General features: G+C 64.3%; 210 protein-coding genes, 5 tRNA genes, 4 pseudogenes and 1 CRISPR repeat array (2 of these 220 only partly in view). Of the genes and pseudogenes, 143 read left to right on the plus strand and 76 right to left on the minus strand.

Going from position 1 to position 227,683, the window contains the following annotated elements; genetic code table 11:
• Both grxC and FHS82_RS05740 read right to left on the minus strand, forming a co-directional pair.
• A protein-coding gene (grxC, locus tag FHS82_RS05735; RefSeq protein ID WP_166949739.1) for a glutaredoxin 3 crosses the window boundary here: on the minus strand, positions 1-235 show its 5' portion. The gene continues 47 nt to the left of window position 1, outside the view; the window shows 235 of its 282 coding nt (coding positions 1-235); it begins with the start codon at positions 233-235; its stop codon lies off the left edge, out of view.
• A 219-nt stretch (positions 236-454) separates the two neighbouring features.
• Positions 455-1,288 (minus strand): ComF family protein, encoded by an 834-nt coding sequence (locus FHS82_RS05740; RefSeq protein WP_166949741.1) that lies wholly within the window; start codon positions 1,286-1,288, stop codon positions 455-457.
• 225 nt (positions 1,289-1,513) lie between these two features.
• Between FHS82_RS05740 and FHS82_RS05745 the strand changes: the two genes are divergently transcribed.
• The gene (locus FHS82_RS05745) at positions 1,514-2,392 is read left to right on the plus strand and encodes a methyltransferase domain-containing protein (protein WP_166949743.1); all 879 of its coding nucleotides are present in this window, start codon (positions 1,514-1,516) and stop codon (positions 2,390-2,392) included.
• Between the two features lie 354 nt (positions 2,393-2,746).
• Here the strand turns inward: FHS82_RS05745 and FHS82_RS05750 are convergent.
• Both FHS82_RS05750 and FHS82_RS05755 read right to left on the minus strand, forming a co-directional pair.
• A tRNA-Leu gene (locus tag FHS82_RS05750) sits at positions 2,747-2,832 on the minus strand.
• Between the two features lie 158 nt (positions 2,833-2,990).
• A complete protein-coding gene (locus tag FHS82_RS05755; RefSeq protein ID WP_166949745.1) occupies positions 2,991-3,662 on the minus strand; it encodes an alpha/beta hydrolase in 672 nt (223 codons plus the stop codon).
• 409 nt (positions 3,663-4,071) lie between these two features.
• On the opposite strand from FHS82_RS05755, the gene FHS82_RS05760 reads away from it, so the two are divergent.
• The 7 genes from FHS82_RS05760 (at position 4,072) to FHS82_RS05790 (ending at position 11,210) form a co-directional block, all read left to right on the plus strand.
• Complete coding sequence (locus tag FHS82_RS05760; RefSeq protein ID WP_166949747.1) at positions 4,072-5,292, plus strand: cysteine desulfurase family protein; 1,221 nt, start codon at positions 4,072-4,074, stop codon at positions 5,290-5,292.
• 69 nt (positions 5,293-5,361) lie between these two features.
• On the plus strand, positions 5,362-6,834 hold the full coding sequence (sufB, locus tag FHS82_RS05765) for a Fe-S cluster assembly protein SufB (RefSeq protein WP_166949749.1): 1,473 nt from the start codon (positions 5,362-5,364) through the stop codon (positions 6,832-6,834).
• A gap of 103 nt (positions 6,835-6,937) precedes the next feature.
• On the plus strand, positions 6,938-7,687 hold the full coding sequence (gene sufC, locus FHS82_RS05770; RefSeq protein ID WP_166949751.1) for a Fe-S cluster assembly ATPase SufC: 750 nt from the start codon (positions 6,938-6,940) through the stop codon (positions 7,685-7,687).
• A 7-nt stretch (positions 7,688-7,694) separates the two neighbouring features.
• Entirely contained in the window at positions 7,695-9,005 is a 1,311-nt protein-coding gene (gene sufD, locus FHS82_RS05775; protein WP_166949753.1) for a Fe-S cluster assembly protein SufD, read from the plus strand.
• A gap of 62 nt (positions 9,006-9,067) precedes the next feature.
• On the plus strand, positions 9,068-10,309 hold the full coding sequence (locus FHS82_RS05780) for a cysteine desulfurase (protein WP_166949755.1): 1,242 nt from the start codon (positions 9,068-9,070) through the stop codon (positions 10,307-10,309).
• A 68-nt stretch (positions 10,310-10,377) separates the two neighbouring features.
• The gene (locus tag FHS82_RS05785; protein ID WP_246225151.1) at positions 10,378-10,698 is read left to right on the plus strand and encodes an SUF system Fe-S cluster assembly protein; all 321 of its coding nucleotides are present in this window, start codon (positions 10,378-10,380) and stop codon (positions 10,696-10,698) included.
• Between the two features lie 83 nt (positions 10,699-10,781).
• Complete coding sequence (locus FHS82_RS05790; RefSeq protein ID WP_166949759.1) at positions 10,782-11,210, plus strand: HesB/IscA family protein; 429 nt, start codon at positions 10,782-10,784, stop codon at positions 11,208-11,210.
• A gap of 154 nt (positions 11,211-11,364) precedes the next feature.
• Here the strand turns inward: FHS82_RS05790 and FHS82_RS05795 are convergent, their stop codons facing one another.
• From FHS82_RS05795 to FHS82_RS05815, 5 genes are all read right to left on the minus strand, one after another.
• A complete protein-coding gene (locus FHS82_RS05795) occupies positions 11,365-12,192 on the minus strand; it encodes a DUF1223 domain-containing protein (RefSeq protein WP_166949761.1) in 828 nt (275 codons plus the stop codon).
• Between the two features lie 107 nt (positions 12,193-12,299).
• Entirely contained in the window at positions 12,300-13,268 is a 969-nt protein-coding gene (locus FHS82_RS05800) for a lipid A biosynthesis lauroyl acyltransferase (protein WP_166950242.1), read from the minus strand.
• A gap of 240 nt (positions 13,269-13,508) precedes the next feature.
• On the minus strand, positions 13,509-14,189 hold the full coding sequence (locus FHS82_RS05805; RefSeq protein WP_166949763.1) for a methionine ABC transporter permease: 681 nt from the start codon (positions 14,187-14,189) through the stop codon (positions 13,509-13,511).
• Positions 14,164-15,288 carry a methionine ABC transporter ATP-binding protein gene (locus FHS82_RS05810; protein WP_166949765.1) on the minus strand — a complete coding sequence of 375 codons (1,125 nt, stop codon included), beginning with the start codon at positions 15,286-15,288 and terminating at the stop codon, positions 14,164-14,166. Before FHS82_RS05810 ends, FHS82_RS05805 begins: the two co-directional genes overlap by 26 nt.
• A 111-nt stretch (positions 15,289-15,399) precedes the next feature.
• Positions 15,400-15,639: a DUF6894 family protein gene (locus FHS82_RS05815; protein WP_166949000.1), complete on the minus strand. Its 240-nt coding sequence runs from the start codon at positions 15,637-15,639 to the stop codon at positions 15,400-15,402.
• A 698-nt stretch (positions 15,640-16,337) separates the two neighbouring features.
• Here FHS82_RS05815 and FHS82_RS05820 point away from each other — a divergent pair.
• From FHS82_RS05820 to gmk, 19 genes are all read left to right on the plus strand, one after another.
• The gene (locus FHS82_RS05820) at positions 16,338-17,342 is read left to right on the plus strand and encodes a sulfate ABC transporter substrate-binding protein (protein WP_166949767.1); all 1,005 of its coding nucleotides are present in this window, start codon (positions 16,338-16,340) and stop codon (positions 17,340-17,342) included.
• A gap of 117 nt (positions 17,343-17,459) precedes the next feature.
• Positions 17,460-18,326, plus strand: a complete 867-nt coding sequence (gene cysT / locus FHS82_RS05825; protein ID WP_166949769.1) for a sulfate ABC transporter permease subunit CysT — start codon at positions 17,460-17,462, stop codon at positions 18,324-18,326.
• Positions 18,319-19,227 carry a sulfate ABC transporter permease subunit CysW gene (cysW, locus tag FHS82_RS05830; protein WP_166949771.1) on the plus strand — a complete coding sequence of 303 codons (909 nt, stop codon included), beginning with the start codon at positions 18,319-18,321 and terminating at the stop codon, positions 19,225-19,227. The genes cysT and cysW overlap by 8 nt, the downstream gene beginning before the upstream one ends.
• 31 nt (positions 19,228-19,258) lie before the next feature.
• Complete coding sequence (locus tag FHS82_RS05835; RefSeq protein WP_377699903.1) at positions 19,259-20,290, plus strand: sulfate/molybdate ABC transporter ATP-binding protein; 1,032 nt, start codon at positions 19,259-19,261, stop codon at positions 20,288-20,290.
• A 245-nt stretch (positions 20,291-20,535) separates the two neighbouring features.
• Positions 20,536-21,969, plus strand: coding sequence for a siroheme synthase CysG (cysG, locus tag FHS82_RS05840; RefSeq protein ID WP_166949773.1), 1,434 nt, complete (start codon positions 20,536-20,538; stop codon positions 21,967-21,969).
• 5 nt (positions 21,970-21,974) lie between these two features.
• Positions 21,975-22,307: a DUF2849 domain-containing protein gene (locus FHS82_RS05845; RefSeq protein ID WP_166949775.1), complete on the plus strand. Its 333-nt coding sequence runs from the start codon at positions 21,975-21,977 to the stop codon at positions 22,305-22,307.
• A 17-nt stretch (positions 22,308-22,324) separates the two neighbouring features.
• Positions 22,325-23,998, plus strand: a complete 1,674-nt coding sequence (locus FHS82_RS05850) for a nitrite/sulfite reductase (RefSeq protein WP_166949777.1) — start codon at positions 22,325-22,327, stop codon at positions 23,996-23,998.
• Entirely contained in the window at positions 23,973-24,734 is a 762-nt protein-coding gene (locus tag FHS82_RS05855) for a phosphoadenylyl-sulfate reductase (protein WP_166949779.1), read from the plus strand. The genes FHS82_RS05850 and FHS82_RS05855 overlap by 26 nt, the downstream gene beginning before the upstream one ends.
• Complete coding sequence (locus FHS82_RS05860) at positions 24,734-25,255, plus strand: DUF934 domain-containing protein (RefSeq protein WP_166949781.1); 522 nt, start codon at positions 24,734-24,736, stop codon at positions 25,253-25,255. Before FHS82_RS05855 ends, FHS82_RS05860 begins: the two co-directional genes overlap by 1 nt.
• A gap of 49 nt (positions 25,256-25,304) precedes the next feature.
• Complete coding sequence (gene cysD / locus FHS82_RS05865; RefSeq protein ID WP_166949783.1) at positions 25,305-26,276, plus strand: sulfate adenylyltransferase subunit CysD; 972 nt, start codon at positions 25,305-25,307, stop codon at positions 26,274-26,276.
• A gap of 18 nt (positions 26,277-26,294) precedes the next feature.
• Positions 26,295-28,214, plus strand: coding sequence for a sulfate adenylyltransferase subunit CysN (gene cysN, locus FHS82_RS05870; protein WP_166950247.1), 1,920 nt, complete (start codon positions 26,295-26,297; stop codon positions 28,212-28,214).
• A 228-nt stretch (positions 28,215-28,442) separates the two neighbouring features.
• Positions 28,443-29,528, plus strand: a complete 1,086-nt coding sequence (gene recA / locus FHS82_RS05875; RefSeq protein ID WP_166949785.1) for a recombinase RecA — start codon at positions 28,443-28,445, stop codon at positions 29,526-29,528.
• Between the two features lie 250 nt (positions 29,529-29,778).
• Complete coding sequence (gene alaS, locus FHS82_RS05880; protein WP_166949787.1) at positions 29,779-32,430, plus strand: alanine--tRNA ligase; 2,652 nt, start codon at positions 29,779-29,781, stop codon at positions 32,428-32,430.
• A gap of 146 nt (positions 32,431-32,576) precedes the next feature.
• Positions 32,577-33,530 (plus strand): ACP S-malonyltransferase, encoded by a 954-nt coding sequence (gene fabD / locus FHS82_RS05885; protein ID WP_166949789.1) that lies wholly within the window; start codon positions 32,577-32,579, stop codon positions 33,528-33,530.
• A 113-nt stretch (positions 33,531-33,643) separates the two neighbouring features.
• Positions 33,644-34,381 (plus strand): 3-oxoacyl-[acyl-carrier-protein] reductase, encoded by a 738-nt coding sequence (fabG, locus tag FHS82_RS05890; RefSeq protein ID WP_166949792.1) that lies wholly within the window; start codon positions 33,644-33,646, stop codon positions 34,379-34,381.
• Positions 34,382-34,908: 527 nt separating this feature from the next.
• On the plus strand, positions 34,909-35,148 hold the full coding sequence (locus FHS82_RS05895) for an acyl carrier protein (RefSeq protein WP_166949794.1): 240 nt from the start codon (positions 34,909-34,911) through the stop codon (positions 35,146-35,148).
• Between the two features lie 82 nt (positions 35,149-35,230).
• The gene (gene fabF / locus FHS82_RS05900; RefSeq protein WP_166949796.1) at positions 35,231-36,496 is read left to right on the plus strand and encodes a beta-ketoacyl-ACP synthase II; all 1,266 of its coding nucleotides are present in this window, start codon (positions 35,231-35,233) and stop codon (positions 36,494-36,496) included.
• A 236-nt stretch (positions 36,497-36,732) separates the two neighbouring features.
• Positions 36,733-38,103 carry an endolytic transglycosylase MltG gene (gene mltG / locus FHS82_RS05905; RefSeq protein WP_166949798.1) on the plus strand — a complete coding sequence of 457 codons (1,371 nt, stop codon included), beginning with the start codon at positions 36,733-36,735 and terminating at the stop codon, positions 38,101-38,103.
• Positions 38,104-38,184: 81 nt separating this feature from the next.
• A complete protein-coding gene (gmk, locus tag FHS82_RS05910) occupies positions 38,185-38,826 on the plus strand; it encodes a guanylate kinase (RefSeq protein WP_166949800.1) in 642 nt (213 codons plus the stop codon).
• Positions 38,827-38,834: 8 nt separating this feature from the next.
• Here gmk and rsmA read toward each other — a convergent pair whose 3' ends face one another.
• The 4 genes from rsmA to lptF all read right to left on the minus strand — a co-directional run bounded on the left by rsmA (position 38,835) and on the right by lptF (position 44,572).
• Entirely contained in the window at positions 38,835-39,695 is an 861-nt protein-coding gene (rsmA, locus tag FHS82_RS05915) for a 16S rRNA (adenine(1518)-N(6)/adenine(1519)-N(6))-dimethyltransferase RsmA (RefSeq protein WP_166949803.1), read from the minus strand.
• Positions 39,696-39,701: 6 nt separating this feature from the next.
• A complete protein-coding gene (locus tag FHS82_RS05920) occupies positions 39,702-42,206 on the minus strand; it encodes an LPS-assembly protein LptD (RefSeq protein ID WP_246225104.1) in 2,505 nt (834 codons plus the stop codon).
• A gap of 123 nt (positions 42,207-42,329) precedes the next feature.
• On the minus strand, positions 42,330-43,415 hold the full coding sequence (lptG, locus tag FHS82_RS05925) for an LPS export ABC transporter permease LptG (protein ID WP_166949806.1): 1,086 nt from the start codon (positions 43,413-43,415) through the stop codon (positions 42,330-42,332).
• 2 nt (positions 43,416-43,417) lie between these two features.
• The gene (gene lptF, locus FHS82_RS05930) at positions 43,418-44,572 is read right to left on the minus strand and encodes an LPS export ABC transporter permease LptF (protein WP_166949808.1); all 1,155 of its coding nucleotides are present in this window, start codon (positions 44,570-44,572) and stop codon (positions 43,418-43,420) included.
• Positions 44,573-44,848: 276 nt separating this feature from the next.
• Here lptF and FHS82_RS05935 point away from each other — a divergent pair, with 276 nt between their 5' ends.
• The 3 genes from FHS82_RS05935 to FHS82_RS05945 are packed head-to-tail and all read left to right on the plus strand — an operon-like array spanning position 44,849 to position 48,346.
• Positions 44,849-46,351, plus strand: a complete 1,503-nt coding sequence (locus FHS82_RS05935; protein ID WP_166949811.1) for a leucyl aminopeptidase — start codon at positions 44,849-44,851, stop codon at positions 46,349-46,351.
• Complete coding sequence (locus tag FHS82_RS05940) at positions 46,348-46,800, plus strand: DNA polymerase III subunit chi (RefSeq protein WP_166949813.1); 453 nt, start codon at positions 46,348-46,350, stop codon at positions 46,798-46,800. Before FHS82_RS05935 ends, FHS82_RS05940 begins: the two co-directional genes overlap by 4 nt.
• Before the next feature lie 19 nt (positions 46,801-46,819).
• Positions 46,820-48,346: a S10 family peptidase gene (locus FHS82_RS05945; RefSeq protein WP_166949815.1), complete on the plus strand. Its 1,527-nt coding sequence runs from the start codon at positions 46,820-46,822 to the stop codon at positions 48,344-48,346.
• A 130-nt stretch (positions 48,347-48,476) separates the two neighbouring features.
• Here the strand turns inward: FHS82_RS05945 and FHS82_RS05950 are convergent, their stop codons facing one another.
• Together FHS82_RS05950 and tyrS are read right to left on the minus strand one after the other, a co-directional pair.
• Positions 48,477-48,842 carry a PRC-barrel domain-containing protein gene (locus tag FHS82_RS05950; RefSeq protein WP_166949817.1) on the minus strand — a complete coding sequence of 122 codons (366 nt, stop codon included), beginning with the start codon at positions 48,840-48,842 and terminating at the stop codon, positions 48,477-48,479.
• A 65-nt stretch (positions 48,843-48,907) separates the two neighbouring features.
• Positions 48,908-50,167: a tyrosine--tRNA ligase gene (gene tyrS, locus FHS82_RS05955; protein WP_166949819.1), complete on the minus strand. Its 1,260-nt coding sequence runs from the start codon at positions 50,165-50,167 to the stop codon at positions 48,908-48,910.
• A gap of 178 nt (positions 50,168-50,345) precedes the next feature.
• Between tyrS and FHS82_RS05960 the strand changes: the two genes are divergently transcribed.
• Positions 50,346-51,521 (plus strand): anhydro-N-acetylmuramic acid kinase, encoded by a 1,176-nt coding sequence (locus FHS82_RS05960; RefSeq protein WP_246225106.1) that lies wholly within the window; start codon positions 50,346-50,348, stop codon positions 51,519-51,521.
• 99 nt (positions 51,522-51,620) lie between these two features.
• Here the strand turns inward: FHS82_RS05960 and FHS82_RS05965 are convergent, their stop codons facing one another.
• Entirely contained in the window at positions 51,621-53,303 is a 1,683-nt protein-coding gene (locus tag FHS82_RS05965; RefSeq protein ID WP_208394106.1) for an MFS transporter, read from the minus strand.
• Between the two features lie 291 nt (positions 53,304-53,594).
• Positions 53,595-54,434 carry a 23S rRNA (guanosine(2251)-2'-O)-methyltransferase RlmB gene (gene rlmB, locus FHS82_RS05970; protein ID WP_246225108.1) on the minus strand — a complete coding sequence of 280 codons (840 nt, stop codon included), beginning with the start codon at positions 54,432-54,434 and terminating at the stop codon, positions 53,595-53,597.
• A gap of 185 nt (positions 54,435-54,619) precedes the next feature.
• On the opposite strand from rlmB, the gene FHS82_RS05975 reads away from it, so the two are divergent.
• From FHS82_RS05975 to FHS82_RS06160, 38 genes are all read left to right on the plus strand, one after another.
• Positions 54,620-54,704: transfer RNA gene (locus tag FHS82_RS05975), tRNA-Tyr, on the plus strand.
• A 19-nt stretch (positions 54,705-54,723) separates the two neighbouring features.
• A tRNA-Gly gene (locus FHS82_RS05980) sits at positions 54,724-54,797 on the plus strand.
• A 178-nt stretch (positions 54,798-54,975) separates the two neighbouring features.
• A complete protein-coding gene (tuf, locus tag FHS82_RS05985; RefSeq protein ID WP_166949823.1) occupies positions 54,976-56,166 on the plus strand; it encodes an elongation factor Tu in 1,191 nt (396 codons plus the stop codon).
• 113 nt (positions 56,167-56,279) lie between these two features.
• Positions 56,280-56,356 (plus strand) — tRNA-Trp (locus FHS82_RS05990).
• A 569-nt stretch (positions 56,357-56,925) separates the two neighbouring features.
• Positions 56,926-57,297 carry a 30S ribosomal protein S12 gene (gene rpsL, locus FHS82_RS05995; RefSeq protein ID WP_009764294.1) on the plus strand — a complete coding sequence of 124 codons (372 nt, stop codon included), beginning with the start codon at positions 56,926-56,928 and terminating at the stop codon, positions 57,295-57,297.
• Positions 57,298-57,394: 97 nt separating this feature from the next.
• A complete protein-coding gene (rpsG, locus tag FHS82_RS06000; protein WP_166949826.1) occupies positions 57,395-57,865 on the plus strand; it encodes a 30S ribosomal protein S7 in 471 nt (156 codons plus the stop codon).
• Between the two features lie 27 nt (positions 57,866-57,892).
• A complete protein-coding gene (gene fusA / locus FHS82_RS06005; protein WP_166949828.1) occupies positions 57,893-59,962 on the plus strand; it encodes an elongation factor G in 2,070 nt (689 codons plus the stop codon).
• A 72-nt stretch (positions 59,963-60,034) separates the two neighbouring features.
• Positions 60,035-61,225, plus strand: a complete 1,191-nt coding sequence (gene tuf / locus FHS82_RS06010; protein WP_166949823.1) for an elongation factor Tu — start codon at positions 60,035-60,037, stop codon at positions 61,223-61,225.
• 151 nt (positions 61,226-61,376) lie between these two features.
• Positions 61,377-61,685, plus strand: coding sequence for a 30S ribosomal protein S10 (gene rpsJ, locus FHS82_RS06015; RefSeq protein ID WP_166949830.1), 309 nt, complete (start codon positions 61,377-61,379; stop codon positions 61,683-61,685).
• A gap of 50 nt (positions 61,686-61,735) precedes the next feature.
• Positions 61,736-62,455 carry a 50S ribosomal protein L3 gene (rplC, locus tag FHS82_RS06020; RefSeq protein ID WP_166949832.1) on the plus strand — a complete coding sequence of 240 codons (720 nt, stop codon included), beginning with the start codon at positions 61,736-61,738 and terminating at the stop codon, positions 62,453-62,455.
• Positions 62,452-63,072: a 50S ribosomal protein L4 gene (rplD, locus tag FHS82_RS06025; RefSeq protein ID WP_166949835.1), complete on the plus strand. Its 621-nt coding sequence runs from the start codon at positions 62,452-62,454 to the stop codon at positions 63,070-63,072. Before rplC ends, rplD begins: the two co-directional genes overlap by 4 nt.
• Entirely contained in the window at positions 63,069-63,365 is a 297-nt protein-coding gene (locus FHS82_RS06030) for a 50S ribosomal protein L23 (RefSeq protein WP_166949837.1), read from the plus strand. The genes rplD and FHS82_RS06030 overlap by 4 nt, the downstream gene beginning before the upstream one ends.
• A 21-nt stretch (positions 63,366-63,386) precedes the next feature.
• Positions 63,387-64,226, plus strand: a complete 840-nt coding sequence (gene rplB / locus FHS82_RS06035; RefSeq protein WP_166949839.1) for a 50S ribosomal protein L2 — start codon at positions 63,387-63,389, stop codon at positions 64,224-64,226.
• 10 nt (positions 64,227-64,236) lie between these two features.
• The gene (gene rpsS / locus FHS82_RS06040; protein ID WP_166949841.1) at positions 64,237-64,515 is read left to right on the plus strand and encodes a 30S ribosomal protein S19; all 279 of its coding nucleotides are present in this window, start codon (positions 64,237-64,239) and stop codon (positions 64,513-64,515) included.
• A gap of 3 nt (positions 64,516-64,518) precedes the next feature.
• Positions 64,519-64,899, plus strand: a complete 381-nt coding sequence (gene rplV / locus FHS82_RS06045) for a 50S ribosomal protein L22 (protein ID WP_166949843.1) — start codon at positions 64,519-64,521, stop codon at positions 64,897-64,899.
• A gap of 10 nt (positions 64,900-64,909) precedes the next feature.
• On the plus strand, positions 64,910-65,620 hold the full coding sequence (gene rpsC, locus FHS82_RS06050) for a 30S ribosomal protein S3 (protein WP_166949845.1): 711 nt from the start codon (positions 64,910-64,912) through the stop codon (positions 65,618-65,620).
• 19 nt (positions 65,621-65,639) lie between these two features.
• On the plus strand, positions 65,640-66,053 hold the full coding sequence (gene rplP / locus FHS82_RS06055) for a 50S ribosomal protein L16 (RefSeq protein ID WP_166949847.1): 414 nt from the start codon (positions 65,640-65,642) through the stop codon (positions 66,051-66,053).
• 11 nt (positions 66,054-66,064) lie between these two features.
• Positions 66,065-66,280: a 50S ribosomal protein L29 gene (gene rpmC, locus FHS82_RS06060; RefSeq protein WP_166949849.1), complete on the plus strand. Its 216-nt coding sequence runs from the start codon at positions 66,065-66,067 to the stop codon at positions 66,278-66,280.
• 10 nt (positions 66,281-66,290) lie between these two features.
• Positions 66,291-66,542, plus strand: a complete 252-nt coding sequence (rpsQ, locus tag FHS82_RS06065; RefSeq protein ID WP_166949852.1) for a 30S ribosomal protein S17 — start codon at positions 66,291-66,293, stop codon at positions 66,540-66,542.
• A 107-nt stretch (positions 66,543-66,649) separates the two neighbouring features.
• Positions 66,650-67,018 (plus strand): 50S ribosomal protein L14, encoded by a 369-nt coding sequence (rplN, locus tag FHS82_RS06070; protein ID WP_166949854.1) that lies wholly within the window; start codon positions 66,650-66,652, stop codon positions 67,016-67,018.
• Complete coding sequence (gene rplX / locus FHS82_RS06075; protein ID WP_166949856.1) at positions 67,018-67,335, plus strand: 50S ribosomal protein L24; 318 nt, start codon at positions 67,018-67,020, stop codon at positions 67,333-67,335. Before rplN ends, rplX begins: the two co-directional genes overlap by 1 nt.
• A complete protein-coding gene (rplE, locus tag FHS82_RS06080) occupies positions 67,328-67,906 on the plus strand; it encodes a 50S ribosomal protein L5 (protein WP_166949858.1) in 579 nt (192 codons plus the stop codon). The genes rplX and rplE overlap by 8 nt, the downstream gene beginning before the upstream one ends.
• Positions 67,907-67,946: 40 nt before the next feature.
• A complete protein-coding gene (gene rpsN, locus FHS82_RS06085) occupies positions 67,947-68,252 on the plus strand; it encodes a 30S ribosomal protein S14 (protein ID WP_166949860.1) in 306 nt (101 codons plus the stop codon).
• Between the two features lie 14 nt (positions 68,253-68,266).
• Positions 68,267-68,665 (plus strand): 30S ribosomal protein S8, encoded by a 399-nt coding sequence (gene rpsH, locus FHS82_RS06090; RefSeq protein ID WP_166949862.1) that lies wholly within the window; start codon positions 68,267-68,269, stop codon positions 68,663-68,665.
• A gap of 65 nt (positions 68,666-68,730) precedes the next feature.
• Positions 68,731-69,264 (plus strand): 50S ribosomal protein L6, encoded by a 534-nt coding sequence (gene rplF, locus FHS82_RS06095; RefSeq protein ID WP_166949864.1) that lies wholly within the window; start codon positions 68,731-68,733, stop codon positions 69,262-69,264.
• 12 nt (positions 69,265-69,276) lie between these two features.
• A complete protein-coding gene (gene rplR / locus FHS82_RS06100; protein WP_166949866.1) occupies positions 69,277-69,639 on the plus strand; it encodes a 50S ribosomal protein L18 in 363 nt (120 codons plus the stop codon).
• Between the two features lie 86 nt (positions 69,640-69,725).
• Positions 69,726-70,307 (plus strand): 30S ribosomal protein S5, encoded by a 582-nt coding sequence (gene rpsE / locus FHS82_RS06105; RefSeq protein ID WP_166949868.1) that lies wholly within the window; start codon positions 69,726-69,728, stop codon positions 70,305-70,307.
• 11 nt (positions 70,308-70,318) lie between these two features.
• Positions 70,319-70,534, plus strand: coding sequence for a 50S ribosomal protein L30 (gene rpmD / locus FHS82_RS06110; protein ID WP_166949870.1), 216 nt, complete (start codon positions 70,319-70,321; stop codon positions 70,532-70,534).
• A 10-nt stretch (positions 70,535-70,544) separates the two neighbouring features.
• Positions 70,545-71,039, plus strand: a complete 495-nt coding sequence (gene rplO / locus FHS82_RS06115; RefSeq protein WP_166949872.1) for a 50S ribosomal protein L15 — start codon at positions 70,545-70,547, stop codon at positions 71,037-71,039.
• A gap of 112 nt (positions 71,040-71,151) precedes the next feature.
• Positions 71,152-72,489 carry a preprotein translocase subunit SecY gene (gene secY / locus FHS82_RS06120; RefSeq protein ID WP_166949874.1) on the plus strand — a complete coding sequence of 446 codons (1,338 nt, stop codon included), beginning with the start codon at positions 71,152-71,154 and terminating at the stop codon, positions 72,487-72,489.
• On the plus strand, positions 72,486-73,082 hold the full coding sequence (locus FHS82_RS06125) for an adenylate kinase (protein WP_166949876.1): 597 nt from the start codon (positions 72,486-72,488) through the stop codon (positions 73,080-73,082). The genes secY and FHS82_RS06125 overlap by 4 nt, the downstream gene beginning before the upstream one ends.
• Positions 73,083-73,233: 151 nt before the next feature.
• On the plus strand, positions 73,234-73,602 hold the full coding sequence (gene rpsM / locus FHS82_RS06130) for a 30S ribosomal protein S13 (RefSeq protein WP_166949878.1): 369 nt from the start codon (positions 73,234-73,236) through the stop codon (positions 73,600-73,602).
• A 124-nt stretch (positions 73,603-73,726) separates the two neighbouring features.
• On the plus strand, positions 73,727-74,116 hold the full coding sequence (gene rpsK / locus FHS82_RS06135) for a 30S ribosomal protein S11 (RefSeq protein WP_166949880.1): 390 nt from the start codon (positions 73,727-73,729) through the stop codon (positions 74,114-74,116).
• 85 nt (positions 74,117-74,201) lie between these two features.
• Positions 74,202-75,248 (plus strand): DNA-directed RNA polymerase subunit alpha, encoded by a 1,047-nt coding sequence (locus FHS82_RS06140; protein WP_208394133.1) that lies wholly within the window; start codon positions 74,202-74,204, stop codon positions 75,246-75,248.
• Positions 75,249-75,401: 153 nt separating this feature from the next.
• The gene (gene rplQ / locus FHS82_RS06145; RefSeq protein ID WP_166949884.1) at positions 75,402-75,818 is read left to right on the plus strand and encodes a 50S ribosomal protein L17; all 417 of its coding nucleotides are present in this window, start codon (positions 75,402-75,404) and stop codon (positions 75,816-75,818) included.
• Between the two features lie 146 nt (positions 75,819-75,964).
• Positions 75,965-77,380, plus strand: a complete 1,416-nt coding sequence (locus FHS82_RS06150; RefSeq protein WP_166949886.1) for a DegQ family serine endoprotease — start codon at positions 75,965-75,967, stop codon at positions 77,378-77,380.
• Between the two features lie 79 nt (positions 77,381-77,459).
• Positions 77,460-78,773 carry a replication-associated recombination protein A gene (locus FHS82_RS06155; protein WP_166949888.1) on the plus strand — a complete coding sequence of 438 codons (1,314 nt, stop codon included), beginning with the start codon at positions 77,460-77,462 and terminating at the stop codon, positions 78,771-78,773.
• Positions 78,774-78,840: 67 nt separating this feature from the next.
• The gene (locus tag FHS82_RS06160; RefSeq protein ID WP_246225109.1) at positions 78,841-80,049 is read left to right on the plus strand and encodes an RluA family pseudouridine synthase; all 1,209 of its coding nucleotides are present in this window, start codon (positions 78,841-78,843) and stop codon (positions 80,047-80,049) included.
• A 15-nt stretch (positions 80,050-80,064) separates the two neighbouring features.
• On the opposite strand, the gene metC is transcribed toward FHS82_RS06160, so the two are convergent.
• Positions 80,065-81,258, minus strand: a complete 1,194-nt coding sequence (gene metC, locus FHS82_RS06165; RefSeq protein ID WP_166949890.1) for a cystathionine beta-lyase — start codon at positions 81,256-81,258, stop codon at positions 80,065-80,067.
• Positions 81,259-81,618: 360 nt separating this feature from the next.
• On the opposite strand from metC, the gene FHS82_RS06170 reads away from it, so the two are divergent.
• The 5 genes from FHS82_RS06170 to FHS82_RS06190 all read left to right on the plus strand — a co-directional run bounded on the left by FHS82_RS06170 (position 81,619) and on the right by FHS82_RS06190 (position 86,574).
• Positions 81,619-82,632: an amino acid ABC transporter substrate-binding protein gene (locus FHS82_RS06170; protein ID WP_166949892.1), complete on the plus strand. Its 1,014-nt coding sequence runs from the start codon at positions 81,619-81,621 to the stop codon at positions 82,630-82,632.
• Positions 82,633-82,804: 172 nt separating this feature from the next.
• On the plus strand, positions 82,805-84,013 hold the full coding sequence (locus FHS82_RS06175; RefSeq protein WP_166949894.1) for an amino acid ABC transporter permease: 1,209 nt from the start codon (positions 82,805-82,807) through the stop codon (positions 84,011-84,013).
• Between the two features lie 9 nt (positions 84,014-84,022).
• Positions 84,023-85,195, plus strand: a complete 1,173-nt coding sequence (locus FHS82_RS06180; RefSeq protein WP_166949896.1) for an amino acid ABC transporter permease — start codon at positions 84,023-84,025, stop codon at positions 85,193-85,195.
• A 62-nt stretch (positions 85,196-85,257) separates the two neighbouring features.
• Complete coding sequence (locus FHS82_RS06185; protein ID WP_246225155.1) at positions 85,258-85,974, plus strand: amino acid ABC transporter ATP-binding protein; 717 nt, start codon at positions 85,258-85,260, stop codon at positions 85,972-85,974.
• Positions 85,975-86,070: 96 nt separating this feature from the next.
• Positions 86,071-86,574 carry a hypothetical protein gene (locus tag FHS82_RS06190; protein WP_166949900.1) on the plus strand — a complete coding sequence of 168 codons (504 nt, stop codon included), beginning with the start codon at positions 86,071-86,073 and terminating at the stop codon, positions 86,572-86,574.
• Between the two features lie 83 nt (positions 86,575-86,657).
• On the opposite strand, the gene FHS82_RS06195 is transcribed toward FHS82_RS06190, so the two are convergent.
• Positions 86,658-87,731: a YncE family protein gene (locus FHS82_RS06195; protein WP_166949902.1), complete on the minus strand. Its 1,074-nt coding sequence runs from the start codon at positions 87,729-87,731 to the stop codon at positions 86,658-86,660.
• A 550-nt stretch (positions 87,732-88,281) separates the two neighbouring features.
• On the opposite strand from FHS82_RS06195, the gene FHS82_RS06200 reads away from it, so the two are divergent.
• The 8 genes from FHS82_RS06200 to cydC all read left to right on the plus strand — a co-directional run bounded on the left by FHS82_RS06200 (position 88,282) and on the right by cydC (position 98,249).
• Positions 88,282-89,112, plus strand: coding sequence for an aldo/keto reductase (locus FHS82_RS06200; protein WP_166949904.1), 831 nt, complete (start codon positions 88,282-88,284; stop codon positions 89,110-89,112).
• A 249-nt stretch (positions 89,113-89,361) separates the two neighbouring features.
• A complete protein-coding gene (gene lldD, locus FHS82_RS06205) occupies positions 89,362-90,501 on the plus strand; it encodes an FMN-dependent L-lactate dehydrogenase LldD (protein ID WP_166949906.1) in 1,140 nt (379 codons plus the stop codon).
• Between the two features lie 118 nt (positions 90,502-90,619).
• The gene (locus FHS82_RS06210) at positions 90,620-91,306 is read left to right on the plus strand and encodes a VIT1/CCC1 transporter family protein (RefSeq protein WP_166949908.1); all 687 of its coding nucleotides are present in this window, start codon (positions 90,620-90,622) and stop codon (positions 91,304-91,306) included.
• A 642-nt stretch (positions 91,307-91,948) separates the two neighbouring features.
• A complete protein-coding gene (locus FHS82_RS06215) occupies positions 91,949-93,526 on the plus strand; it encodes a cytochrome ubiquinol oxidase subunit I (protein ID WP_166949910.1) in 1,578 nt (525 codons plus the stop codon).
• Positions 93,527-93,531: 5 nt separating this feature from the next.
• Positions 93,532-94,683, plus strand: coding sequence for a cytochrome d ubiquinol oxidase subunit II (gene cydB / locus FHS82_RS06220; RefSeq protein ID WP_166949912.1), 1,152 nt, complete (start codon positions 93,532-93,534; stop codon positions 94,681-94,683).
• 13 nt (positions 94,684-94,696) lie between these two features.
• The gene (cydX, locus tag FHS82_RS06225; RefSeq protein WP_166949914.1) at positions 94,697-94,810 is read left to right on the plus strand and encodes a cytochrome bd-I oxidase subunit CydX; all 114 of its coding nucleotides are present in this window, start codon (positions 94,697-94,699) and stop codon (positions 94,808-94,810) included.
• Positions 94,807-96,540, plus strand: coding sequence for a thiol reductant ABC exporter subunit CydD (gene cydD, locus FHS82_RS06230; protein WP_377700210.1), 1,734 nt, complete (start codon positions 94,807-94,809; stop codon positions 96,538-96,540). The genes cydX and cydD overlap by 4 nt, the downstream gene beginning before the upstream one ends.
• Entirely contained in the window at positions 96,540-98,249 is a 1,710-nt protein-coding gene (gene cydC, locus FHS82_RS06235) for a thiol reductant ABC exporter subunit CydC (protein WP_377700213.1), read from the plus strand. The genes cydD and cydC overlap by 1 nt, the downstream gene beginning before the upstream one ends.
• A 127-nt stretch (positions 98,250-98,376) precedes the next feature.
• Here cydC and FHS82_RS06240 read toward each other — a convergent pair whose 3' ends face one another.
• Both FHS82_RS06240 and FHS82_RS06245 read right to left on the minus strand, forming a co-directional pair.
• Entirely contained in the window at positions 98,377-99,045 is a 669-nt protein-coding gene (locus tag FHS82_RS06240) for a carbonic anhydrase (RefSeq protein WP_166949919.1), read from the minus strand.
• A 39-nt stretch (positions 99,046-99,084) separates the two neighbouring features.
• The gene (locus FHS82_RS06245) at positions 99,085-100,962 is read right to left on the minus strand and encodes an aminopeptidase P family protein (RefSeq protein WP_166949921.1); all 1,878 of its coding nucleotides are present in this window, start codon (positions 100,960-100,962) and stop codon (positions 99,085-99,087) included.
• A gap of 268 nt (positions 100,963-101,230) precedes the next feature.
• Between FHS82_RS06245 and FHS82_RS06250 the strand changes: the two genes are divergently transcribed.
• The gene (locus FHS82_RS06250; protein ID WP_166949923.1) at positions 101,231-102,943 is read left to right on the plus strand and encodes a lysine--tRNA ligase; all 1,713 of its coding nucleotides are present in this window, start codon (positions 101,231-101,233) and stop codon (positions 102,941-102,943) included.
• A gap of 17 nt (positions 102,944-102,960) precedes the next feature.
• On the opposite strand, the gene FHS82_RS06255 is transcribed toward FHS82_RS06250, so the two are convergent.
• On the minus strand, positions 102,961-104,103 hold the full coding sequence (locus FHS82_RS06255; RefSeq protein ID WP_166949925.1) for a PA0069 family radical SAM protein: 1,143 nt from the start codon (positions 104,101-104,103) through the stop codon (positions 102,961-102,963).
• A gap of 535 nt (positions 104,104-104,638) precedes the next feature.
• Here FHS82_RS06255 and FHS82_RS06260 point away from each other — a divergent pair.
• The 5 genes from FHS82_RS06260 (at position 104,639) to FHS82_RS06280 (ending at position 116,251) form a co-directional block, all read left to right on the plus strand.
• Complete coding sequence (locus FHS82_RS06260; protein WP_166949927.1) at positions 104,639-108,994, plus strand: glycosyltransferase; 4,356 nt, start codon at positions 104,639-104,641, stop codon at positions 108,992-108,994.
• Positions 108,991-110,625: a methyltransferase domain-containing protein gene (locus tag FHS82_RS06265; protein ID WP_166949931.1), complete on the plus strand. Its 1,635-nt coding sequence runs from the start codon at positions 108,991-108,993 to the stop codon at positions 110,623-110,625. The genes FHS82_RS06260 and FHS82_RS06265 overlap by 4 nt, the downstream gene beginning before the upstream one ends.
• A gap of 256 nt (positions 110,626-110,881) precedes the next feature.
• A complete protein-coding gene (locus FHS82_RS06270) occupies positions 110,882-112,561 on the plus strand; it encodes a bifunctional aminoglycoside phosphotransferase/ATP-binding protein (protein WP_166949934.1) in 1,680 nt (559 codons plus the stop codon).
• 105 nt (positions 112,562-112,666) lie between these two features.
• Complete coding sequence (locus FHS82_RS06275; RefSeq protein ID WP_166949936.1) at positions 112,667-114,610, plus strand: hypothetical protein; 1,944 nt, start codon at positions 112,667-112,669, stop codon at positions 114,608-114,610.
• 27 nt (positions 114,611-114,637) lie between these two features.
• A complete protein-coding gene (locus FHS82_RS06280; RefSeq protein ID WP_166949939.1) occupies positions 114,638-116,251 on the plus strand; it encodes a PEP/pyruvate-binding domain-containing protein in 1,614 nt (537 codons plus the stop codon).
• Between the two features lie 14 nt (positions 116,252-116,265).
• Here the strand turns inward: FHS82_RS06280 and FHS82_RS06285 are convergent, their stop codons facing one another.
• From FHS82_RS06285 to FHS82_RS06295, 3 genes are all read right to left on the minus strand, one after another.
• The gene (locus tag FHS82_RS06285; protein ID WP_166950260.1) at positions 116,266-117,150 is read right to left on the minus strand and encodes a uracil-DNA glycosylase; all 885 of its coding nucleotides are present in this window, start codon (positions 117,148-117,150) and stop codon (positions 116,266-116,268) included.
• A 79-nt stretch (positions 117,151-117,229) separates the two neighbouring features.
• A complete protein-coding gene (locus FHS82_RS06290; protein WP_166949942.1) occupies positions 117,230-118,177 on the minus strand; it encodes a DMT family transporter in 948 nt (315 codons plus the stop codon).
• A gap of 104 nt (positions 118,178-118,281) precedes the next feature.
• Positions 118,282-119,034, minus strand: a complete 753-nt coding sequence (locus tag FHS82_RS06295) for a metallophosphoesterase (protein ID WP_246225111.1) — start codon at positions 119,032-119,034, stop codon at positions 118,282-118,284.
• A 246-nt stretch (positions 119,035-119,280) separates the two neighbouring features.
• Between FHS82_RS06295 and ettA the strand changes: the two genes are divergently transcribed.
• Positions 119,281-120,936 (plus strand): energy-dependent translational throttle protein EttA, encoded by a 1,656-nt coding sequence (gene ettA / locus FHS82_RS06300; RefSeq protein WP_166949945.1) that lies wholly within the window; start codon positions 119,281-119,283, stop codon positions 120,934-120,936.
• Between the two features lie 25 nt (positions 120,937-120,961).
• Positions 120,962-121,753 carry a trans-aconitate 2-methyltransferase gene (gene tam, locus FHS82_RS06305; protein WP_166949948.1) on the plus strand — a complete coding sequence of 264 codons (792 nt, stop codon included), beginning with the start codon at positions 120,962-120,964 and terminating at the stop codon, positions 121,751-121,753.
• 21 nt (positions 121,754-121,774) lie between these two features.
• On the opposite strand, the gene FHS82_RS06310 is transcribed toward tam, so the two are convergent.
• From FHS82_RS06310 to FHS82_RS06350, 9 genes are all read right to left on the minus strand, one after another.
• On the minus strand, positions 121,775-122,929 hold the full coding sequence (locus FHS82_RS06310) for an OpgC family protein (RefSeq protein WP_166949952.1): 1,155 nt from the start codon (positions 122,927-122,929) through the stop codon (positions 121,775-121,777).
• Positions 122,930-123,062: 133 nt separating this feature from the next.
• Positions 123,063-123,398: a DMT family transporter gene (locus FHS82_RS06315; RefSeq protein WP_166949955.1), complete on the minus strand. Its 336-nt coding sequence runs from the start codon at positions 123,396-123,398 to the stop codon at positions 123,063-123,065.
• Positions 123,399-123,454: 56 nt separating this feature from the next.
• Positions 123,455-124,360 (minus strand): acetylglutamate kinase, encoded by a 906-nt coding sequence (gene argB, locus FHS82_RS06320; RefSeq protein WP_166949958.1) that lies wholly within the window; start codon positions 124,358-124,360, stop codon positions 123,455-123,457.
• Between the two features lie 98 nt (positions 124,361-124,458).
• Positions 124,459-124,827, minus strand: a complete 369-nt coding sequence (locus FHS82_RS06325) for a DUF423 domain-containing protein (protein ID WP_377700211.1) — start codon at positions 124,825-124,827, stop codon at positions 124,459-124,461.
• Between the two features lie 257 nt (positions 124,828-125,084).
• On the minus strand, positions 125,085-125,738 hold the full coding sequence (gene yihA, locus FHS82_RS06330) for a ribosome biogenesis GTP-binding protein YihA/YsxC (RefSeq protein ID WP_166949962.1): 654 nt from the start codon (positions 125,736-125,738) through the stop codon (positions 125,085-125,087).
• A gap of 116 nt (positions 125,739-125,854) precedes the next feature.
• On the minus strand, positions 125,855-127,696 hold the full coding sequence (gene yidC / locus FHS82_RS06335; protein ID WP_166949964.1) for a membrane protein insertase YidC: 1,842 nt from the start codon (positions 127,694-127,696) through the stop codon (positions 125,855-125,857).
• Positions 127,693-128,217: a ribonuclease P protein component gene (rnpA, locus tag FHS82_RS06340; protein WP_166949969.1), complete on the minus strand. Its 525-nt coding sequence runs from the start codon at positions 128,215-128,217 to the stop codon at positions 127,693-127,695. The genes yidC and rnpA overlap by 4 nt, the downstream gene beginning before the upstream one ends.
• Positions 128,218-128,303: 86 nt before the next feature.
• Positions 128,304-128,438 carry a 50S ribosomal protein L34 gene (gene rpmH, locus FHS82_RS21330; RefSeq protein WP_166949980.1) on the minus strand — a complete coding sequence of 45 codons (135 nt, stop codon included), beginning with the start codon at positions 128,436-128,438 and terminating at the stop codon, positions 128,304-128,306.
• Positions 128,435-128,680 (minus strand): hypothetical protein, encoded by a 246-nt coding sequence (locus FHS82_RS06350; RefSeq protein WP_166949984.1) that lies wholly within the window; start codon positions 128,678-128,680, stop codon positions 128,435-128,437. The genes rpmH and FHS82_RS06350 overlap by 4 nt, the downstream gene beginning before the upstream one ends.
• Positions 128,681-128,902: 222 nt before the next feature.
• Between FHS82_RS06350 and FHS82_RS06355 the strand changes: the two genes are divergently transcribed.
• The 7 genes and pseudogenes from FHS82_RS06355 (at position 128,903) to FHS82_RS06385 (ending at position 133,847) form a co-directional block, all read left to right on the plus strand.
• Positions 128,903-130,399: an FAD-dependent oxidoreductase gene (locus tag FHS82_RS06355; RefSeq protein ID WP_166949987.1), complete on the plus strand. Its 1,497-nt coding sequence runs from the start codon at positions 128,903-128,905 to the stop codon at positions 130,397-130,399.
• Between the two features lie 141 nt (positions 130,400-130,540).
• Complete coding sequence (locus FHS82_RS06360) at positions 130,541-131,995, plus strand: ATP-binding protein (protein ID WP_166949991.1); 1,455 nt, start codon at positions 130,541-130,543, stop codon at positions 131,993-131,995.
• A 147-nt stretch (positions 131,996-132,142) separates the two neighbouring features.
• Positions 132,143-132,219: transfer RNA gene (locus tag FHS82_RS06365), tRNA-Arg, on the plus strand.
• Between the two features lie 309 nt (positions 132,220-132,528).
• Positions 132,529-132,612: pseudogene (locus FHS82_RS21415) on the plus strand (IS66-like element accessory protein TnpA); the annotation flags it as partial.
• Between the two features lie 95 nt (positions 132,613-132,707).
• Positions 132,708-132,860 (plus strand): hypothetical protein, encoded by a 153-nt coding sequence (locus FHS82_RS21420; RefSeq protein WP_343042524.1) that lies wholly within the window; start codon positions 132,708-132,710, stop codon positions 132,858-132,860.
• Between the two features lie 258 nt (positions 132,861-133,118).
• A complete protein-coding gene (tnpC, locus tag FHS82_RS06380; RefSeq protein WP_166950001.1) occupies positions 133,119-133,733 on the plus strand; it encodes an IS66 family transposase in 615 nt (204 codons plus the stop codon).
• A gap of 6 nt (positions 133,734-133,739) precedes the next feature.
• On the plus strand, positions 133,740-133,847 hold the full coding sequence (locus tag FHS82_RS06385; protein ID WP_343042523.1) for a transposase domain-containing protein: 108 nt from the start codon (positions 133,740-133,742) through the stop codon (positions 133,845-133,847).
• 18 nt (positions 133,848-133,865) lie between these two features.
• On the opposite strand, the gene FHS82_RS21075 is transcribed toward FHS82_RS06385, so the two are convergent.
• Both FHS82_RS21075 and FHS82_RS06390 read right to left on the minus strand, forming a co-directional pair.
• Positions 133,866-134,138, minus strand: a complete 273-nt coding sequence (locus tag FHS82_RS21075; protein ID WP_246225112.1) for a zinc ribbon domain-containing protein — start codon at positions 134,136-134,138, stop codon at positions 133,866-133,868.
• A gap of 32 nt (positions 134,139-134,170) precedes the next feature.
• Positions 134,171-135,127 carry a recombinase family protein gene (locus tag FHS82_RS06390; RefSeq protein WP_246225114.1) on the minus strand — a complete coding sequence of 319 codons (957 nt, stop codon included), beginning with the start codon at positions 135,125-135,127 and terminating at the stop codon, positions 134,171-134,173.
• Here FHS82_RS06390 and FHS82_RS06395 point away from each other — a divergent pair.
• Positions 135,092-135,469, plus strand: a complete 378-nt coding sequence (locus FHS82_RS06395) for a RidA family protein (RefSeq protein ID WP_166950003.1) — start codon at positions 135,092-135,094, stop codon at positions 135,467-135,469. The genes FHS82_RS06390 and FHS82_RS06395 overlap by 36 nt on opposite strands.
• A gap of 16 nt (positions 135,470-135,485) precedes the next feature.
• On the opposite strand, the gene FHS82_RS06400 is transcribed toward FHS82_RS06395, so the two are convergent.
• Positions 135,486-136,538: a LysR family transcriptional regulator gene (locus FHS82_RS06400; RefSeq protein ID WP_208394109.1), complete on the minus strand. Its 1,053-nt coding sequence runs from the start codon at positions 136,536-136,538 to the stop codon at positions 135,486-135,488.
• Here FHS82_RS06400 and FHS82_RS06405 point away from each other — a divergent pair.
• Positions 136,495-137,493 carry an aldo/keto reductase gene (locus tag FHS82_RS06405; RefSeq protein WP_166950005.1) on the plus strand — a complete coding sequence of 333 codons (999 nt, stop codon included), beginning with the start codon at positions 136,495-136,497 and terminating at the stop codon, positions 137,491-137,493. The genes FHS82_RS06400 and FHS82_RS06405 overlap by 44 nt on opposite strands.
• 24 nt (positions 137,494-137,517) lie before the next feature.
• Positions 137,518-137,934, plus strand: coding sequence for a nuclear transport factor 2 family protein (locus FHS82_RS06410; RefSeq protein ID WP_166950006.1), 417 nt, complete (start codon positions 137,518-137,520; stop codon positions 137,932-137,934).
• A 102-nt stretch (positions 137,935-138,036) separates the two neighbouring features.
• On the opposite strand, the gene FHS82_RS06415 is transcribed toward FHS82_RS06410, so the two are convergent.
• On the minus strand, positions 138,037-138,792 hold the full coding sequence (locus FHS82_RS06415) for an SDR family NAD(P)-dependent oxidoreductase (protein WP_166950007.1): 756 nt from the start codon (positions 138,790-138,792) through the stop codon (positions 138,037-138,039).
• Between the two features lie 176 nt (positions 138,793-138,968).
• Here FHS82_RS06415 and FHS82_RS06420 point away from each other — a divergent pair, with 176 nt between their 5' ends.
• Complete coding sequence (locus tag FHS82_RS06420) at positions 138,969-139,568, plus strand: TetR/AcrR family transcriptional regulator (protein WP_166950008.1); 600 nt, start codon at positions 138,969-138,971, stop codon at positions 139,566-139,568.
• Between the two features lie 91 nt (positions 139,569-139,659).
• Here the strand turns inward: FHS82_RS06420 and FHS82_RS06425 are convergent, their stop codons facing one another.
• Positions 139,660-140,247 carry a TetR/AcrR family transcriptional regulator gene (locus tag FHS82_RS06425; RefSeq protein ID WP_166950010.1) on the minus strand — a complete coding sequence of 196 codons (588 nt, stop codon included), beginning with the start codon at positions 140,245-140,247 and terminating at the stop codon, positions 139,660-139,662.
• A 73-nt stretch (positions 140,248-140,320) separates the two neighbouring features.
• Between FHS82_RS06425 and FHS82_RS06430 the strand changes: the two genes are divergently transcribed.
• The 4 genes from FHS82_RS06430 (at position 140,321) to FHS82_RS06445 (ending at position 142,663) form a co-directional block, all read left to right on the plus strand.
• Entirely contained in the window at positions 140,321-140,725 is a 405-nt protein-coding gene (locus tag FHS82_RS06430) for a hypothetical protein (protein ID WP_166950012.1), read from the plus strand.
• A gap of 150 nt (positions 140,726-140,875) precedes the next feature.
• A complete protein-coding gene (locus FHS82_RS06435; RefSeq protein ID WP_166950014.1) occupies positions 140,876-141,565 on the plus strand; it encodes an EthD domain-containing protein in 690 nt (229 codons plus the stop codon).
• An 89-nt stretch (positions 141,566-141,654) separates the two neighbouring features.
• A complete protein-coding gene (locus FHS82_RS06440; RefSeq protein ID WP_166950016.1) occupies positions 141,655-142,053 on the plus strand; it encodes a VOC family protein in 399 nt (132 codons plus the stop codon).
• Between the two features lie 13 nt (positions 142,054-142,066).
• Entirely contained in the window at positions 142,067-142,663 is a 597-nt protein-coding gene (locus tag FHS82_RS06445) for an NADPH-dependent FMN reductase (protein ID WP_166950018.1), read from the plus strand.
• A 310-nt stretch (positions 142,664-142,973) separates the two neighbouring features.
• Here the strand turns inward: FHS82_RS06445 and FHS82_RS06455 are convergent, their stop codons facing one another.
• From FHS82_RS06455 to FHS82_RS06475, 5 genes and pseudogenes are all read right to left on the minus strand, one after another.
• Positions 142,974-143,348: a YciI family protein gene (locus tag FHS82_RS06455; protein ID WP_166950020.1), complete on the minus strand. Its 375-nt coding sequence runs from the start codon at positions 143,346-143,348 to the stop codon at positions 142,974-142,976.
• Positions 143,349-143,392: 44 nt separating this feature from the next.
• Entirely contained in the window at positions 143,393-144,268 is an 876-nt protein-coding gene (locus FHS82_RS06460) for an SDR family oxidoreductase (protein WP_166950022.1), read from the minus strand.
• 147 nt (positions 144,269-144,415) lie between these two features.
• Positions 144,416-144,850, minus strand: a complete 435-nt coding sequence (locus tag FHS82_RS06465) for a dienelactone hydrolase family protein (protein ID WP_166950024.1) — start codon at positions 144,848-144,850, stop codon at positions 144,416-144,418.
• 104 nt (positions 144,851-144,954) lie between these two features.
• Positions 144,955-145,484 (minus strand): annotated as a pseudogene (trbF, locus tag FHS82_RS06470) (conjugal transfer protein TrbF).
• Between the two features lie 75 nt (positions 145,485-145,559).
• The gene (locus FHS82_RS06475; protein ID WP_166950026.1) at positions 145,560-146,786 is read right to left on the minus strand and encodes a CaiB/BaiF CoA transferase family protein; all 1,227 of its coding nucleotides are present in this window, start codon (positions 146,784-146,786) and stop codon (positions 145,560-145,562) included.
• A gap of 587 nt (positions 146,787-147,373) precedes the next feature.
• Here FHS82_RS06475 and FHS82_RS06480 point away from each other — a divergent pair.
• From FHS82_RS06480 to FHS82_RS06525, 10 genes are all read left to right on the plus strand, one after another.
• Positions 147,374-148,588, plus strand: coding sequence for an ABC transporter substrate-binding protein (locus FHS82_RS06480; protein ID WP_166950028.1), 1,215 nt, complete (start codon positions 147,374-147,376; stop codon positions 148,586-148,588).
• Positions 148,589-148,679: 91 nt separating this feature from the next.
• Positions 148,680-149,429, plus strand: a complete 750-nt coding sequence (locus FHS82_RS06485) for an SDR family NAD(P)-dependent oxidoreductase (RefSeq protein WP_166950030.1) — start codon at positions 148,680-148,682, stop codon at positions 149,427-149,429.
• 4 nt (positions 149,430-149,433) lie between these two features.
• Complete coding sequence (locus FHS82_RS06490) at positions 149,434-150,354, plus strand: NAD(P)-dependent oxidoreductase (protein WP_166950032.1); 921 nt, start codon at positions 149,434-149,436, stop codon at positions 150,352-150,354.
• Positions 150,351-151,262, plus strand: coding sequence for a branched-chain amino acid ABC transporter permease (locus FHS82_RS06495; protein WP_166950034.1), 912 nt, complete (start codon positions 150,351-150,353; stop codon positions 151,260-151,262). Before FHS82_RS06490 ends, FHS82_RS06495 begins: the two co-directional genes overlap by 4 nt.
• On the plus strand, positions 151,255-152,241 hold the full coding sequence (locus FHS82_RS06500) for a branched-chain amino acid ABC transporter permease (RefSeq protein ID WP_343042515.1): 987 nt from the start codon (positions 151,255-151,257) through the stop codon (positions 152,239-152,241). The genes FHS82_RS06495 and FHS82_RS06500 overlap by 8 nt, the downstream gene beginning before the upstream one ends.
• The gene (locus FHS82_RS06505) at positions 152,238-153,014 is read left to right on the plus strand and encodes an ABC transporter ATP-binding protein (RefSeq protein WP_166950036.1); all 777 of its coding nucleotides are present in this window, start codon (positions 152,238-152,240) and stop codon (positions 153,012-153,014) included. Before FHS82_RS06500 ends, FHS82_RS06505 begins: the two co-directional genes overlap by 4 nt.
• Positions 153,007-153,741 (plus strand): ABC transporter ATP-binding protein, encoded by a 735-nt coding sequence (locus FHS82_RS06510; protein WP_166950038.1) that lies wholly within the window; start codon positions 153,007-153,009, stop codon positions 153,739-153,741. The genes FHS82_RS06505 and FHS82_RS06510 overlap by 8 nt, the downstream gene beginning before the upstream one ends.
• Before the next feature lie 38 nt (positions 153,742-153,779).
• Positions 153,780-154,610, plus strand: coding sequence for an N-acyl homoserine lactonase family protein (locus tag FHS82_RS06515; protein WP_166950040.1), 831 nt, complete (start codon positions 153,780-153,782; stop codon positions 154,608-154,610).
• A gap of 69 nt (positions 154,611-154,679) precedes the next feature.
• The gene (locus FHS82_RS06520) at positions 154,680-155,315 is read left to right on the plus strand and encodes a GntR family transcriptional regulator (RefSeq protein ID WP_166950042.1); all 636 of its coding nucleotides are present in this window, start codon (positions 154,680-154,682) and stop codon (positions 155,313-155,315) included.
• An 82-nt stretch (positions 155,316-155,397) separates the two neighbouring features.
• A complete protein-coding gene (locus FHS82_RS06525; protein ID WP_166950044.1) occupies positions 155,398-155,976 on the plus strand; it encodes a cysteine hydrolase family protein in 579 nt (192 codons plus the stop codon).
• Positions 155,977-156,320: 344 nt separating this feature from the next.
• On the opposite strand, the gene FHS82_RS06530 is transcribed toward FHS82_RS06525, so the two are convergent.
• Positions 156,321-156,644, minus strand: coding sequence for a hypothetical protein (locus FHS82_RS06530; RefSeq protein ID WP_166950046.1), 324 nt, complete (start codon positions 156,642-156,644; stop codon positions 156,321-156,323).
• Between the two features lie 36 nt (positions 156,645-156,680).
• On the opposite strand from FHS82_RS06530, the gene FHS82_RS06535 reads away from it, so the two are divergent.
• The 5 genes from FHS82_RS06535 to FHS82_RS06555 are packed head-to-tail and all read left to right on the plus strand — an operon-like array spanning position 156,681 to position 162,022.
• Positions 156,681-157,901 (plus strand): FAS1-like dehydratase domain-containing protein, encoded by a 1,221-nt coding sequence (locus FHS82_RS06535; RefSeq protein ID WP_166950048.1) that lies wholly within the window; start codon positions 156,681-156,683, stop codon positions 157,899-157,901.
• A gap of 15 nt (positions 157,902-157,916) precedes the next feature.
• Positions 157,917-159,110 (plus strand): CoA transferase, encoded by a 1,194-nt coding sequence (locus FHS82_RS06540; protein ID WP_343042516.1) that lies wholly within the window; start codon positions 157,917-157,919, stop codon positions 159,108-159,110.
• Entirely contained in the window at positions 159,107-160,297 is a 1,191-nt protein-coding gene (locus tag FHS82_RS06545; RefSeq protein WP_166950052.1) for a CoA transferase, read from the plus strand. The genes FHS82_RS06540 and FHS82_RS06545 overlap by 4 nt, the downstream gene beginning before the upstream one ends.
• A 16-nt stretch (positions 160,298-160,313) precedes the next feature.
• Positions 160,314-161,183 (plus strand): HTD2 family dehydratase, encoded by an 870-nt coding sequence (locus FHS82_RS06550; RefSeq protein WP_166950054.1) that lies wholly within the window; start codon positions 160,314-160,316, stop codon positions 161,181-161,183.
• 44 nt (positions 161,184-161,227) lie between these two features.
• Complete coding sequence (locus tag FHS82_RS06555) at positions 161,228-162,022, plus strand: HpcH/HpaI aldolase/citrate lyase family protein (RefSeq protein WP_166950057.1); 795 nt, start codon at positions 161,228-161,230, stop codon at positions 162,020-162,022.
• A 171-nt stretch (positions 162,023-162,193) separates the two neighbouring features.
• Here the strand turns inward: FHS82_RS06555 and FHS82_RS21490 are convergent.
• From FHS82_RS21490 to FHS82_RS06590, 7 genes and pseudogenes are all read right to left on the minus strand, one after another.
• A pseudogene (locus FHS82_RS21490) lies at positions 162,194-162,397 on the minus strand (hypothetical protein); the annotation flags it as partial.
• Complete coding sequence (locus FHS82_RS06565) at positions 162,369-163,520, minus strand: enolase C-terminal domain-like protein (protein ID WP_166950059.1); 1,152 nt, start codon at positions 163,518-163,520, stop codon at positions 162,369-162,371. The gene FHS82_RS06565 and the pseudogene FHS82_RS21490, both read right to left, overlap by 29 nt.
• Before the next feature lie 15 nt (positions 163,521-163,535).
• Positions 163,536-164,702: a mandelate racemase/muconate lactonizing enzyme family protein gene (locus FHS82_RS06570; RefSeq protein WP_208394111.1), complete on the minus strand. Its 1,167-nt coding sequence runs from the start codon at positions 164,700-164,702 to the stop codon at positions 163,536-163,538.
• Between the two features lie 132 nt (positions 164,703-164,834).
• Entirely contained in the window at positions 164,835-165,953 is a 1,119-nt protein-coding gene (locus tag FHS82_RS06575) for an ABC transporter ATP-binding protein (RefSeq protein ID WP_166950061.1), read from the minus strand.
• Between the two features lie 12 nt (positions 165,954-165,965).
• Positions 165,966-166,991 (minus strand): ABC transporter substrate-binding protein, encoded by a 1,026-nt coding sequence (locus FHS82_RS06580; RefSeq protein ID WP_166950063.1) that lies wholly within the window; start codon positions 166,989-166,991, stop codon positions 165,966-165,968.
• 95 nt (positions 166,992-167,086) lie between these two features.
• The gene (locus tag FHS82_RS06585) at positions 167,087-168,844 is read right to left on the minus strand and encodes an ABC transporter permease (RefSeq protein ID WP_166950065.1); all 1,758 of its coding nucleotides are present in this window, start codon (positions 168,842-168,844) and stop codon (positions 167,087-167,089) included.
• A gap of 258 nt (positions 168,845-169,102) precedes the next feature.
• A complete protein-coding gene (locus tag FHS82_RS06590; RefSeq protein ID WP_166950067.1) occupies positions 169,103-169,798 on the minus strand; it encodes a FadR/GntR family transcriptional regulator in 696 nt (231 codons plus the stop codon).
• Between the two features lie 285 nt (positions 169,799-170,083).
• Between FHS82_RS06590 and cas3 the strand changes: the two genes are divergently transcribed.
• From cas3 to cas2, 7 genes are all read left to right on the plus strand, one after another.
• The gene (gene cas3, locus FHS82_RS06595; protein ID WP_208394112.1) at positions 170,084-172,321 is read left to right on the plus strand and encodes a CRISPR-associated helicase Cas3'; all 2,238 of its coding nucleotides are present in this window, start codon (positions 170,084-170,086) and stop codon (positions 172,319-172,321) included.
• 465 nt (positions 172,322-172,786) lie between these two features.
• Positions 172,787-173,461 (plus strand): type I-C CRISPR-associated protein Cas5c, encoded by a 675-nt coding sequence (gene cas5c / locus FHS82_RS06605; protein ID WP_428982482.1) that lies wholly within the window; start codon positions 172,787-172,789, stop codon positions 173,459-173,461.
• Entirely contained in the window at positions 173,458-175,227 is a 1,770-nt protein-coding gene (gene cas8c, locus FHS82_RS06610; protein WP_166950071.1) for a type I-C CRISPR-associated protein Cas8c/Csd1, read from the plus strand. Before cas5c ends, cas8c begins: the two co-directional genes overlap by 4 nt.
• Complete coding sequence (cas7c, locus tag FHS82_RS06615; RefSeq protein WP_166950073.1) at positions 175,224-176,177, plus strand: type I-C CRISPR-associated protein Cas7/Csd2; 954 nt, start codon at positions 175,224-175,226, stop codon at positions 176,175-176,177. Before cas8c ends, cas7c begins: the two co-directional genes overlap by 4 nt.
• Positions 176,177-176,848, plus strand: a complete 672-nt coding sequence (gene cas4 / locus FHS82_RS06620; RefSeq protein WP_166950075.1) for a CRISPR-associated protein Cas4 — start codon at positions 176,177-176,179, stop codon at positions 176,846-176,848. The genes cas7c and cas4 overlap by 1 nt, the downstream gene beginning before the upstream one ends.
• Positions 176,845-177,879: a type I-C CRISPR-associated endonuclease Cas1c gene (gene cas1c / locus FHS82_RS06625; RefSeq protein ID WP_166950077.1), complete on the plus strand. Its 1,035-nt coding sequence runs from the start codon at positions 176,845-176,847 to the stop codon at positions 177,877-177,879. Before cas4 ends, cas1c begins: the two co-directional genes overlap by 4 nt.
• A gap of 9 nt (positions 177,880-177,888) precedes the next feature.
• Entirely contained in the window at positions 177,889-178,179 is a 291-nt protein-coding gene (gene cas2, locus FHS82_RS06630; protein ID WP_166950079.1) for a CRISPR-associated endonuclease Cas2, read from the plus strand.
• Between the two features lie 205 nt (positions 178,180-178,384).
• A CRISPR array of direct repeats spans positions 178,385-181,608; the repeat unit is 32 nt; unit sequence GTCGCTCCTCGCGTGGGAGCGTGGATAGAAAC.
• Between the two features lie 105 nt (positions 181,609-181,713).
• Here the strand turns inward: cas2 and FHS82_RS06635 are convergent.
• Positions 181,714-182,970 carry an alpha/beta hydrolase gene (locus tag FHS82_RS06635; RefSeq protein ID WP_166950082.1) on the minus strand — a complete coding sequence of 419 codons (1,257 nt, stop codon included), beginning with the start codon at positions 182,968-182,970 and terminating at the stop codon, positions 181,714-181,716.
• Between the two features lie 44 nt (positions 182,971-183,014).
• Complete coding sequence (locus tag FHS82_RS06640; RefSeq protein ID WP_166950084.1) at positions 183,015-184,676, minus strand: alpha/beta hydrolase; 1,662 nt, start codon at positions 184,674-184,676, stop codon at positions 183,015-183,017.
• A 401-nt stretch (positions 184,677-185,077) separates the two neighbouring features.
• On the opposite strand from FHS82_RS06640, the gene FHS82_RS06645 reads away from it, so the two are divergent.
• Positions 185,078-185,617 (plus strand): hypothetical protein, encoded by a 540-nt coding sequence (locus FHS82_RS06645; protein WP_166950087.1) that lies wholly within the window; start codon positions 185,078-185,080, stop codon positions 185,615-185,617.
• Between the two features lie 317 nt (positions 185,618-185,934).
• Here the strand turns inward: FHS82_RS06645 and FHS82_RS06650 are convergent, their stop codons facing one another.
• From FHS82_RS06650 to FHS82_RS06675, 6 genes are all read right to left on the minus strand, one after another.
• Positions 185,935-186,648 (minus strand): MgtC/SapB family protein, encoded by a 714-nt coding sequence (locus FHS82_RS06650; RefSeq protein ID WP_166950089.1) that lies wholly within the window; start codon positions 186,646-186,648, stop codon positions 185,935-185,937.
• Positions 186,649-186,836: 188 nt separating this feature from the next.
• Complete coding sequence (locus FHS82_RS06655) at positions 186,837-188,282, minus strand: Na+/H+ antiporter NhaC family protein (protein WP_166950090.1); 1,446 nt, start codon at positions 188,280-188,282, stop codon at positions 186,837-186,839.
• Between the two features lie 117 nt (positions 188,283-188,399).
• Positions 188,400-189,635, minus strand: a complete 1,236-nt coding sequence (locus tag FHS82_RS06660) for an arginine deiminase (protein ID WP_166950092.1) — start codon at positions 189,633-189,635, stop codon at positions 188,400-188,402.
• A 26-nt stretch (positions 189,636-189,661) separates the two neighbouring features.
• Positions 189,662-191,095, minus strand: coding sequence for a basic amino acid/polyamine antiporter (locus FHS82_RS06665; RefSeq protein ID WP_166950094.1), 1,434 nt, complete (start codon positions 191,093-191,095; stop codon positions 189,662-189,664).
• 382 nt (positions 191,096-191,477) lie between these two features.
• Positions 191,478-192,539 (minus strand): helix-turn-helix domain-containing protein, encoded by a 1,062-nt coding sequence (locus tag FHS82_RS06670; protein WP_166950096.1) that lies wholly within the window; start codon positions 192,537-192,539, stop codon positions 191,478-191,480.
• Positions 192,540-192,627: 88 nt separating this feature from the next.
• Positions 192,628-193,290: a Crp/Fnr family transcriptional regulator gene (locus FHS82_RS06675; protein ID WP_343042517.1), complete on the minus strand. Its 663-nt coding sequence runs from the start codon at positions 193,288-193,290 to the stop codon at positions 192,628-192,630.
• A gap of 339 nt (positions 193,291-193,629) precedes the next feature.
• Here FHS82_RS06675 and FHS82_RS06680 point away from each other — a divergent pair, with 339 nt between their 5' ends.
• From FHS82_RS06680 to FHS82_RS06710, 7 genes are all read left to right on the plus strand, one after another.
• Positions 193,630-195,162 (plus strand): arylsulfatase, encoded by a 1,533-nt coding sequence (locus FHS82_RS06680; protein WP_166950294.1) that lies wholly within the window; start codon positions 193,630-193,632, stop codon positions 195,160-195,162.
• A gap of 87 nt (positions 195,163-195,249) precedes the next feature.
• On the plus strand, positions 195,250-196,275 hold the full coding sequence (locus FHS82_RS06685) for an HAD family hydrolase (RefSeq protein ID WP_166950100.1): 1,026 nt from the start codon (positions 195,250-195,252) through the stop codon (positions 196,273-196,275).
• Positions 196,276-196,333: 58 nt separating this feature from the next.
• On the plus strand, positions 196,334-197,353 hold the full coding sequence (locus FHS82_RS06690) for a SphA family protein (protein WP_166950103.1): 1,020 nt from the start codon (positions 196,334-196,336) through the stop codon (positions 197,351-197,353).
• An 86-nt stretch (positions 197,354-197,439) separates the two neighbouring features.
• On the plus strand, positions 197,440-198,363 hold the full coding sequence (locus FHS82_RS06695) for a formylglycine-generating enzyme family protein (protein ID WP_208394136.1): 924 nt from the start codon (positions 197,440-197,442) through the stop codon (positions 198,361-198,363).
• A 275-nt stretch (positions 198,364-198,638) separates the two neighbouring features.
• Positions 198,639-199,238 (plus strand): histidine phosphatase family protein, encoded by a 600-nt coding sequence (locus tag FHS82_RS06700; protein WP_166950107.1) that lies wholly within the window; start codon positions 198,639-198,641, stop codon positions 199,236-199,238.
• A 144-nt stretch (positions 199,239-199,382) separates the two neighbouring features.
• On the plus strand, positions 199,383-201,395 hold the full coding sequence (locus FHS82_RS06705; RefSeq protein ID WP_246225161.1) for a BTAD domain-containing putative transcriptional regulator: 2,013 nt from the start codon (positions 199,383-199,385) through the stop codon (positions 201,393-201,395).
• Between the two features lie 166 nt (positions 201,396-201,561).
• A complete protein-coding gene (locus tag FHS82_RS06710) occupies positions 201,562-202,059 on the plus strand; it encodes a cupin domain-containing protein (RefSeq protein WP_166950111.1) in 498 nt (165 codons plus the stop codon).
• Positions 202,060-202,182: 123 nt separating this feature from the next.
• On the opposite strand, the pseudogene FHS82_RS06715 reads toward FHS82_RS06710, so the two are convergent.
• The 15 genes and pseudogenes from FHS82_RS06715 to FHS82_RS06785 form a co-directional block, all read right to left on the minus strand.
• Positions 202,183-202,293: pseudogene (locus FHS82_RS06715) on the minus strand (DNA-3-methyladenine glycosylase); the annotation flags it as partial.
• 15 nt (positions 202,294-202,308) lie between these two features.
• Positions 202,309-202,647 (minus strand): P-II family nitrogen regulator, encoded by a 339-nt coding sequence (locus FHS82_RS06720; protein WP_166950113.1) that lies wholly within the window; start codon positions 202,645-202,647, stop codon positions 202,309-202,311.
• Between the two features lie 193 nt (positions 202,648-202,840).
• Positions 202,841-204,148 carry an ammonium transporter gene (locus FHS82_RS06725; RefSeq protein WP_166950296.1) on the minus strand — a complete coding sequence of 436 codons (1,308 nt, stop codon included), beginning with the start codon at positions 204,146-204,148 and terminating at the stop codon, positions 202,841-202,843.
• Positions 204,149-204,422: 274 nt separating this feature from the next.
• Positions 204,423-205,463 carry a heme-dependent oxidative N-demethylase family protein gene (locus tag FHS82_RS06730; protein WP_166950115.1) on the minus strand — a complete coding sequence of 347 codons (1,041 nt, stop codon included), beginning with the start codon at positions 205,461-205,463 and terminating at the stop codon, positions 204,423-204,425.
• Positions 205,464-205,485: 22 nt separating this feature from the next.
• On the minus strand, positions 205,486-206,451 hold the full coding sequence (locus FHS82_RS06735; protein ID WP_166950117.1) for a PDR/VanB family oxidoreductase: 966 nt from the start codon (positions 206,449-206,451) through the stop codon (positions 205,486-205,488).
• Positions 206,448-207,056, minus strand: coding sequence for a dimethylamine monooxygenase subunit DmmA family protein (locus tag FHS82_RS06740; RefSeq protein ID WP_166950119.1), 609 nt, complete (start codon positions 207,054-207,056; stop codon positions 206,448-206,450). Before FHS82_RS06740 ends, FHS82_RS06735 begins: the two co-directional genes overlap by 4 nt.
• Positions 207,057-207,067: 11 nt before the next feature.
• Positions 207,068-208,201: an aminomethyl transferase family protein gene (locus tag FHS82_RS06745; protein ID WP_166950121.1), complete on the minus strand. Its 1,134-nt coding sequence runs from the start codon at positions 208,199-208,201 to the stop codon at positions 207,068-207,070.
• 99 nt (positions 208,202-208,300) lie between these two features.
• The gene (gene folD / locus FHS82_RS06750; protein WP_166950124.1) at positions 208,301-209,200 is read right to left on the minus strand and encodes a bifunctional methylenetetrahydrofolate dehydrogenase/methenyltetrahydrofolate cyclohydrolase FolD; all 900 of its coding nucleotides are present in this window, start codon (positions 209,198-209,200) and stop codon (positions 208,301-208,303) included.
• Between the two features lie 3 nt (positions 209,201-209,203).
• Entirely contained in the window at positions 209,204-210,088 is an 885-nt protein-coding gene (gene purU, locus FHS82_RS06755) for a formyltetrahydrofolate deformylase (RefSeq protein ID WP_166950126.1), read from the minus strand.
• A gap of 168 nt (positions 210,089-210,256) precedes the next feature.
• A complete protein-coding gene (gene glnT / locus FHS82_RS06760; protein WP_208394113.1) occupies positions 210,257-211,621 on the minus strand; it encodes a type III glutamate--ammonia ligase in 1,365 nt (454 codons plus the stop codon).
• 62 nt (positions 211,622-211,683) lie between these two features.
• Complete coding sequence (locus FHS82_RS06765; protein ID WP_166950130.1) at positions 211,684-213,012, minus strand: FMN-binding glutamate synthase family protein; 1,329 nt, start codon at positions 213,010-213,012, stop codon at positions 211,684-211,686.
• A gap of 113 nt (positions 213,013-213,125) precedes the next feature.
• Positions 213,126-213,812: a GltB/FmdC/FwdC-like GXGXG domain-containing protein gene (locus FHS82_RS06770; RefSeq protein ID WP_166950133.1), complete on the minus strand. Its 687-nt coding sequence runs from the start codon at positions 213,810-213,812 to the stop codon at positions 213,126-213,128.
• A gap of 56 nt (positions 213,813-213,868) precedes the next feature.
• A complete protein-coding gene (locus FHS82_RS06775) occupies positions 213,869-214,771 on the minus strand; it encodes a class II glutamine amidotransferase (RefSeq protein ID WP_166950135.1) in 903 nt (300 codons plus the stop codon).
• Positions 214,772-214,867: 96 nt separating this feature from the next.
• Positions 214,868-215,443 (minus strand): helix-turn-helix domain-containing protein, encoded by a 576-nt coding sequence (locus FHS82_RS06780; protein ID WP_246225162.1) that lies wholly within the window; start codon positions 215,441-215,443, stop codon positions 214,868-214,870.
• A gap of 194 nt (positions 215,444-215,637) precedes the next feature.
• Positions 215,638-216,597: a GlxA family transcriptional regulator gene (locus tag FHS82_RS06785; protein ID WP_166950137.1), complete on the minus strand. Its 960-nt coding sequence runs from the start codon at positions 216,595-216,597 to the stop codon at positions 215,638-215,640.
• Between the two features lie 87 nt (positions 216,598-216,684).
• On the opposite strand from FHS82_RS06785, the gene FHS82_RS06790 reads away from it, so the two are divergent.
• The 4 genes from FHS82_RS06790 to soxG are packed head-to-tail and all read left to right on the plus strand — an operon-like array spanning position 216,685 to position 221,772.
• Positions 216,685-217,935 (plus strand): sarcosine oxidase subunit beta family protein, encoded by a 1,251-nt coding sequence (locus tag FHS82_RS06790; protein WP_166950139.1) that lies wholly within the window; start codon positions 216,685-216,687, stop codon positions 217,933-217,935.
• A gap of 42 nt (positions 217,936-217,977) precedes the next feature.
• Positions 217,978-218,250, plus strand: a complete 273-nt coding sequence (locus FHS82_RS06795) for a sarcosine oxidase subunit delta (protein ID WP_166950141.1) — start codon at positions 217,978-217,980, stop codon at positions 218,248-218,250.
• Entirely contained in the window at positions 218,247-221,210 is a 2,964-nt protein-coding gene (locus tag FHS82_RS06800) for a sarcosine oxidase subunit alpha family protein (protein WP_166950143.1), read from the plus strand. Before FHS82_RS06795 ends, FHS82_RS06800 begins: the two co-directional genes overlap by 4 nt.
• Positions 221,203-221,772: a sarcosine oxidase subunit gamma family protein gene (gene soxG / locus FHS82_RS06805; RefSeq protein ID WP_166950145.1), complete on the plus strand. Its 570-nt coding sequence runs from the start codon at positions 221,203-221,205 to the stop codon at positions 221,770-221,772. The genes FHS82_RS06800 and soxG overlap by 8 nt, the downstream gene beginning before the upstream one ends.
• Positions 221,773-221,845: 73 nt before the next feature.
• Here soxG and FHS82_RS06810 read toward each other — a convergent pair whose 3' ends face one another.
• Positions 221,846-222,727, minus strand: a complete 882-nt coding sequence (locus tag FHS82_RS06810; RefSeq protein WP_166950147.1) for an SDR family oxidoreductase — start codon at positions 222,725-222,727, stop codon at positions 221,846-221,848.
• A gap of 126 nt (positions 222,728-222,853) precedes the next feature.
• Between FHS82_RS06810 and FHS82_RS06815 the strand changes: the two genes are divergently transcribed.
• From FHS82_RS06815 to FHS82_RS06835, 4 genes are all read left to right on the plus strand, one after another.
• Positions 222,854-223,309 carry a winged helix-turn-helix transcriptional regulator gene (locus tag FHS82_RS06815; protein WP_377594372.1) on the plus strand — a complete coding sequence of 152 codons (456 nt, stop codon included), beginning with the start codon at positions 222,854-222,856 and terminating at the stop codon, positions 223,307-223,309.
• A gap of 221 nt (positions 223,310-223,530) precedes the next feature.
• A complete protein-coding gene (locus FHS82_RS06820; protein WP_166950149.1) occupies positions 223,531-224,094 on the plus strand; it encodes a TetR/AcrR family transcriptional regulator in 564 nt (187 codons plus the stop codon).
• Between the two features lie 700 nt (positions 224,095-224,794).
• The gene (locus FHS82_RS06830) at positions 224,795-225,982 is read left to right on the plus strand and encodes an efflux RND transporter periplasmic adaptor subunit (protein WP_166950153.1); all 1,188 of its coding nucleotides are present in this window, start codon (positions 224,795-224,797) and stop codon (positions 225,980-225,982) included.
• Positions 225,982-227,683: the 5' portion of an efflux RND transporter permease subunit gene (locus tag FHS82_RS06835; RefSeq protein ID WP_166950155.1), read on the plus strand. Its footprint extends 1,454 nt past the window's final position; the window shows 1,702 of its 3,156 coding nt (coding positions 1-1,702); it begins with the start codon at positions 225,982-225,984; its stop codon lies beyond the right edge, outside the window. The genes FHS82_RS06830 and FHS82_RS06835 overlap by 1 nt, the downstream gene beginning before the upstream one ends.

Here is a 227,683-nt window from a genome sequence, read left to right on the forward strand (position 1 = left end):
GGGTGCCTTCGGCATCGAGGGCGTGGAGATCGTCACTGCCGCCGATGTGGCGGTCGTCGATGAAGATCTGCGGCACCGTGGTGCGCCCGTGCGCGCGCCCGATCATGACCGCCCGCTCGGCTGGCTCCTTCTCGATATCGATCTCGTGAAACGGCACGCCCTTTTTCTTCAGCAGCGCCTTCGCCCGCTGGCAGTAGGGGCACCACGATTTCGTGTAGATCGTTACGTCCGGCATGTTCCGTACCATTATTGAACTGATTGCTGTCCACGCATTTTGAACATGTCCTGTCAAAAAGCGCAAATGCCTTCCGATGCAGGCCGATAGCTCATTACATCGTTTCATAGAGGCGATGTATTGAGCTAACCCTTTGATATTGAGTGAATTCTCATCGTCCAAATGAGTCCATATGATCGCAACGCGCTCCAGCAGGCATGCGACGAGGGCGGGCACGGGTCATCCCGCCGCGACCACCCGCGCGAAGACGAGGACATCGACGTCACGCGCGCCGGCGCGCAGCAGCGCGCGGGCACAGGCGTTGGCCGTTGCGCCCGTGGTGAGCACGTCGTCGACGAGCAGGATACGGCGCCCCTCGACCGTGGAGCGCCGCTGCGCCGCGACGTGGAAAGCGCCTTGCAGGTTGGCGGCGCGCTGCGCGCGCGACAGGCCGACCTGCGTGTGCGTGGCCTTGCGCCGCTCCAGCACGGAGAGCGCGCACGGCAGGCCGATGAGAGCCGAAAGGCGCGTGCCGAGCAGCGCTGCCTGGTTGAAGCGGCGCGACAGCAGGCGCCGGGCGTGCAGCGGCACCGGCACGACCAGATCGGCGTCGGGGAAGAGATCGCGCCCGGCGCGGACCATCATGCGGGCCATCAGCCGTGCGAGTTCCATGCGGTCGCCGTACTTGAGGCGGTGGACGAGCCGCCGCGCCGCCGCTTCATACCGCACGGCCGCCCGCGCCCGCTGGAACACCGGCGGATCGGCCAGGGCCGCAGCGGACAGTATCGGCGCGCCGAGATCGACCTCGAAAGGCAAGCCGAGCCGCTCGCAGAAGGGCCTGTCGATCAGGGCGAGGCCGCTCCAGCACTGCGCGCAAAGGGCATCGTGCTGCGCGGTCGCCCTCATGCATGCGGGGCAGGAGGGCGGATAGAGAAAGTCGAGCAGCAGGCGCCAACCATCGGCCGTGCAGCGCCGCACGCGGCCGGGAACGAAGAGGCCGCGCGCGGCAGCCGGATCTGCATCCGGCGCCGAAGGCGGCAATGGCGAAAGCGAAGCCAGGGACGCGGCCTCCATTACAAGCCCGGCACAAACACCGACAGACCGGAGCGGCGGACATTGAAATCCGATCGCGCTACTGCTCGGTAGTCTCCGGTCATCACATCAGGTTTATCCCGAAAGAGCATGCACATTCCAGGTTGAAGCTATATGCGGCGAGGCTTGTGCGAGGCTGTGCAGCGGGCAGCCGGCGCGCGCGAAAACGCGCTTCCCTTTTCGGGCCGATGCGGTAAAAACCGCTGCATGAGCCATGCACCCCGGATATTCGATCGCGCCTTGCAGCGCCGCCGCCTGACGCGCGCGCTGGAGGGTGGCTTCGGGGATTTCCTGCTTTCCCGTGTCGTCGACGACCTCATGGACAGGCTGTCGACCGTCAGCCGCCGCTTCGAACGCGCGCTCGATCTCGGTACGCCGATCGACGCGGCGGCGGTTGCGCTGACGCGGTCCGGCGCGGTCGGGCAGGTCGTGCGCGTGGCGACCGTGGCCGGCGCTGCCCGGCCCGGCGATATCGTTGCGGATGAGGAGGCGCTGCCTCTGGCGCCGGAGCGGTTCGATCTCGCCATTTCGGCGCTGTCGCTGCATCACGTCAACGATCTGCCGGGCGCGCTGGTGCAGGTTCGCCGCGCCCTGCGGCCGGACGGTCTGTTCCTGGCGGCGTTTCTGGGCGGCGAGACGCTGACGGAACTGCGCCAGTCGTTAACGCTCGCGGAAGCGGAGCTGGAAGGCGGTGCAAGCCCGCGCGTCGCGCCCTTCGCCGATCTGCGTGACCTCGGCGGCCTGCTGCAGCGGGCGGGGTTCGCCTTGCCCGTGGCCGATGTCGACCGGGTGACGGTGCGCTACCGCGACCCGGTCGCGCTGATGCGCGACCTGCGCGGCATGGGCCTGACCAACACGCTCGCCGAGCGCAGTCGCAAGCCGCTGCGCCGAGCGACGCTGGTGCGGGCGTGCGAGATGTATATGGAGCGTTTCGCCGCGGCCGACGGCCGGTTGCCGGCGACTTTCGACATCCTGTGGCTGTCGGGCTGGGCGCCTGACGAAAGCCAGCAAAAACCGCTGCGCCCAGGCACCGCCCGCGTCAGTCTCGCGGATGTCCTGCCGGACAGGTCACGGCGCTCCACATAAGGAAGCGCAGACCGGGAACCGAACTGAGCGGATCAATTCCCGATCTGGAGCAAAATGCATTCAAGCTGAAGCGGAATTTTGCCTTATCTGCTTCGTCAGTCACCAGAATTCTCCAGGAAACGGTGCCCGTTTCCTGGTTTGGTGACCTGACGCGACCGGTGTCCGCAGTCACAGATAGCCGAAGATCAACAGCAGAAGGATGATCGGGATTGGAATACCGATGATCCATAACAGCGCGCCTCGAAGCATCTTGCCCTCCTGTCCTGTCGTTGCTTGTCTATGCAATGGCAACGCCGCGATGTCAGGAAGGTTCCGTGCGTAATTCCTGCGGCGCTTTCGCGTCGCGGGCTGAGATGGTGGCCGCTGCGGGACTCGAACCCGCACGGGCGAAGCCCGAGGCATTTTAAGTGCCTTCCGTCTACCAGTTTCGGCAAGCGGCCACTTGAACCGGCATCTCGTCCGTTTCGTCACTCCCGCCGGCTTTTGCCGCATCGTGGCGAATCTGGCGATGCCTGTTCGTCATGTTGGCGGAAGATAGCGTGCGGGAGGCCGGACGTCCAAACTCCTTGTGGACAGGACGCCGGCGGCTCGCCGCGGTTCAGGCGGAGGACGCCTCGTCGGCGGCCGGCTTCGGGCCCAGGCGCTTGTCGAGATAGCCTTCGACGGTGGCGATCAGCGGGTCGATCTGGCCCTCGAAGAAGTGGTTGGCGCCCGGGATGATGGCGTGCTCGATGACGATGCCCTTCTGCGTCTTCACCTTCTCGATGACGCCGATGACCTCGCGCAGCGGCGCAACCCTGTCCTGCTCGCCGTGCACGAAGAGACCGGACGACGGGCAGGGCGCCAGGAACGAGAAATCGTAGCGGTTCGCCATTGCCGCGATCGACAGGAAGCCCTCGATTTCCGGGCGGCGCATCAACAACTGCATGCCGATCCATGCGCCGAACGACACGCCCGCGATCCAGCAGTTGCGCGCTTCGGGGTTGACGGATTGCACCCAGTCGAGCGCCGCCGCCGCGTCCGACAGTTCCCCGGCGCCATGGTCGAACGCGCCCTGGCTGCGCCCCACGCCGCGAAAATTGAACCGGAGCGCCGAGAAACCACGATTCACGAACGTGTAGTACAGGTTGTACACGATCTGGTTGTTCATGGTGCCGCCGAACTGCGGATGCGGGTGCAGGATGAGCGCGATCGGCGCGCCCTTTTCCCTGGCGGGGTGATAACGTCCTTCTATGCGGCCGGCGGGGCCGGAAAAGATAATCTCAGGCATTGAGCACCATGTACGATGTCGCGACAGTACGCGCGACAGGAAAAGCAGCCAGGCGAACCGTAACCGCTCTGGCCATGATGACGCATATATAGTTATATGCAATCATGGCATGAAGACCGGCCCGGCTCCAACTTCACGGGTCTTGTCTATTTGAGACGTTTTGTCATATGGTCCAGGACCATTCCATCATTCGCTCCGATACCAGAGAGGGCAACCCGCCGCGTTGCGGAAGCGTCCATGATCACAACGGCCTCCGGCATCAGGACAGGATGTCCTGATCATGGTGCCTCTCTATCACGGCACGGGGGGGTAAAAGCAAGCTTCTTGCGCTATATCGACGGCGGAGCGGCGCTGCCCGCGGCGGATGGGGGGAAATCGTGCGGGTATCGACGGAAACAGGTGAGCAGGCATGACGCGCGAGCGGGTCTATCTGGATTTCAACGCCACGGCGCCGGTGCGTCCCGAGGTGCTGGAAGCCGTGGTGCGCGCGCTCGGTGCCGCCGGCAATGCATCGTCCGTGCATGCCGAGGGACGGGCGGCTCACAAGCGGATCGAGGATGCGCGCGCGGCGGTCGCGGCGCTTGCCGGCGCGCGCGCCGAGGATGTCATCTTCACCGGCTGCGGGTCCGAGGCCAACACGATGGCGCTGACGCCCCAGCTGCGCGTCTCGGGAAGCTGCGCAGCGGGCGCCTGCGCGGTCGGCGTGGCCCGCCCGGTGACGCGGCTCTTCGTCGGCGCGACCGAGCATCCGAGCGTGCTTTCCGGCGGGCGGTTCGCGCCGGAGGACGTCGAGGCCATCCCCGCCGACAGCAACGGCCTGCTGCGGCAGGACTGGCTTGCCGAGCGGCTGTCGCGTTTCTCCGTCGAGGAGCCCGGAGCGGCGTTCCTCGTCAGCGTGCAGGCGGCCAACAGCGAAACCGGCGTTCTGCAGCCGCTCCCGGAGATCGCCGCGCTCGTTCACGGCGCGGGCGGCATCTTTCATACGGATGCGGTGCAGGCGGCGGGCAGGATGGCGCTCGACATCGGAGCGCTCGGCGTCGACATGCTGACGCTTTCCGCGCACAAGCTCGGCGGGCCGCAGGGCGTGGGGGCGCTGGTGCTCGCGCCCGGCGCCATCGAACTCGGCACGCCGCTGGTGCGCGGTGGCGGGCAGGAGAGGGGGCGGCGCGCGGGCACGGAGAACGCCGCCGGCATTGCGGGCTTCGGCGTCGCCGCGGAACTTGCATTGCGCGAGATCAGCGCGTATCCAGCGCGCTTGAAAATACTGCGCGACGGATTCGAGCTGCGCCTCGGGGAAGTGCTTCCACAGGCGGTGATATTCGGGCGGGAGGCGGCGCGCATCGCCAACACGAGCGCTTTCGCCGTCCCGGGCCTCCGGGCGGAGACGCTGTTGATGGCGCTCGATCTCGCCGGCATGGCGGTATCGAGCGGCTCGGCTTGCTCATCCGGCAAGGTGCGCCGCTCCCACGTGCTGGCGGAAATGGGCGTCGCGCCCGAACTGGCGGAAGGCGCGCTCAGGGTCAGCTTCGGCTGGGCATCCCGCGCTGAAGACGTGGATTCGTTCGTTGCGGCTTTGGAAAAAGTCGTCGGTATGCTTATATCCCGTCAGAGAGGCCGTCACGCGGCCTGAGTGACGGGCGACATACCAGGCAGTCCTTGCCAACCCGCGGCCCTTGAACCCGCGACAGGAGGTTATGCCATGCCTGCAGTGCAGGAAACCGTCGAGCGTGTCCGTACGCTCGACGTGGATCAGTACAAGTACGGGTTCGAGACGGATCTCGAAGTCGACAAGGCACCCAGGGGGCTGAACGAGGATATCGTCCGCCTCATCTCGGCCAAGAAGGGCGAGCCCGAATGGATGACGCAATGGCGCCTTGAGGCCTTCCGGCGTTGGCAGACCATGCGCGAGCCCGGGTGGGCGCGGGTGAACTACCCGCCGATCGATTATCAGGACCTCTATTACTACGCCGCTCCGAAAATGAACCCGGCGCCGAAGTCGCTGGACGAGGTCGATCCCGAGATCCTCAAGACCTATGAGAAGCTCGGCATCCCGCTGCGTGAGCAGGAGATTCTCGCCGGCGTCGAGCCCGCGCGCCGTGTGGCGGTCGACGCGGTATTCGACTCCGTGTCGGTGGTTACCACCTTCAAGGAGGAACTGCGCAAGGCTGGCGTCATCTTCTGCTCGATTTCGGAGGCTATCCGCGAGCATCCGGAACTCGTGCGGAAGTACCTCGGTTCCGTGGTGCCGGTGTCGGACAACTTCTTCGCCACGCTGAACTCGGCGGTGTTCACCGACGGCTCGTTCGTCTACGTGCCGGAAGGCGTGCGCTGCCCGATGGAGCTTTCCACCTATTTCCGCATCAACGAGCGCAACACCGGCCAGTTCGAGCGCACGTTGATCATCGCCGACAAGGGCGCTTACGTCAGCTATCTCGAAGGTTGCACCGCGCCCGCGCGCGACGAGAACCAGCTCCATGCGGCAGTCGTGGAGCTTGTCGCGCTCGATGACGCCGAGATCAAGTATTCCACCGTGCAGAACTGGTATCCGGGTGATGCCGAGGGCAAGGGCGGCGTCTACAACTTCGTCACCAAGCGCGGTGACTGCCGTGGCCGGGATTCCCGCATTTCGTGGACGCAGGTCGAGACCGGATCGGCGATCACGTGGAAATATCCGTCCTGTATCCTGCGCGGCGACAATTCGCGCGGCGAGTTCTATTCGATCGCTATCTCGAACGGCTTCCAGCAGGTCGACTCCGGCACCAAGATGATCCATCTCGGGCGCAACACGACGAGCCGCATCATCTCGAAGGGGATCGCGGCGGGGCGGTCGGAGAACACCTATCGCGGCCTCGTGTCCGCGCATCGCAAGGCATCGGGCGCGCGCAACTTCACCAACTGCGATTCGCTGCTGATCGGCGACAGGTGCGGCGCGCATACAGTGCCCTACATCGAATCGAAGAACGCCAGCGCCATCTTCGAGCACGAGGCGACGACGTCGAAAATCTCCGACGACCAGATGTTCTACTGCCTGCAGCGGGGTCTCGACGCGGAGGAGGCGATTGCGCTCATCGTCAACGGCTTCGTCAAGGACGTGTTGCAGCAGCTGCCGATGGAGTTCGCCGTCGAGGCGCAGAAACTGATCTCGATCAGCCTCGAAGGCTCGGTTGGATAAGCGGAAGGGAGATGCCGTCGCCGGTGTGGCCGGTCGCTGCCAGGGCAATCCTGGGCACCCAGCTCCGCAGGCGTCAGCATGAGAGAGTTTCAAGGGAACGAAAATGATCGAAATCAAGAATCTCGTGGTTGAAATCGAGGGCAACCGCATCCTCAATGGCCTTGACCTGACGGTGAGGGACGGCGAGGTTGCCGCGATCATGGGGCCGAACGGGTCGGGCAAGTCGACACTGAGCTATGTCATCGCCGGCAAGGAGGAGTACGAGGTCCTTGAGGGCGAGATCCTGCTCGACGGCGAGAACATCCTCGAACTCGAACCTTACGAGCGCGCGGCGAGGGGCGTGTTCCTCGCCTTCCAGTATCCGCTGGAAATTCCCGGCGTCGCGACCATGTCGTTCCTGAAGGCGATCCTGAATGCGCAGCTCAAGGCACGCGGCGAGGCGGAACTCACCACGCCGGATTTCATGCGCCGGGTGAAGGCGGCGGCGGAACGCCTCCAGATCAACCAGGACATGCTGAAGCGCGCGCTGAATGTCGGCTTTTCCGGCGGCGAGAAGAAGCGCATGGAGATCCTGCAGATGGCTCTGCTCCAGCCTTCCTTCTGCATTCTCGACGAGACGGACTCCGGTCTCGACATCGACGCGCTGCGCATTGTCGCCGAGGGCGTCAACGCACTGCGCGACGGCAAGCGATCGTTCCTCGTCATCACCCATTACCAGCGCCTGCTGAACCACATCGTGCCCGATACCGTGCATGTGATGTCGAAGGGGCGCATCGTGCGCACGGGTGACCGGGAACTGGCGCTGGAGCTTGAGGCCAGCGGCTACGCCGACTACGTGACCGAGGCCGCGTGAGACAGCCATGACTGACATCACGCCCATCCGCACGCAGGCCGAGACCCAGCTTCTGGACTATCTGCGGCACCCGCGCTCCTCTCTTCCGGTCGGTGACGGGAGCGTCATCCGCCGTGCCGACGCGATCGCGCGTCTTGAGCGCGAGGGCCTGCCCAACCGCCGCGTGGAGGAGTGGAAGTACACCGACCTGCGCGCCCTGCTGCGCGAAGCCGCGCCGCCGGCCGAACGCCCTTCCGCCGCGGATATCGCCGAGGCGCGGGCGCAAGCGCGTGTGTTCGCCGATGTCGCGGCCGTGCGTCTCGATTTCGTGAACGGCCATCTCGCAGCGCAGGACGCGCCGCCCGCGGGCGTGACGGTGATCGGGCTCGCGCAGGCGCTGGCGGAGGAACATCCGGTGCTGTCGAACCTCAACCGCGTCGACGTGGCGGGGGGGAACGCATCCTACGAACTCAACCGGGCTTTCCTGTCCGACGGCGTCGTCGTGCATGTCGCGGCCGAGCAGGCGGTGGCGCAGCCCCTGCATCTGCGCTTCGTCAACCGCGGCGGCGCGCCGTTCTCGACCGCGCCGCGCGTTCTCGTGGTGCTGGACAAGCGGGCCTCGCTGACCGTGCTGGAATCGCATGAGGGCGACGTCGCGGCCCAGCCCAACAGCGTGGTCGAGTTCGTGCTCGCCGATGACGCGCAGCTCGAACATGCCCGCGTCAACACCGAGGCAGCGGGGACCATCGCTCTTTCCACTATCACGGCGGTGGTCGGCACGCGCGCGGCGTTCCGCTCGGTCAATCTGCATGCCGGCACCTCGGTGTCGCGCCACCAGCTCTTCGTTGCCTACGAGGGCGAGGATGCCAGGGTGACGCTGGGCGGCGTGACCGTCCTGTCGGGCACCCAGCATGCCGATACGACGCTCGTCGTCGACCATGCCGTGCCGGGCGGCGAGAGCCGGGAGCTGTTCAAGACCGTCATCGACGGCGAGGCGAAGGGCGTGTTTCAGGGCAAGATCGTCGTGCGGCCGGACGCGCAGAAGACTGACGGGCGGATGATGTCGGCGGCGCTGCTGCTCTCGCCCGACGCGACGATGAACAACAAGCCGGAACTCGAAATCTGGGCCGACGACGTGCAATGCGCGCATGGCGCGACCTGCGGCGAACTCGATGACGAACTGCTGTTCTACCTGACGGCGCGCGGCTTGCCGCGCGAGGAAGCGGAAGCCCTGCTGCTGCAGGCCTTCATCGGTGAGGCTCTCGAACTCGTGACCGACGAGGCCATACGCGAAGCGATGACCGGTCTTGCGATAGACAGGCTTGCCAAGCTTGCATAAATGTACGTCCATAAGCGGAGTGTGCGCCGCACCATCGGACAGCGGCGCGGAACGAGGGACAGATGACCAGCGCGGTGACGAGCGGCAGTTATGATGTGGAGGCGGTGCGCCGGGACTTTCCGATTCTCGCGCGGGAGGTCTATGGCAAGCCGCTCGTCTATCTGGACAGCGCCGCATCCGCGCAGAAACCGCGCGCCGTCATCGATGCCATGAGCCGCGTCTACGAGCATGAATACGCCAACGTGCACCGGGGGCTGCACTTCCTCGCCAACGCGGCGACCGAGGCGTTCGAGGCCGCGCGCGAGACCGTGCGCGGCTTCCTCAACGCGGGCAGCACGGACGAGATCGTGTTCACCCGCTCCGCGACGGAGGCGATCAATCTCGTCGCCGACACGTTCGGGCGCGCGCATGTCGGCGAGGGCGACGAGATCGTCGTTTCCATCCTGGAGCACCATTCCAACATCGTGCCGTGGCATTTCCTGCGCGAGCGCAAGGGCGCCGTGCTGAAATGGGCGCCGGTGGACGACGACGGCAATTTCCTGCTCGATGAGTTCGAGGCGCTGCTGACGCCGCGTACGAAGATCGTGGCCGTGTCGCACATGTCGAACGTGCTCGGCACCATCCTGCCGATCCGGGACATCGTGAGCATCGCCCATTCCCGCGGCATCCCGGTGCTGGTCGACGGCAGCCAGGGCGCGGTGCACCTGCCGGTCGATGTGCGCGAACTCGATGCCGATTTTTATGTCTTCACCGGCCACAAGGTCTACGGCCCCACGGGCATCGGCGTGCTCTACGGCAAGACGCAATGGCTGGAGAGCCTGCCGCCGTTCAACGGCGGCGGCGAGATGATCGAGAGCGTTACGCTCGATACCGTTACCTACAACACGCCGCCGCATCGTTTCGAGGCCGGCACACCGCCCATCGTGGAAGCGGTCGGGCTTGCGGAGGCGATCCACTATATCGATCGCCTCGGCCGCAACACCATTCTCAACCATGAGGAGCAGTTGCGCGACTACGCGATGCAGCAGGTGGGCGGGATCAATTCCATCCGCATCATCGGGCGGGCGCGTGACAAGGGCGCGATCCTGTCCTTCGAGATGCGGGGCGCGCATCCGCACGATGTCGCGACCGTTATCGACCGCGCGGGCGTGGCCGTGCGCGCCGGCACCCACTGCGCCCAGCCGCTGCTGGCCCGCTTCGGCACGACGGCAACATGCCGCGCCTCCTTCGCCCTGTACAACACGCGCGAAGAGGTGGACATTCTGGTCGAGGCGCTGAAAAAGGCGGAACAGCTTTTCGCCTGACCATTCGGGAGAGTTTCGTGAGCGACAAGGACAACAGCACCGCCCCCGGCACGCCCGCACCCCCGGCCCTGCCTGAAGGCGAGATCGAGCGGCTGACCGAGGATATCATCGCGGCGCTGAAAACGGTTTTCGACCCCGAGATTCCGGTCGACATTTATGAACTCGGCCTGATCTACAGGGTCGATATCAGCGACGACCGTCATATCGAGATCGACATGACGCTCACCGCCCCCGGTTGCCCGGTTGCCGGCGATATGCCGGGCTGGGTCGAGAACGCCGTCGGCTCCATCCACGGCGTGCAGGGCGTAACCGTCAACATGGTGTTCGATCCGCCGTGGGATCAGAGCCGCATGTCCGACGAGGCCCGCGTCGCGCTCGACATGTGGTGACGCTCTCGACGGCGCGGACAATCGATCCTATTTATGAAGATGAAGCGTCTTTATGCAGGGCCTTGAACCCTGAACGAAGGATCATGGCAATGATATCGTCCACCGGCCCCGCGTCGGCTCCCCTCAGGAAGCGCCCCCGATTTCAGGTGCTCACGCTCACTGAAGCGGCTGCGGAGCGGCTGCGGGAAATCATCGACAATGCGGACAGGCCCATCGCCGCTGTGCGCCTCGGCGTGAAGAAGGGCGGCTGCGCGGGCATGGAATACACCATGGAATACGCCGAGGGCATCGCGCCCGGCGAGGACGTGGTGGAGGACAAGGGCGTGAAGCTCGTCGTCGACCCGAGGGCGGTGCTGTTCCTGCTCGGGACGGAAATGGACTTCAGGATCGATAAGCTGTCGTCCGGCTTCGTCTTCAACAACCCCAACCAGACGTCCGCCTGCGGCTGCGGGGAGTCGGTGGAGATCAAGCCCGCCTCTCCCGAGGCGCTGGCGCAGGCCGGGCTGGCGTGAACCGCGAGCCTCGCGGGGTCGGCTGGCCGGTGATTTTACCCCCTGCTGCGTTGCCGACCCTCGCCGATGCAACCAGCATCGACGGCGTTCGGCGTGTTGCAGGATGACCAAAATCCCTCGGCCATCCTCAACGCGGAGGTTTTGTGAGGGGTTCTTATTGCGGCATGAGGAAAGTGGCCGCGCCGAGCATCCGCCCGGGGGCGGAGGGATCGCCGCTTTGCACGAGAATCGCGAAGCCGTCCGTCTTGTCGGGCAGCGCCTCGCCGTGCGTGAGGTCGAACGTCATCGGCGTTTCGGGCCGCGATTCGGCGGGCATGGCGCCCAGCGGAATGAGGTCGCGCGCCACGTTGATATATTCCAGCTTGCGGCCGGTGTTCTCGCCACCCTCGACGCTCACCGTCCGCTCCCGGTAGAATGGCGCGAGCACTACTGTGGCGCGCTCGCGCGGGGAATCCTCTCCGGGCAGGATGGTGATGTGGAAGCCGCGGTCATCCCGGACGATGGCGACCCCTACCGGCAACCGGCGCTGTGACTCCACCGCGAGCGTGGCAAGCGTCTTCTTCAGCGCCTTCTCATCGGAGCCGACCATATGCGCCACGCCGTTGACGACGGCCTGCGGCGTGTAGATCCCGCGCGCACCCCTCAGCTTGGCATAGATGCGCTGGCGCCAGGTGAACTTCTCGTTGGCGAGCGTGTCGCGCCAGCCCAGATAGTCCCAGCAGGTGACGGGGAGTGTGAGCACGACGATGCTGCTGTCGCGCGCGTAGTCGCACATCAGCCGGTCGGCGGGGGGGCACGAGGCGCAGCCTTGGCTTGTGAACAGCTCCACCACGGCGCGCGTGTGGCCGGGCGGTGCGGTTTGCTGGGCGGAGGCGGGATGCGGCAGAAGCAGCCCGACGCCCAGCAGGCCGCCGATAAGCATGCCGGCGGAGAACCGCAGAGGTTCTGAGAGGCGCGTGCGGCGGGAAAGCGGTGAGGCCATTTCTTTCCTGAGGCTTGCAGGGGGCTTGTTCTTGCAGGGGCTCTTCCCGACAGGGATTCGTTCCTGGCGGCCAGTGAACAGCAACACGACGCGGAAGGAAAGTAACGTTAGGGTGACGGCTGCGGCGCCGGTGCGGCGGCCACCGCCGCCGTGGCCGGCGTGCGCCAACGGCGATGCATCCACAGCCATTGTTCGGGACACTCGCGCACCCAGCCTTCCACCACCGCCGTCATCGCCGCCATGGCGCCGGCGGGGTCGACATGCCCCTCCGCATCGCGGGGCAGGTCGAGCGGCGGCGTCAGTTCGAGGCGGAAACGATGGCCGGGCAGGCGAATCACCCGCACGCCATGCACCGGACAGTCGAACCGGCGCGCGAATTTCCCCAGGATCGGATTGGTGAGGGCGGGGCGGCCGAAAAATGGCACCGCGATGCCGCGCGTGAAGTGCTGGTCGATCAGCATGCCGAGATGGCCGCCCTTCTCCAGCACGTTCGACATCACGAAGGCCGCCCCCTGCCGCGCGGCCTCCAGATTGCCCATGGTGCGGGAGCGCACCTCATGCACCGCCCGCGCCACGGCCGGATCGTTGGGGGCGCGGAAGATCGCGGTGGTGTCGAGGCCGTAGCGGCTGGCGCAGATCGCAGGCAGTTCCCAGTTGCCCAGATGCGCCGAGAAGACGATGCCCGGCTTGCCATCGTCGCGCAGCGCGATGAAATGCTCGATGCCGACGACTTCGGTGCGCGCATCCGGTTTGGGGGCGAAGTAGTCGTAGTCGAACAGCGTGTCGAGATGCGCGTATTCGGCGCCCGTGCGGCCCAGGTTTTCCCACGCGCCGAGCGCGATTTCCCGCACCCGCGCCTCATCCGCATCGGGAAAGGCGGCGCGGATGTTGGCGAGTGCAACCCTGTGCACCGACAGCAGCGGGCCGACCGCACGCGCCACCGTGCCGCCCAGGTCGCTGGCGCGGTCTGGCCCCAGCAGGCGCAGCAGGCCGAACACCCCCCGAACGGCCCCCACCATCGCGATTTCCGCGAGGGAGGAGCGCAGTTTCCTGACGGCCGCAGAGACCGTTTCCACCACACGCAACGCCAAAGCTTACACCACCTCCGGGGTTGGCGCCGGCACCACGCACGGCCCACCGGACTGCCGCTTGTCAGAGCGTCCGTCCGTCAACGAAATCGGCCGTTCGTCAAGAATTCACCTCGACGAAAGAATCGCGGAGCGTTGTCCGATCCCGATGGACCGGATATCGTTCCGGGCATGCCGGCGCAAGTTCAAACAGGCGCGGGACCGGGCAGGCATTGGCGCGTCGTGGAGTCAGGCCCGCCTGATCCGGCGGTTGACGCGACGGGCGAGGTAGTCGCCGGCGCTTTGCACCGCCTGCACCATCACGATCAGCACCACGACGACCATGAACATGACTTCCGGCATGAAGCGCTGGTAGCCGTAGCGGATGCCGAGATCGCCGAGCCCGCCGCCGCCGACCACGCCCACGATGGCCGAATAGCCGATCAGGCTGACGACGGCGAGCGTGAGGCCGAGCACGATGCCGGGCAATGCCTCCGGCACCAGCACCTTGCGCACGATCTGCAGCGGGCTTGCACCCATGGCGCGCGCGGCCTCGATCAGCCCCTGGTCGACCTCGCGCACGGCACTCTCCACGAGACGGGCGACGAAGGGAAAGGCGGCGACTGTGAGCGGCACCACGGCGGCGGTGGTGCCGATCGACGTGCCGGCGACCAGCCGGGTGAACGGGATGATCGACACCGCGAGGATGATGAACGGCGTCGAGCGCAGCGCGTTCGCCACCGCGCCGACGACGCCGTTGGCGAGGGGCGCCGCGAACAGCTCGCCGCGCTGGCTCGTAGCGAGGAAGATGCCGAGCGGCATGCCGATCAGCGAGGCCGCCAGCGACGACAGCGCCACCATGTAGAGCGTGTCCCACGTCGCGCCGCCCACAAGGCGCAGGATGTCAAGCGAAAGCGCTGGCAGGGACATAGCCGAGAACCTCCGTATCGAGATCGCGCGCGGCGAGGAAGGAGACGAACCTCTCCGACAGGTCCCGGCCGCCCGGCACGCCGACGATGAGCACGCCGAACGGCTTGCCGCCAATGGCGTCGATGGTGCCTCCGAGGATGTTCACATCGATGTCCAGCTCCCGCGAGACCTGTGCCAGCACGGGATGGGTGGCGAAGCGCCCGCGGAAGATGATGCGAATCACGGTCTCCATGCCCGGCGCGTCCTCGTGCGCCAGACGGTCGGCCACAAAGGACGGCGGTGCCCGTCCCGTTTCGGCGGCGAGGAACGAGCGCGTGGTCGGATGCTGCGGCCGGGTGAAAACGTCGAAGACGTCGCCCTGCTCGACGACGCGGCCGCCGTCGAGCACAGCCATTTGCTGCGCGATGGCCCGAATCACGGCCATCTCGTGGGTGATCAGCAGGATGGTGACGCCGAGTTCCCGGTTGATGGCCGACAGCAGAGACAGAATGGAATGCGTCGTCTCCGGGTCCAGCGCGGACGTCGCCTCGTCCGACAGCAGCACCTTCGGATTGGTCGCGAGCGCGCGGGCGATGCCGACGCGCTGCTTCTGCCCGCCCGAGAGTTCGGCTGGATAACGGCTGCGCTTGTCGTCGAGGCCGACGAGCGACATCAGACGCTCCACCCGCTCGCGAATGACGGGCGCGGCCGCGCCCTCGACTTCGAGCGGCAGGGCGATGTTGTCAAAAACCGTACGCGACGACAGCAGGTTGAAGTGCTGAAAAATCATGCCGATGTTGCGGCGCACCGCACGCAGCTTATTTTCCGGCAGCCGCGACACGTCAACACCGTCGACGATCACCTGCCCGCTCGTCGGCTTCTCCAGCCCGTTCACCAGACGAATCAGGGTCGATTTGCCCGCACCGCTGCGGCCGATCACGCCAAGGACGGAACCGGCCGGCACGTCGAGATCGATGTCCGACAGTGCCTCGACCGGTTGGCCGTCCTTGCGCGCCGGAAACTGCTTGCCCACGCCCGCGAGGCGGATGATCGCGGAGCGGCCGGCAACCGCGCCGCCGGCCGGCGGCTGCGGCGGATGGCCAGGGGAAGGGATGTTCATCATCCCCTTCTCCTGACGGAAGCGGAGGCATCTTGCAAGAGGCGGGTTGCGTGCGGCAAGCGGGCCTCCGGATGGCCGCTTCAGGACCGGCCGACAGGGCCGGACCGGCGATCACGCCGGGATGTAGTCGCTCTCGCTGCCCGCGCGGTGGTTGCCGCGGGGGCCGGCATCGGCCCGGCGCCTGGCGATGAGCTTGCGCGCAGCGCGCTCGGCAGCCTGGGGGTCAGCGAAGATGCGCCCGTCGAGATCGTTGAATGCGTTTTCAGACGCATGAAAGCGGTAGCCGTTGGCATCGCGGGCTATGATCCCCGCGGGCTTGCCGGAGATTTCGATCAGGTAATTGTCAAACATGTCAGCTCCCACCGGTTCGAACCGGCTTCACCATGCAAATTCAGGACCAGATGAAATGCGGCGCAATCAATGCGGACAGACCGGACATTGCTGCATAGACGCAAGACATACGATCGTGACGGCTGCATGAACCGGAGCGGGAGGCACGAGACGCGCCTCTGGTTTTCCGGAGATTTCGTTCCCGAAGGTTGTTGTTGTCGAAGAAAGTGCCATGGTGCCTCTCCTGATTGTTGGCGTGCAGGCCTTCCTCAGCCATCCATCGACGATTGCCGGAAAACCCGTGCGCGCAATGACCCCACGAACTTACTCGTGGCGCTTTAGCGTTTGGTCTCGCGGCGCAAGCTGCGCTTTCAAATCACCGCGGCTCGCGGGCAGCGCCGTGTCGACGCGCTTCGCGAACACCCTCTATATCGCGCAACAATCCGCTCTTGTCAATAAAATATAAAATCAATAGAATTAATAAAATAACTTTCCGACAGACGAATAATTCGCTTGTGCAGCAATATCTTGAGGGATTCCAATGTGCGTTTCGCGGTCGCGGAATGACCATTAATTTACACTCTATATCTGTAAATTTATAAAAACTACAAAAAAACTATTGAAATAATTCCAGCCGGTGGTGACAATGGGTCATCATCAGACGGAGAGGGCCAATGGTTTCCAGACTGACAGTTTTTTCGAGGCGTGGCGTCCTGGCAATGGCGTCGGCCGCGGCGGTGGTGCTGGCCGGGCTGGCGGGCGCCGCCCCCGCGCAGGCCCAGACGACCCTGCTCAACGTTTCCTATGATCCCACCCGCGAGCTTTATCGCCAGATCAACGAAGTGTTCCAGGCGAAATGGAAGAAGGATACCGGCGAGGATGTCGTGGTGCGCACGTCGCACGGCGGCTCCGGCGGACAGGCCAACAAGGTCATCGAGGGGCTTGAGGCGGACGTCGTGACGCTCGGCATCGCTTCCGACATCGACCTGATCGCCCGTGAAACCGGCCTCATTCCCAAGGACTGGCGCGAGAAGCTGCCGAACCACGGCCTGCCCTATACCTCCACCGTCGTCTTCGTGGTGCGCAAGGGCAACCCGAAGAACATCAGGAACTGGGACGATCTGGTTCGCGACGATGTGAAGATCATCACCCCGAATCCGAAGACGTCGGCCGGCGGACGCTGGAATTTCCTCAGTGCCTGGGGCTTCGTGCTCGATCATGGCGGCGACGATGCGAAGGCGCGGGAATTCGTGACGAAATTCTACAAGAACGTCCCGGTGCTCGATCCCGGCGCGCGCGGTTCCACCATCAGTTTCGCGCAGCGCGACCTCGGCGATGTGCTGCCGGCGTGGGAGAACGAGGCTCACCTGATCCTCAGCGAATTCGGCGCCGAAAAGTTCGACATCGTCGTGCCGCCGTTCTCCATCTCCGCGGAGCCGCCGGTCGCGCTCGTGGTTGGCAACGTCGACAAGAAGGGCACGCGCAAGGCGGCGGAAGCCTATCTCGACTTCCTCTACTCGCCCGAGGCACAGACGATCATCGCCAAGAACTGGTACCGTCCCTCCCGTCCGGAGACTGTCGCGGCGGGCGGCGTGCCGGAATTCCAGAAGCTGAAGCTCTTCCGGGCGGAGGACAAGTTCGGCGACTGGGCGACCATCCAGAAGCGCTTCTTCGGCGAAAGCTCGGTCTTCGACGAAATCAGCAAGGCAATCGCGCAGAAGTAAGCACGGCAATGAAGGGCTGCGCGGCGGAACGATGGAGGCGCCGCAGGCGTTGACAAGGTCGTCGTTCCGCCGTGCGGCAGCCGATACGGTTCCATACAGTTGAAAGTACGTTGCATCATGGCAGCAGTCGCGACCGCGAGAGAGGGGTGGCTTCCCCGCTTCCGGCAAAAGAGCGTGATACCGGGTTTCGGCCTCGCCTTTGGCTACACGCTCGTCTATCTGGGCATCATCGTCCTCATCCCGCTGGGCGGGCTGATCCTGCGCGCGTCCGGCATCGGACTTTCGGGTCTGTGGAATGTCGCCACCGATCCGCGCGTGGCCGGCGCGCTCAAGCTCAGCTTCGGCACCGCGCTGCTCGCCGCCGTCTTCGCGGCCGTGTTCGGCCTGCTGATTGCGTGGGTGCTGACGCGCTACCGGTTTCCCGGCCGGCGCCTGATCGACGCGGCCGTCGACCTGCCCTTCGCGCTGCCGACGGCGGTCGCCGGCATCGCGCTTTCGGCGCTTTATGCTCAGAATGGTCTCATCGGCAGCATCTTCGCGCCCTACGGTATCAAGATCGCCTATACGCCTGTCGGCATCTTCATCGCGCTTGTCTTCGTGAGCGTTCCCTTCACGGTGCGGACGGTGCAGCCGCTGATCGCGGAGATCGACCGCGAACAGGAGGAGGCGTCGGCAACGCTCGGCGCCAGCCGCGCCCAGACCATCTGGCGCGTGCTGCTGCCGCCGCTCATCCCGGCGATCCTCACCGGCCTCGCGCTCGCCTTCGCGCGGGCGGTCGGCGAATACGGGTCCGTGATCTTCATCGCCGGCAACCTGCCTTATATTTCCGAAATCGCGCCCCTGCTGATCGTCATCAAGCTGGAGGAGTTCGACTACACCGGCGCGACCGCGATCGCGACCCTGATGCTGGCGATCTCCTTCTCGATCCTGCTGCTGATCAATCTCATCCAGGCGTGGAGCCGCAAGAGGTTCGGCTATGTCTGAGCATTCATCCGCTCCCGCGTCCATCCCTGCGGATGTCTCTGGCACCACCGGTCGCGCGGCGCGCCATGCCGTGACCACGGAAAGCCGGCTCGTGCAGGGCGTTGCGCTGGGCATCGCCTTCGTCTTCCTGGCTCTGTTCCTGCTGCTGCCGCTCATCACGGTGTTTCTGGAGGCATTCAAGCGGGGCTTCGACACGTATCTGGCCGCCTTCTCGGAGCCGGATGCGCAGTCCGCCATCCGCCTGACGCTGACGGTTGCCGCCATCGCGGTGCCGCTCAACCTCGTCTTCGGCGTCGCCGCGTCGTGGGCGATCGCGAAGTTCTCGTTTCCCGGCAAGAGCTTCCTGATCACGCTGATCGACCTGCCGTTCTCGGTCTCGCCCGTGGTCTCGGGCCTCGTGTTCGTGCTGCTGTTCGGCGCGCAGGGCTATTTCGGGCCGTTCCTGCAGGCGCACAACATCAGCATCATCTTCGCGCTGCCTGGCATCGTCATCGCGACGGTGTTCGTGACGTTCCCCTTCGTGGCGCGCGAACTCATTCCGCTGATGCAGGAGCAGGGCAATACGGACGAGGAAGCCGCCCTGTCGCTCGGCGCCTCCGGGTTCACGACGTTCCGCACTGTAACACTGCCGAACATCCGCTGGGGCCTGCTCTACGGCGTCCTTCTCTGCAACGCGCGGGCAATGGGCGAGTTCGGCGCAGTCGCCGTCGTTTCCGGCCACATCCGCGGCCTGACCAACACCATGCCGCTCCACATCGAGATTCTGTACAATGAATACAATATCGCAGCAGCCTTTGCCGTCGCCTCGCTCCTTGCCCTCCTCGCCCTCATCACCCTTGCCGCAAAGTCCATCCTTGAGTGGCGTTTTGCAGACTCCCTCGCCGGGCGTGGCGGGCACTAGGTCCGCCGCCGTGCAGGCGGGCACCGTCGGGATCCGCGTCAGCGGCATCGGGAAGGAGTTTCGCGGATCGAAGGCGCTCGACGGCGTCGATCTCGCGATCCACCCCGGCGAACTCATCGCCCTGCTGGGGCCTTCCGGTTCCGGCAAGACCACGCTGCTGCGTATCATCGCCGGACTCGAATTCGCCACCACGGGCAGCGTGTTCTTCGGCACGGAGGACGCGACGCACCTGACGGTACAGCAGCGGCGGGTGGGCTTCGTCTTCCAGCACTACGCGCTGTTCAAGCACCTGACGGTGGCGGACAATATCGCCTATGGCCTCAGCGTGCGGCCGCGCAAGGAACGGCCGCCGCAGGCGGCAATCCGGCGCAAGGTGCAGGAACTGCTCGAACTCGTGCAGCTCGACGGTCTCGACAGGCGCTATCCGGCGCAGCTTTCCGGCGGCCAGCGTCAGCGCGTGGCGTTGGCTCGCGCGCTCGCCGTGGAACCGCGTGTGCTGCTGCTCGACGAGCCGTTCGGCGCGCTCGACGCCAAGGTCCGCAAGGATTTGCGCCGCTGGCTGCGCGACATCCACGACCGCACCGGCCACACCACGATCTTCGTGACCCACGACCAGGACGAGGCGCTGGAACTCGCCGACCGGGTGGCGATCCTCGCCAATGGCCGGCTCGAACAGGTCGGCACGCCGGACGAAATCTATGAAAAGCCGGCTTCTCCCTTCGTGCTTTCGTTCCTCGGCGACACGGTGGCGCTGCCGGTGGAGGTGAAAGGCGGCAAGGTGCTGCTCGCCGGCGATCCGCTCGATGTCGATCCCGAAGGGGCGGCGGAGGGGCGCGCAACCATCTACCTGCGTCCCAACGAAGTGACGCTGGCGCCCTACGGCACGGGCATTCCCGGCATCATCGCCTCGCAGCGCCGCACGGTGAACGGTCGCCGGGTGGAGGTGCGCGTCGCGTTCTCGGATGTGCTGATCGAGGTCGAGGTGCCGGCGGAACAGACGTGGTCGGTGAATGACCGGGTCGGCCTGCATTTGCGGAAGGCGCGGCTGTTCCCGGCGGATTGACCGCCGGGCGCCTTGCGGTGTTCAAAAACACCACTGATTTTATATACTTATGCGGCGCTCCTTAAAATACATATAAAATATGTATTTTCAAAACTATACCGCGTGTGATAGCGTGATTTATCGTTTTTGGCGGGTTTTGCGGCGCATGGGGCGAGCGCCCGCCATCACGTTCTGCCGGCGTTCGCGGGCCTCTGTCCGGAAATAGCCATGGCGAGAATGTGTCAGTAGAGGATGGCAGTCAATCCGTGGCCCGTCTGCGTTTCTTTCCGGTTTCCTATGATGTGGCCGGCCGTGCTGTAATTCTCGTGGGCGGCGGCGAGGAAGCGCTCGTCAAGCTGCGGCTGCTGCTGCGCACCGAGGGCAGGCCCGTCGTGTTCGCCGCGCATGCGTCGCCCGAGTTGATGGCGCTTGCCGGCCAGCACGGTGTGACGGTGCACCCGCGCGAGCCGGGTATCGGGGATCTGTCTGGCGCGGCATTGTTGTTCATCGCCACGGGGGATGAGGCGCGCGACAGGGCGCTCGCGGCGCTTGGCCGTCAGGCCGGCGTGCCGGTCAATGTCGTCGATCGGCTGGAGCTGTGCGATTTCGCCGTGCCCGCCATCGTCGACCGTGCGCCGGTCTCGGTGGCGATCGCGACGGACGGCCTCGCGCCCGTCCTCGCGCAGCGTGTGCGCGCGGCGGTTGAAGCCTTGCTCGCGCCCGAGTTCGGGCGGCTCGGCGAATTGGCGCGCAGCGTGCGCGACAGTGTGGGAGAGGCGCTGGCCGGCAATGCCCGCCGCCGCCGTTTCTGGACGTCGCTATTCGACGGGCGCGGGGCGGAGCTGGCCCTTGCCGGCGATCTGGAAGGCGCGCGCCGCGCCGCGCTGTCGGAACTCGCGCAGGCCGAGGGGCAGGACGGCGAAGGCGTCGTCTGGCTGATCGGCGCGGGGCCGGGCGCAGAGGATCTGCTGACCCTGCGCGCCCAGCGGCTCCTGCAGCGCGCGGACGTGATCGTCCATGACCAGCTGGTGCCGGATGCCGTGGTCGAGATGGGCCGCCGCGATGCCGCGCGCATCGGCGTCGGCAAGGCCAAGGGCAAGCATTCCGTGACGCAGGGCGCCATCAACGACCTGCTGGTGAAGCTCGCCCGCGAGGGCAAGCACGTGGCGCGACTGAAGGCGGGCGATCCGCTGGTGTTCGGCCGCGCGGGGGAGGAGATCGCCGCGCTGCGGCAGGCGGGCATCCGCTACACCGTCGTCCCCGGTGTTACGGCCGCCCTCGCGGCGGCGGCGGATTATGCCGTGCCGCTCACCCTGCGCGGCGTGTCATCCTCGCTGGTGTTCGCCTCCGGCCATGGCGCGAACGGCACCGAGCCGAAGGGCTGGCCGGAAGTGGCACGGGCGGGCGGCACGATCGGCGTCTACATGGGCCGCACGGCGGCTGTCGAGACATATGAGCGGTTGGTCGGTAACGGCGTTGCGCCGTCCACGCCCGTGGCCGCGATCGAGAATGCGGGCCGGGCGGACAGCCGCGCCTTCTTCGGCCGGCTGGCGGATCTGCCGGGGCTGGCGGAGCGGGTGGATGTCGCCGGGCCGGTCCTGATCCTTGTCGGCGATGCGGTGGCGGCCGGCGACTTCGGCGCGGCCGGGCCGATCGCACAGCGGACCGAGGCGTCCGCGTCCCTTCTGGCGGCGGAGTAGGCAACATGAAACGCGATGCAAAGGCGGCGATTCCGCAGGTACTGACCGCCAACGACCTTCATTCGGGGCTGGTGGTGTTCCGCACGACCGGGGGCGCGTGGTCGACGCATATCAGCGATGCCGAGGTCGTCGACGCACCGGAGGCGGCCGAGGCGCTGGCTGCGGCGGGCGCCGGGGACGAGCGGAACAACCGCGTCGTCGGCCCTTATCTCGTCAACGTGAAAGTGGAGGGCGACGTCATTGTCCCCACCGTGCTGCGCGAGGCGATCCGTGCCGCGGGCGGGCCCACGGCGGGCACCTCCGTCATTCTGGCGCATTCGGCGCCCGCATCCGCCTGAGCCGCGGGGAGACTGCCATGTATCGTTACGATGAGTTCGACCGCCGTTTCGTCACCGACCGCGTGGCGGAGTTCCGCGATCAGGTGCGCCGCAGGCTCGCCGGCGAACTGACCGAGGACGAGTTCCGGCCCCTGCGCCTGATGAACGGCGTCTATCTGCAGCTGCACGCCTACATGCTGCGCGTGGCCATTCCCTACGGCACGCTGAGCAGCGCCAAGCTGCGCGGGCTCGCCCACGTGGCGCGCCGTTATGACAAGGGCTACGGCCATTTCACCACGCGGCAGAACATCCAGTTCAACTGGATCAGGCTGGAGGACGTCCCTGACATCCTCGCCGATCTGGCCAAGGTGGAGCTGCACGCGATCCAGACGTCCGGCAACTGCATTCGCAACGTCTCGGCCGATCATTTCGCCGGCGCGGCGCGGGACGAGGTCGCCGATCCGCGCGTCTATGCGGAGATCCTGCGCCAGTGGTCGTCGCTGCATCCCGAGTTCACCTACCTGCCGCGCAAGTTCAAGATCGCCGTCAACGGCGCCGCCCATGACCGCGCCGCGATCCAGGTGCACGACATCGGCCTCCAGATCGTCGAGAGCGAGGCCGGCGAGCGCGGCTTCACCGTCTATGTCGGCGGCGGGCTGGGGCGCACACCGATGATCGGCAAGAAGGTGCGTGATTTCCTGCCCGAGGGCGAGCTTCTGAGCTATGCGGAAGCGGTGCTGCGCGTCTACAACCAGTTCGGTCGCCGCGACAACAAGTACAAGGCGCGCGTCAAGATCCTGATGCACGAGGCCGGGCTTGAGGAAGTGAGCCGCCAGATCGAGAGCGAGTACGAGGACATCCGCCAGCGCGGCAAGCTGACTTTGCCGCATGAAGAAATCGCTGCCATTGCCGACTATTTCGCGCCACCTGCATTCGAGGCGCTGCCGGAGCGTTCCGACAAGCTGGAGCGCGCGAAGGTCGTCGACGCGCAGCTGGCCGCCTTCGTGGAGCGTAACGTCGCCAAACACCGTGCGCCCGGATATGGCGTCCTGACCGTATCGCTGAAGGCGACGGGCGCGGTGCCGGGCGATGTCACGGCCGAGCAGATGGAGGCAATCGCCGATATCGCCGAGCGCTATTCTTTCGATGAATTGCGCGTGAGCCACGAGCAGAACCTCGTTCTGCCCCACGTGCGGCTCGACGAGGTGCCCGAGGTCTTCGCCGCCCTGCAGAAGGCGGGGGTGGCGACCGGCAACGCTGGCCTCATCACCGATATCATCTGCTGCCCCGGCCTTGACTATTGCTCGCTCGCCAATGCGAGGTCCATTCCGCTGGCGCAGCGAATCAGCGAACGCTTCGAGGATATTGCCCGGCAGCACGAGATCGGCGATCTCAAGATCAAGATTTCCGGCTGCATCAATGCCTGCGGGCATCATCACGTCGCGCACATCGGCATTCTGGGCGTCGACCGCAAGGGCGAGGAATTCTACCAGATCACGCTGGGCGGCTCGGGCGACGAGACGGCCTCCATCGGCGACATCGTGGGGCGCGGTTTCTCGACGGACGACATCGTCGACGCGGTCGAGACCGTGGTGAACACCTATATCGCCCGGCGCAGCGGGCCGGACGAGCCGTTCCTCGCGTTCTTCCGCCGGGTAGGCGAAGCGCCGTTCAAGGAGGCCCTTTATGGTGCAACCTCTGCCGCAGCCTGACGGAACACTGGGTGGTGCCTCCGCCGTGGACGCCGCGCGCGCCGCGGCGCTGAATGAAGCCTACGGTACGCTGCCAGCCGAAGAGGTGTTGCGGCTCTCGCTGACCGCGCTCTTTCCGGGAAAGATCGCACTCGTGTCGAGTTTCGGTGCGGAATCGGCGGTGCTGCTGCATATGGCCGCGACGATCGACCGGGCCGTGCCGGTGGTGTTTATCGATACCGACCGGCTGTTTCCGGAAACGCTGGCGTATAGGGATACGCTCATCGCGCGCCTGGGCCTGACGGAGGTGCGCAGCGTCGGTCCCGACCCCGAAACGATGGAGGCCGCCGATCCCTACGGCGCGCTCTTCAGCATCGATCCCGACCGCTGCTGCCAGTTGCGCAAGGTGGAGCCGCTCGCCGAGGCGCTGGCGCCCTTCGCCGCCTGGATTACCGGGCGCAAGCGCTATCAGGCGGCGACCCGCACCACGCTGCGGGTTTTTGAGGCTGACGCAACGCATATCAAGGTTTCGCCGCTCGCCACCTGGGGGGCGGGGGAGCTCGTCGCCTATCTGCGCGAGCACGACCTGCCGCGCCATCCGCTTGTGGCGAAGGGCTATCCATCCATTGGCTGCGCGCCCTGTACATCGCCGGTCGCCGAAGGCGAGGACGCGCGGGCCGGGCGCTGGCGGGGGCAGGCGAAGACCGAATGCGGCATTCATGTCTCGAATGCCGGCGTAACGAGAAGGAGTGCCTGATGGCCCTGTTCAGGAACGGCGCTTTCGTCGATGACGAATGGCAGTTCATCGGCGAGGATGCGCCGGTCCCGCCCCACGGTTCCATCGTTCTGGGCAAGGAGCGCTATCTGGCGCAGCGCGCGGCCCTCATTGATCGCGAGGACCCGATCGGACTTGCACTGCAGTCGGGAGAGACGCTCGACGGGCTGGAGCAGGACGTGCGCCGCTTCGCCGTGATCGTTCTGGAGATCCCGAAATACAACGACGGCCGCGCCTACTCGGTGGCCCGCATCCTGCGCGACCGCCTCGGTTATCGCGGCGAGCTGCGCGCGCGGGGCGACGTGCTGCGCGATCAGGTGAATGCCTTGCATCGATGCGGTTTCGACGCGCTCGACGTGAACCACGCGGGCACCATCGAGGCGCTGCGCACCGGCGCGGTGGTGTTCGTGCGCGAGCATTACCAGCCCGCATCTCTCGAAGGCGCGGAGGACGCACCGGGCGGCCTGCGCCGGCGGCTGCGCATTTCCCACGGCGACGCCTGATTCAGGCGAACCGTTCTCAATTTCATCCGTGCAGGTACCAGGTTCTTCCATGTTATCCACAGAGCCCCACAGCGGGGAAATTCCATCGACAGCGCCAGCATCGGCAAAGGCGGGGAGCGGCCGCCTGTCGCCGCATCTCGCCTGGCTTGAGGCGCAATCGATCCACATCATCCGTGAGGTGGCGGCCGAGTTTCGCAAACCGGTGATGCTCTATTCCATCGGGAAGGACTCGGCCGTGATGCTGCATCTGGCGCGCAAGGCGTTCTTTCCGTCGAAACCGCCGTTCCCGCTGCTGCATGTCGACACGACGTGGAAATTTCGCGAGATGATTGCGTTTCGCGACGCGATGGCCGCGCACTACGACTGGGAACTGCTCGTCCACGTCAACGAGGAGGGCCTGCGCCGCGGCGTCAGCCCCTTCGCTTCCGGATCGGCCGTCCACACGCAGGTGATGAAGACGGAGGCGCTGAAACAGGCGCTCGATGCGGGCGGCTTTGATGCGGCCTTCGGCGGGGCACGGCGCGACGAGGAAAAGAGCCGCGCCAAGGAGCGTGTCTTCTCGCACCGCACCGCGAGCCATGCATGGGACCCGCGCAACCAGCGCCCGGAGCTGTGGCATCTCTATAACACCCAGATCGCCAAGGGCGAATCGATGCGCGTGTTCCCGCTGTCCAATTGGACGGAGCGCGACGTCTGGCACTATATCGCCGCCGAGAACATCCCGGTGGTGCCACTCTATTTCGCCGCGGAACGGCCGGTCGTCGAGCGCGACGGCGCCCTGATCATGGTCGACGACGAGCGCTTCCCTCTCCGGCCCGGTGAGCAGCCACAGCTGCGCACGGTTCGCTTCCGCACGCTGGGTTGCTACCCATTGACGGGCGCCATCCCCTCGCAGGCGCAAACGCTGGAGGACGTCATCGCCGAACTCGACTCGTCCTCGGTTTCCGAACGGCAAGGGCGCGTGATCGATCATGACGGCGGCGCCTCTATGGAGCGCAAGAAACGTGAGGGATACTTCTGAATGAGCGCCGTTCCCGCCATGCCGCAGGCCGAATCTTCCACCGCCGGTCATCCGTCGTCCGGCGACGGGGCGCGCGGCCTGCTGCGCTTTCTCACCTGCGGTTCCGTCGATGACGGAAAGTCCACGCTGATTGGCCGCCTGCTGTACGAAACGAGCGCGGTGTACGACGACCAGCTCACCGCGCTGGCGGATGATTCGCGGCGCGTCGGCACCACGGGCGGCGATATCGACTTCGCGCTGTTGGTCGACGGCCTTGAGGCCGAGCGCGAACAGGGCATCACCATCGACGTCGCCTATCGCTATTTCTCGACCGCGCGCCGGTCGTTCATCGTCGCCGACACGCCCGGTCACGAACAGTACACGCGCAACATGGCGACGGGCGCCTCTAACGCCGATCTCGCGATCCTGCTGATCGACGCCCGCAAGGGCCTGCTGACCCAGACGCGCCGGCACAGCGTCATCGTCTCCCTGCTCGGCATCCGCCACGTGGTGCTCGCCATCAACAAGATCGACCTTGTCGGCTTCGACGAGAAGCGGTTCAACGACATCGTCGCCGATTATCGTGTGTTTGCCGAAAAGCTCGGCTTTCTCGGAATCGAGGCTATTCCGCTGTCGGCGCGGTTCGGCGACAACATTTCTACGCCCAGCATTTCCACGCCGTGGTACAAGGGGCCGACGCTCCTCGGCCACCTCGAAACCATCGACGTCCGGGAAGCCGGGGACGATGGCCCGTTCCGTTTTCCCGTGCAATGTGTCAACCGGCCCAATCTTGATTTTCGCGGATTCTCCGGCACGGTGGCTGGCGGGCGCGTCAGGGTGGGTGACGCGGTCGTGGCCGCCGGCTCCGGCAAGACAAGCCAGGTCGCGCGCATCGTGACCTTCGACGGCGACCGCCCGGAGGCACGGTCGGGTGACGCCGTCACGCTGGTGCTCGAGGACGAGATCGACGCGCCGCGCGGGGAGGTCTTCGCCGCTACGAAACATCGTCCGATCGTCGCTACGCGCCTCGCCGCACGCCTCGTATGGATGGCGGATGAGATGCTGGTGCCAGGGCGCTCCTACAACCTCAAGATCGGCACGCGCGTGGTACCGGCGACGGTGCGCGCCATCCGCCATTATCTCGATGTCGAGACCCTGGCGGAGGTGCCGGTCGTGTCGCTTGGCCTCAACGCCATCGGCCTCGTCGAGATCGAGACGCTTGTGCCGGTTGCCTTCGACCCCTACGCGGAAAATAACCAGACGGGCGCTTTCATTCTCATCGACCGTTTCAACAACGCGACAGTCGCCGCGGGAATGGTCGCGCAACCGCTCGGCGCGACGAACGTGTACCGTCACGGGTTCGACGTGGACCGCGCCGCGCGCGCCGCCATCAAGCACCAGCGCCCGCTGGTGCTGTGGTTCACGGGATTGCCGGGCTCCGGCAAATCGACCATCGCCAATCTCGTGGAGGCGAAGCTCAACGCGCTTGGCCGCCATACCATGACGCTCGATGGCGACAGCCTGCGGCAGGGACTGAATGCCGATCTCGGTTTCGACCCACCCTCGCGCACGGAGAACATTCGCCGCGTCGGCGAGGTCGCTCGGCTGATGACGGAAGCGGGCCTCGTGGTGCTGTGCGCCTTCGTTTCGCCCTTCCGCGCCGACCGTGACAGGCTGCGCGAGCGCTTTGCGCCCGACGAATTCGTCGAAATCTTTGTCGACGCGCCGCCTGACCTGTGTGCCGAGCGTGACCCGAAGGGCCTTTATGCACAGGCAAAAGAGGGCAAGATAGCTGCCTTTACCGGCATCGGCCAGGAATACGAGCCACCACTGAAGCCCGACCTTCACCTAGACGCCTCGCTGCCCGATCCCGAAGCGCTGGCGAACCAGGTTGTGGAAAAGGTCGAGACGCTGCTTCTGGGGGCCGAGTTGTCAGCCGAGACGTCCGCCGGACTGTAACGGCCGTCGAGGGGCGTTAAGCCGATATCTGCGACAATTTTTGTGGCCGGCGCATGAGGCATGCGCCGGCCGACCATTCCGTATGAGCATTCTTCCCGCATGGCATCCCTATCCGCGTTTCATTGCGGATAAGTTGGAACATAAAAAGAACTTGTGCGCAAGAACAAAATATGTACCATATCCGGTGCGCGTTGAAATTCGCGGTGGGGTGCCATAAGGAATAGCGTCATGTCAAAAGCCGATTTGCGACTCGTGGAAGGTAGCTCGATGGACAAGACAAAGGCGCTCGACGCCGCGCTGGCGCAGATTGAACGGGCGTTCGGCAAGGGCTCGATCATGCGGCTCGGCAAGGCGCAGGACCGGGTCGAGATCGAGACCGTGTCGACGGGCTCGCTTGGCCTCGATATCGCGCTCGGCGTCGGCGGCCTGCCGCGCGGCCGCATCATCGAGATTTTCGGCCCTGAGTCATCGGGCAAGACGACGCTGGCGCTTCATACCGTCGCGGAGGCTCAGAAACGCGGTGGCACCTGCGCGTTTATCGATGCCGAACATGCGCTCGATCCGATCTACGCGCGCAAGCTCGGCGTCAGCCTCGACGATCTTCTGATATCTCAGCCCGATACCGGCGAGCAGGCGCTCGAAATCTGCGATACGCTGGTGCGCTCGGGCGCGATCGAGGTGCTCGTCGTCGATTCGGTGGCGGCGCTGACGCCGCGCGCGGAGATTGAAGGTGAGATGGGCGACATGCAGCCGGGCCTCCAGGCGCGTCTGATGAGCCAGGCGCTGCGCAAGCTCACCGCATCCATTTCGCGCTCCAACACGATGGTAATCTTCATCAACCAGATCCGCATGAAGATAGGCGTCATGTACGGTTCTCCCGAGACGACGACCGGCGGCAATGCCCTGAAGTTCTATGCCTCGGTGCGTCTCGATATCCGGCGCATCGGCTCCATCAAGGACCGCGAGGAGGTCGTCGGCAACGCGACGCGCGTCAAGGTCGTCAAGAACAAGGTGGCGCCGCCCTTCAAGCAGGTCGAGTTCGACATCATGTATGGTGAGGGCGTGTCCAAGCTTGGCGAGTTGCTCGATCTCGGCGTGAAGGGTGGCATCGTCGACAAGTCGGGCGCGTGGTTTTCCTACGACAGTCAGCGGCTGGGGCAGGGGCGCGAGAACGCGAAACAGTTTCTCAAGAGCAATCCTGAGGTCGCGGACAGGATCGAGGCGGCCATCCGCCAGAACTCGACAGTGCTGGCGGATCGTATTCTCGAAAACGTCGATCCGTCGACTGAGGATGCCGATGAGGGTGCCGGCTGATATAGCGGCTGGAAGATGCCGCATCCGTTTCTAAAAAATGCCGCGCATACGCTTTTCCGGATTTCCAAACGCATGAAATCCCGATAGTCAAGGCTTTTGCGGGACGCCATCCTGCCTGTCGAACCGGGTTGCGGGCCTTGCCGCCAGCGTCTATGCCGGTTGGACGGCGGGCGATGGCGATGCCGGGAGTTCGGAATGGCGACGGATCGCTTGTGCAGCACGTCCGTCCCAGGGGTCAGGCAGGGCGTAAATGAGCGGTGTAAACGAGATTCGGTCCACTTTTCTTGATTATTTCGCGGCCAACAGCCACGAGGCCGTGCCGTCGAGTCCTCTTGTGCCGCGCAACGATCCGACCCTGCTGTTCACCAACGCAGGCATGGTTCCGTTCAAGAACGTCTTCACGGGGGCGGAGAAGCGACCCTACTCGCGGGCCGTCAGCGCGCAGAAGTGCGTGCGCGCGGGCGGCAAGCACAATGATCTCGACAATGTCGGCTATACTGCCCGCCATCATACCTTTTTCGAGATGCTCGGGAATTTTTCGTTTGGCGACTACTTCAAGGAGACCGCCATCGAACTTGCCTGGAAGCTCGTGACGCGCGAATTCGGCTTGCCCGAAAAAAAGCTGCTGGTTACCGTCTTCGCGGAGGACGACGAGGCCGCTGATCTGTGGAAGAGGATTGCCGGCTTGCCGGATGACAGGATCATCCGCATCGCGACCTCGGACAATTTCTGGTCGATGGGGGATACCGGCCCTTGCGGTCCCTGTTCCGAGATTTTCTACGATCACGGCGAGCATATTCCAGGCGGCCCGCCTGGCAGCCCCGATGAGGATGGCGACCGGTTCATCGAGATCTGGAATCTCGTGTTTATGCAGTACGATCAGGTCAGTCCCGGCCAGAGACTGCTGTTGCCGCGTCCGTCCATCGATACGGGAATGGGCCTTGAGCGTATTTCCGCGGTGCTCCAGGGCACGCACGACAACTACGCCACTGATCTGATGCGCGCGCTGATCGAGGCGGTGGCCAATGCCACCGGCGTCGATCCCGATGGTCCTCAGGCTGTCAGCCATCGCGTAATCGCCGATCACCTGCGGGCTTCGGCTTTCCTGGTGGCGGACGGCGTGTTGCCCTCGAACGAGGGACGCGGCTATGTCGTGCGCCGCATCATGCGTCGTGCCATGCGCCATGCGGAACTCCTCGGTGCGCGGGAGCCGCTGATGTGGCGGCTCGTGCCGGCGCTGGTGCGCCAGATGGGGCAGGCGTACCCCGAACTCGTACGCGCCGAGTCGTTGATCGTCGAGACGCTGCATCTGGAAGAAAAGCGTTTTCGCAAGACGCTGGAGCGCGGTCTGGCAATGCTGGATTCGGCGACAGAGTCTCTTTCGGCGGGAGACCGGTTGCCGGGAGAAGTGGCGTTCACCCTTTACGATACCTACGGTTTTCCGCTCGACCTGACGCAGGACGCATTGCGCCCCCGCGGCGTTTCTGTCGATAATGAGGGCTTCGAGGCCGCGATGGCGCGTCAGCGTGAACTCGCCCGTGCGGCTTGGGCGGGATCGGGCGAGGCGGCGACGGAGACGTTGTGGTTTTCCCTCAGGGATCGCGTCGGCTCGACGGAATTTCTCGGCTATGATGTTGATTCGGCTGAGGGAATCATCACAGCTCTGGTCAAGGACGGCGTCGAGGTCACCTCTCTGGGTGCCGGGGAGGAAGGGCTCCTCCTTGTCAACCAGACACCGTTCTACGCCGAATCGGGCGGGCAAGTCGGAGATACCGGTAGCCTCTCGGGGGCAAATGTCAGCGCCGATATCCTCGGCACGTCGAAGAAACTTGGCGATGTCTTCGTGCACAGGGTGAGCGTCAAGGAAGGTGAACTGGCGCCTGGCGTCGCGGTGGAACTCATCGTGGACAGCGCCCGCCGCCGTGCCATTCGCGCCAACCATTCAGCGACGCACTTGCTGCACGAGGCGCTGCGTGAGATCTTGGGGGATCACGTGGCTCAAAAGGGATCGCTGGTGGCGCCGGATCGCCTGCGCTTCGATTTCAGCCATCCCGGCCCGATCAGTGCCGACGAGCTTCGGCAGATCGAGGATCTTGCCAACACAGTAGTTCTGCGCAACGAACCCGTGGAGACGCGCCTGATGGCGGTTGACGAGGCGATCGAAAGCGGAGCGCGGGCGCTGTTCGGCGAAAAGTACGGCGACGAGGTTCGCGTCGTCTCCATGGGCACGCGCCCGGAGGCCGGCGGGAAAGTTTTCTCCATTGAGCTGTGCGGTGGCACGCATGTGACGCGGACGGGCGATATCGGTCTGGTGCGTATTGTATCGGAAAGTGCTGTCGCTTCGGGCGTCCGCCGGATCGAAGCGATGACAGCCGAGGGCGCGCGTCGGCAACTCGTGGCTGAAAGTGAGTTGCTGCATGGCCTTGCCGATTTGTTGCGCACGCCCATGAATGAAGCTGGCGCCCGTCTTGAGGCGCTTGTCGAGGAACGGCGCAAGCTTGAGCGGGAGCTGGCGGATGCGCGCCGGAAGCTGGCGTTGGGCGGCGATAATGCGGCGGAGGCACCTGTGCAGGAAATCGGCGGCACGCGGCTTCTGGCCCGCGTGGTGTCGGGCATCGAGACGAAGGACCTCAAGAGCCTTGCCGATGACGCCAGAAAGCGTGTTGGTTCGGGGGTTGTCGCCATCGTCGGCATCGCCGATGACGGCAAGGCAGGCATCGTGGTCGGCGTTACGCCTGATGTCAGCGATCGCTTCGACGCGGTCGCGCTGGTGAGAATCGGTGCGGAGCAACTCGGTGGCAAGGGTGGCGGTGGGCGCCGTGATCTTGCACAGGCCGGCGGCCCGGACGGCGATCATGCTCAGGCCGCGCTCGATGCGATCGCGGCGGCGATCGCCGGTTGATCCGGCTGTGCGGCCAACGTGGTGGAAGAGGAGTCGGGAACGGCTCTGCGCACCCGGTTTGCAGAAAGCCTTTCCGAATTGGAATTCCGAGGCGCTCGGGGTCCGACGTGATTGGTGAAGATTCGGAGTTGAGGGCGGTGGCAGGCATGGCGATAGCATTGACATTTCCGGGGCAGGGTAGCCAGACGCCGGGTATGGGCAAGTCTTTGGCTGAGAATTTTGCTGTCGCGCGTCGGGTGTTCGAGGAGGTGGACGACGCACTCGGGCAGCATCTGAGCCAGGTGATCTGGGAGGGGCCGGCCGATGAATTGTCGCTCACGGTTAACACCCAACCGGCCCTGATGGCGGTCAGCCTTGCAGTGGTGCGGGTACTGGAAAGCGAAAGCGATCTCGACGTCGCCGAGGACGTTGCCTTCGTCGCCGGTCATTCCCTCGGCGAGTATTCGGCGCTCGCGGCCGCCGGCGCCCTGACGCTTGCCGATACCGCGCGCCTGCTGCGTGTCCGTGGCGAAGCGATGCAACAGGCGGTTCCCGTGGGCGAAGGCGCCATGGCGGCGCTGCTCGGGCTGGAGTTCAAGGAGGCTTCGGCCATCGCACAAGAGGCTGCGCAGCAGGATGTATGCGCGGCCGCCAATGATAACGGTCCGGGACAGGTCGTGGTCTCCGGCCACGTCGCCGCCGTCAACCGCGCCATCGCGATCGCGCAGGCGCGGGGCGCCAAGCGGGCGATCCTGCTGCCCGTGTCGGCACCTTTCCATTGCCCGTTGATGCAGCCAGCGGCGGAGCGCATGCGCGCCGCACTCGCGTCCGTCAGCATGGCGGATCCGCTGGTGCCCGTATTCGCCAATGTGCTCGCCGCGCCCATTTCCAGCCCGGCCGATATCCGCGATGCGCTTGTCGCGCAGGTGACGGGCACAGTTCGCTGGCGCGAGAGTGTGACCGCCATGGCGCAGGAAGGGGTGGACGCATTCATCGAACTTGGCGCCGGCAAGGTGTTGACCGGTCTCGCCAAGCGGATCGCGCCAACCGCGCGAGGGCTTTCCGTCGGCGCGCCGGACGACATCGCCGGTTTTCTGTCCATCCTCGCGTTGGCGCGTTAGAACTGCTGGCAAGAGACGGGGCTGCGTTGTTGTTCTAACGAGTTGTTTATGCGTCAGATTTCGTTGGAAATTGGTAGCCGCTTCCCGAAATGACGCTCCAAGGGAGAAGAACCGTGTTCGACCTGACAGGCAAGAAGGCTCTCGTCACCGGGGCCACCGGGGGGCTCGGCAGCGCGATCGCGCGGGCGTTGCATGCACGTGGCGCGGCCGTTGCATTGTCGGGCACGCGCCGCGAGGTTCTTGAGGCGCTTGCGCAAGAGCTTGGAGAGCGCGTCGTGGTGACACCCGCCAATCTCGCGGATGCCGCCGAGGTCGAGGCCCTCGTGCCTGCGGCGGAAGAAGCGCTCGGTGGGCTCGATGTTGTTGTCAATAATGCAGGCGTCACACGCGACAATCTCTTCATACGCATGAAGGACGAGGAATGGGATACCGTCATCGCGGTCAATCTCACCGCGGCCTTCCGGCTGTCGCGCGCTGCGGTCAAGGGCATGATGCGCCGGCGCTATGGCCGGATCATCGGAATAGGGTCTGTCGTGGGAATTACCGGCAACCCGGGCCAAGGCAATTATGCCGCCTCGAAGGCGGGACTTGTCGGCATGACGAAGTCGCTCGCCGCTGAGGTCGCGAGCCGCAATATCACGGTCAACGCGGTGGCGCCGGGCTTTATCGAATCGCCCATGACCGACGCGCTCAACGACAAACAGAGGGAATCGATTCTGTCGCGGGTACCGGCCGGGCGACTCGGCCTCGGCAAGGATGTCGCCGCGGCTGTCGTCTATCTTGCGTCCGACGAGGCAGGCTATGTGACGGGGCAGACCCTTCATGTCAACGGCGGAATGGCAATGATCTGAGATGGTTATTGGTCGGTACCCGTATCTCTGGCGGCCCGTTTCTCCTCTCGCCAACAGGTGGGGAGTATGATAACAACCATCATTGCGTTTACGTGACTGATTGTGCACGATGACGCATGCGGGGCGACCGCGCAGGGGGTGTTTTACGAATATGTCCCGGCAGTGCCTGTGGTTGACAGGCGATTGCGCGGGCCGGAAGGTTTCTGGATGTCGCGGTGGTAGATGTCCGGCAGAGGATGCGCGCGGGTGGGGCTCCTGACGCTATATCCAGCCAGACATGTTGTGCGATGACAGTTTTTTCCGGTCGGTGAGGGACTGCTGTTCATTGTGTTCATGTCCGCGAGTGAGATTGCATGGCGTTCCGTTTATCGGCGCCGCGCGTGGGTTCGGCGAGGCCCGCATCGGGTGTGGTTATGCCCGGAAATCCCGCGGAACGGGTTGTTTGTGTCGCCGCGCTCGTGTAGCCAGAGTTGCCGTCGAGATGCGGCGTCTGGAATATCGTCAGTTAATATAACGAGGACTGAAATATGAGTGATATCGCTGATCGCGTGAAGAAGATTGTCGTGGAACACCTGGGCGTCGACGCCGACAAGGTGACGGAGTCTGCGAATTTCATCGACGATCTGGGCGCTGACAGCCTTGACACTGTTGAACTCGTGATGGCCTTCGAGGAAGGGTTTGGCGTCGAGATTCCCGATGACGCCGCCGAGACGATCGTCACTGTCGGTGACGCCATCAAGTTCCTTGAGAAGAACGTTTCTGCCTGATGGTTTTGGTCGTGGCGCTTGCTGAGGAAGCGTGCGGTCTGACCGTCTTCGGTCCGGACGCCCGCGCAGGTGGTGGACGGACATGAGGCGCGTGGTTGTCACCGGTCTGGGTGTCGTTTCTCCGCTTGGATGTGGCGTTGACGTTACCTGGCAGAGAATTCTCGCAGGATTGAGCGGTGCGCGTCCGGTTGAGGCATTCGAGACGGCGGATCTGCCGTGCCGGATTGCCTGTACTATACCACTTGGGGATGGGGCCGACGGAACCTTCAATCCTGACGATTGGATGGAGCCGAAGGAGCAACGCAAGGTTGATCCGTTCATCGTCTACGCGATGGCAGCGGCCCGGCAGGCGCTCGATGACGCGGACTGGCGTCCGACAAGCTACGAAGACCAGATCGCCAGCGGCGTGCTGATCGGCTCGGGTATCGGCGGCGTCGGTGGCATCTATGATGCGTCGATCACGCTTCACGAACGCGGTCCCAGGCGTGTGTCGCCGTTTTTCATTCCCGGGCGGTTGATCAATCTGGCGTCGGGCTATGTCTCGATCGCCAATGGCCTCAAGGGACCGAACCATTCGGTTGTCACGGCCTGTTCTACCGGCGCGCACGCTATCGGCGACGCGGCGCGGTTGATTGCGCTGGGCGATGCCGAGGTAATGATTGCGGGTGGGACGGAATCGCCTGTCAACCGACTGGCGCTTGCGGGGTTTTCCGCCTGCCGTGCTCTGTCTACGTCCTTCAACGATACGCCGGAGCGTGCTTCGCGACCTTATGATCGGGACCGAGACGGTTTCGTCATGGGTGAGGGCGCCGGTGTGGTCGTGCTGGAGGAGCGCAATCACGCGATTGCGCGAGGCGCGCGAATCTACGCGGAAGTGGTGGGCTACGGGCTGTCCGGCGACGCATACCATATCACGTCTCCAGCGGAAGACGGCGATGGCGCGTTCCGTTGCATGCAGGCGGCGCTCAAGCGCGCCGGGCTGTCGCCCGCCGATATCGACTACATCAATGCCCATGGCACTTCGACGCCGGTCGGTGACGAGATCGAACTGCGGGCCGTGGAACGCCTTCTTGGTGACAATGCCCGAGGGACGTTGATGTCGTCGACCAAATCGTCGATCGGCCATCTGCTCGGCGCTGCCGGGGCAGTCGAGGCGATATTCGGCGTGCTCGCCATTCGCGACCAGATTGCCCCGGCGACACTGAACCTCGACAATCCATCCGTTGAAACGGACATCGATCTCGTGCCACATGAACCGCGCAAGGCGGTCATCGGCGCAGTTCTGTCCAACTCCTTCGGGTTCGGTGGAACGAATGCGTCGCTGATCCTCCGCCATCCCGATGCGTGATGGTGGTAGATGGGGCGACCGATAGAGAGACGGGGGCGCAACAGCGGCTCTATCTTCCTGTTTTTTCGGAATTTTATCCGAGGAACGGGAACAGCTTTCCAGAGGTGTGCGTTGAAAGAGGCCTGCTTTTGCCACAATCGTGGCTATAGTCTTGCTTCCGCGCGTCACGAGGGCAGGGCGTGTCGAACCGGCATGCGTGCCTTTCCACCGCTGCTTGAGAGAGGCTGAATTTCCGTATGGTCGACGACAGGCAACAGGTCCCGCAATGGACAGGGAGAGGTGACGCATCCTATGGGCGGGTTGCGCCTCGATCGCCCGGCGAAGCCATCAAGCCGACGTTCGCGCCACCGCCCCCACCGAGATCGCGCCGGCCGCGGCAACAGAAGGGCGGCTTCCTCTCGGCGCTGAGCGCTTTCCTGACACTTCTTCTCATCGGTGCCGTCGCCGTCGGCTCGGCGATCTACTTCGGACGCAATGAGTTTTACGGTCGCGGGCCGCTGCAGGAAACGCGCATCGTTTCCGTGAAGGGCGGCAACCAGGTCGTAGCCGAGACGCTTCAGCGCGAGGGCGTGATCGATCATTCCCTGATCTTCGTCATCGGCCTGCATGTTCTGGGCGCGAACGACGCGATCAAGGCGGGCGAATATGCCTTCAAGGCGGGCGCCAGCATGAAGGATGTGATGGATACGCTCGTCGTCGGAAAGAGCGTCCAATATCCCATTACCGTTCCCGAAGGTCTTACGAGCGATCAGGTCGTCGCGCGGCTGCTCGCCAACGATCTGCTGACGGGCGAGATCAAGCCGTCGCCCGTGGAGGGAACGCTGCTGCCGGAAACCTATATGGCGCCGCGTGGTACCGCCCGGCAGTCGATCGTCGACCGAATGGTGGCCGAGCACCGCAAGGCCGTTGCGCAGGCCTGGGAGGGGAGGGCGCCGGACCTGCCTCTCAAGTCACCCGATGAACTCGTCGTGCTTGCGTCGATCATCGAGAAGGAGACGGCCGTCGACGAGGAGCGGGCGCGGGTGGCGGCGGTGTTCGTCAACAGGTTGCGCAAGGGCATGAAGCTGCAGTCGGACCCGACCATCGTGTACGGCATCGTCGGCGGCAAGGGCACGCTGGGGCGCGGCATTCGCAAGAGCGAGATCGCCGAGGAAACGCCCTACAACACCTATGTCATCAGCGGCCTGCCGACCGGCCCGATCGCCAATCCCGGCCGCGCGTCGCTGCTGGCCGCAGCCAATCCGGCGAAGGCGGAGGATCTCTACTTCGTCGCGGACGGCACGGGCGGTCACCAGTTTGCGAAGACGCTCGACGAGCATAACCGCAACGTGGCTGCATGGCGCAAGATTGAAGCGAGCCGCGCGGTGCAGCCGGGTGGCGATACCGGCGTCGACCGTGTCCTGCCGGAGGGTGAAGATCAGGAGACGCGGCTTCCGGCAGCCGGTGCAAGCAATACTACCGCCGACGCCCGCCCGGGCGGAGGGGCCAGCGACGGTATCGTCAAGGTGTTCGACGCCTCGGAAGGCACCAAGCTCGACCCCCTGAAGAACAAGAGCTACGATCTGACCTCGCCCAAGACGGTGCCGCAATTGCCGGCGATCCGCTGAGCCGGTATAGCATGCTCCTACGGTTGAACGATTTCCGGATGCCGACGCAGGCACCCGCCAAGAGAGTGTACAAGTCGCAGAATGACTGTCGATAATTCCATTCGCCGCCGGGGCCTGATGCTTATTCTGTCCTCGCCCTCAGGGGCCGGGAAAACGACCCTGACGCGCGACCTGCTGCAGCTCGGTCATCTCTCCCTGTCGATCTCGGTCACGACCCGTCCGCGCCGCGCGTCGGAAATCGAAGGCGTGCATTACCATTTCATCGAGAAAGACGAGTTCCTCTTCCAGCGCGATCGCGGTGATCTGCTGGAATGGGCGGAGGTGCACGGCAATCTCTATGGCACGCCGCGCAAGCCGGTCGAGGAGACGCTGGCCGGCGGCCGTGACATGGTATTCGACGTCGACTGGCAGGGCACTTTGCAGATTTTGGAAAAGATGCGTGACGACGCGGTGACGGTGTTCATCCTGCCGCCGTCGCTCCGGGAGTTGCGCACGCGGCTTGAGCGGCGGGCTGAAGATTCGACGGAGGTGATCAACCAGCGCCTCGTCAACGCGCGTGAAGAGATCGGCCACTGGAACGCCTATGATTACGTGATCGTCAATGACGATCTCGACCATGCCTTCCGCGCGCTGCAGTCGATACTGGCGGCCGAGCGGCTGAAGCGACTGCGCCGCACGGGCCTGGCCGGTTTTGTCAACGACCTGCTGGCGCAGGAAGGCTGAAACCCTCGCTATCGCAGCGCATCGTAGATGTTGGCAAGGCGAACGAAGGCCGTGACCGGCAGTTCTTCCGCACGGGCCGTGGGCGTTATTCCGGCCCGTTCGAGCAGGATGCCGGCGTCGAAACCGTCCGGGAAGGGCAGGCTCCGGAGGCTCTGGCGCAGCATCTTCCGGCGCTGGCCGAACGCAGCCCGGGTCATCGCCTCCAGGGTCCTGACGCTGGCCGCTTCGGGCGAGGCAATCGGCGCAAGGTGCACCACGGACGATGTGATCTTCGGCGGCGGCACGAAGGCGGACGGTGGCACGTCGAACAGGATGTGGGCGTGCGTGCGCCAGCCGCACAGCACACCGAGACGGCCGTAGTCACCAGGTATCTCGGGCGTTGCCACGATGCGCTCGGCGACCTCGCGCTGAAACATCAGCGTCAGCGATTGCCACCATGGCGGCCAGCGCTCCGCCGTCAGCCAGCCGGTGAGCAGCGGGGTTGCGACGTTGTAAGGCAGGTTGGAAACGATCCGCGCCGGGCCCTCGTCGAGGTAGGGCGAGATATCCACCTCCAGCGCATCGCCCTCAATCACCGCCAACCGTCCGGGATAATGCTCCGCGATCTGCGCGAGGATGGGTAGGCAACGGGTGTCGCGCTCGATGGCGACGACGCGGCGCGCGCCGCTGGCGAGCAAGGCGCGCGTGAGACCGCCGGGACCGGGGCCGACCTCGACCACCGTCACGCCTTCCAGCGGCCCGGAGGCGCGGGCGATGCGGCTGGTGAGATTGAGATCGAACAGGAAGTTCTGTCCTAGCGATTTCTTCGCCAGCAGGCCATGCTCGCGCACGATGTCGCGCAGCGGCGGAAGATCGTCGATCTGGGCCATCGGTGCTTACTGGGCGACGCCGTCCGAGGAGGAGTTGCTGCTGACGTCCTGCGAGAAGCTGATCTCGCCGAGCGTGCGCAATTCAAGCCGCACCATGACGGCGGAATCGGAGCGCTTCGTGCCCGATGACCTGTCCTTCAGGCTGGAGGTATAGGTCACGTCGAGCACCACGCATTCGTCCTGATAGGTGACGCCGAGCGACATGTTGGCGGCTGTCCAGGCCTTGGACGTCTTGAGCTTGTCCGTCAACCCCGCGAGATACCTGTAACGGTTCTGCTTGTCGCGATCGAGGTCGAACAGGACGGAGCCCTTCACGGACCAGTTGTCGGTCAGCTTCATCGAGGCGTTGGGGCCAAGGCCGGTCCGCCGGTAGGCATAGCCAAGATCGGGCTGCGCCTCATAACGGGCGAAGACGAGACCGGCGTTCAGCCGGCCGAATGAGGCGTTCGCCTGCGCATCCAGCCGGTTGACCGAAAAGTCCGCTTCGTCGAAGCGCGCATGGCCGAGGAAGGACAGGCCCTGCCGCGGGGCGATGTAAAGGCCGGCGACATAGTCCGAGCGCGAGTCCTCAAGCCCCGAATCGCTCCCCGCGTGAGCGATGTCGTACTGGCGGTAGGAGTTACGCCCGCCCAGATGGAAGGACTGGCCGAAAAGCGCTTGCCCGTAGGCGCCGGCATCGGTCTGGACGGAATACTTCAGACCGACATTTGCACGCACGCCGCCCTCGGCGCGGTCGTAGCCGCCGAACTTGTTCCACGAAAACAGGTTGGTGTCGTCGAACACCACGCTTTGCGAATCCTCGTTCGGCAACTGGCCGATGCGGGTTTCGTTCGGCCGCGCGACGATCTGGGCGATGGGCTCCAGCGTGTGCGTGCCCCAGCTTTCGGTGGTTGCCACGAAGGGGAAGCGGTATTCCAGACCCACCGTCGGCGTGACGCGCGAGGTGATGGTGTCATTGCCGTTTGTGTTGAGGAAGTTGCCGATCTCACCGTTCTGGAAGCGCGTCGCGTTCAGGCTGCGGGCGAAGCCGTCGACGCGCAACCCGGCGAAGGGCTGCCATACTTGCCCGAGCGGGTCGATGAAATCACGCCGCCAGTTCAGGCTCGTCGATATGCGCGTGTAGCGGCCGCCGATGCCGCGCACGAGGCAATGGTCGCGGTCGAACACCGCGCACGTCTGGTAGGGCATGCCCTGCGGGAAATAGCTGCCGACCTCGCCAGGAACGGCGTGGTACTGCGCGGCCTCGCGCGACAGGTTGGTGAGGTTGAAGTCGAGTTCGAACTCGCCACCGATTCGGCCGGGGCCCTTGAAGCGGCGGTTATAGTCGAGCGTCGGCGCGACGACGGGCTGCTGCTTCTGCCAGTCGTCCTGCGACAGCGTCTTGAAGTAGTAGCCGCGCAGATCGAAAAAGGCGTCGTCGCTGCGTCCTTGCAGGAAGGCGGTCGACGTCGATTCCTTGAAGAAGGTGTTGGTCAGGCTTTCGCTGCGGATGTTGTAGTTGTCGAGGAACCACTTGTCCGTCAGCAGCGCGATGTCCCAGCCCCAGTGCCAGTAGCGGTTGATGTCGAAGCGGCCGCTTGTCTCGATGGAGCCGCGGAAATCGCGGTCCCGTGGGCCGTAGGGCGATTCGAGAAAGACGCTGTCGTCCTGCTGGAAGATGCCCGTCGCGCGGATGTTATAGGAGCCGGACAGGAAACGCTGGCGCCACTCCGCCTGGCCGAGCACGCCCTGCTTGGTCAGGAACTTGGGTGTGAGGGTGAGGTCGTAGTCCGGCGCGATCGCCCAGAAGAACGGCGTCGCGATGCCGAAGCCCGTTGCCGAGGAGTAGGAGTAGCGCGGCGCCAGAAACCCGGTCTTGCGGCGCACCGTGGGATCGGGCGTCGAGAAATAGGGGATGTAGGCGAGCGGGATGCCGTAGAACTCGAGGCGTGCATCCTCGTAGTAGATCATCTGCTCGCTGTTGTCGTGGATGATGCGCGCCGCCTTCACCTGCCACAGGGGAGGGCGCGACGGGTCCTTCTTGCAGGCCTCGCAGGCCGTGTAGGTACCCTTGCTGAACGTCGTCGTCTCGCCGTCGCTGCGCTCGGCGCGTGGTGCGGAGAAGCGCGTGTTATCCGAGGTCTCGACATGCAGCGAATCGATGAAGCCCGCGCGGAAATCGTCGGTCAGTTCGAACCGGTCGCCGCTCGCGACCGTACCGTCGGTCTCGCGCAGTTGCGCGTTGCCCTGGGCCAGCACACGGCTGGTGTTGCGATCGTAGGTGACGCGGTCCGCCTGCAGGCTGCGGCCCTGATAGTAGAGGCTGACGTTGCCGACGGCGGAAACGGTGTTTCGGTCGTTGTCGTAGACGATCTCGTTGGCGTCGACGACAAGGCGGTCGTTGTCCGAACGCGCGTTCGCGGCCGCGAAGCGTTCGTTCAGGGTTTGCTGGGCGTGCGCCACCGACACGGGCAGAACGGTTGCGCCGAGGGCGGAGACGATCGCGATGCGGACGACTTTACCGAGGCTCAAACGCGCACTCCTGCAACTGGGACACACAAATACACGAACGCTGCGACCGCATCCTGCCACATCTTCATGACGCAAGCCGGACTCCGGTAGCGCCCGATGATGTTTTTTCGACGGCCGCCGCTCTCAGCCGTCTTCCTGATACAGTAGCGCGAGGACGCCCAGCAAGCTGCCGACGACCCCGGAAAACCATGCCGCTATGGTTGGCGAGAGGATCCCCGCGCCACCCAAATCCTGCATGATCTCCGTCACCACATAAAGCACGAAGCCTGCCGCGACGCCACCCAGAACGAGTTTCGCCACACCACCAAATCGAAAGAACCTTAAAGAAACGGAAGCGGCGACCAGAACCATCGCGACGAGCAGCAGCGGCCGCGCCAGCAGCACCTCGTATTGCAGGCGATAGGGCCGGGCATCGAGGCCGGCCTGCTCCGTCCGCTCGATGAGGCCGGGCAGGTCCCAGAAGGACACGGAACTGGCGTTGGTGAAGGACTGGCGGACCTGCGCCGGTGCCAGCGTCGTGGCGAGGAGATAGGTGTCGTAGGCCTGCGGCTCCTCGTCCAGCGTCATGACGCGGGCTTTCTCAAGCTCCCAGTGGCCGTCGTAGAGCTTGGCGCTCGCGGCCTCGATCCGCTCCTGAAAGCCGCCGTTCCCGTCGAACAGGAACACGGTCACGTTCATGAGAGTGGCGGTTTCGTCGATGGCCGAACTAGCCCGCAGAATCGCCTGCCCGTCGACGCTTTTCTGGCGAATCCAGATGTTTTCGCGGCCGGGCGCCGCCCCCTGCGAGAAGACGGTTGCCTCAAGCGTCGCGGCGCGCTGGCGCAGGCTGGCGGACAGCGGGTTGTACAACGTCACGGACACGACACCGAGTAGCAGGGCGACGATGACGGGCGGCTGCAGGAAGCCCCAGGCCGAGACGCCGACCGAGCGGGCGATGACGAGTTCGAGCCGCCGGCTCAGGTTGAGCAGGGTCGCGATGCTGCCGAAGAGCACGGCGAAGGGCAGCACCTCTTCCGTGACGGAGGGCGTGCGCAGGAACGACAGCCACGCCATGACATGCGCGGAGGCGCCCGGCGCCTCGCCGGCGCGGCGCATCAGCTCGACGAAATCGAGCGTATAGACGAGCACGAACACGGTGCCGAACACGGTGCCGATGGTGAGAAGGAAGCGCCGGCCGAAATAGCGCCCGAGCGTGGGACCGATCAACATGATTATGCGCCTCCCGCCGCCGCTGCCGGCGTCGCTGCCCGGCGCCCGCGCAGAAACGCGCCCATGAGGCCGCGCACGCGCGCGCCTTCGAAGATGATGAGCAGCGCGATGAGGCTCGAAACGAGCGGCGCGCCGTAGATGCCCGCCACAGCCAGCGGCTCGCGCACCACGGCGCTGGAAGCGAAGAAGCCGAGAATGCGCACGAGCCCGACAGCCACCACCGCCGCCGCGATGGCCACGCCGCGCCCCTGCCGGGTGGTGCGTGCCTCGCCGAGCGCCGCGAAGGCGATCAGCAGGAAGGAGATGCAATAGAGCGGCGCGGAAAAGCGGTCGTGCAGCTCCGCGCGGAAGCGCCCTGTCTGGTACTTGTAAACGGGGTCCTCTGGATCGGGCGACAGCAGATAGGCGGTGGAGCGCTCGCGCGGGCGGTAGACCGTCTCTGCCTCGCTCGCGGCGAACACCGACAGGTTGAGCGCGTAGCGCTGGAAGGTGACGATGGCGGCGTCGCGGCTGCCCTTTTCCTGCTGCTGCACGGAACCGTTTTCAAGCACGAGGAAGCTGTCGTTGCCGACGGTCACCGTCTGGCCGCGCTCGGCGATGTAGACCGCGATCTTCTCGGGGTTGCGCTCGTCCTGCATGAAGATGCCGAGCAGCGAGTCACCCGCCTTCTCACGGTAGTGGAAGGTGATGCCGGAATCGAGCGTCGTGAACTGCCCTTCCTTGACGATATTAGAGACGAAGTCCGCGCGAATCTGGGTGATGAGGTCGCGCAGGGTGTTGAAACTCTGCGGCATCAGATAGAGCGTCATCGCGGCGACGATCATGAAGATCGCGGTTCCGAGCGCGGCGAAGGGGCGCAGCAGACGCGCCGGCGCGACGCCGGCCGCGCTCATCACGATCAGTTCCGAATCGCCGTTGAGCTTGTTCAGCGCGTAGATCGTGGCGATGAACAGCGCGACGGGCGCGATGATGACCACGAGAGCCGGCAGCGACAACAGCGTCACCACCATGAAGATGCCGAGCGTCTGGCCCTGGCCGGTGACGAGATCGAGCTGGCGCAGGATCTGCGTGATCCAGATGACGAGCGTCAGCGCCAGAAAGCAGGCGACGAACGCCACCGTCACGTTGCGCAGAATGTAGCGTTCGATCAAAGTCATCATATTACCGTTGAACCGCGCGCGGAGGCGGCCTGAAAAGACGGGACACCGTTCCGGACGCACGACGAGCTTCGCGGACACCTCCGAACTAATGCCTCCGGGCCCGTTCGGCAAGGTTGCACGCTGACGCGGCCATGACCCGGCGGAGCAGACGCCCGCGCCGCCGGCCGGGGAGGGCGACAATTCAGGGCATTTCCGGATGCGGATGGTGACGGCTGCCTCCGAAAATGCTCTGATCGCGATACAATCAGATCGTGACGCTTCTGCGAGGATTTTATGACCGGCCGTATCAAGGTTGAATTCAAGTCTCTGGAACGCCCTGAAGGGGGTGAGGTGGTGGTGTTCGCCGACGACGCGCTGTCCGTATCGGCCGCGGCCGCCGCGTGGCTCGGGGAAGCGGGGCTGGCGCTGGTGCAGCGCGCGGCACAGATCGAGAAATTCAAGGGCGCCGCGCGGTCCACGCTTGTGCTGGCCGCGCCGCAGGGTATCGCGGCCGACCGGCTCGTCGTCGTGGGCCTTGGCGCCGCGAAGGATATCCCCGCGACCGACTGGGCGCGCCTCGGCGGTGCGGTGCTCGGCAAGATCGCAGGTGCGCAGGCACACATCCTGTTCGACCTGCCGGGCGACTTTTCGCCCTCGCCGGAGGCCGCCGGCGACTTTTCGCTCGGCCTGCGGCTGCGTGCCTACCGCTTCGACCGCTACAAGACGAAGAAGAAGGAAGAAGACGAGCAGGAGGCGTCGCCTGCCGAGGTCGTGGTGCACCTCGCGGGGCCGGACGCCGCGCGGGCGGCCCGCAAGGCGGCGAAGGCCGTCGCCGAGGGCGTCTGCCTCGCGCGCGATCTCGTGAACGAGCCGGCCAACGTGCTCTATCCGGAAGAGTTCGCGCGCCGCGCGGGCGAACTGGCGAAGCTCGATGTCGCAGTCGAGGTTCTCGGCGAGAAGGAACTGAAGGCGCTCGGCTTCGGCGCACTGGTCGCCGTGGGACAGGGCTCGCGCGCCGAAAGTCAGGTGGTGGTGCTGCGCTGGAATGGCGCCGGCGCGGATGAGAAGCCCGTCGCCTTCGTCGGCAAGGGCGTGACCTTCGACACCGGCGGCATCTCCATCAAGCCGGCCGCCAACATGGAGGACATGAAGGGCGACATGGCAGGCGCGGCGGCCGTGATCGGCCTCATCCATGCGCTCGCCACCCGTAAGGCGAAGGTGAACGCCGTCGGCGTCGTCGGCCTCGTCGAGAACATGCCGGACGGCAAGGCGCAGCGGCCTGGCGACATCGTCACCTCGCTGTCGGGCCAGACCATCGAGGTCATCAACACGGACGCCGAGGGGCGCCTCGTGCTCGCCGACGTGCTCTGGTACACGCAGGCGCGCTTCCAGCCGCAATTCATCGTCAATCTCGCCACGCTCACGGGCGCCATCATCGTCGCGCTCGGGCAGGAGAACGCGGGCCTGTTCTCGAACAGCGACGAGCTGGCCGCGCGCCTCGGCGAGGCGGGCAAGGCGACGGGCGAGACTGTGTGGCGGCTCCCGCTGCAGCCCGAATACGACAAGCTGATCGATTCGAAGGTCGCGGACGTGAAAAACACCGGCGGGCGCAATGCCGGCTCCATCACGGCGGCTCAGTTTCTGAAGCGATTCGTCAACGACGCGCCGTGGGCGCATCTCGACATCGCCGGCACCGGCATGGCCGCGAAGCAGACCGACACCAACCGGTCCTGGGGATCGGGCTGGGGTGTGCGGCTGCTCGATCGGCTGGTGCGGGACCATTACGAGGCCCGATGACCGACATCCTGTTCTATCATCTGCAACGCCAGCCGCTCGAAGCGGTGCTGCCGACGCTCGTCGAAAAGAGCCTCGCGCGCGGCTGGCGGGTGGCCATCGAGGTGCCGGATGCCGAACGGCTCACGGCGCTCGACGACCATCTGTGGATCTGGCGCGACGACAGCTTCCTGCCGCACGGCACCGACCAGGCCGCCGATTGCGCGGACGAGCCGGTGCTGCTGACGCGCCAGCACGCCAACCTGAACCGCGCCGACGTGCGCTTCCTGGTCGATGGCGCGGGGATCGCCGACGACGCCGGGAGCTATGCGCGCATCGTGCTGATGTTCGACGGCAATGACGATGCGGCGCTTGCCCGCGCACGGGACGAGTGGCGCAAGGTGCGCGCCATGGGCTTTGCCGCGACCTACTGGCAGCAGGACGAGGCCGGCCGGTGGATCAGGAAGGGTTAGGATCAGGAAAGGGTTGCCGATGACGTTGCGCCTTCTGTCCGTTGCCGCTCTGGCCGCGCTGGTGATGGCCGCGCCTGCTTCCGCGCCGATGGCGCAGCAGCCCCGGCAGCAGGAGCAGAGACGCCCGCCCGGCGACGATGCGCTGCGCTTGCCCGCGCGCGTCACCGTCAGCCAGTCGGCGGCGATCGGCGGGGAGCGGCGCGACTATCAGGTGACGGCGGGCAGCATCGTGCTGCGCAACGAGGCGGGCGAGCCGCAGGCGGAAGTCGGCTTCGTCGCCTACACCATCGAACGGCAGCCGGCGCAGGAACGCCCGGTGACGTTCGCCTTCAACGGCGGGCCGGGCGCGGCCTCCGCCTATCTGAACTTCGGCGCGCTGGGGCCGAAGCGGCTGTCGTTCGGCAACACGGGGGAGGGGCCCTCCGCGCCGCCGGTGCTGGTCGACAACCCCCAGACATGGCTCGATTTCACCGATCTGGTGTTCATCGACCCGGTCGGCACCGGCTACAGCCGCTTCGTCAACGACAGCGCGGAACTGAAGCGGTCGCTGTGGTCGGTCGACGGCGATATCAGCGCGCTCGCCAACGTCGTCCGCCGCTATCTGACCGAACACGACCGGATGACGTCGCCGAAGTTTCTGGTGGGCGAGAGCTACGGCGGTTTCCGCGTGCCCAAGCTCGCCCGCCGCCTGCAGACGCACGAGGGAGTCGGCATCTCCGGCATCGTGATGATCTCGCCCGTGCTCGACTTCCAGACGCAGGGAGGCGGCGATGGCGCCCCGCTCGCCTTTGCCGCCCGGCTGCCGTCGCTGGCCGCGCTGCACCGCGAGCTGAAGGGCGAGCCCTTCACGCGCGAGGCGCTGGCGGCGGTGGAGGGCTATGCGCGCGGCGACTATGTGGTCGATCTGCTGCGCGGCCCGCGCGATGCCGCGGCGGTGGCGCGAATCGTGGATCGGGTGACGCAGTTCACCGGGCTCGACCGCAGCTTTGTGGAGCGCCGCGCCGGGCGGCTCGACATCGTCGACATCGTGCGCGAACTCGGGCGCGGCAGCGAATCCGTGGCGAGCCTCTACGATGGGCTGGTCCTCGGCCTCGATCCCGTGCCCTACGATCCGTCCTCGGATCTGGAGGATCCGATTCTCGATGCCGGCATCGCGTCCCTCACCAGCGCGGCTGTGGATTTCCTGAACCGCACCGTGGGCTGGCGCGTGGATACGCCCTACCGGCTGCTGAGCCGCGAGGTGTCAGCGAACTGGAACTGGGGCGCCACGCGCAGCCGCCAGCCGGAGGCGGTCGACGACCTGCGCAGCGCTCTCGCGCTCGATCCCCGTCTCGGCGCGCTCGTGGTGCATGGCGCGACCGATCTGGTCACGCCCTATTTCGACAGCCAGCTCGCGCTCGACCGCCTGGCGGCGCTCGGCGCGCGGGACGCTGCCAAAGGCCGCGTGGCGCTGGAGGTTTTGAAGGGCGGGCACATGTTCTACGCCCACGACGAATCGCGGGCGGCGCTCCGTGAGGCCGCCCGCAGGCTCTACGCACCGAACTGACGGGCGTTATATCAACGCTCCCGGCCCTCGACCGCTCGCGCGTGGGTTCTGCTCAAGCGTCGTATGGGCTTAAGCGCTCCTCGACAGGTCATGCCCATCGAGGGCAAGTCATGCCCATCGAGGGATGGTGTTACATCCAGTACGGCCCGATGCCGTAATAGTCGTGCACGCGCTTCTCGTAGTCGCGGTCGCCCCATTGGGGTGCCTCGTTCTCACCGAAGCGCGGACCGCCTTCCAGTTGCTCGCGCGTCAGATGCACGACGTATCCGCCCTGCTGCGGATCGTAGGTCAGCGCGGACCAAGGCAAGGGATGGTAGTCCGAGCCGAGCCCCAGAAAGCCGCCGAACGACATCACCGCATAGGCGACGCGGCCGGTCTTCTTGTCGATCATGATGTCGTGGATGGCGCCGAGGTTCTCGCCCTCGGCGTTGTAAACGGACGTGCCGGATACCTTGTCCGCGCCGATCAGCGTGCCGGTTTCATCGAGATGAGCCATTATTCCCTCCTGTTGTCATGGATGTTCATGTAACGGGGAAGGAGCTGATCGGGTTCCGAATTATTTTACGCTATCTTCAGAAGAATATGCTTCTTCTTGCCAAGAGAAAGCTTGATCGCGCCATCGGCAGCGAGGTCCGACAACGTCAGCTTTGCCTTTTCGTCCGTGACGGTGACATCGTTCACCTTGAGGCCACCGCCCTTGATCTGCCGCCGCGCCTCGCTGGTGGAAGCGACGAGGCCGGCATGTTCCGGGCCGAAGGCGGAAAGCACGCCGAGGCCTTCCTCCAGCAGCCCGCGCGCGATGGCGTGGCTCGGCAGGTCCTGTGCCAGCGCGCCTTCCTCGAACGTCTTGCGCGCGGTCTCGGCCGCGGCCTCCGCTGCCTCGCGCCCATGCACCATGGCCGTGACCTCGGTGGCGAGGATCTTCTTGGCCTCGTTACGCTCGGCGCCTTCCAGCGCTTCGAGGCGCGCGACCTCGCCGAGCGGCAGGTCCGTGAAGATGCGCAGGAAGCGGCCGACGTCGGCGTCTTCCGTGTTGCGCCAGTATTGCCACATCTCGTAGGCCGACAGCATGTCCTCGTTGAGCCACACCGCGCCGCCCAGCGACTTGCCCATCTTGGCGCCGGAGGCGGTGGTGAGCAGCGGCGAGGTGAGGGCGTAGAGCTGCATGTTGTCGATGCGCCGGCCGAGTTCCATGCCGTTGATGATGTTGCCCCACTGGTCGGAGCCGCCCATCTGCAGGCGGCAGCCGTAGCGCCGCGACAGCTCCAGGAAGTCGTAGGCCTGCAGGATCATGTAGTTGAATTCGAGGAACGACAGCGACTGGTCGCGGTCGAGGCGCGACTTCACCGATTCGAAGGTCAGCATGCGGTTGACGGAGAAGTGCCGGCCGATATCCCGCAGGAACGGAATGTACTTCAGCTCGTCCAGCCATTCCGCGTTGTCGGCCATGACGGCGTCGGTGGCGCCGTCGCCGAAGGTCAGGAAGCGCGAGAAGACCTTCTTGATGCTGGCCTTGTTGGCCTCGATCCGCGCGTCGTCCAGCAGCGGGCGCGCCTCGTCGCGGAAGGAGGGGTCGCCGATGCGCGTGGTGCCGCCGCCCATCAGGACGATCGGCTTGTGGCCCGTCTGCTGGAGGCGGCGCAGCATCATGATGTTGGTCATGTGGCCGACGTGCAGGCTCGGCGCCGTCAGGTCGTAGCCCACGTAAGCCGTGATCTTCCCCGCGAGCGCCAGGGCATCGAGACCTTCGGCGTCGGAAATCTGGTGGATGAGACCGCGCTCGTCGAGCGCACGGAGGAAGTCGGAACGGAAGGCTGTCATCGATCTTTCGGCTTTGCGGTGGAAAATCAGCGCTGGCGCGGCTTTGGCGCACACAGCTTGAGCGCATGCACCGGTCTATATCAGGTCGGGCGTGGTTTGGGAATCGCGCTATCGGGGCGGGCGTGCGCCGAAATGCTGGCCTGTGGCGGTAGAGATGTTTTAATGGAAAGGTGCCGTGATGGGGCGGCGCCAGCTGGAGATCGTCATGTCGGAAGGGATATTGCGGGTTATCGGCCTGATGAGCGGAACGTCGATGGACGGCATCGACGTGGCGCTCGTCGAGACGGATGGCGAGATCATCCATCGTCTGGGGCCGGCCGGCTTCCATCCCTATGACACGGCCGACCGCGCGCTGCTGCGCAAGGCGATAGCAACCGCCACGACCCTGACCGACCGGGAGGCCCGCCCGGACGAGTTGGCCGACGCCGAGGATATGGTGACGCATCGCCATATCAGGGCCATCGACAGCTTCCTCTCGTCCTGCCAGTTCAACCCCGGAGAGGTCGATCTGATCGGCTTCCACGGCCAGACGGTGCTGCATCGCCCGGAAGCCGGGCTGACGGTGCAGATCGGCGACGGGCAGAAACTCGCGACGCATGTCGGCGTGCCGGTGGTTTACGATTTCCGCGCCGCCGATGTCGCCGTGGGCGGGCAGGGCGCGCCGTTGGTGCCGCTCTTCCATCGGGCGCTGGTGCGGGCCGCGGACCTCGACGGACCGGTGGCGGTGCTCAACCTTGGCGGCGTCGCCAACGTCACCTATGTCGAATCGGCGGACGACAACGTGCTGATCGCCTGCGACACCGGCCCCGCCAACGCGCTGATTGACGACTTCATGCTGAAGCGCACCGGCATCCCCATCGATCGCGGCGGTGTCCACGCCAGTCAGGGAAAGGTGAACGAGTCCGTCGTCAGCGGGCTGATGCACAACGCATTCTTCCTCCTGCCGCCGCCGAAGTCGCTGGATCGTAATGCCTTTGATTTGCCCGATCTCTCAGCGCTCTCCGTGGAGGATGGCGCCGCGACGCTGACGGAATTCTCGGCGCGCGCGGTGGCGCATATCGTCCCGCTGTTGCCGCACGCGCCACGCCTGTGGATTGTCTGCGGCGGCGGTGCCCACAATGCGGAACTCGTGCGCCGCATCGGCGCCAATACCGGCGCGAAGGTCATCGTCGCGGACGATCTCGGCTGGTCGGGTGATGCGATGGAGGCGCAGGCCTTCGCCTATCTGGCGGTGCGCAGCCTGCGCGGGCTGCCGCTGACGCTGCCCGGCACCACGGGCGTCGCGGCGCCTACGACGGGCGGCGTGCTGGCGGAGCCTGCCGCGGAGGCGGAGCTGGCGGCAGTCGCGCCATAGGATCGGCGCTCCCGATTTGCGGATAATGAAAAGCGCCGGGAAGTGCCCCGGCGCCCTTGTCGTCAGCCTTGTTTCGGTGCGGCCGTATCAGTTTACCGGTTACGTATCGAAGGTGTTGATGTCGCGCTTGTAGGTCTCCGGCACGAACAGCAGACCGATGACCAGCGTCATCAGAGCAATGGCGATGGGATACCACAGGCCGTAGTAGATGTTGCCGGTCGCTGCGACCATCGCGAAGATCGTGGGCGGCAGAAAGCCCCCGAACCAGCCATTGCCGATGTGATAGGGCAGCGACATGCCCGAATAGCGGATGCGGGTGGGGAACAGCTCCACGAGCTGGGCGGCGATCGGGCCGTAGACCATGGTCACCAGCAGCACGAGCACGAACAGGATCGCAACCGTAAGGCCGTAGTGCATCTTGGCGGGGTCGGCCTTGGCCGGATAGCCCGCAGCGCGGATGGCGGCGGTGAGGTCCGCTTGGAACTGCGCCGTGCGGGCCGTCCGTTCCTCGGCGGAAAGCGCCCGGGCGTCGAACGATTCGAACGTGCGCTCGCCGATGCGGATGGCGGCGACTGTGCCGGCAGGCGCCGCGATGTTCTCATAGTTCACCGAATTGCGGGCGAGGAAGCTCTTGGCGATGTCGCAAGAGGATGTGAACTGCGCCGTGCCGACAGGGTTGAACTGGAACGAGCACTCTGACGCATCGGCGACGACCGTTACCGGCGAAGTGGCCTGCGCCGCGGCGAGATCCGGATTCGCGGCGCGGGTGAGCGCGTTGAACAGCGGGAAGTAGAGCAAGGCCGCCAGCAGGCAGCCGCCGAGGATGATAGGCTTGCGGCCGACCTTGTCCGACAGCCAGCCGAAGACGAGGAAGAACGGCGTGGCGAACGCCAGTGCGATGGCGATCTGGATGTTGGCCGTGGCCGAATCGACTTTCAGCGTCTGCGTCAGGAAGAACAGCGCGTAGAATTGGCCAGTGTACCAGACCACGGCCTGCCCGGCGGTGCTGCCGAAGAGGGCGTAAAGGCCGATCTTGGCATTTTTCCACGTGCCGAAGGCTTCGGAAAGCGGCGCCTTCGAGCCCGTGCCCTCGCTCTTCATCTTCTTGAAGGAGGGTGATTCTTCGAGCTGCGTGCGAATCCACACCGAGATCGCGAGCAGGACGATGGAAATGAGGAACGGCACGCGCCAGCCCCAGGCCGCGAACGCCTCCTCGCCGAGCCAGGTGCGCACGCCGAGAATCACCAGCAGCGACAGGAACAGGCCCAGTGTGGCCGTCGTCTGGATGAAGCTGGTGTAGAAGCCGCGCCGCCCGGTCGGGGCGTGCTCGGCCACATAGGTCGCCGCGCCGCCGTACTCGCCGCCGAGCGCAAGGCCCTGCAGCAGCCGCAGGCCGATCAGGACGACGGGGGCCGCGATGCCGATCGAGGCATAGTTGGGCAGCAGGCCGACGATGAATGTCGACAGGCCCATGATGACGATGGTGATGAGGAATGTGTATTTGCGGCCGACGAGATCGCCGAGACGGCCGAAGAAAAGCGAGCCGAACGGGCGCACGGCAAAGCCCGCCGCGAAGGCGAGCAATGCGAAGATGAAGCCGGCGGTCGGGTTTACGCCCGAGAAGAATTGGGCCGCGATGATCGCCGACAGTGAGCCGTAAAGATAGAAATCGTACCATTCGAAAACGGTGCCGAGCGACGAGGCGACGATTACCTTGCGCTCTTCCCGCGTCATGGGGGCAGCACGGGGCTTTACCCCACCAGTCGTGCTGGCGAAGCTCATGGAAGTAGTCCTTCTTTGCGTTTCCTGAACGACGACCGGAAGGCCTCCGCGCTCCCGGCCAGATCGCCGGCCGCCGTCTTGCGCGGCTTGCCGGAAATCTCCCTGAACCGCCCCCGAGTTGTACGAGCCGCGCCGTTCCGGCCAGCGGGATCGGGCTGGCCGGGTGATGCCGCTTCGTCAATGCGGACAATTCATCGCCAATAATAGTTACAACAGAAACTGTTGTCCCTAAGCAATAAGTCGTCCGACAAAAGTCTTAGGTGCGCTGCGACATATTGTCTCGCCGCCGCGTCATGCCGTGGGCGCGCCGAGTCGCGACGTCACGGCGTAAAGGGCGATGGCGGCGGCGTTGGAGACGTTGAGGCTCTTGATCTTCCCCGGCACGTCGAGCCGCGCGAGCACGTTGCAGCGTTCGCGCGTCAGTTGCCGCAGGCCCTTGCCCTCCGCGCCGAGCACCAACGCCAGCGGACGCCGCACGGGGATGTCGGCGAGTGGCTCGGCGCCTTCCGAATCCAGCCCGATGCACAGGAAGCCGCGCTCCGAGAGCGTCTGCAGAGCGCCCGCCAGATTGCGCACGGTTACGAACGGCACATGTTCCAGCCCGCCGGAAGCCGACTTCGCCAGCACGCCCGTCGCGGCAGGGCTGTGGCGGGCCGTGGTGAGGATGGCGTCCACGCCGAAGGCGCAGGCCGTGCGCACGATGGCACCGACATTATGCGGATCGGTGATCTGGTCTAGCACGAGAATGAACGAGTCGCGCGCGAGATCCTCCACGGTCAGCGCTGGCAGCGATTCGGCGTGCAGCAGCAGCCCCTGGTGCACCGCGTCGGCGCCCACGCGCCGGTCGATTTCGTCCGGCCTGACGAGGGTGGGGGCAATAGGAAGGTTGTGGAAAACCTCGGAGAGGCGCCGCGCGGCATTTTCCGTCGCGAGCAGGGTGCGAAAGGCGCGTCGGGGATTCGCGAGCGCCTCCGAAACCGCGTGCCAGCCATAGAGAAGCGCGCCGTCCTCAGCGTCGTTTTCAAGCGGGCGAAGGGATTTGCGGGAAAAGGACGCGCGGCGCGGCCGCCCGTCGGCGCGCACGCCATGCGGCGGCCCTTTGCGTTGTTTTCCGGAGCTTTTTTCGGTCATTCGCGCTGCCTCGTGCTGGAAAGGCATAGGTTGCATGTGTCGCGAAGCTTTGCCAGTTCGCATTAGGTGTTGACATGGGGGAGCGCATCGCCCTAAGAACCGCCCGCTGCTTCCGCCGAAGGGGAGGCCGCTCCGGCGGATTGTCCGGGACGGCTTTCCAGAGCGGCGGTCTGGCGGGATGGGCCGGAGGGGTGCCCGAGTGGTTAAAGGGGACGGACTGTAAATCCGTTGGCTACGCCTACGTTGGTTCGAATCCAACCCCCTCCACCATCCATCCTGACTGTATCGTGCGGGTGTAGCTCAATGGTAGAGCAACAGCCTTCCAAGCTGATGACGAGGGTTCGATTCCCTTCACCCGCTCCATACGGCTGTACAGACCGTTTCGCAGGTATGGCGGAACGGACGCTAGGCTTGGGTTGAGGTGTTTGGGAATCGGTGCTGCCCCGGCCATTAAGTGCAACGGACGGCGGAGTACCCCGGGGACTATCTGCTTTTGTGATGGGCAGAAGTCGTTTCAGGATGGGACGAGAGAGCGACGTCGATGGCGAAGGAAAAGTTTGAGCGGACGAAGCCGCATTGTAACATCGGTACGATCGGCCACGTTGACCACGGCAAGACGTCGCTGACAGCAGCGATCACGAAGGTTCTTGCGGAAGTTGGCGGCGCTTCGTTCACGGCGTACGACCAGATCGACAAGGCGCCTGAAGAGAAGGCGCGTGGTATCACGATCTCGACGTCGCACGTTGAATACGAGACGGCGAACCGTCACTACGCGCACGTTGACTGCCCCGGCCACGCTGACTACGTGAAGAACATGATCACGGGCGCGGCACAGATGGATGGCGCGATCCTCGTGGTGTCTTCGGCGGACGGCCCGATGCCTCAGACGCGCGAGCACATCCTGCTTGCGCGTCAGGTTGGTGTTCCGGCGCTTGTTGTGTTCATGAACAAGGTTGACCAGGTCGACGATCCTGAACTGCTTGAGCTCGTTGAGCTGGAGATCCGCGAACTTCTGTCGAAGTACGAGTTCCCCGGCGACGACATCCCTGTGGTCAAGGGCTCTGCGCTTGCTGCGCTTGAGGACACGAACCGTGAAATCGGGCACGACGCGATCGTCAAGCTGATGGAAGCGGTCGATGCGTATATCCCGCAGCCTGAGCGTCCGGTTGACCAGCCGTTCCTGATGCCTGTTGAGGACGTCTTCTCGATCTCGGGCCGCGGCACGGTCGTGACGGGCCGCGTTGAGCGCGGGATTGTCAAGGTTGGCGAGGAAGTCGAGATCGTTGGCATCCGCCCGACGGTTAAGACGACTGTGACGGGCGTCGAGATGTTCCGCAAGCTTCTTGATCAGGGGCAGGCTGGCGACAACATCGGCGCGCTGCTTCGCGGGACGAAGCGCGAGGACGTTGAACGCGGTCAGGTTCTTGCGAAGCCGGGTTCTGTGAAGCCGCACACGAAGTTCAAGGCAGAAGCCTACATCCTGACGAAGGAAGAGGGCGGTCGCCACACGCCGTTCTTCGGGAACTACCGTCCGCAGTTTTACTTCCGGACGACGGACGTGACGGGTATCGTGCACCTTCCTGAAGGAACTGAAATGGTGATGCCTGGGGATAACATCTCCATGGAAGTGCACCTGATCGTTCCGATCGCGATGGAAGAGAAGCTTCGCTTCGCTATCCGCGAAGGTGGCCGTACCGTCGGCGCCGGCGTCGTCGCCGAAATCATCGAGTGATGACCGGTCTGTCGAAAGCGCGTTTTTGATGGATGCGCTTTCGAGGCCAATGCGATACAAGGAAGCGGCGGCTGCGCCGCTTCTGTTGCCCGGAGCGAATCGGGCAATCGTTTAGGAGTGTAGCTCAACTGGCTAGAGCACCGGTCTCCAAAACCGGGGGTTGGGGGTTCGAGTCCCTCCACTCCTGCCATCCGGCAGGAACTTGCATATCGGAACCTCCAACGCCTGGTATTGCCCGCACTGCGGCAACGCCGGGCGATGTCGTTTCTGGTAGCCGGCGGCAGGTGGGGCGCCGGCAATGCGAAACAGCCGGCGGTGTCTCTGAAGATTCATGGTTTCGTAAGAGTCATGGGCCTTGACTGACGCCGAATCTGAATGTAAAGAAGTTCGACTTTCGGTAAGCCGTAGGTGTTCTGGTTCGAGGCGCCGAGCCTTGATGGGCGAACCCTAAACGTTGCCGTTTCTAGCACCGACTGGCCGCAAGTATGGCTTGATAGTCAGATCTGGAGCATGACCGGGCAAACGTTCGGTCCTCTGCCTGCGCAAGTGCTTGAAACCATCGGGTTTCAGGCACAATTGTGCGTTGTCTGTCGATGGTCATTGCTGTCGGCGGTTCTGGTCGCGGCGGTGCGGCGATTTCAGGGTATTCAGGGCTTTCGGGTTCTGAGAGATGCCGGGTTCGGAGAAATAACACGGCCTACGGCCGGCCAGGCGGATGGTTGTTGACCGTCCCGCGGTTGAAAGCGAGAGAAGAAGAGTATGCCGACGATCAGCCAGCTGATCCGCAAGCCGCGGACGGCGCAGAAAAGCCGGAACAAGGTTCCTGCCCTTGAGGCCTGCCCGCAGAAGCGGGGTGTGTGCACGCGCGTCTACACGACGACGCCGAAGAAGCCCAACTCGGCTCTTCGTAAGGTGGCCAAGGTCCGTCTGACCAACGGCTTCGAGGTGATCGGATACATCCCTGGCGAGGGTCACAATCTTCAGGAGCACTCCGTGGTCATGATCCGCGGTGGCCGCGTGAAGGATCTTCCGGGTGTGCGTTACCACATTCTGCGCGGCGTCCTCGATACGCAGGGCGTCAAGAACCGCAAGCAGCGCCGTTCGAAGTACGGTGCGAAGCGTCCGAAGTAAGATGTAGCTGGCCTCCCCGGGGCCGTGCATCCCAGTGTAGTTCGGATAATCGCAGCAAGGCTCGGTTATCATTCAAAGTTAGGCGGAGCGAAAGCCGATGTCCCGTCGCCATAGCGCGGAAAAACGAGAGATCATCCCGGACGCGAAGTTCGGCGATATCGTCGTGACCAAGTTCATGAATTCCATCATGCGTGACGGCAAGAAGTCCGCAGCCGAGACGATTGTCTATGGCGCGTTCGATGTCGTTGAGCAGAAGCTGAAGACCGAGCCGCTCGCCGTTTTCAAGCAGGCGCTTGACAACGTGTCGCCGGCCATCGAGGTCCGTTCCCGTCGCGTCGGCGGCGCCACTTATCAGGTTCCGGTCGAGGTTCGCACCGAACGCCGCCAGGCGCTGGCGATCCGCTGGCTCATCCAGGCCGCGCGTGCACGCAACGACCGTACAATGGTGGAGCGTCTGTCGGCCGAGCTGATGGATGCCTCGAGCAACCGTGGCAACGCCGTCAAGAAGCGTGAAGACACGCATCGCATGGCGGAGGCCAACCGCGCCTTTTCGCATTACCGCTGGTAAAGAACCGGGTCTAACGGAGCCACGACGATGTCCCGCACGCACGCAATCGCAGATTACCGTAATTTCGGAATCATGGCGCATATCGACGCCGGCAAGACGACGACGACCGAGCGCATCCTGTTTTTCACCGGCAAGAACCACAAGATCGGTGAGACGCACGAAGGTGCGGCGACCATGGACTGGATGGACCAGGAGCAAGAGCGCGGCATCACGATCACGTCTGCCGCGACGACGTGCTTCTGGAAGGGGCATCGCCTGAACATCATCGACACGCCCGGGCACGTCGACTTCACGATCGAGGTCGAACGTTCGCTGCGCGTGCTCGACGGCGCGGTGTGCGTGCTCGACGGCAGCCAGGGTGTGGAGCCGCAGACGGAAACCGTGTGGCGTCAGGCCGACAAGTACGACGTGCCGCGTATCGTCTACGTCAACAAGATGGACAAGATCGGCTCCGACCTCTTCAAGAGCGTGGACTCGATTATCGACCGCGTGGCCGGCAAGCCCGTGCTGCTGCAGATTCCGATCGGTTCCGAGGGCGACTTCATCGGCGTCGTTGACCTGATTACCCAGAAGGCGATCTTCTACCCCGAGGCCCTTGGTAACTCCGAGGAGCGGGAGATTCCGGCCGAGCTGAAGGAACAGGCGACCGAATACCGCACGAAGCTGATCGAAGCCGCCGTCGAACTCGACGACGATGCCATGGCCGCCTATCTCGAAGGCCAGGAGCCGGACGACGCGACGCTGCGCAGGCTTGTGCGCAAGGCCGTGCAGATGCGCGCCTTCCACCCCGTGCTGTGCGGTTCGTCCTTCAAGAACCGCGGTATCCAGCCGCTTCTGGATGCAGTGGTAGAATATCTGCCGTCGCCGATCGATCGCGGTGCGATCAAGGGCATTGACTTCAAGACGGAAGAGCCGGTCGAGCGCAAGCCGTCGGACGAGGAGCCGCTGTCGGTTCTGGCGTTCAAGATCATGGACGACCCCTTCGTCGGCACCATCACCTTCTCGCGCATCTATTCGGGTGTGCTGAAGGCGGGCGACTCTGTGCTCAATTCGACGCGCGACAAGAAGGAGCGCATCGGCCGCATGCTGCTGATGCACGCGAACAACCGCGAAGACATCAAGGAAGCCTATGCGGGTGACATCGTGGCCCTCGCAGGCCTCAAGGAAGTGCGCACGGGTGACACGCTCTGCGATCCGACGAAGGCGGTGATCCTGGAGCGCATGGAGTTCCCCGAGCCCGTCATCGAGATCGCTATCGAGCCCAAGTCGAAGGCGGATCAGGAGAAGCTCGGCATCGCGCTCTCCAAGCTCGCTGCCGAGGACCCGTCCTTCCGCGTGTCGACCGACGCCGAATCCGGCCAGACCATTCTCAAGGGGATGGGCGAATTGCACCTCGACATTAAGGTCGACATCCTGCGTCGCACCTACAAGGTGGACGCGAATGTCGGCGCGCCGCAGGTGGCCTATCGTGAACGCATCTCGAAGAAGGTCGATGTCGACTACACGCACAAGAAGCAGACCGGCGGTACGGGTCAGTTCGCGCGTGTGAAGATCGTGGTTGAGCCGGCCGAGCAGGGTGCGGGTTACTCCTTCGAGTCGAAGATCGTCGGCGGTGCGGTTCCGAAGGAATACATCCCTGGCGTGGAAAAGGGCCTGGCGAGCGTGCTGGGTGCAGGTATCCTCGCCGGCTTCCCGGTGGTCGATCTGAAGATCGAACTCATCGACGGCGCCTTCCACGAAGTCGACTCGTCTGCGCTGGCGTTCGAGATCGCGTCGCGCGCGGCACTGCGCGAGGCCCTGCAGAAGGGCGGTTCGGTGCTGCTCGAGCCGATCATGAAGGTCGAGGTGGTGACGCCGGAAGACTACACGGGTTCGGTCATCGGCGACCTCAACTCCCGTCGCGGCCAGATCCAGGGGCAGGACATGCGCGGCAACGCGGTGGTCATCGATGCGATGGTTCCGCTCGCCAACATGTTCGGCTACGTCAACACCCTGCGCTCCATGAGCCAGGGGCGCGCGACGTACACGATGCAGTTTGACCATTACGAGCAGGTCCCGTCGGCGGTTGCTCAGGAGGTTCAGGCCAAATACGCATAAGCGGTTGGCTTACGCTTCATCATTCAGGAATTTATTCGACCCCGGGTCGAGTTGTTTTCAGGGAGCCGCAAGATGGCGAAGGAAAAGTTTGAGCGGACGAAGCCGCATTGTAACATCGGTACGATCGGCCACGTTGACCACGGCAAGACGTCGCTGACAGCAGCGATCACGAAGGTTCTTGCGGAAGTTGGCGGCGCTTCGTTCACGGCGTACGACCAGATCGACAAGGCGCCTGAAGAGAAGGCGCGTGGTATCACGATCTCGACGTCGCACGTTGAATACGAGACGGCGAACCGTCACTACGCGCACGTTGACTGCCCCGGCCACGCTGACTACGTGAAGAACATGATCACGGGCGCGGCACAGATGGATGGCGCGATCCTCGTGGTGTCTTCGGCTGACGGCCCGATGCCTCAGACGCGCGAGCACATCCTGCTTGCGCGTCAGGTTGGTGTTCCGGCGCTTGTTGTGTTCATGAACAAGGTTGACCAGGTCGACGATCCTGAACTGCTCGAGCTCGTTGAGCTGGAGATCCGCGAACTTCTGTCGAAGTACGAGTTCCCCGGCGACGACATCCCTGTGGTCAAGGGCTCTGCGCTTGCTGCGCTTGAGGACACGAACCGTGAAATCGGGCACGACGCGATCGTCAAGCTGATGGAAGCGGTCGATGCGTATATCCCGCAGCCTGAGCGTCCGGTTGACCAGCCGTTCCTGATGCCTGTTGAGGACGTCTTCTCGATCTCGGGCCGCGGCACGGTCGTGACGGGCCGCGTTGAGCGCGGGATTGTCAAGGTAGGCGAGGAAGTCGAGATCGTTGGCATCCGCCCGACGGTTAAGACGACTGTGACGGGCGTCGAGATGTTCCGCAAGCTTCTTGATCAGGGGCAGGCTGGCGACAACATCGGCGCGCTGCTTCGCGGGACGAAGCGCGAGGACGTTGAACGCGGTCAGGTTCTTGCGAAGCCGGGTTCTGTGAAGCCGCACACGAAGTTCAAGGCAGAAGCCTACATCCTGACGAAGGAAGAGGGCGGGCGGCACACGCCGTTCTTCGGGAACTACCGTCCGCAGTTTTACTTCCGGACGACGGACGTGACGGGTATCGTGCACCTTCCTGAAGGAACTGAAATGGTGATGCCTGGGGATAACATCTCCATGGAAGTGCACCTGATCGTTCCGATCGCGATGGAAGAGAAGCTTCGCTTCGCTATCCGCGAAGGTGGCCGTACCGTCGGCGCCGGCGTCGTCGCCGAAATCATCGAGTGATTTGTTTGCCGTGGATGCTGGCCTGACGGCCTGCGTCCGTCAATAGAGCTGTTCGCAGTTCTAAACCTTTTGTTAATGCATCAAATTTTCCGGAAAGTAAGTATACTTTCCGGTTTGATGCTCTAGCCGGGATCGGCCTGAGGTTTCTGTCATGACTGGTCAGAATATCCGCATTCGCCTGAAGGCGTTCGATCATCGCGTGCTGGATGCGTCCACGCTCGAGATCGTTTCGACCGCGAAAAGGACGGGTGCGAAGGTGCGGGGTCCGATCCCGCTGCCTACTCGTATCAAGAAGTTTACTGTGAACCGTTCGCCGCACATCGACAAGAAGTCGCGCGAACAGTTCGAGATGCGCACTCACCTGCGCGTTCTCGACATCGTTGAACCCACACCGCAGACGGTCGACGCGCTGATGAAGCTCGATCTGGCTGCTGGTGTTGACGTGGAAATCAGGCTCTGACTTTCCCGGCGGGGAAGGTCAGGCTCAGGAACGCCCTGGAGGATATGCTCATGCGCTCCGGCGTCATCGCACAAAAGGTCGGGATGACTCGCATTTTTACTGATGCGGGTGAGCATATCCCGGTGACTGTTCTGAAGGTGGACAACTGTCAGGTTGTCGCGCACCGGACGGTCGAAAAGAACGGTTACACCGCGCTGCAGGTCGGCGTCGGTCTGGCCAAGGTCAAGAATGTCTCGAAGGCTGAGCGCGGCCATTACGCCATCGCCCAGGTCGAGCCGAAGAAGAAGCTTGCGGAGTTCCGCGTCGATCCGGGTCAGGAAATTCCGGTCGGTGCGGAAATCACGGTCGATCACTTTGTTCCCGGCCAGTTCGTGGACGTGACAGGTGTGAGCACCGGTAAGGGTTTCGCGGGCGGCATGAAGCGGTGGAACTTCGGCGGGTTGCGGGCCACACACGGCGTGTCGGTCTCGCACCGTTCGATCGGTTCGACCGGCGGCCGTCAGGACCCGGGCAAGACCTTCAAGAACAAGAAGATGCCGGGCCACCTCGGTGTCGAGCGCGTGACCACGCAGAACCTGCGTGTCGTCCAGACGGACGTCGAGCGCGGCCTCATTCTGGTGGAAGGCGCAGTGCCGGGAGTTGCCGGTGGCTGGATCACGGTTCGCGATGCTGTGAAGCGCGTGCTTCCCAAGGAAGCACCGCAGCCGGGCAGCTTCCGGGAGCGTCAGGCTGGGACGGCGGCTGCGGAAGAGCAGGAGAGCGCGGAATGAAGCTCGACGTGACTACGCTCGACGGCGGCAATGCCGGCGCGATCGAGCTTGATGAAGCCATCTTCGGCCTGGAGCCGCGTGCTGATCTCATCCAGCGTTACGTGCGTTGGCAGCTTGCCGCGCGCCAGGCTGGCACGCACAAGTCGCTTGGCCGGTCGGAAATCGCCCGCACGGGCAAGAAAGTCTACCGCCAGAAGGGCACCGGCGGCGCGCGTCACGGCTCTGCCCGCGCGCCGCAGTACCGCGGTGGCGGCAAGGCCTTTGGACCGGTGGTGCGCAGCCATGCGCATGACCTGCCCAAGAAGGTGCGCCAGCTCGCGCTCAAGCATGCGCTGTCCGCCAAGGCTCGCGCTCAGACGCTGATCGTCCTCGACGACGCACGCGCGGTGGAGCCGAAGACCAAGGCGCTGAAGGAGCAGTTCGGCAAGCTCGGACTGTCGAACGCTCTCGTGATCGGCGGAACGGAGATCGATACGAATTTCCGTCTCGCTGCCCGTAACATTCCGAACGTGGATGTCCTGCCTGTGCAGGGCATCAACGTCTATGACATCCTGCGGCGGGACACGCTTGTTCTGACGAAGGCCGCCGTGGACGCGCTGGAGGCGCGCTTCAAATGAGTATTGACCCGCGCCACTATGATGTGATCGTCGGCCCTGTCATCACCGAAAAGGCCACCAACCTTTCGGAACAGAACAAGGTCGTGTTCAAAGTCGCCAAGACGGCGACGAAGCCGCAGATCAAGACGGCCGTCGAGAAGCTGTTCGACGTCAAGGTCGAGAGCGTGAACACGCTCGTGACCAAGGGCAAGACGAAGCGCTTCAAGGGCGTTCTGGGTCAGCGGTCCGACGTCAAGAAAGCTGTCGTGACTCTTGCAGAGGGTCATAACATCGATGTGACGACAGGCCTGTGAAGCTGGTGAAGGAGTGAACCGATGGCTTTGAAGCATTTCAAACCGGTTACGCCGAGCCAGCGCCAGCTGGTGATCGTCGACCGGACCGGGCTGCACCGCGGCGCGCCGGAGAAGGCGTTGACCGTGGGCCTGCCCAGCAAGGGCGGGCGTAACAACAACGGACGTATCACGGTGCGTTTCCGTGGCGGCGGGCACAAGCGCAGCTACCGTATCGTCGACTTCAAGCGTCGTGAACGGCTGGGCGAGGTCGCGACCGTCGAGCGTATCGAGTACGATCCGAACCGCAGCGCGTTTATCGCGTTGCTGGCGTTTCCGGATGGCGGCAAGTCCTACATCCTCGCGCCGCAGCGTCTGAACGCCGGCGATTCGGTGACCTCGGGCGAGCAGGCCGACATCAAGCCCGGCAATGCCCTGCCTCTGGCGAGCATTCCGGTCGGTACGATCGTGCACAACGTCGAACTGAAGATCGGCAAGGGCGGCACGATCGCCCGCTCGGCGGGCGCCTATGCGCAGATCGTGGGTCGCGACCAGGGTTATGTGATCCTGCGTCTCAACTCGGGCGAGCAGCGTCTCGTTCATGGCCAGTGCTTTGCGACCGTCGGTGCGGTCTCGAACCCTGACCATTCGAACACCAACAAGGGTAAGGCCGGCCGTTCGCGTTGGCTGGGTCGCCGGCCGCACAACCGCGGTGTGACGATGAACCCGATCGACCATCCGCACGGCGGTGGTGAAGGGCGTACGTCGGGTGGTCGTCATCCGGTCACGCCGTGGGGCAAGCCGACGAAGGGTAAGAAGACCCGTTCCAACAAGCGAACGGATACCTTCATTGTCTCCAGCCGCCACACGAAGAAGAAGAGGTAAGGGGCGCGCAATGGCACGTTCTACTTGGAAAGGTCCGTTCGTTGACGGCTATGTCCTCAAGAAGGCCGAGGCCGCGCGTGCTTCCGGCCGTTCGGAGGTGATCAAGATCTGGAGCCGTCGCTCCACGATCCTGCCTCACTTCGTAGGATTGACGTTCGGCGTCTATAACGGTCAGAAGCACATTCCGGTTGCGGTCTCCGAGGAGATGGTCGGTCACAAGTTCGGCGAATTCTCGCCGACGCGGACTTTCCACGGGCACGCGGCCGACAAGAAAGCGAAGAGGAGATAAGCCATGGGTAAGGCATCTGCTCCCCGCGCGCTGAAGGACAATGAAGCGAAGGCGGTGGCGCGCAACCTGCGCGTCTCGCCCCAGAAGCTCAATCTGGTTGCGCAGCTGATCCGCGGCAAGCGGGTGGAGAGGGCTCTGGCCGATCTCCAGTTCAGCCGCAAGCGTATCGCCGTCGACGTCCGCAAGGCGCTCGAGAGCGCTATCGCCAATGCCGAGAACAACCACGACCTCGATGTGGACGATCTGGTCGTCGCCGAGGCCTTCGTTGGCAAGGGTCTTGTCATGAAGCGGTTCCACGCACGTGCCCGCGGTCGCGGCGCGCGTATTGAAAAGCCGTTCTCGCACCTGACGATCGTGGTGCGCGAAGTCGCTGCAGAGGCTTGAGGAGGAGACGATGGGTCAGAAGGTCAATCCGGTCGGCCTGCGTCTCGGTATCAACCGGACGTGGGACTCCCGCTGGTTCGCAGGCAAGGGCGAGTACGGCCGCCTGCTGCATGAGGATATCGCGATCCGCGAGGCGCTGCTGAAGCAGCTCAAGCAGGCGGCGGTGTCGCGTATCGTTATCGAGCGTCCGCACCGCAAGGCGCGAGTGACGATCTACTCGGCGCGTCCGGGTGTCGTCATCGGCAAGAAGGGCGCCGACATCGAGAAGCTGCGCAAGACGGTTTCGAAGCTGACGAGCGCCGAAGTGAGCATCAACATCGTCGAGGTGCGCAAGCCCGAGACCGATGCGACTCTCGTTGCGGATTCGATCGCTCAGCAGCTTGAGCGGCGTGTGGCATTTCGTCGCGCCATGAAGCGCGCGGTGCAGTCGGCGATCCGTCTGGGCGCCGAAGGCATTCGTATCAACTGCTCGGGACGCCTCGGCGGCGCCGAGATCGCGCGTCTCGAATGGTATCGTGAAGGCCGGGTGCCGTTGCACACCTTGCGCGCTGACATCGATTATGGTACAGCCACCGCCTTCACGACATACGGTACGTGCGGAATCAAGGTCTGGATCTTCAAGGGCGAGATCCTGGAACACGACCCCTCGGCCCAGGACAAGCGGCTGGCGGAAGAGAGTGGCGGTCAGCGCTCTCACGGCCGTCGCGATTCTGCGGCTTGAGGAGCGGGAGTAAGGATAAATGCTTCAGCCCAAGAGGACGAAGTTTCGTAAGCAGTTCAAGGGCCGTATTCACGGAGAGGCCAAGGGCGGCACCGATCTGAATTTCGGTGAGTTCGGTCTCAAGGCTCTTGAACCCGAGCGGGTGACGGCGCGTCAGATCGAAGCCGCCCGCCGTGCCATTACGCGCCAGATGAAGCGTCAGGGCCGCGTGTGGATTCGCGTTTTCCCGGATGTTCCGGTTTCGGACAAGCCGGCGGAAGTGCGCATGGGTAAAGGTAAGGGCTCGCCCGATTACTGGGCGTGCCGTGTCAAGCCGGGTCGCGTGATGTTCGAGCTGGCTGGTGTCAACGAGGAGATCGCCCGTGAGGCGCTTCGCCTCGGCGCCGCCAAGCTGCCGATCAAGACGCGGTTCGTTCAGCGTATCGCCGAGTAAGGGAGGGCGACATGACATCGAAGCAGAGGCTCTCCGACCTCAAGGCATTGTCGGTGGACCAGCTTCAGGATGAGCTTGTGAAGCTCAAGAAGGAGCAGTTCAACCTGCGTTTTCAGCGCGCCACCGGGCAGCTCGAGAACACGGGTCGCGTGAGGGAAGTGCGTCGCGATATCGCGCGCGTGAAGACGTTCCAGCAGGCGAAGCTCGCCGGTGCGGCTAAGGCTTGAGGAGACGGCGGTGCCGAAACGTATTTTGCAGGGCGTTGTCGTTAGCGACAAGCAGGACAAGACGGTCGTGGTCAAGGTGGAGCGTCGTTTCACGCATCCGCTGCTGAAGAAGACTGTCCGGCGGACGAAGAACTACCACGCGCACGACGAGGCGAACCAGTTCAAGGTCGGCGACACGGTATGGATTGAGGAATCCCGTCCGCTGTCGCGGCTGAAGTCGTGGGTGGTTGTGCAGGAATCGCAAAGCGGTTCCGGGGCGTAAGTCAAGTTCATCAACAAGGCGAGGGGACCGCAAGATCCCCGTCAGGCGCAGTCCCAGAGGCATTGTCCCTTGGGGAAACCGTCTGAGACAGAGAAAGGATCTGTGCCATGATCCAGATGCAAACCAATCTCGACGTTGCCGACAACTCCGGCGCGCGTCGCGTCATGTGCATCAAGGTACTGGGTGGCGCGAAGCGCAAGTATGCCGGTGTCGGCGATATCATCGTCGTGTCCGTGAAAGAGGCCATTCCGCGCGGTCGCGTGAAGAAGGGCGACGTGATGAAGGCCGTCGTGGTGCGCACGGCGAAGGATATCCGCCGCGCTGACGGTTCGGTCATCCGTTTCGACAACAATGCGGCGGTGCTGATCAACAACCAGAAGGAACCGGTCGGCACACGTATCTTCGGGCCGGTTCCGCGCGAGCTGCGCGCCAAGAACCACATGAAGATCATTTCGCTTGCTCCCGAGGTGCTGTGATGGCCGCGAAGATCAAGAAGGGCGACAAGGTCGTCGTACTCGCGGGCCGCGACAAGGGTCAGGCCGGCGAGGTTCTGCGCGTGCTTCCCGAAGAGGGGCGCGCGATCGTTCGTGGCGTCAACATCGTCAAGCGTCACACGCGCCAGTCGGCGACGAGCGAGGGCGGCATCATCTCCAAGGAGGCGCCGCTTCATCTGTCCAATCTGGCCGTGGCTGACCCCAAGGACGGCAAGCCGACGCGCGTTGGATTCAGGATTCTGGAAGACGGGCGCAAGGTTCGCTTTGCCAAGCGTTCGGGGGATGTGATCGATGTCTGAGGCAGCTACCGTTGATCTGGGCGCGAATTACGTTCCGCGCCTGCGCAAGCATTACGACGAGGTCGTGCGGGCGAAGCTGATCGAGGAGTTCGGCTACGAGAACCCCCTCCAGGTCCCGGTGATCGAGAAGGTCGTCATCAATATGGGCGTTGGCGAGTCCGTCAACGACTCCAAGAAGGCGTCCGTCGCGGCTGGGGATCTGGCGCTCATCGCCGGTCAGAAGCCGGTCATCACCCGGGCCCGCAAGGCAATCGCGACGTTCAAGCTGCGCGAGAACATGCCGATCGGCGCAAAAGTGACGCTCCGCAAGGCCCGCATGTACGAGTTCCTTGACCGTCTCGTGACCGTGGCGCTGCCGCGGGTGCGCGACTTCCGTGGCCTCAATCCGAAGTCGTTTGACGGCCGCGGCAACTACGCGATGGGGCTGAAGGAGCATCTTGTGTTTCCGGAAATCGACTACGACAAGGTCGACCAGCCGTGGGGCATGGATATCATCGTCGTGACGACGGCGCGCACGGATGCCGAGGCCCGCGCGCTGCTGAAGCACTTCAACTTCCCGTTCCGGCAGTGAGAGCGTTCGCTCTCAGACGCGGACACCGGAGACAAGACATATGGCAAAGAAGAGTTCAATCGAAAAGAACAAGCGGCGCGCTGCGCTGGTGAAGCGCTATGCCGCCAAGCGCGAGGCGCTGCTTGCGATCGCCAACGACGAGGCGCTGCCCATCGAGGAGCGTTTCGAGGCGCGCCTCAAGCTTGCAGAGCTGCCGCGCAACTCGAGCCCGACGCGCATCCGCAATCGGTGCGAGGTCACGGGGCGTCCGCGCGCGTATTACCGCAAGCTGCGCATGTCGCGTATTGCATTGCGGGAACTGGGGTCGCAGGGCCTCATCCCCGGTCTTGTTAAGTCGAGCTGGTAAGGAGGTCGATTAAGATGGCGATCAACGATCCGCTTGGCGATCTGCTCACCCGTATCCGCAACGCGCAGCTGCGCCGCCGCGGTAAGGTCACGACGCCCGGCTCCAAGCTGCGCGCGCGCGTGCTTGAGGTTCTGCAGGCAGAAGGTTACATTCGCGGTTTCTCGTCGACGGAGTACGGCAACGGCCGCACCGAGTTTGAGGTGGAACTGAAGTATTTCGACGGCGAACCGGTCATCCGCTCCATCCAGCGCGTGTCAAAGCCTGGCCGGCGCGTCTACGCATCGGTCGACAAGCTGCCGCGTGTCGCCGATGGCCTTGGTGTCGTTATTCTTTCGACACCAAAGGGGGTCATGGCTGACCATACGGCGCGTGAGGCCAACGTGGGCGGCGAAGTGCTCTGCCAGGTGTTCTGAGGCCTGCTGTGCAGGGTCTTTGAATTATTTGTCAGGCATGTCAGTGGGAGCCACGGGAGGCCATTATGTCTCGTATTGGTAAAAAGCCGGTGACTATCCCGGCAGGTGTGACGGCGACCGTGAACGGTCAGGCTGTCAAGGTGAAGGGCACGAAGGGCGAACTGTCCTTCGTTGTTCCGGATGAGGTCAGCGTCGAGCTGAAGGACGGGGCGATTAAGGTCGACCCGCGTGACGATACGAAGAAGTCGCGCTCGCTGTGGGGCATGTCGCGTTCGCGCGTTGCCAATCTCGTGCAGGGCGTCACGCAGGGCTTCGAGAAGAAACTCGAAATCAATGGCGTGGGTTACAAGGCGGCGGTGCAGGGCAAGATCCTGAAGCTGTCGCTCGGTTTCAGCCATGACGTTGACTTCGAGATTCCTGCGGGCATCCTGATCGCGACGCCGAAGCCGACGGAAATCGTCATCACTGGCATCGACGCGCAGCGCGTCGGCCAGACGGCGGCGGAAATTCGCGAGTATCGCCGTCCCGAGCCCTACAAGGGCAAGGGCGTGAAATACGCGAACGAGTTCATCTTCCGCAAGGAAGGCAAGAAGAAGTAAGGAAGCGCAGCGATGGCTGAATATATCAGTTCCACGGAGCGCCGGAAGGCGCGGGTCCGTCGCGCGCTCCGTGCGGCGGCAAACGGTCGGGCACGTCTGTCCGTTCACCGTTCCTCCAAGCAGATTTACGCGCAGATCATTGATGACACGCATGGCCGTACTCTGGCTCAGGCGTCTTCACTCGAAAAGGACCTGCGCGAGAAGCTCAAGACTGGCGCCGACATTGAGGCGGCGAAGGTCGTCGGCAAGCTCATTGCAGAGCGTGCGATTGCGGCGGGCGTCAAGGAAGTCGTGTTCGACCGTGGTGCCTTCATCTATCACGGCCGCATCAAGGCTCTCGCCGATGCGGCGCGCGAGGGTGGTCTCGACTTCTGATCGGCCGCCTGCGTCCGGTCAGAAGTTTCGGCGGATTGAATTAATCATGCGAGCGGGGGCCGCCGCCCCGCGTCAGTGAGACTGTTATGGCAAGAGAACGTCAGCAGCAGCGCGACCGTGAAGAGCGCGACAGCGAATTCACGGACAAGCTGGTCCATATCAACCGCGTTGCCAAGGTGGTGAAGGGCGGTCGTCGTTTCGGCTTCGCCGCGCTCGTCGTCATCGGCGACCAGAAGGGCCGGGTCGGTTTCGGCCACGGCAAGGCGCGTGAAGTGCCGGAAGCGATTCGCAAGGCCACCGAGTCGGCCAAGCGCGCGCTGGTGCGTGTGCCGCTCAAGGAAGGCCGCACGCTGCATCACGATGTCGCAGGCCGTTGGGGCGCCGGGCGCGTCGTTCTGCGCGCTGCACCTCCCGGCACGGGTATCATCGCCGGCGGCCCGATGCGCGCCGTGTTCGAGACGCTCGGCGTCGCGGATGTGGTGGCGAAGTCCATTGGCTCGTCCAATCCCTACAACCTGGTCCGCGCCACGTTCGATGCGCTGAAGCGTGAGGATAGCCCGCGCTCTGTCGCCGCCCGCCGTGGCCTGAAGGTGTCGACCCTGCAGTCGCGTCGCCGCGATGCGACCGAAGGCGAGACGTTCGGTGCCGACGCGGCTGGCGCCGAGTAAGGGGGTGGATGATGACGAATAACACTTCCGGCAAGACGCTGATCGTCGAGCAGACGGGTAGCCCCATCCGGCGTCCCGCCGCCCAGCGCCAAACGCTGATCGGTCTTGGGCTGAACAAGCTTCGCCGCCGCTCCGAACTGGAGGATACGCCGGCGGTCCGCGGTATGATCGAGAAGGTCAAGCACCTCGTGCGCGTCGTTTCGGACGCTTCCGAAAGCGGCAAGTGAGGAGGGCGCAATGGTCAAGCTGAACGAAATTTCGGACAATCCGGGTGCCGTCAAGGAGCGTACGCGCGTCGGGCGCGGCATCGGTTCCGGCAAGGGCAAGACGGGCGGACGCGGCGTCAAGGGTCAGAAGTCCCGCTCCGGTGTCGCCATCAAGGGCTTCGAGGGTGGCCAGATGCCCATCCATCGCCGCCTGCCGAAGCGCGGCTTCAACAACATCTTCGCGCTGCACTTCAACGAGGTGAACATCGGCCGCATTCAGGAGGCCATCGAGGCCGGCAAGCTGGATGCGGCGCAGGTCGTCACCAACGAAGTGCTGCTCGCGGCCGGTGTTGTCAGCAAGCTGCGGGACGGCGTGCGCATCCTCGGCCAGGGCGAGCTGAAGGCGAAGGTGTTGTTCGAGGTCGCTGGCGCATCGAAGTCTGCGGTTGCGGCGATCGAGAAGGCCGGCGGATCGGTGACGATTTTTGCCGCCGCTGCTGCGCCGTCGCAGGTGGCGGAAGCGTAAGATCGCGCTATATATGGGAACGGGGCAGTGGCGACACGGGGAGCGATCTCTGGCTGTCGCCATTGTCGTGTGATGGCCCTGTGCGGAATGTATACCCGAGGATTTGACAGCCATGGCATCGGCAGCTGAACAGCTTGCGGCAAATCTCAATTTCGGTGCCTTCACCAAGGCCGAGGAACTCAAGAAGCGCATCTGGTTCACGCTCGGCGCGCTGATCATCTACCGACTGGGCACCTATATTCCGCTTCCCGGCATCAACCCGCAGGCGCTGTCGGACATCTTCCAGCAGACGCAGGGCGGGGTGCTTGGCCTGTTCAACATGTTCTCCGGCGGCGCGGTCGGCCGTATGGCGATCTTCGCGCTCAACATCATGCCGTACATCTCGGCCTCGATCATCGTTCAGCTCCTGACGAGCGTGCTGCCGTCGCTGGAGGCGCTGAAGAAGGAGGGCGAGGCGGGCCGGAAGGTCATCAACCAGTACACCCGGTACCTGACGGTGGTGCTGGCGATATTCCAGGCATGGGGTATTGCCTTCGGTCTTGAAAGCTCGGGCGGCATCGTGCTTGATCCGGGGCTGTTCTTCCGCATCTCGACGGTGATCACGCTGGTCGGTGGCACGATGTTCCTGATGTGGCTCGGCGAGCAGATCACGTCGCGCGGCATCGGCAACGGCACGTCGCTCATCATCTTCGCCGGTATCGTGGCCGAACTGCCGCGCGCGATCGGCGGGACGCTGGAACTCGGGCGGCAAGGCGCGCTGTCGACGGGTATCATTCTGGGCGTCATCGTGATGGCGATCGTCGTGATCGCGTTCATCGTGTTCATGGAGCGCGCGCAGCGGCGCCTGCTGATCAACTATCCCAAGCGCCAGGTCGGTAACCGGCTTTACGAGGGGCAGACATCGTTCCTGCCTCTCAAGCTCAACACCGCAGGCGTCATTCCGCCGATCTTCGCCTCCTCGCTGTTGCTGCTGCCAACGACTATCGCGAGTTTCTCGCAGGCGGGCGGAAACACGGGCGTTCTCGGCACGCTGGCATCGTATCTGGCGCACGGCCGGCCGCTCTATATGGTGCTCTATGTCGCGCTGATCGTCTTTTTCGCTTTCTTTTACACGGCGATCGTCTTCAATCCGACGGAGACGGCGGATAATCTCAAGAAGCACGGCGGCTTCATTCCCGGCATTCGGCCAGGCGAGCGCACTGCGGACTATATCGACTATGTGCTGACTCGCATTACCGTGGTCGGTGCTGCGTATATTGCCTTGATCTGCCTGTTACCGGAAGTTCTGATTTCCTATGCATCTCTTCCGTTCTATTTTGGCGGCACGTCATTGCTGATCGTCGTCAGCGTGACGATGGACACCGTCGCGCAGGTGCATGGGCATCTCATGGCCCACCAGTACGAGGGGCTGGTCAAGAAGGCTAAATTGAAGGGGGCGAGAAGAAGATGAGACTGATTTTTTTGGGGCCGCCCGGCGCGGGGAAGGGGACGCAGGCGAAGCGCCTGGTCGAGAAGTACAACATTCCCCAGCTTTCCACAGGTGACATGTTGCGCGCGGCCGTGGCGGCGGGAACGCCCGTCGGCCTGAAGGCCAAGGCGGTGATGGAGGCGGGACAGCTTGTCTCCGACGACATCGTTGTCGGCATCATCGTCGACCGTATCGAAGAGCCCGACGCACGCAACGGCTTCATTCTGGACGGCTTTCCGCGCACTGTCGCGCAGGCCGAGGCGCTTGACGCAGCGCTTGCCGCGAAGGGGCAGAAGGTCGATCTCGCGCTTGAGCTGGTGGTTGACCACGACAAGCTTGTAGACCGAATCATCAATCGCGCCGCCGAGGCGCAGGCGCGCGGCGAGGAAGTGCGAAAGGACGACGATCCGGAAGTCTTCAAGACCCGCCTTGCCGCCTATGCGCGCGATACGGCTGTCGTCGCGCCCTACTACAAGGAGCGGGGACTCCTCGTGCAGATCGACGGGCAGCAGCCGATTGACAAGGTTTCCGCCGATATCGAAAAAGCGCTTTCGCCGCTCTTGACTAACGTTTGAAAAGTCGATAGAGGGTCTGCCTTCACTTGAATCAGATGATGGCGACCGACAGAGTCGGTTGCCGCCGTTTGACGGCCAGACGTGCAAGGGCCGGCCTCCACCGGACGCATGTCTATATTTCCGCCCGTTAGGGCGCCAGATGGAGTTGAGCGTGGCTCGTATAGCAGGTGTAAACATTCCGACCGGCAAGCGCGTGGTTATCGCGCTGCAGTACATTCACGGCATTGGCCCGAAGAAGGCGCAGGAAATCGTCGAGAAGGTGAATATCGCGCCCGAGCGTCGCGTGAATGAGTTGAGCGACGCCGAGGTGTTGCAGATCCGCGAGACCATCGACCGCGATTACGTGGTTGAGGGCGATCTGCGCCGTGAAGTGTCGATCAACATCAAACGCCTGATGGACCTCGGCTGCTATCGTGGTCTGCGTCACCGCCGCAATCTGCCGGTTCGCGGTCAGCGCACCCACACCAACGCCCGTACCCGCAAGGGCAAGGCGAAGCCGATCGCCGGCAAGAAGAAGTGATTTGTCGGGTGGCGCTGGCCGCCCCTCAGTCGCCGTGGTCTCGCGCCGCGGCGATTTCATCCGTTTCGATATAATCGTCCCGAGCGCCTGGCATCACGGGCGCGCCTGAAGGATCTGGAAGATAATGGCAAAAGAAGCAACCCGCATCCGCCGTCGCGAGCGCAAAAACATCGCCTCCGGCGTGGCCCATGTCAATGCGTCGTTCAACAACACGCTGATCACCATTACTGACGCACAGGGCAACACGATTTCGTGGTCCTCCGCCGGTGCAATGGGCTTCAAGGGTTCGCGCAAGTCCACGCCGTATGCGGCGCAGGTCGCGGCTGAGGATGCGGCGCGCAAGGCCGCCGATCATGGCATGCGCACCATCGAGGTGGAAGTGACGGGTCCGGGTTCCGGCCGCGAATCGGCGCTGCGCGCGCTGCAGGCCGCCGGCTTCACCGTGACGTCCATCCGCGATGTGACGCCCATCCCGCATAACGGTTGCCGTCCGCGCAAGCGTCGTCGTGTCTGATGCAGTTGTGTCTTTTGTACCGGCCGTGCGGTTGTGCCGTGCGGTCTTATAGTCCGCTGGCGGGGCGTTTCCATCAGGTCCCAGGCTGCGGTCGAGCACTGCGAGAGGTGCGGTCGTGATCCAGAAAAACTGGCAGGAACTCATCAAGCCCAGCAAGCTGCAGGTGGCGCCGGGCGACGATCCGCGTCGCATCGCGACTGTCGTCGCCGAGCCGCTTGAGCGCGGCTTCGGCTTGACGCTGGGGAATGCCCTGCGCCGTGTGTTGCTGTCGTCGCTTCAGGGCGCGGCGGTGCAGGCGGTCCAGATCGACGGCGTGTTGCACGAGTTTTCGTCCATTCCGGGCGTGCGCGAGGATGTCACGGATATCATCCTCAATATCAAGGCTATCGCCATCAAGATGCAGAGCGAGGGGCCGAAGCGCATCACTCTGCGCAAGCAGGGGCCTGGCGCGGTCACCGCTGGCGATATCGCGACCGTGGGCGACATCCAGATCCTCAATCCGGAGCTGGTGCTGCTGACGCTCGACGAGGGGGCGGAAATCCGCATCGAGTTCACGGTCAACACCGGCAAGGGCTATGTGCCCTCCGAGCGTAACCGGCCCGAGGATGCACCCATCGGTCTCATCGCGGTCGACAGCCTTTACAGCCCGGTGAAGAAGGTCTCGTATCGCGTGGAGAACACGCGCGAAGGCCAGATCCTGGACTATGACAAGCTGACGCTCACCGTGGAAACCAACGGTTCGATCGCGCCTGACGATGCTGTGGCCTATGCCGCCCGCATCCTGCAGGATCAGCTTGCGGTGTTCGTGAACTTCGAGGAGCCGCGCCGCGAGGAAGCCGCGGTGGCGACGCCGCAGCTTCCCTTCAACCCGGCGCTGCTCAAGAAGGTGGACGAACTCGAGCTTTCGGTACGTTCCGCCAATTGCCTCAAGAACGACAACATCGTTTACATCGGCGACCTCATCCAGAAGACCGAGGCCGAGATGCTGCGCACGCCGAACTTCGGCCGCAAGTCGCTCAATGAGATCAAGGAAGTGCTCGCGTCCATGGGCCTGCACCTTGGTATGGAAGTCTCGGGCTGGCCGCCGGACAACATCGAGGAACTCGCCAAGCGCTTCGAGGAGCATTACTGAGGCGGGTCCTGTTCCGCTTCATGATCGCCGCGCGGGTTCAAGTGACCGCGCGGCGTGATTTTTGGCGGCGTGATTTTTGTTTGCGTCAATCGGAAAAACGATAATCAGGCAACCGTACCGTGGCACGGCGGTTGCACAATCAAGGAGTCAGCCATGCGTCATGGTTTTGCCCATCGCCGTTTCAACCGTACCGTTGCGCACCGCAAGGCGATGTTCGCCAATCTTGCGGCGGCGTTGATCAAGCACGAGCAGATCGTTACCACGCTGCCGAAGGCTAAGGATCTGCGTCCTATCGTCGAGAAGCTGGTGACGCTCGGCAAGCGCGGCGATCTGCATGCGCGCCGTCAGGCTGTCGCGCAGCTTCGCGATCTCGACGTCGTGCGCAAGCTCTTCGACGTGCTCGGCCCGCGCTACAAGGACCGCAACGGCGGCTACACCCGCGTGCTCAAGGCAGGCTTCCGCTATGGCGACAATGCCGCCATCGGCGTCATCGAGTTCGTCGATCGCGATGTGAATGCCAAGGGCCAGGATTCCGGCCCGGTGCAGGGCGGAGAGGATGCGGCTGCGTAAGGCGTGGCGCGTATCTGCAGGGTAACGGGGAGGGCGGCTTCGGCTGCCCTTTTTTGTATTTGTGATGGCGTGGGGATGCGCCGATATGAAGGCGATGGCGTCTGTCGCAGCCATTCTCTTGCCGGAAAGTTGAGGGAAGGTCGGGCATGAACAGAATCGTGGCGATCGTAGTCGCGCTTGCGGCGCTTGTGGTGACCGGTCTGGGCGGAGCTGTGGCCGCCGGCGCGCAGGAACGTGTCCTGCCAAGCGGCAAGGGCGAGGTGCTGCTGTCGCTGGCGCCGGCCGTGCGGGAGATCGCGCCGTCCGTCGTCAACGTCTACGGGGCGCGGGTCGAACAGCGGCAGGCGCATCCGTTTCTGGATGATCCGTTCTTCCGCCAGTTCTTCGGTGACGGCGGCTTCGGCGTGCCGCGCGAGCGGGTGCAGAGTTCGTTGGGGTCGGGCGTCATTCTGGATGCCTCGGGCCTCGTCATCACCAATCACCATGTCATCGCCGACATGACGGAGGTGAAGGTGTCGCTGCATGACAAGCGCGAGTTTCCCGCAAAAATCGTGCTCTCCGATGAGCGCAGCGACCTTGCGGTGTTGCGCATCGAAGGCGAGGGGCCGTTCCCTGCCGCCCAGCTCGGCGATTCGGACGCGCTTGAAGTCGGCGATTTCGTGATGGCGCTCGGCAATCCGTTCGGCGTCGGCCAGACAGTGACGCAGGGCATCGTTTCCGCATTGGCGCGCACGCAGGTCGGCATCAGCGATTTCCAGTCGTTCATCCAGACGGATGCGGCGATCAATCCCGGCAATTCCGGCGGGCCGCTCGTGGACCTCAAGGGCGACGTGATCGGCATCAACACGGCGATCTTTTCACGCTCCGGCGGCAACCACGGCATCGGCTTCGCGGTGCCGTCAGCGATGGTGCGGCTGGTGCTGGATTCCGCCCGGGCGGGCGGGGGCATCGTGCGCCGCCCGTGGCTCGGCGCGCGGCTGCAGGCCGTGAGCCCGGAGATTGCGCAGGGCCTGGGGCTTGAGCGCCCGGCGGGCGCGCTGGTGGCCGCAGTGGAGGAGAATAGCCCGGCGGCTCAGGCGGGGCTGAAGCCCGGAGACGTGATCACGGAGGTCTCCGGCCATGGCGTGGACGATCCGGAAGGCTTCGGATATCGTTTTTCGTCGCGGCCGCTGTCGGGCGAGGTGGCGTTCGGCGTGCTGCGCGCGGGCAAGGCGTTGACGCTGAAGGTCGCACTGATGCGCGCGCCGGAGCAGCCGCCGCGCGATCCCGTCACGGCGGGTGAGCGGCCGCTGTCGCCTTTCGCGGGGGCGACGGTCGTCAATCTTTCGCCGGCGGTGGCGGAGGAGTTGTCCGTCAATCAGTCGGACAAGGGCGTGGTGATCCTCGATCCCGGTTCTTCCGCCCGCTATGGCTTCCGTCGGGGCGACATTCTGGTCAGCGTGAATGAACGCAAGATCGCCAATACGCGCGATTTCGACAGCGTCTGGCGCATCCTGCCGCGATACTGGCGCATCGTCGTCAACCGGCAGGGGCGGATATTGCGCACCGAACTGCAGGGCTGACCGGCGGCGGCCATTCATTCCGGCGGACGCCGGTGCTATCGTGCCGGATGCCATTCCGGCCGCGAGTTGTCGAAACATCATGTCCAACCTGTTTTCCCATGCCGGCCTTGAACAGAGCGCGCCGCGCCCGCTCGCCGACAGGCTGCGCCCGACCCGTCTTGCGGACGTCGTCGGGCAGGAACACCTGACGGGGCCGGACGGGGCGCTGACGCGCCTGCTGCGCTCGGGCTCGATCGGCAGCCTGATCTTCTGGGGGCCGCCCGGCACCGGCAAGACGACGGTGGCGCGGCTTCTCGCGGGTGAAACCAACCTCGTCTTCGTGCAGATGTCGGCGATCTTCTCCGGTGTCGCCGATCTCAAGAAGGCGTTCGAGGCGGCGCGGGCGCGGCGCGAGAACGGGCAGGGCACGCTGCTGTTCGTCGATGAAATCCACCGGTTCAACCGCGCGCAGCTCGATGCCTTCCTGCCGGTGATGGAGGACGGCACCATCACCCTTGTGGGCGCGACGACGGAGAATCCGTCCTTCGCGCTGAATGCGGCGCTGCTGTCGCGGGCGCGGGTGATGACGTTCCATTCGCTCGACGAGGCGGCGATTCTCGCGCTGCTGGCGCGGGCGGAAAAGGAGGAAGGACGCCCGCTGCCGCTCGACGAGGAGGCGCGGCTGTCACTTGCCCGCATGGCCGATGGCGACGGACGGGCGGCGCTGACGCTGGCCGAGGAAATCTGGCGCACGGCGGGCGATGGCGAGGTGTTCTCGGCCGCGCAGCTTCAGGAGGTGGTGCAGCGGCGCGCGCCGATCTACGACAAGGCGCAGGACGGGCACTACAACCTGATCTCCGCCCTGCACAAGACCGTGCGCGGCTCCGACCCCGACGCGGCGCTGTATTATTTCGCGCGCATGCTGGATGCGGGAGAGGACCCACTTTATCTGGCGCGGCGCATGGTGCGGATGGCGGTGGAGGACATCGGGCTCGCCGATCCGCAGGCGCTGCTCGTCGCCAATGCGGCCAAGGACGCCTATGACTTTCTGGGCTCGCCGGAAGGGGAACTGGCGCTGGCGCAGGCGATCATCTATCTGGCGACGGCGCCGAAGTCGAATGCCGCCTACACGGCCTACAAAAAGGCGCGCAAGGTAGCGAAGGAGAGCGGTTCCCCGATGCCGCCCAAGGTGATATTGAATGCGCCGACGAAATTCATGCAGTCGGAAGGTTACGGTGCGGGCTATGCCTATGACCATGACGAGCCGGATGCATTCTCGGGGCAGGACTATTGGCCGGAGGCCATCGGCCGCAAGACATTCTACGAGCCGGTGGAACGTGGTTTCGAGCGCGAGATCCGCAAGCGTCTGAGCTGGTGGGAGAAACTGCGTGCGGAACGGCGGGGCGAGGGGTGATGGCGTATTCTGCCGTTTCGGTGTTCCTGGGGCTCATGATCGGGCTCGTCATGGTGCGGAGCTTTTCATGAGCGTGTTTCGCGGAAATCGCAGGCCGGGCAAGCCGGCAATCGGCGCCGAGGCCGGCAGGCCGGTGCGGACGGCGCGTCCAGCCAAGCCTTTCGGTAGCACGAAGCCTGCCGGAAGCAGCAGGCCGGCGGCGGTGAAGCCGGCGGGCAGGGCTGTTGCAGCCGTCCCGACGAAGGCGGAGCAGAAGGCGGAGGCAAGCGCCGCGCTCGCCACGGGAGTGCAGACGCTGACCGTCTCCGCCGACGAGGCCGATATGCGGCTTGACCGCTTTCTGACCGCCCGTTTCCCGCAGCTGCCGTTTACGCATATCCAGCGGATCGTGCGCAAGGGCGAGTTGCGTGTGGACGGCAAGCGTGCGAAACCGAACGAACGCCTTCTGGAAGGGCAGACCGTGCGCGTGCCGCCGCTGAAGATAGATGATCGCCCGGCGGCACCGCGCAGCCTGAAACACGGCGGCGACGACCTCGCCTTCCTCAAGTCGATCACGCTTTATGAGGACAAGGATCTGCTCGTGCTCAACAAGCCGATGGGGCTTGCGGTACAGGGCGGCTCCGGCACGACGCGCCACGTCGACGGCATGCTGGAGGCGATGCGCGATAAGGAGGGGCAGAAGCCGCGCCTCGTCCACCGCCTCGACAAGGACACTGCTGGCTGCCTCGTCATCGCCAAGACGCGCTTTGCCGCGACGGCGTTGGCGAAGAGCTTCCGTTCGCGCTCGGCGCGCAAGGTCTACTGGGCGCTGGTGGTCGGGGTGCCGCGCGTCAAGCAGGGGCGCATCTCGACCTATCTCGCGCGTGAGGAGGTGTCCGGCGGCGATGCGCGCATGGCCGTGGCGCAGCACGGCGACGAGGGCGCAAGCCACGCCGTGACCTATTATGCCCTCGTCGACAACGTGGCGCAGAAGCTCGCCTGGCTGTCGTTGAAGCCGGTGACCGGGCGCACGCACCAGTTGCGCGCGCACACCGCGCACATCGGGCATCCGATCATCGGCGATCCCAAATATTTCAACGTCGAGAACTGGGAACTGCCGGGCGGCATCCAGAAGAAGCTGCATCTGCTGGCGCGGCGTATCGTCATTCCCCATCCGCGCACCGGCAAGCCGCTCGACATCACTGCCCCGCTGCCGCCGCACATGCAGCAGTCGTGGAACCTGCTCGGTTTCGATGCCGGGCGCTTCGATCCGATCGTCGAGGCGCCCGACGAATGATCCGGCAGGCCGTGTCTACACGGCCGCCGCCGCGTTGAGGCGCTCGAACCCCTTTTCGAGATCGCTCCGGAGGTCGCGCACGTCCTCAAGGCCTATCTGCAGGCGGATGGTCGGCCCCTCGGGCTCCCACTTCGTCGCCGTGCGGTAAGGGGCGGCGTCGAACGGGATGGCGAGGCTCTCGAATCCGCCCCAGGAATAGCCCAGTCCGAAGAAGGAGAGGTGGTCGAGAAAGGCCTCTACGGCCTTGAACGGCACCGGCTTGAGCACGATCGAGAACAGGCCCGTCGCGCCGAGGAAATCGCGTTTCCACAGTGCATGGCCGGGATGGCTTTCGAGCGCGGGATAAAGCACGCGCGAGACTTCGGGGCGCGTCTCCAGCCAGCGCGCGATCTCCAGCGCCGACTGCTGATGCGCCGCGAGGCGCACGCCAAGCGTGCGCAGGCCGCGCAACGCCAGATAGACGTCGTCCGGACCGACGGTGAGGCCGGTGTCGCCATGGGTCTTGATGAGGGCGCGCCAGTGCCGCGCATTGGCGGAGACGGTGCCGAACATCACATCCGAATGGCCGGAGAGATACTTGGTGCCGGACCAGATCGAGATATCGACGCCGCGCGCGTGGGCGGGGAAAAAGAGAGGCGTCGCCCAGGTGTTGTCGAGCAGCACGACGATGTCGCGCGCGTGGGCGGCCTCGGCGATGGCCGGAATATCCTGCACCTCGAAGGTGAGCGAGCCGGGTGATTCCGTCAGCACGGCGCGGGTCTCCGGCCGGAAGAGGCGGGCGATGTCCGCGCCGATCAGCGGGTCGTAATAGCTGACCTCGACGCCGAAGCGGGTGAGCACGCTGTCGCAAAAGGCGCGGATCGGATCGTAGGCCGAATCGGTGACGAGCAGGTGGTCGCCCGCCTTGAGGCAGGAAAGCAATGCCGTCGAGACGGCGGACAGGCCGGACGGACACAGCACGACGCCCGCCCCACCCTCCAGGGCGCCGACCGCCTCGCGCAGCGCCGTCATGGTGGGCGAGCCGCGCCGGCCGTAGGCGTAGCGGTTGGTGTGCTCGACGAGATCGCGCGTCGTGGGATGCAGCACTGTGGAGCCATGGTAGACGGGCGGATTGACGAAGCCGAATGCCTCGTCCGCATGACGCCCCGCCACGGCGAGCCGCGTGCCGTCGTGCAATCTGGCGATATCTTCGGGTGAAAGTTTGTGCATAGGACCGGACAACCCCGCATTATTGACGAGCAGGGAGTGACTGTGACGCGAGGCGCCGCCCGTTGCAAGTTCTCGTTTTCCTTCAGGATTTCGTCGCCGTCCACCCGTTCGCGGCGGGCTGGAGAGTGCCCGCAATCTCTTCTTGACCCGCGAGGGGAATTAGATTGAGATATGCAACATACGCATTATTCCTGAAATTCGCATTGCAAACGAAGAAAGTTCACAAACCTGACATAACATAAGAGTTGCCCTCCAGCCGTTGAGGCAGTCCATGGGCAGTGTCATTTCCGAGCTTGCACCTTGCGGAGAGATGGACAAATATTGGACATATACAAGGATATGAAGAGGGGATTGTTTTCGATGAAGAAATCTCTGTTGGCCGCCATTGTCACGGTTGCTGCTTTCGGTGCCGCCGGTGCTTCGGCCGCCACGCTCGATCAGGTGAAGCAGCGCGGCGTGCTGCATTGCGGATCGAACCCCGGCCTTGCGGGTTTCGCGGTCGCGGATGACAAGGGGCAGTGGACGGGCTTCGACGTGGCTTTCTGCCGCGCCGTCGCTGCGGCGATTTTTGACGATCCCGCCAAGGTCCGGTTCATTCCGCTGACGGCCAAGGATCGTTTCACGGCCGTGCAGTCGGGCGAGGTGGATGTGCTGATTCGCAACACCACCTGGACGATGTCGCGCGATACGTCGCTCGGCCTCAATCTCGGCCCGGTGAACTACTACGACGGACAAGGTTTCATCGTGCGCAGCTCGCTCGGCCTGAAGTCGGCCAAGGAGCTGGAGGGCGCCTCGGTCTGCGTGCAGCAGGGCACCACGACCGAACTCAATCTGGCGGATTTCTTCCGCGCCAACAACATCAAGTATGAGCCCGTTACCTACGCCTCGGCGGTGGAGGCCGTGAAGGCCTACGACTCCGGCCGTTGCGACGCCTTCACCACGGATGCCTCCGCGCTCTATGCCGAGCGCCTGCGCCTCACCGCACCCGACGAGCACGTCGTGCTGCCGGAGATCATCTCGAAGGAGCCCTTCGCCCCTGTCGTCCGCCATGGCGACGACCAGTGGTTCGATCTGGTGCAGTGGACAGTCAACGCCACCATCAACGCCGAGGAACTTGGCGTCACGAAGGCCAATGTCGACGAGCAGCTCAAGTCCGAAAACCCGGAAGTCCGCCGCCTGCTCGGCGTGGAAGGGAACTTCGGCGAAGGTATCGGGCTTCCCGCGGACTGGGCGGTGCGTATCATCCGCCACGTGGGCAATTACGGCGAGATTTTCGCGGCGAACCTCGGCCCCGACTCCCCGCTGAAAATCGATCGTGGCCTGAACAGGCTCTGGACAAACGGTGGCATCCTCTACGCTCCGCCCATCCGCTGACGACGGCCGTGGGCGCGCAGCCCGCCGCGCATCCCGCATTTGATGCCGTCCCTCGAATGAGCCTCACTCATCGAGGGACGGTCGGGCTCGCGCGTGGCCTGAGCAAAACCCATGCGAGCGGTCGCAGACCGGGAGCGTCGGTGTGAGATTCATCCTACCGGGAGGATCGTCGATGGCGCGAACGCCGCCCGTCCAGAGCCCGCCGCCCGACCGGGGCGATGCGACAGGCTCCTGGCTCTACAATCCAGCCGTGCGCGGCGCAGCCTATCAGGTCGCGCTGGCCGCGGCAGTCGTCCTCATCCTTTACGAAGCGTCGACCAATGCCATCGAGAACATGCGTCGTCTCGGCATCGTCTCGGGCTTCGGGTTCTGGAACGCCCCGGCCGGGTTCGACATCAACCAGCGGCTGATCAGCTACAGCTCCACCTATTCGACCTATGGCGAGGCGTTCTGGGTCGGCCTGCTCAACACGCTGCTGGTGGCGAGCGCGGGCATCGTGCTGGCGACCGTCATCGGGTTCGTCGTCGGTATCGCGCGGCTGTCGCGCAATCGGATCGTCTCGTTCCTCGCGGCGTGTTACGTGGAGTTCTTCCGCAACATCCCGCTGCTTCTGCAGCTCTACGTCTGGTACAATGCCGTGCTGCGGGCGCTGCCGGCGCCGCGCCAGTCGCTGTCGACGGCCGACGCCGTATTCCTCAACAACCGCGGCCTCTTCGTGCCGGCGCCCGTGTTCGGGGAGGGCAGCGGCCTGCTGCTGGTCGCGGCGGTGCTCGCGTGTGCCGCCATCGCCGTCTTCGGGCGCTGGGCGCGGCGGGATCAGGACCGCACCGGCCGCCAGCATGCCACGGGGCTGGTTTCGCTGGCCCTGTTCGCCGGTTTCATGGCTCTGGGCTGGTTTGCGGCGGGCCGACCGGTGACGTTCAATGTGCCGGATTTGCGCGGCTTCAACATCGTCGGCGGGTTGCAGATCTATCCCGAATTCGTGGCGCTGCTGCTGGGCCTGAGCATCTACACGGCTTCCTTCATCGCCGAGATCGTCCGCGCGGGCATGCTTTCCGTCTCTCGCGGGCAGACGGAGGCGGCGTATTCGCTGGGGCTGCGGCCGGGCATCACGCAGCGGCTGGTGATCATTCCGCAGGCGATGCGCGTGATCGTGCCGCCGCTGACGAGCCAGCTGCTGAACCTCACCAAGAATTCGTCGCTGGCTGTCGCCATCGGCTATCCCGACCTGGTGCAGGTGTTCATGGGCACCGTGCTGAACCAGACGGGGCAGGCCATCGAGTGCGTCGTCATCACGATGCTGGTCTATCTGCTGCTCAGCCTGCTGACGTCGCTGGCGATGAACATCTACAATCGCCGCGTGGCGATCGTCGAACGATAGGAGGCGGCGATGACGACATCCGGAAAAACCGCTTCCGCCGCCTACCTGCGCACGACAGTCGCGCCGCCGGAACGACCGCCCCCGCTCACGAGCGGCCCGCTCGCGTGGCTGCGGGAAAACCTGCTCTCGTCGCCGCTCAATGTGGCGCTGACGCTTGCCGGGCTTTACATCGTCTATGTGCTGGTGCCGCCGGCGGTGCGGTTCCTTCTCGTCGACGCCGTGTGGACGGGGGAGGACCGCAACGCCTGCCTCGTGTCCGCAGCCGGGCAGCCGGTGGGCGCCTGCTGGGCCTTCGTGGCGTCGCGGCTGCGATATTTCGTCTACGGCGCCTATCCCGACGGGCAGCTGTGGCGCGTCAACCTCGTGTTCGCCCTGTGCGCGGCGGGCATCGTGTGGCTGCTGTGGACGCGCGCGCCACGCAAGGACCTCGGGGCAATCTTCTTCTTCGGCCTGTTTCCCGTGGCAGCCGTCGTGTTGCTCTATGGCTGGCCGGCGATCGGCCTGCCGCACGTGCACACCTCGCTGTGGGGCGGGGTGGTGGTGACGCTCGTCGTCGCGTTCGCGGGCATCGTGGTGTCGCTGCCGTTCGGGGTGCTGCTGGCGCTCGGCCGGCGCTCGCGCCTGCCGCTGGTGCGGCTCGTGTCGGTGACATTCATCGAGTTCTGGCGCGGCGTGCCGCTGATCACCGTGCTGATCATGGCGAACACGATGCTGCCGCTGTTCCTGCCCGGCAACATGTCGCCGGACAAGCTGCTGCGGCCGCTGGTGGGCGTGGCGCTGTTCGCTTCCGCCTATATGGCCGAGGTGGTGCGCGGCGGCCTGCAGGCCATTCCGAAGGGCCAGTTCGAAGGGGCGGCGTCGCTGGGTCTCAATTACTGGCAGACGACGCGCCTCGTGGTGCTGCCGCAGGCGCTGCGCATCGTGATCCCGGGCATCGTCAACACCTTCATCGGCCTGTTCAAGGATACGTCGCTCGTGTCCATCGTCGGCATCTTCGACCTGATGCGCACCATCGAGGTGTCGCTCGCGGACCCGAGATGGGCGACGCCGGTGACGGCGGCAAGCGGATATGCCTTCGCCGCCATCTTTTATTTTGTATGCTGCTTCGGTATGTCTCGCTATTCTATAGCAATGGAAAAACGTCTGGCGACCGGCCATAAACGACAGGAGACCGATAGATGACTTCCGCCGCGCAGCAGGCCGGGCAGAGCGCCCGCCATCTCGGTGGCGCGCCCGTGATCCGCATGATCGACGTCCACAAGTGGTATGGCGAGTTTCACGTGCTGCGCGACATCAACCTCGACGTCGCGAGGGGTGAGCGCATTGTGATCTGCGGGCCGTCCGGCTCTGGCAAGTCGACCCTCATCCGCTGCATCAACCGGTTGGAGGAGTACCAGAAGGGGCGCATCATCGTCGGCGACGTGGAACTGACCAACAACATCAAGCGCATCGATGAGGTGCGCCGCGAGGTTGGCATGGTGTTCCAGCACTTCAACCTGTTCCCGCATCTCACCATTCTGGAAAACTGCACGCTGGCGCCGATCTGGGTGCGCAAGATTCCGAAGAAAGAGGCGGAGGCGACCGCCATGCGCTACCTGGAGCGGGTGAAGATTCCGGAGCAGGCGCACAAGTATCCCGGCCAGCTCTCCGGCGGCCAGCAGCAGCGCGTGGCCATCGCCCGTTCCCTGTGCATGAACCCGAAGATCATGCTGTTCGACGAACCCACCTCCGCCCTCGACCCCGAGATGGTGAAGGAGGTGCTCGACACCATGGTGAGCCTCGCCATGGAGGGCATGACCATGCTCGTGGTCACCCACGAGATGGGCTTCGCCCGGCAGGTGGCCGACAGGGTGATCTTCATGGATCAAGGACAGATCGTCGAGATGAACACGCCGACGGAGTTCTTCTCCAATCCGCAACACGAGCGCACGAAACTGTTCCTGGGGCAGATATTGCATTGATTTGCCGCCCCGCCGGTGGCAAGCAGGATGGATGCGGGGAGGGACTGTCGTCGCCCATGCCCGCGGGGCGCACTTTTCGTTGTGGCGGAGCGGGGCATGTTCTTACTTTTCGTGATCATCCTGTCGCTGGTCGGCGCTGTGGCGCTGTCGTGGGTGCTTGGCCGGCAGGGCGTCTATGTGGCGGGGGTGGCCCTGCTGATCGGCTCCGGCATCGCGCTGCTCGGGCCGATCATCACCTCCTGCCGGCTGTGCTGGACCGAGGTGCTGAGCATCGCCGCGTTCCTCTCGTCGCCGTTCTTCATCGTGGGCTGGATCGCGCTGGCGCAGGCCAACGTCTTCCACGTGCCGCAGAAACTGCTCTATGGCCTCGGCGGGCTGATGGTGGTGCAGGCCATCTGGGCGTCTCGGCTGACCATTTTCTCGACTTTCGAGGGGAACTGCCCTTGCGGTTCGGCGCTCGCGGGCTTTGTCACGACGGAGCTGTCCGCCTCCGGTTTCGACCGTCTGGCGGGCCCGTGGTTCCTCACCGAGGCCGTGGTGACGCTCGCCATCCTGATCAGCATCTGGCGCCGCGCCCGCACCAGGCCGAGCTTCGCCTGACGGCGATTTGCGGGAAAACGGCCTATCGACAAAAAGAAGGCGCTCCGTGGAGCGCCTTCTGCGCATGATGCGTCGCGCGGCGCTCAGGGCGCGATGATGCTGACGGTGTCGCCTTCCGGATCCTCGATCTCCGGCTGCCCACGCTCGGCGCGCTTGGCCTTGTTGACCACGTAGACGAGGTTGGTTTTCGGGTTGACGGTGATGTGGTTCGGGTGGCTGCCGGTCTTCAGGTCGGCGATGACGGAATAGTCCTTGCCGTTGACGATCGTCACTGTGCCCGTGCCGCGGTTGCCAACGTAAATCTGGTCGTTGGCGGGGTTATAGGCGAGCGCGATGGCACCCTTGCCTGTCTCGACCGACTTGATCAACTCACCCGTCTTCGGGTTGAGAACGGTCAGCGTGCCGGACACCTGGTTGGTGACGAACAGTCGCTCGCCCTTGGCGTCGAGCACCACGCGGATCGGCCCCTCGCCGCCGGACTTGAAGGTGCGGGCAATCGCGTTCTTTTCGAGATCGACGACGGCGATGTCGTGTGTCACGAGGCGGGTGAGGAAGAGCTGCCTGTTGGCGGCGTCAAGCTCGATGCCCGCCGCGCGGCCGCCAAGGTTCTCGATCACGTGATCGATCTTCTTCGCCGCGCCGTCGATCACCCAGACCGCGCTCTTCTCGTCCTCCGGGCCGCCGGTGATGGAAATGTAGGCGCGGTTGGCGGTTTCGTCGACGACGACGTTGTAGGGGTGGGCCTTGTCGCCCTGCGTGAAGGTGGCGACGACCTTGCCGCTGCCGAGATCGACGACGGATGCGTTCGCGTGGCGCGTGTCGGTGGTGAAGACGGTGTTTGTCTTCGCGTTGAAGGCGAGCCCGAGCGCGGCGGAGTCCTTGGTGGTGATCTCCGACTTCAGCGCCAGGGTCCCGGGATCGAGCACGAGGATCTTGCCATCCGGCGCCGCGCGCTGCGCGCCGGTGTTGGAGACGTTGAGGGCGCCGTTATTGTCGATGAACGACTGGTAGAGACCGACGCCAACCTTCTCGGTCTTCCTGACGACGGGCTCTGCGAACGCGGGCGCAGCCAGCACCAGCGCGAGGGCGGCCAGCGAAGCGGCGGCAGCGAAGCGCCGGCCCGCGGCGGCGGGAACGGTGGGATTGAACTCGACCATGCAATTATCTCCCGGATGTATGTATATGATTCACGATGGGCAGGCAGCGTTCCCGCTGCGCGAGGATGGAGCGCGTCTCGTCACCACGCGGGAACCGGCCAGCGACACCGGCTGCCCGCCCGCGGTCATTCTCCGACCGGGAAAATATACATATTCAGTGAAAAGTACAAATAACTCATATAATTTTTATTTATAAAATTTCTAAAGAATAATATTCTCGAATTTTAAAATATATCATTGAAATGAAAAATATTGGTTATTGTGTTCTCTATTCCGTATTATTTACGGGTTGCTCGCCTAACCATCGAGGAGTTTCCCGTCGATGGCGAATAAATTCTACAATAGAATGCCTTCTGGTCCAGCTTCGCTGCCACTTGGAGGAATCCTTCAAAAAATCAAGAGTTTACATGTATTTTCCGTCTCAGCGCATCCGCAATGTGCCGACCCTCACTTGACAGCGGCCAGCGCTTGTCCAACGGTTCAGGATCGACGGACGTCGGGCCGCTCTCTCCTGTCAATCTGCCAACGGCATTCATCCAAGGATATTCCCATGACGGATCAACCGACCGTGCTTCTCAATGATGGGCATACGATTCCCCAACTCGGCCTCGGCGTCTGGCAGGCGGGGCAGGATGTCGCCGTGGCGGCCGTGCGGAAGGCGCTGGAGGTCGGCTACCGGCATGTCGACACCGCCGCGGTCTACGGGAACGAGCGCGAGGTGGGCGAGGGCATGCGCGCCTCGGGCGTGGCGCGCGGCGACATCTTCCTCACCACCAAGCTCTGGAACGACGCGCAGGGCCACGACAACGCCCTGCGGGCGTTCGACGCAAGCCTGGAACGGCTCGGTGTCGACTATGTCGATCTTTATCTGATCCACTGGCCCATGCCGCGCCTGGGCACCTATGTGGAGACGTGGAAGGCGCTGATCGAACTGAAGAACAGTGGCCGGGCGCGTTCCATTGGCGTATCGAACTTCAATGCCGAGCATCTCGAACGCATCATCGGCGAGACGGGCGTCGTGCCGGCGCTCAACCAGGTCGAGCTGCATCCCCACTTCCAGCAGCGTGCGCTGCGCGCCTTCCATGCCGAGCATGCCATCGCGACGCAGTCTTGGAGTCCGCTGGGGCAGGGCAGGCTGCTCGCCGATCCCGCCATCGCCGTCGTCGCGCGCAAGCACGGACGAACGCCGGCGCAGACGATCATCCGCTGGCATCTCGACAACGGCCTGATCGCGATTCCGAAGTCCGTCACGCCGGCCCGCATCGAGGAGAACTTCGCCGTTTTCGACTTCACGCTCGACGCGGAGGACATCGCCGCCATCGGCGCGCTCGATTCCGCGCAGGGGCGCATCGGATCCGATCCGCTGACGGCGCATTTCTGAGCGCACCGGCCTGCCGGACCGGGAGCGGACCGTGTCTCCGGATCGGTCAATGCGCGACCGGGAAGACGGAGCGGTGCTGCTTCCCTCTCCGCCGCTCTGGCGGTGGGCGGCAGAATCGCATAGTGTCCGCCCGCTTCGTGAGCCGCCGCAGGGTCATCCGCATGCTGCGCCTGCCCATGCCGGGCTTCCCGGGCGGGACGGGGCGCCACTGTCCCCGGCTCCCGAGCCGTCCCTGAAGGTGTGAGCCAGATGATCATTTCCGCGTCAACCGACTATCGCAGGGCCGCGCAGCGCAGGCTGCCGCCGTTCCTGTTCCACTATATCGACGGCGGCGCCTATGCGGAATACACGTTGCGGCGGAATGTCGACGATCTGGCGGGGCTTGCCCTGCGCCAGCGCGTGCTGCGCAACGTGGCGGAACTAGACGTCTCGACGGAACTGTTCGGCGAGAAACTGGCGCTGCCCCTGGCGCTGGCACCGGTTGGGCTGACGGGCATGTACGCCCGGCGAGGCGAGGTGCAGGCGGCGCGCGCCGCGACAGCGAAGGGCGTGCCGTTCACGCTGTCCACCGTCTCCGTCTGCTCCATCGAGGAGGTGCAGAAGGCCGTCTCGGCGCCGATCTGGTTCCAGCTCTATGTGCTGAAGGACCGCGGCTTCATGCGCAACGCACTGGAGCGGGCGCAGCAGGCGGGCGTTAAGACGCTTGTATTCACGGTCGACATGCCGGTGCCGGGCGCCCGCTACCGGGATGCACATTCGGGCATGTCCGGCCCCTACGCGCCGGCGCGGCGTCTGTTGCAGGCGGCGCTGCATCCCGCGTGGGCGCTCGATGTCGGCGTGCTGGGCCGGCCGCACGACCTCGGCAACATTTCCGCCTATCTGGGCAAGCCGACGGGCCTCGCCGACTATATCGGATGGCTAGGCGCGAACTTCGACCCCTCCATCAGCTGGAAGGACCTCGAATGGATCCGGCAGTTCTGGAAGGGGCCGATGATCATCAAGGGTATTCTCGATCCTGACGATGCCCGCGACGCAGTGAGCTTCGGGGCGGACGGGATCATCGTTTCCAACCATGGCGGGCGGCAACTCGACGGTGTACTGTCGTCGGCGCGGGCTTTGCCGGCGATCGCGGACGCCGTCGGCAGCGACCTTGCCGTGCTGGCCGACTCCGGCATCCGCTCTGGCCTCGATGTCGTGCGCATGCTGGCGCTCGGCGCGAGGGCAGTGCTGATCGGCCGTTCCTTCGTCTATGCGCTGGCGGCGGCGGGGCAGGCGGGCGTCGCCAATCTGCTTGATCTGTACGAAAAGGAAATGCGCGTGGCGATGGCGCTCACGGGCGCGCGCTCCGTGAAGGAAATCAGCCGCGAGAGCCTTGTCGGCATCCTGTGACGGGTGCGGATCGGGAGGCCGGGACGCATTGATACCCGCTTCCGTCTAGCTTATACGAGAACCGTTCCAAACTGCTCCGGACGGAGCTATGTGGACGGAACGATATGGGCGGAACGGCATGGGCAAGGAAAACCATCTCGTCGGACGCATCGGATGGCTGCGGGCGGCTGTGCTCGGCGCGAACGACGGCATCGTATCGACGGCGAGCCTTATTCTCGGCGTCGCCTCCGCGGCGGCGGACAAGGGCGAGGTGTTGCTCGCCGGGGTGGCCGGTCTCGTCGCCGGCGCGATGTCCATGGCGGCGGGCGAATATGTCTCCGTCAGCTCGCAGTCGGACACCGAGCACGCGGACCTCGCCCGTGAAAAGCGCGAGCTTGAGGACGATCCGGCGTTCGAGCGGGAGGAACTCGCCCAGCTTTATGTCGCGCGCGGCGTCGACGTCTCGCTCGCCCGCCAGGTCGCCGACCAGCTCATGATGAAGGATGCGCTGGGCGCGCATGCACGCGACGAACTCGGCATATCGGAGGTCACGGCCGCGCGGCCCGTGCAGGCCGCGATGGCCTCGGCCGCGACCTTCACCATTGGCGCTTCCGCACCGCTCGCCCTCGTGCTGGTTTCGCCGAGGGAGTGGCTGCTGCCGGCCGTGTCGGCGGGCTCGCTGGTGTTTCTGGCCGTGCTCGGCATGGTGGGGGCGGTGGCGGGCGGCGCCGGCGTCCTGAAGCCGACGGTCCGCGTCGCGTTCTGGGGCGCTCTCGCGATGGCGGTGACGTCCGCCATCGGTGCGCTGGTCGGCACCGTCGTCTGATCGCGGCGACCGGGTGCGACCATTTACCCGGTGCGACAAAACATGTCGGACATAATGTCCGGTTCCGCACGGCGTCCGATGGGCCTATAGCATTTAAACGCTGGCAGCACGTACCGCTGTCAGGAGTGCGACGCATTTGCGCCGTCTGCCGCACGCGGATATTGTTTCCGTTGCGGAGCAGGGTGCATTGCGGCGCCTTGGAGCGCGTTCCGATCAGATGGAACCATCTGATCGATCAGAATTCGCTCAAAATAAGGAATCGAGAATCTGTCCTGTTTCAACGTAAACAGGACAGATTCTGGAGCAGTCTGCATTCAAGTCAATTCATCGAATTGAATAAAAGTTGCGGTGAAATATAAGATTTAGAGCGCACGGTCTGATTCCGTCAGAACGTTTGGCGTTCTAATGCGTTTTTTCATAGTAAAACTCGGATATATAGTTGCATGTTGCAACTATATCATTTTTTATTTTACATTTATTATTGTTGTAATAATATTCGTGATATGGTCCTTTGCGTTTCGTAATCTTTAGGCAGCACCCTTGGGGCCAATTCGCATCCGTTGGCCGAATCCGCGGAGCCAACGGGCATCTCCCGTCATCTGTGCGGAGATTGAGAGGACGCCGGGCAACCGGCGTGGAAAGATGGAACTCGACATCGTATCGCTCTCGCGCTTCCAGTTCGCGCTGACGGCACTCTATCACTTTCTGTTCGTTCCGCTGACGCTCGGCCTGTCCGTGCTGGTCGCCATCATGGAGACCGTGTACGTGATGACGGGCCGCCCGATCTGGCGGCAAATGACCCAGTTCTGGGGCACGCTGTTCGGCATCAACTTCGTCATGGGGGTTGCGACGGGCATCGTGATGGAATTCCAGTTCGGCATGAACTGGAGCTACTACAGCCATTATGTCGGCGATATCTTCGGCGCGCCGCTGGCGGCGGAAGGGCTGATGGCCTTCTTTCTGGAGGCGACCTTCGTCGGCCTGTTCTTCTTCGGCTGGGACAGGATGTCGAAGGTCGGGCATCTCGCCGCGACCTGGGCGGTGGCGCTCGGCTCCAACTTCTCGGCCCTGTGGATCCTGATCGCCAACGGCTGGATGCAGAACCCGGTGGGCTCCGTGTTCAACGTGCAGACTATGCGCATGGAGATCGACAACTTCGCCGACGTGCTCTTCAATCCGGTGGCGCAGGCCAAGTTCGTGCACACGGTTTCTGCCGGCTATGTCACGGCCTCGCTTTTCGTGCTCGGCGTCTCCGCGTGGTATCTGCTGAAGGGCCGCGTGCCGGAGCTTGCCAAGCGCTCGATGACGGTCGCGGCCTCGTTCGGCCTTGCCGCCTCGCTTTCCGTGGTCGTGCTGGGCGACGAGAGCGGCTATCTCGCCAACGAGCATCAGAAGATGAAGCTCGCGGCCATGGAGGCGATGTGGGAGACCGAGCCCGCGCCGGCCGGCTTCACGCTGTTCGGCTTTCCCGACCAGCAGGCGCGCGAGACGCACTTTGCCATCCGCATTCCTGTGGTCATGGGCCTCATCGCGACCCGCTCGCTGAACACGGAAATCCCCGGCATCAACGACCTCGTCAGGAGCGCCGAGGGCCATATCCGCAACGGCATTGTCGCCTATGACGCCTTGCAGAAAATCCGCGCGGTGAAACCGGGCGAGCCGGTGCCGCCGGAGGCGCAGGCCGCTTTCGAGCAGAACGGCCGCCAGCTCGGCTATGCCCTGCTGCTGCGGCGTTATGTCGATGATCCGCGCCTCGCGACGGACGAGCAGATCGCCCGCGCGGCGTGGGATACGGTGCCGCACGTGCCGACGCTGTTCTGGTCGTTCCGCGTCATGGTGGGGCTCGGGTTCTTCTTCATCCTCCTCACGGCGACCTTCTTCCTGCTGTCCGCCACGCGCCAGCTCGATCGCCGCCGCTGGCTGCTGCGGGTCGCGGTCGCCGCCATTCCGCTGCCGTGGATCGCCGCCGAACTCGGCTGGGTGGTGGCCGAAACGGGCCGCCAGCCGTGGTCGATCGAGGGCATCCTGCCCACAGCGGTCGCGGTGTCCGATCTCGGCATCACGACGCTGCTGATCACCATCTGCGGCTTCTCGGTGATCTACACGGTGCTGTTCATCATCGAGATGAAGCTGATGCTGCGCGCCATCAGCAAGGGGCCGGAGGCCGACCACGGCGCGCCGGCGCCGCTCGTTCCCGCCAATCTCGTCGCAGCGGAGTGACAGCGATGATTCTGCATGAACTGATCGACTATCCGACGCTGCGCGTCATCTGGTGGGTGCTGCTCGGCGTCATCCTGATCGGCTTTGCCGCGATGGACGGCTTCGATCTGGGAACCGGCATCCTGCTGCCCTTCGTGGGGCGCGACGACGTGGAGCGTCGCATCGTCATCAACACCGTGGGCCCGGTGTGGGAGGGCAACCAGGTGTGGCTCATCCTGGGCGGCGGCGCCATCTTCGCCTCGTGGCCGCAGCTGTATGCCGTCTCCTTCTCCGGCTTCTATCTGGCGATGTTCGCCATCCTGTTCGCGCTGATCCTGCGGCCGGTCGGCTTCAAATATCGCAGCAAGCTGGACGATACGCGCTGGCGCTCGGCGTGGGACTGGGCGCTGTTCATCGGCGGCTTCCTGCCCTCGCTGATCTTCGGCGTGGCGGTGGGCAACACGCTGGCGGGCGTGCCGTTCCGCATCGACGATGACCTGCGCATCTTCTACGACGGCACCTTCTTCGGCCTGCTCAACCCCTTCGCGCTGCTGTGCGGCCTCGTCTCCGTCGCCATGCTGACCATGCACGGCGCAACCTGGCTGGCGCTGAAGACGGAGGGCGAGGTGAGGGCGCGCGCCGTCTCGTACGGCAAGCGCGCGGCGCTGGCGACGATCGCGCTCTTCGCGCTCGGGGGCGTCGCGCTGTGGCTCTTCGTGGACGGCTACGTGATCACCAGCGTCATCAACCCGGCCGGCCCGTCGAACCCGCTGCTGAAGACGGTGGAGCGCGAGGCGCAGGCGTGGTTCGCCAACTACGGCGCCTATCCGTGGACGCTGATCGCGCCCGCGCTCGGCTTCCTCGGGCCGCTCGTCGTATGGGCGCTGATCGGCTCGAAGCGGGAGATCGTCACGCTGGCCGCCGGCATGGTGAGCGCGTTCGGCGTCATCGCGACCGTGGGCGTCTCGATGTTCCCGTTCATCCTGCCGTCCACCGAGCAGCCGGGCGCAAGCCTGACGGTGTGGGACGCCTCGTCGAGCCACCAGACGCTGTTCATCATGCTTTGCATCAGCCTGCTCTTCCTGCCGATCGTGCTCGCCTACACGGCATGGGTCTACAGCATCCTGCGCGGCAAGGTCGGGCGGGAAGAGGTAGAGGGCGGCGGACACGCCTACTGAAGGGGGAACGACGATGTGGTATTTCGCATGGCTTCTCGGCCTGCCGCTGGCGGCCGCCTTCGCGGTGCTGAACGCGATGTGGTATGAACTGATGGACGACGAAGCGAAGAAAACGAAAACCCGGTGAAGGGACGCCCGCCAGAAAGCACGCAAGCGGCCGCTGATTTGCAGGCGGCCGTTCCCGATGACAGGTCGCGACGGTCCGGTGTTGGCCTTGGCGCCTGGATGCAGGCGGGCGCCGCCTTGCTCTGGCTGCCGCAGGCCGCGGCGCTGGCGTGGGCCGTGCAGCAGCTCTCGGCGGGTGCGGGCTTCCGGGCGGTGGTTCTGCCGGCGGCGGCCGTCTTCCTGCTGGGCACGCTGCGCGCGCTCGTCCACGCGGCGGGCAGCCGGCTGACGTTCCGTGCCGCGCGGGCGCAACTCGCGGCGATGCGTGCGCGGGCGGTGACGGCCATCGCGCGCCGGTCGCCGGTCGACCGGGAGAAGCCCGCTTCCGGTTTTGCGGCGAGTGCTATCGGCGAACAGGCCGAGGCCGTGCTGCCCTATCTGTCGCGCTATCGGCCCGTGCGCCTGCGTACCGCGCTGGTGCCTGCCGCGATCCTCGCCGTCGTCCTGCCGCTGTCCTGGCTGGCGGCGCTCGTCCTGCTGGTTTCCGCGCCGCTGATCCCGCTCTTCATGGCGCTGATCGGCTTGCGCGCGAAGGAGGCCAGCGAGGCGCAGATGCTGGAGATCGGCGGCATGAACGGCTTCCTGCTCGACAGGCTGCGGGGCATGACCACCATCCGCGCGCTGCACGCCACGGAGGCTACTGCACTGCGCCTGCGTGCTTCCGCCGTCGCGCTGAAGGAGCGCACGATGGCTGTGCTGCGCATCGCTTTCCTGTCCTCCGCCGTGCTGGAGCTGTTTTCGGCGCTCGGCGTGGCGCTGATCGCAGTCTATGTCGGTTTCCATTTTCTGGGGCAGTTTCCCTTCGGCGCATGGGGCGGCAAGCTGACGCTGGGCGAGGGACTGTTCATCCTGCTGCTGGCGCCTACCTTCTTCGAGCCGCTGCGTGAACTCGCCACCGTCTGGCACGACCGTGCCGCCGGCGAGGCGGCTCTCGGCGCCCTGCGCGGGCTGGCGGGGGAGGGAGACGGAGCGATGCTCCTGCCCGGCGCGCTCGTCGCCGCGCGTGCGTCCGCTGACACCGGCGCGCGTGCCCTGCCGCCCGCCGTGGCGGTCCGCGATCTCGCGTTCCGCTATCCGGGAGATGCCGAAAACGTCATCGACGGCTTTTCGCTCGATGTCGCGGCCGGCGAGAAGGTCGCTCTGCTGGGCACGAGCGGCGCGGGCAAATCCACCCTGCTGGCGCTGATCGCCGGGCTCGCCGGTGCGCGGACGGGCGAGATCGCCGTCGGCGGCATGCCGCTCACCGGCGACACGGCGGCGAGCCTGCGCGGGCGCATGGCCTGGATCGGGCAGAAGCCGCATTTCTTCGCCGGCAGCGTCGCGCGCAATGTCACGCTGGACCGCGACCGGATCGGGCGGGCGGACGTGGCGCGCGCCCTCACGTTATGTGCCATCGGCGACCGGGCTGCGACGTGCATTGTCGGCGAGGCGGGCGCGGGACTTTCCGGCGGCGAAGCCCTGCGGCTCGCGCTGGCGCGGGCGGCGGCGGACCCGCGTGCCGATCTCATCCTTGCCGACGAACCCACGGCCCATCTCGATTCCATGACGGCGGCGGAGGTCACGGCGGGCCTGCTGCAATCGGCCGCGGGGCGCACACTGATCGTCGCCACTCACGATCCCGTGCTCGCCGCGCGCATGGATCGTGTCGTGCGCATCGGCGATGCCGCGCCGGCGGGCCGGGAGGCGTCATGATCCGGGGCGGCTGGCGCGACATGCGCCCCATCCTCGCGCTTTTCTGGGCCGGACAACGGCGGATGCTGCTGCTCGGCGTCGTGCTCGCGGCGCTGACGATGCTCGCCGGTGTCGCCCTGCTTGGCCTTTCCGGCTGGTTCATCGCCGCTGCCGCGCTTGCCGGGCTGCTGCCGGCGACCGCGCTGGCGTTCGACGTGTTCGCGCCCGCCGCCGGCGTTCGGCTGCTGGCGCTGGTGCGCACCGCCGGGCGTTACGGCGAGCGGCTGACGACGCACGATGCGACGCTCGCCATCCTCGCCACGATCCGCGAGCGGCTGTTTCGCGGCTGGGCGCGGCCCGGCATGGCCCGCCGCCTGCTGATGCGCCCGGCAACGCTGCTCTTCCGGCTCACGGCGGACGTCGATGCCTTGGATTCGGTTTATCTGCGCGTGATCGTGCCTGCGGTCGCCGCCATCGCCACGGCGCTGCTCGCGGGGGGCGCGGTCGCGCTTGCCCATGCCTGGACGGGGCTGGCGCTGGCGGTGGCGCTGCTCGCCGCCGGGCTCGGCATTCCGCTTGCGGTCGCCCGCGCCGGCCGCCGGCAGGCTCGCCTGCGCGCCTTCGCGCTGGAGGCATTGCGCGCCCGCACCATCGACCTTTCCTCCGGGCAGACGGAACTCGTCATGGCCGGGCAGCTCGCGGCACAGTGCGAGCGGGTGCTGGCGGCCGACGGGCGGCTGAGCGTGGCGGACGATGCCCTTCATCGTCTCGATACGTATTCGGCCGCGGGCTTCGGTCTCGTCTCGACCTCCGTCCTTACCGCGATGCTGCTAACGGTCGGCGTGCTGGTGGAAGGCGGTGCGATCGGCGCGCCTGTGGCGGCGCTGCTGCTGCTCGTCGCGCTCGCTGCGCTCGAACCCTTCGCAGGTCTGCAACGCGGCGCGCTGGAACTCGGACGCACGCTGCTCTCCGCGCGCCGGCTCGGCCCGCAACTGGCGGACGCGGGGGAGGCGGCGGCGTCCGCCGCGCGGCCCACGCCCGGCTTGGCGCTTGCGCTGGAACGGGTCACGTTCTTCCATGACGGCGCGGATTGCCCCGTCCTCGACGACCTGTCTCTGACGATATCCGAAGGCGAGGTCGTCGCCCTCGTCGGCCCGAGCGGCGCGGGGAAATCAACGCTGCTCGCGCTTCTCGCCGGGGAACTGCAGCCGCGCACGGGCACCGTGAGAGCGCAGCCCCTGACGCTGCTGCCACAGCGCACGGAACTCTTTCAGGACAGCCTGCGCGACAACCTGCGTCTCGCCGCGCCCGCCGCGCCCGCCGCATCCGACACGCTGCTCTGGCAGGCGCTCGACGACGCGGGGCTCGCTGCCGGCGTGCGCCGGATGTCCTCCGGCCTCGACACGCGCCTCGGCGAGGGCGGCCTCGGGCTTTCGGGCGGGCAGGCACGCCGGCTCGCGCTCGCGCGCCTTCTATTGCGCCCCGATCCCCTGTGGCTCATCGATGAGGCGACCGAAGGCCTGGACGCCGTGACAGCGCGCGACGTGCTGCGACGCCTTCATGGCGCGGCAAAAACGGGTGGGCGCACCATGCTGATTGCAACCCACGTGCGGCGCGAGGCGGAGGCCGCCGACCGCCTCGTCGTCATGGCGCAAGGCCACCTGATCCGCGACGTGCGGCGCAGCGACCCCGCCTTCGCGGAAACGCTCGCGAGCCTGCGCCCTGACTGAGCGGACGTTGCGCCGGTTCCGCCCCCTTGCTTTCGCCTCAAATTCATCCAGAGAACGGCACCCGTTTTGTGATTGGATGACTCATATCAACGCCTGTCCTTGCCCCTCCCTCGATCGAGGGAGGGTATCAGGTGCAGCGAAAGCGGGGGAGCAACGCGGAGGCCTCCACGGTCGGCTCGAATGCGCCGGAAGCGGGGTCGCGCACCAGCAGTTCGCCGCTGCCGATGCCGAAATAGGCGCCGTGCAGCGTGAGCGCGCCGCCCGCGACCGCCCGCGCGACGAAGGGAAAGGTCAGCAGGTTATCGAGGCTCAGCGCCACAGACGCCAGTTCGAGGCGCCGCAGATAATCCGCTCCGTCATACCCCGTCCGCGCGCCTAGCCCGTTTGCCGCCGGTGCGATCTGGGACATCCAGTTGCCGATGAAGTCGCCCGCCGAAAGCGGCTTGCTCTCGTCCGCGAACGCCTTGATGCCGCCGCAGGAGGCGTGGCCGAGCACGACGATATGCTTCACCTTGAGGGCCTGGACACCGAATTCCAGCGCCGCACTCGTGCCATGTTGCGAATCGCGGTCCGTGTCATAGGCCGGCACCAGATTGGCAACGTTGCGCACCACGAGCAGTTCACCGGGCGAGGCATCGAAAATGACCTCCGGCGACACGCGCGAATCGACGCAGCCGACCACCATGATCTCGGGGCTCTGTCCGCTCTCCGCCAGCACCGCGTAGCGCGACCGCTCGCTGGTGAAGCGTCCGTCGAGGAATGAGCGGTAACCGTCTACAAGCCGTTTGGGAAACATGACCATCGTCCACGCAAGTCCTGTATGCTGATAAACAGATCAGAGGGGCGCCGTCGCGCTGGCAAGCCACGCGCGCGTCTCGTCGTCGACATGGGCCGCGAGCGTGTTGCGGACGCGGTCGTGATAGGCGTTGAGCCACGCGCGCTCGCCGTCGCTCAGCAGCGACACGGCAACGAGGCTGCGGTCAATGGGCGCGAGCGTGATGGTTTCGAACCCGAGGACGGGCCGGTCCGCGCCCGGCACCTGCCGGTCCTCGACGACCAGCAAATTCTCGATGCGGATGCCGTAATGCCCCTCGCGGTAGTATCCGGGTTCGTTCGACAGGATCATGCCGGCTTCGAGCGCGACCCCGCCGAGCCGGGAAATGCGCTGCGGCCCCTCGTGCACCGACAGGAAGGAGCCGACGCCGTGGCCGGTGCCATGGTCGAAGTCGAGCCCCGCTTCCCAGAGCGGACGCCGGGCGAAGGGGTCGATCTGCGTGCCGGATGTGCCTTTGGGGAAGACGGCGGTCGCGACGGCGATATGGCCCTTGAGGACCCGCGTGAACCGGTCCCGCAATTCGGGCGACGGCGTGCCGATCGCCACCGTGCGCGTGATGTCCGTGGTGCCGTCGACATATTGCCCGCCCGAATCGACCAGCAGGATGCCGGGCGTCACCGGGCGGTTGCCGGCGCGGGTGACGCGGTAGTGGGGCAGCGCGGCGTTCTCGTTCGCGCCGGCGATGGTCGGGAAGGAGATGTCCACCAGCAGACCGGTGTCGCGCCTGAAGCCTTCCAGCGCCTCGACGACATCGATCTCCGTGAGCTTGCCGGAGGGGGCCTCGCGCGCCACCCAGGCCAGGAACCGCGTCACGGCGGTGCCGTCCCGCCGCTGTGCAGCGCGCGCACCCTCGATCTCGCGCCGGTTCTTGACCGCCTTGAGCGCTGTCAGCGGGTCGTCGGCGATGTGGAACCGGGCCTCGGCGTTGGCGACGGTATGCTGCAGGGCGAAGGCGCCCGTCGCGGAATCGATCTGGATGCAGACGGCCTTTCCCGCGCGTGCCACGAGACCGGCGATGGCGTGGGCCAGCGCCTCCCGCGCCCCGAGGGGACGCCCCTCGGGCGCAGTACCCGCCGGTGCCAGGTCCGCGACCTGACTGACGGCGCTCGCCGTGATCTCGTCGAAGCGGTCGGGCGCGAGGAACAGCGTCGGCCTCTCCGTCGCCGGCACCAGTGCATAGCCGAGCGCAATCGGCGTGTGAGGCACGTCGCTGCCGCGAATATTGAACAGCCACGCGATGTTGTGCGGATCGCTGACGATCAGCCCGTCAATCTTTGCCTGCGCGAGCCGCTCGCGCAGGCGTGCCAGCTTGCTGGCTGCGGTTTCGCCGGCGACCGAAAGCGGATGCAGCCGGACGGGCGCGCGTGGCTGCGGCGGACGGTTGCTCCAGACGGCGTCGAGGGGGTTTTCAGCGACCGCCACAAGCGTGCCGCGCGCCTCCGCGACGGCCTTCTCCATCCGCCGGACCTGCCCGTCCGTATGCAGCCATGGGTCATAGCCGAGCGCGCCACCTTCGGGCAGGTGGCTGGCGATCCATTGCTCCGGCGTGGTCTGCGCAAGCGCGACCGGCGCGAAGAGAGTGGTGTCGATCTGCTCGCGAACCTGAATGACGTACCGCCCATCGACCACTACCGCGGCTTCATTCTCCAGCACCACCGCGGTGCCGGCGGAGCCGGAAAAGCCCGTCAGCCACGCCAGCCTTTCCTCGCCCGCCGGGACGTATTCTCCTTGATGCTCGTCGGCGCGGGGTACGATGAAGCCGGAAAGGCCGTGCTGCGCCAGCACGCGGCGGAGGGCGGCCAGACGCTCCGCTCCCGGTCGCGCGCCGGGCGGTGCGGCAGCGGCCGGATCATCGAAGGACTGGTACCTGCTGGTCATGGCGATTCTCCCCACGAAGCCGAATGAAGCGCGAAACTAACCCGTTCCGCGGCGCAACGGCACACGATATCGACAAAATCGCCGCGGGAAAGCCCAAATTCCGGTCGGCGGCGTCCTGAATCGCGGTGAAGGGGTACCTGCCGCGTTGACGTTGCCGCGCACAATTCCTACTGTCTGCGCCCCTGATCCGCCTTCCGTCCGCCCGACCGGCATCCGATCGGCGCCGCGCGGGCGGATTCGTGTCGTCCAATGTCGAAAGAGTGAACCCATGGTTGCCCCGCTCCACCTTGATCCCGCGCTTGTCGAGGCAGCTCAGATCTCGGCCGCCTGGCCGTTCGAGGAAGCGCGCAAACTCGTGGCGCGCATCGGGCGGACCGGCAAGAAGGATGTGCTGTTCGAGACCGGTTACGGTCCGTCCGGCCTGCCGCACATCGGCACCTTCGGCGAGGTGGCGCGCACCTCCATGGTGCGACACGCCTTCCAGGTGTTGACGGAGGGCCGCGTTCACACGCGCCTCGTCGCCTTTTCCGACGACCTCGACGGCCTGCGCAAGGTGCCGGACAACATTCCCAACAAGGAAAGCCTCATCCCCTTCCTCGGCCGGCCGCTGACACAGGTGCCCGATCCCTTCGGCACCCACGACAGCTTCGGTGCCCACAACAACGCGCGGCTGCAGGCGTTTCTCGACAGTTTTGGCTTCGACTACGAATTCCGTTCGGCGACACAGGTCTACCGCAGCGGTGTTTTCGATGAGACGTTGCTGCTGATGCTGCGCCACTACGACGCCGTGATGGAAGTGATGCTGCCAAGCCTGCGCGCCGAGCGGGCGCAGAGCTACTCGCCCTTCCTGCCGATCCACCCGAAGACCGGCATCGTGATGCAGGTGCCGGTGGATGAGGTGCGCGCGGAGGCCGGCACCATCGTCTGGCGCGACCCCGAGACACAGGAGCGCTTCGAGACGCCGGTGACCGGCGGTCACGTCAAGCTGCAGTGGAAGCCCGACTGGGCGATGCGCTGGGCGGCGCTCGGCGTCGACTACGAAATGGCTGGCAAGGACCTCATCGACTCGGTGAAGCTGTCCGGCCAGATCGCCCGCGTGCTCGGCACCGAACCGCCGGAAGGCTTCAACTACGAGCTGTTCCTCGACGAGCACGGCACCAAGATTTCCAAGTCGAAGGGCAATGGCCTCACCATCGATGAATGGCTGCGCTACGGCACGCCGGAAAGTCTCGCGCTGTTCATGTACAACAAGCCGCGCGAGGCCAAACGGCTCTATTTCGACGTCATTCCGCGCCACGTCGACGACTATCTTTCCTTCCTCGCCAATTACGGGCGGCAGGAATGGAAGCTGCGGCTGGGCAACCCGGTCTGGCACATCCATGCCGGAAACCCGCCCGCGCCCGAGACGATCGGCGCGCCCTCGGACGAGGGGCGCGGCACGCAGTTGAGCTTCGCCATGCTGCTCAACCTCGCCGCCGTCGCCAACTCCGAGGACAAGACGGTGCTGTGGGGCTTCATCCAGCGCTACGCACCCGGCACCTCGCCGGAAAACCATCCGCAGCTCGATCGGCTCGTCGGGTATGCCATTAATTACTTCCGTGACTTCGTGAAGCCGGCCAAGAACTACGCCGACCCGACGGACGCGGAGCTGGATGCGCTGGAGGACTTGTCCGCCGAACTCGCGCAGCAGACGGGCTCCACCGACGCAGAGGCGCTGCAGAACGTTGTCTACGAAGTCGGCCGCAAACATTTTCCCGATACCAGCGGCAAGACGAAAAGCCCGGACGGCCGTCCGGGCGTCTCGCAGACATGGTTTTCCACGCTTTACCGCATCCTGTTCGGTGAGGAGCGCGGCCCGCGTTTCGGCTCCTTCATCGCGCTCTACGGCGTCGCGGAGACGCGGGCCCTGATCGCGGCCGGCCTTTCCGGCGAGCTGAAGCGTGCGCACGAGGCCTTTCTGAAGGAACGCGGGAAGGCCTGACGGCCACAGGACGCGCATCAGAACAGGCTCAACTGTTCGGCGGCCTTCGGCGCGCCGCGGAAGAGATCCGTGCGCAGCCGCGGGTGGCGCTTGAGGTAGCCGATACGCTGCATGGCGAGTTCGAAACGGCGGGCGATCAGTGCCGCGTAGGGGCCGGTGCCCGTCATGCGCTCGTTCCAGCGCGCATCGTAATCCTTGCCGCCACGCATGGAGCGGATGAGCGACAGGACATGTCTCGCCTTGTCAGGGTAATGCGTCACCAGCCATTCGGTCACGAGATCGCGTACCTCCAGCGGCAACCGCAGCAGCACGTAGCCCGCTTCCCGCGCGCCGGCTTCATGCGCCTTTTCGAGAATGGTCTCGATCTCGCTGTCGTTGATGGCCGGAATGATCGGTGCGACCATGACGGAGACGGGAATGCCCGCCTCGCCCAGCTGCCGTATCGCCGCTAGCCGCCGGTGGGGTGCTGCTGCGCGCGGCTCCATGGTGCGCGCGAGCTTTCCGTCTAGCGTCGTCACCGAAATCGCGACGCAGGCAAGGCCTTGGCTCGCCATCGGCGCGAGCAGGTCTATGTCGCGTGTGACGAGCGCGGATTTCGTCACGATGCTGACTGGATGCCCCATCCGCCCCAGCACTTCGAGAATGCCGCGCATCAGCTGGTACTGGCGCTCGATCGGCTGGTAGGGATCGGTATTGGTGCCGATGGCGAGCGTGCGTGGTGTGTAGCCGGGCCTCGACAGCTCCTTTTCGAGCAGGACTGCGGCATCGGGCTTGGCAAACAGCCGCGACTCGAAGTCGAGCCCGGGCGAAAGCCCGACATAGGCATGGGTGGGGCGCGCGAAACAATAGACACAGCCGTGCTCGCAACCGCGATAGGGGTTGATCGAGCGGTCGAACGGAATGTCGGGCGAGGCGTTGCGCGTGATGACGGTGCGCGCCTTGTCGACCAGCACCTCGGTCCTGAGCGGCGGCAGCTCGTCCGGCTCGCCCCAGCCGTCGTCCATCGCCTCGCGTTGCGCGGGCTCGTACCGGCCAGTCGGATTCGATACCGCGCCGCGCCCGTGCTGCAGCCGCGGACCAGGCGGCAGAGGCTCGTCGCCCGGCGGAAGTGCGCCGCGCCGTCCCTCTTCCACGATGCCGTCAGCTTCCAGGCAAGCCATTGTGCGCCCTGCGTTCTCGAACAAAGATAGCCCTTAAATAGAACATAAAATGAACTTTGTAAAGGGGGGGTGAGGTGAGGGAGAGGTGCGTATCCGCTCGCAGTTCTCTCCGCACGACAGCCAAAAATAATAGAAGTTATATAATGCTATTTTACAATATAAGTATCCCATGCGCTAAATTATAAAATCAATAAATAAAATTCATCAATATAATTTAATATGTGAAAACATTAAAATAATTTTATTTAAGTTAATTTCAGAATATATAGTTTATAAAAATATATGATAAATACGCAACTGACGATGTCTTGTCAGGTGAATAAAATGATGATACTCGATTTTTGCCATTTTTGATAGAACGTATAACATAGTTTCGCTGTATCATAATGTTGTTATCAGGAGAGAATCCGTGTTAAAAAGAGGAGATTTGAATTCAATAAAGTTTATATGCGCCGATATACCATTAAATTTAAAAAAATATCCAATTAAAGAATTATTATATGCGTTCAAAACGCTATCAGATACAAGGGACGACGTGAATCTGGTTCTCGCCGGGCGGCGCGATCCGGCGGAACCGTTTTCGGTCTGGAACTATCTCGATGAAAGCGGTCTCGTGGATCGCGTGCAATTCTTGCCCTACTACGAGCGATGCGATGCTTTTCCTGTAAAGAAGGAAGACTGCGATCTCTGGGTTGGCCGTGAGACACCGGCCTCACAGCTTTCCGCTGAGCGGCTTCTGGAGGCCGTTCAGGACGATCGCCGGCCGAGAGAGAAGGTTGCGTTGTTCGTGACCAGCTTTCATCCCCTCAAGTTTGAGGGAAATTCAGCCCTCATGCGTCAGTGGCTCGCATATCTGAAAGAGGCTGACTATCGTATTCACGTATTATACTATGGAATAGATAAGGAAACGATAGATGAGACTGTAAGAAGGCGCGCCGGCGGTGAGTATGATCTGTACAGGGAGATCGATGTCTCCACGCAGCTCGTAGGTGGCAACCGGAACGGCGTGAATGTGCACGTTGACGACTGGTGTGGGCGAGAGTTGCTCGACGGTGTTGCCGATCTGGTGGCGTGCTTCGAGTACGATGTGGCGATCGTCAATTATCCGTTCATGTCAGCAGTATTCGATGTCATAGCTTCTTATACAAAGAAGATACTGCTGACGCATGATAGTTTTGCCGATCGGAACAGGCGGCTTCTCGCCCAGGGGTACCCCGAAGCGAGTTGGGTCAGCCTTGACCATCGGGGCGAGCGGGCCGCGTGCGAAAGGGCCGACGTCGTCGTTGCGCTGCAGGAAGATGAGGCCGATCACTTCAGAGGGCTTGCCGGCGAACGCGCGGACGTCGTGACCGTGGGGCCGATACCGACGGCGATTTCGTTCAAGGCGCCGCCGCCTGCCGCGAAACTGCGGGTCGGGTACATCGGATCGGGCAATTACGTCAACGAACACAACCTTATCGCCTATCTTGAGGCCTGGCGCGAGAGCCCCCTTTTGCAGGAAGGGGCCGAACTGCTTATCGGAGGAGGCGTGTCGCTGTCGCTTGCGTATTACGCGCCGGCGGAGTTGCTCGCCGCCACCCGGCCCCGGATGCTAGGCAGGATGGATCACGTCGCTCGGCTGTTCGAGATGTGCGATGTGGTCATCAATCCTGAGCGCGGCGGGACAGGCATCAAGATCAAGACGCTGGAAGCTATGGCGCATGGCTGCGCGGTCATGACAACCGTGGCCGGCGGCACCGGCATCGGCAGCGCGAGCCGGTTCCACTCCGCTGCGGAGGTGCGCGATCTTGCAAGGCTGACAGAAGACCTTGTCGTCGATCGCGGGCTTCTGGACACCGTGCGGCAGGATACCGCCATTGCTTATGAAGCCTATGTAGAGCGCCATCATTCAGCCATGCAGGATCTGCTGGGGCCGATAGACGGCCGTCGCCGGCGTCCGCTCGTCCGCCAACGGTGCAGCCCGGTGCCGAGACTTGTCGTACCGCCCTATGTCAAGGCAACCGCGACGGGCTATCAACTGGACGAGTTCAGGAAATTCTTAGACCGCATCGATGTGCGCGGGAAGCGCGTCCTTGAGATCGGCTGCGATTTCCACCTTGCCACGGCCCGCCTTTTCGCGGCCAATGGCGCCGATTCCGTCGTGGCGACGACCATCGGCGACTGGCGTAGCGATGAGCCGCTACCCGCCAATGTCAAGTTCGTCGTCAGCGACGTCGCCGACGTGGATTTGCCCGAACAGGGTTTCGATATTGTCTATGGCATTGCAATTCTTGAGCATATTCCGGATATGGCGCGCGTGGCCCGTGCCGTCAGGCGCGCGTTGCGTCCGGGGGGAATTGCCTACCTGCAAGGTTGCCCGTTCTGGACGGGCAACCTTGGGCATCATATCTGGGTAGACCGGAGGCAGGTCGCGGCCGCAGGGGGAGTGCCGTTGGCGCTTGGTGAGAATGGTTCGGAAGTTATCTACAGCTTCGCCGACCCTGATCGGAATCCGATACCGGACTGGGCTCACTTGAACCATACGCCGTCGGAACTCAAGGAACTGCTTGTCGCGAAAGGAACGCCTTCCGCGCACGCGGAAGCCATCGTCCGTTGGGTCTATAATAAGAATGGACAGTATACAGGTTCATGTTCGAATTTCAGGATGCCGAGCGAAATTCTAGCGGCGCTGAGAGCTGAATTCGCCGTCGAGTTTAAGGCGATCACTTCCGAAAATACGGTAGATGCGGAATTCAAAAAGGCTCTTGAGCATCATTCCGAGTTCGATTTGCAGACGTTGGGGCTTGAGGTCTGGCTGTCTGATTCCTCTGCCAATCTGCCCTCTGCCTACGACGACGTACCGACGGTGTCGGTCGTCATTCCGGTCTACAACGTCGAAGAGTACCTTGAGGATTGTCTGCAGAGCGTCCTGACGCAGGATATGCAGGACATCGAAGTCTTGCTTGTCGACGACGCATCTCCGGACGGGTCGCGCGCTGTTGCGGAGCGCATTGCGGCGAATGACCCGCGTGTGCAGATACTCACGCATGCGGAGAACCGCGGCCTGGGACCGGCACGGAATACCGGGGCGCGGCGCGCCCGGGGAACCTATGTGTTCTTTCTCGACTCAGACGACAGGCTGGCCCGGCCCGATGCCTTACGCACTTTGGTCGCAGATGCGGAAATAGGCGGTCATCGCGTGGTTGTCGGCAGTTGCGAGCGGCTGCTGCCGGACGGTTCTACCGCCGAGTACGACCGCATGCACGATCGCCAGCGCCACGGCGCCCCCGGCAGCGTGCTTCGCGGCATGGATGCCTTCGTCGGGGCAATCGGCCTGCCGGACGCCGCCTATATACCGATGCGGGCCTGGGGCACGCTGGTCGAGCGCGCCTATTATATTGAACTGAACCTCGATTATCCTCCAGGTGAACATGAGGACATGGCGCACACGCCATTCCTGTACCTCAGATCCGACGGTGTCTTCTACGAGCCCGCCGTCGTGGTCCAGTATCGGCTGCGGCCGGGGAGCCTGTCCACCACGGGGTGGTCGCCCGCAAAAGTCCGTCGATATGCGTATCTGTGGCGCGAGACCGTGGCCCGGCTCAAAATGTTCAGCGTGCAGGAGCAGGTGGGCAACTTCGCCGCTCTACATGCTTGGCACCTGATATGGAAAATCGAAACGGATGGTATCTCGCCCGATGGAATGGCTGACTATGTTGCCGTCCTGAAAGAGATATTGCGTGATGCCGTAACCGCAACCAGTCAGAACATGGTCTCCAACCTGCTCGACATGATCCGGCGGTCGGCGCTCGGGCGTGACGGGGAGTTCAGCCGGGCACTCATTTCCCAATTCCCGGTCCGGTTCCTCATTGAGTACCACAGCGCCAAGCTTGGCCTTGAAAGTGCCGTTGTCCACGTGGAGAGGCCCACGCCGCCGAAGCTGCTTCCGCCGCGTAGCGGGAGAGACGCCGCGCTCGCCGTCAACGAGGCACAGGTGGCGGAGATATTTGCGGAATACGAGGACGGTGCGACCGAGAAGCTCAAATCCTTCCCGGCCATGCTGACATATGGCGATCGGGCGCTGTACTTTCACGCCGGCAAACACTTCCGTTTCCGGGGGGCCATCGTCGATGGCGGCTGCTTCGTCGGGGGAACCACCACGGCTCTTATCGAGGGGCTTCGCAACAACCCTCAGTTCGCGGACAGGACGGTTGGCGCCGCCCCGATCCGCGTCTACGACCTGTTCGAGATCGACGACGACTACATTCTGCAGCATCTGCGTTCGAACTATCCGAACCATGACTTTGCCGGAGAAACCAGTTTTCTCCCGATCTTCAAGGAAAATCTGAAGGGATATGCCCATCTACTCGATGTGAGGGCCGGCGATGTCACGAAGATAGGTTATCCGGATGACTGTGAAATCGAAGTGTTCGGAGTCGATTTCTGCAAGGCGCCGTCAATCACAGACTTCGCCGTCCGGGAGTTCTTTCCGAATATCATGGCCGGCGGCCTGGTCATTCAGCAGGACTTCATCCACGAATATCATCCGCATATCCACATCTCGATGATGCGGCTGCAGGATCATTTCGAGAAGGTGGTCGAGTTGAAATGGGGCGGCAGCGTCGCTTTCCGGTGCTTGAAACCGGTTACATCGCGGGTGGTCACGGAACGCTTCGGGCATGATCTGTCGTGGTATCGGGATGTCAACGAGAACGTCCGCCTGCTTCGGCAACTTATTGATACTTCGCTATACGATGAAAATCGGTGGAGTCTGATATTGACGCTTGGCATTTACTACCACTCCGCAGGTCGCATGGCCGAGGCGCGCGCCGCTTACAGGGAGGCCAGGGCGAAGCATCCCCTGCTTGAGCCCAATGCACTGACCCGACAGATGATCGGAGGCGAGGAATGACCATGAACCAGCAATTGCTCGCCGAACGAGTCGTCGCAGAATTGGGTGTCATTCCCGAGACGCCGGCCCATGGGCGCTATCTGCCTCTGGAGCGGGCGTATGAGATCGTGGATGAAACGATCGAGCACTTGCGACGCACGGGTGGCGCGCTTGAATACACGTACGTGCTGGGCCATCGTCGCCGTCTGGCGGCGTCGCTGACGATGATCCCCATGGCCGAGAAGGACGATGCCACCTGCCTGGACGTCGGCTGTTTCGGATACATGGCCTACTGGGCATGGCGATATCTCGGTTACGCGCACGTCGAGGGGATCGAGCTTCAGCCGGACGATCCCCGGCCGATCGTGACCAGAACGGTCGAGATGGAGGGAACCCGGCTCGATATCCGGATTCACAACTTCGATCTCGGTCAACAGGACTGGCCGATCGAGGAACGGTTCGACACGATCCTGTTCTTTGAGACGCTTGAGCACGTCGATAAAGATCACAGCGGAGTCATGTTGAACATCACAGAGCGGATGGGCGCTGAAGCCACGCTGGTGATGTCGGTTCCCAATTCTGTGTCCTACAAGACTCTCAAGGAGTTCATGAGCGGCGCTCCGCCGTGGACCTACTGGTTCTTCAGTCCCGATCTCAAGCATGAACCCCGCCATTGCTTTGAATACACACCGATTTTCTTCAAGATCCTACTGCGTTCGGCGGGGCTCGAGGAAACGGCGTTCCGAACGCTGTGCGCCTATGCCGAACCTGAAGCCCTGAGGGACGTTTTCGAGATCGGCGAGGCGCTCTCTATCGAACCCCGGTTCTTCGGGGAAACCATGATTGCGCAGGCGCGCAAGGTTTCCGAGAGTCCGCTGTTCCGCTATCCGGACTGCATTTACGACGGGGACCGCTACTACCGCACGACGGCCCCGCTGTTGCAGGATGTCTTCTGCAAGGCGCGGGATCGCTTCTTCCGGGAGCATTACGGTGCCGGAGAGCGGCTGAGGGCGATCGAGGAGGAATTGCGGAGCCAGGTGACCGCCGCCGAAGACAGGGCCTGCGCGCTGGAAATGACACTGCGGGAGGCCGCCGCGAGAAACGACGAGGCACATGACAGGCATCTCGCGCGTGAGGAAGAGTCGCGCGTCGCCCTGCGTGCGTTGGAGACGGAGCTGGAGGAGGTCACGGCCAGAGGCGACGAAGCGCTTTTTCTGTGCGACAGGTATCTCGCGCAGGAGGAGGAGCTGCGTAACGGATTGAGCGCCGCCGAGGAGGGGGCCCGCGCCGCCGGGGACAGGGTCAGTGCGCTGGAGAGGGCGGAGCAGGAGCTGCGGGACGGGTTGACGGCGGCTGAGGACAAAATCCGCGGGCTGGAAAGGGAACTGCAGGAGGCGGCCGCCAGAAGCGACGGGGCGCGTCAAGGGTATCGCGCCCGCGAGGAAGAATTGCGACGTCGCGAGGAGGAGGTGCGGAAGAAATTGCATGTTGCCGAAACGCATTATGACGCAATCGCCCGCAGTTCCTTCTGGCGGGTGACGGCGCCTGCCCGTCGGCTTGCGAACCGCTTTCCGCGGCTCAGGTCGCACCTGAAGGCGATCCTGCTTCCACCCGCCCGTGTCTGTCGCGCCGTGGTCCGCCGCCTGGTCTGACATTTCCGCTTTCCGCTGCCGATGACGGAGACATGGACTTCGAGACGTCGATACATGAGTTCCGTTTTCTCGAAGCTCAAAAAACCGGCTTTCCGGACGAGCGTCCGGATGCGATCGTGCGGCGGGTTCTCTGGTCCGAAGGGATATCGCCGTGCGTGCCTTCGCCGCATGGGCGCGCGACAGGATAGGAATGCCATGAACGGCTGATAAGTTCGTGTCATTGACATGAGGATCGCGCGATTCCGGGGGGCTGGAGATGAACGAGCGGCGGGAGTTCGGGGTGAAGGCCGTGGCGCGGGCAGATGCCGGACGGGAGGGGGAACAGGAGGATGTCTTCGCCTTCCTCGCGCGCCCGGAAAGTTATGCCCGTGCGGGGAAAGCTGCCGTAGAGGCGGTTCGGCGTATCGATACGCACGGCGCCGTGGTCTTTCTGGCCGGCGATGAGGTTTACAAGGTCAAGCGCGCCGTCCGATATTCCTTTATGGATTTCTCGACGCTCGAGAGGCGGCACGCGGTCTGCGAGGCGGAAATCGTGGCCAACCGCGCCAATGCGCCGGCGCTCTATCTCGGCGTGGCGCCGATCCTGCGCACGCCGTCGGGGCTCGCGCTCGGTGCCGACCGGCAGCCTGCGGCCGAGCCGCCGATGGTCGGGCCCCCTGGCGCCAAGCCGCCGCCCGAAGGAGAGGTCGTCGAATGGGCGGTGCACATGCGCCGGTTCGACGAGAACGCGACACTCGACAGGCTCGCCGAACGCGGCGCGTTGCCGAAGGACATGACGGCACGCCTTGCGGATATGGTGGTGCATGCGCATGCGGCGGCGCCGGTGGCCGTCGAGCCGGCGTCCGCCATCCGCAACCTCGGCACCTACATCGCCCGCAACGCGGAGGGGCTCGCCAGCCGGCCGGACCTGTTCCCGCCGGAGCAGGTGAAGGCGGTGAAGGCCGCGAGCCTTGCCGCCCTCGATGCGCAGCGCGGCCTGCTGCTGTCGCGCGCCGAAGCGGGTTTCGTGCGCCGCTGCCATGGCGACATGCACCTGCGCAACATCGCGCTCATCGATGACGCGCCGGTGTTGTTCGACGCCATCGAGTTCGACGAAAGCATCGCAACCGTCGACATCCTGTACGATCTCGCCTTCCTGCTCATGGATCTGTGGGATCGCGATCTTCACGGTATCGCCAACGGCGTGATGAACCGCTATCTGTGGGCGCGGGCGGAGGACGCGGATATCGCGGGGCTTGCGGCGCTGCCGCTGCTGCTGAGCATCCGCGCCGGGGTGCGCGCCATGGTGACGGCAGCCGCCCTGCCGCACCTCGCGGGCGAGGCTCTGGCAACGGCGGAGGGGGAGGCGCAGGCCTATCTCGCGCTTGCCGGCTCCTTCATCGCGCCCGTCCCGGCGCGGCTTCTTGCAATCGGCGGCCTGTCGGGCACGGGCAAGAGCACGCTCGCCGCCCTGCTGGCGCCGGGCTTCGGCCGTCCGGTCGGCGCGGTGCATCTGCGCAGCGACATCGAGCGCAAGAACCTGCTCGGCACGGCCGAGACGCAGCATCTGCCGCCGGAAGCCTACACGTCTGAGGTCACCGCGCGGACCTACGCGCGGTTGCGCCATCTCGCGGCACTGGCGCTCAGCGCGGGGCAGAGCGTCGTGGTTGATGCCGTGCATGCGAAGCCGGCGGAGCGGGCGGCCATCGGAGAGGTTGCGGCGCACGCCGGCGTGCCTTTCGACGGCCTGTGGCTGGAGGCGCCGCTGCCGGTACTGGAAGCGCGCGTCGAGGCACGCACCGGCGATGCGTCGGATGCCGACGTCGGCGTGGTCCGTGCGCAATCCGCCTATGATGTCGGTGCGATCGACTGGCAGCGGCTGCAGACGGGCGGTGGACCGGAAGAGGTCGCCGCTGCGGCCCGAGCGCTGCTGGATTGCGGCGCGGTCAAAACATGAGGAGTGGCGGGAGCCGTTTTTTATGACACTTTTGCGAATGATTTCCGGCAACGCGAATGTCATCGGAATCGGATAAGGGTGCCCGTTCTGCAGGAGGTGTGCATCATGACTGTCAAGACCGGTATCGTCGAGCATCTTGGAGAAAAGGCGATTCTCGTGCCCGATCTGCTGGCTGGCGCCTTGCAGGCCAATGATCGCGCGAAGCTGCGCATGACGGTGCTGCAGGAGGCCGTCGCCCACGCGCGCCATCCCGAGGCCGGGGTGCGCAGCCTTTCGGGCGAACTGCGGGCCGCCGGGATGGACGATCCCGCGCTTGAGGAGAGCATCAGGGGCGCGCGGCTACTGCCGGAGGACGCGGTACTGGTGCCGGGCGCGGACGACCTGGTTTCCGGCCTGCGGGGGGATATCGAGGCGATGATCGCCCCGCTCGATGCGGTGGCCGCGCCGTCGGCGGCGGATTTTTCTGCCCGGTTGCAGCAATTGCGCCTTGAGGAGTTTTCGGGCGAGACGGTCGGCGATGCGGAGATCGCCACGCTCACCTCCGCGAACCGCGAGGGGCGCGACACGGCGCATCTGCTGGTGATGGACCTGCACAAGGCACTCAACAAGCTCTCGACCGAGGTCTCCGTCGAAACGCTCGCCGGCGCCCACGTGCTGCATATCGCGGACGATGACCGGCCGCGCATCCGCGCGTTCATGCGCGGCGTCGACCGCACGCGCGGGCTTGCCTTCGGCCATCCGGGACTGGGGACGACGGCCGCGCGCAGCGGCGAGCGCCTCGTCATCCAGAACGACATCGGCACCACCGACGCACACGTGCTCGTCGTTGCCGTCGAGGCGGGTACGGTGACGATCACCTATACGGACATCCACCTGCGCCGGGCCCAGTTCTTCGTCGGCCTGTTCGACAGCTGGAAGATGGACTGGGTGCCGCTGGCCGAGCGCAAGGCGCGCGGCCTCGCCGAGGGCGCTGCCTTCTTCCTGGTGACGGGCAGCTATACCTCGCGCGACGAGAACGATTGCCAGGCGTTTCTGGAATATCTGGGTTCGCGGATCGTGTTCCTGATCGACTGGAACAAGGCGCGCAAGGCGTTGCAGCCGTTCGTCAGCAAGTCCGAGGCCGTGCGCCTGCTGCGGCAGGCAGCGGCGGAGGATTACGGCCACCGGGGCTTTCTGGAGCTGGGCGGGGCCGAACTGCTGTTCGATGCGATCCAGCGCAGCGCCGAAGGGCGCATTCCCTACGGCACGCGGCTCGACGCCGCGCTGGGGGCGACGCAGGCCTATGACCTGCTGGCCAGGGTGATGCGCCTTTCCAGCCAGGGGCTTGCCCAGCGCCGTTCCGCACGGCTGCTGCGTGACGAGGTGCGTGCGGAGCTGACGCAATGCGTCGTGTCGGTGGAGCGGGAGATCCTCGATATCGTGCTGCGCCAGCTCGGGCTTGCGCGCGACCTCGCGAGCATGATCCAGGACGCGCTCTCCGACGGGCGCGGGCTCAACCGGGAGGCAGCCCAGCGGCTCAGCCAGCGGGCGAAGCACCTGGAGGCGAAGGCGGACGTGCTGACGGTGCGCGCCCGCGAGATGGCGGAGGGGCCGATGGGACGCGGCCTGCGTTTCCTGCCGATTGTGAACGGTATCGAGGACGCGGTCGACGAGCTTGAGGAGGCGGTTTTCGTGCTCAGCATCGCCCCCGATCACGTGGCGACGGAGACGATCGCGCGGCCGCTGGGCGAGCTGGCGCGCACGGCGGTGGAATGCTGCTCCGGTCTCGTGCGGGCGGTCGCGGCCGCGTTGCAGGCGCCTGCGGGCAACCGGCGCGACACGGCGGACACGCTGGAGGGCATCGAGGACGCGGTGCAGGCCGAGAAGCAGGCCGATGCCGCCCAGCGCGCGGCGATCGCGGGCTTTATCGCTGACATCGACTGCGCGCGCACGCTGACGGTCGGCGTGGAGACGGCGCGCGCCATCGAGACCTCCACGGATCGTATCGCGCATGCCGCGCTCGTCCTGCGCCATTGCGTGCTCGACGATCTGGCGCCGTGGAAGTCCTGAACGGGAAAGTCTGGAGGAGAACCCGCAATGAGCGAGATCGAAGTTCATCCCGTGCTGATCGGCCGTTCGCTGTCCGGCAAGACCGCGTCCGATGAAACCGGCGTGAGCGCCCGCGACATCGGCTCCAAGGCGGCGCAGTTGCGGCTGATGAGCCGGCTCGGGCTGCGCGTGCCGCCAGCCTTCGTGCTGCCGACGGCGCTCTGCGGGCCGGTCAACCGGAGTGACGAGGATGCGCTGCGCCAGGTGCGCGACGCGCTGACGATGGGCATCCGGTTTCTGGAACAGGAGACGGGGCGCGTGTTCGGCGACCCCCGCCAGCCGCTGCTCGTTTCCGTCCGCTCGGGTGCCGAGCGGTCGATGCCGGGCATGATGGATACCGTGCTGAACGTCGGCCTCAACGAGGCTGCCGTGTACGGCCTGATGCGCCTTTATGGCGATCCGCGTCTTGCGTGGGACAGCCTGCGCCGCCTGCAGCAGGGTTACGGCGAAGTCGTGGCAGGGATCGGCGCGGGCGTTTTCGAGGAGCGCCTCGCGGTGCTCGTGGCCGAGGAGGGCGTGGCCGCCGACGCAGATCTTGACTCGGAATCGCTGGAGCGGCTGGCCCTCGACTACCGCCGGGCGATGCAGGGCATCGGCAAGCCGCTACCCGTCGATCCGGCCGAGCAGCTTGAGCGCGCGGCGCTTGCCGTCTACCGGTCGTGGGAGGCGCCGAAGGCGCGCGAGTATCGCCGGCTGAACCATTTCGAGGATCTGACCGGCACCGCCGTCACCGTGCAGGCCATGGTGTTCGGCAATGCGGGCGGCGCCTCGGGCGCGGGGGTGGCGTTCTCGCGCGACCCGGCCACCGGCGCGCCGGGCGTTTACGCGGACTTCCTCTTCGACGCGCAGGGCGAGGATGTGGTTTCAGGCCGCCGGCTTCCCGGCGACCTGTCGCTGCTGGAACGCCGGCTGCCTCACGTAGCGCGGGAACTCGTGGCGGGCATCGCCCAGCTCGAAGCCGCGCAGAAGGACATGCAGGACGTCGAGTTCACGGTCGAGGAAGGCGTGCTGTATTTCCTGCAGACACGCGCCGCCAAGCGTACACCGCGCGCGGCGTTGAAGGTCGCCGTCGATCTCGTGGAGGCCAAAACCCTGACGCCGGCCGAGGGCAGGGCGCTGCTCGCGGGCGTTGATCTCGACAAGATCGTGCTGACGCGCTTCGCCGGGGAAGAGGCGCCGGCCGCGACCGGTATTCCGGCGTCGCCCGGCACCGTCGCCGGGCGGGCGGCATTCGACTCCGAAACCGCGACGCGGCTTGCGGGCCAGCACGAGCCTGTGATCCTGATCCGGCATGACATCGCCACGGACGACGTCGCCGGCATCGCCGCCGCGTCCGGCACCCTGACGGCCGCCGGCAACCGCACCGCCCACGCCGCCGTCGTGGCGCGCCAGCTCGGGCGCGCTTGCGTCGTGGGTTGCCGCGCGCTGGGCTTCGCGAAGAAGGACGGCAGAACGAGCGTGACGATCGGCGATCACACCGTGTCGTCGGGCGACTGGCTCTCCATCGACGGTAGCTCTGGCGCCGTCTATCTCGGCCGGCGGGAGGTCGTCACGGTGCGGCCGGAGGCGGAACTCGCGATCGTGGCCGGCTGGGGAGCATAAGCGGGCGGGCGCTATTACGTCCCGGCGGGAGCTTTCGCCCGGGCGGTTTCGGCAAGCGCGTTCCGCAGGGCCTTGAAATCCTGCCAGGCGAGGCGCTTCTGCAATGGCTGGCGCAGCAGGTAGGCGGGGTGGAGCGTGGCGAGCGCGCGGATCTCCCGCCGGCCGGTGTGATAGGTGAACCAGCGCCCCCGTGTGCGCAGGATGCCATCCCTGACGCCAAGCAGCGCCTGCACGGACGGGCCGCCGAGGCACACGAGGATATCGGGGTCGCACAGCTCGATCTGCCGCTCGATGAAGGGGTGGCAGGCCGCTGCTTCCTGCGGTGTCGGCGTGCGGTTGCCTGGCGGGCGCCATGGCACGATGTTGGCGATGTAGGCGCCCGTCTCGCGGTCGAGGCCGATGGCATGCAGCATCCGGTCGAGCAACTGGCCGGATCGACCCACAAAGGGCAGGCCCTGGATGTCCTCGTCGCGGCCGGGCGCCTCGCCGACGAACATGACGCGCGCCTGCGGATTGCCGTCCGCGAACACCAGATTCTTCGCTGTGGCCTTGAGGCCGCATCCCTCGAACGAGGCGAGGGCCTCACGCAGCTCATCGAGGGTTTGCGCCGCCTGCGCGCGTTCGCGCGCGGCGCGGGCGGAGTCGTCGGCATTGTCGAAGCTGCGGATGCGGGGCGCTGCCACGGCGGGTTGCGGCTGCGGCTTGCTTTCGGGATCGCCTGGCGTCACCTGTGGCGCGTCCCTGTCCGGGAGCGGGGCGGGGCGCGCCTGCAGGCTTTGGGAAAAGCGATCCTGCGGCGCGTCGCCGACAGCGCAATCCACCCCGGCCTCGACATAGAAATCGAGCAGGGTTTCGAGGGCCGCATCGCGGACGCTGCCGGAAGGAAAGCTGTCGGACATGCGTGCAATATAGAACAGGCCGGGGCGGATGGAAACGCCCGTTCCGCGCTGCCCGGCCGTCCGCTCCCGAAAGAGGCCTTCAGGGGCGCGGCGGAAGGGCCGCGCCCTCCTGTTCCTGTTGCTGCGCGCGGGCGAGGCGCGCGTTTGCCTGCTCACGGAAAAACAGGAAGATGCCGGCGCCTACGATCACCGCCGCGCCGAGGAGGGTCGTCGCCTTCGGCATTTCGCCAAAGAAGACATAGCCGAACACCACCGCCCAGACGATCAGCGTGTACTGATAGGGCACGACGACGGAAGCCGGAGCCAGTTTCAGCGCGCGGTTCACGCACAGAAAGGCGCTCATCGAGACGACGCCGAGCAGGCCGAGCATGAAGAAGTCTGTCATGTCGGGCGTCACCCAGCCGAACGGCGCGGCGATCAGGCCACAGACGAGGGCCGCCGCGACCTGAACCGTGACGAGCTGCACATCGCCCGTGCCGCGCGACAGCCGGGTCGTCACCATCAGCCCGGAGAAGGCGACACTGCCCGCAAGCGCGATGAGCGACGGCCACGACAGCGCGACGATCGACGGCCCGAGCGCGATCAGCACGCCGAGGAAGCCCACGAGAACCGCCGTCCAGCGCGTCGGCCCCACGCGCTCGCCCAGAAACACCGCGGACATGGCCGTCACGTAGATCGGGCCGGCGAGATAGAACGTCATCACGTCCGCCAGCGGGAGATAGGCCACGGCCCAGTAGAACAGCGCCACATCCGCCGTGCCGCAGAGGGCGCGGATGATCTGCACGCGCGGATGCGGCATGTCGCGGAAGGAGGAAAGCCCGGCGCGCCAGATGAAGGGCGCGAGGATCGCGAACGCGGCAGCGGAGCGAATCAGCAGGATTTGCCCCACGGAATAAGTGGCGACGAGCCACTTGCCCATCACATCGTTGATGCCGAAAACGAACAGCCCGAACACCATCAGGCCGATGCCCGCGAGCGTCGTGTTGGCCGCAACCGGAGAAGAGCGGACGAAAGAAGTGTCAGACATGATGGGTAAGCCGTAAGCCGCTGAAAAAAGGCGATTAATCAGGACGCCTTGTGCCCGCGGACTATGTCAGATTTGCGGCTGTTTGGATAAGATGGAAGAAACGCCTAGCTGACCTGCAATAAACGCATTCGGTCGCCATGAAACACGAGGCCGGACAGGATTCCCCAGTTCACCACGCCGCTGTCGAGGTCGATGCGGTGGCGGTCGCGGAAGTCGACGGTCCGGCGCGGAATGTGCCCGTGAATCACCGCAACCCCTTCCGGATAAGGGCCGGGGCTGTCGATCCAGGCGCGGCGCGTCCACATCAGCGTGTGCGGATCCTGCCGGTCGAGCGGGAGGGCGGGGTCGATGCCCGCATGCACGAAGACCAGCTGGCCGATGCGGTGCATCACCGGCGTCGCCTCCAGCCACCGGGCGAGGTCCTCGCCAAATCTGGCGCGGAACTCCCCCGGCGAGATGCGCCACGGGTCGAGCCCCATCTGGGTGAACATGCCTTCGCCGCCCGCGTCCAGCCACGGCCCCAGCGCGGCCGGCGATCCGCCGAGATAGGCAAGCAGCCTGTCCTCATGGTTGCCGCGCAGGGTGATCGCCGACGCGCCATCGATGCCAGCGCGTGCCCGCACCAGCGCTTCCCGGTTCCGGGGGCCGCGGTCGATCAGGTCGCCGAGATGGATGACGGCGGCGCTGCGCGGGCCGAGTTCGTCCAGCTCCCGCCGGATGGCGTCGTGCATGGCGGCGAGCAGATGGTCGTGGCCGTGCACGTCCCCGATGGCGGCGACGAATTGCCCCTCCGGCAAGGTCCTGATCGTGGGCCGCCAGTCGAAGCGAAGCACGCTGGGCCGGGAAAGCATATGCATGAAGAGCCGGATCTGCTGGCATTACTAACGAGATCAATGTTAACAATAATAGTGGTGATTCCGTCATTCCATGCAAGTCGCAAGCGTACCGATAGCGCAGGAACGGTTTCACAGGCGCCTGAATTGCGCCGCCGGGCTTGAAGCGCGCGCCTGCGCCTGCTAACCCGTTTCCAGCAAATCTTTTCGGAAGCCTGCCGGCGCGGGCGGGCGACAGCGCGAATCGCGCGTCCATCGACAGAGAGACCAATGGCCTCCTATCAGTACGTTTATCACATGCATGGCTTGTCCAAGGCCTACCCTGGCGGGAAGAAGGTCCTCGACAACGTGCACCTCTCCTTTTATCCGGGTGCCAAGATCGGCGTGCTCGGCGTCAACGGCGCCGGCAAGTCGACGCTGCTGCGCATCATGGCCGGCACCGACAAGGATTTTTCCGGCGAGGCCTGGGCGGCGGAAGGCGCGCGCGTCGGCTACCTGCCGCAGGAGCCGCAGCTGGACCCCGCCAAGACGGTGCGCGAGAACGTCATGGAGGGCGTGGCCGAGAAGCAGGCCATCCTCGACAGGTACAACGAACTCGCCGTGAACTACTCCGACGAGACCGCCGACGAGATGACACGGCTGCAGGACGAAATCGAGGCGCAGGACCTGTGGGACCTCGACAGCCGCGTCGACCAGGCGATGGACGCTCTGCGCTGTCCGCCCGACGACGCCGATGTCGCGAAGCTCTCGGGCGGCGAGAAGCGCCGCGTGGCGCTCTGCAAGCTGCTGCTGTGGCAGCCCGAGCTTTTGCTGCTCGACGAGCCGACCAACCATCTCGACGCCGAGACGGTGGCGTGGCTCGAGGGGCATCTGCGCCAGTATCCGGGCGCGATCCTGATCGTCACCCACGACCGCTACTTCCTCGACAACGTCACAGGCTGGATTCTGGAACTCGATCGCGGACGCGGCATTCCCTACGAGGGCAATTACTCGTCGTGGCTGGAGCAGAAGCAGAAGCGCCTGCAGCAGGAGGGCCGCGAGGAAGAGGCGCGCCAGCGCACGCTGGAGCGCGAGCGGGAGTGGATTTCCGCCTCGCCGCGCGCCCGCCAGGCCAAGAGCAAGGCCCGCATCCAGCGCTATGACGAGCTGGTGCAGAAGGCCAGCGACAAGGCGCCGACCACCGCGCAGATCATCATCCCGATTGCCGAACGGCTCGGCAACAACGTCATCGAGTTCAACGGGCTGACGAAGGGCTTCGGCGACCGGTTGCTGATCGACGACCTCAGCTTCAAGCTGCCGCCCGGCGGCATCGTTGGCGTCATCGGGCCCAACGGCGCCGGCAAGACGACGCTGTTCCGCATGATCACGGGACAGGAGAAGCCGGATTCCGGCACCATCTCCATCGGCGAATCGGTGCAGCTCGGCTATGTCGACCAGTCCCGCGACGCGCTCGACGGCAACAAGACCGTCTGGGAAGAGATTTCCGGCGGCAACGACATCATCTACCTCGGCAAACGGGAGATCAACTCGCGCGCCTATTGTTCCGCCTTCAACTTCAAGGGCGGCGACCAGCAGAAGAAGGTCGGCATGCTCTCGGGCGGCGAGCGCAACCGCGTGCACCTCGCCAAGATGCTGAAGTCCGGCGCCAACGTGCTGCTGCTCGACGAGCCGACCAACGACCTCGACGTCGATACCCTGCGCGCGCTTGAGGAGGCGCTGGAGGATTATGCCGGCTGCGCCGTTATCATCAGCCATGATCGCATGTTCCTCGACCGCATCGCCACCCACATCCTCTCCTTCGAGGGCGACAGCCAGGTGGAGTGGTTCGAGGGTAACTTCCAGGACTACGAGGAAGACAAGAAGCGCCGGCTCGGCATCGACTCGACCATTCCGAAGCGCATCCAGTACAAGAAGTTCGGACGTTAACCCGCTGCGATAAGGGGACTGTGACATGACGACGTGGGACGCGCGCCAGTATCTGAAGTTTGAAGATCAGCGCACGCGACCCGCGCGTGACCTGCTGGCGCAGGTGCCGCTGGCGTCGCCCGGCCTGGTGGCGGACCTCGGCTGCGGGCCCGGCAATTCGACGCAGTTGCTGGTCGAGCGCTTTCCGCAGGCCCAGATCATCGGTGTCGACAACGCGCCCGACATGCTCGCGGCGGCGCGCCAGCGCCTTCCCGACGTGCGCTTCGTCGAAAGCGACATCGGCGCGTCTGTCCAGCAGGTGCAGGCCGGCGGTTGGGCGGGGGAGGGGCCGTTCGACCTGCTCTTCGCCAACGCCGCCCTACAATGGGTGCCCGACCATGCGGCCCTGCTGCCCGCGCTCGTGGATACGCTGGCGCCGGGTGGCTTGCTCGCCGTGCAGATGCCCGACAATCTCGACGAGCCTTCGCATCGCCTGATGCGCGAGGTGGCGGGCGCAGGGCCGTGGTCCGCCCGCCTCGCGGGTGTGGAGCGGCTGAAGCTCGCTTCCGTGGACGCCTATTACGATATGCTTATCCCGCACGTGAGCCGCGTCGATATCTGGCACACCATCTACCAGCATCCGCTCGACAGCGTTGACGCCATCGTGGAATGGGTGAAGGGCACCGGGCTGCTGCCCTTTCTGGCACCGCTCGACGATGCGGAGCAGTCGCTGTTCCTCTCCGACTACGCGGAGAAGCTGGCGGAGCACTATCTGCCGCGGGCGGACGACAAGGTGCTGCTTGCCTTCCCGCGGCTGTTCATCGTGGCGCAGAAGTAAGAGCGGGCGCGCCTCTCGCCATCAGGCGCTCGCCGCGATCCCGCCGGATTTTTTCGCCGTGCCTGCAAGCGGCGCCGGCCCTTCCAGATAGCGCGTCAGCCAGTATAGGCACATGATGCCGGCGGGAACGACCGCAAGCCCGGTCAGCGTGTTGCCCGAAAGGCGCAACCCTTCCGTCAGCGTGGCGAATATCTGGCCGGCGCTGCTGAGTACCGATCCGAGCGCGAAAATCGCCAGCCCGTGGCGGCCTATCAGCGCCATCGGCCTGCCGAACGGCCACTGCAACAGCATGCCGCCCACGCGGAAGCGTGCCAGCAGGTACGCAAGCGCCAGAAAATGCGCCAGCCGCATCACGCCCATGTCTGTCTTGTCGAAGCCGCCGAGGGCGCGCGCCGCATCGAACAGCCCCGGTTCAAGGCCGAACATGTTGGTCGTCAGCACGACGCCGGCGGCGACAAACAGGGAGCATACGGCCGTCAGCCACGGCAAGGCCTGCAGTTGCTCGCCGGAGCGCCTCATCACGATCACCGCGACGACGCCGATCACGAAGGCGAACTGCCACGCGAAGGGGTTGAGAAACCACAGCCCCTCCACCGGCCAGCTCGGCAGGTTCACCTGCGGCGCCTGCGCGATGGCGTAGATGATGAACGACACGATCAGCGTCGCCATGGGCGAGCGCCATGCCGCGAGCAGGATGAACGGCGCGCACAGCATCAGCAGGATGTAGAGCGGCAGAATATTGTAATAGCCCAGTTGATGCCCCAGACTCATGATGCCGAGCAGCGCTGCGGCGGGGTCATCGAAAATCACATCGCGGCCATGGCCGAGGATGAAGGCCTCCCGGCCTGTCAGCACGAAGGCATTGGCGAAGAGCGCGATCGCCGTGAATGTCAGCAGCAGGTGGATGGCATAAAGCAGGAAGGCGCGTCGCCACGCCTTGTTCAGCGCGCCGAGCGTGTCGCCGCGCGACATGTTGCCGCCATAGGCCAGCGCGACCGAAAGGCCGGAGATGAAGACGAAGGCTTCGGCTGAATCGGAAAAGCCGAAATTGCGCGGCGTGACGGACTCGAAAATGTTGCCGGGCACGTGGTTGATGAAGATGATGACAAGCACCAGCCCGCGCCAGAAGTCGATGGTCTCGATCCGGCCCGTTGCCGTTCCGCTTCGCCTTTGCAATGCGTTGTCCTCCTTGCGCCGATTGTTCCGGCGCAACTGCGCAAACGTGTTTCTGAATGGATTGTTCCGATCCAAGAGGGCGCGGTGTGCGCTGTCGCACATACGGCGCCGTCAGGACCGGTGTGAGGCACGGTCAATGGCCGACGGTTTTCGAGAACAGGTTGATGACCAGCACACCGCCGATGATCATTGCGAGCCCGGCAATGGCGGGAAGATCGAGCTTCTGCTGGAAGGCGACGAAGCCGACGAGCGCAATGAGCACGATGCCGATGCCGCTCCAGATCGCATAAACGATGCCGACAGGAATGAACTTGAGCGTCAACGACAGGAAATAGAACGAAATGACGTAACCCGCCACGGTAATAAGGGAGGGGACGAGGCGCGTGAAGCCTTCCGCCGTCTTCAGCGACGATGTCGCGATCACCTCGCAGACGATGGCAATCGCCAGATAAATATAGGCGTTACTCATGAAAATCCGCTTCGACAGGCGATACCGGCCGGGCGCCGCCCGGCCGGCCGGTAGGCTCAGGGCGTGATGAGCGTGCCGGCGCCGTGGTCGGTGTAGAGTTCGAGCAGCACCGAGTGCGGCACCTTGCCGTCCAGGATGACGACGCCCTCGACGCCCTGTTCGAGCGCGTAGATGCAGGTCTCGACCTTGGGAATCATGCCGCCGGTGATGGTGCCGTCGGCGACGAGGCGGCGGCAGTCGTCGATGGTGAGCTGCCGCAGCAATTGCTTGTTCTTGTCCAGAACGCCGGGCACGTCGGTGAGCAGCAGCAGGCGCTTGGCCCGCATGGCGCCCGCGATGGCGCCGGCGAACGTGTCCGCGTTTATGTTGTAGGTAGCGCCGTCCTCGCCCGGCGCGACGGGGGCGAGCACCGGGATGAGTTCGGCCTTCAGCACGGCGTCGAGCACCGCGCGGTTGACGCGCTGAGGCTCACCCACGAAGCCGAGATCGACGGCCTTTTCCTCAAGCGATTCGGGATCGACGATGCTGCGCGTCACCTTGCGGGCGGTGACCATGTTGCCGTCCTTGCCGCAGAGGCCGACGGCCCGCCCGCCTTCGGCCGCGATCGTGCCGACGAGCTGCTTGTTGATGGAGCCGGCCAGCACCATCTCCACCACTTCGACGGTGGCCTTGTCAGTGACACGCAGGCCCGCCTGGAACTCGGACGTGATGCCGAGCCGCTTCAGCATGCCGCCGATCTGCGGCCCGCCGCCGTGCACCACGATAGGCAGCACGCCGGACTGTTCGAGCAGCACGACATCCTCGGCGAAGTCCTCCGCTGCCGAGGCGTCGCCCATGGCGTGGCCGCCATACTTGATCACCACGACCTGCTGGTCGTAGCGCTGCATGTGGGGCAGCGCCTGAACGAGAATCTCCGCCCGGGCGAAGACGTCGGGCAGATCGGGGGGAGAGTGGTCGGTCATGACGGGCGACGGTCCTGCAGTGCGATTCGCATCTTTTGTTGCTGTTCTACAGGACATAACGCGCCGTGTCGCCCGCGTTTTTCAAGGGCCGAGGACCATCAGGCGTCGCGTCTCGCGGCAAGGGCTGCGATGGCGATGACGAGCCATCCGGCCATCAGGACCGTTCCGCCGGTGGGGGCCGCCATGTAGAACAGCGTCTTGCCCTCGACGGCGCGCAACGCCAGCTCGCCGCTGAACAGCGCCACGCCGGAGAAGACGAGTACGCCGCCCGCGTGCGCGATTCCCGCCCGCACGAGACCGGTGCGGATGAGGGCCGGCAAGGCGATAAGCGCGGGGGCGTGAAACAGCAGGAAGTTCGCCGACGTGCCGAGCCCGGTGCCGGGCCCCGTCACATGCGTGGCCGCCGCGGCGGCGGCGGTTCCCAGCAGGCCAAAAAGCGCCCCCAGCACGACGAGCGCGCGATCCATGATCATTCCCCCGGAAGGTATGTGCGCAATCCAAAGGACGACTCAGCGGCGCGGCTCTGGATTTCCATCCGCCTCACCAGACCATTTTTACGTTTCTTTGAAACGCGACAATGGTCCATCTCTTTGGTCCATCTCTTTGCATTTACGCAATTCCGAACACAAAGCGGTGTCCCCCCTTTGCTGAAATTGCCTTATCGCATCAACGGGCTGTTGCGGGAACTGCGACAAACCGTCGTCCGCGTCCGCGACAGAAACCTTCAGCCTGCGCGCTCGTGCAGCAGCCGGACAATCGCCGCCTGCAGCGCGTCCATGCCGTCGCCGGTGCGGCTCGACGTGGCGATGACGCCGGGATAGGCGGCGGCGCGGCGCACGACCGCCTGTTCCGTCGTCCGGATACGCTCGGCCAGCGGGCCGGGCTTGAGGGCATCCGCCTTCGTGAGGACGATCTGGTACGACACAGCGGATTTATCAAGCGTATCCAGCACGTTGAGATCATTGTCCTTGAGGCCGTGGCGCGCGTCGATCAACACGTAGACGCGCGCGAGATTGGCACGGCCGCGCAGGTAGGCATGGATGAGTTCCGTCCACGCAGCGACCTTCTCCTTGCCCACCGCCGCATAGCCGTAGCCGGGCATGTCGACGAGGGTGAAGGCGTGGGGCTGGCCTTCGCCGATGCGGAAGAAGTTCAGCTCCTGCGTGCGCCCGGGCGTGCTCGACGTGCGCGCCAGCGCCTTGCGGCGTGTGAGGGCGTTGACGAGGCTCGACTTGCCGACGTTCGAGCGCCCGGCGAAGGCGATCTCGATGCCGTGCATGGGCGGCAGGCCGCCCAGCGAATCGGTGCCCCAGAAGAAATCCGCCTTGCCTGAGAACAGCTTGCGGGCAATGTCCTGATAATCGATCTGGTCTGTCATTCGGGCTTTATCAACCGGCACGCCCCGCCACGCAAGGCCGCTTCATGCAAGAGCGGCGAAGAACGGGCCTTTCGGCCCGCCCTTCGCCGCCGTGAGATAACGGAACAGGCCGGGGATCAGCCGCTTTTGGCTTCCTTCTTGCGGAACATGCCGCGCAGGTTGTCCCACAATTCGATCTTCACACCGTTCCGGTGCATGATGTAGCCCTGCTGAATGACGGAGAGCAGGTTATTCCACGACCAGTAGATCACCAGGCCCGCCGGGAACGATGCCAGCATGAACGTGAACAGGATGGGCATCCACGTGAACATCGTCTGCTGGATGGGATCGGGTGGCGCCGGGTTCATCTTCATCTGGATGAACATGGTGAAGCCCATGAGCACCGGCCACAGGCCGATTATCAGGAACGGCCCGAGCACCGGCACCTGCGAGGGGTCCCACGGGATGAGGCCGAACAGCGTGAGGATCGGCAGCGGATCGGGCGCCGAGAGGTCCTTGATCCAGCCGAAGAAGGGCGCCTGCCGCATCTCGATGGTAATGAACAGCACCTTGTAGAGCGCGAAGAAGACGGGGATCTGCACCAGCATCGGCCAGCAGCCGGCGATGGGGTTGATCTTCTCCTTCTTGTAAAGCTCCATCAGCGCCTGCTGCTGCTTCGTCCGGTCGTCCTTATAGCGCTCGCGGATGGCGACCATCTCGGGCTGCACGGCCTTCATCTTCGCCATCGACGCATAGGAGCGGTTGGCAAGCGGCAGGAAGGCGAGCTTCACCAGCACCGTGACGATCAGGATCGCGACGCCGAAGTTGCCGACCAGCTTGTAGAAGAAATCGAGCAGCCAGAACATGGGCTTGGTGATGAAGTAGAACCAGCCCCAGTCGATCAGCAGGTCGAAGTTCTTGATGCCGAGGTCCTGCTGGTACTTCGAGATCGCCGCCACTTCCTTGGCGCCGGCGAAGAAATGCACCCGGCTTACGACGCGGCTGCCCGGCGCGACCTCCTGCCCACCGCCGAGCAGGTCGGCCTGATAGACGGGCTGGTTGTTCGCGCCCGTGCGCAGGGAGAAGCGGCCCGTGTAGGGCGTGGACTGCGCGGGCACGAGCGCCGTCGCCCAGTATTTGTCGGTTATGCCGAGGAAGCCCCCGGTCACGTTGTCGAACACGGCGCCCGTACCGCCGGTGGGCAGCGCGTCCTTCTTGGTGAGGTCGGCGTATTTGATTTCCTGCAGGCCGTGATCGCCGAGAACGCCGATCATGCCTTCGTGCAGCAGGTAGAAATTCTCGGTGTGCGGCGTGCCACGCCGCGACACCAGCGACCACGGATGCAGCGTGACCGGCGCTGCACCTTTGTTCTCGACGCTGTCGGTGACGGTGAACATGGCGTCATCGTCAACGGCGATGACGCGCCGGAAAACGAGGCCCTCGCCGTTGTCCCACGTCAGCGTGACCGGCGCAGCGGTGGTCAGGCGCTCGGCATCCGCCGTCCACATCGTGGCGGGCGAAGGCACCGCCGCAGCGCTGCCGCCCGCCGTCACCCAGCCGAAATCGGCGAAATAGGGGTGCGGGCTAGCGGCCGGCGACAGAAGCACGATGTTGCGGCTGTGCGGGTCGACTGTCTCATGGTACGCGCGCAGTGACACATCGTCGATGCGCCCGCCGGTGAGCGCGATCGATCCCGAAATCTTCGGCGTGTCGACGGTGATCCGGTTGCCGCCTGCGACGGCCTGATCGCGCGTCAGCACAGCGGCGGGCGCGCTCGCTTCCGGAACGCCGCCAGCCGTTGGCTGCGCCGGCGTGGGCACGGCGGCATCGGTCGATTGAGGCTGCTGAGTCGTTTGCTGCTGCGTGGCTTGCTGCGCGGGCGGCGGCACGACCGGTTCGGCAAAGAAGTACTGCCAGCCGAACAGAATCAGAAACGACAGGGTGATGGCCAGAATCAGATTCTTTTGGTCGCCGCTCATGAATGATCCGTAGGGTTTCGCTGTATGGTGCCGTGTGGGCGGTCGGTAGCCTTGCCGCGCCTTCTGTGCGAGGGACGGCCGTCTCGGCCCAGAGGATTACCCTGTCGCGGCGGCGAGGAAAAGGCCCGTTTGAGATCGGAGGCGATGATGTCCATCGGCGCTGTCAGCAGCTCGCCGCGCCCAACGATCACGAAATCGATATCCGCATTCGGCCAGAAGGCCCGCACGTCTTGCAGTGCGGCGCGCAGCCGGCGCCTGATGCGATTCCGCCCCACGGCATTGGCCGTCTTCTTGGTGACGGTCAGGCCGAAGCGCGGGCCGCTGACAGGAACGCGCGAACACACCGGCACGGACACACCGGAGTCCCCGGGTGCTTCGGAGGAGCGCTCGTGAATCTGGACGGTCATGCGGCTGGAATGAACACGGCGACCCGAGGCCGCCGTCAGAAACTCCGCCCGCTTGAGCAAACGCGGCAACCGCGAGGAGCGGCGTCCGGATGCTGACTGTTCGGTTTCGTTCATGACAGCGATCCGGGATTCGGCGCCGTGTGCCTGCCCGATATCCGGCTGGCCCGTCGGAAAGAGGTTAGGCCCGCCGAAAACCGCTGTCAGGCGCTCAGGCGCTTGCGGCCGCGCGCGCGGCGCGCAGCGAGAACGGCGCGGCCGCCCTTGGTCGCCAGGCGCGCACGGAAGCCGTGGCGGCGCTTGCGAACGATCTTGCTCGGTTGATAAGTCCTTTTCACGGCCCTGAACTCCGGTCGCACGAATAAAACGAAACGCGCGCGACGAGGCCGCTCGCGCCTTTGACCGCATCGGTCATCCCGACGGCGGTCAGATAATCTGGTGATTTCGGCTGTTGTAAAACAACAAACGGCGCCCACGACAGGCACCGCCATACCGAAACCGGCTTATGGCCGGATTTTTCCCAAAAGTCAACGCCGACTTTGCCGACTGACAGTCGCGGGCGGGCCGCGGGCCGGGTCATGCACGCGCTGCATTGCTTCGCGGCGGCCGCGCCGGGCCGCCGCGTGGCGTTTCCTTTTGCCCGCCGGCCGTTTGTCGGTTATCACGAACGGGTTACCCCCGGCGGCCGGGCATGCTGTATCGGGCCATGCATTTGGAGGCGATGGATGAATGGATCATCACCTTTGGACATTCAGGCCGCCAGCGCAAGGCCCGGCGTGCGCACGGGCAGGGGGGCCGCAGGATGACGCATGAACCGCGCCTGCCGGCCCCACCCCCGCCGCGTCCCGCCGAACGTGTGGATATCTGCGTTCTCGGACCCGGCGCTGGCGGAAGGTTCGTCGCCGTCAAGGCGGCCGAGGCCGGAGCGTCCGTCGTCCACATATCGCCGCCCGGCTGGGAGCGGGGCCTGCCCGGCCTTGCCGTGGGCACACGCGCCTTCATCGAAGCGGCGGCACTCTTTCATGCCCGGACGGCGCTCGCGACTCTCGGCCTGGCGGGCGCGGAGGCGGATGCCGCCCGCCAGAACCTGCGTCCGACGGGCGAGGGGCTCGCGCGCCACCTGCACGCCGCCGCGGAGGCACTGGCCGGCGGTCTCGCCGACGCACGCCTGCGGGCACTGAGAGTGCGTGTGCTGTCGGATGTCGCGCGCTTCGAGAACGCGAAGACCCTGCGCGTGGGCGACGAACGTTTCGCCGCCCGCCACTTCGTGCTGGCGCCGGCATTGCAATGGGCCATGCCCGCCATTCCCGGCCTCAACGAGATCGACTGCCTGACGCCCGACCGCCCGCTCGTCGCCTCGCGTCCCGTTGAGCGTCTGGCCGTCATCGGCACCACGGATGCCGCGCTGGCGCTGGCGCAAGCACACCGGCGGCTCGGCGCGCGGGTGACGTTGCTGCGCGGTGAGGAGCCCGCGGATGCGACTCCCCTGGACGAGGAAGCCCTGCGCCATGTCCTGATGGGACTCGAACGCGACGGCGTCGCCGTGCGGACGGACCTTGCCGCCGTGCGGATCGAGGCGCATGGGCGCGAGGCGCTGGTGCATGCCGCGGGCGCCGCCGACACGGAGACCTTCGACGTCAGCCAGGTGCTGGTCGCGCCGCCGACACGCGCTGTCTTCGGCGATGCCGCGTGGCAGGAGGCGCAGGTAGCCCTGCGCGACGACGGCGCGCCCGTCCTCGATGCCTTCCAGCGAACCTCCAACCGCCGCATTCAGGCGATCGGCGCCATCGGCGGCGGCGATCTTTTTTCCGCCACGCTTGAGCGGCAGGCTGATGTGATCATCGATCACGTACTCTCCGGCCGGAAACTGAGGGCGATGCCGGCCACGCGCCTTCTTCCGACGTCGCCGGAGGTGGCTGTCGTCGGACTGACCGAGAAGGCCGCACGCGGGGAAGGGGAGATCAGGGTCTTGCGCACGTCCTTCGCCTGGCACCCCGCCCGCGTCGCGCGGTATCGCGGCAGCGATCCGGTTGCGGGGGAAATCAAGGTGGTCGCGCGGCGCGACGGCCGCATCGCGGGCTGCACGATCATCGGCGAGGGTGCCGGCGACATCGCGGGCCTGTGGACCTTGGCCATCACGCGGGGGCTGAAGCTCGCCGACCTCGCGGACCTCGCGTTTCCGGATTGCAGCCGCCACAGCCTGACCCGCCGTGCCACGCGCCTGACGGTTTTCGGCTGGCCGCGTTCGGCCGGCCTGCTGCTGCGCCTCGCGCGTTGGTGGTGGAAGCTGCGCGGCTGAGGCGGGGCCATGGATCGCGCGGCGCGAGCACGACAGACGGCCCGGCCGGGCGAACCGGGAGAGGCCGATTCGGCGCGTGCGTTTGAAGCGACCGCGGTTGAAGGCGCAGCTCAGCCCCCTCCGGGCCGCGAGAAAGGCGGGATGAGCCTTTCCGTCCGCCTGATGATTCTCACAATGGTGTTCGCGCTGTGTGCGCAGGCGCTCGTTTTCGTGCCGGCGATCACCGCCTTCCGCCGCGCGTGGCTCAACGACCGGCTCTCGGCCGCGCAGATCGCCGCGCTGGTGCTGGAGGCCGCGCCGGACGCGGCGGTGCCGCCCGCCATCGAGGAACGGCTGCTCAACGGTGTCGGCGTGATGGGCATCGCGCTCAGCGGTGGCGGCGCGCGGCACCTGCTCTCGAACGACGGGATGCCCACGGAGGTGGCGCGCACGATCGACCTGCGCAACGCCACCTGGACGGAGCTGATGCGGGACGCGCTCGCGGACCTCTTCATCGGGGACGCGACCGCGATGCGGGTGATCGGCGAGGGCATGGGCGAGATCGCCTTCGTCGAACTCATCATGGACCCGACGCCGCTGCGCCACGCCATGCTGGCTTTCTCGGTGCGCATCGCCGCCTTGTCGCTGCTGGTGTGGGGCGTGGCGGCGGCGGCGCTCTATATCGCGCTGATGCGCTTCATCGTGCGCCCGGTGCGCAGGCTGGCGGGGCACATCACGGCCTTCGAGCGCGAGCCGGGCAACCCGGCGCGCATCATCGTGCCGTCCGGCAAGCGCGACGAGATCGGCATGGCGGAAAGGGCGCTCGAACGGATGGAGCACACGCTTGCCACGGAGCTGCGCCAGCAGCAGCGGCTTGCCGCGCTCGGGCTGGCGGTCGCGAAGATCAGCCACGAACTGCGCAACATGTTGACGGCCGCCCAGCTCATTTCAGACCGGCTGATGGAAGTCTCCGATCCGCTGGTGGAGCGCTTTGCGCCCCGCCTCATCGCCACCCTCGACCGGGCGATCGCGTTCTGCGAGGCGGCGCTGGCCTATGGCAAGGTCAAGGAGGCGTTGCCGCAGCGCCGGCGGTTCCGGCTGCGGCCGCTGGTCGAGGAGCTGCGCGACAGCCTCGGCCTCGGCACGCGCGAGGACATCGGCCTTGTCATCGACATACCCGATTCCCTCGTTCTCGACGCCGATCCGGATCAGTTGTACCGGGTTCTGCTCAATCTCGGCCGCAACGCGATGCAGGCGCTCGAACAGGAGATCGCCCGCCCGGGTGCGAACGGCCGCCTGCCGCATGGGCGGGCGCCGACGATCGTCATATCCGCGCGCGCGCAGCCATCGGCGGGGCCGAGCAGTGACGCCGCCGCCGGGGTGATGATTCGAATCGCGGACAACGGCCCCGGGCTCGCACCGCACGCCCGCGAGCGCCTGTTCGAAGCCTTCAGCGGCACGACCCGCTCCGGCGGCTCCGGCCTCGGCCTGCCGATCGCCGCCGAACTGATCCGCCTGCACGGCGGCACCATCGCGCTGGACACGCAACCGCAGCAGGCGGACAGTGGAGCCTGTTTCGTCATTTCCCTGCCGCCACGGCCGCCGAACGGTGGATAACTGATTTTACCGTTCTATATCAAATTGATAGTGCCATTTTCATGAAGAATTTCACCCTTCGGAACGAAATAGGGCTTGCCAATCGGGAGCGTCACAGATACTAACACCCCTCATCGCGCGGTCACAAACAACGCCGCAGCGAACAATGCGCCCGTAGCTCAGCTGGATAGAGCACCAGACTACGAATCTGGGGGTCAGAGGTTCGAATCCTTTCGGGCGCGCCATTTAACTTCCTGAAATATCAAGCTAAATACCGCCTGCGCAAATGCGGTACCGGCTTAAATTTGCAAATTAAGCCGGTTTTTAAGCCGGTGTTGGCGTGCATGCTGATCCTTCGCCCTTGCGGCCGAATGAGCGCGACGTTCGGGGATCAGATCGGCGTGAGCTGTCAGGCGAACTGAGAAACTGCCCCCTGTCGAATCGTAACGGTCCGGTCTGACTGCTCTGGCTCGTGCTGAGAGAGGCGGATAGTGTCCACTATCGATGGTGGACAGTATGGTGCTTGTGTGGCGCGTCGGACGAAGCGGCTTTGGATGGATGATGAGAAGCGGTCGATCTGTTTCCAGACGACTGCGCCTGGCGTTTCGGTTGCCCAAGTGGCGCGGCGCTACGCGGTGAACGCCAATCTGATCTTCAAATGGCTGCGCGATGCCCGTTATGCACCGGATCCGGCGGCGGTTCCGTCCCCCTTGGAAGAGGCGCGCTTTTTCCGGTGGAGATCGTCGCTGAAGCGCAGGCACCGGTGGCAGCGCCCGTCGCTGAGAGCCACCTCGAGATCGAACTGGCTGGCGGCCACCGGATGCGGATCAGCGGCAGCTATGATCCGGAAGCCTTGGCGCGACTGATCCGGGGGCTGACGGCGTGATCCCGGTACCAGTCAATACGCGGGTCTGGCTGGCGGCCGGGGTCACGGACATGCGCAAGGGCTTTGCGGCGCTGACGGCGCGGTTGAAGTTGCCGGACATCGAGGAGAAGGACAAACCCAAACGCCGTCCGATCCCAGACCACATTCCCCGGATGGAGGTGGAACTGACGCCATCGGCCGCCATGTCCTGTCGGCCGAGGCCATCTTTGCCGACGACACGCCGGTCGGCATGCTCGCCCCGGCACCGGCAAGACCCAGATGGCCCGGCTCTGGATTGACGCCCGCGACGAACGCCCATGGAGCAGTGATGCGCCTCCGGCGGCCTGGTATCGGTTCTCGGGTGACCGCAAGGGCCAGCACCCGAAGGATCATCTCGCCCGCTTCCGCGGCTGGATGCATGCCGATGGCTATGCCGGGTTCGAGGATCTCTACCGCTCGGCTGCTATCCGCGAGGTCGCCTGCATGGCCCATGTCCGGCGCAAGTTCGTGGACATCCACCGGTTGCAAGGCTCCCCCATCGCCGAAGAGGCCATCGGCCGGATCGCCCAGCTATATGCCATCGAAAAGGAAGCTCGAGGGCCGCCACCTGATCGTCGCGCAGAGCTGCGAAAGACCCATGCCGCCCCTGTCTTCGATGATCTCGAGGCTTGGCTGGCCACGCAACTCACCACAATCTCGGGCAAATCCCCACGCGCGGCGGCCATCCGCTATGCCCTGGCCCGAATGGAACGCCTGCGCCCTTACCTCGACCACGGCATCCTGGAACTCGACAATAACGCTGCCGAACGCGGCATGCGTGCCATCGCCCTCGGGCGAAAGAACTGCCTCTTCCTCGGCTCCGAGGCGGGCGGCAAGGCCGCGGCAATCGCCTAAACCCTGATCGAAACGGCCAAGCTCAATGCCGTCGACCCACACCCCTGGCTCGCCGACACTCTCGCCCGCATACCGGACTGCAAGATCACAAAGGTCGATGAGATCCTGCCCTGAAAGTGGAATGGGTAGCGGTCAGGCCGGACGCTTACGGATGATGTCGGAGGCGGTCATGCGCTTCACCTCGGCTTCTGCCGAGTCAATCGACGCGCGGCCCTCCATGCGCAGCCGGTTCATCTCGCGGGTGAATTCATCGCAGAATTCCTTGAACAGCGCCGGGTCCATCAGGTGATGGCGCGGCGCGTTCAGCACCCGTGCCTCAAGCCGGTCGCGGCGAATGTTCTGGCGGTTGTCGCAGGTGCCCTTGTTGCGTGCCGTCGAACAGCCGACCAGATCGGCCGAGATCATCGAGTAACCACCACCGCAGCAGGCGCACCTGGTCAGGCCGGAGAAGAGGTATTTCGGCCGGCGTCGATCCCGGAAGTGGTTCTCGGTCTCACCACTGTCGGCGCGGGTCTTTCGGCGCGGGTCTTCTTGATCGCCGCCTGTCGGGCTTTGGCGGCCTGCCATAGATCGTCGTCGAGGATTCGTAACTCTGGAACCTCCTGGATGATCCATTCTGACTCAGGGTTCGGCCGAGCCTGGCGCTTGCCGGTACCGGGGTCTTTCAGGAACCGCTGGTGGTTCCAGACCAGCTTGCCGACATACATCTCGTTGTTGAGGATGCCATTGCCTCGTTTGGCATTACCATTGATGGTGCTGAATCCCCAATCGCCACCGCCGAGAGCATTGATGCCGTCCTTGTTCAGCTCGACGGTGATGCGCTTCGGCGACTTGCCGGCCACATAGTCGCGGAAGATGCGGCGGATGACCTCGGCCTCGATTTTGTTGATCGTGCGGTCCCCGCGCGCCGGCTCGCCGTTGCCATCGAACTTCTTGACGACATCGTAGCCGTAGCAGTTACCGCCGCCGGACTTCCCTGCCTCGACGCGACCACGCTGGCCGCGCCGAGTCTTGTCGGCGAGATCCTTCAAGAATAGCGCATTCATCGTTCCCTTGAGGCCGACATGCAGGTGGGTGATCTCACCCTCGGAGAGCGTGAAGAATTTCACATCCGAATAGGTCATGCGCTTGAAGACACCGCCGATGTCTTCCTGATCACGGGATAGCCGGTCCATCGCTTCGGCAAGGATCAGGTCGAAGCGGCCGCGGTTGGCGTCAGAGATCAGCGCTTGGATGCCGGGACGCAGAAGGGAGGAACCCGAGATCGCGTGGTCGGAATATTCCTCAACGATATGCCAACCCTGTTTTTCGGCATGGAGGCGGCAGACATGTAACTGGTCGACGATCGAGGCGTCGCGTTGATTGTCGGAGGAATAGCAGATTACGGGGCGCATGGCTATTCGGCGGCGGTCCGTTCCGGTGATCTGCTGTTCGTATCGGGTCAGGTCGGCAGCCGTGCCGATGGCTCGCCGGAGCCGGATTTTGCCGCGCAGGTCCGCCTGGCCTTCGCCAACCTCCGGGTAACGTTGGCCGCAGGAGGGTGCAGCTTCGACGACATCGTCGATGTCAGCACCTTCCACACCGATCCCGAAAACCAGTTCGAGACCATCATGGCGGTGAAGAACGAGATATTCCCGCAGCCGCCCTTTCCGAACTGGACCGCGATCGGCGTCAATTGGCTTGCCGGCTTCGATTTCGAAATCAAGGTCATCGCTCGCATCCCCGACAAGGTCTGACCACCCTTGTGGCGCCCTATCCGTCGGAGGTCGCGCGCGTCCCGTGCCGGGTGTGCTTGACGAAATCCACAAAGGCACGAAGCGCGGAGGGCATCAGCCGCCTTTCCGGATAATAGAGATAGGGACCATCGAACGGCTGGCACCAATCCTCCAGAACCGCTTCCAATGTCCCGGCCTTCAGATAGGGCTCGCAATGCTCGGTGAACAGGAGTGCAAGCCCGAGGCCGCTGCGGGCCGCGCTGAGTTGGGTGTGCGGTTCCGTTGTGAAGATGGGGCCACTCGGCGCGATTTCGACCTCTTCTCCGTCCCGTTCGAACGGCCAGTTCAGGCGATTCCCGCGCGGGAATATCTGTCCGAAGCACGGCCTGTCGACAAGTTCCTTCGGATGGTCGGGTCGACCATGTTCCTTGAAGTAGTCTGGTGAGCCCACGACGCAGAACCTTTGCGGACCGCCAAGAGGCACGGCGATCATGTCCTTGGCCAAGGCTTCGCCATAGCGAACTCCGGCATCGAACCCGGCGCCGATGACGTCGATGAAGCTCTCGTCCGCAACGAGTTCCACCCGTATTGCGGGATATTGCCGCAAGAAGTCGATGATCAGTGGCGTTACCCGGAAATCCAGCGCCGGGCGCGGCCCGTTGATGCGCAGCGTGCCTGTTTGCGCCTGCGTGCCTGGGCCGAAACCGGCGAGCGCCTCGCCGATGCTCGCCATCGGCGGGTCAATCGCGGCCAGAAGCTGACTGCCCGCGTCCGTCAGAGCAACGCTGCGTGTCGTGCGGTTGAAGAGCCGCGCCCCGAGGTCATTTTCCAGGTTGCGGATATGCTCGCTGAGGGTAGCAGCCGTGATGCCAAGCTCCAGTGCCGCGCGACCGAAATTCCTGTGTTTCGCCACGGTCGAGAACATGCGCAGCCGATTGAGGTCGATCGCCATTCTTCGGAATCCCCTGATAGTAGATTCGGATTTTATCCGATTATTCCCGATATGTTTAGGGTTTAGAGTCTCCTGAGCAACAAGGAGAACATCCATGACCAGAAAACTTGGAAAATCGGGACCAACCACCTCCAGCATCGGCCTCGGCGCCATGGGGATGTCGGACCTGTACGGCCCTGCCGACCGCACTGAGAGCATCGCGACCCTTCGCGCCGCCCTCGACCACGGCGTCTCACTCATCGATACCGGCGATTTCTACGGTTGGGGCCACAATGAGCTGCTGATCGCCGAGGCGATTGCTGGCCGCAAGCGCGAAGATATCCAGATCAGCGTCAAGTTCGGGGCCCTGCGCGACCCGGCGGGCGGCTGGGGCGGCACGGACAACAGCCCCACGCATGTGAAGAACTACCTCGCGCAGAGCCTTGCGCGCCTGCACACGGACTACATCGACATCTATCGTCCGGCCCGCCTCGATCCCCGCGTCCCGATCGAGGAAACTGTGGGCGTTCTGGCCGAGATGGTGAAGGCCGGTTACATCCGCCACATCGGACTGTCCGAGGTCTCGGCCGAGACGCTGCGGCGCGCCCATGCCGTGCATCCGATTTCGGACCTGCAGATCGAATATTCGCTCATCTCGCGCGGCATCGAGGCGGAGATCCTGCCAACCGCCCGCGAGCTGGGCATCGGCATCACCGCCTATGGCGTTCTTTCCCGTGGCCTCATTTCGGGCCATTGGAACAAGGCGCGGGCCGGCGAGTACGACTTCCGCAACATCAACCCGCGTTTCCAGGGTGAGAACCTCGACCGCAATCTCGAACTGGTCGAGAAAATCCGGGCGCTTGCGTCCTCCAGGGGCGTGACGGTCGCGCAGCTCGCCATCGCCTGGGTTCTGGCCCAGGGCGACGACATCGTTCCGCTCGTCGGCGCCCGCAAGCGGGATCGCCTTGAGGAGGCGCTGGGGGCTCTCGCCACAACGCTTTCCGCCGAAGATCTGGCCGCCATCGAAGAGATCGTGCCGGTGAATGCGGCGGCCGGCGCCCGCTACAACGACTACCTCATGGGCGATCTCGACAGCGAAAAGACGTCTGCGTGATGCGAACGGGTTGGAGGAGTGCCAATGAAGTGGCTTCTGAACATCGGGATCGCAGCGGCCCTTATTTCGCTCAGTGCTGCACCAGTCATCGCGCAGAATAAGGAGACTGAAATGAATGCTATAGCTATCCCCGCGCCTCTCGATGCGCTCGTTTCTGTCGTCAATGGTGGAGACACCGAAGGGTATCTCGCGCTTCTGACCGAGGACAGCGTTGTCGACGACAACGGTGATCGATACGTCGGTAAGGCCGAGATCAAGACCTGGTCCGACCGCGAACTGATCGGAGCCAAAGGTGTCATGACCGTTCAAGGCGTCGAAACGCACGGAACGGAAATCCACCTCATCGCCGATTGGAAGAGCAATTTCTACACCGGGCCAGGCAGATTCATCTTTACTCTCCGGGACGGAAAAATCTCCGAGTGGAGAATCCGCGCCATTTAGGCCACAATCATCGTTTGCGCTCCAAGGACGGCTTCGCCGCCTTGGGGCGCCTTGCGTTTGATAGCCACGAAGAATTGCAAGTTTGACGGTGGAGCAGAAACCCTAGATCTGCACTCCGCCACCGATATCAACGACGCCGCCCGTGATGTAGCTCGCATTCGGTCCTGCGAAGAAGCAGACCGTCGCGGCCACTTCTTCAAGCGTTGCGATGCGACGGATGGGGTGCAGATCCATGATCGCATCGGGAAGATTATCTGCAACGCCGGCGGCCATGTCGGTGGGCATGATGCCCGGCTGAATGACGTTCACGGTGATGTTGCGCCGTCCCAGATCGCGAGCCACGCCTCTGGCGTAGCCGAGCACCGCCGATTTGGTGCCGGCATAGTCCGCTACACCGGGGAAGGGAACACGAGTGCCGAGGGTTGAGCCGATGAAGATGATTCTTCCTCCATCGGGGAGCTTCTGCGCTGCGGCCCGCGTGGTCGCGACAGAGCCAAGGACGTTGACCTGCCACTGACGATCGAGACCCGCTACGTCGAGTTCCGGATCGTCGACCAGTTTGCCTTGAACGGCGATCGCGGCGTTGTTTACGAGAATGTCGAGCTTACCAAAGTGAGCCAGAACCGTATCGATCAGCGGCTTGGCGGCGCTCAGGTCAGCCTGGTCGCTTTTGATGGCAAGAGCGCGCGTGCCCTTAGCCTTCAGCTTTTCGACGACTGCCTCAGCCTTCTCCGCCGACGACATATAGCTGATGGCGATATCGGCCCCCTGGTCGGCAAGGGCCTCGGCCGTGGCGGCTCCCAGACCGCGCGAGCCTCCGGTGACAAGGGCGACTTTGCCCGACAGTGGTTTCGACATGGGTGATCCTTCCTTGAGCATGATGGGTGAATTACGTCGCCGGCGGTGGATAAACGGGGCGTTGCGGCTACGGGCACGGTTTCATAACGAGCGTTACGCAATAGGGCTACGAAATCTGGACAGGCGGAGTCAAGCCGTTTAATAATGATCATTATGAAAATGATCCGGGTGACTTGATGGGACGGCCGCGCGAATTCGATGTCGATGAGGCGCTGGACGCCGCGCTGGCGGTCTTCTGGCGCAAGGGATTCGAGGGCGCCTCTTACGCGGATCTGACGCAGGCGACCGGCGTGGAGCGGCCAGCCCTCTATGCGGCCTACGGAAACAAGGAGGAATTGTTTCGTCTCGCGCTTCAGCGCTATTACGAGCGCTATATGGATTATGTCCCCGAGGGCCTGAAGCAGCCGACTTCCTACGATGTGGCGGCTTATATCCTTCGCGGCGCGGTGGAGCTTTGCACACGCTATCCGGACCATACCGGATGCTTCGGGGTCAACGGAGCTTTGGCGTGTTCGGACAACGCCGAGCCCATTCGCAAAGCCTTGATCGATGCCCGAGCGTCCGGCGAGGCGGCGCTTCGCACGCGCTTCGAGCGGGCCAAAGCCGAAGGAGACCTGCCGGACACTGCTGATAGCGGAACCTTGGCGGCCTATCTCATGGCGATCCTTCACGGCGTTGCCGTGCAGGCCAAGGCAGGATTCTCCAGAGAGGTGTTGATGGCGGTCGCCGATCAAGCCCTCTCAACTTGGCCGTCTGGCAGGCATCATAACGTGTAAGTCGGCGATATTCATGTCGATGGCGGCATCAAAGTCGATGCCGACGAGAAACGCGAACGCCCGTTCCGGGTGCGGCATGGTTCATGAAGGATCACTTTTCAGAGGGCAGGTCACAAGTCTGATCAATCGCGACCGCGACCAGGTCCTTCAACGATGCGCGGACATGGGTTCCGAAATCTGCTGAGGAACCGTCCGAACACCATCGATCGATCGCAATTCGCCATATCAGGACGCCCACCTCGGCAGCCATTACTGCAAGATGGGTCGGAATGGCCCGCTCCTCCAGGGTCGTTGCGATCGCGGCAGCGAGCGAGCGCATTTTCATCAGCTCGCGCTCGTGGAACTCGGCGTTGGCTGCGACGATGGCCTGCCGGGCGATAACATCGGCCCGGTTTGCATCGAAGAAATTGCCGGCCGTCTCCAGGGCGCTGACGACCACCTCGAGCGGGCGAGCGTCTTCGGCCTCACGAACGGCCCCGATGATTTCTGCCTCCAGCTCGTCCGCCCGCCAGAAGAGAACCTCCGGCTTGTCGATGAAGTAGCGGAAAAAGGTCCGCTCTGTCAGACCGGCCGCCGCCGCGATATCGGCAACGGTCGTCTCCGCGTAGCCACGATCGCGGAAAACCTCGATCGCCGCCCTTCCAAAGCGCTCCCGCGCATTTTCGATCTTCTGAACCATTATTCGTTGATAGCACCATTGTCAGTTTCTGCCAATCGCATTACATTGGCAGAAACTGACAATGGAGTCTCTCATGCCCCACATTCTCGTCATCGGCTACGACCCCGACAGCGTTGACTACAGTGATCCGGGCACACCCGCAGGCCTTGACAAGGAAAAGGTCTGGGCTGGAACGCTGGAAAGCCTCAAGCGCATACGCGACTATGGCTGGCAGGCCACTCAGTGCATGGTCAAGCCGGACAGAACAGCGGCGGATACAGTCTCGCAGGCCCTGTCCGCCACCAGATACGATTGCATCGTCATCGGCGGCGGCGTTCGCCTGTCGCACAAGAGCGTGCCCGTCTTCGAAATCATCGTTGACACTGTCCGCCGGCTTGCTCCCGGCATTCCCCTTGCCTTCAACGAGGGGCCTGCCACCAGCCTTGAATCCGCCCAACGCTGGCTCGGGACCAACGGCCAAGGGTTGGAAACTGTCTAGGCCTGGTCCTTCGCAGCGGCCGCCGGACGGTTCGTCGGATCGTCCATCCAAAAGCTGCGGCATTCCTGTCTGACCTGCAATTTCATGTGTCGTTCAGAAGCGGAAACGCTGCGTTTGACACGAACCATTCCTCTTTCGCGGAGTAAAACCATGACGCCGATAAAAATGTTCGTGACCATCCGAAGCAAGCCGCACCTCTCGAAGCAGCAATTTCACGACCACTGGCGGCACCCGCACGGAACATGGGGGCGCGGCATACGGAACCTGACAAGCTATGTACAGAGCCATCGCATGGACACGCCCCATCTGAGGGCCGCGCAGGCAGAGCTCGACGGCGTGGTCGAAGTCGGTCTTGAGAACGCTGAGGACGTCGCAGGCTTGTCGACGGACAAGGCCTATCGCGAGTATCTGCAAGCCGACGAACCCAATTTCGTGGAGAACATCGGCCTGAGCTTCATGAACGAAGACGTTCTCCGATCGGGAGAGCGTCCGACGGAAGGGCACAGCGACGGCAGGTGGCTCTGGCGGGAATCCGAGCAGCCCGTGTCCATCAAGCTCATACAGGTCATCACGAATGTCGGTAGAGAGCCTTGGAAATCGGATGACGAAAGGGCGATCGGACAGGCCCTGGCGGCGACAAGGCATGTCATCGCAACGCCCGATCCTGCTCTTCACCCTATGAACGAACCGAGCGCGATCGTCGCGATTCGACAGCTCTGGTGGCCGACCTACACGGCCTTCGAGACGGGAATCTCACAGAGCCAGACCGTATGGCAGGAGCTTACCGCCCAGGCAGCGGGCCGCTATTCGGGCCTCTTTCAGGCCGAGCGTTTCTTCTGAGACCGCTTTTGCCTTGGGCAAACCACACAAGAAGCTTCCGCGATCACCATAGGGGCGGCGCGCAATATCAAGGATATGGAGTTCAATAGATGAAACTGGCATCAACACGTCTGATCGCTTCCGATCTCAAAGCGGTCGTTTCCTTTTACGAAACCGTGACGGGCATAGAAGCGGTCTGGCTTGCCCCTGTTTTCGCGGAAATCGTAACCCCATCCGCGGCTCTGGCGATCGGCGGGGTTCAGACCGTCCCCCTGTTCAGCGAAGGCAGCGCGGAACCTGCCGCCAACCGCACCGCGATCCTCGAATTCATGGTCGATGATGTGGACGCGGAATACGAACGGTTGAAGCCTCTGGTCGAAGTCGTTCAGGAACCCAAGACCATGCCCTGGGGCAATCGCGCGGCTCAGTTCCGCGATCCGGAAGGGACGCTCGTAAGCCTGTTCACGCCTGTGACGGACGAAGCGAAGCTGCGGTTTTCAGGGAGGTAAGAGTAATATGAACATGCAACGCAAACCCCGCATCGCCATCATCATTGGCTCCACGCGCCCGACACGTTTTGCCGACAGGCCCGCACAATGGATGCTGAAGCAGGCGCAGAGCCGGGACGACATGGAAGCGGAAATCGTCGATCTCCGCGATCATTCACTGCCTTTCTTCGACGAGGTAGCCTCAAATCTCTGGGCGCCGAGCCAGAATCCGGACGCGATCCGATGGCAGCAAACCATTAATCGCTTCGATGGTTACATCTTCGTCGTTGCTGAGTACAATCGCTCCATCACGGGCGTTTTGAAGAACGCGCTCGATCAGGCCTACAACGAATGGAACCGAAAGCCGTTCACCGCCATTGGATATGGCGGTCTCGGCGCGGCGCGCGCAGTCGAGCATCTCCGAACAATCGGCATCGAATTGCAGATGGTCTCCACACGTTCCGCCGTCCATATCGGCGGGGGTGACTTCTTCGCCGTCATGCCACATGGCGGCAACAAGCCGATCGAGGATATCGAGGCAAACCTTCTGCCATCCGCCAAGACGGCGCTCGACGAACTCGTCTGGTGGGCGCATGCGACGATGGCTGCCAGGACGTCATCGCTGTCGTGACAAGCAAATCCCAAGCCGGCAGCGGCATGCGAGTCGCCTGTACTGGCCTCGCTGAGACGGTCCCGTCATCTCGGCCGCCCCGTAGAGCGCATCCTCTGGGATATGGATAAGCTTCGATCCGAATTCGCCGGGCATCCGGAGGACGACGGGATGCGGAAATATCATCTGGGCTTTGCGCGGGATACCGGAGTGGCGTGGGACAAGAAGAGCACGTTCAATGTGGCTCAGGGCATCGCGGTGACGGATGTGCCAGCCTGGCTCGCTCAACACAAGGGAGCTTGGCATAGCGACATCCGACCACCAGAAGGGCTCAGTCGAGAGCAAAGCTTCGGTCGGAGAAATCGACCGACAGGATCAGCCGGCCCTCGTTGACGGTCCATCGTTTGATCTCGAAGGTGACGCCGCCGCTCGTTACCAGCGGATCGCCGCCAGCCATGGCCTCGGCGTCTTCATGGCTGGCGGCCCGAAATACGGTCATGCCGCCTGCCGGCTCGCCCTCGCGCCCGGATAGAGGGCCGGACGCAAAGATCCTGCCTTCCTTCTCCAGCGCGATGATCCAACGATGATGGTCGTGCATGGCGGGTGCGATGCGCGTCGCATCGGCGGTCGTGCGAAGCATGACGAAGAAGGTCTTCTGCAGCATCATGGAAACGAGACGCTCGTCGTCATCGATGGCGTGGCTCATACGGTGGGTTCCTTTTTTGTATGTCTATTCGAGCGGCGCCGGGATCAGCCGATCTTTTCCAGATCATCCAGGAGGCCCGGACCTGTCGGATGCCAACCCGTCTTTCGGGCTGTCGCCTTGGACGAAGCCGGCATGTCCTGGCTGGCGAAGAGAGCAAAAGGTCCGAAATGGCCTTCGGCTTCCTCCGGGCGGAGCGATTTCGTCGGGAGACCGAGTGTATCGCCGATCTTCGCGGCAATGGCGTGCAGTTCGATCCCCTCTTCAGCGACGGCGTGGTATCTTGCGCCGGTTTCGGGAGCCTCGAGAACCAGCCGGAAAAGCCGGGCCACATCCGAGAGGTGCGCCGCCGGCCACCGATTGCCGCCATCGCCGACATAGGCGGATACGCCGGTCCTCCGCGCGACCTCGATCAGGCTCGTGACGAGTCCCTGCCTGGCGGCGTTATGGATCTGCGACAAGCGGACGACCGATGCCGCGACGCCCTGCGAGGCAATGTGGAGTGCAGTCTGTTCAGACATACGAGGGAACCGGTAATCCGCCGGGATGCCGTCGTCTTCCGTCACGACCCGTCCGGGAGCCAGGCCGGCCAATCCGTTCGGAACGAGAAAGGGTTTGCTTGTGCCGACGAGGGCTTCGCCAATGACCTCGATGGCGCGTCGATCAAGATCGCACGCTTGCTGGAAATTCGCATAGTCGGGATTGAACGCCAGATGGATGACGCCGTCGGCTCTGGCGGCGCCCGCGCGCAGACTGTCATGATCTGAGAGCGAACCGCGTTGAGCCTGGGCGCCCGCTGCCTGGAGCGCACGCTCTGCTTCCTCGGACCGCGCCAGCCCTAGCACTTGATGGCCCGTGGACAGAAGTTCGGAGACAACCGCGGAGCCAATGAATCCGTTTGCACCGGTGATGAAAACCTGCATGATCGTTCCTCATTGTCAGTTTCTGACAATGAGTAGCATGATTGTCAGAAACTGACAATAGCTCCGCGATGCCGACACGGTTCATAAAGCTCCAGATGCGCGTGAGCGTTCACAAAGGCAGCTACGATCTATGACGTCTCGTGGCGTTCATTCGCCCCTTGCCGGCGGCCGCTGGATGCCTTGCTTTTCCAGAAGCCGTAAAGTCTCGCGGAACGCGAGATCGGAGCATTGCTGGTCGAAGTCAGCGCGCCGGTCGGAGTTGAAGCCGTGGCCTGCTGGGTAGGTCAGCACCTCCACGGCCGAATGCTGCTCCAGTGCGTCCCTGGTCGACCGCATCGGGATCTCGCTGTCGTCGCGTCCGAGATGGACGAGTGTCGGACAAAGCGGCGTCTCGGAGGCAAGTGTCGGGAGCTTGCCGCCATAGTAGCAGACGGCGGCCGAAAGCCCGTTCAGGCGGCCGGCGCTCGCCCAGGCGATCGAACCGCCGTAGCAGTATCCGAGCATGAACACGGGGCCGGCGTGGCGCAGTTCATCGAGGAGTGCCAGCTTGACACTTGTTTCGGCGCCCTGCTCAGGAGACATGGGCGCGTCGACTCCATGAAGGTCGGTCTTCACGAAACCGGGATGTGCCGCGTTGATCTTCGGTGACGGCGGTGAGTACGGCCGGCAAGGGCGGCACGTCGGCGTCATAGCTGATTTCGGGCGGTTTGTAGGTCGCGCAGCCGCTCGGCGTCGCGCGGGGGCTGGATGACGATGGTCAGGATGGCGGTCCAGCGCTCGGTGGTGGAGAACTGACCATTCTCATAGTGCCTTTCGGTCCACGCGACGCGGAAAGAGTCGGGGGGAGGCTCGGATGACGCTGGAGACCTCGACGGCGACCTGGCTCCGGCCGACCTTCGTGAAACGGGTCGTTGGCGCGGGCATAGTCGTTGAGCGCTGCCGCGCCGCGATCCGTCGTCCATTCATAGGCGCGGAGCCAGCTCTGTCGGACGATAATGGCGTCGGCGGGGATGCTCCTGACCTGCTCGATGAAGCGACCGAGATGGAAAGCAATCTGCGGATCGGTCGGGCGATAGTCGGCCGTCGCCGGGGCGACCGTCTGGGCCTGGCCGAGCCGATCGACCTGCACCACCCAGGACACGACGGTGCCGCGTGCCGACTGCCAGACCAGGGCCGCAGCAAAGCCCGCCGATAGGATGAGCGAACCGAAGGCCATCAGCCGGAACCGTGGCCGTCACCGGAACGGACGGCATGGGCGGCGGAACTGAACGCACAGTGCGATTGCATGCTGTTACGCTTTGGCGTCGCGCACTTTCGCCCACAGTTCGGCGTCGTGGTTGGCGGTCAATGCTGCTCCTTCGGTGATGAACGACCGTATTTCTTTATCCTCATACCCGATCTGTTGGAGCACGGCATATGTATGCTCTCCGAGGAGCGGAGGCGGCGAGTTCTCGACGTTTTCTCCCGTTAGCGCCGGCAGCGGAAAGTTCGGGGCCGCGAACGCGTAGCACGAGAATGGGAATTGCGCGTATTTTCCGGATTCGCGGGCCTGCGGTGCGTCGAGGACCCTGTCCGGGGAAAGGACCTCGGTAAAGCCGGCGCCAACCTCCGACAGTTTGCGGGCAAGCTCGTCGTAGTCGAAGGTCTCGACCGCCGCGCTCACAAGCTGCTCGACCTGCGGCCGGCTCTTTCGCCTCTGCCGCAGGGTCGCCAGCTCGGGATCGGTCGCCACGGATGCTGCTTTGCAGAACTTGCTCCAGTGCTCATCGGTGAGCATGACCAGATAAATCCACCGGTTGTCGCGGGTCTCGTAGGCGCCATATCCCGGAATGCTGAACTCGGGGGAGGGTTCCTGATCCTGCCGGCCGAGGAGCTGTGAATTCAGCTGGACACCGACAAGCTCACGCGCTGCGATGTGCAGGCCGGTTTCATAGAGACCAAGCTCGATGTTGCGGCGCCTGGCATCCCCGCCTGCGTCGAGAAGCGCCGACAGAATGGCCATGACGGCATAGCAGCCGGCGAATTGATCGTGATACGAGGGGCCAAGGCGTGACGGCCTGCCGTCGACGCGGTTGGCATACATGACGCCCGTGGCGGCTTCCGCGATCGGATTCGAGGCGACGCCCTCCGACAGCGGCCCGGCTCCGTATCCCTTGATGTGGCAATAGATGATAGCGGGGTTGATGGCTGAGCAGCCTGTGTAGCTGACGCCCAGCCGCCTCGCCGCGCCGGGGGACAGATTGTGCACCACGACGTCGGCGTTCTTCACCAGCTTGTGAAAAATCTCCAGACCGCGGTCCGACCGCAGGTCCAGACAGATGCTCTTCTTGCCGCGATTGTAGGCGATGTATGTGCCGCTTGGGCCGCCCCGAACCAGCTTGCGCGTCGTGTCGCCTGACGGCGGTTCGATCTTGATCACTTCCGCTCCCATCTGGTTGAGTATGTGGGTGGCGAACGGTGCGGCGATCATGCTGCCCAGTTCGAGCACGGTCCGATTGGCGAGAACCCCGGTGAACATTACCTCTCCTTATCGCTTTAGGTGTCGACCGCCAATCAAACACAATGGCGGAGTGACCAAATAATGCATTTTACATAATGCATGGAGATGGCGCCTGGTGCAATGGTTGTTGCCGATTGCCGTGGTTGCTGCTGCCTGAAGCAAATGTCGCTGTATAATTTGGGGGACGATTCGCGCGGATATGGCCGCAGCGCCATTCAGGCTCAGGATGCTAATTATCTAGCGTTGCCTCAGTTTGCAGGCGCAAACTGAGGCTCCGGGCAGTGACGGGTTGAGAGGATGGGTATACGGGCCGAGCCTTGCGCTATCGAGAGGACATCGTCCGGCAGCTTGGTAGGGCGGCTGCGGATCACCTGTGCGGAGCGAAAATAGCGAGAGATTCATATAATGCATGGTGCATTTTTTGTTGACCGATACGTCTGGTCGCAATAGCCTGCAAAAAAAGATTGGCAGACTGGCGGGGCGCGCTCGAAGAGGGATAGCAGCGGTGCACGCCTTGCCGGGAGTCCATAACAATGCCGGGGAACAGCTCTTCGCTTCGATGAAAGCGCGGTTGTCCTAACGGCAGCTCGATGGGGAGGGAAACAATGAAGGTGCATGTTCGAAAAAGTATTGTAGCCGCAGCTGCTCTGGCGCTGTCGGTTGGCGCGGCCTTCTCTGCCGGCGCCCAGCAGGTGGGGATAGACGAGCAAAAAAAGGTGGTGACTGTCGGCGCGTTCACGCCGGTGACCGGGCCGGTCCCGTTCTATTCCATCCTCACCCACGCCGCTGAAGCCCATTTCAAGCATCAGAACGAGAACGGCGGCATCAAGGGCTGGACGGTGAATTACGTCACCTATGACGACGGCTATGATCCGGCCCGCAGCGTCGCCGTCACCCGCCAGCTCGTGGAGGACAACGGCGCCTTCGCCCTGGCGGCGTCGGTCGGTACTGCTACCAATACGGCGGTGATTCCCTATGCGAAAGAGGTCGGGCTGCCGATGATCGGGCCGATCGGCGGCGCGAGCGCGTTCTTCGTCGAGCGCAACGTGTTCCCGCTGCTGCCGGATTACGGCTGGTCGGCCGCTGCGAACGCGGACTATGCTGTCAAGGAGCTAGGGCTCAAGAAGATCGCGCTACTGTGGGAGAACGACGAGCTGGGCAAGTCCGCCAAGCGCGGCTTCGACGCCTATATGGCCGAGCAGGGGCTGACGCCGGCCGAGTCCGTTTCCTTCGACGTCAAGACGACGAGCTTCAGTCCGCATATCCGTCGGGTTGCGAATGCGGGCGCAGAAGCGGTCATCCTGTTCGGATCGAACGCGAACCTCGCCGCCGCGCTGAAGGTCGCCGATCTTCAGGGACTCAATGTCAAATGGTTTGCCCCGTTCTTCACCGCGGACCCGTCGACGTTCAAGCTGGCCGGCGATCTGCTGAACGGCACCTATTTCTCGTCCTGGCTGCTGCCGGTCTCAAGCGACGATGCGCAGGTCGCAGCGTACCGCGATGCCATCAAGAAGTATTATCCCGATGATCCCGTCGGCGTGTTCGGCCTCAACGGCTGGAGCAACGCGGCGGTGTTCTCCAAGGGATTCGAGGCCCTGCTCGACAGCGGCAAGCCGCTGACGCGCGAGAATCTGATCGCGGCGCTGGAAACGCTCGACAACGCCGCCGTCGGCGGCGCGCGCGGCGTATCCTTCCGTCCGGGTGACCATCGCGGCACCCGCCAGGAGGGCATCATCCAGGCGCAGAACGGGGAATTCGTCCTGGTGCGCGATTTCCGGCCGTATCCCACCGTGGTGTTCGACGCGACGACGGGCAACTGAGTGCGCTGACGCCGGGTGTGCAACGGGCGGGCGCGAGCTGGCTTTCCACGCTGGCTTTCAATGACGATTTTCAATTCATGAGGAGATAGGAATGGCCAACATTCCGGTTAGTGCTCCGGCGCGCCTTGACGGTCGCACCGCACTGGTCACCGGCGCCGCCGGCGGCATCGGCAGGGCGACGGCGCTCGCTCTCGCCGAGGCGGGGGCGACGGTAGTGGCGACCGACATAGTCGAGCACACGGATTTCGGCACGAGCGGCGTAAAGTACCGCAGGTATGATGTGACCTCACGCGAAGAGACGCGCGCGACGGTGTCGTGGGTCCTCGACACGGTCGGTCGCATCGATGTTCTCGTGCTCTGCGCCGGGACGATCTCGCACCGCTCCCTCACCGAAGCGACGGACGAGGAGTGGGGAGCGATCCTCGACGTGAACCTGATGGGCGTCGTCAACCCGTTGCGGGAGGTTTTTCCCGTCATGATGGAGCAGGGGGCCGGCAAGATCGTGGCCCTCGGCTCGATCGCCGCGAAAATCGGCGGTGTCGCTTCGGGGCCGGCCTATATCGCCGCGAAGTCCGCGGTACACGGCCTCATGAAATGGGTTGCCAAGGCGGGCGCGCCGCATGGCGTGTTCGCGAGCGTCGTCGCGCCGGGGCCGGTGGAGACCCCGATGTGGCAGACGGTTACGCAACGGGCCGCGCCGTCCCCGAACGGCAACGTGCCGCTCGGCCGTTTCGGCCAGCCCGAGGACGTGGCGCAGGCCATCCTTTTTCTGTGTTCACCCGCGTCCAACTGGATCACCGGCACCGTTCTCGACGTGAACGGCGGCATGTTGATGGATTGATGATATGAGCAACGCCGAGACGATTGGATTTATCGGATTGGGCGTCATGGGCGGCCCGATGTGCCGCAACGTGGCGCTGAAGCACCCGTGCCGCGTCATCGCCTTCGATCTGTCGGCCGCGGCGCTGGAGGCCCTGGCGGACACGAAGGCCGAGCCGGCGACCTCGCCCGAAGCCCTGGCGGCTGAGGCCGACGTGATCTTCCTCTCCCTGCCCGGCGGGCCGCAGGTCGAGTCGGTCTGCCGAGAGGGGGCGGTGGCGACCCATGCCAAGGCGGGCGCTGTCGTGGTCGATCTGTCAACGACGCCCGTCGCTCTCGCCCGCGCCGTGGCGGCCGATCTCGCCCGCAAGGGCATCGCCTTCGCGGATGCTCCCGTGGCGCGGACCCGTGAGGCGGCCCAGCGCGGCGAACTCAGCGTCATGGTCGGCGCGCCGCCGCCTGTCTTCGAGCGCATCAAGCCGCTGCTCGATTACATCGCGACCGATATTACCCACGGCGGCGATGTCGGCGCGGGTCAGGTTCTCAAGCTCGTCAACAACATGCTGGTGTTCGAGAATGTCGTGACGCTGGCGGAGATGATCGTGCTGGGCGAGCGGGCCGGCGTGGCGCCCGAGGTGTTGCTCGATGCGGTGTCGAAAGGCTCCGGGGACAGCTTCGTGCTGCGCAATCACGGGCGCAAGTCGATGCTGCCGCGCGACTTTCCCGAGCGCTCCTTCCCGCCTGAATACGTGCTGAAGGACATCGATTACGTCTTCCAGCTCGCCCATGAGACGGGTGTGCCGCTGAAGGCGGCCGAGACCGTGCGCCGCTACTATCAGAAGGCGATCGAGAAGGGCCTGGGCGGACGCTACTTCCCCGGCGTCATCCGGCTCGTCGAGGACGCCACCATGGCGGAAGACGGGTCACAGGCCGGAGACGGATCATGACTGTCATTGTCGAAACCGTCGGAAGTGTGTTGCGCGACCTGTTTCCGCTGATCTGGTCGGGCGTCATCACGGGCTGCCTCTACGCGCTGGGCGCGCTGGGGCTGGTGATGATCTTCAAAAGCTCGCGGGTGGTGAACTTCTCCCACGGCAACGTGGCGGGCTTCGCGGCGTTTCTCGTCTATGGCTTTTCCAGCGGCCTGCTGCTTGAGCTTTCGTGGGGGGCGGCGGTGCTGCTCGCTGTCATTGCGGCGATCGCGATCGCGTTTGTGAGCTATGCCTTGATCGCGCCGCTGGTGTTCGAATCCGATCTCACGGCCACCATCGCAACGCTGGGCGTCGGGCTTGTGGTGCAGGGTGCGACGCTGCTGATGTTCGGTGCGGATATCGTCAGCCTCGATCTGCCGGTGCCGCGCTTCAGCGCGTCCATCCTCGGACTACTGATAACCGGCTACGACCTGACGGTGCTGTTCGTCGCCGTGGTCACCATCGGCATCCTGTTCTTCGTCATCGACTACACCAAGCTCGGCGTTGCCTTCCGCGCTATCTCCGACAACGCCTTCGCCGCCGAGGTGTGCGGCCTGAACCTGCGTTCGGTGCATCTTTTCGCGTGGTGCGTGGCGGCGATACTCGGCGTCGTCGGGGCTCTGCTCATCGTGCCTACGACATTCCTCAGCTCCACGACGGTCGCGACGTTCATGCTGCAGGCCTTCGCCGCCGCGGTGCTCGGCGGCTTCGCAAGCCTGCCGGGCAGTCTCGTGGGCGGTATCCTGATAGGCATCTTCATGAACCTGTTCACCTTTTACGTATCGCCGGAGTTCAGCAGCACCTTCCTGCTCGGCGTGATCCTGCTGGCGCTCAACATCTTCCCCAACGGGGCACTTGCGAAAGTGGGAGGGTCGCGTGTCTGAGAGCGTCGTGCAATCCGGCCGCCCGGCTCGGTCGGGTTCCGACTGGCGGCTGCAGGCCGGCCAGTGGGCAACGCCGGTCCTCATCGCCGTGCTGGTATGCCTGCCGTTCGCCGTGACGGGTTCCTGGACCTATACATTGGGCGTCTGTTTCGCCAACAGTATTGGCGTGCTGGCGGTGAGCGTTCTGGTGCGCTACGGCGGCGAGGTGTCGATCGGACACAGCTTCTTTGCCGCAGTCGGAGCCTATTCCGTCGCCATCCTGGAGCATCGCCTCGGGGTATCGCTGCTTGTCGGGCTGCCCGTGGCGCTGGCGCTCGGGGTCGTATCCGGCATCTGCTTCGCCTGGCCGTCCAGAAGGCTTTCCGGCATCTATCTCGCGGTCTCGACCATGGCGCTCGCGCTGGCGCTGCCGGAGATCATCAACAACGCCGACGAATGGACCGGCGGCTTCGAGGGGCTCTATGTGTCGCGCCCCGTGGTGTCCGGTGTCGGCATGTCGCTGCAGCGCTACTACGCCGCGCTCGTCGTGCTCGTCGCCGTCACCTATGCGCTGGCCCGCCTTCGCCATTCGCGCCAGGGGCTGAAGCTGCTGCTCGCCCGTTCGCACCCTGCGGCCGCCGATGCGTTCGGCACGCGGCGAGTCTGGGCGCGGGTGAGCGTCATGGGCATCAGCGCCGGCATTGCCGCACTGTCGGGCGCGACGCTGGCCTTCGCAAGCTCGACCGTGTCGCCCAGCGGATTCACACTCTGGTCGGCGATTTTCCTGCTGGTGGGATCGGTCGTCAGCTTCTATGGGCTCACGCTGCCACGCGCGCTGATCGGCGGGGCCTTCCTCACGCTGGTGCCGCAGCTCCTGTCGGCGTCCGGTGCGTGGATCCCGGTTCTCTACGGTCTGGCGCTGCTCGCCGTCATTCTTTGCGGACATTATCTGCCGAAGATCGGCGGGATGATGCACCGTCGCGCGCGAGGTGTGTCATGAACGCTGATGCCGCGACCCTGCAGGGCAGGGGCATCTCCCTTTCGTTCGGTGGCATCAAGGTGCTCAAGGGGCTCGATGTCGAGTTTCGACCGGGCGAAATTACCGGGTTGATCGGGCCGAACGGCGCCGGCAAGACGAGCCTCTTCAATTGCCTGACCGGAGCCTACAGGCCGCAGGGCGGCACGATCACCTATGCCGGCGAGCCGCTCGGCGGCCTGTCACCTGCGGCCCGTGCCGGCAAGGGGATTGTCCGCAGTTTTCAGACGGTGGCTCTCTGCCCTGATCTTTCCGTGCTTGAGAACGTGATGATCGGCCTGTCACGCAAATTTCATGCGGGATGGCTTGATGCGTTCCTGCCCCTGCCGAGGGGGCGACGGGAGCGCAACGCCATGCGGGAGGCGGCGCTCGCCGCGCTGGCGGATCTGGGGCTGGCGGACGCGGCGGCGCTGATGCCCGGGCAGCTTCCGCCCGGCATGCAGCGGCTGGTCGAGATCGTGCGCGCCATCGTCGGGCGTCCGTCGGTGCTGCTCCTTGACGAACCGGCGGCGGGGCTCAACAACGCCGAGACGCGCGACCTGACACGGGCGCTGCGCAACCTCGCCACACCCGATCTCGTGATGGTGGTCGTCGAGCACGACATGGACCTCGTGATGTCGATCTGCGACCGCATCTACGTGCTCAACTTCGGGGAATTCGTCGCCTGCGGCACACCCGCGGCGGTGAGAAACGATCCCGAGGTCGTGCGCATCTACCTGGGGAGCGACGATGACTAGCCTGCTCACTGTGCGCAATCTCTCCGTCTATTACGGCGCCAAGGCCCAGGCGGCCGAGCGCGTGTCGTTCGACGTGGGCACCGGTTCCGTCGTGGCGCTGCTTGGCGCCAACGGCGCGGGCAAGTCATCGATCATGAAGGCCGTCGCCGGTCTCGTGCCCGCCACGGGCGAGATCACCTTCGACGGCGAGCCGGTGCAGTCCCTGCCGGCGCGCCAGCGGGTGCAGGCAGGCATCGTCTATGTGCCCGAAGGCCGCGAGATCGTGGGGAATCTGACCGTGCGCGAGAACCTCGTGCTCGGCGGCTATCACGTTCCGGGAGTGGCCCGGCGCGCGCGCATCGACATGGTGCTCGACATGTTTCCCGAAATCGCCAACAAGGCCGACGGCCCGGCGTGGCGGCTCAGCGGTGGCGAGCAGCAGATGCTCGCCATTGGCCGTGGTCTGATGGCCGGCCCGCGCCTGCTGCTTCTCGACGAGCCTTCGCTCGGGCTGGCGCCGCTGCTGGTGCACCGTGTGTTCGAGCGGCTGGCGACCATTCGCCGGGAGACGCATCTTGCCATCGTGCTCGTCGAACAGAATCTGCGCATGACGATGCGGCTGTGCGACGAGGTCCATTTCCTGCGCAGCGGACGGATCGTGGGGTGGCGCCGCGCGCAGGACCTGAAGGGCGAAGCCGCGCGCCAGGAGGCGATCGACGCCTATCTAGGCGCGACGGCCTCCCATTGAGCGGGGCGCATCAAGCGAGGAAGCCAGCGGGGTCAGCCATGTCCGAAGCATCAGACAATCGCACCGAGTACGAAATCTTCGCCATCCGTTACGGCACGAATGCGCGGCGCGTGCGCGGCCAGAATTTCATTCTCGAAACGCAACCCGACGAGCCGCAGGTGCTCGACTTCTACTATTGGGTCCTGAAGAGCGGCGAGAGCGTGATCGTCGTCGACACGGGAATGCATCCCGACAAGGCCGAGCGCCACGGACATGGCATTCTCCTGCATCCGGTCGAGGCGCTGCGACACCTCGGCGTCGCGCCCGAAGGCGTCGAGACGGTGATTCTGACCCACGCGCATTACGACCACATCGGCCATCTCGATGCCTTTCCCAAGGCGCAGTTTTTCATGCAGGCGCGGGAGATGGCCTACGTCACCGGCCCCTGGATGGAAAAGCCGTGGTTCCGCCGCGCCTATGAGCCAGACGAAATCGCCCGCCTCGTCCATCTGCTGCATGCCGGACGGCTCGCGCTGCACGGCCTTGACCGGACGATCGCCGACGGCGTGTCGGTGCATTGGGTCGGCGGCCATTGCGACGGGCAGGAGATCGTCCGCGTGCGCACGGCGCGCGGCTGGGTCGTGCTGGCGTCGGACGCGCTGCACTACTACGAGGAATACGAGCGCGGCGTTCCGTTCGCCGTCGCCTTCAACCTGTCCGACATGATCGCGGCGCACGACCGCATCAGGGAACTCGCCGACAGCGACGATCACGTCATCCCCGCGCATGATCCCCGCATCGCCGCTTTTTATCCAGCCGCCGGGCCGGGGCTTGAGGACCGGGTGGTGCGCGTCGACCTCGCTCCCGCCTCTTCGACGGAATCCCGATGATGAAAGATTGCATCATGCAGGATTATCCAGTCTATTCCTTGTCGGCCATATGCGAGGAAGGGCAACAAGTTGAGGCATCAGACGAAGGAAGAGCGGGTCGCGGACTACCTGCGGGAAGGTATCATATCTGGGCGTTTCCCGCGCGGATCGAAGCTCAAGCAGGCGGAACTCGCCGAGAAGATCGGCACGAGCATCACGCCGGTGCGCGAGGCGATCAAGCTGCTGGAGGCGGAAGGATTCGTGCTGGGCTCGTCGCACCGGGGTGCGGTGGTGGCACCGTTCGACATCCACGCCACCGAGGAGATCGTGGACTTACGCATGATGCTCGAATCCAAGCTGGTCCTTGCCGCTCTCGCCCGCCTCACGCCGCAGCATCTGGAGGAGTTGCGCGAGCTTCAGCGCCAGATCGAGGAAGCGGCGAAGAAAGACGACCGCGAGGCGGTCCGCGTCATCAACTACCGTTTTCACGAGCTGATCTACATGGCCGCGGAGCTGCCGCAGACATTGCGTTTCGTCCGCATCCTGTGGGCGCGCTATCCCTTCGATCTCATCAACCGGCTGGACAACCGGATCGAGCGCGCCTCGATCGAGCATCGGGAAATGCTGAGCGCGCTCATTGTGCGCGACGAAGCCGCGCTGCTCGTGGCGCTGCGCATGCACATCCGCGCCGGCTGGGACGAATTCAAGGCGAGCTACACGGACTAGGGCAGGGCGATCCTAGCCCTCCGTTGCCGGACTCCGCCTTGCCCTCATTCCCCACAAGGGACGTCAAACCAAGGAGCCGACAATGCCTTCCGACACGATTCTGCTCGTCATGGACATGATCAACGACCTGGTGCATCCCGACGGTGCCGGAGCCCGGACCTATGTGCCCAGATGCAGGGAGCGCGACGTTTACCGCAATACGGCGCACGCCATTGCCCGCGCCCGCGAGGCGGGCATCCGGATCGGCTATGTGCGCGTCGGCTTTTCGCCCGATTACCGGGAATGCCCGCCCGCCTCGCCGGTCTTCTCCCGCGCCAGGGACAACGGCCTTTTCAAGCTCGGCACCTGGGGCACGGAAGTCTACGCGGACTTCGCGCCGCAGGACGGGGATGCGGATATCGTCAAGCATCGCGTCAGCCCCTTCTACGGCACGCCGCTTGAGCCGCTTCTGAGCGCGCAGGGCATCAGGCGGCTGCTGCTGACCGGGGTGTCGACGAACGGCGTCGTGCAGGCGGCGGCGCGCGAAGGCCATGACCGCGATTTCCACTGCGTTGTGCTGGAAGATTGCTGCGCTGGCGCGACCGATGACGAGCACGCCTTTGCGCTGGCGGGTGTCCGCCGCTTCGCCGAGGTGACGACGGCCGCCGAATTCAGGATCTAGAGCGTGTTTCGATCAGATATAATTATCTGATCGATCAGCATTCGCTCAAAATAATAAATATAGAATGTGTCCTGTTTCAACGTAAACAGGACACATTCTAGGGCATCTGGACGTTTTAGAGAGACGCTTAAAAATTATCGCTGTTTTATCTCATGCGTTCCATTCGCGCATGACCTGATGTCGACGTTGCCTGAAGGTGCTTGCGACAGGCTATCAGGTCACGAGAACGCCGGCCGGTTCTCGGCTTTCGATCACGAGCGGGCGCTTGTGGATCAGATGATTCCGCTTGATTGGAATGCGCGCCGGAAGCGGCTACGGCTTCATAGGAATTTCCATACAATGCATTATATCTTGGATTGCGCTGAGAATTTGATTCTCCAGCGAGCATTTTCTGCGGCGCGACAGAAGTCATTGACCAGCATGAAATAGATGATGCAGCGGGAGAAATTCGGCGCAAGGCGGGTGGAAAGAATCGGGTTGACCGGTTTCATATAAAATGCATTATTAAGTGCATGATGTCTGCCGGCAGGGGCGCAATGCGTTCCCGATTGAGGGAAGCGCGTTGGGACAGGCTCCCCGGTTTCCGCAGCGGTGTCCGGCGGCACGCGATCGGCGCATTCCCGGCCGGAGCCAGCCCCGCATTGCGTCGCCGCGACCGCGATCTCCACGGCGTAACGACCATATCCACAAGGGAGGATGGACCTTTGACTACGGTAGAAACGATTGACAGGAACAAGCAGGACGTCGGCGGCGCGCCCGCGGAGGGCAGGATCACGGACGAGGCGGTCGCCAACGCGCGCTCCATGATTGGCCTGCAACTGCGCCCCGAAGGGCCGTACCTGCAGGACGCGACGACCGACACCCTGCGAAACTTCTGCAATGGCATCGGCGATCTGAACCCGCTTTATCGCGAGCTGGAATACGGCCGGAACACCCGCTTCGGCATCCAGGTCGGCCACCCGATGTTCCCGATGGCCTTCGGCTGGGTGGGGCGCACGCGCTGGGGCCTGCCCGGCGTCCACGGTTTCTACGCTGGCAACGACTGGGAACTGTTCCGCCACATCCGCCCCGGCGACCGGATCAGCGCCATCGAGCGCGTCGTCGGCGTCGAGGAGAAGGAGAGCAAGTTCTCCGGCCGTCTCGTGCTCCAGTATGTCGAGGCGACCTATGTCAACCAGCACGGCGAACTCGTCGCCCGCGCGCTCGGCACCTGCACGCGCCATGAGCGCAAGGCCGCGCGCGATGCCGGCAAGTACAAGGACATCACGCCCTACGAATACACGCCGGAAGAATTCGAGAAGCTCGACGATGCGATCCTGCGCGAGGAGGAGCGCATGCGCGGCAGTAACGTGCGCTACTGGGAAGACGTGCGCGAGGGCGAGCAGCTCGATCCGATCGTGCGCGGGCCCTTGTCGCTGATGGATACAATGGGCTTTCTGGTCGGCTGCGGGCGCGGCCACACCCACGGTGTCGTCTTCAAGGCGGCGATGAAGCATCCAGGACACTTCTTCCGCAACCCGGAGGCGGGCGGCGGCATCGAGTATACGGGCATCGGTCACCACCGTGAGAGTACCGCCAAGGAAGTCGGCGTGCCCGGCGTCTACGACTACGGCCCGCAGCGGTCGTCGTGGATGTGTTCGCTGGTCACCAACTGGATGGGTGACGCGGCCTTCCTCAAGCGCATCCGCACGGAGATGCGCCGGTTCAACACCATGGGCGATTCGACCTGGTGCAAGGGGCGCGTCAGCCGCAAGTACATCAAGGACGGGCATGCGCTGGTCGATCTGGAGATCTGGGGCGAGAACCAGCGCGGCGAGGTGACGACGCCGGGGCTGGCCACCGTCATCCTGCCGAGCCGCGACCCGCAGATCCAGGTAAGCTTCGACGGTGCGAACCTCGACCTCGACCTGCCGGTCGTGCGCTGAAGCTGCAGTTCCGGAGTGCGCAAGACGATGGACACGCAACTACCCCTCTCCGGCATCAGGGTCGTGGAGCACGCATCGGGCGTCGCGGCGGCCTATGCCGGGCGCCTGCTCGCGGCCATGGGCGCGGAAGTGACCATGGTCGAACCGCCCGGCCTCAGTCCGCTCAGGCGGGAACCGCCGTTCCTGTCTCCTGAGTCGGCGGTGAGCGCGCTCTTCGCCTATCATTCAGCCGGCAAGCGCAGTGTGGTCTGCGATCTGACGACCGCAGCGGGGCGCGCCGACTTCGACCGGCTCGTCGGCGAGGCGCACATCCTTATCGACGATACGCCGATCGGCGGGCGCGATGCGCTCGGCCTCTCCTCCGAGCGCATCGCGGCCAGTCACCCGCATGTCGTGCACCTGTCGGTGCTGCCGTTCGGCGCCACGGGTCCGAAGGCTGACTGGCTAGGGGCCGAACTCAACGTCATCCACGCCAGCGGCGAGGGCTTCCTGCTGCCCAACGGCCTGTCGGCGGACCTGTTTCCGGATCGTCCGCCGTTGAAGATCGCCGGGCACTTTGCCGAGATGCAGGGCGGCATAGCCGGGGCGCTCTCCGCGCTCGCCGCGTTGTGGGCCGGCAAGGGCCAATATGTCGACGTCTCGGCGCAGGATGCCACTGTCGCCGTGGGGGCCTTCATGGTGCAGCGTTACGGCGACGGGTCGCTGGAGCACCGTGTCAGCCGGTCGTTCCGCTACGGCGGCGTCATCGCGTGCCTCGATGGCCATGTGGAGCTTCTCACGCTGGAGGAGCGCCAGTGGCAGGGGCTTGTCGAACTGATGGGTCGTCCGGACTGGGCGCTGGACGAGGCCCTGTCCGATCCCGCGGAACGCAGCGCCCGCGGCGATTTCCTCAACCGGCAGATCCGGGCGTGGGCGCGCCATCAGCCGGTGGACGAACTCGTTGCCCGCGCCCAGGAACTCGGCGTGCCGATGGCACGGTACGGTTCGCCCGCCCACGTGCTGGCGGGGCGCCATGAAAACGCGCGGGAGCTGTTCGCCGAGGCTAACGTCCCCGGCGCCGGCGCCTGCCGCATCCAGACCGCGCCCTTCCGTTTCGGCGACAAGCCGCTACCGATGCGCGACCTGCCGGAGGGGCTGGAGGCGGACAGCCCCACAGCGCAACATCGCCGCCATCCCGGTGTCGGCCAGGATCAGAGGGAAAGCGCGTGAAACCTCTGCAAGGAATCCGCATAGCGGACTTTACCGTGCATGCCGCAGGGCCGTTCTGCACCCACATGCTGTCCCAGCTCGGCGCGGAATGCATCAAGATCGAGACCTCACTGCGTCCGGACATTTTCCGCAAGCCGCACACCGTGTACGGCCGCACCGGGCCGGCGAGCTTCGATCAGGTGGCGTCGAACAAGCTTTCCGTCCGGCTCAACATGAAGCACCCGAAGGGAGTAGCGATAGCCAAGCAGCTCGTGGCCATTTCGGATGTCGCCGCCGAGAGCTTCCGGGCCGGCGTCATGAAGCGCCTTGGCCTCGGCTACGATGTCCTGCGCGCCGTCAAGCCTGACATCGTCATGGTGTCGGTGTCGTCGTCGGGTCAGACTGGGCCGGATTCGCATTTCGCGGGCTATGCGCCGCTGTTCGGCGCGTGGGGCGGCCTCGGCTATCTCACCGGCTATCGGGACGGCCCCCCGGTCGAGATGCGGCATGTCATGGATCATTCGGTGGGCCTCAATGCCGCCCTCGCGACTGTCGCGGCGCTGCACCAGCGCCGCAGGACGGGTGAGGGGACGCATGTTGACGTTGCTGCACGCGAGGTTGCATCCTCGCTCATCGGAGAGGCGCTGGTAGCGGTCGCGGCGGGCGTGACCATGGAGCGCATGGGCAACGAGGATTACAGGCGTGCGCCGCACGGGCTTTTCGCGACGGCCGAACCGGATCGCTGGCTCAGCATCGCGGTGGAAACCGAGCCGCAATGGCACGCGCTCCTCGCCGTCATGAACAGGCACGAGCTTGCCATGGATCAGCGGTTCGTCACTGCCGGGGAGCGCCACGCGCGCCGTGAGACGCTGGACGACATCGTGGCGCACTGGAGCGCATCGCAGAATGCCGACGATGCCGCCGAGCGGCTGCAGCGCGCCGGGGTGCCGGCGCATGTATCGTGGAGCGCCGAGGACATCGTCAACGACCCGCATCTGCGCGCCCGTGCCGCCATCGTGCGTGTCGCGGCGGCTGGTGAGGGCGAGCGCGCGGCCGTCGGCTTTCCGGCCCGCTTCTCGGCAAGCACGGTGGGCATCGAGCGCGGAACGCCGGAGCTTGGGGAGCACGAGGCATACGTCTACGGTGAGCTTCTGGGCATCGGCCGGAAGGAATACGAGGAACTCGTCGCGGACCGGGTTATCTATTGAACATCGGGGGGAAAGCATGTCGCAAGAGGTCCACAAGGTCGGCGACGACGATTACGCCGACGCCATCGGCCGCACGCAGACGACGCATGCAGTGATAGCCGCGGATCGTGTGGAGGCCCTGGCCGCCACGCTGGATCTGGAGTCGGTGCCCGGAGATACCGGCACGGTTCCGCCGGGGTGGCACTGGCTGTTCTTCAATCCGTTCGTACGCCGCAGCCATCTCGGGCCGGACGGCCATCCCAAGCGCGGCGGGTTTCTGCCGGACGTGAAGCTGCCACGGCGCATGTGGGCCGGAGGAAGGCTCGTCTATCACGCGCCGCTGCCGGTCGGTCCCACGGTCGCCCGCACCAGCGAGATCGCCAATGTGGCGGTCAAGAACGGCAGCGCCGGTACGCTCGTCTTCGTCACTGTCCGCCATACGATAGCGCATGACGGGGCGGTTTGTATCGAGGAGGAGCAGGACATCGTCTATCGAGACGCCCCTGCGCCCGGTGCCGCCAAGTCCCGCCCGGCGCCCGCGCCGGAGAGCGCGGAGTGGTCGGAGCCGGTGCAACCCGATCCGGTGCTGCTGTTCCGCTATTCGGCCCTCACCTCGAACGGACACCGTATCCACTACGACCAGCGCTATGTGCGGGAGGAGGAAGGGTATCCGGACCTCGTGGTGCACGGCCCGCTGATCGCCACGCTTTTGCACGGGCTTGCCACGCGCTCGCGGCCGCAGCAGCCGTTGTCGCGTTTCGAATTCCGGGCGATGGCGCCGCTTTTCGTGGATCGCGGTTTTCATGTGGAGGCCGCGAGACAGGAGAACGGGGACGGGCTGTCGCTCTGGGCGAAGGGGCCTGACGGCGAACTGACGATGCGCGCGGAAGCGGCCTTCCGGCCCTGAGCGCCCATCGGGAAAAGAGGTCACCCACCTTGCAGGGGCAGAGGATGAATCATCCGCGCAGCTACCTTTTTGTTCCCGGGCACCGCCCGGACCGTTTCGGCAAGGCCGCGTCGTCGGGCGCCCACCGGATCATCATCGATTTGGAGGATGCGGTCGGGCCGCAGGACAAGGACTTCGCCCGGCAGCACGCGATGCAGTGGTTCGTCGATGACGGCATCGGCGTCGTCCGTATCAACGGCGCCGACACGCCTTGGTTCGAGGCCGATCTTGCCGCGCTGGCCGAGTGTCCGCAGGCGGCCGTCATGGTGCCCAAGGCCGATACGCAGAGCATCGCGCTCGTGGCGCGGGCCCTGCCGGACAGGCCGCTCATCGCGATTGTCGAGAGTGTGGACGGGCTGGTAGAGGCTGGTGCGGTCGCCGCGTCACAAGGCGTTGCGCGGCTGGCCTTCGGCAATCTCGATTTCGGTGCGGATGCCCGGATCCCCGGCACCGGCGCGGTGCTGGATCCTGCCCGGTTCCAGATCGTCGTCGCCTGCCGCCGCGCCGGTCTGCCGCCGCCGATCGACGGTGTCACCGTCGCGCTGCAGGACGAGAGCGCCCTGGCAGCCGACATCGCACGGGCGCGCGACCTCGGCTTCACCGCCAAGCTGTGCATCCATCCCAGTCAGGTCGCGCGCGTCAACGCCGGGTTCGCTCCCTCGGAGGCGGAAATCGATTGGGCGCGGCGCATCGTGAGCGCCATCGAGGCGAGCGCCGGCGCTGCCGTGCAGGTGGACGGCAAGATGGTGGACCGGCCCGTGCTTGAGCGCGCCCGGGCGATCCTCGCCGAGATAGCATGATCTTCCATCCATTGCCGGAACGGCGCCGCTAGTCTGATTGCAAGTCGACAGGCGACATGCGCTTCTCCGGACCGTAGCTCACGCGCCTTGAACGCGCAGGATGGTGTAGTTGCGTTTGAAATTGTAGGCGATGGCGGTCAGGCTGATCTGTGTGGTGGCTTTCGCCAAGCCTTTCCATCGCATCCACCGCAAGCGGTAACTGCGCTTCCAGGCTCCCAAAATTTTCTCGATCCGACCCCGATCCGATGGACGGGCGCTTGCTCCAGCCAAGGGGTGTGAGCATGTCGCCACTTCCATGAAGCTGCGGCATGCTCCGGGACGCCGGCAGGGCGGCGGGGGATGCGCTTTACGCGATCCTGAACTTCGCGATGACATCCTGGTTCAACGTGATGCCCAGTCCGGGGGCGTCCGGCGCCTTCATGTAGCCATTCTCGATGATCGGGAAGTTTTCCGGCAACATCCACAGCAGGGGGTCGCGACGACGGTCGGCGAAAATCTCGACGAACAGACCGTGCGGGTTACCCGCGATCAGGTGGATAGCGAGCTGGGGTTCCTCGTGGTGCGCCATCTCGACATTCATCAGGCTCGCCATGTCCGCAACGCGCTGCCACTCGGTGATACCGCCACACAGCGTGCAATCGAGATTGAGGATGTTGACGTCGCCCTTGGTGATAAGGTCCCGGCACGCGCGGCCGGAAATCTCTCCCTGGCCGACGTTGATCGGGATATTTGTCTTGGAGGCGAGGAGACGCAGGCCGTCGGTCTGGTCCCACCACTTAAGCGGCTCCTCGATCCAGCGCACGTTCAGGTCGAGCTTCTCAAGCGCGACGCAAAACCTGATGGCGTCGTGTGGAGCCCAGCCCTGGTTCGAGTCCACGGTGAGGATAAAGTCCCGGCCGCCGGCCTTGCGCGCCGCGCGGACACGCTCCAGATCGGCCTCAAGCTCGATCCTGCCAACCTTCATCTTGATGCCCATGCAGCCGGCCGCGCGGACGTGGTCGACCTCCTGCGCGATCGCCTCGCAAGGGTCGGTGTCATCGACGGGGTAGTATCCGCCTATTGATATGACCGGAACGCGGTCCCGCGCGCCGCCGAGCAGCTTGTACACGGGCACGCCGTACAGCTTGCCGCGGGCGTCCCACAGCGCGTTGTCGACCGCGCTGATGGCCTGCAGCAGGATGCCGCGCGGGTGCATGTCAAGTTGATGGAGACCCCTGTTGCCGAGATCGAGATTGATGTTGAAGAGTTTCGACCACAGCCGCTGATGGTCCCGTACGTCCTCGCCACGCAGGAGGGGATCGAGATGATCCCGGATGACCGAGACGATCTCCATCTGCGTGTGGAACTCATCACCGCCGTAGGTCTCGCCTACGATTCCGTTGGAAAGATAGACGCGCGTCACGATCGTCGGCCGGGAATCGACCTTGTAGGTGCCTCCGCTGTATGTCTGCTCCAGCTTCAGGTCGAGGGGAATGACCTCCAGATATTCTATCTGCACTTTGGTTCTCCTGGTTCATTGATCCACGACAAATCCGTCGAAGTGCGGCCGCATTGAGATCGGCTTCGTCGAGGGCGGCCTGATCCTTGCGGCGTCATCGAGTAACGACATGCCGAGGCCAGGTCCGTCGGGAATCTCCACGAAGCCGTCGACCGGCACCGGAACCCGGTCGACGATGTCGCTGCCAAGATGCGTCATGGTGGAGGTGAAGATTCCATCCTCGAAGCCGGTCGCGTATTCCTGGATGGCGAAGTTGGGAATGGCGGCAGCGAGTTGCAGGCACGCCGCCAGCCCGATGGGCGACAGGGGATTGTGCGGCACGACCTGCACGTGATGCGCCTCGGCGATGGCTGCGGCCTTCTTGCCGCCGGTGATCCCGCCGCAAAGGCACACGTCGATGCGCGCGTATTCGACGGCGTTGCGGGCCAGCAGAGCCTGGAACTCGTAAATCGTACCGAAGCGCTCGCCCGTGGCGACGGGAACCGGGATACGCTCCGCCACGCGCGCCATGGCGTCCGCCCCTTCCGGCCGGATGGGGTCCTCGACGAACATCGGATGATAGGGCTCGATTTCACGCGAGAAGGTAATGGCCTCGGCGGGCGTGAGGCGGCGATGCAGCTCGATCAGAAGGTCGACCCTGTCGCCGACGACCTCACGCATGCGCCTTACATTATCGACGGCATCGCGCATCTTGGCGACGTGCGTCTTGAAATAGACCTTTTCGTTTCCTTCGTCGAGGAAAGGGTTGAGATGGCCGAATGCAGTAAACCCGGCGTTCATCTTGCGCTCACATTCCGCCAATACTCCGTCGATGGAGCTTTCGTATATGTGGCCGTAGATGCGTGCCTTTGTGCGCGCGGCCCCGCCCAGCAGCTCGTAGATAGGGACGCCGAGCGCCTTGCCCTTGATGTCCCACAGGGCGATGTCGATGGCCGAGATCGCGGCGTTGATCGCCAGGCCCTGAAAATAGCTGAACCGGTGCATCACGTTCCAGTGATGCTCGATAGCGAAGGCGGGCTTGCCGACCAGGTACTCCGCGAAGCGCTCGATCGCCGCGCCCGCAGCCCCCAGATGGCCCCATATCCCAGCTTCGCCGATACCGGTGATACCTTCGTCCGTGGTCACCTTCGCGTACATGAACTGGCCGACGTGCAGAGCTTCAACATTGGTGATGGTCACCATTTAACTTCTCTCCAGAAACAGGCTTCCTCCCGCCGGTGGGTCGGAACCGTCCGACCGAGGGGAATCCGCTCGCAATCAAAGACCTCGGATGTGCACCAGCGCGGCGGGCGAGCTGGGGCAGCCCCGCCGCTTTCAGTGGCTCGTCGCCGTTCCTGCCCGCGCATGGAAGGCCCAGCACACCTCGGGCGGAATCCAGACAAAAAGCGTGTCGCCTGGGGCAAACCGCGGACGTGTGCCAAGCTCGGTACAATGGACTTCCTTGTCGCCGACCATGATCCTGTAGGCGGTCTGGGTGCCTTCGTATTGCAGCGACTTGACGATGCCAGCCATCTCTCCATCCTCTCGACGCTCCGTTTCGAGGTGGACGTTTTCCGGCCGGACCGACACGAGAACCCGGTCACCCGGTGCGGTATCATCGGGCACGCGGGTACGGACCGAGTAGGGAACATCGTCGAGTTGCACCAGCGCCATCCCGTGAGCAACGCGCTCCACCCGCCCGGCAAGCAGGGTGCCGGCGCCGGTGAAGTTGGCGACGAACACATCCGCCGGCGAGTTGTAGAGCGTGATCGCATCGTCAAGCTGGAGCAGCTTGCCGTCTTTCATGACTCCGATCCGGTCAGCGATGACCACCGCCTCGGACTGATCGTGCGTGACGTAGAGCGCCGTGACGCCCGCATCCTTGATGATCGTCCGCAGGTCGTCGCGCAGGCGCAGGCGCAGCTTGGCGTCGAGGTTCGACAGCGGCTCGTCGAGCAGCAGGATCCGCGGCCGGTACACGAGGCTGCGCGCCAGCGCCACGCGCTGCATCTGGCCGCCGCTGAGCGCGACGACCGGGCGTTCGCGGTAGGCGCCGAGGCCAACGATCTCGATGGCCTCATCCACTTTGCGCTTGGTCTGCTCCTTGCCGATACGGCGGTGGCGAAGCGGATAGGCGACATTTTGCTCGACCGTCATGTGCGGCCACACGGCATAGGATTGGAACACCATTCCCAGATTGCGGTGCTGGGGAAGGACGAAGCGTTTGTTGACCGGGTCAGCGACGCGCTCGCCGCCAATGTCGATCGTGCCGCCCGTCGGCTTCTCCAGGCCGGCCACCGACCGTAGCGTCGTGGTCTTGCCGCAGCCGGACGGCCCGAGCAGGACGACGATCTCGCCGGGCGCTATGGTGAAGCTCACGTCGTCCACCGCCGGGCGCAGGTTGGTTGCCCCGAAGCGCTTTTCAAGGTTGCGAATGCGAAGTTCCGCCGACATCGACCGCTCTCCTTACTGGACGTTGTAGATCGTGTTCCATTCGGCGATCCACGCATTCCGAACGGATTGATACTCGATCGGATCGGGCAGCCAGAGCCTGACCGCGCCTTCCTGCGCGCCGTCGGGCAGGCCTGCCTGCGGCAGCGTGGAAAAGCCGCCCTGGCCCTTCACCCACGCCTGCTGCCCCTCGGCGGAAAGCGACCAGTTCAGGTAGAGCTTGCCGGCGTTGGGATTCCTGGCGGTTTTGGTCAATCCGGCGGCGGACGGGGTGATCGGAATGCCCTCCTGCGGGAAGGATACGCTGACGGGCGCCCCGTCCCGCGCCAGCGGGATCACCGAATTGGATTGCGCGGCGCCGACCGCGACCTCGCCGCGAACGAGGGCGCTGGCCAGCGGCGAACCGCTCGGATAGACGGTGACGCCGTTTCCAGCCAGCTTCTGCCAGAAGTCGTCCCCCAACTCCTTGCGCTGGAACATGGCGGTCGTCCATGTCGAGCCTCCGGAGTTGGCGACGACCAGCCCGACCTTGCCCTTGTATTCGGGCTTCAGCAGGTCTGCCCAGCTGGAGGGGCCTTCCGGTACGATGGCGACGTTGTGGGCGAGCACGAAGCCCCAGGTCGATTTCGGCCACAGGTTGGGTATGGACTTCACCGCATCCGGATAATCGGCCGCATTGGGCGGTGCGTAGTCGGCGAAGGCGTCCTTGATCTCGGCCACGAGGCCGCGGTCCGACATATCGATCACGTCGGCGCTCAACTGGTTCGCCGAAAGCTCGGTGGCGATGCGCGTTGCCAGCCGGCTCCCCGGAGCACGCACGATCTCGACGCGAATGTCGGGAAAGCGCTTGTTGAATTCCTTGACGAGTTCCTGTTCCGCCTCGATCTGGTTGGAGGTGTACAGAACGAGCTTGCCCTCCTTGCGGGCCGCCTCGATCAGCGCCGCGCCGCCCAGTTCGTCCTGCGCTTTGGCCGCACCCGCCATGGCGAGCACAAGCAAGGATGCAGCAATAGATACTTTATAGGATGTAAAGTATTTCATTGTTTCACTCCCGTTTGTTGGTATTAAGTCTCCGGCTTTGTTTTGTTTTTGCCGGGATATTGGCTGGGCTTCAGAAGGACCGATCTGCAAAATCTCTATTTGGAAAAGGTCGCGAAGGAGCGGGCGACCACCGTGGAAAGACCTATGACAGCGACGAGCAGCAACGTCTGCACGAGGCTGAACGCTGCCGTGACACCGACATTGCCTCCCTCGTAAAAATCGAGAAGCAGGACCGCCATCGGTATCGTGTCGCTCACGTAAAGGAACAGCGACGAGCCGAGTTCACGGATGGCGAGGATGAAAAGCAGGCTCATCGACGAGATCAGGCCCGGCATCACCAGCGGCACGATGATCTGACGGATCGTGCCCAGGACGCCTACGCCGCAGACCTGAGACGCCTCTTCGAGATCCTTGTGAATTTGCATCAGGGATGTAGACAGAGACTTCACCGAGTCGGGCAGGAAGCGGGCGACGAAGGCGAGCGCCAGGATCCAGATCGTTCCGTAGAGGTTGAGCGGCAAGCCGATCCAGGCCCAGATGTAGGCCACGCCGACAACAAGGCCGGGAATCGCGACCGGTAACGTCGAGATGATATCGAGCGTTCTGCGCCCGGCGAGGTTTGTCCTGTAGACCGTGTAGCTGATGGAGAAAGCCAGCACCCCGCCGATGATCGCAGTCACCAGGCCGATCTCGAACGTGTTGATAACCGAGCGCCACGTCAGCGGATTGGCGAAAAGCTGCTCGTAATGCGACAGCGAATAGGCTGAGAAATTGAAGAGCGCCCCGATGTCGGGAATGAACAGGAACTTCTTGAACGAGGCGATGAGCAGCGCGATGGTGGGCAGAATGACGCCGAGCATGAGATACGCGAGGGCGAACGTAAAGGTGGCCCATTTCCAACTGCCGAGATCGAGTTGCTTGGGCCGGAAGGATTTGCCGGAAACCGTGACGTAGCTGCGCCCTCTCATGATCCGCTGTTGAAGCAGCACGCACAGGGCCGTTACGGCGATGAGGATGACGGATGTTGCCGCCGCAGCGTTGTAATTGGGTGGAGACCACGAGATCAGGCCGTAGATGTAGGTTGTCAGCACGGAAATCTGGGCGGGTGTGCCCAGCGCCGCAGGTATGCCGTAGATGCCCAGCATCACCACGAACGACAGCAGCGTTCCGGACAGAATCGCGGGCGTTATCAGGGGGAAGACGATAGTGAACAGCGTCCGAAAGGGACCCACGCCGGCGATTTCCGCAGCCTCTTCCAGCGACGGGTCCATGTTCTTCAATGCCGAGGCCGTGAACATGTAGACGTACGGAGCGTAGTAAATGCCGAAAATGAAGATCATTCCGGCAGTCGAGTAGAAATTGACGCTGAGCGGCAATCCCATGAATTTGAAAGCGACGTTGATGAGGCCCGTGCGTGGCGACCCAAGCAGGCCCCAGGCAAAGGCGGCCACGAGAGGCGGCACGAAAAGCGGCAGCATGCCCGCTATTTCGATGAAGCGCCGCATCGGCGTATTGGTTCGCACGGTGGTCCAGGCAAACAGAAGCCCGACGACTACCGCGATCGCCGTGCCGCCGGTACAGATAACCAGTGAATTCCAGGTCGCCCTCCTGACCGCGGGGTCACTGAGGACGGCCAGGAAATTCGACAGCGAGATGGTGCCCTGGCCAGAGCCGCTGACGGGATCCTCGTTCGTCAGCGCCCCATAGGTCAGCATGGCGACGGGATACAGAACAAGGAACCCAAGGATGACGAGAAGCAATGCGATCCAGAGACGCGGAACTGCCAGCTTCCAAGCGCTTGCCCATCGGTAATCGGTGTAAGGCGCGGCCGATTTCGGCGCGGTTGCTTCCATTGTTTCCTCCAGAGTGCCGCTAGAATCTGTCTTATTTTCGTTTAAAAAAGACAGAATCCAGATTTTTTGATTTAGCGAATTCTGATCGATTAGCTGATTTCAACTGATCGGAAAGCGCTCCAGCGGCTTATCAATTTTTAATTATTTCCGGCATTTCGATGAAACGCCGAAATATAGAAGGTTGTTGGTATTGCGCGTTTTCTTCACGCGGAGCGGTATCCACTTTGCGTGAAAACGCTTTAGTAGGCTGGCGGGGCGTCATCCGACTTCAGGCATGATGCCGAGATCGAGGTGGGCGGCCATGAGGGCTCTCGCGTCGGCGGCGGAGCCTCGTTCGATCGCCTCGATAATTGCCTCGTGCTGCGCCATGCGGACTGACGCCGGGCGCGGGATGAAACCGCCCTGTGTCCATGCGCGGGCGAACATCTCATGGGCGACGCGCTGCAGCTCGACGAGATAGGGGTTGCCCGTAGCCCGCGCTATGAGGGCCTCGAACTGCAGGTCGAGCGCAAACTCGTTCTTGACCCGGATGACGTCGATCCGACTGTTGTCGACGTGACGGCGGATTTCCGCGATCAGCTTCCTGTTGCAAACCTGTGCGGCAACGCCGGCCACCTCAACGTCAACGAGCTTGCGCGCGTCGGAAACCTGCTGGAGCAGCTTGCGCTTCTCGACGTCGCCCAACTCGGCGATATTGGCGAACGGCCGGATCTGTGCCTCGCATACGAAAGTCCCGGTTCCGGGCCGGACCTCGATGATCCCCGTGCTTTGCAGGGTCTTCAAGGCTTCGCGCAGCGTGGACCGGCTCACGCCGAGCGACGCCGCCAGCTCGCGCTCCGAGCCCAGCCTGTCGCCCGCTTTGAACCGCTTCTCGGCGATCAAACGCTGGATCTGCTGCACGATTGCCTCAGATGCGGTCCGTTTTTCGATAGGAGATATTCCGAGGTCGCTCATTCTGACCGCTCTATGGGTTTGGTTAGAACATCCGGTGGCCAGATGGTCAGACCAGTATCTTGGGCGTGATGGGGCATGTCAAGCGTTTTTGCGGTCCGCCGCTTGTTCGACTCTCGATATGTTCGAATCCTGCTCAAGGCGCGGTGTCCTGTCCAAGTTGAAGCAGGAAAGAGTCTGGGTTCCGCGTTTTTGATCGAATTCTGGTCGGAAAGCGCTCTTAGAACGCATCCCGCGCAGATCGATATCGAAAACGCTCTGAAGCATGCTGCCAACTGAGAGAATGATATGATTTATTATGCACATACGGGAAAGAGGGCGGACAAGAGCGACTGGCAGATTCTGAGGGAGCATTCGCTGGCAGTTGCCAAGCTGGCGGAGGCAATGGCGGCGCGTCTGGGGCTCGCGAACGCGGCCCGTCTGGCCGGGCTGCTGCATGATCTCGGTAAGTACACGGCGGCATTCCAAAGACGCCTCGATGGCGCGCCTGAAGGGGTCGATCACTCGACGGCTGGAGCGCAGGCGGTTCTTTCGCTCACTTCGGGGCCGGACAGAAGCATCGCTGAACTGATTGCCTACGCGATTGCCGGTCATCATGCGGGCTTGCCGGACCGGCGAGGCGAAGTGCGCGGTACGTTGAACGACCGTCTCGATAAAGTTACTGTCCCTCCCGATCCCGCCTGGGAAACGGAACTGCTTCCAAATGCCGAAAAGCTTGTTCCGGAGTTTTTCTCACGTATCCGCAATCCGCATGCGGCGTTCCAGATCTCGGTTATCGGGCGGATGATCTTTTCCTGTCTCGTAGATGCCGATTACAGGGATACCGAAGCCTTTTACATGGCGCTGGAAGGGCGGCAGGCGGATCGTGAGTGGTGCGCTTTGCGGGCATTGCTTCCCGGTTTCCATGACGCTTTCGGCGCCTACATGGACGGGAAAAAGTCCGATACGCCATTGAATCGGCTGCGCGGCGACATCCTCGCCCATGTCCGTGCCCGGGCTGTGGAAAGGCCCGGCCTTTTCACGCTCACCGTGCCGACCGGTGGAGGCAAGACGCTTGCGTCGCTGGCCTTCGCGCTGGACCACGCACGGGCGCATGGCCACGCGCGTATCATCTATGCCATTCCCTTCACGTCGATCATCGACCAGACGGCGGCGATTTTTCGTGAGATCCTTGGGCGCGAGCATGTGTTGGAACATCACTCCGCTATCGATGAAGAGAAACACGGCCGTGAAGGGCCGCCGCAGCAACGGGACAAGTTGAAGCTCGCCATGGAGGACTGGGCTGCGCCCGTGGTGGTGACGACCAATGTGCAATTGTTTGAAAGTTTGTTCGCGGCGCGGCCGTCACGGGCGCGGAAGCTGCACAACATCGCCAACAGCGTCATCATTCTCGATGAGGCACAGACGATTCCGCGTCATCTGCTGACGCCCTGCATGCGAATGCTGGATGAATTGGCGCTGAACTACGGCTGCACCATCGTGCTCTGTACGGCGACCCAGCCTGCGCTGGATGAGCGCGACCTTCCCCACGGCCTGCCGCTCGCGGGCCGGGAACTTGCGCCCGATCCCAAGGGGCTCGCGGACAAGCTGTGCCGGGCGCGTATCCGGCATGTCGGCGATATGGATAACGATGCTCTCATTCGCGCGCTCCGGAACGAGCCGCAGGCGCTCGTGATCGTCAACAGCCGCAGGCATGCGTTTGAGCTTTACAAGGAGGCTGAGTCAGCGGGGATTGAAGGGCTGGTGCATCTGACGACACGCCAGTGCGCCACGCATCGGCGCCGCATTCTGGAAGAAGTGCGGGAGCGGCTTCGGCGTGAACTGCCGGTAAGGGTGATCGCCACGAGCCTGATCGAAGCGGGGGTCGATATCGATTTCCCAAAGGTGTGGCGCGCTGAGGCAGGGTTGGACCAGATCGTTCAGGCGGCCGGACGGTGCAATCGGGAGGGAAAGCGCCCAGTCGACGATAGTATCGTCAGCGTATTCCGCGCGCCCGATTATTCGCCGCCTGTCGAGATCGCCGGGTTGATCGGTGATATGCAGCGTATCATGGACGATCATCCGGATTTGCTTTCCGTCAATGCAATGCAGGCCTATTTCGCAGAAGTATACTGGCGGCTAGGTGAGGGCAGGCTGGATGAAAAGAAGATCTGTGAACGGTTCAGGATTGTGCGTGGCGGGACGGATTTTGCCTATCGCTCGGCGGCAGCAGATTTTCGCATGATCGAAAGCGGCATGGAGCCGGTGATCGTGGCTTTGGACGACGCTGCGCGCGAGGCTGTGGCTAGACTTGGCGTGCCGGATATTTCCTCCGGCACGATCGCACGTCAATTACAGAGCTACGTGGTGCAGGTGCCGCCGAAGGCGCGGGCGTTGCTGATTGCCAATAAGCAGGCTTACTTCGCGCATCCAGAGTTGCGCGGCGATCAGTTTGCGGTGCTGGGCAATATGAAGCTCTACCGGGAAGATGTTGGGCTGATCTGGGAGGATGCCGATTATCTGGCGATAGAGGATTTGGTTGTGTGATTGAAGGCGCGTAGCGGGCATGCCGACTAGCCCGCTACGCACGAGATCATTTGAAAAAACAAGTTTCTGTCCGCGTCCCCCGCATGGGATGACAAGTGCTATACCGTGCAGCTTGAGAGTGCGCTGTTTGCGCCGAGGTGTCGCCATGAATCGGATAAAGATTGTTTATAAGGTTACTTGGCCCAACGGAAAAATTTACGTAGGCAGTGATCTCACTGATTCCATTGCGTATTTCGGCAGTCCTCATACGCCATCAGTGGAGGCTGATTTTCCTACGCGCGAGTCGCGGCGGAAAATGTCTATTTGCCGTGAAATCCTGTGGGAGTCTGCTACGGCAAGTGACGCCGAGGTTCTCCGAAAAGAGAGGGAGTTCATCCGGCTCCTGGAGGCTAACAATCCGTCAATTGGCTACAACAAGCTACCAAAATACGTTCTTGCGAGCGGCTACGCAAAATAGAACAGGAGGTGTCGTTGGCTTATGGCATCAGACTCAGCGTCTCTGGCGACAACGCTTGTTTTACGAGGGCGGAACTAAAAGTGGAGCGTGTCAGCTATGATATTATGACTCCCTCAGCGGCGCGCGGAATTCTTGAATCTATACACTGGAAGCCGGCTATAAATTTTATTATAGACGCGATTCACGTCCTCAAGCCCATCAAGTTCCAATCCATTCGCCGCAACGAGGTCGGGCACAAGGCGCCGGCTGGCAAGATCAAGACAGCCATGAACCGAGGCAGCCTCGAAGGGCTGCAATTGCTGGTTGACGAGGAACGTCAGCAGCGGGCGTCCACCGTTCTTGTCGATGTCGCCTATGTCATCGAAGCGCATTTCGTGCTGACCGACAGGGCGGGCCCTGATGACAGCGTGGGCAAGCATCTCGATATGTTCAACCGGCGCGCCGCGCGCGGACAATGTTTTCACCAGCCTTGCCTTGGCACGCGCGAGTTCGCTGCCCGTTTCTCCCTGCTGCCGGCCGGTCAGCCGTTGCCGAAGGCCATCGACGAGACACGCGATCTCGGGCTCATGCTGTGGGACATCGACCACAAGGCGAAGGACCGCCCATCGCTGTTCTTCATGGCGCGGATGGAAAATGGCATCGTCAGGGTGCCGGCACCCGGCTCGCCGGAGGTCTTGCGATGAGCATCCTCACCTCGCTGGTGCAAGCCTATGACCGGCTGCCAGATGCGCCACCTTATCGCTTCTCCTCGGAAAAGATCGGTGTTTTGATCTCACTGGCCGGGGACGGGTCGGTGGTGCATGTCGTCGATCTGCGGGACGGGTCCGGCAAGAAGAAGCAACCGCGCCAGTTGCTCGTGCCGCAGCCGGTGAAACGCACGGCCGGTATCGCGCCAAACTTCCTGTGGGACAAAACCTCCTATGTACTGGGCGTGACAGCGGGGGAGGGCAAACGCACCGCCGAAGAGCATGCGGCTTTCGTCGCGAAGCATCTTGAAGCTTTGGACGGAGCAGACGACGAAGGGCTCAAGGCGCTCCGGCTCTTCCTGCAATCCTGGGCGCCGGAACAGTTCATCCCGCCGCGCTGGCTCGACGAGATGAGGGACCAGAACGTCGTCTTCGCGCTGGAGAGCGAGCGCCTGCGAGATATCCGCGTACACGACCGCCCTGCCGCGCGCGAGCTGTGGCGGGCTCTGTCGGGAGCGGGCGAGCGGGATGCGCAAATCTGTCTCGTCAGCGGCAAGCGGGGGCCGGTGGCGCGGCTTCATCCGTCCATCAAGGGTGTCTGGGGTGCGCAATCGTCCGGGGCGGCGCTGGTTTCCTTCAACCTCGACGCTTTCACCTCATACGGCCATGAACAGGGTGATAACGCGCCCGTATCCGAGGCGGCGGCCTTCGCCTACACGACGGTGCTCAACCGATTTCTGGAGCGCGACAGCCGGCATCGGGTGCAGATCGGCGATGCCTCCACCGTGTTCTGGGCGTGGTCCCCGGATGACGGCGAGGCGGCGGACGAGGCCGAGAGCCTGTTCGCGCAATTCGTCAGCGCCGCCGCCGACACGGCCGGCGACACGGACACGATCGGCGATCATCTCAGGCGTATCCGCAAGGGTGAACGGCTTGACGATATCGAGCCCAGGCTGGCCAAGGGCGTGCGTTTCCATGTGCTGGGCCTCGCGCCGAATGCTGCGCGCCTGTCCGTGCGCTTCTATTACGAGGACGATTTCGGCACGCTGACGAAGCATTATCAACAATATCTCGCCGACATGCATATCGTTCCGCTGCCGCGCGAACCCTACATCGGCGTTTGGCGCTACCTGTCGGAACTCGCCGTGCAGAACAAGCGCGAGAACGTGCCGTCCAATCTCGCCGGGGAGTGGATACGCACGATCCTCGCCGGCACCCACTATCCGCTGACGCTGCTGTCCACCACGCTGATGCGCATCCGCGCCGATGGCGACGTCAACGCCTATCGCGTCAGTATGATGAAAGCGGTGATCTGTCGTAATTTCAACATGGAGAAGGAGGCGCCCGTGGCGCTCGACCCGACGCATCAAAACCGGGGTTACGTGCTGGGACGGCTCTTCGCCGTCTACGAGCAGATCCAGAGGGCGGCGCTTGGCAACAACGTCAACGCCACCGTCAAGGACAAGTTCTACGGCTCCGCCTCTTCTCAGCCGCGCAAGGTTTTTTCCATTCTGGACAGCGGATCCGCCAATCATCTGTCGAAACTTGGCAAGAACAAGCCGGGGTTGCGGGTCAACCTTGAAAAGAAGCTGGGCGAAATCATGGGGCTGATGCAGCCGGGAGGCGATCCGTTCCCCAATTCATTGTCGCCCGAGGAACAGGCCCTGTTCGGCCTCGGCTATTACCACCAACGCAATGAATTTTTCAGCAAGGCCGTCGACGCCGCTGAAACCGCCACCGAATCCGCAGAGGCCGCACAATGACCGTTCTTGCCAATCGCTACGATTTCGCCTTCATCTTCGACGTCGCCAACGGCAACCCCAACGGCGATCCGGACGCCGGCAACCTGCCGCGCATCGATCCCGAGACCAGCAAGGGGCTGGTGACGGACGTCAGCCTGAAACGCAAGATCCGCAACTATGTGGAACTGGCGCGGGGTGGGCAGGACGGCTTCCATATCTATGTCGAGGAAGGCGCCATCCTTAACGACAAGCACCGGCAGGCCTATCGGGCGCTGCGTCCCGGCGATGCGAAGGTGAACAAGGATGCCAAGCTCAACCCCAAGGACGACGCGGAGGCGAGAAAGCTGCGCGATTTCATGTGCCTGAACTTCTTTGACGTGCGCACTTTCGGCGCTGTCATGTCCACCGGCATCAACTGCGGGCAGGTGAAGGGGCCGGTGCAGCTGACGTTCGCGCGGTCCGCCGAGCCGATCATGCCGCTTGAAATCTCCATCACCCGCATGGCCGCCACCAACGAGGCGGAAAAGAAACAGCGGGCCGAGGGCAGCGAGGAGGGGCCCGAGCGCGTCGACAACCGCACCATGGGCCGGAAATACATCGTGCCCTACGGCCTCTATGTTGCGCACGGCTTCATCTCCGCCAAGTTCGCGGAACGCACCGGCTTTTCCGAGGCCGACCTCGACCTGCTGTTCGAGGCGCTCGCCAATATGTTCGAGCACGATCGCTCGGCGGCGCGCGGTGAAATGGCGGCGCGCCGGCTCATTGTGTTCAGGCACGACAGCGCGCTTGGCAACGCACCCGCCCACGCACTGTTCGATCGCATCGAGATCGGACGCAACGTGGAAGGTGAGTTCAAGGCAATCGGCAATAATCCGGACACCCTGTCGCCCGCCCGCGCCTTTTCCGACTATATCATCCGCGTCGATCAGGACAGTTTGCCCGCGGGGGTTGAGATCATCGAGAGGCTGTGATGGTGCCTGCCGCGGCGCATGACACGGGGGAGGCGGAGCCCATTCCGCTTTCCGCTCTCCAGCATGCAGTCTATTGCCTGCGGCAGGCGGCGCTCATCCATCTGGAGCGGCTGTGGGCCGACAACCGGTTCACGGCGGAAGGCGATGTCCTGCACGCCGTGGCGGATAAAGGCGGTTCTCGCAAGGCGCGCGGGGTTCGCCGCGTGATGGCGTTGCCGCTCGCCTCGGAGCGGTTGAACATCGCAGGCGTCGCGGACATGGTCGAGTTTCATGCGGGAGAGGGAGTGGAGACTCCCTTTCCCGTCGAATACAAGCGCGGCAAGGCCAAGCTGCATCGGGCCGACGAGGTGCAACTCTGCGCGCAGGCGCTCTGCCTTGAGGAAATGACCCGCAGGAACGTGCCGGAGGGCGCGCTCTATTACGCCGAAACGAAACGGCGGGTCGTGGTGCCGTTCGATAGTGCGTTGCGGGACTTGACGCGACAGACCATCGACGCGCTCGCGGAGGTCTTTGCGTCGCGCCGCACTCCACCGCCGACTCCTCATCGCTCCCGTTGCCGGGCTTGTTCGCTGATCGATCTGTGTCGCCCGGACGCGGTTGTGAAGCCGGTCAAGGCGTGGCGCGATCGCATGGTGACCACACTTTTGTCTGAAACGGGGGAGCTTTCATGAAAAAGCTTCTCAATACGCTCTACGTCACCACGGAAGGCGCATCGCTCCGCAAGGACGGCGAGAACCTGGTGGTGGAGGTGGAAGGCGCCGAGCGCGTCCGCGTGCCGCTGCACATGCTCGCTTCCGTGGTGATTTTCGGCGCGATCTATCTATCGCCGGCGCTGATGGCTGCCTGCGCAGCGGCGGGCATCACACTGGTTCTGCTGGAGCGCAATGGCCGGTTCCAGGCCCGCGTGGAAGGGCCGGTGAGCGGCAATGTCCTGCTGCGGCGCGCCCAATACAAGGCTTCCGATAATCCAGAAGACGTAGTGCGTTCGATCGTCATCGGCAAAGTGTCCAACCAGCGCGCGGTGCTGATGCGTGGCTTGCGCGACTATGGCGACACGTTCGATCCTCTGGCCCGCGACCGCATCGTCGGCGTTACCGGGCGCCTGGCCCAGATCATCCGCCGCGTGCAGAGCGTCGACGATACGGTCGATCTCATGCGTGGATCGGAAGGGGAGGCGGCCAACCTGTATTTTTCGGTGTTCGACCACCTGATCCGCTCGCCGGATGAGGAAATGCGCTGGCGGGGCCGGTCGCGCCGTCCGCCGCTCGATCCCGTCAACGCGCTGCTGTCTTTTCTCTACACCCTGTTGACGCATGACTGCCGCAGCGCCTGTGAAAGCGTGGGGCTCGATCCGGCCGTGGGCTTCCTGCACCGTGACCGGCCGGGCCGCCCGAGTCTGGCACTGGATCTGATGGAGGAGTTGCGCCCCGTCCTGGTCGACCGGCTGGCGCTGTCGCTGGTCAATCGGCGCCAGTTGCGGGCAGGCGATTTCGAAAAGCGGGACGGCGGGGCGGTGATCATGTCGGACGAGGCGCGCAAGACTGTGCTGACCGCCTGGCAGGAGCGCAAGCGGGAGGAACGGCAGCATCTCTTTCTGGACGAGAAGACACCGCTCGGGCTGGTACCTTATCTGCAGGCGCAACTGCTGGCCCGGCATCTGCGGGGAGACATCGACGCCTATCCTCCATGGTTCTGGAAGTAGGGCGTTCTCATGATGGTGCTCGTGACCTACGACGTCAAGACGACCGAAGCAGGAGGGGACGCGCGCTTGCGCGCTGTAGCTAAAGCCTGCCGGGACCATGGACAGCGTGTACAATACTCGGTCTTCGAGATCGAAGTGGATCCCGCTCAATGGACGAAATTAAAAGCCCGGCTCGAGAGCATTATCAAGCCGGAACTCGACAGTCTGCGCTATTACTATCTGGGTTCCAACTGGCGGCGAAAGGTGGAGCACGTCGGCGCCAAACCCGCGACCGACCTTGGCGGAACGCTGATCGTCTGATCCCCCGCAAGCCCAGTTGCCCAAACTGCGCGAACCCCAAGCATGCCGCACAACACCGGGATGTTCGCACAGAAGGTAACAAACTGGAATCATTGATACTCTCCGATTCCATCGCCGGCAATCCTTCAGTAAGCACCTAAAAAATCACACGTCCGCACTACGAGCCACAGTTCCTTTCCCGTAACAATCTGCTAGGCAGAGGGGCGTCGCTCCTCGCGTGGGAGCGTGGATAGAAACGCCACCACGTCTGTCGCGACGTTGAGCATCTCGGTCGCTCCTCGCGTGGGAGCGTGGATAGAAACCAGCGCGACTGGAGCGTGGTCGCCGACGAAGTGCAGGTCGCTCCTCGCGTGGGAGCGTGGATAGAAACGGAGCATGTCTGCTCGACCGGCTCGTGGTCAGGGGTCGCTCCTCGCGTGGGAGCGTGGATAGAAACGGCATTTAGCGGGGGCTCGGAGGCAGTCAAGCGCTGTCGCTCCTCGCGTGGGAGCGTGGATAGAAACTGGGGCCCTTGACTCTTTCACTTCTACCGGGAAATGGTCGCTCCTCGCGTGGGAGCGTGGATAGAAACGGCGATGGCACGTATCGCAAGGCTGGCGCGATCGGTCGCTCCTCGCGTGGGAGCGTGGATAGAAACGTCGGCGGGGGCGTCTACCTGCCGCCGACGGTGGGTCGCTCCTCGCGTGGGAGCGTGGATAGAAACAACGCCGGCGGTCATGGAAGGCGACGACCGGTACGTCGCTCCTCGCGTGGGAGCGTGGATAGAAACTCGTGGCACCGCCTTAATGACGGCGACGTCTATGAGGTCGCTCCTCGCGTGGGAGCGTGGATAGAAACACCGAATCTCACCTCGGCCACACCCTCGCCGTCGGTCGCTCCTCGCGTGGGAGCGTGGATAGAAACCCGGACGCGGCCAGCAACCGCAACGCACCGGATGTCGCTCCTCGCGTGGGAGCGTGGATAGAAACCCATCGCACCTTCGTCGTTGCGATGGCGGTACCGGTCGCTCCTCGCGTGGGAGCGTGGATAGAAACTTCTGCCGGCGCGGGAATGCCGGTCACGGCCGCGGTCGCTCCTCGCGTGGGAGCGTGGATAGAAACTTTGTGGTGCTGACGGTTAATGCGGCTCTGGCATTCGTCGCTCCTCGCGTGGGAGCGTGGATAGAAACGAGTTTGGCGGCATCGTTTGGGAAAACTACGGCGCGTCGCTCCTCGCGTGGGAGCGTGGATAGAAACCCGCTGCCCAGGACGCGAGGCATCGTCGAGCCTTGGGTCGCTCCTCGCGTGGGAGCGTGGATAGAAACAGTGACCAGGTGCCCACAGGCCATGACATTGTCGAAGTCGCTCCTCGCGTGGGAGCGTGGATAGAAACAGATCGAAGAAGAACAGATCAGCTAGATCACCAACGGGTCGCTCCTCGCGTGGGAGCGTGGATAGAAACACATCCTCAACGCCTGCAGATGGCATTGCCTCGAGTCGCTCCTCGCGTGGGAGCGTGGATAGAAACATGAGCAGCGCGTCGGCCTCGGCCCGGTAAAACGTCGCTCCTCGCGTGGGAGCGTGGATAGAAACGCGCACAGCATCTGATGCCATATAACCCATTGAGTCGCTCCTCGCGTGGGAGCGTGGATAGAAACTACAGTGAAGGCACCCATGTACCGCTCACCGCTCTGTCGCTCCTCGCGTGGGAGCGTGGATAGAAACGCTTTCGCGGCGTTTGACCAGCCCGTTGACGCGGGTGTCGCTCCTCGCGTGGGAGCGTGGATAGAAACACGACCGCGTTGATCGTCAGTGGGTCGGCGGTCGGTCGCTCCTCGCGTGGGAGCGTGGATAGAAACCCGGTCAAGGCTGCGATAGTCGAAGCGAAAAGCCGTCGCTCCTCGCGTGGGAGCGTGGATAGAAACTCGACGAAAGGGCCGGCCGGGTCCGGCTCGGGTGGTCGCTCCTCGCGTGGGAGCGTGGATAGAAACATCATGCGGATCATCTCGTGAGTGGCAGCTGGGATGTCGCTCCTCGCGTGGGAGCGTGGATAGAAACACGAACATGAGCGCGCCGGGCGACCTGCTTTGCCGTCGCTCCTCGCGTGGGAGCGTGGATAGAAACTTTCCTCCTTACCGCGCGCTTCGGAGGCGTATGTCGCTCCTCGCGTGGGAGCGTGGATAGAAACCGCGCCGCTGCGTCGATTGCCTCCAGCAATCCGGTGTCGCTCCTCGCGTGGGAGCGTGGATAGAAACCAGTTTGGGGTTGGACCCGGCGTCATCTCTTTCACGTCGCTCCTCGCGTGGGAGCGTGGATAGAAACATCCTGCGGATCATCTCGTGAGTGGCAGCTGGGAGTCGCTCCTCGCGTGGGAGCGTGGATAGAAACCGCGATCGCTGCGTCGCTGCAGCCGTGCCCGGCCGCGTCGCTCCTCGCGTGGGAGCGTGGATAGAAACCGCATTGTTCGGCCCACGGCTTGCGAAAGGCGATGGTCGCTCCTCGCGTGGGAGCGTGGATAGAAACCTGTGGTCATCCGACGGCTGGCTGACGGCGTTGGGTCGCTCCTCGCGTGGGAGCGTGGATAGAAACGGGACCGAGGTCGAGGGCCGATCGCGCGTCGTGGGTCGCTCCTCGCGTGGGAGCGTGGATAGAAACGAGGTCTGGCACTCGCGATCCGTCGCACCACCTGGTCGCTCCTCGCGTGGGAGCGTGGATAGAAACATGCTTCCGTCGCCTCCATCGGCACCAGCGTCATGTCGCTCCTCGCGTGGGAGCGTGGATAGAAACAACGATCAGCCGCGAGGGTTCGCGTACCTGGCGACGTCGCTCCTCGCGTGGGAGCGTGGATAGAAACTGATCTCGCTGGTGAACAAGAACACGAACGCCGGTCGCTCCTCGCGTGGGAGCGTGGATAGAAACCGGCTCTGCCCTCATCGCCCGCCCCCGCAACCGCTGTCGCTCCTCGCGTGGGAGCGTGGATAGAAACGGGGCGAGAATAACCGTTGGCGCGGTGGATTTTGGTCGCTCCTCGCGTGGGAGCGTGGATAGAAACGCGCTCAACCACGGCGGCGGCGGCGGGCGCTGGGGTCGCTCCTCGCGTGGGAGCGTGGATAGAAACGCAAATGGCCCTCTCTCTAGGGGCCAGCTCGTCTGTCGCTCCTCGCGTGGGAGCGTGGATAGAAACGTCACGGGATTTGCCCCTCTTGCCAGCGCGGTAGGTCGCTCCTCGCGTGGGAGCGTGGATAGAAACAGCTCTCCCGACGATCCCACCATGCTCAGCCCCGGGTCGCTCCTCGCGTGGGAGCGTGGATAGAAACCGTGAATGGTGCAACGAAGCCGGACTTCCGCATTGTCGCTCCTCGCGTGGGAGCGTGGATAGAAACGACAGGACGGCGGCCCGGGATCGTGCGGCAGAACTGGTCGCTCCTCGCGTGGGAGCGTGGATAGAAACCGCCGCATCAGCGGCAGCCCATTCGGCCAGCGTTGTCGCTCCTCGCGTGGGAGTCTTATCGTACCGCATCGGAAACCTCGTAACGTATCCCGGTGCCGGGAGCGATCATCTCGCGGGATCGGCGGTCCCGATTGCGTTCTTGCGGATAATCTGCCCGAACAGCTCCGCCTGTTCCCTGGATGCCGTGTCGGCATCGGCGACGACGGCGGAAAACTGCAGGAAGCTGTGGCCAAGCGAGGGGTAGTTCTTGTACCTGACCGGCACACCCTCCGCTTCCAGCCGTCCGGCGAAAGCGCGGCCTGAATCGCGCAGGATATCGAAGCCCGCGGTGGAGATGATCGTCGGCGGCATGCCCCTGAGGCTTTGCGCCCGCAGCGGGTCCATGAGGTCATCCACCCTGAGATCGCCCGTTCTTTTTTGGTCCAGATAAATGGGGAACACGCGCGGCAGGATGAAGTCGATGAAGGTGCTATCAAGCCCGTAGCCCTTTCCGAACAGCTTGAAGGACCTGTCCTCGACGGGCATGCCGGTGCCGGGATAAAAGAGCAGCATGGCTGCCGGACCCGGCCTGCCGCCGATCAACTGTCGCTGGGCGATGTTGATGGCGATGTGCCCGCCGGCGCTGTCGCCGCCGACACCGATGCGGGCCGGATCGCCGCCAAGGGAGGGCGCGTTGGCTCTCACCCACAAGAACGCATCCTCGCCGTCATCGCTTGCCGCGGGATACGGATGCTCGGGCGCAAGCCGGTAGCCGACCGATACGACGATGACCTTCGCCTGACTGGCGATGAGCCGGCAGACCCGATCAGTTGCCGCGATGCTGGAGAATATCCATCCCCCGCCGTGATGGAAGACAAGCAACGGAAGCGGATCATCCGCCTCGACTTCAGGATGATAGATGCGGATCGGGGTCGGACCGCCGCGACCGACGATCTCGCGGTCCGCCACGAGGCGCATCGGTTCCGTCGCCTTCGTATACAACAGCCATACACGGTCGATCTTGTTGCGCACCCAGGCGCGGCCCAGCGAGGTTGCATAGACCGCCTGCATGGCGGGCATAGCCAGTCCGGATACGGGGCGCGTCTGCTCCATCATGTACTGGAGCTTGGGATCGAGTCTCTGCCCGTCCACGATTTCCGGCTGGCCCCGGAGCCGGGCGGCGAACCAGTGATCGGGCTTCGAATAGAGGGCGAGTTGTTCAGCCTCCTTGCGCGTGGGCCGGAACGGCTCGGCCGGGACGATATCGTACCTGAACCATGCAAGTGCGGCGGCAACCGCGAGCGCCGACAAGCCCGCGACAGACAGCAGAGCGACCCAGACGAGGCCCGGAAGCAAACCCGCAATGCCTTCAATAGCACTCATGACGACACTCTCCGGCTACACGTACTGGGCAAAACGGGTTGCGATCATCGATGGGACGGCGTTGCCACCGCCAGGTGCTTCTTGAGACGATCGATCCCATCGGGGGACCAGCCCCTGTCGCCGATGAGGGCGATCCATGCGTCGAGATAATGCGCTGGCGCATAGAGGTGGCCGAAGCCGACGGGCGTCGTCGGGGTCAACGCCATGTCGAGTGCCAGCTGCAGCATGGTGATGACCGGATACCACCTCAACTCGGGCGAGACATCGGGCCCGCGTGGCGCGTCCATCCAGGCCGGACGGCGATACAAATCGTGATAGTCGAAAAAGGTGATCGGGTCGCTCGCGTATTGCAGATAGACTATCCGGATCGGTCCCCAGTCCCTCCCGGTGCCCGGCGCCGCTCCCTTCTGGTTCATGAAACGCACGAACGATCCGTCGCGGAACACGGGTAGCCATGAGGCGGAGCCCGCGTTGCGGTCATCCGTGATCCGGCGCCATACCTGGCTCTCGAATGGTGGGCCGCTCCAGAGCGCGCCATTAATGGGATCGCCGATCATCTCGAAGAGCGCGGCTGACCGTTCCGAGTTCATCGCGCCAAGGCTGAGACCCTGCAGGTAGAGAAGCGGGCGGCTGTCGCGGGGCAGGGTGCGCCAGTGTTCATAAACGGCGGCGAACAGGGCACGCGCGCTGTCGAGGCCGTATTCAGGCTGGATCAGAAGAGACAGGGGACTGTGAAGATAGGAATACTGCATGGCGATGCTGGCAACGTCGCCGTGCAGCAGATATTCGAGGCTGTCGATAGCGGACGAGTCCACCGAGCCGGCGCCGGTCGGTGTGATCACGACCAGCACGGAGCGGTCGAAGGCGCCCACCCGTTTCATTTCGGCCAGCGCGATCTGGGCGCGCTCCCTCGGGGTCTCCGCCGCACGCAAGCCCACATAGACACGAATTGGATCCTGCGCATCCCCGCCCGCCAGAGCGCTGATGTCGGCGGCCCGCGGCCCTGATCCGATATAGTTCCGGCCTGTCCGCCCGAGCGCGTCCCACCGCAGCAGGGATTCGGCGCTGCCTGTGCGCAGGGGCGACGATGGCGGCGGGATCGTCGGCTCGATGAAAGCGTCGAGTTGCTCGAACGACCTGTCAAGTCCATTGAGCACGCCCCTCAGGAGCACATTATTGCCCAGGGACCATACCAGAAGCGCAGCGAAGGCCATGCTGATGACATTCGATACGCGACGCGGCACGACACGCTCGACACGCGCCGACACGAACCGGAATATCAGCTGGAACAGGCGTGCCAGCATCAGCAGGAACAGAAACGTGACGATGGCGATGGCGCTTACAAGGAAGGGATGACCAGTCGTCAGCGGGGGAAGTTCCATCAGTTCGCGGATGGAGTTCTGCCAGTCCGCGGTACGCCCCAGAAAAACGAGGGCCACGGCGATGCAGCCAGCAATCACGAGCACGGTGCAAACCGACGCTGCCCGCCCCCGCAGTTCGGGCAACTCCATGTATCGCCGGAGCCAGCTCAGGAACGCGCCTATGCCGTAACCCACCGCAAAGCCGCTGCCCGAGAGCACGCCCTGCGTGGCAAAGGTGCGCGGGATAAGCGATGGCGTCAGCGCCATGGCGAAGAACAGGGTTCCCAGAACGAGGCCGGGAACGGACAATGAGTGCCAGAGCCTGACAAAGGGGGAGGGTTTCATGCCGCCTTCTCTCGCGCGAGACCGAAGCACCGTGCGTAGCACGATCCTTCATGGTGGAATCTCATTATCTGTCTTCCTGCAAAGCCGGCGCGAAAAACCGGACTCGCAACGCAATGGCACGATTGTCATCGCCAGTGCGAGCCGGAAGAGATTCCATCGGGGCCGGCGTGAACCTCACCGCCTCTCGCCGGGGTACTGCCGCCGGGACGCGAGCCGGCTCCGCTGAAACTGCGTCAGCTTGTTAATACTATATAATGGCTTGCTGTGAATATTTATTTTATGTAGTTATTCCAATGATAGCCAATATATAGGCTGACATACGTGGATGCCGAATTGAGGTTGAGATTACCGAAAAATGCAATCTAACATATCTCAAATCAACGACAGCGCGATTTAAAATCATGTCTGATGCCGCAAACGCAGGTCTCATCGAGATTCGCATCGACAAGGTGTCGCAACTCTTCGACACGAAGGACCTTCACCCGTTCCATCAATGGTCCCTCGCGGACGAGGCCGACGCCTACATCACCGGGCATGCCCAGGAACTGCCGCCGCGGAAACCGCTGACGATCGTCATTCACCTGCCGGAAGCGGAATACCCGCATGCGCTTGGTCTCGGCAACGCCATAGCCTCCTATTACACGAAGCGCGCCGATGCCGGGACGCGGGAACTGCGCACCTTGTTCCGGAACGGGCGCGTGGCACTCCTGACCGGGATTGCGGTGTTCATCCTCTGCTTTTCGCTGGCGCAACTCCCCACTGGATGGCTTGGCGGCGGCTACGTGTCGCAATACTTCAGGGAAGGGCTGGTCATTGTCGGCTGGGTCGCTAACTGGCGGCCGATGGAAATTTTCCTCTATGACTGGTGGCCTATCGTGAGCAAGCGAAGGCTCTATCGGCGGCTCGCACGCGCGCAGGTGGTGCTGAAGCGCCAATCATGACGCTTCGTTTTCGTCCTGCCTGCCGTTATGGCTGCTTCTTCGCGAACAGCGCTGTTGCGCCGTCGAAGGATCGGCCGACCGGTCGCACTTGCGCCCTGCTCAGGCGCTGCGCGGGCTTGACCACGGGCTATAGCATTTCGGCATTTCAATGAAATGTCGAAATGCTATAAGTTTTTGATATTACGCGCTTTCTTCACGCAAACCGGCACCCGCTTTGCTTGAAAACGCTTTAGAGCGCATTCCGATCAGAATTCGCTCAAAATAAGGAACCTGGAATCTGTCCTGTTTCAACGTAAACAGGACAGATTCCAATAATATTACTCCTGCGGCGCGGCTGACGTCCATCGCGTGGAGAAGATGAGGGGAGAGAGGCTGAGATCGCCCACCAACTGCTCCACCAGGCTGTCGACCTGTTGCGGGCTGTAGACCGTGGCCTCGACCTCGACATCGCCCGTATTCGGCAAGACATGGCTTTCCAGGCTCTGAAGCCGCAGCTTGTGCACGCTCATCGCCTGCAACAGTTTGGTGCGGACGACAGCCTCGTCTTGCGCCTCGCATTTCAGTTCGATGATGTAATAGCGCTCCGTCAGTTCTTCTTCCGGAGAGAAGTAGTCGATAATTCCGCGCAGCCGCGGCAGCCCGACATTGATCAGGAGAATGAAGACTGTCACCTCGAACGCCTCAAGAACGAAGCCATAGCCGGCCAGCGTGCCTACCGCCCCGGTCGCCCACAGCGTCGCCGCGCTGCTGAGCCCGCGGACGCTGAGTCCGTCGCGCATGATGAGACCCGCCCCGAGGAAGCCGATGCCCGTCACCACCTGGCCACCCATGCGAACCTCGATCCTGCCTTCACCCTCGATCAGGATGGCGAGCGACGTGAATGCGGCAGCTCCCAACGACACGAGCGCGTGCGTCGTCAGGCCGGAATGTCTCTGCCGCCATTGCCGCTCGATCCCTACTAAACTGCCGAGGAACAGCGCCACCAGCAGATCGGGGGCGATCGAGAGTGCGTTGTAGTAGTTGCCGGCCATCGGAGCCCTCATTCCGGGAAGTTTATCGAGATGCTTAGGCCGAAAGGCCCTAACGTTCGATGACGCGACATATAAATGTATCCATGCGGACCGCTGGCAGGTGAGCCTGGTTCAATGTGCGTTTTTCAAGTATCATTAAATAATGACATCGTCCGCACCGTCGCGGCATGTCGGCCGCCCTTTACGGGTCAGGCAGCTTCCCCCGTCCGTTGCGCGATTGAAAACCTGGCGACAAGGATGGCGAGCAGCGGGCTGGCAATGCCGAACACCGCATATGGAGCATAGCTCAGCGTCGCGACACCCAGCGTCGCCGCCATGTAGGCGCCGCAACTGTTCCACGGCACCAGCGCGGACGTCGGGGTCGCGGCCGCTCCGACCGCGCGCGACAGCAACACCGGCGCGAGGCCCCGGCGCTCGAATTCCGGGCGGAACATGCGCGCGGGCAGCACGATCGACAGATATTGGTCGGCGGTGATGATGTTGCTGGCCAACACGGCAGCAACCATGGCGGCGACGAGGCTGCCGAGCGAGCTGGCAAGCGAGACGATCGGCGTCACGATCCGATCGAGCACCCCCGTCTTTTCGACGACACCGCCGAAGGCGAAGGCGACCACGACGAGCCAGATGGTTGGCAGCATGCTCTCCATGCCGCCGCGACTGGCGAGCGCATCGATGGCCGCATCGCCGGAGCTGGAGACGTAGCCGCTGGCGAGCGCCAGCCACACGCCCTTGACCAGTGCAAGCCAGCCGGGAATCTCGGGACCGGCTGCGGCGAAAGCAAGCACCCGGTCGGGCGACATGACGACAGCCAGAACGCCGCCGGCCAGCGCCCCGGCGAAGATCGTCGTGAACGGCGGCAGCTTCAGCAGAGCGAGCACGATGATCAGCGCGAGCGGCAGGAACATGTACCAGCCCGTCGGGGTCACAGCCTCGATCGCTGCGAGCTTGCCCGAGATGTCGGCCGTTCCCGGCGTGCCGAGCAGCCAGAAGATGACGAGCGACAGGCCAAGTGCCCCGAACGATGTCGGCAGCGTGTGCCGCATGTGCTCGTAGAGCCCGGCGCCGGCAGAAGCCGCGGCGAGATTGACCGAATCCGACAGCGGCGACGTCGTGTCGCCGAAATAGGCGCCGGAGATGATCGCCGCCGCCGTGATCGCCGGATCGAGCCCCATGTTGGCGGAAATGCCCATCAGCCCGACACCGATCGTCCCGACCACCGTCCACGAGCTGCCTATCGAGAACGAGATGAGTGCGGCAAGCGCCGTCGCGGTGACATAGAAAGAGCCGGGGTCGAGCAGCTTCAATCCGTAATAGACCATCGCGAGCAGCGTGCCGCTCAGGGCCCATGCCCCGATCAGCGCGCCGACCGCGAAAAGGATGAAGATGGCGCCGATGCCGCTGGCGACGCTGGCCGTCGCCGCTTCGGTCATCGCTTCCAAGCGATGGCCGCGCCCGACCGCCATCAGCGCGGCGACGAGCGCGGCGAGCGTCAGCGCAACCTGGTTCGGCCCCTCCACACCCGCATCGCCGAACAGGAAGAAGGAGAGGCCGACAAGCACGACCAGCGCGGCTACGGGGACCAGCGCTTCGAACAGAGTTGGAGATCGCGGCACGGCGGATATATTTTCGTCCATATCAATCGCCCGCTCTGAAAGCACAGGTCCCGCAATCAGGGAGGTTCATAAGCAATGGCTCCCGACGCGCTTTCCAGTTCAGCGAAACCGGAAAGCGCTCCGAAGAGCCCTGTCCGCTCAGTAATCGACGGGATCGCGGATAATCGGGCAGGTCATGCAATGGCCGCCGCCACGACCACGGCCAAGCTCGGAACCATCGATGGTGATGACCTCGATCCCCGCGCGGCGCAGCAGCGTGTTGGTGTAGGTGTTGCGGTCGTAGGCGAACACGACCCCCGGGGAGGCGCAGACGAGGTTTGCGCCCGAGTCCCACTGGGTGCGCTCGCGCATGTAGTCGTTGCCGCCGGTCTCGACGACACGCAGTTCCTTGAGGCCCAGCGCCTCGCGCACGGTCTCGATGAGCCCCTTGTCGCGGGAAAGCTCAAGCCCGCCGTTGCCATCCGGACGGTAGGAGAAGCACTGGATGCTGTTCACGATGTCGGGATAGATCAGCACGCAGTCACGGTCGGCGAAGGTGAACACCGTGTCGAGATGCATGGCCGCGCGCAGCTTCGGCATCGCGGCGATGATGACGCGCTCCGCCGCGCCTTGCTCGAAGAGCGCCTGCGCCGCCTGGCTGATCGCCTGACGCGAGGTGCGCTCGCTCATGCCGATCAGCACGTTGCCCTTGCCGATCGGCATCACGTCGCCGCCTTCAAGCGTGGCGAGGCCCCAGTCCCTGGTCGGGTCGCCCCACCAGACCTTCACCTTGCCGGCGAAGTCGGGATGGAACTTGTAGATCGCCGTCGTGAGAATGGTTTCCTCATGCCGTGCCGGCCAGAAGAGCGGGTTCAACGTCACGCCGCCATAGATCCAGCAGGTGGTGTCGCGGGTGTAGATCGTGTTCGGCAGCGGCGGCAACAGGTATTCGTTCACGCCGGCCGCGTCGCGGATCAGTGCCAGCGTGGCGCCGCCGATCGTGTCGGGAAACTCGTAGGTCGAGAGGCCGCCGATCAGCGTCTCCGCGAGCTGGCGATCCGGCAGTCCCTCAAGATAGGAACGTACCTCGTCCACGAAACCGAGGCCGATCTGGTTGGGCACGACCTGATTGTCGAGGATCCACTGCTTGGCTTCCGGAATCGCGAGGATCTCGGTCAGCAGGTTGTGCTTTTCCACTACCTCGATACCGCGATCCCGCATCTTGGTGATGAAATCGAAATGGTCTCGCTTGGCGACATCGACCCACAACACGTCGTCGAACAGCAAGGCGTCGCAATTGCTGGGGGTCAGTCGCTGGTGAGCGCGGCCGGGCGCGCAGACCAGAACCTTGCGCAGCTGGCCAACCTCGGAATGAACGCCGAAATTCGTTTCCATAGCTAAGCTCCGATTTCTTATTCTGTTCAGGGAGATATGGTGCCGGTGAGAAGGCCGTAGGCGCCCACGAGGCCCGCGGTGACCGTGACGCCGAAGATGACGAGTTCCACAGGGGTGAACAGCGACACGTTCTGCTCGCGCCGCGCCCAGACATAGAGGATGGTGCTGGGCACGAAGAGCACGGCCACGAGCAGCACGTATTTCAGGCCAGCGGCCACGAACATGAACAGCGTATAGATGACGGCGATCCAGGCGAATATCTGGTCGCGTCCGCGCTCTCGCGGCGTGGCCTCGTAGCCGTCTCCGCGCCGGGCGACCAGCACGCCGTATCCCGCCACCAGCAGATAGGGCAGCAGCGCCGTCACGCTCGTCATGTTGAGCATGAAATTGAACGCATCGCTAGACCAATAGGTCGAGATCACGAACAGCGAGACGACGATGTTCGTCAACCACAGCGCATTGGCGGGCACGCGGTTGGGGTTCTGCGCCGCGAAGAGCCTGGGCATGTCCTTGGACTTCGCGGCGGCGAACAGGACTTCGGCGCAGATCAGCGACCAGGCGAGGTAGGCGCCGAGCACCGAGATCAGCACGCCGACCGAGACGAAGATCGCGCCCCATCGCCCGACGATGACCTCAAGAGCACCGGCGAGCGACGGATTCGCCACGCCCGCGAGCGTTGCGCGCGGCATTGCGCCAAAGGGCAGCAGCGTGACGGCCACCATGAGGCCCAGGACAGCGGCAAAGCCGAGAATCGTCGCGGTTCCGACGTCGGCGCGGGTCTTGGCGAAGCGCGAGTAGACGCTCGCGCCCTCGATGCCGAGGAAGACGAAGATCGTGATCAGCATCGTGTCGCGCACCTGCAACAGCAGCGACTTCTCGGGCATGCCGACACCACCGAAGAAATTCTCGGAGAACTGGGCGTAGTTGAACGCGAAGATCATCAAGAGGATCGCGACGATGATCGGCACGATCTTCGCTATCGTCACGACGGTGTTGACGAAGGCCGCCTGTTCGACGCCCCGCAAGATCATGAAATGGAATGTCCATATGCCGGCAAGCGACACGAGGATCGCGATCGGGCTGCTGCCGTCGCCGAAGATGTAGGGAAAGAAGTTTCCGAGCGTGGAGCCGATCAAGACCCAGTAGAAGACGTTGCCGAAGCAACTGCCGAGCCAGTAACCGAAGGCCGACAAAAAGCCCGCATAATCGCCGAAACCGGACTTGGCATAGGCGAAGACACCCGAGTCGATGTCCGGCCGCTTTTCAGCGAGAAACTGGAAAACACGAGCCAGCATGTACATGCCCGTTCCGGCGACGATCCAGGCGATGATCGCGCCGAAAGGCCCCGTCGCAACGCCGAAACGACCGGGCAGGTTGAAGATGCCGGCCCCGACCATCGAACCGACAACCATGGCTGTCAGCGCCGGTAACGACATTTTCCCTGTTGTTTTGGACGCCATTCCTACCCCCGAATATTGTTGTATCTTTTCGTATTATCTGCACCTTAGCCAGAAAACGGCCAAGCGTCTCATTAATTCGCGCCACGCCTTTCGGCTTGTCCCATCTTCGACGGACGGGAGCCCCTGTCCCGCCCCGTCGAACCAGTCGCGCCTGACCGCTACGCCTGATCGGGGTCAAATGCACACGCCGATCGCACCCCATGTTTCAATCTCCGGTTCTGCGCCGCGTAAGCAACTGTAATGCGGCATCCGTAGCCGGTTTAAGGACGATTCCCGCCTGCGGAACAGGTGCTCGGGCGGCTGGTGCAAAGCTGCCGAACGCTGTGCAAAGTCTCATACGGAACAAGAAGGGCGATCTGCCGAAATGAGGCCCGGCCGCCTGCTATCCGCGGGGCTCCCTGGCCCGGCCCAGCAGCGCGGAGATGTCGTTCTCGGAGCCTGTGACTTCCGGGTGCGAGGGCTGCACCATACGGATGCCCATGCGTGTCGCCGTGCGCACGTCTCCGGGCGAGCAGTTGAACTGCCGTCGAAATGCGCGGTTGAATGCGGATGTATTGTGGAAGCCGCGCTTTTCCGCCAGCTCGGCTATCGGGATATGGTTGAGACCCGGGTCCGTCAGATCGGCATATATTTTGTTCAGCCGGAGTGTCTGAATGTATTTCGCGACGCCGCCGCTTTCCTCGAAGATGCCGTAGAGGACTGACCGCGACACTCCGGAAAGTTGAGACAGCCGTTCAGGGGTCAGGCGCGCCGACCACAGATTCGAGCGAATGATCTGGCGCACCTGATCGCGCAGGAGCGCTGGATCGAACTCACGCAGAACGTCGCCGGGCGCCGCTTCCACCTGAAGGCAGGCGACGATCATCCCGTGAAGCGCGCGCGCAAAACGGTCGCGATCCCGTTCGTCGGCATGAGGGAGGCGATTGGCCAGCGAAATCAGGAAGTCGGCCAGCAGGTCGGCTGCGCCTGCACGAACGGGACCGCTGCCGTAACGCGAGAAGTATTGCCACAGCTCCGGAATTTCGCCGCGGGGGATGACGACGCTGACCCAGCCCGCGGGTGACCAGTGGTCGACAAACGCTTCCGCGAGGGTATCGAAAACGAGGGTGCCGTCGGAAGCAACATAGTGCTGTTCATCCGTTCGCGACGCCATCTGCCCGTTTCGCGTCACACGAAGCATCCAGTCGTCGAGATCATCCCTTGCAATATGACCACGATGCCTGACGATATTCACCTCACTGGATTTGCCGTCCATGACGATCATGTTGCCGAGGGTCCAGTGTTCCACCCGCAGAGAGCAGAACCGGCGCTTCTCCGGAGCAACAAAGACGTCGGCGGCGCTCGCATAGAAGTCGAACAGGGCGTCATAACGGTCGTCGGGCTCCATCTCGTCCAGCTCGAAGCAGTATGAAGACAAGGGCAGCGGCTCATCAGGAGCATTCATGGGTTCGCTCGCGTTGGCTTTCGGTCAGGGTAGTTTGTCCATTAGAATATGCCCTGTTTACGTTGAAACAGGATAGATTCCAGCGCTCTCAGCCGCCGTCGCCCTGCGCTGCGAAACGGCGCAACCGTTCCGCGTCGATGATGGTGATGGAACGGTACGTGTTGCTGATCCAGCCCGCGGCGGCGAAACGTTGCAGGGCGGCGTTCACCTGTTTTCGCGAGGCGTTGGCCATCGCGCCGATTTCCGCCTGCGTCAGCGGAACGGGAACCTCGCCGATCCAGGTCGCGCGCTGCAGCACCGCCGCGATGCGGCGCGCCGCCTCGGGAATCTGCAAATCATGAATGACACGCACGAGGACGTCCACGCCCATCATGACGCTTTGCGCGACATACCGGACGACTTCGGCGTCCTGCGCCGCCATCCGGTCGAGGGTGTCGAGGGGGACATGCATCATGGATGTTTCGACGAGCGCGCGCAGTTCGAGCCGTCGCGGCTGACGGGTGAGGAAGCAGCCCTCTCCGGTCCACGCGCCGATGGCACCCAGATGGATCAGCTGCGGTGTGTGATCGGAGGGGGCGATGTTGACGGTCACCGTGCCCGAAACCAGACCGTAGATGCCGCCGAGCGCATCCCCGAGCCTGTAGATGACATGGCCCGGCGCGAAATGTTGCAGCACGCCCTGACTCAGGATCGCGGCCCTGAATTTTTCAGGCTGCATCGAAAGCCAGCCACGTGTGGAGAGAATACTCACGGCCTGTTCTCTTGATACATGCGTCATGAGGCGATTTTCCGGCTGGTCCGCCCGAGAAGGCGGACGGTGAGAGGGACATGGTCGTGCCATTGCGGCGAGGCGATACGGCTGAGTATTGCTTTTCCCGCCCACATGCGAACAATGGCGATAATAAGGCATAATAATTTTCCGGTTTGTCCGTTTCCGGACAGAGTCAAAAGGGCGAAGATGCAATTATGCCATCCGGTTCCGGCCAGTCTCGTGGGCCCGGAGCGATAGTCCAGCCTTATCGCCGTTTGCGACATATGTACGCGAAGGAGGAAATCCGTGAAGCTGACCCACTTGCTGGCGACGGCAGCCATGATCAGCGTCGGCGCCGGGGGCGTTGCGCAAGCGCAGCAGCCGCAACAGGCGCCTCGGCCGAACATCCTCGTCATTTTTGGCGACGATATTGGTCAATCAAACCTCAGCACCTACACTTTCGGCCTCGTGGGCTATCGCACACCCAACATCGACCGGCTGGCCGCCGAAGGGCTGAAGTTCACGGATTACTATGCCGAGCAGAGCTGCACGGCGGGGCGCTCCACCTTCATCACCGGCCAGACGACGCTGCGCACGGGACTGTCCAAGGTCGGCGTGCCCGGGGCCCCGGTGGGCTTGCAGGCGAAGGATATCACCATCGCCCAGGCGTTGAAGCCGCTGGGCTACGCCACCGGCCAGTTCGGCAAGAACCACCTCGGCGACAAAGACGAATTCCTGCCGACGAACCACGGCTTCGACGAGTTTTACGGCAATCTTTACCACCTGAACGCGGAGGAGGAGCCCGAGCAGCGCACCTATCCGCGCGATGAACGCTTCCGCGACCTGTTCAGGCCGCGCGGCGTCATCCGGGCGACGGCCGGCGGCAAGATCGAGGATACCGGCCCGCTGACGAAGAAGCGCATGGAGACCATCGACGACGAGACCACGAGCGCCGCCGCCGACTTCATCGAGCGGCAGGTCGCCGCCGGCAAGCCGTTCTTCACCTGGATGAATACGACGCGCATGCACTTCCGCACCCATGTGCGCGATGACCGGCGCAGCGAGCCCGGCCTGACCGCGCGCACGGAGTACGCCGACGGCATGGTCGAGCACGATGGGCACGTCGGCCAACTGCTGAAGAAGCTCGACGATCTCGGTGTCGCCGACAACACCATCGTCATCTATACGACGGACAACGGCCCGCACCTGAATTCGTGGCCGGATGCCGCGACCACGCCCTTCCGCAGCGAGAAGAACACCAACTGGGAAGGCGCCTTCCGCGTGCCCGCCATCGTCCGCTGGCCCGGCAAGATCGAGCCGGGATCAGTATCGAACGAGATATTCTCCGGTCTCGACTGGTTCCCGACGCTGTTGGCTGCCGCCGGAGACGCCGAGGTGAAGGACCGCCTGAGCAAGGGCTGGGATGTGGATGGCCGGACCTACAAGGTGCATCTGGACGGCTACAACCAGCTTCCCTACCTCACCGGCGAGCAGGAACGCGGCGCCCGCAAGGAGTTCCTGTACTTCAACGACGACGGCGAGTTCGTCGGCATGCGCTACGAGAACTGGAAGATCGTGCTCGCCGAACAGCGCGCCACCGGAACGCTGCAAGTGTGGAGCGAACCTTTCACGCACCTGCGTATTCCCAAGCTGTTCGATCTTCGCGCCGACCCCTTCGAGCGGGCGGATATCACCTCCAACACCTATTGGGATTGGGTGCTGTCGCAGGTCTATGTCCTGAACATCGCCCAGATCGCCGCGCAGCAGTATTTCGCGACGTTCAAGGATTTCCCGCCGAGCCAGCGGGCGGCCTCGTTCAATGTCGACCAGATCGTCGAGCAGATGAACCGTCAGATCGAGACGGCCAACTGATCGTCTCCGTCGCGGCGGGCGGCGCTTCTGCGCCCCCGCCGTGTCATATGCCCTGTTCGTGTCTGCAGCTTTTATGAGGGAGGCGTCATGCCGGACCGGTTTGCTTTTCCTTCCCGCCGCCTGTTGTTGTCCGGTCTTGCCATGACGACGCTCTTGCTCGGCATCGCCACCGCCCCGCAACTCGCTGCGGCCGGGACCGATCCGCTTCCATCGTGGAATGCCGGTGCGGTCAAAAGCGCCATCGTATCTTTCGTCGAACGTGTCACGGAGGAGGGAAGCCCGCACTTCGTCGCTCCTGATGATCGGATTGCGACGTTCGACAACGACGGCACCCTGTGGTCCGAGCAGCCGTTCTACTTCCAGCTCGCATTCGCGCTCGACCGCATACGGGAGCAGGCAAAGGCCGATCCGGCACTGGCGGAAAAAGAACCTTACAAAAGCGTGCTTTCCGGCGATCCGGAAAACCTCGCCGTGCTCGGCGAAAAAGGGCTGGCGCAGATCCTGGCGCTCACCCACGCCGGCCTGACTGTCGAGGCGTTCGATGCGCAGGTGCGCGCGTGGCTGGCCAGCGCGCGGCATCCGCGCTTCGACCGCCCATATACCGATCTCGTGTTCCAGCCGATGCTCGAACTGCTGGCCTATCTGCGCGCCAACGGCTTCAAGACCTATGTCGTATCCGGCGGCGGCATCGACTTCATGCGCCCGTGGATGCTGGACGTCTACGGTATTCCACCGGAGCAGATCATCGGGTCGAGCGGCAAGACGGCATTCAGGATAGACGGCGACAAGCCCGTGATCGAGAAGCTGCCGGAGGTCGAGTTCGTGGACGACGGTCCCGGCAAGCCTGTCGGCATCAACCGCTTCATCGGCCGTCGGCCGATCTTCGCAGCTGGCAACTCCGACGGCGACCTGCAGATGCTGCAATGGGCGACGCTGGGGGAGGGGGAACGCCTTGCCCTGATCGTCCATCATACCGATGCGGAAAGGGAGTGGGCCTACGATCGTGCATCGCACGTCGGCAGGCTCGACAAGGCGCTGGACGAGGCGGGGAAGCGCGACTGGCAGGTCGTGGACATGAAGAACGACTGGAAGACTGTCTTTTCATTCGAGTAATCGGCCTGATTTCAGGCATCAATCTGCTACGATCCCGTAACAACCGCGAGATATACGCATGGGCGAGGATGACGTGCCGCACGACCGATATCGCAGAATCAAGGTGAGGCTGTCGCGTATTGCCGTGCCGTGCATCGGTGCGGCCGCCCTGTTCGCCGTTTGCGGCCCGGCCCCCGTTCGCGCGGCGGAAAACGGGGTGGGCATGTATCTGCTCGGCAGCCGGGGGCCGATGGCGGGTTTCCTGCCTCCTCCGGGCTTCTACGTCCAGAACGATTTCTATTTCTATGACGGCGACCTGAGTGCCGGCAAATCGTTTCCCGCTGGCGGGCGCGTGGTGTCCGACGTCAAGGCCCAGGCCCGCACCAACCTGCTGAGCGGTACCTGGGTCCTGCCCCATGAAGTGCTTGGCGGAAACGTCGCGATCGGCGCCATCCTGCCTTTCGGGCGGACCGGCGTGACGGCCGGGCTTGATGTCGATGCGCCCCGTCTGGGCATCGACGCCTATCGCTCGCTGCGGGATAAGGCGACTGTGTTCGGCGACCCGGTGGCGACGGCCTCGCTCGGCTGGCATGCCGGCAAGTTCCACTGGAACATCGCCGGCATGCTGAACGTGCCCGTGGGCGATTACCGCGACGGGCAACTGGCCAACCTCGCCTTTCATCGCTGGGCTGGCGACATTTCGGCTGCGGTGACGTGGCTCGATCCCGAAAAGGGGCTCGATCTTTCGGTCGCGGCGGGGTTCACTTTCAATGGCGAAAACCCCAAGACCGACTATCGCACCGGCACCGAATTCCATATCGAGTGGGCCGTCACCCAGTTTCTGAGCAAGGATTTTTCCATCGGCGTCGTCGGCTATCACTACGAGCAGTTGACGGGTGATGGTGGGCGCGGCGCGCGGCTTGGTTCCTACAAGGGGCGGGTGACGGCGGTGGGCGGCTCGGTCGGCTACAACTTCACGGTTGGCGAAGTTCCGGTCTCAACGCGCCTCAAGGTGTTCCGCGAGTTCAACACCAGGAACCGCATGGAGGGCACCGCCGGCATCGTCACGGTGGCGCTGCCGCTGGCGACCGGGCGATAAGGGACGAGGAGCCGTCGCGCATGAGAAAGCCTCTCGCGAAGCCGCGCAATCGCAACGCGCCAGCCGATCCGGCTCTGCTCGGCGAGATGGCCTGGATCGCTGGCGGCACCTTCCGCATGGGGTCTGACGATCATTACGCGGAGGAGAAGCCCACGCACCGGGTCACCGTCGAGGGATTTTTCATCGACGTGACGCCGGTCACCAATCGCCAGTTCCGCGCTTTCGTCGAGGCGACAGGCCATGTCACCTTCGCCGAGAAAGCTCCGGACCCAAAAGATTATCCCGGCGCGCTGCCCGAAATGCTGAAGGCGGGCTCGCTGGTGTTCAGCCCGCCCGATCATCCGGTCGACCTGCGCGACTGGAGCCAATGGTGGCAGTTCCGTTTCCGCGCCAACTGGCGCCGGCCGTATGGGCCGGGCAGTTCCATCAAGGGGTTGGACGATCATCCGGTTGTGCACGTCGCCTATCATGACGCTGTCGCCTATGCCGCGTGGGCGGGTAAGGAACTCGCGACCGAGGCCGAATGGGAATACGCCGCGCGCGGCGGGCTCGATGACGCCGAGTTCGCATGGGGCGCTGAACTCTGTCCCGGCGGCCGGCAGATGGCCAATACATGGCAGGGACAGTTCCCGTTCGAGAACCTCGCGCTCGACGGCTACGAACGCACCTCGCCGGTGAAGACGTTTCCGCCAAACGGTTACGGGCTCCACGATATGATCGGCAATGTCTGGGAATGGACGGCGGATTTCTGGTCGACGCACCATCCGGAGGACGCGCCGAAGGCCTGCTGCGTACCGGTCAATCCGCGCGGCGGGCCGGAAGAAGCGAGCTACGATCCCGCCCAGCCGCAAATCCTCATTCCTCGCAAGGTGCTGAAGGGCGGCTCGCATCTATGTGCGCCCAATTATTGCCGCCGTTACCGGCCTGCCGCCCGCCATGCCGAACCCGTTGACACGTCCACGAGCCATGTCGGCTTTCGCTGTGTGCGCCGCGTGCCGCTGACGGATTGAGCCCATCCGGGACGGGTCCTCGCCGGCGGCTTTTGCCTTGAATGCCGGACCATGGTTTCGGCGCGGTCGTCTCCCCATGCGCATCACGTCGCCTGCGGCATGGCGCTGTCGTTGAGCAGGAAATCCAAGCATTCCCGTTGCTCAGCTTCCCGCAGCGGCCTCTATGGGCGAGGTATGGAATAGCGTTGCGAAGGGGGGTGTTTCAGGATAAAGCGGCCCTCGGCCGACTGCCTTGGAATGTCTCGGCAGCCGGTATCGTTCGTCGGTGGTCAGCCATGTCTCGAATTGCCCGGTACCTTACCCATCCGCAGGTCTTGATCGATCCCGCCAGGGAGGTTCCCAGCTGGTCCCTGAGCGACGTTGGACGTGCCCGTGTCTCGGCCTTGGCATCGCGCCCGGGCTTGCTTTCGGAAACGAGGCGCGTGATCAGCAGCGATGAAACCAAGGCGCTGGAAACAGCCTGCCCCCTGGCTCGGGCTTTGGGAGTCGAGGTGGAGGTGCGCCCCCGGATGCACGAGAACGATCGTAGCGCAACCGGCTTCCTGCCGCCTCACGAGTTCGAGAAAGTGGCAGACGAGTTCTTTGCGAACCCGTCCCGAAGTGTTCGCGGATGGGAAACCGCCGAAGACGCGCAAAAGCGGATTGTTGATGAGGTCGATACCTGCCTGAGGGGCGGCACGGACGGCGATGTGCTGTTCGTCGGGCATGGCGGCGTCGGCACGCTTCTGTTCTGTGCCTTGTCGGGTAACAGAATAGATCGTCGTTTCGATCAGGGGCCGGGAGGTGGCGGCTGCTGGTTTGCGTTCGGTATCGAACACCGCAAGCCGACACACGGCTGGCAGCCTATGGAAATGCTGACATCCGCTTTCGCATGATCGCCCGCTCTTCCGCCCGCATCCGGGTCTGCAGTCGCGGTGTTCGCAGTGAGACTCAACCGTGACCTTCCACCGCACGACCGGGTTCTCGCGGAGGGCCGCTCGTCGGTATGGTGAGCGGGGAGGAAACCCGGGGTGGGAACCATGCAAAACGCCCGTGACGACAGCGGATCGACGATGCCGGTGTTGCTGCTTTTGGGAAACGCGCGCATTCGCACGGCCGCGGATGAGAGCGTGCCGCTGACCGAAAAGCTTGCGCTACTCGCGGGCTATCTGGCGACATCGACGACGCGCGGTCGCCGGCGCGGGCAGATAGCCGAGCAGCTCTGGCCGGACCGGGGCGAGGAACAGGCGCGCGGCAGCCTGCGCAACGCCTTGTCCCGGCTGCGGGCGATCGGTATCGGTGTCTCGACGGATGGCGACGTCGTGGCGCTTGCGCACCTGCCCACCGATATCGCCCAGCTCGCCGAGGCGGCGCTTGCGCCGGTGGATGTCGACACGGCTATGGCCCTGTCGTCGCCCTTCCTCGACGGGATAGAAGCACCGGGGTCGGAGATACACGACTGGCTGGTTTTTGAACGGGCGCGCCACCGCACGCTGGCGCAGCGTGCGCTTGCGCTCGCCAGCCAGGCCGCGTCGGAGCGAGGAGAAAAGGCTGAGGCGCTGGCGGCCGCATCGCTGCTGCTCACCCTCGACCCCTGCCGCGAGCGCAGTCACCGGCTCCTCATGCGGCTCCATGCCGCCGCCGGCGATCGCGCGGCGGCGCTCACCCAGTTTCGCGCATGTTGCGAGATCCTGAAGGTGGAGCTGGGCGTCACGCCCTCGGAGGGGACGCTGGCGCTGGCGAGGGAGCTGTCGGGTGACGGAAGCATCCCGTCATCGTCTGCCCCGCGCGGCGGGAGCGCCGCGCCGGTGCCGGCGGCGCGGCCTTCGGGAGCGGCAAGGCCAGCATGGGAGTTTCGGCTGTCCGTCGCCGTCCTGCCTTTCGTCCATGACGAGGGCGATCCGGATCAGCGCTTTCTCGCTGAAGGCATCGCCGACGACATCACCACGGAACTGACCCGCCACCGCGACTTTCTGGTGATCGCGCGCCCGTCGAGCCTGCGGTTCACGCTACCCGCCGAGGCGGCACGCGATCTCGGGGTGCGCTACGTCGTGACCGGCACCCTGAGGGTTGGTGCCGGCAAGGTCAGTCTTTCCGCCGGGCTGGTGGACGAGGTGTCCGGCCGCCACCTGTGGGCGGTGCGCCACGAAGGGGTGATGGACGATTTCTTCGTCCTGCGGGATCGGATCGTGGCGGAACTCACGACCGGCCTCGACGCGGAAATCCGGCTGGCCGAACGGGAGCGCGCGGCGAGCGGGCCGCCGGCCGATCTCGGCGCCTGGGAACTGTTCCATCGCGGGATGTGGCATGCCTATCACTTCGAAGCAGGCGATATCGCCCGTGCGGAGGCCTGCTTTTCCCGTGCCAGCGCGCTGGCACCGGAATTTGCCTTGCCCCATGCGGGGCTCGCCTATGCGGCTGTTCTGCGCATCGCGCTGCTGATGGAGCTGGATACCCAGGCCGGCGTGACCCGTGGTATCGCCCACGCCAGCCGGGCGTTCGAGCTTGATCCGTCGTCGCCTTTCGTCCTGGTGATGCTCGGGCGGCTTCGCGTTCTTGCCGGGGATATCGGCGGCGGGTTCGACCTGCTGAGCCGCGCGCGCGACCGCCATCCGTCCTACGCCCACGTGCATTATTGTCTCGCGCTCTCCCATCATGCCGCCGGCGAGCCGGCCCTGGCGCTGGAGGCCGTGGACATGGCGCTGAGGCTATCCCCCCGCGATCCCTTGCTGCCGATGTTCCTGACCGCGAGAGCGGCCAGCTGCTACTTCATGAATCGCCTGGAGGAGGCCGAGCGCGGCGCGCGCGAGGCGCTGGCGGTCAAGCGGGGCGAAGCGTGGGCGTTGATGGTTCTGGCGCTCGTGCTGGCGGAGACGGGCCGCTGCGACGAGGCGCGAGACTTGCTCTCCGGCTCCGGCGGGGCGACGCCCGGCCTCCAGCCGGCGACCATCTGGCCGATGATCGCAAGGGCGCTGCCCGCCGGCGGGCGCGCCCGGGCCACCCGTGCACTTGCCCTGATCGGGCTGCCCCCGCCGGATGATCAGCCGGCGTGAAATTGCGCATCGCTGCATTTTTAACGGTCGTGAGACGCCACAGTGACGCCGGTCTCGCGCCGCGCTGACGGCCATCGGCGAGAAGGAGCCCATGCCACGGCCGCGCCGGATGTCGGTCGGGCTCCACCTCCCGGCCCGGCGCCGGCTCACGACAGGGACAGCCACCATGCAACTCATCAGGAACAACACGCGCTTGGACAACACGACCGGTGCGGACTACTCCGCCTGGTTCCTCAACACCCGCATCACCATCCGCCTGTCGGCGGCCGATGGCGACGACGGCATCAGCATCATCGATCACTTCATGCCTTATGGCGAAAGCCCGCCGCTCCACATCCACCACAACGAGGACGAGATCTTCCATGTCCTGGAAGGCACCATGCGCGTCCGGATCGCGGGGGAGGATAGTATCCTGCGCGCCGGCGACATCGCGATCGCCCCCAAGGGCGTGCCCCACAGCTTCCGCGTCGAGAGCCTGTCGGGCGCGCGCTGCCTGACGATCTGCCGGGGGCACGATTTCGAGACGCTCGTGGCGCGGGCGAGCCGTCCCGCGACGACTGCGGGACTGCCGCCGGTCACGGCGCTGTCCGACGAACAGATCGTCGCATTTGCTACGCTGTGCGCCGCCAATCACATCGATCTGATCGGCGGTCCGCTCGATTGATCCTCCGGGTGCCCCGATCCGCTGGGCATCGGCGGCACCCTTGTCCCTGCCTCGTCTGCGGTCGGCGAGGCAGGGTTCGGAGAGCACCTGCGCGGTCCGTCCGGCACAGAACGGCGTCCTGCCCCGGAGCGCCTGCATGATCTTGATCCCGACCTGCGGTTCGATCGCCCGGATCAGCACGGCTTCTCCCGGACGCCCGACCACGTTGAGGCAGAGATGGATGCCGCGGGATATGGACTTCCGCTTGGTTCAGAGCGCGTCGACGCCGGTTTCGCCCGTACGTATGCGGACGGCTTGCTCGACGGCGCAGACGAAGAGCTTGCCGTCGCCGACCTTGCCCGTGCCGGCGGAGTGCCGGATCGCCGCCAGCACCTGATCCACGAGTTCGTCGGCGACCACGGTTTCCAGACGGATCTTGGGCAGGAAGTTCACGACATATTCGGCGCCCCGATACACTTCCGTGTGCCCTTTCTGGCGACCGAAACCCTTGACCTCCGTCACGGTGATGCCGGTCACGCCGGCCTCCGTCAAAGCTTCTCGCACAGCGTCGATCTTGAATGGTCGTATGATGGCGGTGATCAGTTTCATGTTGCGTTCCCCAATAGTTGTGAGATACGGCGCTTAGCTTAGGCAGTGGCGATCTGGCTGGAGTGCTTTTGTCGAAGACAGAAACACTCCAGCATTTGCCTGTGGCAGAAAAAGATTCGCCTTTTCAACGCTCAAACGTCGCGCGGGATCAAGAGTTTTTCAGCTTTTTGCTTCAAACAAAATGAGAAAAACTCTATGCGTTATAAGCGCTTTCATGATGGCTCGTGATGTCGAGTCCCTCTTCCTCGTCTTCCTGCACGACGCGGAGACCGATTGCCCAATCGATCAATTTTAGGATGGCCCAGCTCAAGGCCAGGCAGTAGACGATGGTGAATACGACGCTTGCGGTCTGCACCAGCAACTGCCGCCCGATGTCGAGACCCTCGACGGTGCCGCCCAGCGACGGCGCCGCGAACAAGCCGGTCAGGATCGCGCCGACAATGCCGCCGACACCGTGCAGTCCGAACACGTCAAGGGTGTCGTCATAGCCGAAACGGTGCTTGAGATCGGTGATGGCATAGAAGCAGGCAACGCTGGTGAGAAGCCCGATGACGATGGCGCCACCGGCGCCGACGAAGGCGCAGGCGGGCGTGATGCCGACGAGGCCCGCCAGCGCGCCGGAGGCAACCCCGAGTGCGCTTGGCTTGCCTCTTGTAAGCGTCTCCATCAGCGCCCAGCCGAGGATGCCGGCACAGGCCCCCAGCTGTGTGTTCAGCATGACGAGACCGACCTGGCCGTTGACGGCAAGCCCCGAACCGATGTTGAAGCCGAACCAGCCCACCCAGAGCATGCTGGCGCCCGTCAGCGTAAGCACGAGATTATGAGGGGGCATCGGGATCCTCGGATAGTTCGTGCGCTTGCCGAGCACGAGGCAGGCCGCGAGCCCCGCGACGCCCGAGTTGATATGGACGGCGGTCCCGCCCGCGAAGTCGAGCGCTCCCCAATTCACCATCAGCGCGCCCGGCCCGCCCCAGACCATGTGCGCGACCGGCGCGTAGCAGAAGGTGAACCACAGGGCCAGAAAGAGGACGGAGGCGGAAAACTTCATGCGTTCCGCGAACGCGCCGGCGACGATCGCCGGGGTGATGATGGCGAAGGCCATCAGGAAGACGATCAGCACGCCTTCGGGAACGCCGGAGGCGGCCGCCTGCGGGTCGACACCGGCGAGCAACGCCTTGTTCAGCCCGCCGACGAAGCTGTTGAACGAATACTCGCCCTCGACCATGCCTGTCGTGTCCACGACCAGGCTGTAGCCGTAGATCACCCAGAGAACGCCGATGACGCCCGCCGAAACATACATCTGCACGAAGATCGAGAGCACGTTCTTGGCGCGCACGACGCCGCCGTAGAACAGGGCGAGCCCGGGCAGGCACATCATCAACACGAACAGCGTCGCCGTCAGCAGCCAGGCTGTCGTTCCGGTATCGATCTCGCCGGTTGCGGCGTGGGCGGTGGAGGAAACGCCGAGGAAGGCGGCAGCGATGAGCGCCCGCGAGATCATCGACGGCCTCTGCCGTGACGGATGCGGGACGGCACGGCAATCATCCACCGTGACCCGTTTCTTCATTGCAGGCTCGCGTTCAATGTCGTTGCCGGAGCAGGCACCGGCGCTTTCAGCATCAACCATTCGTATGTTCCCCTGTTTATCTTGAACGTGTCATGTATTCCTCCGCACGCATCCTCCCAGTGCCGCCAGGCGTTCTGCCTTTCCGGCTTTTTATTGTATTATTATTTGTCGAGCCCGTTATGGCGCCGGTCCTGCCTGTGGCGCCGTCTCAGTCCGGCCAGATTCCCGGTGAGGTCGGAGCGCCGTCGTCATGGCGGGAAAGCCATTCGACGGTGGTGTCGCGGTAGCGCGTCATGCCCTTGTAGTCGACCAGTTCCTGCGGCAGCGTCTTGAGCACCCTGTGAAAACGCCGTGCCCATTTTGGAACGGTTACGAGTTCCTCCATGCTCATCAGGTAGCAGCGGATCACGAACAGCATCGCGTTCGAGCGCGGCAGCCGCCATAGAGTTTGCAGCTCGACGCGCAGGTGCACCTTCCGGCCGACATTGACGGGCGTCACAGTCGTCCGGTCGCGCCCCCACTTGTGATAGTTTTCGGGGCTGGTATCCAGGCGCGGATTGACGGTCATTGTCCAGTTGAACCGGCGCACGGGCTGGCCGAGCTGGAGGTTCAGGAGAAACTTCAGCGCCCGGTCGAAAATGCCCATCCCGTGAGCGAGGGGAACGGGGCCGTGCCATTCCATGAAATTCATGCCGACGTCGAAATCCAGCGACCAGTCCGCCTGTGTGGTGACGAGCCCGGCGTCCATCCAGAGATTGTTGTCCCGCTGGTCGACGATGCACAGGTCGCCTTGCGTCTGCCGGCCGATATACTCCAGCGGCTCATACGGGAGTGTCTCGCGGGCGCCGAATGTGAAAGTGTCGTCGATGCCGAGTGGCCGGTTGATCCATCGCCACCGGTCACCGTTCCTCGTCAGCGAGAAGTGTTCGGGATATCCGGCAGCCTGCTGCTCCATGAGGAGTTCGAGAACGTCCCACTGCGCCTGCATCATATGCGGCAGGGCCTGGTAGCGCAGCGGATCTTCCTTGAGCACGAGTGCCCGGTCGGCCATTTCCGCGACGTAGTGCTCGTCCACGTCGATCAGGCTTTCGTAGATGGTGCCCTTCCGTCCCGGTACGTGAGGCTCGATGTTCACCGAGTACGCATATTCGTCCCGGTCGAACGGAAACGGGAAACGGTGGATATTGGCGGGACTGTTCCGGTAGGTGAAATCGTCACGGAAGGTTTCCTGCCTGAACATGATGGCCATGGCTTGGCTCCCTCTGTCGTTATCAAAGATCAAGGGACAGTCTCGTGCCTTCGAAGCGCGAGACGCAGATCATGATCTTGCGTCCTCCCGCTTTCTCGTCGTCGGACAGGTAGACGTCATGGTGAAGAAGTTGGCCGTCGCAGGCGATGACGGACGTCTCGCATTGGCCGCATGCGCCTCCCCGGCACAAGCAGGGGGCATCGATGCCGGCGGCTTCGACAGCCTCCAGAATGCTCTCATGCTCGCCCACATGCACGGTGATGCCCGAGCGGATGAGTTCGACATCGAAGGGCTTGCCGCCCGCCGGCGCGAGGAAGCGTTCCGTATGCACGTTGGCCGCCGGCCAGCCGGTGTTCCGTGCGGCGTCGAGCACGCAGTCGGTCAGCCTGTCCGGGCCGCAAACATAGACATGCGTGCCGAGCGGCTGATTTTCGAGCAGCGTCGCGACGGGCAGAACCTGATATTCGGCGCTGAAATATGGCTTGATACGATGTGCGCCGTAGCTTGCGACGAGATCCCGCCAATAGGCGCCGTGAGCACGGGAGCGCATGGCGTAGTGGAGTTCGAAGGGCACGTTGTCGCGGGCGAACCCGGCCATCATCGCGATGAACGGTGTGATCCCGATGCCGCCCGCGATGAGGATATGCTTGCGTCCGCGCTTGTCCGCCGGGAAGAGGTTGACGGGATGGCTTATGGTGAGTTCGTCTCCCGCCTTCAACACGTCGTGTATGAAGGCGGAGCCGCCGCGCGATTTCTCGGCGCGCAGCACGGAGATGGCGTAGTATCCCCTGTCGTCGGGCTCCGACATCAGCGAATAGGGATTGCGGCGAATGCGTCCGCCATCGTTCATGGAAACGACGACATGCGCGCCCGGCGAAAACGGCGGTAGCGGCCGGCCGTCGGGACGTTCCAGCCGGACCCGCTTGATACTCTCGGCGACGGGTTCTATCTCGCTGACGCGCACAGGTATCGTGGATGTAGCGCTCATTGGAACACCTCCTCAGGCGTCCGGCTGGCCGACACGGGCTCCTCCGCGTCGATGCAGACTCCCTGAAACGCCCCGAGGCGCTTCGAGTAATGATCCCTGACGAGAAGGTTCAGCCCGCAGTGGCTGCATGCGAAGGGGCTTTCGCTCACGTCCTCGGTGATGCCCTTGCAATGCACGCACTGGACGCGCCGGGCGGCCGATCCGCGATGCTCCGTGAGAACTGTGCCGGCATCCATGCCGAAGCCGGCGGCGACGTTCATGCACCGACCGATGAAACCCTCGCCACCCGCCACGTAGAGCCGCGTGCCCATCGTCGCCCTGGAAAGGCACCCTCGCAGCCGGAAAAGCAGCGTCTCGACAGTCGGCGTTTGCCGGAACAGATCCGGCTTCAGTCTTGCCAGCGCTTCGTCGTAGCCCCGGCCGGCGGCGTCCGCAGCCGCATACAACACCTCGCAGCGGTCGAAGAACGCCTCGTCGAGCGCCGGAGCCTGCGCCAGAAGCGCGAGCGCGCCTTCTCCCTCCAGGGCGAAAAAGTGCCGGCGCGCGAACAGGTCCACTTGTATCCCGCCATGGACCGGGCGGCTCGTGATGCCTTCCACCAGCATGGCAAGCCCCCTCAGCCGACGGCCGTTCGCTTTTTCTTGTCGGGATCGTCGAAGGTGATCGTGTGGGCGATAGCCTTGGCGGCGAGCGACTTGCCGCGGACTTCCAGCGGCGCGCCCTGCACGGCCTTGTCCACGTCGAGACGGGCGATGGCCATCGAACGGCCCGTGAGCTTCGAATAGCAGGGGCAGGTAATCACGCCGACCTTCCGGTCGTCGGCCCAGACCTCGTCCCCGGCGCCGGCGGGACCGTCGGCGTCGATCAGCAGCCCGAATATCCTGAAGCGCTCCTTGCCCCTGAGGCGCCAATGCTCCTCCGCACCGCGGAAACCGGTCTTGCCAGGGCTCACCGTGAAGGCAAGGCCAAGCTCCCACAGGCTGTCGCCGGGAGGTTCGTCCGCGAAGGGATACATCTGCGAATTGTCGTAAGGATAGAACAGCAGGTAGCTCTCGACCCGCAGCATGTCGAGGACGCTGAACGAGACGGGGATGATGCCGAGTTCCGCGCCTTCCCCGACGATGTGATCCCATACGGCGGGCGCGTCCTGCCCGCGCACGAAGATCTCGTAGCCGCGCTCGCCGGTGTAGCCGGTACGCGAGATCATCACGGGCAGGCCGAACAGCGTGGTCTGGATGTGATGGAAGTATCGCAGGTCACGGATGCCCGGCACGTGCCTTTGCAGGTACTCGACGGCGAGGGGGCCCTGAAGCGAGAGATTGTGCAGATCGTCGTCGAAAAGAACGGCGCAGTTTCGCCCTGCGGCCTGCTTGACGACCTCCTCATGGCCGGAGCCCGATCCGTGCACCAGCATCCAGGCGTTCGGCCCCGTGCGATACACGACGCAGTCCTCCGTGAAATGCCCGCGATCGTTGAGCATGCAGGCGTAGACGGATTTTCCCGGATATACCTTGTTCAGGTCCCGCGTCGTTATCGCATCCAGCACGGCGATGGCGTGCGGGCCGACGAGGTGAACCTTCCTGAGACCCGACACGTCCATGAGGCCGGCCCGCGTGCGGACGGCGGCATGTTCCTCGTAGATGTCCTTGTCGTATGTCCAGGCGGTACCCATGCCGTTCCAGTCCTCAAGCCTGGAACCCAGGGCCCGGTGCCGGTCCGCAAGGGCGGAAAAGCGCCATGTTGCAGTCATGATGTCCGTCTCTCTGGTTTATTATTGAGAATATTTATTTCTTAACTATATGCGCGATTTGCTGCGGCGCAAGCGGAATTTCCCCGCGACGCAGCATCGTCAGAAGGTCGGCGGCGTCAGCCCGCTGGCGCGGTGGGCGGCGATCACCGTATTCGCCATCAGCATGGCGATGGTCATGGGACCCACGCCGCCGGGCACCGGCGTGATGGCGGCGGCGAGGTCGGCGCATTCCGCGAAGGCGACGTCGCCGACGAGGCGGGTCTTGCCCTCGCCCCGTTCGGGTGCGGGAATGCGGTTGATACCGACATCGATCACGGTCGCTCCGGGCTTCACCCAATCGGCCTTTACCATCTCGGGACGGCCCACGGCCGCAACGAGGATGTCCGCGTTGCGGCAGAAGGACGGGAGGTCACGGGTGCGTGAGTGCGTAATCGTCACCGTGGCGTTGGCGTGCAGCAGCAACTGCGCCATGGGCTTCCCGAACAGGTTCGAGCGTCCGATCACGACGGCGTTGAGGCCCGACAGGTCCGCCCCGTGTACCTGGCGGACGAAGACCATGGCGCCCGCTGGCGTGCAGGAGACGAGGCCGGTGGCAAGATCGCCCGTCGCCAGCTTGCCGGCATTGATGACGTGGAGGCCGTCGACGTCCTTTTCCGGCCGGATCGCCTGGATGAGCGGCTCCGGGTCGAGATGCCCCGGCAGCGGCAGCTGGACGAGTATGCCATGGATGGCGTCGTCGTCATTGAGCATCCGGACGAGAGCGGCGAGTTCTTCTTGCGTTGTCTGCGCGGGCAGCGTGTGTTGGACGGAGTTGAAGCCGCATTCCTTCGCCATGCGGCTTTTCGCGGCCACGTAGGTGTGGCTTGCCGGATCGTCGCCGACGATGACGACCGCGAGGCCTGTCGTCACTCCGCGTTGCTGTTGCAGCGCGAGGGCTGCCGTTTTCACCGCCGCGGTCACGGATGCGGCGACCTGCTTGCCATCGATGATGTCAGCCATGGTTTAGCCCATCCGCTCGGATGCATAGCTGCCGGGGCTCGCCGGGAACACGACGGTGCGGTTGCCGTTGATGAACGTCCGATGGTGGATGTGCGCATGAATGGCGCGCGCCAGTACCTGGCTTTCGACATCGCGACCGATGGAGACATAGTCATCGGGGCTCTGCGCATGGGTGATGCGGGCCGTGCCCTGTTCGATGATCGGCCCCTCGTCGAGGTCCGCGGTCACGTAGTGGGCTGTCGCGCCGATCAGCTTCACGCCGCGCTGGTAGGCCTGCTTGTAGGGATTGGCGCCCTTGAAGCTCGGCAGGAAGGAGTGATGGATGTTGATGATGCGGCCCGACATCTCCTCGCAGAGTCTGTCCGACAGCACCTGCATATAGCGGGCGAGCACGACGAGTTCCGTTTCCGTCTGCCGGATGACGTCGAGCAGTTGCGCCTCGGCTTGCGGCTTGTTCTCCTTCGTCACCTTGATGTAGTGGAAGGGAATATCGTGATTCACGACCAGCTTCTGGTAATCGAAGTGATTGGACACGACGCCGACGATATCGATCGGCAGCGCGCCGATCTTCCAACGGTAGAGCAGGTCGTTCAGGCAATGGCCGAAGCGCGAGACCATCAGCATGACTTTCATGCGGTCCCTGGCGTTGTGGATGTTCCATGTCATGCCGAATGTTTCGGCGATCGGACCGAAGTCCTCGATCAGCGCCGGACGGCCGACACCTTCCTCGGAAATGAAGGAGATACGGATGAAGAACCGCCCCGTATCGAGGTCGTCGAACTGCGACGAGTCGATGATGTTGCAGCCCTTGCCGGCAAGATAGGTCGATATTGCCGCCACGATTCCGCGTGTGGACTTGCAGGTGACGGTGAGAATGAATGTTGTCATGGCTCTCTCTCAAGGCGGCGGGAAGAGCTTTTCGCGCCTGCCGCCGGATCGGGGGAAGCGGCCTCCGAAAGGGGTTCCGTGCGCTCAAGCGTACGGGGTGGGATGACAATCGGGGAAAGTCATCCCGTTCAGGCGTGGGGAAGGCGATCCGTGACGCAGCGAGGACTCTCAGATATCGAGGGTGGTCGCGTGTTCCCAGCTCGTGAACTGCGAGCAGTACATGTTCCACTCGTTGTGCTTGAGCTTGAGGTAGGCGGACGAGAACGCATTGCCCAGCGCCTTCTGCAGGACCTCGTCCTTCTCGTATTCGCGCAGCGCGTCGAGCAGGTTGAGCGGCAGCCGCGGCGCATCGGTGACGGTATGCCCCGCGGCGTACATGTCGATGTCGTGATGCTGCCCCGGATCGGCTTTCGAGCGAATGCCGGACAGGCCGGCGGCAATGATGATCGCCTGTAGCAGGTACGGGTTGACGGCGCCGTCCGGCAGGCGCAACTCGAAGCGGCCGGGGCCGGGCACGCGCACCATGTGGGTGCGGTTGTTGCCGGTCCAGGTCACCGCGTTCGGCGCCCAGGTGGCGCCCGAGGTGGTCCGCGGCGCATTGATGCGTTTGTAGGAATTGACCGTCGGATTGGTGACGGCCGCAAGCGCCGAGGCGTGTTTCATGATGCCGCCGAGGAAGTGCTTGCCCTGTGCCGAGAGCCCGAAGGGCATCGACTTGTCGGCGAAGGCGTTGACCTCTCCGTCGAGGTCCCAGACCGAGATATGCGCGTGGCAGCCGTTCCCGGTCAGGCCCTTGAAGGGCTTGGGCATGAATGTCGCGCGCAGCCCGTGCTTTTCCGCGATCGACTTCACCATGAACTTGAAGAACGAATGCTTGTCGGCGGTGCGCAGCGCATCGTCGTATTCCCAGTTCATCTCGAACTGGCCGTTCGCGTCCTCGTGGTCGTTCTGGTACGGCTTCCAGCCGAGTTCGAGCATGCTGTCGCAGATCTCGGCGATGACATCGTAGCGGCGCATCACCGCCTGCTGGTCGTAGCAGGGCTTCTGGGCGGTATCGAACTCGTCGGAAATCTTCGAGCCGTCAGGCGAAATGAGGAAGAACTCCGCCTCGACGCCGGTTTTTACGCGCAGCCCCTCCCGGGCGGCCTCGGCGATCAGCCGCTTGAGCAGGACGCGCGGCGCCTGTTCCACCGGCGCGTCGTCCATGATGCAGTCGGCGGCGACCCAGGCAACATCCTTGTTCCAGGGTAGCCGGATCACGGACGATGGGTCGGGGACGGCAAACAGGTCGGGATGGGCGGGGGTGAGATCGAGCCACGTCGCAAAGCCGGCGAAGCTCGCGCCATCCCTCTGCATGTCGGCGATCGCCGCAGCCGGGACCAGTTTCGCGCGCTGACCGCCGAAAAGGTCCGTGTAGCTGATCATGAAATATTTTATTCCGTTTTCAGCAGCGTATTTGGAAAGCTCCTGCGTCACTTCAGTTCCCCTTGTCGGATATCCGCCGCTTGTTCCGAGGCTTGTCTGGATATCCATCGTTTATTTAAGCTGATGCGGACCATGCCCTCCCGTTGCAGGCCGCAGGTGTAGATGCCCTCTCAAAAGCCGTTCTTGCCCGGATACCAGCCGGTACCGGCGAGCGGCACCTGCGCCATCGCCGCCGCTTCGAGCGTCAGGGCGCAGAGATCTTCCGGCTCCAGGTTGTGCAGGTGGTTCTTGCCGCAGGCGCGGGCGATGGTCTGGGCTTCCAGCGTCATGACCTTGAGGTAGTTGGCAAGCTTCCGGCCGGCGGTGACGGGATCGAGACGGCTCGCCAGCTCCGGATCCTGCGTGGTGATGCCGGCCGGGTCCTTGCCCTCGTGCCAGTCGTCGTAGGCACCCGCCGTGCTGCCGAGCGCCCGATACTCGTCCTCCCAGCGCGGATCGTTGTCACCGATGGCGACGAGCGCGGCGGTACCGATCGACACCGCGTCTGCCCCCAGCGCCAGCGCCTTGGCGACATCGGCGCCCGACCGGATGCCGCCGGAGACGACAAGCTGCACCTTGCGATGCATGCCCAGATCCTGCAGCGCCTGAACGGCGGGGCGGATGCAGGCGAGCGTCGGCATGCCGACATGCTCGATGAAGACGTCCTGTGTCGCCGCCGTGCCGCCCTGCATGCCGTCGAGCACCACCACGTCCGCTCCCGCCTTGACCGCGAGCGCCGTGTCGTAATACGGCCGCGCGCCGCCAATCTTGATGTAGATCGGCTTCTCCCAGTCCGTGATCTCCCGCAGCTCCAGGATCTTGATTTCCAGATCGTCGGGGCCGGTCCAGTCCGGGTGGCGGCAGGCGGAGCGCTGGTCGATGCCTTTGGGAAGCGTGCGCATCTCGGCCACGCGGTCGGAAATCTTCTGGCCGAGCAGCATGCCGCCGCCGCCGGGCTTCGCGCCCTGGCCGACCACGACCTCGATCGCATCCGCGCGGCGCAGGTCGCGCGGGTTCATCCCGTAGCGGGAGGGGAGATACTGGTAAACGAGGATCTCGCTGTGCCCGCGTTCTTCGTCCGTCATGCCGCCATCGCCCGTCGTCGTCGAAGTTCCGGCCAGCGTCGCGCCGCGCCCGAGGGCCTCCTTCGCGGGCGCGGACAATGCGCCGAAGCTCATGCCCGCGATCGTGATCGGAATCTTCAACTGAATGGGCTTCCTCGCAAAACGTGTTCCAAGGGTAACTGAGGTCTCGCATTTCTCGCGGTAGCCTTCGAGCGGGTAGCGCGACATCGAGGCACCAAGGAAGAGCAGGTCGTCGAAATGCGGCACCTTGCGCTTCGTTCCGCCGCCGCGGATGTCGTAGATGCCGGTCGCGGCGGCGCGGCGGATTTCCGCCAGCGTGTAATCGTCGAAGGTCGCGGACTTGCGCGGCGGGGTATGGGGGTTGTGATAGCTCATGGCATATCCCTGAAGCATGATCCCGGAAAACGGGCACCGTTCTGGACAAAAACTGTGCGTCGACGGCTGCGGCGCGGGATGGGCGTTCGCCGGTAGCTCATCCCGTCGCGGCGTCAGTAGGCGTCCGCGTTGTCGATGTTGAAGTTGTAGAGTTTGCGGGCCGAGCCGTAGCGCTTGAACTCCTCCGGCCTCACGCCGCTGACGCCGGCCTTTTCGAGCAGTTCGGCGAGCTTCGCGAGATGCTCCGGGCGCATATCCTTCTCGACGCAGTCGGCGCCGAGGCTTTTTACCTTCCCGCGAACGAAGAGCTTCGCCTCGTAGAGGGAATCGCCCAGCGCCTCTCCGGCATCGCCGAGGACGACAAGGTGCCCCGACTGCCCCATGAACGCAGACATATGTCCGATGTTGCCGAGGACGACGATGTCGATGCCCTTCATCGAGATGCCGCAGCGCGAAGAGGCGTTGCCCCTGATGACGAGAAGGCCGCCCCGGCCGGTCGCACCGGCGTACTGGCTCGCGTCGCCCTCGACGACGACTGTGCCCGACATCATGTTCTCGGCCACGCCCGGCCCGGCGGAACCGTGAACCGTGACGATGCCGCCGTCGTTCATGCCGGCGCAGTAATAGCCGACGGACCCTTGAACATCGACGGTGACGGGCGTGTCGATGCCGGCGGCGACGGCGTGGCTGCCGCGCGGATTGAGCACCTCGAACGAGAAATCGTTGCTCCCTTCCGGGATATTGCGCAGCGCGCTGTTGAACTCACGCAGCGGCGTCGTGGAGAGATCAAAGACAGGCATGTATTGTACTTCCCTCTGACTACAATTTCCTGATGAACACTTGCCCCGGCAGGAAATCAGGCTGCCTTCTCGTGATCCCAGAAATAGACGGTGGCCGGTTCCGGCTCCCACACGCGGGCGTTCTCGATGCCGGGCAGGTTAACGAGCGCGCGATATTCGGAGCCGAAAGCGACGTACTGGTCGGTTTCAGCCATGACGGCGGGCTTGCAGGCGATCGGGTCGCGCACCACGCCGAAGCCGGATTGCGTGCCGACGACGAAGGTGAAGAAACCGTCCAGATCGTCCAGCGCGCTGTTCAGCGCCTCGCCCAGATCCTTGCCCCTTGCCATCTCCGCCGTCAGATAAGCGGCCGCGACTTCGGAATCGTTCTGGCTTTCGAGGTTGATGCCTTCATGCGCCAGCGTGCGGCGCAGATTGCTGTGGTTGGAGAGCGACCCGTTGTGGACCAGGCACTGGTCGGCGCCGGTCGAGAAGGGGTGCGCGCCGAGTGTCGTCACGGCGGATTCCGTCGCCATGCGGGTGTGGCCGACGCCGTGGGTGCCGCCCATGCCGCGGACACCGAACCGCTCGACGACGTCTTTCGGCAGGCCGGTCTCCTTGTAGAGTTCGATGCTGCGGCCCGTGCCCGTGACGCGGACGGCCGGCCTGTGGGTGGCGAGGAAGGCGCGCACCTTTTCCGCCGTCGCGTCGGTCTCCAGAACTGCGTGGGTGCTCCTCACCGTGACCGACGCCGCGATGCCGGCCTCAAGCAGCTCGCCGCGCAGGTCGGCGAAGTCCGTTTCTGGCGACGCGGATTGCAGCGTGAGCTTGGTCTTTCCTTCCGGCGACGGGCGGTAGATCGCGATGCCGGCGGAATCCGGACCGCGATCCGTCATCGCGATCAACATGTCGGACAGCATGTCGCCGAGTCTCGGCTCCAGCGTCCGGTCCTTCAAGAATAGTCCGACAATGCCGCACATGGTCCCTGCAACCTCCGTTCGTTGATGAACAAGAGCTAGCACGCGGCAATGGCTTGGTCAATTGAAGAGAATAAATTTTTCTTCTAAGGCAATTTATCAATCCCCGGTCGTTCGCCTGTGGGGATAGGAGATGATCGACAGGTAGCGCGCCGGCAGCCTGACAAGCACCTCCGGCCCGTGCGGCGCATCGGCGTCGAAGAACAGGCTGTCGCCCGGGTTCATCGGATAGAGCTTGTCGGCGTGGCGGTAGATGACCTCGCCCTCCAGCATGTAAAGGAACTCCATGCCTTCATGCTGGAAGGTCGGGAACACGTCGGATTCCGTGGTCAGCGTGATGAGATAGGGCTCGACCGTGACGCCGCTCGAATTGTTGTCGATGTGGCCGAGCAGGCTATACTGGTGGCCGGCGCGCGTCCCCCGGCGCTCGATGTTGAGCCCTTCGCCGGCCTTGACGAAGGTCGCGTTGCGCGGTTCCTCGAAGCGCCTGAAGAATGCCGTCAGCGGCACGCCGAGTGCTTTCGACAGCACCTGCAGCGTCGTCAGCGACGGCGAGATGTTGCCATTCTCGATCTTGGACAGCATGCCGACGGACATGCCCGTCGCCGCCGCGAGGTCTGTAACCGTGAGGCCGAGCTTCTTGCGATAGGCGCGCACCTCATGCCCGATCGCCATCTCCAGATTGTTGACCTGCGGCTCGCGCACCGCATGCGGATCCTGCCCGAAACCGGCATGCGGCTCGATGGCCGGCAATTTATCCTTCGTGGCATCCTTCGCGCCCTGCCGCCTTGCTGTGGTCTGTGTCATGATCGCTCCGGCAAAAAGATCATTTTATCTTTATAGTGAAAAAAATTCAACTGACAGGAAAATTAACTGCGTTCCTGGCCTGGTGGATGCGCGAACAGCCGCCGGTAGGCCGTGGAGAAATGCGCCGCGCTTGAAAAGCCTGTCGCAAAGGCGATTTCCGAGATCGACAGGGGGCTTTGCTGCAGCAGCCTGCGCGCGTGCTGCAGGCGGATCGTGCGGTAGGTCTCCAGAAAGCCCCGGCCGAGGTGATCGGCGAACAGCCGGTCGAGGTGCCGCGGGCTGATGCCTGCGAAAACCGCCATCGAGTCCCGGCCCAGCGGCTGCTCGATCGTCGCCTCCATCTTCGCGAGGACATTGAGCAGGGCAGGGTGATGCACACCGAAGCGCTCCGCCGCCGAGGCCCGCTGGGGTGCCGCCGGCTCCGCGACCGCCGTGTGGAGGTACCAGTCGCTGACACGCCGCGCGAAGTCCGCTCCCATCCGCTCGGCGATGAGCGCATGCATCATATCGAGGGGCGCAACGCCGCCGCCGCAGGTGATGCGGTTGCCGTCGAGCACGAATCGCGCCTGGCGGGGAACCAGATGCGGAAACGCCTCGATCAGCGCCGGCGCATGCTCCCAATGGATGGTGAAATCCCGGCCGTCTAGCAGGCCGGCGGCGGCGAGCAGATACGGCCCGCCGGAAATTCCGCCGATTCGTACGCCGCTGCGCGCCAGAGTCCGCAAGGTCGCATGCACCTGCGGATAGCGCCATTCTCCCGGTTGGCCGCCAGCGCAGACGAAGACCGTATGCAACGCATCGTGGGCACCCTGGCCAAGCGGCCGGCAGGGAACGGTCGCGCCGGACGAGGACGGGACGGGCGCGCCGTCAGGCGAGAGCGCCACGATTTCGTAAAGCGCACTGCCGGCGAGCATGTTGGCCGCCCGCAACGGTTCGGTCGCGGACGCATAGGACATCAGCGCGAACCCAGGCAGGAGAATGAAGCCGATCGGCTGCGTCAGGTGGAAAGGATTCTGCTTCATGTCTCTTTTATATAATTTTTCGTCCCTTTTGTGTAACGAAAAATGTTTCCGCCGTCCTATCAAAGGATATCAACCGGGATCTTGCAGATGCGCTATTCGGCACTTTCGATTCTTCTGAACGGCCTGCGGGGCAATGCGGGCTGGAGGCCGGCATGGCGCCAGCCGCAGCCGAGGCCGCATTACGACGTCGTCATCGTCGGCGGCGGCGGGCACGGGCTCGCGACGGCCTACTACCTCGCGAAGGAGTTCGGCATCACCAACGTGGCGGTGCTGGAGAAGAACTACATCGGCTCGGGTAATGTCGGCCGCAACACGACGATCATCCGCTCCAACTATCTCCTGCCCGGCAACAATCCGTTCTACGAGCTGTCCATGAAGCTCTGGGAGGGATTGGAGCAGGATTTCAACTTCAATGCGATGGTTTCCCAGCGGGGCGTCGTCAACCTGTACCATTCCGACGCCCAGCGCGATGCCTATGTGCGGCGCGGCAACGCCATGCGGCTCCACGGTGTCGATGCCGAACTGCTGGACCGCGATGCCATCAGGGCCGTGTTGCCGTTCCTCGATTTCGACAATGCCCGCTTCCCCATTCAGGGCGGGCTGATCCAGCGGCGCGGCGGCACGGTGCGGCACGACGCGGTCGCGTGGGGCTATGCGCGCGGCGCCGATAGCCGCGGCGTTGACATCGTCCAGAACTGCGAGGTCACCGGCGTCCGCCAGGACGGCAACCGGGTCACCGGCGTCGAAACCACGCAGGGCTTTATCGGCTGCGACAGGCTGGCGCTCGCCGCAGCCGGCAATTCCTCGCAGGTGGCGCAGATGGCCGGGCTCAGGCTGCCCGTCGAGAGCCATGTGCTGCAGGCATTCGTCTCCGAGGCCCTGAAGCCGTTCATCGACTGCGTCGTCACCTTCGGCGCGGGGCATTTCTACGTCTCGCAGTCGGACAAGGGAGGCCTCGTCTTCGGCGGCGACATCGACGGCTACAATTCATATGCCCAGCGTGGCAACCTCGCGACCGTCGAGCACGTCGCCGAGGCGGGCAAGGCCCTGATCCCGGCGCTGTCGCGCGTGCGGGTGCTGCGATCCTGGGGAGGCGTCATGGACATGTCGATGGACGGTTCGCCGATCATCGACCGTGTCCACCGCGACAATCTCTATCTCAACGCCGGCTGGTGCTACGGCGGCTTCAAGGCGACGCCCGCCTCCGGCTATTGCTTCGCGCATCTCATCGCGAAAGGGGAGCCGCACGAGACCACGCGGCAGATGCGGCTCGACCGCTTCGAGCGCGGCTACCTGATCGACGAAAAAGGGCAGGGCGCGCAGCCGAATTTGCATTGATGTCTGCGATGCATCTCTGGAACGAGACAAGGAATATCGTCCATGGCGAGCCTCATCCCCTGTCCCCATTGCGGACGGCGACCGAAGGAAGAATTCACCATCAGGGGCGCGGCGCTTGAGCGCCCCGGCCCGGACGCGGGGCAGGCGGCCTGGATGGACTATGTCTACCTGCGCGACAACCCGCGCGGCGCCTACCGCGAGTACTGGCACCATACATCCGGCTGCCGGCGCTGGCTCGTCGTCAGCCGCAACACCGCGACGCACGACGTGACCGGCGCAGAGGACGCCGCCGCAGGGAAGGGAGGAAAGGCATGAACCGGTTGCGCTTGTCCACGGGCGGCCTCATCGATCGCTCCCGGCCCTTGTCCTTCACCTTCGACGGCAGGAAAATGCAGGGCTTCGCGGGCGACACGCTGGCCTCGGCCCTGCTCGCCAACGGCCAGCGCCTTGTCGGCCGCAGCTTCAAGTATCACCGCCCGCGCGGCATCCTGACGGCGGGCGCGGCCGAGCCGAACGCGCTCGTCACCATCGGGCGCGACGGGCGCACCGAGCCGAACACCCGCGCAACGGTGCAGGAGCTGTACGACGGCCTCGTCGCGCGCAGCCAGAACCGGTGGCCGTCGCTCGATTTCGATATCGGCGCGGTCAACGGCATGCTGTCGCCGTTTCTGGGCGCGGGTTTCTACTACAAGACCTTCATGTGGCCGGCCGACTTCTGGGAGAAGGTCTACGAACCCGTCATCCGCAAGGCGGCCGGTCTTGGCCGGGCGACCCGGGAGGCCGATCCCGACGGCTATGAGAAATGCTGGGCGCATTGCGACCTGCTGATCATCGGCGCGGGACCGGCAGGGCTCGCCGCCGCCCTTACCGCAGGACGCGCCGGATTGCGCGTCATCCTCGCCGACGAAGGGGCGCTGCCCGGCGGATCGCTGCTGTCCGAGACCGCCACGATCGGCGATCGGCCCGCGCCGCAGCTCGCAGCGGACATCGCGGCGGAACTTCACAGCCTGCCCAACGTGCGGGTTTTGGTGCGCACCACCGTTTTCGGCTGGTACGACGGCAATGTCTTCGGCGCCGTCGAGCGGGTGCAGAAGCATGTCGCGGAACTGCGCGCCGGCGCTCCGGTCGAGCGGCTGTGGCGCATCGCGGCAACGCAGGCCATCCTCGCCACGGGCAGCGAGGAGCGGCCCATCGTCTTCGGCGGCAACGACATTCCCGGCGTGATGACGGCGGGCGCGATGCGCACCTACCTGAACCGCCATGCCGTCGCCCCCGGCAAGAGCGTTGCTGTCTTCACAACCAACGACAGCGGCTATCGGCTCGCGGCCGATCTGGAGGCCGCCGGCGTCGGCGTGGCGGCCATCATCGACAGCCGCCGGGAAGGAAGCCCGGTCGGCGGCGGTTCCGCGCGCGTCATCAAGGGCGGCCTTGTCCGCGATGCGAAGGGCGGCAAGGCGCTTGCCGGCGTGACGATCGCCGTCGACGGAAGCAACGAGACGCTCGATGTCGATGCGCTCGCCATGTCGGGTGGGTTCAGCCCGGTCATCCATCTTGCCTGCCACCGTGGCGGCAGGCCCATCTGGTCGGACGCGCACGGGGCGTTTCTCGCGCCTCAAGACACCGAGGGGCTGACGCTTGCGGGTTCCGCTGCCGGCGTCGGATCATTGTCCGCCTGCCTTGCCGACGGCGCCGGGCACGCCGCCCGGCTGGCCGGACTTCTCGGGCGCGCCGCGCAGCCCGCGGTCTTCGGTCCGGTTGCCGGCGAGGGTACGGGCGATGCCGGCAAGCCGCTGTGGTCCGTGCCCGGCATCCGGGGCAAGGCGTTCGTGGACTTCCAGAACGACGTCGGCCTCAAGGACCTGAAGCTGGCCGTCCGGGAAGGATATGGCCATGTGGAGCTTGCCAAGCGCTATACCACCAACGGCATGGCCACCGACCAGGGCAAGCTCTCCAACATCAACGCCATCGGGTTGCTGGCCGAGGCCCGCGGCGTGTCGCCGGCCGAGGTCGGCACCACGACATTCCGGCCCTTCTACACGCCGGTTTCCTTCGGCGCGCTGACCGGCGCCTCGCACGGAAAGCACTTCCAGCCGGTGCGCAAGTCACCCCTGCACGACTGGGCGGCGAAGCACGGCGCGACGTTCGTGGAGACGGGCCTGTGGTATCGTTCCGCCTGGTTCCCGCGCGCGGGAGAAAAGACCTGGCGCGAGAGCGTCGACCGGGAAGTGCGTAACGTCCGCCTCAACGCCGGGCTCTGCGACGTCTCCATGCTCGGCAAGATCGAGATCCACGGCCGGGACGCAGCCGAGTTCCTCAACCGCGTCTACGCCAACGCCTTCCTCAAGCTGCCTCTCGGCCGCGCGCGCTACGGACTGATGCTGCGCGAGGACGGCATGATCTATGACGACGGCACCACGAGCCGGCTGGGAGAGGGCCATTTCTTCATGACCACCACGACGGCCTATGCGGCCGGCGTCATGAACCATCTGGAATTCTGCGCGCAGGCCTTGTGGCCGGACCTCGACGTGCGCCTCGCCTCGGTGACGGATCAATGGGCGCAGATGGCGATCGCCGGGCCGAAGGCGCGGACGATCCTGCAAGCGATCGTCGACGAAGACATCTCCGGTGAAGCCTTTCCGTTCCTCGCCGCAAGGGAGGTGTCCCTGTTCGGCGGGGCGCTGCGCGGGCGGCTGTTCCGCATCTCCTTCTCGGGCGAACTCGCCTACGAGATCGCCGTTCCGGCGGGCTTCGGCGAAAGCGTCGCCGACGCACTGATGGAAGCGGGGGAGGCGCACGGCATCTGTGCCTATGGCATCGAGGCGCTCGGCGTGCTGCGCATCGAGAAGGGCCATGTCACCCATAACGAGATCAACGGCACGGTGGTGCCGGCCGATCTCGGCTTCGGGAAAATGGTCTCCCCGACGAAGGCTGACTTCATCGGCAAGGCGATGGTCCACCGCGAAGGCCTGACGGCCCCCGACCGGCTGCGTCTTGTGGGTGTGAAGCCGCTCGATCCCGCCGCCACGTTTCGCACGGGGGCGCATATCCTCGCGAAAGGCACCGAGGCGACGCTGGAGAACGATCAGGGCTACGTCAGCTCCAGCGCCTTCTCGCCGCATGTCGGGTCCACGATCGGCCTCGCGCTCGTCAGGAACGGGCCGGAGCGCCACGGCGAGGAAATTGTCGTCTGGAACGGCCTGATGGGCGAGACCACGCCCGCCGTCCTTTGCGATCCGGTGTTCGTCGATCCAGCCAACGAGAAGCTCCATGCCTGAAATTCAGATCCCCGCATTTCGCGTCGCCAGTCGCGCTGCCCTTGGATCGAAAACCGCTTTGCGGTCGGCGGGCATCAGTATCGCCGCGCTTCCCGAGGGGCATGTCATTCATGTTCTCGGCGAGGCCGGCGGCCCGGACCTTGCCCCCCTGCTTCGGGAGGTGACCGGCGGCAGGCCGCACGCGGTGCGCACCGCCGGCCCGGCGCAGTGGTTCCTCGTGGGCGACGAGGCGCTTTCCGCCGCCGGGGTCGCCGCTATTCTCGCAGCGCTGCCGCCCGGTGCCGCAGGCGTCGACCAGAGCCATGGCCGCGTGCGCATCCGCATCGAGGGGCCGATGGTGGAACGTGTCCTCGCAAAGGGAACCGCCGCCGATCTCGCTCCGGCAGCCTTTCCCGTCGGGCACTCGACGACGACGCTGACGGGACACATCGCCGCCCACCTCACGCGCGTTGCGGAAGATGCCTTCGAACTGATGGTGCTCAGAACCTTCGCCGAAAGTCTTTGGGACGATCTCGCGACGATGAGCGGCGAATATGTCTTGCAGGCGGCGGACCGTGCCTGAAGACGGCGATAGCGGCACCGATCTCCTTCAGAAACGACGGAAGGCCGGAATGCGGGTCGGCGGCGCTGTCCGGTCAGCCCGCCAGCGCGGCCTTGTTCGCCGCCAGCCAATCCTCGAACGGCCGCGGCTCCAGCCCGGTCAGCGCCTTGTAATCGCCCGTGATTGCCGCATGGCGGCCGGCGGCGACGTTCACGTCACCTGAAGCAATGATCCCGGCCAGATGCGCGGGCACCCCGTGCGCCTCGGCGCCTTTCGCCAGATCGTCGGCGCTGACCTGCACCACGGCGATCTCCCTGCCAATCGCCTTGCCGATCAGCTCGGCGAGTTCGGCCGTGGTATAGGCCTTCGATCCGCCGAGCGTCAGCGTCGTCCGGCCGGTGCTGTCGCTGGCCAGCACCGTCGCCGCCGCGCGCGCCAGATCGTCACGCGAGATATAGGCCGTCGCGCCGTCCCCGGTGGCCGTGAACCATTTTCCCGATTTCGCGATATCCGGGATGGTCCAGAACAGGTTCTCGAAGTACCAGTTGTTGCGCAGCACCGTCCAGCCAGGTAGGTCGCTGTCGGCGAGCGCCTTCTCGGTCGCGGCATGATCGCGCACGATCGCCAGCGACGGATCGACCGGTTCCGGCAGCGAGGTGTAGATCACATGCGTCGCTCCGGCCTTTTGGGCAGCGGCGATGGCGGCTTTGTGCTGCACGCTCCGGTCCGAGAACGATGCCGTGCTGATCAGCAGCACCCGGCTGACGCCGGCGAAGGCGGCGTCGAGAGAAGCCGGATCGTCGAAATCGGCTGCGCGAACCTCAATGCCTCGGGCAGCGAACTCGGCCAGCGCATCCGGGGTGCGGGTGGTGGCGATGATCCGGCCCGCCGGCACCTTCAGGCTGTCGAGCAGATGGTGCAGAACCAGTTTGCCGAGCTGGCCGGAGGCACCGGTTACGACGAGTTTGTCAGACATGCGAAATCATCCCGTGCTGCTGTATCCATTAATCTCATTTCGAGACCAACATTCATTATGAGGATTGAAACCCGTGCGTAAAGTAGGCATGTTGCGGGCAGATAGGCACATCGGAGTTCGTATGTCATGACCATCAGTTTCGGATCTGGCAGGTCACGGCTCGTACAGATGAAGCAACGCATCGACGAATGCCGGGAGCAGCCGGATGACGACGAAAACTGTCCCGTCCGTGGGATCATGGACCGCATCGGCAGCAAATGGAGCGTGATGCTGATCATGGTGCTGGCTGAACGACCGCATCGCTATGGCGAAATCCGCCGCGCGGTGCCGGATATTTCCCAGCGGATGCTGACCCAGACCCTGCGCGAACTGCAACAGGACGGGCTGATCAGCCGGCACGTCCACCCGACGACGCCACCGACGGTCGAATACCGGCTGACCCAGCTGGGGCTGACCTTGCTCGATCCGCTCTCGGGACTTCTGAACTGGGCGGAGACGCACAGCGAAGCCATCGTCGCCGCGCGTCTGGCCTATGGAGCCGCTGACGGGCGCGTTGATCCCGGGCTACAGTCCGCCGTTTGATCCCCCAAATGCGACGCCGCCTCCCGGCGCTTGCGGGAGCGCAACTCAGGCAAAGGCGTCGGCAGGATCACAATAGCGCTCGAACAGGGCTGGCCGGGGTAGCCGGGGAGCATGCGGCGCGGGACGCCGGTTGAAATCTGGAAGCCTTGGCTTCCAAGATGAAATAACAATAATTCATATGATCCCCGTCAGGGCTTCCCAGGCAGAAAAAGTTTCAGGGCATGGCACGTATCGGCATTCAAACGAAGGATAACGGTATCCTGGTCGCTCTGGCGTCGGCGATCGTCCGGCAGCCTGCGGCTTCGCTGCAGGAGCTGGCCAGCGCCGTCGGCATCAGCAAAGCCACCCTTTACCGCTTCTGCCGTACCCGTGAACAGCTGATTGAACGGCTGACGACCCATGGCGTGCAACTGATCGGCGAAGCGATTGCGGCCTCCGGCCTGGATACCGCCTCGCCGCGCGAGGCGCTGAGGCGGCTGATCGTGAACAATCTGGAGCAGCGGGAACTCACCACGTTCCTGATCTATTGCCGCAATCAGGGTGCGTCGGAAGACTTCGGCGACGAAGCCGGCTGGGATATCGCACTGGATGCCTTCTTCCTGCGCGGCCAGCGGGAGGGCGTGTTCAGGATCGACATGCCGGCGGCTATGTTGACCGAGTTGTTCGTCGCCATGCTGCTGGGGCTTGTCGAGGCGGAGCGTCGTGGCAGGGTGGCCCGGGCGGGGCTTGCGGCGACGATGGAAAGCGCGTTCCTCAAGGGTGTCGCCGCCGACGAAGCGACATGATATTCCCCGCCTCTCCATGAAGAAACAACGCCCCGCCGGCTTTGGCGGCGCCTTGGTCCGGATGGGGGAGGGCGCCTATGCGTCGAGTTTTTCCGGGCATTTCGAGGGGCCGATTTCCCTGTCGTCGCCGCGCCACGGCCGGGCGACGAGGCCGAGCCGTAATTGTTGCTGCTTCTTGGCGACAGCCCGCGGCGTAATCTTGAAAGGCAACCGACGCGGATAGAACCGCCGGCAGCAGCCCAATTTTTTGCTTGATTAAAATACGAACGTTCGCATATATATTGCTCGAATTTTTGGAATGAGGACGACTGGGATCCTTATCGGAGGGATCAGGGACAAAGACGCGCTCGACGCGGCAGAAAGGGTTGTCATGCGGCTCGGCGGAGGCGGCCCTGTCCATCGAGGCGGTTGCGAGAGAGGCGGGGGAGAACTGTACGGCCGTTTCCATGAATGGCCCGGGAGTATCCGGATACCGTGGTTACCCGTGGCGCCCGGTCGTGGCCGTGCTGCTGGCTGACCCCGCTCTTCCCGGCTTCTGTTGAATGGGGCTTCTCGACTTTAATCGCCGGGATCGGACGAAGCGGCTGCGCATTCCCGATGAAATCCAGATGGTCTTCGTATCATTTCCGGCGCTGAAGTGGCGCTCCGGAACGACCCCGGCCCGACTGACCGGACAAAAATAGTTTTGAGGCGTAACTTCATGAATAGCAGACAGAGAATCCGGGCGCGTGCCGGGATAGTGTTCCTCGCGGCGTCGATCGGGCTGATTCCGGTATCTTCGGCGCTTGCGCAGGCGGAGGGCGGTATGCCGCCTCCCGCCGTCGGCGTCCTGACCTTGCAGACGCGCGCCGTTCCGGTAGTCAGCGAACTGCCCGGCCGCATCGCCGCGACGCGCGTTTCGGAAGTGCGGGCGCGCGTCTCGGGCATCTTGCAGGATCGTGTGTTCGAGCAGGGAACGCTCGTCCGCGAAGGGGATATCCTCTACCATATCGATCCGAAACTGTTCCAGGCACGGGTCGCCAGCGCCGAGGCGATGTTGCAGAAGGCGAGGGCGGGGCAGTTGCACGCCCGCCAGCAGCTGGAGCGGCAGAAGACGCTCCGGGACCGCGAGGCGACGAGCGGCGTGCAGTACGACGCAGCGGCGGTCACGCTCGCCCAGGCCGATGCCGATGTGGCGCTTGCCCAGGCGGCGCTCGACGAGGCGCGCATCAACCTCGGCTATACCGACGTGAAGGCGCCGATCACCGGCATCATCGGTGGGGCGCTCGTCACCGAGGGCGCGCTGGTGACGGCGGACGGCACGCAGAACCTCGCGCTGATCCAGCAGATTGATCCGGTCTACGCCGATTTCACGCAATCCTCCTCGCAACTGCTGGCGCTCAAGCGCGCTGTGGACGAGGGCAAACTCGACAGCCCCGCGCCGGCGCAGGCCCGCGTCGAACTCGTGTTCGACGACGGCAGGGTCTATGCGCAGCCGGGCCGGCTGCTCTTCTCCAGCGCGAGTGTGGACACGACCACCGGCCAGGTGACGCTGCGCGCCGAATTTCCGAACCCGAAGGGCGATCTGCTTCCGGGTCTCTATGTCCGTGTCCGCGCCGAACAGGCGGTGCGGCAGGACGCGATCGTCATCCCCCAGCGCGCCGTGATCCGCACCCCGGACGGAAAGGCACAAGTCTACGTGGTGACGGACGACGCCACCGCGCAGGTCCGGGACGTCGAGCTGGGCCTCTCCGTCGGCAATGAATGGATCGTGGAGCACGGCCTGAAGAGCGGCGAGCGGGTGATTGTGGACGGCGTACAGAAGGCGCAGCCGGGCGGCAAGGTGTCGCCCGAAGCGCAACACGTCAAGACGGACGCGGCCACCGCTTCCGGCGGGCAGGTGCAGTGATGGCGAGGTTCTTCATCTATCGGCCGATCCTGGCCTGGGTTTTCGCGATCTTCATCTCTCTCGCCGGGGTCATCGCGCTGCCGCTGCTCCCGGTGGCGCAGTATCCCAAGGTCGCGCCGCCGCAGCTCACCATCTCGACGAGCTATCCCGGGGCGTCGCCGCAGGAGATCTATCAGGGCGTGACCCGCCAGATCGAGGAGGAGCTGAACGGCGTCGACGGTCTGATGTACTTCGAATCCACGTCCGATGCGACAGGCTCCATCAGCATCACTGCGACCTTCAAGGCAGGGACCGACATCGATCAGGCTTCGGTCGATGTCCAGAACGCCATTCGCCGCGTCGAGCCGCGCTTGCCGCAGACCGTGAAATCGCAGGGCATCAATGTCGAGGAAGCGGGCGCCGGCTTCCTGATGCTCGTCTCGCTCAGCTCGACGGACGGCAGGCTGGACGATGTCGGCCTCGGCGACTACCTGACGCGCAACGTGCTCGGCGAACTGCGGCGCATTGACGGTGTCGGCCGCGCGCAGCTCTTCGCCGCGCAACGCGCCATGCGCATCTGGATCGATCCCGACAAGATGGTCGGCTACAACATCACGACGGCCGATATCGGCGCCGCGATCGCCGCGCAGAATGCGCAGGTCGCCGCCGGCCAGATCGGGGCGGCGCCCAATCCCGTCAGCCAGGATCTGACCGCGACCGTTCTCGTCGAGGGTCAGCTGACCGATCCCGAAGAGTTCTCCGCCATCATCCTGCGCGCCAACCCGGACGGCTCCACCGTCCGCTTGCGGGATGTGGCGCGGATCGACATCGGCGCGGAAGTCTACAACTTTTCCAGCCGACTGAACGGCAAGCCCTCAGCGGCGGCCGCCATCCAGCTTTCGTCGACCGGCAACGCCGTCGCCACCGCAAACGCCGTAAAGGCCAAGATGGCGGAGCTGTCGCGCTTCTTCCCCGCCGGCATCGCGTATTCCATTCCCTACGACACCAGCCCGTTCGTCACGGCCTCGATCGAGAAGGTCATCCATACGCTTCTTGAGGCCGTGGCACTCGTCTTCGTCGTGATGTTCGTGTTCCTGCAGAACTTCCGCTACACCATCATTCCGACGCTCGTCGTGCCCGTGGCGCTGCTCGGCACCTGCGCCGTCATGCTGGCGACGGGCTTCTCCATCAACGTGTTGACGATGTTCGCCATGGTGCTGGCCATCGGCATCCTCGTCGACGATGCGATCGTTGTCGTCGAGAACGTCGAGCGCATCATGGCGGAGGAGGGGCTGTCGCCGAGGGCGGCGACGCTGAAGGCCATGAGCCAGATCACCGGCGCCATTCTCGGCATCACGCTGGTCCTGTCCTGCGTGTTCATGCCGATGGCCTTCTTTCCCGGGTCGACGGGCATCATCTATCGCCAGTTCAGCCTGACCATGGTCGTTTCGATCCTGTTCTCGGCCTTCCTGGCACTGTCGCTGACGCCGGCGCTCTGCGCCACCTTCCTGAAGCCGATCGCCCACGGACATCACGAGAAAGGCGGCCTCGGCGGCTGGTTCAACCGCAAGTTCGACAGGCTCACGCGCGGCTATTCCGGCATCATCACCGGCATGGCGCGCCGCGCCGGGCGGATGATGGTGGTCTATCTCGCGCTCGTCGTCGGACTCGGCTACCTGTTCGTCAAGCTGCCGGGCGGCTTCGTGCCGAACGAGGATCAGG

Source organism: Pseudochelatococcus lubricantis (assembly GCF_011762225.1).
GTDB classification, from domain to species: Bacteria; Pseudomonadota; Alphaproteobacteria; order Rhizobiales; family Beijerinckiaceae; genus Pseudochelatococcus; species Pseudochelatococcus lubricantis.

What these genes read in the sequence shown, in the direction of transcription:
- FHS82_RS06635 (WP_166950082.1), bottom strand. Translation starts at nt 182,970, where the DNA reads ATGAGTGCTATTGAAGGCATTGCGGGTTTGCTTCCGGGCCTCGTCTGG.
- fusA (WP_166949828.1), top strand. Translation starts at nt 57,893, where the DNA reads ATGTCCCGCACGCACGCAATCGCAGATTACCGTAATTTCGGAATCATG.
- rpmD (WP_166949870.1), top strand. Translation starts at nt 70,319, where the DNA reads ATGACGAATAACACTTCCGGCAAGACGCTGATCGTCGAGCAGACGGGT.
- cysD (WP_166949783.1), top strand. Translation starts at nt 25,305, where the DNA reads ATGTTATCCACAGAGCCCCACAGCGGGGAAATTCCATCGACAGCGCCA.
- rsmA (WP_166949803.1), bottom strand. Translation starts at nt 39,695, where the DNA reads ATGGCCCAGATCGACGATCTTCCGCCGCTGCGCGACATCGTGCGCGAG.
- yihA (WP_166949962.1), bottom strand. Translation starts at nt 125,738, where the DNA reads ATGACAGACCAGATCGATTATCAGGACATTGCCCGCAAGCTGTTCTCA.
- FHS82_RS05745 (WP_166949743.1), top strand. Translation starts at nt 1,514, where the DNA reads ATGAGCCATGCACCCCGGATATTCGATCGCGCCTTGCAGCGCCGCCGC.
- FHS82_RS06495 (WP_166950034.1), top strand. Translation starts at nt 150,351, where the DNA reads ATGACTGTCATTGTCGAAACCGTCGGAAGTGTGTTGCGCGACCTGTTT.
- FHS82_RS06190 (WP_166949900.1), top strand. Translation starts at nt 86,071, where the DNA reads ATGTTCTTACTTTTCGTGATCATCCTGTCGCTGGTCGGCGCTGTGGCG.
- FHS82_RS06440 (WP_166950016.1), top strand. Translation starts at nt 141,655, where the DNA reads ATGAAACTGGCATCAACACGTCTGATCGCTTCCGATCTCAAAGCGGTC.
- FHS82_RS05845 (WP_166949775.1), top strand. Translation starts at nt 21,975, where the DNA reads ATGAAACGCGATGCAAAGGCGGCGATTCCGCAGGTACTGACCGCCAAC.
- rplQ (WP_166949884.1), top strand. Translation starts at nt 75,402, where the DNA reads ATGCGTCATGGTTTTGCCCATCGCCGTTTCAACCGTACCGTTGCGCAC.
- rpsE (WP_166949868.1), top strand. Translation starts at nt 69,726, where the DNA reads ATGGCAAGAGAACGTCAGCAGCAGCGCGACCGTGAAGAGCGCGACAGC.
- cydB (WP_166949912.1), top strand. Translation starts at nt 93,532, where the DNA reads ATGATTCTGCATGAACTGATCGACTATCCGACGCTGCGCGTCATCTGG.
- FHS82_RS05935 (WP_166949811.1), top strand. Translation starts at nt 44,849, where the DNA reads ATGACCGGCCGTATCAAGGTTGAATTCAAGTCTCTGGAACGCCCTGAA.
- FHS82_RS06355 (WP_166949987.1), top strand. Translation starts at nt 128,903, where the DNA reads ATGACGCATGAACCGCGCCTGCCGGCCCCACCCCCGCCGCGTCCCGCC.
- FHS82_RS06695 (WP_208394136.1), top strand. Translation starts at nt 197,440, where the DNA reads ATGGCCTGGATCGCTGGCGGCACCTTCCGCATGGGGTCTGACGATCAT.
- cas8c (WP_166950071.1), top strand. Translation starts at nt 173,458, where the DNA reads ATGAGCATCCTCACCTCGCTGGTGCAAGCCTATGACCGGCTGCCAGAT.
- FHS82_RS06280 (WP_166949939.1), top strand. Translation starts at nt 114,638, where the DNA reads ATGAGCGAGATCGAAGTTCATCCCGTGCTGATCGGCCGTTCGCTGTCC.
- FHS82_RS05780 (WP_166949755.1), top strand. Translation starts at nt 9,068, where the DNA reads ATGACCAGCGCGGTGACGAGCGGCAGTTATGATGTGGAGGCGGTGCGC.
- FHS82_RS06245 (WP_166949921.1), bottom strand. Translation starts at nt 100,962, where the DNA reads ATGACCAGCAGGTACCAGTCCTTCGATGATCCGGCCGCTGCCGCACCG.
- FHS82_RS06590 (WP_166950067.1), bottom strand. Translation starts at nt 169,798, where the DNA reads ATGAGCGACCTCGGAATATCTCCTATCGAAAAACGGACCGCATCTGAG.
- rplC (WP_166949832.1), top strand. Translation starts at nt 61,736, where the DNA reads ATGCGCTCCGGCGTCATCGCACAAAAGGTCGGGATGACTCGCATTTTT.
- rplV (WP_166949843.1), top strand. Translation starts at nt 64,519, where the DNA reads ATGGGTAAGGCATCTGCTCCCCGCGCGCTGAAGGACAATGAAGCGAAG.
- FHS82_RS06480 (WP_166950028.1), top strand. Translation starts at nt 147,374, where the DNA reads ATGAAGGTGCATGTTCGAAAAAGTATTGTAGCCGCAGCTGCTCTGGCG.
- FHS82_RS06400 (WP_208394109.1), bottom strand. Translation starts at nt 136,538, where the DNA reads ATGCTGGAGGTGGTTGGTCCCGATTTTCCAAGTTTTCTGGTCATGGAT.
- FHS82_RS06660 (WP_166950092.1), bottom strand. Translation starts at nt 189,635, where the DNA reads ATGGAAACGAATTTCGGCGTTCATTCCGAGGTTGGCCAGCTGCGCAAG.
- FHS82_RS06810 (WP_166950147.1), bottom strand. Translation starts at nt 222,727, where the DNA reads ATGTCTGACAAACTCGTCGTAACCGGTGCCTCCGGCCAGCTCGGCAAA.
- rplX (WP_166949856.1), top strand. Translation starts at nt 67,018, where the DNA reads ATGGCCGCGAAGATCAAGAAGGGCGACAAGGTCGTCGTACTCGCGGGC.
- FHS82_RS06360 (WP_166949991.1), top strand. Translation starts at nt 130,541, where the DNA reads ATGAGCCTTTCCGTCCGCCTGATGATTCTCACAATGGTGTTCGCGCTG.
- FHS82_RS06640 (WP_166950084.1), bottom strand. Translation starts at nt 184,676, where the DNA reads ATGAAACCCTCCCCCTTTGTCAGGCTCTGGCACTCATTGTCCGTTCCC.
- rplP (WP_166949847.1), top strand. Translation starts at nt 65,640, where the DNA reads ATGCTTCAGCCCAAGAGGACGAAGTTTCGTAAGCAGTTCAAGGGCCGT.
- rpsH (WP_166949862.1), top strand. Translation starts at nt 68,267, where the DNA reads ATGGCGATCAACGATCCGCTTGGCGATCTGCTCACCCGTATCCGCAAC.
- FHS82_RS06490 (WP_166950032.1), top strand. Translation starts at nt 149,434, where the DNA reads ATGAGCAACGCCGAGACGATTGGATTTATCGGATTGGGCGTCATGGGC.
- gmk (WP_166949800.1), top strand. Translation starts at nt 38,185, where the DNA reads ATGACTGTCGATAATTCCATTCGCCGCCGGGGCCTGATGCTTATTCTG.
- rplF (WP_166949864.1), top strand. Translation starts at nt 68,731, where the DNA reads ATGTCTCGTATTGGTAAAAAGCCGGTGACTATCCCGGCAGGTGTGACG.
- FHS82_RS06720 (WP_166950113.1), bottom strand. Translation starts at nt 202,647, where the DNA reads ATGAAACTGATCACCGCCATCATACGACCATTCAAGATCGACGCTGTG.
- glnT (WP_208394113.1), bottom strand. Translation starts at nt 211,621, where the DNA reads ATGGATATCCAGACAAGCCTCGGAACAAGCGGCGGATATCCGACAAGG.
- tyrS (WP_166949819.1), bottom strand. Translation starts at nt 50,167, where the DNA reads ATGACAGCCTTCCGTTCCGACTTCCTCCGTGCGCTCGACGAGCGCGGT.
- rpmC (WP_166949849.1), top strand. Translation starts at nt 66,065, where the DNA reads ATGACATCGAAGCAGAGGCTCTCCGACCTCAAGGCATTGTCGGTGGAC.
- rpsK (WP_166949880.1), top strand. Translation starts at nt 73,727, where the DNA reads ATGGCAAAAGAAGCAACCCGCATCCGCCGTCGCGAGCGCAAAAACATC.
- FHS82_RS06550 (WP_166950054.1), top strand. Translation starts at nt 160,314, where the DNA reads ATGTCGCAAGAGGTCCACAAGGTCGGCGACGACGATTACGCCGACGCC.
- FHS82_RS06210 (WP_166949908.1), top strand. Translation starts at nt 90,620, where the DNA reads ATGGGCAAGGAAAACCATCTCGTCGGACGCATCGGATGGCTGCGGGCG.
- FHS82_RS06830 (WP_166950153.1), top strand. Translation starts at nt 224,795, where the DNA reads ATGAATAGCAGACAGAGAATCCGGGCGCGTGCCGGGATAGTGTTCCTC.
- FHS82_RS06670 (WP_166950096.1), bottom strand. Translation starts at nt 192,539, where the DNA reads ATGAATGCTCCTGATGAGCCGCTGCCCTTGTCTTCATACTGCTTCGAG.
- FHS82_RS06735 (WP_166950117.1), bottom strand. Translation starts at nt 206,451, where the DNA reads ATGAGCGCTACATCCACGATACCTGTGCGCGTCAGCGAGATAGAACCC.
- FHS82_RS05815 (WP_166949000.1), bottom strand. Translation starts at nt 15,639, where the DNA reads ATGTTTGACAATTACCTGATCGAAATCTCCGGCAAGCCCGCGGGGATC.
- metC (WP_166949890.1), bottom strand. Translation starts at nt 81,258, where the DNA reads ATGCACAAACTTTCACCCGAAGATATCGCCAGATTGCACGACGGCACG.
- FHS82_RS06125 (WP_166949876.1), top strand. Translation starts at nt 72,486, where the DNA reads ATGAGACTGATTTTTTTGGGGCCGCCCGGCGCGGGGAAGGGGACGCAG.
- FHS82_RS06215 (WP_166949910.1), top strand. Translation starts at nt 91,949, where the DNA reads ATGGAACTCGACATCGTATCGCTCTCGCGCTTCCAGTTCGCGCTGACG.
- FHS82_RS06180 (WP_166949896.1), top strand. Translation starts at nt 84,023, where the DNA reads ATGACGACATCCGGAAAAACCGCTTCCGCCGCCTACCTGCGCACGACA.
- FHS82_RS06445 (WP_166950018.1), top strand. Translation starts at nt 142,067, where the DNA reads ATGCAACGCAAACCCCGCATCGCCATCATCATTGGCTCCACGCGCCCG.
- FHS82_RS21075 (WP_246225112.1), bottom strand. Translation starts at nt 134,138, where the DNA reads ATGATCTCGGCCGATCTGGTCGGCTGTTCGACGGCACGCAACAAGGGC.
- FHS82_RS06780 (WP_246225162.1), bottom strand. Translation starts at nt 215,443, where the DNA reads ATGGCGATCGGGCATGAGGTGCGCGCCTATCGCAAGAAGCTCGGCCTC.
- sufD (WP_166949753.1), top strand. Translation starts at nt 7,695, where the DNA reads ATGACTGACATCACGCCCATCCGCACGCAGGCCGAGACCCAGCTTCTG.
- FHS82_RS06195 (WP_166949902.1), bottom strand. Translation starts at nt 87,731, where the DNA reads ATGGTCGAGTTCAATCCCACCGTTCCCGCCGCCGCGGGCCGGCGCTTC.
- FHS82_RS06585 (WP_166950065.1), bottom strand. Translation starts at nt 168,844, where the DNA reads ATGGAAGCAACCGCGCCGAAATCGGCCGCGCCTTACACCGATTACCGA.
- FHS82_RS06800 (WP_166950143.1), top strand. Translation starts at nt 218,247, where the DNA reads ATGAACCGGTTGCGCTTGTCCACGGGCGGCCTCATCGATCGCTCCCGG.
- cydX (WP_166949914.1), top strand. Translation starts at nt 94,697, where the DNA reads ATGTGGTATTTCGCATGGCTTCTCGGCCTGCCGCTGGCGGCCGCCTTC.
- FHS82_RS05945 (WP_166949815.1), top strand. Translation starts at nt 46,820, where the DNA reads ATGACGTTGCGCCTTCTGTCCGTTGCCGCTCTGGCCGCGCTGGTGATG.
- FHS82_RS06275 (WP_166949936.1), top strand. Translation starts at nt 112,667, where the DNA reads ATGACTGTCAAGACCGGTATCGTCGAGCATCTTGGAGAAAAGGCGATT.
- FHS82_RS06185 (WP_246225155.1), top strand. Translation starts at nt 85,258, where the DNA reads ATGATCGACGTCCACAAGTGGTATGGCGAGTTTCACGTGCTGCGCGAC.
- FHS82_RS06150 (WP_166949886.1), top strand. Translation starts at nt 75,965, where the DNA reads ATGAACAGAATCGTGGCGATCGTAGTCGCGCTTGCGGCGCTTGTGGTG.
- FHS82_RS06430 (WP_166950012.1), top strand. Translation starts at nt 140,321, where the DNA reads ATGCCCCACATTCTCGTCATCGGCTACGACCCCGACAGCGTTGACTAC.
- rpsC (WP_166949845.1), top strand. Translation starts at nt 64,910, where the DNA reads ATGGGTCAGAAGGTCAATCCGGTCGGCCTGCGTCTCGGTATCAACCGG.
- cas3 (WP_208394112.1), top strand. Translation starts at nt 170,084, where the DNA reads ATGATTTATTATGCACATACGGGAAAGAGGGCGGACAAGAGCGACTGG.
- FHS82_RS06785 (WP_166950137.1), bottom strand. Translation starts at nt 216,597, where the DNA reads ATGAAGCAGAATCCTTTCCACCTGACGCAGCCGATCGGCTTCATTCTC.
- FHS82_RS06420 (WP_166950008.1), top strand. Translation starts at nt 138,969, where the DNA reads ATGGGACGGCCGCGCGAATTCGATGTCGATGAGGCGCTGGACGCCGCG.
- FHS82_RS06410 (WP_166950006.1), top strand. Translation starts at nt 137,518, where the DNA reads ATGAAGTGGCTTCTGAACATCGGGATCGCAGCGGCCCTTATTTCGCTC.
- FHS82_RS05820 (WP_166949767.1), top strand. Translation starts at nt 16,338, where the DNA reads ATGGCGTCGGCCGCGGCGGTGGTGCTGGCCGGGCTGGCGGGCGCCGCC.
- FHS82_RS06290 (WP_166949942.1), bottom strand. Translation starts at nt 118,177, where the DNA reads ATGTCTGACACTTCTTTCGTCCGCTCTTCTCCGGTTGCGGCCAACACG.
- cas1c (WP_166950077.1), top strand. Translation starts at nt 176,845, where the DNA reads ATGAAAAAGCTTCTCAATACGCTCTACGTCACCACGGAAGGCGCATCG.
- FHS82_RS06705 (WP_246225161.1), top strand. Translation starts at nt 199,383, where the DNA reads ATGCAAAACGCCCGTGACGACAGCGGATCGACGATGCCGGTGTTGCTG.
- FHS82_RS06455 (WP_166950020.1), bottom strand. Translation starts at nt 143,348, where the DNA reads ATGAGCCACGCCATCGATGACGACGAGCGTCTCGTTTCCATGATGCTG.
- FHS82_RS05755 (WP_166949745.1), bottom strand. Translation starts at nt 3,662, where the DNA reads ATGCCTGAGATTATCTTTTCCGGCCCCGCCGGCCGCATAGAAGGACGT.
- FHS82_RS05740 (WP_166949741.1), bottom strand. Translation starts at nt 1,288, where the DNA reads ATGGAGGCCGCGTCCCTGGCTTCGCTTTCGCCATTGCCGCCTTCGGCG.
- FHS82_RS06390 (WP_246225114.1), bottom strand. Translation starts at nt 135,127, where the DNA reads ATGCGCCCCGTAATCTGCTATTCCTCCGACAATCAACGCGACGCCTCG.
- FHS82_RS06510 (WP_166950038.1), top strand. Translation starts at nt 153,007, where the DNA reads ATGACTAGCCTGCTCACTGTGCGCAATCTCTCCGTCTATTACGGCGCC.
- FHS82_RS06700 (WP_166950107.1), top strand. Translation starts at nt 198,639, where the DNA reads ATGTCTCGAATTGCCCGGTACCTTACCCATCCGCAGGTCTTGATCGAT.
- FHS82_RS06710 (WP_166950111.1), top strand. Translation starts at nt 201,562, where the DNA reads ATGCAACTCATCAGGAACAACACGCGCTTGGACAACACGACCGGTGCG.
- FHS82_RS06685 (WP_166950100.1), top strand. Translation starts at nt 195,250, where the DNA reads ATGCCGGACCGGTTTGCTTTTCCTTCCCGCCGCCTGTTGTTGTCCGGT.
- FHS82_RS06350 (WP_166949984.1), bottom strand. Translation starts at nt 128,680, where the DNA reads ATGACCCGGCCCGCGGCCCGCCCGCGACTGTCAGTCGGCAAAGTCGGC.
- secY (WP_166949874.1), top strand. Translation starts at nt 71,152, where the DNA reads ATGGCATCGGCAGCTGAACAGCTTGCGGCAAATCTCAATTTCGGTGCC.
- FHS82_RS06460 (WP_166950022.1), bottom strand. Translation starts at nt 144,268, where the DNA reads ATGCAGGTTTTCATCACCGGTGCAAACGGATTCATTGGCTCCGCGGTT.
- FHS82_RS06475 (WP_166950026.1), bottom strand. Translation starts at nt 146,786, where the DNA reads ATGTTCACCGGGGTTCTCGCCAATCGGACCGTGCTCGAACTGGGCAGC.
- FHS82_RS05810 (WP_166949765.1), bottom strand. Translation starts at nt 15,288, where the DNA reads ATGAACATCCCTTCCCCTGGCCATCCGCCGCAGCCGCCGGCCGGCGGC.
- FHS82_RS06775 (WP_166950135.1), bottom strand. Translation starts at nt 214,771, where the DNA reads ATGTGCGGCATTGTCGGACTATTCTTGAAGGACCGGACGCTGGAGCCG.
- cas4 (WP_166950075.1), top strand. Translation starts at nt 176,177, where the DNA reads ATGGTGCCTGCCGCGGCGCATGACACGGGGGAGGCGGAGCCCATTCCG.
- rnpA (WP_166949969.1), bottom strand. Translation starts at nt 128,217, where the DNA reads ATGAACGAAACCGAACAGTCAGCATCCGGACGCCGCTCCTCGCGGTTG.
- fabD (WP_166949789.1), top strand. Translation starts at nt 32,577, where the DNA reads ATGGCGATAGCATTGACATTTCCGGGGCAGGGTAGCCAGACGCCGGGT.
- rplE (WP_166949858.1), top strand. Translation starts at nt 67,328, where the DNA reads ATGTCTGAGGCAGCTACCGTTGATCTGGGCGCGAATTACGTTCCGCGC.
- lptG (WP_166949806.1), bottom strand. Translation starts at nt 43,415, where the DNA reads ATGTTGATCGGTCCCACGCTCGGGCGCTATTTCGGCCGGCGCTTCCTT.
- FHS82_RS05860 (WP_166949781.1), top strand. Translation starts at nt 24,734, where the DNA reads ATGGCCCTGTTCAGGAACGGCGCTTTCGTCGATGACGAATGGCAGTTC.
- rpsS (WP_166949841.1), top strand. Translation starts at nt 64,237, where the DNA reads ATGGCACGTTCTACTTGGAAAGGTCCGTTCGTTGACGGCTATGTCCTC.
- FHS82_RS06730 (WP_166950115.1), bottom strand. Translation starts at nt 205,463, where the DNA reads ATGGCCATCATGTTCAGGCAGGAAACCTTCCGTGACGATTTCACCTAC.
- FHS82_RS06680 (WP_166950294.1), top strand. Translation starts at nt 193,630, where the DNA reads ATGATCAGCGTCGGCGCCGGGGGCGTTGCGCAAGCGCAGCAGCCGCAA.
- FHS82_RS06255 (WP_166949925.1), bottom strand. Translation starts at nt 104,103, where the DNA reads ATGGCTTGCCTGGAAGCTGACGGCATCGTGGAAGAGGGACGGCGCGGC.
- FHS82_RS06555 (WP_166950057.1), top strand. Translation starts at nt 161,228, where the DNA reads ATGAATCATCCGCGCAGCTACCTTTTTGTTCCCGGGCACCGCCCGGAC.
- FHS82_RS06200 (WP_166949904.1), top strand. Translation starts at nt 88,282, where the DNA reads ATGACGGATCAACCGACCGTGCTTCTCAATGATGGGCATACGATTCCC.
- FHS82_RS05950 (WP_166949817.1), bottom strand. Translation starts at nt 48,842, where the DNA reads ATGGCTCATCTCGATGAAACCGGCACGCTGATCGGCGCGGACAAGGTA.
- FHS82_RS06770 (WP_166950133.1), bottom strand. Translation starts at nt 213,812, where the DNA reads ATGCCTGTCTTTGATCTCTCCACGACGCCGCTGCGTGAGTTCAACAGC.
- FHS82_RS06285 (WP_166950260.1), bottom strand. Translation starts at nt 117,150, where the DNA reads ATGTCCGACAGCTTTCCTTCCGGCAGCGTCCGCGATGCGGCCCTCGAA.
- FHS82_RS06525 (WP_166950044.1), top strand. Translation starts at nt 155,398, where the DNA reads ATGCCTTCCGACACGATTCTGCTCGTCATGGACATGATCAACGACCTG.
- tam (WP_166949948.1), top strand. Translation starts at nt 120,962, where the DNA reads ATGACGACGTGGGACGCGCGCCAGTATCTGAAGTTTGAAGATCAGCGC.
- FHS82_RS06160 (WP_246225109.1), top strand. Translation starts at nt 78,841, where the DNA reads ATGAGCGTGTTTCGCGGAAATCGCAGGCCGGGCAAGCCGGCAATCGGC.
- FHS82_RS06155 (WP_166949888.1), top strand. Translation starts at nt 77,460, where the DNA reads ATGTCCAACCTGTTTTCCCATGCCGGCCTTGAACAGAGCGCGCCGCGC.
- tuf (WP_166949823.1), top strand. Translation starts at nt 54,976, where the DNA reads ATGGCGAAGGAAAAGTTTGAGCGGACGAAGCCGCATTGTAACATCGGT.
- FHS82_RS06570 (WP_208394111.1), bottom strand. Translation starts at nt 164,702, where the DNA reads ATGGTGACCATCACCAATGTTGAAGCTCTGCACGTCGGCCAGTTCATG.
- FHS82_RS05760 (WP_166949747.1), top strand. Translation starts at nt 4,072, where the DNA reads ATGACGCGCGAGCGGGTCTATCTGGATTTCAACGCCACGGCGCCGGTG.
- FHS82_RS05960 (WP_246225106.1), top strand. Translation starts at nt 50,346, where the DNA reads ATGGGGCGGCGCCAGCTGGAGATCGTCATGTCGGAAGGGATATTGCGG.
- tnpC (WP_166950001.1), top strand. Translation starts at nt 133,119, where the DNA reads ATGGCCCGGCTCTGGATTGACGCCCGCGACGAACGCCCATGGAGCAGT.
- FHS82_RS06795 (WP_166950141.1), top strand. Translation starts at nt 217,978, where the DNA reads ATGGCGAGCCTCATCCCCTGTCCCCATTGCGGACGGCGACCGAAGGAA.
- lptF (WP_166949808.1), bottom strand. Translation starts at nt 44,572, where the DNA reads ATGACTTTGATCGAACGCTACATTCTGCGCAACGTGACGGTGGCGTTC.
- recA (WP_166949785.1), top strand. Translation starts at nt 28,443, where the DNA reads ATGTCAAAAGCCGATTTGCGACTCGTGGAAGGTAGCTCGATGGACAAG.
- FHS82_RS05965 (WP_208394106.1), bottom strand. Translation starts at nt 53,303, where the DNA reads ATGAGCTTCGCCAGCACGACTGGTGGGGTAAAGCCCCGTGCTGCCCCC.
- rplD (WP_166949835.1), top strand. Translation starts at nt 62,452, where the DNA reads ATGAAGCTCGACGTGACTACGCTCGACGGCGGCAATGCCGGCGCGATC.
- FHS82_RS06740 (WP_166950119.1), bottom strand. Translation starts at nt 207,056, where the DNA reads ATGCTGGTGGAAGGCATCACGAGCCGCCCGGTCCATGGCGGGATACAA.
- rplR (WP_166949866.1), top strand. Translation starts at nt 69,277, where the DNA reads ATGGCTGAATATATCAGTTCCACGGAGCGCCGGAAGGCGCGGGTCCGT.
- rpsN (WP_166949860.1), top strand. Translation starts at nt 67,947, where the DNA reads ATGGCAAAGAAGAGTTCAATCGAAAAGAACAAGCGGCGCGCTGCGCTG.
- FHS82_RS06425 (WP_166950010.1), bottom strand. Translation starts at nt 140,247, where the DNA reads ATGGTTCAGAAGATCGAAAATGCGCGGGAGCGCTTTGGAAGGGCGGCG.
- FHS82_RS06325 (WP_377700211.1), bottom strand. Translation starts at nt 124,827, where the DNA reads ATGGATCGCGCGCTCGTCGTGCTGGGGGCGCTTTTTGGCCTGCTGGGA.
- soxG (WP_166950145.1), top strand. Translation starts at nt 221,203, where the DNA reads ATGCCTGAAATTCAGATCCCCGCATTTCGCGTCGCCAGTCGCGCTGCC.
- cas2 (WP_166950079.1), top strand. Translation starts at nt 177,889, where the DNA reads ATGATGGTGCTCGTGACCTACGACGTCAAGACGACCGAAGCAGGAGGG.
- FHS82_RS06175 (WP_166949894.1), top strand. Translation starts at nt 82,805, where the DNA reads ATGGCGCGAACGCCGCCCGTCCAGAGCCCGCCGCCCGACCGGGGCGAT.
- rlmB (WP_246225108.1), bottom strand. Translation starts at nt 54,434, where the DNA reads ATGACCGAAAAAAGCTCCGGAAAACAACGCAAAGGGCCGCCGCATGGC.
- FHS82_RS05850 (WP_166949777.1), top strand. Translation starts at nt 22,325, where the DNA reads ATGTATCGTTACGATGAGTTCGACCGCCGTTTCGTCACCGACCGCGTG.
- FHS82_RS05895 (WP_166949794.1), top strand. Translation starts at nt 34,909, where the DNA reads ATGAGTGATATCGCTGATCGCGTGAAGAAGATTGTCGTGGAACACCTG.
- FHS82_RS06765 (WP_166950130.1), bottom strand. Translation starts at nt 213,012, where the DNA reads ATGAGCTATCACAACCCCCATACCCCGCCGCGCAAGTCCGCGACCTTC.
- FHS82_RS06580 (WP_166950063.1), bottom strand. Translation starts at nt 166,991, where the DNA reads ATGAAATACTTTACATCCTATAAAGTATCTATTGCTGCATCCTTGCTT.
- cysW (WP_166949771.1), top strand. Translation starts at nt 18,319, where the DNA reads ATGTCTGAGCATTCATCCGCTCCCGCGTCCATCCCTGCGGATGTCTCT.
- folD (WP_166950124.1), bottom strand. Translation starts at nt 209,200, where the DNA reads ATGGCTGACATCATCGATGGCAAGCAGGTCGCCGCATCCGTGACCGCG.
- rplN (WP_166949854.1), top strand. Translation starts at nt 66,650, where the DNA reads ATGATCCAGATGCAAACCAATCTCGACGTTGCCGACAACTCCGGCGCG.
- yidC (WP_166949964.1), bottom strand. Translation starts at nt 127,696, where the DNA reads ATGAGCGGCGACCAAAAGAATCTGATTCTGGCCATCACCCTGTCGTTT.
- alaS (WP_166949787.1), top strand. Translation starts at nt 29,779, where the DNA reads ATGAGCGGTGTAAACGAGATTCGGTCCACTTTTCTTGATTATTTCGCG.
- rplO (WP_166949872.1), top strand. Translation starts at nt 70,545, where the DNA reads ATGGTCAAGCTGAACGAAATTTCGGACAATCCGGGTGCCGTCAAGGAG.
- tuf (WP_166949823.1), top strand. Translation starts at nt 60,035, where the DNA reads ATGGCGAAGGAAAAGTTTGAGCGGACGAAGCCGCATTGTAACATCGGT.
- FHS82_RS05790 (WP_166949759.1), top strand. Translation starts at nt 10,782, where the DNA reads ATGGCAATGATATCGTCCACCGGCCCCGCGTCGGCTCCCCTCAGGAAG.
- FHS82_RS06725 (WP_166950296.1), bottom strand. Translation starts at nt 204,148, where the DNA reads ATGATCTCGCGGGCGCTCATCGCTGCCGCCTTCCTCGGCGTTTCCTCC.
- argB (WP_166949958.1), bottom strand. Translation starts at nt 124,360, where the DNA reads ATGACCGACCACTCTCCCCCCGATCTGCCCGACGTCTTCGCCCGGGCG.
- FHS82_RS05855 (WP_166949779.1), top strand. Translation starts at nt 23,973, where the DNA reads ATGGTGCAACCTCTGCCGCAGCCTGACGGAACACTGGGTGGTGCCTCC.
- FHS82_RS06515 (WP_166950040.1), top strand. Translation starts at nt 153,780, where the DNA reads ATGTCCGAAGCATCAGACAATCGCACCGAGTACGAAATCTTCGCCATC.
- mltG (WP_166949798.1), top strand. Translation starts at nt 36,733, where the DNA reads ATGGTCGACGACAGGCAACAGGTCCCGCAATGGACAGGGAGAGGTGAC.
- FHS82_RS06790 (WP_166950139.1), top strand. Translation starts at nt 216,685, where the DNA reads ATGCGCTATTCGGCACTTTCGATTCTTCTGAACGGCCTGCGGGGCAAT.
- rpsL (WP_009764294.1), top strand. Translation starts at nt 56,926, where the DNA reads ATGCCGACGATCAGCCAGCTGATCCGCAAGCCGCGGACGGCGCAGAAA.
- cas7c (WP_166950073.1), top strand. Translation starts at nt 175,224, where the DNA reads ATGACCGTTCTTGCCAATCGCTACGATTTCGCCTTCATCTTCGACGTC.
- FHS82_RS06465 (WP_166950024.1), bottom strand. Translation starts at nt 144,850, where the DNA reads ATGTCTCCTGAGCAGGGCGCCGAAACAAGTGTCAAGCTGGCACTCCTC.
- sufC (WP_166949751.1), top strand. Translation starts at nt 6,938, where the DNA reads ATGATCGAAATCAAGAATCTCGTGGTTGAAATCGAGGGCAACCGCATC.
- FHS82_RS06435 (WP_166950014.1), top strand. Translation starts at nt 140,876, where the DNA reads ATGACGCCGATAAAAATGTTCGTGACCATCCGAAGCAAGCCGCACCTC.
- cysN (WP_166950247.1), top strand. Translation starts at nt 26,295, where the DNA reads ATGCCGCAGGCCGAATCTTCCACCGCCGGTCATCCGTCGTCCGGCGAC.
- purU (WP_166950126.1), bottom strand. Translation starts at nt 210,088, where the DNA reads ATGACAACATTCATTCTCACCGTCACCTGCAAGTCCACACGCGGAATC.
- ettA (WP_166949945.1), top strand. Translation starts at nt 119,281, where the DNA reads ATGGCCTCCTATCAGTACGTTTATCACATGCATGGCTTGTCCAAGGCC.
- FHS82_RS06405 (WP_166950005.1), top strand. Translation starts at nt 136,495, where the DNA reads ATGACCAGAAAACTTGGAAAATCGGGACCAACCACCTCCAGCATCGGC.
- FHS82_RS05940 (WP_166949813.1), top strand. Translation starts at nt 46,348, where the DNA reads ATGACCGACATCCTGTTCTATCATCTGCAACGCCAGCCGCTCGAAGCG.
- FHS82_RS05805 (WP_166949763.1), bottom strand. Translation starts at nt 14,189, where the DNA reads ATGTCCCTGCCAGCGCTTTCGCTTGACATCCTGCGCCTTGTGGGCGGC.
- FHS82_RS06815 (WP_377594372.1), top strand. Translation starts at nt 222,854, where the DNA reads ATGACCATCAGTTTCGGATCTGGCAGGTCACGGCTCGTACAGATGAAG.
- FHS82_RS06250 (WP_166949923.1), top strand. Translation starts at nt 101,231, where the DNA reads ATGGTTGCCCCGCTCCACCTTGATCCCGCGCTTGTCGAGGCAGCTCAG.
- FHS82_RS06415 (WP_166950007.1), bottom strand. Translation starts at nt 138,792, where the DNA reads ATGTCGAAACCACTGTCGGGCAAAGTCGCCCTTGTCACCGGAGGCTCG.
- FHS82_RS06665 (WP_166950094.1), bottom strand. Translation starts at nt 191,095, where the DNA reads ATGGCGTCCAAAACAACAGGGAAAATGTCGTTACCGGCGCTGACAGCC.
- rplB (WP_166949839.1), top strand. Translation starts at nt 63,387, where the DNA reads ATGGCTTTGAAGCATTTCAAACCGGTTACGCCGAGCCAGCGCCAGCTG.
- FHS82_RS06315 (WP_166949955.1), bottom strand. Translation starts at nt 123,398, where the DNA reads ATGAGTAACGCCTATATTTATCTGGCGATTGCCATCGTCTGCGAGGTG.
- FHS82_RS06820 (WP_166950149.1), top strand. Translation starts at nt 223,531, where the DNA reads ATGGCACGTATCGGCATTCAAACGAAGGATAACGGTATCCTGGTCGCT.
- FHS82_RS06645 (WP_166950087.1), top strand. Translation starts at nt 185,078, where the DNA reads ATGTCTGATGCCGCAAACGCAGGTCTCATCGAGATTCGCATCGACAAG.
- sufB (WP_166949749.1), top strand. Translation starts at nt 5,362, where the DNA reads ATGCCTGCAGTGCAGGAAACCGTCGAGCGTGTCCGTACGCTCGACGTG.
- FHS82_RS06030 (WP_166949837.1), top strand. Translation starts at nt 63,069, where the DNA reads ATGAGTATTGACCCGCGCCACTATGATGTGATCGTCGGCCCTGTCATC.
- FHS82_RS06270 (WP_166949934.1), top strand. Translation starts at nt 110,882, where the DNA reads ATGAACGAGCGGCGGGAGTTCGGGGTGAAGGCCGTGGCGCGGGCAGAT.
- FHS82_RS06655 (WP_166950090.1), bottom strand. Translation starts at nt 188,282, where the DNA reads ATGGACGAAAATATATCCGCCGTGCCGCGATCTCCAACTCTGTTCGAA.
- FHS82_RS06265 (WP_166949931.1), top strand. Translation starts at nt 108,991, where the DNA reads ATGACCATGAACCAGCAATTGCTCGCCGAACGAGTCGTCGCAGAATTG.
- lldD (WP_166949906.1), top strand. Translation starts at nt 89,362, where the DNA reads ATGATCATTTCCGCGTCAACCGACTATCGCAGGGCCGCGCAGCGCAGG.
- FHS82_RS06690 (WP_166950103.1), top strand. Translation starts at nt 196,334, where the DNA reads ATGGGCGAGGATGACGTGCCGCACGACCGATATCGCAGAATCAAGGTG.
- FHS82_RS06575 (WP_166950061.1), bottom strand. Translation starts at nt 165,953, where the DNA reads ATGTCGGCGGAACTTCGCATTCGCAACCTTGAAAAGCGCTTCGGGGCA.
- FHS82_RS06505 (WP_166950036.1), top strand. Translation starts at nt 152,238, where the DNA reads ATGAACGCTGATGCCGCGACCCTGCAGGGCAGGGGCATCTCCCTTTCG.
- FHS82_RS06170 (WP_166949892.1), top strand. Translation starts at nt 81,619, where the DNA reads ATGAAGAAATCTCTGTTGGCCGCCATTGTCACGGTTGCTGCTTTCGGT.
- FHS82_RS05795 (WP_166949761.1), bottom strand. Translation starts at nt 12,192, where the DNA reads ATGGCCTCACCGCTTTCCCGCCGCACGCGCCTCTCAGAACCTCTGCGG.
- rpsJ (WP_166949830.1), top strand. Translation starts at nt 61,377, where the DNA reads ATGACTGGTCAGAATATCCGCATTCGCCTGAAGGCGTTCGATCATCGC.
- FHS82_RS06650 (WP_166950089.1), bottom strand. Translation starts at nt 186,648, where the DNA reads ATGGCCGGCAACTACTACAACGCACTCTCGATCGCCCCCGATCTGCTG.
- FHS82_RS06295 (WP_246225111.1), bottom strand. Translation starts at nt 119,034, where the DNA reads ATGCATATGCTTTCCCGGCCCAGCGTGCTTCGCTTCGACTGGCGGCCC.
- FHS82_RS06485 (WP_166950030.1), top strand. Translation starts at nt 148,680, where the DNA reads ATGGCCAACATTCCGGTTAGTGCTCCGGCGCGCCTTGACGGTCGCACC.
- FHS82_RS06745 (WP_166950121.1), bottom strand. Translation starts at nt 208,201, where the DNA reads ATGACTGCAACATGGCGCTTTTCCGCCCTTGCGGACCGGCACCGGGCC.
- rpsG (WP_166949826.1), top strand. Translation starts at nt 57,395, where the DNA reads ATGTCCCGTCGCCATAGCGCGGAAAAACGAGAGATCATCCCGGACGCG.
- cysT (WP_166949769.1), top strand. Translation starts at nt 17,460, where the DNA reads ATGGCAGCAGTCGCGACCGCGAGAGAGGGGTGGCTTCCCCGCTTCCGG.
- fabF (WP_166949796.1), top strand. Translation starts at nt 35,231, where the DNA reads ATGAGGCGCGTGGTTGTCACCGGTCTGGGTGTCGTTTCTCCGCTTGGA.
- FHS82_RS06240 (WP_166949919.1), bottom strand. Translation starts at nt 99,045, where the DNA reads ATGTTTCCCAAACGGCTTGTAGACGGTTACCGCTCATTCCTCGACGGA.